General features: G+C 51.6%; 200 protein-coding genes, 1 tRNA gene, 3 rRNA genes, 1 other RNA gene, 11 pseudogenes and 1 other annotated feature (2 of these 217 running past the window's edge). Of the genes and pseudogenes, 83 read left to right on the top strand and 133 right to left on the bottom strand.

What is annotated here, in order from left to right:
• The 3 genes and pseudogenes from crr to C1192_RS23355 all read left to right on the top strand — a co-directional run.
• Window positions 1-299, top strand: the 3' portion of a protein-coding gene (gene crr / locus C1192_RS23365; protein WP_000522247.1) for a PTS glucose transporter subunit IIA. The gene continues 211 nt to the left of window position 1, outside the view; only the last 299 of its 510 coding nucleotides appear in the window; its start codon lies off the left edge, out of view; the stop codon is at window positions 297-299.
• A 118-nt stretch (window positions 300-417) separates the two neighbouring features.
• Window positions 418-1,530, top strand: a pseudogene (locus tag C1192_RS23360) (IS4-like element IS4 family transposase); the annotation flags it as partial.
• A 99-nt stretch (window positions 1,531-1,629) separates the two neighbouring features.
• Window positions 1,630-2,838: an IS256-like element IS1414 family transposase gene (locus C1192_RS23355; RefSeq protein ID WP_103194764.1), complete on the top strand. Its 1,209-nt coding sequence runs from the start codon at window positions 1,630-1,632 to the stop codon at window positions 2,836-2,838.
• A 35-nt stretch (window positions 2,839-2,873) separates the two neighbouring features.
• Here C1192_RS23355 and C1192_RS23350 read toward each other — a convergent pair.
• The 5 genes and pseudogenes from C1192_RS23350 to pdxK form a co-directional block, all read right to left on the bottom strand.
• Window positions 2,874-3,098 (bottom strand): annotated as a pseudogene (locus C1192_RS23350) (CAT RNA binding domain-containing protein); the annotation flags it as partial.
• Window positions 3,095-4,045 (bottom strand): annotated as a pseudogene (locus C1192_RS23345) (glycoside hydrolase family 1 protein); the annotation flags it as partial. The pseudogenes C1192_RS23345 and C1192_RS23350, both read right to left, overlap by 4 nt.
• A gap of 16 nt (window positions 4,046-4,061) precedes the next feature.
• Window positions 4,062-5,390 carry an IS4-like element IS4 family transposase gene (locus C1192_RS23340; protein ID WP_103194760.1) on the bottom strand — a complete coding sequence of 443 codons (1,329 nt, stop codon included), beginning with the start codon at window positions 5,388-5,390 and terminating at the stop codon, window positions 4,062-4,064.
• 128 nt (window positions 5,391-5,518) lie between these two features.
• Complete coding sequence (locus C1192_RS23335) at window positions 5,519-6,727, bottom strand: IS256-like element IS1414 family transposase (RefSeq protein WP_103194764.1); 1,209 nt, start codon at window positions 6,725-6,727, stop codon at window positions 5,519-5,521.
• Between the two features lie 100 nt (window positions 6,728-6,827).
• Window positions 6,828-7,679, bottom strand: coding sequence for a pyridoxine/pyridoxal/pyridoxamine kinase (pdxK, locus tag C1192_RS23330; RefSeq protein ID WP_038355451.1), 852 nt, complete (start codon window positions 7,677-7,679; stop codon window positions 6,828-6,830).
• Between the two features lie 104 nt (window positions 7,680-7,783).
• On the opposite strand from pdxK, the gene C1192_RS23325 reads away from it, so the two are divergent.
• Together C1192_RS23325 and C1192_RS23320 are read left to right on the top strand one after the other, a co-directional pair.
• Complete coding sequence (locus C1192_RS23325; RefSeq protein WP_038355452.1) at window positions 7,784-8,158, top strand: YfeK family protein; 375 nt, start codon at window positions 7,784-7,786, stop codon at window positions 8,156-8,158.
• A gap of 32 nt (window positions 8,159-8,190) precedes the next feature.
• Window positions 8,191-8,925 carry a WGR domain-containing protein gene (locus tag C1192_RS23320; protein WP_038355453.1) on the top strand — a complete coding sequence of 245 codons (735 nt, stop codon included), beginning with the start codon at window positions 8,191-8,193 and terminating at the stop codon, window positions 8,923-8,925.
• Between the two features lie 203 nt (window positions 8,926-9,128).
• Here the strand turns inward: C1192_RS23320 and cysM are convergent, their stop codons facing one another.
• The 6 genes from cysM to ucpA all read right to left on the bottom strand — a co-directional run bounded on the left by cysM (window position 9,129) and on the right by ucpA (window position 14,934).
• Entirely contained in the window at window positions 9,129-10,040 is a 912-nt protein-coding gene (gene cysM / locus C1192_RS23315; protein ID WP_001516829.1) for a cysteine synthase B, read from the bottom strand.
• A gap of 133 nt (window positions 10,041-10,173) precedes the next feature.
• Window positions 10,174-11,271: a sulfate/thiosulfate ABC transporter ATP-binding protein CysA gene (cysA, locus tag C1192_RS23310; RefSeq protein ID WP_000021087.1), complete on the bottom strand. Its 1,098-nt coding sequence runs from the start codon at window positions 11,269-11,271 to the stop codon at window positions 10,174-10,176.
• On the bottom strand, window positions 11,261-12,136 hold the full coding sequence (gene cysW / locus C1192_RS23305; protein ID WP_038355454.1) for a sulfate/thiosulfate ABC transporter permease CysW: 876 nt from the start codon (window positions 12,134-12,136) through the stop codon (window positions 11,261-11,263). The genes cysA and cysW overlap by 11 nt, the downstream gene beginning before the upstream one ends.
• On the bottom strand, window positions 12,136-12,969 hold the full coding sequence (gene cysT, locus C1192_RS23300; RefSeq protein ID WP_000458417.1) for a sulfate/thiosulfate ABC transporter permease CysT: 834 nt from the start codon (window positions 12,967-12,969) through the stop codon (window positions 12,136-12,138). The genes cysW and cysT overlap by 1 nt, the downstream gene beginning before the upstream one ends.
• Window positions 12,969-13,985, bottom strand: a complete 1,017-nt coding sequence (gene cysP, locus C1192_RS23295; protein ID WP_000290223.1) for a thiosulfate/sulfate ABC transporter substrate-binding protein CysP — start codon at window positions 13,983-13,985, stop codon at window positions 12,969-12,971. The genes cysT and cysP overlap by 1 nt, the downstream gene beginning before the upstream one ends.
• A gap of 157 nt (window positions 13,986-14,142) precedes the next feature.
• On the bottom strand, window positions 14,143-14,934 hold the full coding sequence (gene ucpA / locus C1192_RS23290; protein WP_038355455.1) for an SDR family oxidoreductase UcpA: 792 nt from the start codon (window positions 14,932-14,934) through the stop codon (window positions 14,143-14,145).
• Window positions 14,935-15,163: 229 nt separating this feature from the next.
• Here ucpA and murQ point away from each other — a divergent pair, with 229 nt between their 5' ends.
• Window positions 15,164-16,060, top strand: coding sequence for an N-acetylmuramic acid 6-phosphate etherase (murQ, locus tag C1192_RS23285; RefSeq protein ID WP_001516831.1), 897 nt, complete (start codon window positions 15,164-15,166; stop codon window positions 16,058-16,060).
• 265 nt (window positions 16,061-16,325) lie between these two features.
• On the opposite strand, the gene yfeX is transcribed toward murQ, so the two are convergent.
• From yfeX to C1192_RS23265, 4 genes are all read right to left on the bottom strand, one after another.
• Window positions 16,326-17,225: a porphyrinogen peroxidase gene (gene yfeX, locus C1192_RS23280; protein WP_038355456.1), complete on the bottom strand. Its 900-nt coding sequence runs from the start codon at window positions 17,223-17,225 to the stop codon at window positions 16,326-16,328.
• Between the two features lie 93 nt (window positions 17,226-17,318).
• A complete protein-coding gene (locus C1192_RS23275) occupies window positions 17,319-17,894 on the bottom strand; it encodes an RpoE-regulated lipoprotein (protein WP_000838961.1) in 576 nt (191 codons plus the stop codon).
• Between the two features lie 60 nt (window positions 17,895-17,954).
• Window positions 17,955-18,404: a DUF2919 domain-containing protein gene (locus tag C1192_RS23270; protein WP_052463053.1), complete on the bottom strand. Its 450-nt coding sequence runs from the start codon at window positions 18,402-18,404 to the stop codon at window positions 17,955-17,957.
• The gene (locus tag C1192_RS23265) at window positions 18,391-18,816 is read right to left on the bottom strand and encodes a GNAT family acetyltransferase (protein WP_038355458.1); all 426 of its coding nucleotides are present in this window, start codon (window positions 18,814-18,816) and stop codon (window positions 18,391-18,393) included. Before C1192_RS23265 ends, C1192_RS23270 begins: the two co-directional genes overlap by 14 nt.
• Before the next feature lie 213 nt (window positions 18,817-19,029).
• Between C1192_RS23265 and amiA the strand changes: the two genes are divergently transcribed.
• Window positions 19,030-19,899 (top strand): N-acetylmuramoyl-L-alanine amidase AmiA, encoded by an 870-nt coding sequence (gene amiA / locus C1192_RS23260; protein ID WP_000102901.1) that lies wholly within the window; start codon window positions 19,030-19,032, stop codon window positions 19,897-19,899.
• Window positions 19,900-19,902: 3 nt separating this feature from the next.
• Window positions 19,903-20,802: an oxygen-dependent coproporphyrinogen oxidase gene (gene hemF, locus C1192_RS23255; protein WP_038355459.1), complete on the top strand. Its 900-nt coding sequence runs from the start codon at window positions 19,903-19,905 to the stop codon at window positions 20,800-20,802.
• A gap of 5 nt (window positions 20,803-20,807) precedes the next feature.
• Here hemF and eutR read toward each other — a convergent pair whose 3' ends face one another.
• The 18 genes from eutR to maeB form a co-directional block, all read right to left on the bottom strand.
• Complete coding sequence (gene eutR / locus C1192_RS23250; protein WP_038355460.1) at window positions 20,808-21,860, bottom strand: HTH-type transcriptional regulator EutR; 1,053 nt, start codon at window positions 21,858-21,860, stop codon at window positions 20,808-20,810.
• A 45-nt stretch (window positions 21,861-21,905) separates the two neighbouring features.
• Window positions 21,906-22,394: an ethanolamine utilization microcompartment protein EutK gene (gene eutK, locus C1192_RS23245; protein ID WP_038355461.1), complete on the bottom strand. Its 489-nt coding sequence runs from the start codon at window positions 22,392-22,394 to the stop codon at window positions 21,906-21,908.
• A gap of 12 nt (window positions 22,395-22,406) precedes the next feature.
• Window positions 22,407-23,066, bottom strand: coding sequence for an ethanolamine utilization microcompartment protein EutL (gene eutL, locus C1192_RS23240; protein WP_038355462.1), 660 nt, complete (start codon window positions 23,064-23,066; stop codon window positions 22,407-22,409).
• Window positions 23,067-23,075: 9 nt separating this feature from the next.
• Window positions 23,076-23,963, bottom strand: coding sequence for an ethanolamine ammonia-lyase subunit beta (gene eutC / locus C1192_RS23235; RefSeq protein ID WP_038355463.1), 888 nt, complete (start codon window positions 23,961-23,963; stop codon window positions 23,076-23,078).
• Between the two features lie 20 nt (window positions 23,964-23,983).
• Window positions 23,984-25,345, bottom strand: a complete 1,362-nt coding sequence (gene eutB / locus C1192_RS23230; RefSeq protein WP_038355464.1) for an ethanolamine ammonia-lyase subunit alpha — start codon at window positions 25,343-25,345, stop codon at window positions 23,984-23,986.
• An 11-nt stretch (window positions 25,346-25,356) separates the two neighbouring features.
• Window positions 25,357-26,760, bottom strand: a complete 1,404-nt coding sequence (eutA, locus tag C1192_RS23225) for an ethanolamine ammonia-lyase reactivating factor EutA (RefSeq protein ID WP_001097493.1) — start codon at window positions 26,758-26,760, stop codon at window positions 25,357-25,359.
• Window positions 26,757-27,983 carry an ethanolamine utilization protein EutH gene (gene eutH / locus C1192_RS23220; RefSeq protein ID WP_038355465.1) on the bottom strand — a complete coding sequence of 409 codons (1,227 nt, stop codon included), beginning with the start codon at window positions 27,981-27,983 and terminating at the stop codon, window positions 26,757-26,759. Before eutH ends, eutA begins: the two co-directional genes overlap by 4 nt.
• A gap of 116 nt (window positions 27,984-28,099) precedes the next feature.
• On the bottom strand, window positions 28,100-29,287 hold the full coding sequence (gene eutG / locus C1192_RS23215) for an ethanolamine utilization ethanol dehydrogenase EutG (RefSeq protein WP_038355466.1): 1,188 nt from the start codon (window positions 29,285-29,287) through the stop codon (window positions 28,100-28,102).
• Complete coding sequence (eutJ, locus tag C1192_RS23210) at window positions 29,277-30,113, bottom strand: ethanolamine utilization protein EutJ (RefSeq protein ID WP_038355467.1); 837 nt, start codon at window positions 30,111-30,113, stop codon at window positions 29,277-29,279. The genes eutG and eutJ overlap by 11 nt, the downstream gene beginning before the upstream one ends.
• A 10-nt stretch (window positions 30,114-30,123) precedes the next feature.
• Window positions 30,124-31,527, bottom strand: a complete 1,404-nt coding sequence (locus tag C1192_RS23205) for an aldehyde dehydrogenase family protein (protein ID WP_038355468.1) — start codon at window positions 31,525-31,527, stop codon at window positions 30,124-30,126.
• A gap of 11 nt (window positions 31,528-31,538) precedes the next feature.
• Window positions 31,539-31,826, bottom strand: a complete 288-nt coding sequence (gene eutN, locus C1192_RS23200) for an ethanolamine utilization microcompartment protein EutN (protein WP_000762196.1) — start codon at window positions 31,824-31,826, stop codon at window positions 31,539-31,541.
• Between the two features lie 106 nt (window positions 31,827-31,932).
• Window positions 31,933-32,226 (bottom strand): ethanolamine utilization microcompartment protein EutM, encoded by a 294-nt coding sequence (gene eutM, locus C1192_RS23195; RefSeq protein WP_000387719.1) that lies wholly within the window; start codon window positions 32,224-32,226, stop codon window positions 31,933-31,935.
• A 38-nt stretch (window positions 32,227-32,264) separates the two neighbouring features.
• Entirely contained in the window at window positions 32,265-33,281 is a 1,017-nt protein-coding gene (gene pta, locus C1192_RS23190; protein WP_000583002.1) for a phosphate acetyltransferase, read from the bottom strand.
• Window positions 33,278-34,081 carry an ethanolamine utilization cob(I)yrinic acid a,c-diamide adenosyltransferase EutT gene (eutT, locus tag C1192_RS23185; RefSeq protein ID WP_038355469.1) on the bottom strand — a complete coding sequence of 268 codons (804 nt, stop codon included), beginning with the start codon at window positions 34,079-34,081 and terminating at the stop codon, window positions 33,278-33,280. The genes pta and eutT overlap by 4 nt, the downstream gene beginning before the upstream one ends.
• The gene (gene eutQ / locus C1192_RS23180; RefSeq protein ID WP_001516848.1) at window positions 34,078-34,779 is read right to left on the bottom strand and encodes an ethanolamine utilization acetate kinase EutQ; all 702 of its coding nucleotides are present in this window, start codon (window positions 34,777-34,779) and stop codon (window positions 34,078-34,080) included. Before eutQ ends, eutT begins: the two co-directional genes overlap by 4 nt.
• The gene (gene eutP, locus C1192_RS23175) at window positions 34,754-35,233 is read right to left on the bottom strand and encodes an ethanolamine utilization acetate kinase EutP (protein WP_038355470.1); all 480 of its coding nucleotides are present in this window, start codon (window positions 35,231-35,233) and stop codon (window positions 34,754-34,756) included. The genes eutQ and eutP overlap by 26 nt, the downstream gene beginning before the upstream one ends.
• A 12-nt stretch (window positions 35,234-35,245) precedes the next feature.
• Window positions 35,246-35,581, bottom strand: a complete 336-nt coding sequence (gene eutS, locus C1192_RS23170; protein WP_000356954.1) for an ethanolamine utilization microcompartment protein EutS — start codon at window positions 35,579-35,581, stop codon at window positions 35,246-35,248.
• Window positions 35,582-35,872: 291 nt separating this feature from the next.
• The gene (gene maeB / locus C1192_RS23165; protein ID WP_038355471.1) at window positions 35,873-38,152 is read right to left on the bottom strand and encodes an NADP-dependent oxaloacetate-decarboxylating malate dehydrogenase; all 2,280 of its coding nucleotides are present in this window, start codon (window positions 38,150-38,152) and stop codon (window positions 35,873-35,875) included.
• 285 nt (window positions 38,153-38,437) lie between these two features.
• On the opposite strand from maeB, the gene tal reads away from it, so the two are divergent.
• Window positions 38,438-39,388, top strand: a complete 951-nt coding sequence (gene tal / locus C1192_RS23160) for a transaldolase (protein ID WP_001003730.1) — start codon at window positions 38,438-38,440, stop codon at window positions 39,386-39,388.
• A 19-nt stretch (window positions 39,389-39,407) separates the two neighbouring features.
• Complete coding sequence (gene tkt / locus C1192_RS23155; protein ID WP_001516851.1) at window positions 39,408-41,411, top strand: transketolase; 2,004 nt, start codon at window positions 39,408-39,410, stop codon at window positions 41,409-41,411.
• A gap of 100 nt (window positions 41,412-41,511) precedes the next feature.
• On the opposite strand, the gene C1192_RS23150 is transcribed toward tkt, so the two are convergent.
• The 3 genes from C1192_RS23150 to aegA all read right to left on the bottom strand — a co-directional run bounded on the left by C1192_RS23150 (window position 41,512) and on the right by aegA (window position 45,303).
• Entirely contained in the window at window positions 41,512-42,555 is a 1,044-nt protein-coding gene (locus C1192_RS23150; RefSeq protein ID WP_016249056.1) for a DUF1176 domain-containing protein, read from the bottom strand.
• A 125-nt stretch (window positions 42,556-42,680) separates the two neighbouring features.
• Window positions 42,681-43,256 (bottom strand): GDP-mannose pyrophosphatase NudK, encoded by a 576-nt coding sequence (gene nudK / locus C1192_RS23145; RefSeq protein ID WP_000193712.1) that lies wholly within the window; start codon window positions 43,254-43,256, stop codon window positions 42,681-42,683.
• Window positions 43,257-43,323: 67 nt separating this feature from the next.
• On the bottom strand, window positions 43,324-45,303 hold the full coding sequence (gene aegA / locus C1192_RS23140) for a formate-dependent uric acid utilization protein AegA (protein WP_001516853.1): 1,980 nt from the start codon (window positions 45,301-45,303) through the stop codon (window positions 43,324-43,326).
• Window positions 45,304-45,508: 205 nt separating this feature from the next.
• Here aegA and narQ point away from each other — a divergent pair, with 205 nt between their 5' ends.
• The gene (gene narQ / locus C1192_RS23135) at window positions 45,509-47,209 is read left to right on the top strand and encodes a nitrate/nitrite two-component system sensor histidine kinase NarQ (RefSeq protein ID WP_010378985.1); all 1,701 of its coding nucleotides are present in this window, start codon (window positions 45,509-45,511) and stop codon (window positions 47,207-47,209) included.
• A 108-nt stretch (window positions 47,210-47,317) separates the two neighbouring features.
• On the opposite strand, the gene C1192_RS23130 is transcribed toward narQ, so the two are convergent.
• Together C1192_RS23130 and C1192_RS23125 are read right to left on the bottom strand one after the other, a co-directional pair.
• A complete protein-coding gene (locus C1192_RS23130; protein WP_103194824.1) occupies window positions 47,318-51,853 on the bottom strand; it encodes an autotransporter outer membrane beta-barrel domain-containing protein in 4,536 nt (1,511 codons plus the stop codon).
• Window positions 51,854-51,856: 3 nt separating this feature from the next.
• Window positions 51,857-53,086 (bottom strand): autotransporter strand-loop-strand O-heptosyltransferase, encoded by a 1,230-nt coding sequence (locus C1192_RS23125; RefSeq protein ID WP_000063802.1) that lies wholly within the window; start codon window positions 53,084-53,086, stop codon window positions 51,857-51,859.
• A gap of 1,409 nt (window positions 53,087-54,495) precedes the next feature.
• Between C1192_RS23125 and acrD the strand changes: the two genes are divergently transcribed.
• The gene (acrD, locus tag C1192_RS23120; protein WP_016262247.1) at window positions 54,496-57,609 is read left to right on the top strand and encodes a multidrug efflux RND transporter permease AcrD; all 3,114 of its coding nucleotides are present in this window, start codon (window positions 54,496-54,498) and stop codon (window positions 57,607-57,609) included.
• Window positions 57,610-57,707: 98 nt separating this feature from the next.
• Here acrD and ypfM read toward each other — a convergent pair whose 3' ends face one another.
• The gene (gene ypfM, locus C1192_RS23115) at window positions 57,708-57,767 is read right to left on the bottom strand and encodes a protein YpfM (RefSeq protein WP_001386977.1); all 60 of its coding nucleotides are present in this window, start codon (window positions 57,765-57,767) and stop codon (window positions 57,708-57,710) included.
• A gap of 378 nt (window positions 57,768-58,145) precedes the next feature.
• Between ypfM and C1192_RS23110 the strand changes: the two genes are divergently transcribed.
• From C1192_RS23110 to C1192_RS23100, 3 genes are read left to right on the top strand one after another with little or no spacing between them, the layout of a single operon-like run.
• A complete protein-coding gene (locus C1192_RS23110; RefSeq protein ID WP_000258263.1) occupies window positions 58,146-58,502 on the top strand; it encodes an ArsC family reductase in 357 nt (118 codons plus the stop codon).
• Between the two features lie 3 nt (window positions 58,503-58,505).
• Window positions 58,506-59,633, top strand: coding sequence for a succinyl-diaminopimelate desuccinylase (gene dapE / locus C1192_RS23105; protein ID WP_038355473.1), 1,128 nt, complete (start codon window positions 58,506-58,508; stop codon window positions 59,631-59,633).
• Window positions 59,634-59,660: 27 nt separating this feature from the next.
• The gene (locus C1192_RS23100) at window positions 59,661-59,861 is read left to right on the top strand and encodes a YpfN family protein (RefSeq protein WP_000383836.1); all 201 of its coding nucleotides are present in this window, start codon (window positions 59,661-59,663) and stop codon (window positions 59,859-59,861) included.
• Window positions 59,862-59,989: 128 nt separating this feature from the next.
• On the opposite strand, the gene ypfH is transcribed toward C1192_RS23100, so the two are convergent.
• The 6 genes from ypfH to dapA form a co-directional block, all read right to left on the bottom strand.
• Window positions 59,990-60,688, bottom strand: coding sequence for an esterase (gene ypfH / locus C1192_RS23095; protein WP_038355474.1), 699 nt, complete (start codon window positions 60,686-60,688; stop codon window positions 59,990-59,992).
• 73 nt (window positions 60,689-60,761) lie between these two features.
• Window positions 60,762-62,777: a tRNA cytosine(34) acetyltransferase TmcA gene (tmcA, locus tag C1192_RS23090; RefSeq protein WP_038355475.1), complete on the bottom strand. Its 2,016-nt coding sequence runs from the start codon at window positions 62,775-62,777 to the stop codon at window positions 60,762-60,764.
• Between the two features lie 14 nt (window positions 62,778-62,791).
• Entirely contained in the window at window positions 62,792-63,655 is an 864-nt protein-coding gene (ypfJ, locus tag C1192_RS23085; protein WP_001267513.1) for a KPN_02809 family neutral zinc metallopeptidase, read from the bottom strand.
• A gap of 167 nt (window positions 63,656-63,822) precedes the next feature.
• The gene (gene purC, locus C1192_RS23080; RefSeq protein ID WP_001516861.1) at window positions 63,823-64,536 is read right to left on the bottom strand and encodes a phosphoribosylaminoimidazolesuccinocarboxamide synthase; all 714 of its coding nucleotides are present in this window, start codon (window positions 64,534-64,536) and stop codon (window positions 63,823-63,825) included.
• 212 nt (window positions 64,537-64,748) lie between these two features.
• On the bottom strand, window positions 64,749-65,783 hold the full coding sequence (gene bamC / locus C1192_RS23075) for an outer membrane protein assembly factor BamC (protein WP_038355476.1): 1,035 nt from the start codon (window positions 65,781-65,783) through the stop codon (window positions 64,749-64,751).
• Window positions 65,784-65,799: 16 nt separating this feature from the next.
• On the bottom strand, window positions 65,800-66,678 hold the full coding sequence (dapA, locus tag C1192_RS23070) for a 4-hydroxy-tetrahydrodipicolinate synthase (RefSeq protein WP_038355477.1): 879 nt from the start codon (window positions 66,676-66,678) through the stop codon (window positions 65,800-65,802).
• A gap of 146 nt (window positions 66,679-66,824) precedes the next feature.
• On the opposite strand from dapA, the gene C1192_RS23065 reads away from it, so the two are divergent.
• Both C1192_RS23065 and bcp read left to right on the top strand, forming a co-directional pair.
• Complete coding sequence (locus C1192_RS23065) at window positions 66,825-67,397, top strand: glycine cleavage system transcriptional repressor (RefSeq protein WP_010378971.1); 573 nt, start codon at window positions 66,825-66,827, stop codon at window positions 67,395-67,397.
• Entirely contained in the window at window positions 67,397-67,867 is a 471-nt protein-coding gene (bcp, locus tag C1192_RS23060) for a thioredoxin-dependent thiol peroxidase (protein WP_001068678.1), read from the top strand. Before C1192_RS23065 ends, bcp begins: the two co-directional genes overlap by 1 nt.
• A 65-nt stretch (window positions 67,868-67,932) precedes the next feature.
• Here bcp and C1192_RS23055 read toward each other — a convergent pair whose 3' ends face one another.
• Window positions 67,933-68,994 carry an AI-2E family transporter gene (locus tag C1192_RS23055; RefSeq protein WP_000892035.1) on the bottom strand — a complete coding sequence of 354 codons (1,062 nt, stop codon included), beginning with the start codon at window positions 68,992-68,994 and terminating at the stop codon, window positions 67,933-67,935.
• Between the two features lie 212 nt (window positions 68,995-69,206).
• Between C1192_RS23055 and bepA the strand changes: the two genes are divergently transcribed.
• Both bepA and arsC read left to right on the top strand, forming a co-directional pair.
• Complete coding sequence (gene bepA, locus C1192_RS23045) at window positions 69,207-70,670, top strand: beta-barrel assembly-enhancing protease (protein WP_000489687.1); 1,464 nt, start codon at window positions 69,207-69,209, stop codon at window positions 70,668-70,670.
• 20 nt (window positions 70,671-70,690) lie between these two features.
• Window positions 70,691-71,050, top strand: a complete 360-nt coding sequence (arsC, locus tag C1192_RS23040; RefSeq protein ID WP_000166463.1) for an arsenate reductase (glutaredoxin) — start codon at window positions 70,691-70,693, stop codon at window positions 71,048-71,050.
• Between the two features lie 137 nt (window positions 71,051-71,187).
• Here arsC and C1192_RS23035 read toward each other — a convergent pair whose 3' ends face one another.
• From C1192_RS23035 to upp, 3 genes are all read right to left on the bottom strand, one after another.
• Complete coding sequence (locus C1192_RS23035; RefSeq protein ID WP_001307333.1) at window positions 71,188-71,889, bottom strand: DnaA inactivator Hda; 702 nt, start codon at window positions 71,887-71,889, stop codon at window positions 71,188-71,190.
• A 95-nt stretch (window positions 71,890-71,984) separates the two neighbouring features.
• The gene (gene uraA / locus C1192_RS23030; protein ID WP_016249065.1) at window positions 71,985-73,274 is read right to left on the bottom strand and encodes a uracil permease; all 1,290 of its coding nucleotides are present in this window, start codon (window positions 73,272-73,274) and stop codon (window positions 71,985-71,987) included.
• Between the two features lie 85 nt (window positions 73,275-73,359).
• Window positions 73,360-73,986 carry a uracil phosphoribosyltransferase gene (gene upp / locus C1192_RS23025; RefSeq protein ID WP_001295473.1) on the bottom strand — a complete coding sequence of 209 codons (627 nt, stop codon included), beginning with the start codon at window positions 73,984-73,986 and terminating at the stop codon, window positions 73,360-73,362.
• A 325-nt stretch (window positions 73,987-74,311) separates the two neighbouring features.
• Between upp and purM the strand changes: the two genes are divergently transcribed.
• The 4 genes from purM to ppx all read left to right on the top strand — a co-directional run bounded on the left by purM (window position 74,312) and on the right by ppx (window position 79,771).
• Complete coding sequence (gene purM / locus C1192_RS23020; RefSeq protein ID WP_001516867.1) at window positions 74,312-75,349, top strand: phosphoribosylformylglycinamidine cyclo-ligase; 1,038 nt, start codon at window positions 74,312-74,314, stop codon at window positions 75,347-75,349.
• A complete protein-coding gene (purN, locus tag C1192_RS23015) occupies window positions 75,349-75,987 on the top strand; it encodes a phosphoribosylglycinamide formyltransferase (RefSeq protein ID WP_038355478.1) in 639 nt (212 codons plus the stop codon). Before purM ends, purN begins: the two co-directional genes overlap by 1 nt.
• 171 nt (window positions 75,988-76,158) lie before the next feature.
• The gene (ppk1, locus tag C1192_RS23010; protein ID WP_038355479.1) at window positions 76,159-78,225 is read left to right on the top strand and encodes a polyphosphate kinase 1; all 2,067 of its coding nucleotides are present in this window, start codon (window positions 76,159-76,161) and stop codon (window positions 78,223-78,225) included.
• Window positions 78,226-78,229: 4 nt separating this feature from the next.
• Window positions 78,230-79,771: an exopolyphosphatase gene (gene ppx, locus C1192_RS23005; RefSeq protein WP_001121375.1), complete on the top strand. Its 1,542-nt coding sequence runs from the start codon at window positions 78,230-78,232 to the stop codon at window positions 79,769-79,771.
• Window positions 79,772-79,815: 44 nt separating this feature from the next.
• Here ppx and C1192_RS23000 read toward each other — a convergent pair.
• From C1192_RS23000 to C1192_RS25360, 4 genes and pseudogenes are all read right to left on the bottom strand, one after another.
• A pseudogene (locus C1192_RS23000) lies at window positions 79,816-81,897 on the bottom strand (bifunctional diguanylate cyclase/phosphodiesterase); the annotation flags it as partial.
• 31 nt (window positions 81,898-81,928) lie between these two features.
• Window positions 81,929-83,079 (bottom strand): IS3-like element ISEc16 family transposase gene (locus C1192_RS22995; protein ID WP_103194781.1). Its coding sequence is split into 2 segments (ribosomal slippage): window positions 81,929-82,818 and window positions 82,818-83,079, totalling 1,152 coding nucleotides; the frame shifts between segments, so codons are not numbered across the junction.
• Between the two features lie 61 nt (window positions 83,080-83,140).
• Window positions 83,141-83,218 (bottom strand): annotated as a pseudogene (locus C1192_RS26130) (hypothetical protein); the annotation flags it as partial.
• Window positions 83,219-83,398: 180 nt separating this feature from the next.
• Window positions 83,399-83,551 (bottom strand): hypothetical protein, encoded by a 153-nt coding sequence (locus C1192_RS25360; RefSeq protein WP_052462987.1) that lies wholly within the window; start codon window positions 83,549-83,551, stop codon window positions 83,399-83,401.
• A 17-nt stretch (window positions 83,552-83,568) separates the two neighbouring features.
• Here C1192_RS25360 and C1192_RS22985 point away from each other — a divergent pair, with 17 nt between their 5' ends.
• The 3 genes from C1192_RS22985 to C1192_RS22975 all read left to right on the top strand — a co-directional run bounded on the left by C1192_RS22985 (window position 83,569) and on the right by C1192_RS22975 (window position 85,147).
• Window positions 83,569-83,760 carry a YfgG family protein gene (locus tag C1192_RS22985; protein WP_000076002.1) on the top strand — a complete coding sequence of 64 codons (192 nt, stop codon included), beginning with the start codon at window positions 83,569-83,571 and terminating at the stop codon, window positions 83,758-83,760.
• A gap of 310 nt (window positions 83,761-84,070) precedes the next feature.
• Entirely contained in the window at window positions 84,071-84,589 is a 519-nt protein-coding gene (locus C1192_RS22980; RefSeq protein WP_010378956.1) for an outer membrane lipoprotein, read from the top strand.
• Window positions 84,590-84,604: 15 nt separating this feature from the next.
• Window positions 84,605-85,147 carry a DUF5384 family protein gene (locus C1192_RS22975; RefSeq protein ID WP_038354398.1) on the top strand — a complete coding sequence of 181 codons (543 nt, stop codon included), beginning with the start codon at window positions 84,605-84,607 and terminating at the stop codon, window positions 85,145-85,147.
• Between the two features lie 150 nt (window positions 85,148-85,297).
• Here the strand turns inward: C1192_RS22975 and guaA are convergent, their stop codons facing one another.
• The gene (gene guaA / locus C1192_RS22970) at window positions 85,298-86,875 is read right to left on the bottom strand and encodes a glutamine-hydrolyzing GMP synthase (RefSeq protein ID WP_000138266.1); all 1,578 of its coding nucleotides are present in this window, start codon (window positions 86,873-86,875) and stop codon (window positions 85,298-85,300) included.
• Window positions 86,876-86,943: 68 nt separating this feature from the next.
• A complete protein-coding gene (guaB, locus tag C1192_RS22965) occupies window positions 86,944-88,410 on the bottom strand; it encodes an IMP dehydrogenase (protein ID WP_001516870.1) in 1,467 nt (488 codons plus the stop codon).
• A 161-nt stretch (window positions 88,411-88,571) separates the two neighbouring features.
• Here guaB and xseA point away from each other — a divergent pair, with 161 nt between their 5' ends.
• Entirely contained in the window at window positions 88,572-89,948 is a 1,377-nt protein-coding gene (xseA, locus tag C1192_RS22960; protein ID WP_016249069.1) for an exodeoxyribonuclease VII large subunit, read from the top strand.
• Between the two features lie 627 nt (window positions 89,949-90,575).
• On the opposite strand, the gene C1192_RS22955 is transcribed toward xseA, so the two are convergent.
• The 11 genes from C1192_RS22955 to yfhM all read right to left on the bottom strand — a co-directional run bounded on the left by C1192_RS22955 (window position 90,576) and on the right by yfhM (window position 107,265).
• The gene (locus C1192_RS22955; protein ID WP_052462986.1) at window positions 90,576-90,797 is read right to left on the bottom strand and encodes a zinc ribbon domain-containing protein; all 222 of its coding nucleotides are present in this window, start codon (window positions 90,795-90,797) and stop codon (window positions 90,576-90,578) included.
• A 67-nt stretch (window positions 90,798-90,864) separates the two neighbouring features.
• Complete coding sequence (gene der, locus C1192_RS22950) at window positions 90,865-92,340, bottom strand: ribosome biogenesis GTPase Der (RefSeq protein WP_001516872.1); 1,476 nt, start codon at window positions 92,338-92,340, stop codon at window positions 90,865-90,867.
• Between the two features lie 117 nt (window positions 92,341-92,457).
• Complete coding sequence (gene bamB, locus C1192_RS22945) at window positions 92,458-93,636, bottom strand: outer membrane protein assembly factor BamB (RefSeq protein WP_001177078.1); 1,179 nt, start codon at window positions 93,634-93,636, stop codon at window positions 92,458-92,460.
• Between the two features lie 10 nt (window positions 93,637-93,646).
• Entirely contained in the window at window positions 93,647-94,267 is a 621-nt protein-coding gene (gene yfgM, locus C1192_RS22940) for an ancillary SecYEG translocon subunit YfgM (RefSeq protein ID WP_000409215.1), read from the bottom strand.
• A 17-nt stretch (window positions 94,268-94,284) separates the two neighbouring features.
• Window positions 94,285-95,559, bottom strand: a complete 1,275-nt coding sequence (hisS, locus tag C1192_RS22935; protein ID WP_001107164.1) for a histidine--tRNA ligase — start codon at window positions 95,557-95,559, stop codon at window positions 94,285-94,287.
• A gap of 110 nt (window positions 95,560-95,669) precedes the next feature.
• Entirely contained in the window at window positions 95,670-96,788 is a 1,119-nt protein-coding gene (gene ispG, locus C1192_RS22930) for a flavodoxin-dependent (E)-4-hydroxy-3-methylbut-2-enyl-diphosphate synthase (RefSeq protein ID WP_000551807.1), read from the bottom strand.
• 26 nt (window positions 96,789-96,814) lie between these two features.
• Window positions 96,815-97,825 carry a cytoskeleton protein RodZ gene (gene rodZ, locus C1192_RS22925; protein ID WP_038354395.1) on the bottom strand — a complete coding sequence of 337 codons (1,011 nt, stop codon included), beginning with the start codon at window positions 97,823-97,825 and terminating at the stop codon, window positions 96,815-96,817.
• Window positions 97,826-98,109: 284 nt separating this feature from the next.
• Window positions 98,110-99,264, bottom strand: a complete 1,155-nt coding sequence (rlmN, locus tag C1192_RS22915; RefSeq protein WP_038354394.1) for a dual-specificity RNA methyltransferase RlmN — start codon at window positions 99,262-99,264, stop codon at window positions 98,110-98,112.
• A gap of 149 nt (window positions 99,265-99,413) precedes the next feature.
• Window positions 99,414-99,845 carry a nucleoside-diphosphate kinase gene (ndk, locus tag C1192_RS22910; protein WP_000963841.1) on the bottom strand — a complete coding sequence of 144 codons (432 nt, stop codon included), beginning with the start codon at window positions 99,843-99,845 and terminating at the stop codon, window positions 99,414-99,416.
• A gap of 148 nt (window positions 99,846-99,993) precedes the next feature.
• Window positions 99,994-102,306, bottom strand: a complete 2,313-nt coding sequence (gene pbpC, locus C1192_RS22905; protein WP_038354393.1) for a peptidoglycan glycosyltransferase PbpC — start codon at window positions 102,304-102,306, stop codon at window positions 99,994-99,996.
• Entirely contained in the window at window positions 102,307-107,265 is a 4,959-nt protein-coding gene (gene yfhM, locus C1192_RS22900) for an alpha2-macroglobulin (protein WP_038354392.1), read from the bottom strand.
• A 206-nt stretch (window positions 107,266-107,471) separates the two neighbouring features.
• Between yfhM and sseA the strand changes: the two genes are divergently transcribed.
• Together sseA and timP are read left to right on the top strand one after the other, a co-directional pair.
• Window positions 107,472-108,317: a 3-mercaptopyruvate sulfurtransferase gene (gene sseA / locus C1192_RS22895; protein WP_000108593.1), complete on the top strand. Its 846-nt coding sequence runs from the start codon at window positions 107,472-107,474 to the stop codon at window positions 108,315-108,317.
• A 143-nt stretch (window positions 108,318-108,460) separates the two neighbouring features.
• Complete coding sequence (timP, locus tag C1192_RS25760; RefSeq protein WP_242664687.1) at window positions 108,461-108,586, top strand: small toxic inner membrane protein TimP; 126 nt, start codon at window positions 108,461-108,463, stop codon at window positions 108,584-108,586.
• A gap of 31 nt (window positions 108,587-108,617) precedes the next feature.
• Here the strand turns inward: timP and sseB are convergent, their stop codons facing one another.
• From sseB to trmJ, 11 genes are all read right to left on the bottom strand, one after another.
• The gene (sseB, locus tag C1192_RS22890) at window positions 108,618-109,394 is read right to left on the bottom strand and encodes an enhanced serine sensitivity protein SseB (RefSeq protein WP_038354391.1); all 777 of its coding nucleotides are present in this window, start codon (window positions 109,392-109,394) and stop codon (window positions 108,618-108,620) included.
• A gap of 207 nt (window positions 109,395-109,601) precedes the next feature.
• Window positions 109,602-110,885: an aminopeptidase PepB gene (gene pepB / locus C1192_RS22885; RefSeq protein ID WP_038354390.1), complete on the bottom strand. Its 1,284-nt coding sequence runs from the start codon at window positions 110,883-110,885 to the stop codon at window positions 109,602-109,604.
• A 58-nt stretch (window positions 110,886-110,943) separates the two neighbouring features.
• Window positions 110,944-111,144, bottom strand: coding sequence for a Fe-S cluster assembly protein IscX (iscX, locus tag C1192_RS22880; RefSeq protein WP_000523616.1), 201 nt, complete (start codon window positions 111,142-111,144; stop codon window positions 110,944-110,946).
• 11 nt (window positions 111,145-111,155) lie between these two features.
• Complete coding sequence (fdx, locus tag C1192_RS22875; RefSeq protein WP_001124467.1) at window positions 111,156-111,491, bottom strand: ISC system 2Fe-2S type ferredoxin; 336 nt, start codon at window positions 111,489-111,491, stop codon at window positions 111,156-111,158.
• Window position 111,492: 1 nt separating this feature from the next.
• The gene (gene hscA / locus C1192_RS22870) at window positions 111,493-113,343 is read right to left on the bottom strand and encodes a Fe-S protein assembly chaperone HscA (protein WP_001516878.1); all 1,851 of its coding nucleotides are present in this window, start codon (window positions 113,341-113,343) and stop codon (window positions 111,493-111,495) included.
• A 16-nt stretch (window positions 113,344-113,359) separates the two neighbouring features.
• Window positions 113,360-113,875 (bottom strand): co-chaperone HscB, encoded by a 516-nt coding sequence (gene hscB / locus C1192_RS22865; protein WP_000384411.1) that lies wholly within the window; start codon window positions 113,873-113,875, stop codon window positions 113,360-113,362.
• 95 nt (window positions 113,876-113,970) lie between these two features.
• A complete protein-coding gene (gene iscA / locus C1192_RS22860) occupies window positions 113,971-114,294 on the bottom strand; it encodes an iron-sulfur cluster assembly protein IscA (protein WP_000028953.1) in 324 nt (107 codons plus the stop codon).
• A gap of 16 nt (window positions 114,295-114,310) precedes the next feature.
• The gene (gene iscU / locus C1192_RS22855) at window positions 114,311-114,697 is read right to left on the bottom strand and encodes a Fe-S cluster assembly scaffold IscU (protein ID WP_000331707.1); all 387 of its coding nucleotides are present in this window, start codon (window positions 114,695-114,697) and stop codon (window positions 114,311-114,313) included.
• Between the two features lie 27 nt (window positions 114,698-114,724).
• On the bottom strand, window positions 114,725-115,939 hold the full coding sequence (gene iscS, locus C1192_RS22850; protein WP_001295373.1) for a cysteine desulfurase: 1,215 nt from the start codon (window positions 115,937-115,939) through the stop codon (window positions 114,725-114,727).
• A 111-nt stretch (window positions 115,940-116,050) separates the two neighbouring features.
• Window positions 116,051-116,539: a Fe-S cluster assembly transcriptional regulator IscR gene (gene iscR / locus C1192_RS22845; RefSeq protein WP_001241357.1), complete on the bottom strand. Its 489-nt coding sequence runs from the start codon at window positions 116,537-116,539 to the stop codon at window positions 116,051-116,053.
• A gap of 362 nt (window positions 116,540-116,901) precedes the next feature.
• Entirely contained in the window at window positions 116,902-117,642 is a 741-nt protein-coding gene (trmJ, locus tag C1192_RS22840; protein WP_000940037.1) for a tRNA (cytosine(32)/uridine(32)-2'-O)-methyltransferase TrmJ, read from the bottom strand.
• Between the two features lie 118 nt (window positions 117,643-117,760).
• Between trmJ and suhB the strand changes: the two genes are divergently transcribed.
• The 3 genes from suhB to csiE all read left to right on the top strand — a co-directional run bounded on the left by suhB (window position 117,761) and on the right by csiE (window position 121,028).
• Window positions 117,761-118,564, top strand: coding sequence for an inositol-1-monophosphatase (suhB, locus tag C1192_RS22835; RefSeq protein ID WP_000553448.1), 804 nt, complete (start codon window positions 117,761-117,763; stop codon window positions 118,562-118,564).
• Between the two features lie 144 nt (window positions 118,565-118,708).
• Window positions 118,709-119,557: an alpha/beta hydrolase gene (locus C1192_RS22830; protein ID WP_001516879.1), complete on the top strand. Its 849-nt coding sequence runs from the start codon at window positions 118,709-118,711 to the stop codon at window positions 119,555-119,557.
• A gap of 196 nt (window positions 119,558-119,753) precedes the next feature.
• Window positions 119,754-121,028 (top strand): stationary phase inducible protein CsiE, encoded by a 1,275-nt coding sequence (gene csiE / locus C1192_RS22825; RefSeq protein ID WP_038354389.1) that lies wholly within the window; start codon window positions 119,754-119,756, stop codon window positions 121,026-121,028.
• Here csiE and C1192_RS22820 read toward each other — a convergent pair.
• Window positions 121,029-122,168, bottom strand: a pseudogene (locus C1192_RS22820) (3-phenylpropionate MFS transporter). It abuts the gene before it with no gap.
• Between the two features lie 236 nt (window positions 122,169-122,404).
• On the opposite strand from C1192_RS22820, the gene C1192_RS22815 reads away from it, so the two are divergent.
• Window positions 122,405-122,827 carry a DoxX family protein gene (locus tag C1192_RS22815; protein ID WP_001094718.1) on the top strand — a complete coding sequence of 141 codons (423 nt, stop codon included), beginning with the start codon at window positions 122,405-122,407 and terminating at the stop codon, window positions 122,825-122,827.
• Between the two features lie 85 nt (window positions 122,828-122,912).
• Here C1192_RS22815 and C1192_RS22810 read toward each other — a convergent pair whose 3' ends face one another.
• The 6 genes and pseudogenes from C1192_RS22810 to C1192_RS22785 all read right to left on the bottom strand — a co-directional run bounded on the left by C1192_RS22810 (window position 122,913) and on the right by C1192_RS22785 (window position 131,847).
• Window positions 122,913-123,785: an aldose 1-epimerase gene (locus tag C1192_RS22810; RefSeq protein WP_001516882.1), complete on the bottom strand. Its 873-nt coding sequence runs from the start codon at window positions 123,783-123,785 to the stop codon at window positions 122,913-122,915.
• Window positions 123,786-123,796: 11 nt separating this feature from the next.
• Window positions 123,797-124,898, bottom strand: a pseudogene (locus tag C1192_RS22805) (zinc-dependent alcohol dehydrogenase family protein).
• Window positions 124,899-124,930: 32 nt separating this feature from the next.
• Window positions 124,931-125,929 carry an ABC transporter permease gene (locus tag C1192_RS22800; RefSeq protein WP_038354388.1) on the bottom strand — a complete coding sequence of 333 codons (999 nt, stop codon included), beginning with the start codon at window positions 125,927-125,929 and terminating at the stop codon, window positions 124,931-124,933.
• 24 nt (window positions 125,930-125,953) lie between these two features.
• Window positions 125,954-127,464, bottom strand: a pseudogene (locus C1192_RS22795) (sugar ABC transporter ATP-binding protein).
• 22 nt (window positions 127,465-127,486) lie between these two features.
• The gene (locus tag C1192_RS22790; RefSeq protein WP_038354387.1) at window positions 127,487-128,470 is read right to left on the bottom strand and encodes a substrate-binding domain-containing protein; all 984 of its coding nucleotides are present in this window, start codon (window positions 128,468-128,470) and stop codon (window positions 127,487-127,489) included.
• A gap of 96 nt (window positions 128,471-128,566) precedes the next feature.
• Window positions 128,567-131,847: pseudogene (locus tag C1192_RS22785) on the bottom strand (DUF5107 domain-containing protein).
• 117 nt (window positions 131,848-131,964) lie between these two features.
• Here C1192_RS22785 and C1192_RS22780 point away from each other — a divergent pair.
• Complete coding sequence (locus C1192_RS22780; protein ID WP_038354386.1) at window positions 131,965-133,158, top strand: ROK family protein; 1,194 nt, start codon at window positions 131,965-131,967, stop codon at window positions 133,156-133,158.
• A gap of 199 nt (window positions 133,159-133,357) precedes the next feature.
• Here C1192_RS22780 and glyA read toward each other — a convergent pair whose 3' ends face one another.
• A complete protein-coding gene (glyA, locus tag C1192_RS22775) occupies window positions 133,358-134,611 on the bottom strand; it encodes a serine hydroxymethyltransferase (protein WP_000919159.1) in 1,254 nt (417 codons plus the stop codon).
• Between the two features lie 330 nt (window positions 134,612-134,941).
• Here glyA and hmpA point away from each other — a divergent pair, with 330 nt between their 5' ends.
• Entirely contained in the window at window positions 134,942-136,132 is a 1,191-nt protein-coding gene (hmpA, locus tag C1192_RS22765) for an NO-inducible flavohemoprotein (protein WP_038354385.1), read from the top strand.
• 43 nt (window positions 136,133-136,175) lie between these two features.
• Here the strand turns inward: hmpA and glnB are convergent, their stop codons facing one another.
• From glnB to purL, 5 genes are all read right to left on the bottom strand, one after another.
• Window positions 136,176-136,514 carry a nitrogen regulatory protein P-II gene (glnB, locus tag C1192_RS22760; protein WP_000717694.1) on the bottom strand — a complete coding sequence of 113 codons (339 nt, stop codon included), beginning with the start codon at window positions 136,512-136,514 and terminating at the stop codon, window positions 136,176-136,178.
• A gap of 60 nt (window positions 136,515-136,574) precedes the next feature.
• Window positions 136,575-137,909 (bottom strand): two-component system response regulator GlrR, encoded by a 1,335-nt coding sequence (gene glrR, locus C1192_RS22755; protein ID WP_001516890.1) that lies wholly within the window; start codon window positions 137,907-137,909, stop codon window positions 136,575-136,577.
• A complete protein-coding gene (qseG, locus tag C1192_RS22750; RefSeq protein WP_001215851.1) occupies window positions 137,899-138,612 on the bottom strand; it encodes a two-component system QseEF-associated lipoprotein QseG in 714 nt (237 codons plus the stop codon). Before qseG ends, glrR begins: the two co-directional genes overlap by 11 nt.
• Window positions 138,613-138,776: 164 nt before the next feature.
• Complete coding sequence (gene qseE, locus C1192_RS22745) at window positions 138,777-140,204, bottom strand: two component system sensor histidine kinase QseE/GlrK (protein ID WP_001516892.1); 1,428 nt, start codon at window positions 140,202-140,204, stop codon at window positions 138,777-138,779.
• 588 nt (window positions 140,205-140,792) lie between these two features.
• Window positions 140,793-144,680, bottom strand: coding sequence for a phosphoribosylformylglycinamidine synthase (gene purL / locus C1192_RS22740; RefSeq protein ID WP_038354384.1), 3,888 nt, complete (start codon window positions 144,678-144,680; stop codon window positions 140,793-140,795).
• A gap of 257 nt (window positions 144,681-144,937) precedes the next feature.
• Here purL and mltF point away from each other — a divergent pair, with 257 nt between their 5' ends.
• The gene (mltF, locus tag C1192_RS22730; RefSeq protein WP_038354383.1) at window positions 144,938-146,494 is read left to right on the top strand and encodes a membrane-bound lytic murein transglycosylase MltF; all 1,557 of its coding nucleotides are present in this window, start codon (window positions 144,938-144,940) and stop codon (window positions 146,492-146,494) included.
• Here mltF and tadA read toward each other — a convergent pair.
• On the bottom strand, window positions 146,491-146,994 hold the full coding sequence (tadA, locus tag C1192_RS22725; RefSeq protein ID WP_001516895.1) for a tRNA adenosine(34) deaminase TadA: 504 nt from the start codon (window positions 146,992-146,994) through the stop codon (window positions 146,491-146,493). The genes mltF and tadA overlap by 4 nt on opposite strands.
• A 57-nt stretch (window positions 146,995-147,051) precedes the next feature.
• On the bottom strand, window positions 147,052-147,687 hold the full coding sequence (gene yfhb, locus C1192_RS22720; protein WP_038354382.1) for a phosphatidylglycerophosphatase C: 636 nt from the start codon (window positions 147,685-147,687) through the stop codon (window positions 147,052-147,054).
• 208 nt (window positions 147,688-147,895) lie between these two features.
• Between yfhb and C1192_RS22715 the strand changes: the two genes are divergently transcribed.
• On the top strand, window positions 147,896-148,744 hold the full coding sequence (locus C1192_RS22715; RefSeq protein ID WP_001013776.1) for a MurR/RpiR family transcriptional regulator: 849 nt from the start codon (window positions 147,896-147,898) through the stop codon (window positions 148,742-148,744).
• Window positions 148,745-148,799: 55 nt separating this feature from the next.
• Window positions 148,800-149,060 carry a 4Fe-4S dicluster ferredoxin YfhL gene (yfhL, locus tag C1192_RS22710; RefSeq protein WP_001196284.1) on the top strand — a complete coding sequence of 87 codons (261 nt, stop codon included), beginning with the start codon at window positions 148,800-148,802 and terminating at the stop codon, window positions 149,058-149,060.
• A gap of 192 nt (window positions 149,061-149,252) precedes the next feature.
• On the opposite strand, the gene C1192_RS26280 is transcribed toward yfhL, so the two are convergent.
• The 13 genes from C1192_RS26280 to rseD form a co-directional block, all read right to left on the bottom strand.
• The gene (locus C1192_RS26280; protein WP_487249908.1) at window positions 149,253-149,327 is read right to left on the bottom strand and encodes a hypothetical protein; all 75 of its coding nucleotides are present in this window, start codon (window positions 149,325-149,327) and stop codon (window positions 149,253-149,255) included.
• Window positions 149,328-149,762: 435 nt separating this feature from the next.
• Window positions 149,763-150,143 (bottom strand): holo-ACP synthase, encoded by a 381-nt coding sequence (gene acpS, locus C1192_RS22700; RefSeq protein ID WP_038354381.1) that lies wholly within the window; start codon window positions 150,141-150,143, stop codon window positions 149,763-149,765.
• On the bottom strand, window positions 150,143-150,874 hold the full coding sequence (gene pdxJ / locus C1192_RS22695) for a pyridoxine 5'-phosphate synthase (protein WP_001516896.1): 732 nt from the start codon (window positions 150,872-150,874) through the stop codon (window positions 150,143-150,145). Before pdxJ ends, acpS begins: the two co-directional genes overlap by 1 nt.
• A gap of 11 nt (window positions 150,875-150,885) precedes the next feature.
• Window positions 150,886-151,614 carry a DNA repair protein RecO gene (recO, locus tag C1192_RS22690; RefSeq protein WP_038354380.1) on the bottom strand — a complete coding sequence of 243 codons (729 nt, stop codon included), beginning with the start codon at window positions 151,612-151,614 and terminating at the stop codon, window positions 150,886-150,888.
• A gap of 11 nt (window positions 151,615-151,625) precedes the next feature.
• Entirely contained in the window at window positions 151,626-152,531 is a 906-nt protein-coding gene (gene era / locus C1192_RS22685) for a GTPase Era (protein ID WP_000020738.1), read from the bottom strand.
• Entirely contained in the window at window positions 152,528-153,208 is a 681-nt protein-coding gene (gene rnc / locus C1192_RS22680) for a ribonuclease III (protein WP_001068343.1), read from the bottom strand. The genes era and rnc overlap by 4 nt, the downstream gene beginning before the upstream one ends.
• A 272-nt stretch (window positions 153,209-153,480) precedes the next feature.
• Window positions 153,481-154,455, bottom strand: coding sequence for a signal peptidase I (lepB, locus tag C1192_RS22670; RefSeq protein ID WP_038354379.1), 975 nt, complete (start codon window positions 154,453-154,455; stop codon window positions 153,481-153,483).
• A 15-nt stretch (window positions 154,456-154,470) separates the two neighbouring features.
• Entirely contained in the window at window positions 154,471-156,270 is a 1,800-nt protein-coding gene (gene lepA / locus C1192_RS22665) for a translation elongation factor 4 (protein WP_000790174.1), read from the bottom strand.
• A 198-nt stretch (window positions 156,271-156,468) separates the two neighbouring features.
• Window positions 156,469-156,948 carry a SoxR-reducing system protein RseC gene (gene rseC, locus C1192_RS22660; protein ID WP_016249085.1) on the bottom strand — a complete coding sequence of 160 codons (480 nt, stop codon included), beginning with the start codon at window positions 156,946-156,948 and terminating at the stop codon, window positions 156,469-156,471.
• Entirely contained in the window at window positions 156,945-157,901 is a 957-nt protein-coding gene (gene rseB / locus C1192_RS22655; RefSeq protein WP_038354378.1) for a sigma-E factor regulatory protein RseB, read from the bottom strand. Before rseB ends, rseC begins: the two co-directional genes overlap by 4 nt.
• Window positions 157,901-158,551, bottom strand: a complete 651-nt coding sequence (gene rseA, locus C1192_RS22650; RefSeq protein ID WP_001168447.1) for an anti-sigma-E factor RseA — start codon at window positions 158,549-158,551, stop codon at window positions 157,901-157,903. The genes rseB and rseA overlap by 1 nt, the downstream gene beginning before the upstream one ends.
• A gap of 32 nt (window positions 158,552-158,583) precedes the next feature.
• Window positions 158,584-159,159: an RNA polymerase sigma factor RpoE gene (rpoE, locus tag C1192_RS22645; RefSeq protein WP_001295364.1), complete on the bottom strand. Its 576-nt coding sequence runs from the start codon at window positions 159,157-159,159 to the stop codon at window positions 158,584-158,586.
• The gene (gene rseD, locus C1192_RS25225; protein ID WP_010378892.1) at window positions 159,156-159,311 is read right to left on the bottom strand and encodes a rpoE leader peptide RseD; all 156 of its coding nucleotides are present in this window, start codon (window positions 159,309-159,311) and stop codon (window positions 159,156-159,158) included. The genes rpoE and rseD overlap by 4 nt, the downstream gene beginning before the upstream one ends.
• Before the next feature lie 255 nt (window positions 159,312-159,566).
• Between rseD and nadB the strand changes: the two genes are divergently transcribed.
• On the top strand, window positions 159,567-161,189 hold the full coding sequence (gene nadB, locus C1192_RS22640; RefSeq protein ID WP_016249088.1) for an L-aspartate oxidase: 1,623 nt from the start codon (window positions 159,567-159,569) through the stop codon (window positions 161,187-161,189).
• Here the strand turns inward: nadB and trmN are convergent.
• Entirely contained in the window at window positions 161,174-161,911 is a 738-nt protein-coding gene (gene trmN / locus C1192_RS22635; RefSeq protein ID WP_010378883.1) for a tRNA(1)(Val) (adenine(37)-N(6))-methyltransferase TrmN, read from the bottom strand. The genes nadB and trmN overlap by 16 nt on opposite strands.
• A gap of 131 nt (window positions 161,912-162,042) precedes the next feature.
• Here trmN and srmB point away from each other — a divergent pair, with 131 nt between their 5' ends.
• Complete coding sequence (srmB, locus tag C1192_RS22630) at window positions 162,043-163,377, top strand: ATP-dependent RNA helicase SrmB (protein WP_000219188.1); 1,335 nt, start codon at window positions 162,043-162,045, stop codon at window positions 163,375-163,377.
• A 132-nt stretch (window positions 163,378-163,509) separates the two neighbouring features.
• On the opposite strand, the gene grcA is transcribed toward srmB, so the two are convergent.
• On the bottom strand, window positions 163,510-163,893 hold the full coding sequence (grcA, locus tag C1192_RS22625; RefSeq protein WP_000627804.1) for an autonomous glycyl radical cofactor GrcA: 384 nt from the start codon (window positions 163,891-163,893) through the stop codon (window positions 163,510-163,512).
• Window positions 163,894-164,196: 303 nt separating this feature from the next.
• Between grcA and ung the strand changes: the two genes are divergently transcribed.
• Window positions 164,197-164,886, top strand: coding sequence for a uracil-DNA glycosylase (gene ung / locus C1192_RS22620; protein ID WP_016249090.1), 690 nt, complete (start codon window positions 164,197-164,199; stop codon window positions 164,884-164,886).
• A 47-nt stretch (window positions 164,887-164,933) separates the two neighbouring features.
• On the opposite strand, the gene C1192_RS22615 is transcribed toward ung, so the two are convergent.
• Entirely contained in the window at window positions 164,934-165,971 is a 1,038-nt protein-coding gene (locus tag C1192_RS22615) for a tRNA/rRNA methyltransferase (RefSeq protein ID WP_038354377.1), read from the bottom strand.
• A 206-nt stretch (window positions 165,972-166,177) separates the two neighbouring features.
• On the opposite strand from C1192_RS22615, the gene trxC reads away from it, so the two are divergent.
• The 5 genes from trxC (at window position 166,178) to C1192_RS22585 (ending at window position 171,892) form a co-directional block, all read left to right on the top strand.
• On the top strand, window positions 166,178-166,597 hold the full coding sequence (gene trxC / locus C1192_RS22605) for a thioredoxin TrxC (RefSeq protein ID WP_001098736.1): 420 nt from the start codon (window positions 166,178-166,180) through the stop codon (window positions 166,595-166,597).
• A 68-nt stretch (window positions 166,598-166,665) separates the two neighbouring features.
• The gene (gene tapT / locus C1192_RS22600; protein WP_001516900.1) at window positions 166,666-167,364 is read left to right on the top strand and encodes a tRNA-uridine aminocarboxypropyltransferase; all 699 of its coding nucleotides are present in this window, start codon (window positions 166,666-166,668) and stop codon (window positions 167,362-167,364) included.
• Between the two features lie 31 nt (window positions 167,365-167,395).
• Window positions 167,396-170,056: a peptidyl-lysine N-acetyltransferase PatZ gene (gene patZ / locus C1192_RS22595; protein WP_038354376.1), complete on the top strand. Its 2,661-nt coding sequence runs from the start codon at window positions 167,396-167,398 to the stop codon at window positions 170,054-170,056.
• Window positions 170,057-170,169: 113 nt separating this feature from the next.
• The gene (gene pssA, locus C1192_RS22590) at window positions 170,170-171,525 is read left to right on the top strand and encodes a CDP-diacylglycerol--serine O-phosphatidyltransferase (RefSeq protein ID WP_038354375.1); all 1,356 of its coding nucleotides are present in this window, start codon (window positions 170,170-170,172) and stop codon (window positions 171,523-171,525) included.
• Window positions 171,526-171,568: 43 nt separating this feature from the next.
• Entirely contained in the window at window positions 171,569-171,892 is a 324-nt protein-coding gene (locus C1192_RS22585; protein ID WP_001516903.1) for a YfiM family lipoprotein, read from the top strand.
• Here the strand turns inward: C1192_RS22585 and kgtP are convergent.
• The 8 genes from kgtP to rluD all read right to left on the bottom strand — a co-directional run bounded on the left by kgtP (window position 171,889) and on the right by rluD (window position 183,424).
• A complete protein-coding gene (gene kgtP, locus C1192_RS22580; protein ID WP_038354374.1) occupies window positions 171,889-173,187 on the bottom strand; it encodes an alpha-ketoglutarate permease in 1,299 nt (432 codons plus the stop codon). The two genes, C1192_RS22585 and kgtP, sit on opposite strands and share 4 nt — an antisense overlap.
• Before the next feature lie 359 nt (window positions 173,188-173,546).
• Window positions 173,547-173,662: ribosomal RNA gene (rrf, locus tag C1192_RS22570) — 5S ribosomal RNA — on the bottom strand.
• A gap of 93 nt (window positions 173,663-173,755) precedes the next feature.
• A 23S ribosomal RNA gene (locus tag C1192_RS22565) occupies window positions 173,756-176,660 on the bottom strand.
• Window positions 176,661-176,855: 195 nt separating this feature from the next.
• A tRNA-Glu gene (locus C1192_RS22560) sits at window positions 176,856-176,931 on the bottom strand.
• An 85-nt stretch (window positions 176,932-177,016) separates the two neighbouring features.
• Window positions 177,017-178,558 (bottom strand): 16S ribosomal RNA (locus C1192_RS22555).
• Together the 16S, 23S and 5S rRNA genes with 1 tRNA gene alongside form the textbook arrangement of a ribosomal RNA operon.
• A gap of 442 nt (window positions 178,559-179,000) precedes the next feature.
• A complete protein-coding gene (gene clpB / locus C1192_RS22550; RefSeq protein WP_001516905.1) occupies window positions 179,001-181,574 on the bottom strand; it encodes an ATP-dependent chaperone ClpB in 2,574 nt (857 codons plus the stop codon).
• Between the two features lie 129 nt (window positions 181,575-181,703).
• On the bottom strand, window positions 181,704-182,435 hold the full coding sequence (gene yfiH / locus C1192_RS22545) for a purine nucleoside phosphorylase YfiH (protein WP_038354859.1): 732 nt from the start codon (window positions 182,433-182,435) through the stop codon (window positions 181,704-181,706).
• A complete protein-coding gene (gene rluD / locus C1192_RS22540; RefSeq protein WP_038354858.1) occupies window positions 182,432-183,424 on the bottom strand; it encodes a 23S rRNA pseudouridine(1911/1915/1917) synthase RluD in 993 nt (330 codons plus the stop codon). Before rluD ends, yfiH begins: the two co-directional genes overlap by 4 nt.
• Window positions 183,425-183,558: 134 nt before the next feature.
• On the opposite strand from rluD, the gene bamD reads away from it, so the two are divergent.
• The 5 genes from bamD to pheA all read left to right on the top strand — a co-directional run bounded on the left by bamD (window position 183,559) and on the right by pheA (window position 187,759).
• Window positions 183,559-184,296, top strand: coding sequence for an outer membrane protein assembly factor BamD (gene bamD, locus C1192_RS22535; RefSeq protein WP_000197680.1), 738 nt, complete (start codon window positions 183,559-183,561; stop codon window positions 184,294-184,296).
• 121 nt (window positions 184,297-184,417) lie between these two features.
• Window positions 184,418-185,746 carry an IS4-like element IS4 family transposase gene (locus C1192_RS22530; protein ID WP_103194823.1) on the top strand — a complete coding sequence of 443 codons (1,329 nt, stop codon included), beginning with the start codon at window positions 184,418-184,420 and terminating at the stop codon, window positions 185,744-185,746.
• A gap of 260 nt (window positions 185,747-186,006) precedes the next feature.
• Window positions 186,007-186,348, top strand: a complete 342-nt coding sequence (gene raiA, locus C1192_RS22525; RefSeq protein WP_000178461.1) for a ribosome-associated translation inhibitor RaiA — start codon at window positions 186,007-186,009, stop codon at window positions 186,346-186,348.
• 102 nt (window positions 186,349-186,450) lie between these two features.
• Window positions 186,451-186,576, top strand: a sequence feature (Phe leader region).
• A complete protein-coding gene (pheL, locus tag C1192_RS22520; protein ID WP_101958059.1) occupies window positions 186,452-186,499 on the top strand; it encodes a pheA operon leader peptide PheL in 48 nt (15 codons plus the stop codon). Its footprint overlaps the feature before it by 48 nt.
• A 22-nt stretch (window positions 186,577-186,598) precedes the next feature.
• Window positions 186,599-187,759 (top strand): bifunctional chorismate mutase/prephenate dehydratase, encoded by a 1,161-nt coding sequence (gene pheA, locus C1192_RS22515; protein WP_016262446.1) that lies wholly within the window; start codon window positions 186,599-186,601, stop codon window positions 187,757-187,759.
• A 44-nt stretch (window positions 187,760-187,803) separates the two neighbouring features.
• Here the strand turns inward: pheA and tyrA are convergent, their stop codons facing one another.
• The gene (tyrA, locus tag C1192_RS22510; RefSeq protein WP_000225243.1) at window positions 187,804-188,925 is read right to left on the bottom strand and encodes a bifunctional chorismate mutase/prephenate dehydrogenase; all 1,122 of its coding nucleotides are present in this window, start codon (window positions 188,923-188,925) and stop codon (window positions 187,804-187,806) included.
• A gap of 10 nt (window positions 188,926-188,935) precedes the next feature.
• Window positions 188,936-190,006, bottom strand: coding sequence for a 3-deoxy-7-phosphoheptulonate synthase AroF (gene aroF / locus C1192_RS22505; protein ID WP_001168033.1), 1,071 nt, complete (start codon window positions 190,004-190,006; stop codon window positions 188,936-188,938).
• 208 nt (window positions 190,007-190,214) lie between these two features.
• On the opposite strand from aroF, the gene C1192_RS22500 reads away from it, so the two are divergent.
• The 4 genes from C1192_RS22500 to C1192_RS22485 all read left to right on the top strand — a co-directional run bounded on the left by C1192_RS22500 (window position 190,215) and on the right by C1192_RS22485 (window position 192,965).
• Window positions 190,215-190,580, top strand: coding sequence for a DUF2799 domain-containing protein (locus tag C1192_RS22500; RefSeq protein ID WP_000976009.1), 366 nt, complete (start codon window positions 190,215-190,217; stop codon window positions 190,578-190,580).
• Window positions 190,581-190,732: 152 nt separating this feature from the next.
• Window positions 190,733-191,251 carry a regulatory sequestration protein YfiR gene (gene yfiR / locus C1192_RS22495; protein ID WP_038355750.1) on the top strand — a complete coding sequence of 173 codons (519 nt, stop codon included), beginning with the start codon at window positions 190,733-190,735 and terminating at the stop codon, window positions 191,249-191,251.
• A complete protein-coding gene (dgcN, locus tag C1192_RS22490) occupies window positions 191,241-192,467 on the top strand; it encodes a diguanylate cyclase DgcN/YfiN (protein WP_072274834.1) in 1,227 nt (408 codons plus the stop codon). Before yfiR ends, dgcN begins: the two co-directional genes overlap by 11 nt.
• A 15-nt stretch (window positions 192,468-192,482) precedes the next feature.
• The gene (locus tag C1192_RS22485; protein WP_000595358.1) at window positions 192,483-192,965 is read left to right on the top strand and encodes an OmpA family protein; all 483 of its coding nucleotides are present in this window, start codon (window positions 192,483-192,485) and stop codon (window positions 192,963-192,965) included.
• A gap of 76 nt (window positions 192,966-193,041) precedes the next feature.
• Here the strand turns inward: C1192_RS22485 and rplS are convergent, their stop codons facing one another.
• From rplS to ffh, 5 genes are all read right to left on the bottom strand, one after another.
• Window positions 193,042-193,389 carry a 50S ribosomal protein L19 gene (gene rplS, locus C1192_RS22480; protein ID WP_000065253.1) on the bottom strand — a complete coding sequence of 116 codons (348 nt, stop codon included), beginning with the start codon at window positions 193,387-193,389 and terminating at the stop codon, window positions 193,042-193,044.
• Window positions 193,390-193,430: 41 nt separating this feature from the next.
• Window positions 193,431-194,198: a tRNA (guanosine(37)-N1)-methyltransferase TrmD gene (gene trmD / locus C1192_RS22475; protein WP_000264785.1), complete on the bottom strand. Its 768-nt coding sequence runs from the start codon at window positions 194,196-194,198 to the stop codon at window positions 193,431-193,433.
• Window positions 194,199-194,228: 30 nt separating this feature from the next.
• The gene (gene rimM / locus C1192_RS22470) at window positions 194,229-194,777 is read right to left on the bottom strand and encodes a ribosome maturation factor RimM (protein ID WP_000043335.1); all 549 of its coding nucleotides are present in this window, start codon (window positions 194,775-194,777) and stop codon (window positions 194,229-194,231) included.
• A gap of 18 nt (window positions 194,778-194,795) precedes the next feature.
• Window positions 194,796-195,044, bottom strand: a complete 249-nt coding sequence (gene rpsP / locus C1192_RS22465; protein ID WP_001371138.1) for a 30S ribosomal protein S16 — start codon at window positions 195,042-195,044, stop codon at window positions 194,796-194,798.
• A gap of 136 nt (window positions 195,045-195,180) precedes the next feature.
• A complete protein-coding gene (ffh, locus tag C1192_RS22460; RefSeq protein WP_000460036.1) occupies window positions 195,181-196,542 on the bottom strand; it encodes a signal recognition particle protein in 1,362 nt (453 codons plus the stop codon).
• A gap of 166 nt (window positions 196,543-196,708) precedes the next feature.
• On the opposite strand from ffh, the gene C1192_RS22455 reads away from it, so the two are divergent.
• Both C1192_RS22455 and C1192_RS22450 read left to right on the top strand, forming a co-directional pair.
• On the top strand, window positions 196,709-197,500 hold the full coding sequence (locus tag C1192_RS22455; RefSeq protein ID WP_010376639.1) for a cytochrome C assembly family protein: 792 nt from the start codon (window positions 196,709-196,711) through the stop codon (window positions 197,498-197,500).
• A gap of 19 nt (window positions 197,501-197,519) precedes the next feature.
• Complete coding sequence (locus C1192_RS22450; protein WP_010723175.1) at window positions 197,520-198,806, top strand: HlyC/CorC family transporter; 1,287 nt, start codon at window positions 197,520-197,522, stop codon at window positions 198,804-198,806.
• A gap of 54 nt (window positions 198,807-198,860) precedes the next feature.
• Here the strand turns inward: C1192_RS22450 and grpE are convergent, their stop codons facing one another.
• The gene (grpE, locus tag C1192_RS22445; protein ID WP_001366580.1) at window positions 198,861-199,454 is read right to left on the bottom strand and encodes a nucleotide exchange factor GrpE; all 594 of its coding nucleotides are present in this window, start codon (window positions 199,452-199,454) and stop codon (window positions 198,861-198,863) included.
• A 122-nt stretch (window positions 199,455-199,576) separates the two neighbouring features.
• Between grpE and nadK the strand changes: the two genes are divergently transcribed.
• From nadK to bamE, 3 genes are all read left to right on the top strand, one after another.
• Window positions 199,577-200,455 carry an NAD(+) kinase gene (gene nadK / locus C1192_RS22435; protein ID WP_001059172.1) on the top strand — a complete coding sequence of 293 codons (879 nt, stop codon included), beginning with the start codon at window positions 199,577-199,579 and terminating at the stop codon, window positions 200,453-200,455.
• A gap of 85 nt (window positions 200,456-200,540) precedes the next feature.
• Complete coding sequence (recN, locus tag C1192_RS22430) at window positions 200,541-202,202, top strand: DNA repair protein RecN (protein ID WP_038355751.1); 1,662 nt, start codon at window positions 200,541-200,543, stop codon at window positions 202,200-202,202.
• Window positions 202,203-202,350: 148 nt separating this feature from the next.
• A complete protein-coding gene (bamE, locus tag C1192_RS22425; RefSeq protein ID WP_038355752.1) occupies window positions 202,351-202,695 on the top strand; it encodes an outer membrane protein assembly factor BamE in 345 nt (114 codons plus the stop codon).
• Between the two features lie 56 nt (window positions 202,696-202,751).
• On the opposite strand, the gene C1192_RS22420 is transcribed toward bamE, so the two are convergent.
• Together C1192_RS22420 and ratA are read right to left on the bottom strand one after the other, a co-directional pair.
• Window positions 202,752-203,042, bottom strand: coding sequence for an RnfH family protein (locus C1192_RS22420; RefSeq protein WP_038355753.1), 291 nt, complete (start codon window positions 203,040-203,042; stop codon window positions 202,752-202,754).
• Window positions 203,032-203,469 (bottom strand): type II toxin-antitoxin system toxin RatA, encoded by a 438-nt coding sequence (gene ratA, locus C1192_RS22415; RefSeq protein WP_010376629.1) that lies wholly within the window; start codon window positions 203,467-203,469, stop codon window positions 203,032-203,034. Before ratA ends, C1192_RS22420 begins: the two co-directional genes overlap by 11 nt.
• A gap of 170 nt (window positions 203,470-203,639) precedes the next feature.
• On the opposite strand from ratA, the gene smpB reads away from it, so the two are divergent.
• From smpB to csiR, 8 genes and pseudogenes are all read left to right on the top strand, one after another.
• Window positions 203,640-204,122 (top strand): SsrA-binding protein SmpB, encoded by a 483-nt coding sequence (gene smpB / locus C1192_RS22410; RefSeq protein WP_000162574.1) that lies wholly within the window; start codon window positions 203,640-203,642, stop codon window positions 204,120-204,122.
• A gap of 215 nt (window positions 204,123-204,337) precedes the next feature.
• Window positions 204,338-204,700: a transfer-messenger RNA gene (gene ssrA, locus C1192_RS22405) on the top strand.
• 775 nt (window positions 204,701-205,475) lie between these two features.
• A complete protein-coding gene (gene glaH, locus C1192_RS22395) occupies window positions 205,476-206,453 on the top strand; it encodes a glutarate dioxygenase GlaH (RefSeq protein ID WP_010377831.1) in 978 nt (325 codons plus the stop codon).
• Window positions 206,454-206,472: 19 nt separating this feature from the next.
• A pseudogene (gene lhgD, locus C1192_RS22390) lies at window positions 206,473-207,720 on the top strand (L-2-hydroxyglutarate dehydrogenase).
• 22 nt (window positions 207,721-207,742) lie between these two features.
• On the top strand, window positions 207,743-209,191 hold the full coding sequence (gene gabD, locus C1192_RS22385; RefSeq protein ID WP_038355754.1) for an NADP-dependent succinate-semialdehyde dehydrogenase: 1,449 nt from the start codon (window positions 207,743-207,745) through the stop codon (window positions 209,189-209,191).
• 13 nt (window positions 209,192-209,204) lie between these two features.
• Complete coding sequence (gabT, locus tag C1192_RS22380) at window positions 209,205-210,485, top strand: 4-aminobutyrate--2-oxoglutarate transaminase (RefSeq protein ID WP_038355755.1); 1,281 nt, start codon at window positions 209,205-209,207, stop codon at window positions 210,483-210,485.
• A gap of 530 nt (window positions 210,486-211,015) precedes the next feature.
• A complete protein-coding gene (gabP, locus tag C1192_RS22375) occupies window positions 211,016-212,416 on the top strand; it encodes a GABA permease (RefSeq protein WP_038355756.1) in 1,401 nt (466 codons plus the stop codon).
• 20 nt (window positions 212,417-212,436) lie between these two features.
• Entirely contained in the window at window positions 212,437-213,096 is a 660-nt protein-coding gene (csiR, locus tag C1192_RS22370) for a DNA-binding transcriptional regulator CsiR (RefSeq protein WP_001516917.1), read from the top strand.
• A gap of 3 nt (window positions 213,097-213,099) precedes the next feature.
• Here the strand turns inward: csiR and kbp are convergent, their stop codons facing one another.
• Both kbp and C1192_RS22360 read right to left on the bottom strand, forming a co-directional pair.
• Entirely contained in the window at window positions 213,100-213,549 is a 450-nt protein-coding gene (gene kbp / locus C1192_RS22365; protein ID WP_038355757.1) for a potassium binding protein Kbp, read from the bottom strand.
• Window positions 213,550-213,632: 83 nt separating this feature from the next.
• Window positions 213,633-213,791 carry a YqaE/Pmp3 family membrane protein gene (locus tag C1192_RS22360; protein ID WP_000508177.1) on the bottom strand — a complete coding sequence of 53 codons (159 nt, stop codon included), beginning with the start codon at window positions 213,789-213,791 and terminating at the stop codon, window positions 213,633-213,635.
• Between the two features lie 182 nt (window positions 213,792-213,973).
• On the opposite strand from C1192_RS22360, the gene C1192_RS22355 reads away from it, so the two are divergent.
• Together C1192_RS22355 and C1192_RS22350 are read left to right on the top strand one after the other, a co-directional pair.
• The gene (locus C1192_RS22355; protein WP_016262450.1) at window positions 213,974-214,273 is read left to right on the top strand and encodes an ArsR/SmtB family transcription factor; all 300 of its coding nucleotides are present in this window, start codon (window positions 213,974-213,976) and stop codon (window positions 214,271-214,273) included.
• A gap of 9 nt (window positions 214,274-214,282) precedes the next feature.
• The gene (locus C1192_RS22350; protein ID WP_038355758.1) at window positions 214,283-214,807 is read left to right on the top strand and encodes a rhodanese family protein; all 525 of its coding nucleotides are present in this window, start codon (window positions 214,283-214,285) and stop codon (window positions 214,805-214,807) included.
• Between the two features lie 46 nt (window positions 214,808-214,853).
• Here C1192_RS22350 and stpA read toward each other — a convergent pair whose 3' ends face one another.
• The gene (stpA, locus tag C1192_RS22345) at window positions 214,854-215,255 is read right to left on the bottom strand and encodes a DNA-binding protein StpA (protein WP_000115376.1); all 402 of its coding nucleotides are present in this window, start codon (window positions 215,253-215,255) and stop codon (window positions 214,854-214,856) included.
• 667 nt (window positions 215,256-215,922) lie between these two features.
• Between stpA and alaE the strand changes: the two genes are divergently transcribed.
• Window positions 215,923-216,372 (top strand): L-alanine exporter AlaE, encoded by a 450-nt coding sequence (alaE, locus tag C1192_RS22340; protein ID WP_000492662.1) that lies wholly within the window; start codon window positions 215,923-215,925, stop codon window positions 216,370-216,372.
• 36 nt (window positions 216,373-216,408) lie between these two features.
• Here the strand turns inward: alaE and C1192_RS22335 are convergent, their stop codons facing one another.
• Window positions 216,409-216,753, bottom strand: coding sequence for a DUF2002 family protein (locus tag C1192_RS22335; protein WP_000281311.1), 345 nt, complete (start codon window positions 216,751-216,753; stop codon window positions 216,409-216,411).
• Between the two features lie 150 nt (window positions 216,754-216,903).
• Between C1192_RS22335 and C1192_RS22330 the strand changes: the two genes are divergently transcribed.
• Complete coding sequence (locus tag C1192_RS22330; RefSeq protein WP_000483312.1) at window positions 216,904-217,233, top strand: ElaB/YgaM/YqjD family protein; 330 nt, start codon at window positions 216,904-216,906, stop codon at window positions 217,231-217,233.
• Between the two features lie 55 nt (window positions 217,234-217,288).
• Here the strand turns inward: C1192_RS22330 and pdxR are convergent, their stop codons facing one another.
• Entirely contained in the window at window positions 217,289-218,623 is a 1,335-nt protein-coding gene (gene pdxR, locus C1192_RS22325; protein ID WP_038355759.1) for a MocR-like pyridoxine biosynthesis transcription factor PdxR, read from the bottom strand.
• Between the two features lie 87 nt (window positions 218,624-218,710).
• On the opposite strand from pdxR, the gene C1192_RS22320 reads away from it, so the two are divergent.
• The 10 genes and pseudogenes from C1192_RS22320 to C1192_RS22270 form a co-directional block, all read left to right on the top strand.
• Window positions 218,711-219,142: a carboxymuconolactone decarboxylase family protein gene (locus tag C1192_RS22320; protein ID WP_000209798.1), complete on the top strand. Its 432-nt coding sequence runs from the start codon at window positions 218,711-218,713 to the stop codon at window positions 219,140-219,142.
• A gap of 208 nt (window positions 219,143-219,350) precedes the next feature.
• A complete protein-coding gene (gene nrdH / locus C1192_RS22310; protein WP_001223225.1) occupies window positions 219,351-219,596 on the top strand; it encodes a glutaredoxin-like protein NrdH in 246 nt (81 codons plus the stop codon).
• Complete coding sequence (gene nrdI / locus C1192_RS22305) at window positions 219,593-220,003, top strand: class Ib ribonucleoside-diphosphate reductase assembly flavoprotein NrdI (RefSeq protein WP_001516921.1); 411 nt, start codon at window positions 219,593-219,595, stop codon at window positions 220,001-220,003. The genes nrdH and nrdI overlap by 4 nt, the downstream gene beginning before the upstream one ends.
• Window positions 219,976-222,120, top strand: a complete 2,145-nt coding sequence (nrdE, locus tag C1192_RS22300) for a class 1b ribonucleoside-diphosphate reductase subunit alpha (RefSeq protein WP_000246498.1) — start codon at window positions 219,976-219,978, stop codon at window positions 222,118-222,120. The genes nrdI and nrdE overlap by 28 nt, the downstream gene beginning before the upstream one ends.
• Window positions 222,121-222,129: 9 nt before the next feature.
• Window positions 222,130-223,089 carry a class 1b ribonucleoside-diphosphate reductase subunit beta gene (gene nrdF, locus C1192_RS22295; protein ID WP_038355760.1) on the top strand — a complete coding sequence of 320 codons (960 nt, stop codon included), beginning with the start codon at window positions 222,130-222,132 and terminating at the stop codon, window positions 223,087-223,089.
• A 356-nt stretch (window positions 223,090-223,445) separates the two neighbouring features.
• Window positions 223,446-224,648: a glycine betaine/L-proline ABC transporter ATP-binding protein ProV gene (proV, locus tag C1192_RS22285; RefSeq protein ID WP_038355761.1), complete on the top strand. Its 1,203-nt coding sequence runs from the start codon at window positions 223,446-223,448 to the stop codon at window positions 224,646-224,648.
• The gene (gene proW, locus C1192_RS22280; protein ID WP_000774962.1) at window positions 224,641-225,705 is read left to right on the top strand and encodes a glycine betaine/L-proline ABC transporter permease ProW; all 1,065 of its coding nucleotides are present in this window, start codon (window positions 224,641-224,643) and stop codon (window positions 225,703-225,705) included. Before proV ends, proW begins: the two co-directional genes overlap by 8 nt.
• A 57-nt stretch (window positions 225,706-225,762) precedes the next feature.
• Window positions 225,763-226,755, top strand: coding sequence for a glycine betaine/L-proline ABC transporter substrate-binding protein ProX (gene proX, locus C1192_RS22275; protein ID WP_001216516.1), 993 nt, complete (start codon window positions 225,763-225,765; stop codon window positions 226,753-226,755).
• 75 nt (window positions 226,756-226,830) lie between these two features.
• Window positions 226,831-226,962, top strand: coding sequence for a hypothetical protein (locus tag C1192_RS25755; RefSeq protein WP_256734113.1), 132 nt, complete (start codon window positions 226,831-226,833; stop codon window positions 226,960-226,962).
• 57 nt (window positions 226,963-227,019) lie between these two features.
• Window positions 227,020-227,313: pseudogene (locus C1192_RS22270) on the top strand (transposase); the annotation flags it as partial.
• Window positions 227,314-227,563: 250 nt separating this feature from the next.
• Here C1192_RS22270 and C1192_RS22265 read toward each other — a convergent pair.
• Together C1192_RS22265 and C1192_RS22260 are read right to left on the bottom strand one after the other, a co-directional pair.
• Window positions 227,564-228,772, bottom strand: coding sequence for an IS256-like element IS1414 family transposase (locus C1192_RS22265; protein ID WP_103194764.1), 1,209 nt, complete (start codon window positions 228,770-228,772; stop codon window positions 227,564-227,566).
• Window positions 228,773-228,868: 96 nt separating this feature from the next.
• Window positions 228,869-230,197, bottom strand: coding sequence for an IS4-like element IS4 family transposase (locus tag C1192_RS22260; RefSeq protein ID WP_103194760.1), 1,329 nt, complete (start codon window positions 230,195-230,197; stop codon window positions 228,869-228,871).
• A 478-nt stretch (window positions 230,198-230,675) separates the two neighbouring features.
• Between C1192_RS22260 and C1192_RS22255 the strand changes: the two genes are divergently transcribed.
• Window positions 230,676-230,686 carry the 5' end (the start) of an MFS transporter gene (locus tag C1192_RS22255; RefSeq protein WP_038356019.1) on the top strand. The gene runs 1,174 nt beyond the window's last position, so only the first 11 of its 1,185 coding nucleotides appear in the window; the start codon lies at window positions 230,676-230,678; its stop codon lies beyond the right edge, outside the window.

The following is a 230,686-nucleotide window of genomic DNA, read 5'->3' as shown; positions in this document are numbered from 1 at the left end:
TCTTTGAAACCAACCACGCGTTCTCTATCGAATCTGATAGCGGCGTTGAGTTGTTCGTCCACTTCGGTATCGACACCGTTGAACTGAAAGGCGAAGGCTTCAAGCGTATTGCTGAAGAAGGTCAGCGCGTAAAAGTTGGCGATACTGTTATTGAATTCGATCTGCCGCTGCTGGAAGAGAAAGCCAAGTCAACCCTGACTCCGGTTGTTATCTCCAACATGGACGAAATCAAAGAACTGATCAAACTGTCCGGTAGCGTGACTGTGGGTGAAACCCCGGTTATCCGCATCAAGAAGTAATTCTTGCCACAGTGAAAAATGGCGCCCGTGGGCGTAATGCCGATCAGTTAAGGATCAGTTGACCGATCCAGTGGCTGTGTAAGAATCCGGAAACGCTCACTCGTTTCCGGATTTTTTTATGCACATTGGACAGGCCCTTGATCTGGTATCCCGTTACGATTCTCTGCGTAACCCACTGACTTCTCTGGGGGATTACCTCGACCCCGAACTCATCTCTCGTTGCCTTGCCGAATCAGGTACTGTAACGCTACGCAAGCGCCGTCTTCCCCTCGAAATGATGGTCTGGTGTATTGTTGGCATGGCGCTTGAGCGTAAAGAACCTCTTCACCAGATTGTGAATCGCCTGGACATCATGCTACCGGGCAATCGCCCCTTCGTTGCCCCCAGTGCCGTTATTCAGGCCCGCCAGCGCCTGGGAAGTGAGGCTGTCCGCCGCGTGTTCACGAAAACAGCGCAGCTCTGGCATAACGCCACGCCGCATCCGCACTGGTGCGGCCTGACCCTGCTGGCCATCGATGGTGTGTTCTGGCGCACACCGGATACACCAGAGAACGATGCAGCCTTCCCCCGCCAGACACATGCCGGGAACCCGGCGCTCTACCCGCAGGTCAAAATGGTCTGCCAGATGGAACTGACCAGCCATCTGCTGACGGCTGCAGCCTTCGGCACGATGAAGAACAGCGAAAATGAGCTTGCTGAGCAACTTATAGAACAAACCGGCGATAACACCCTGACGTTAATGGATAAAGGTTATTACTCACTGGGACTGTTAAATGCCTGGAGCCAGGCGGGAGAACACCGCCACTGGATGATCCCTCTCAGAAAGGGAGCGCAATATGAAGAGATCAGAAAACTGGGTAAAGGCGATCATCTGGTGAAGCTGAAAACCAGCCCGCAGGCACGAAAAAAGTGGCCGGGACTGGGAAATGAGGTGACAGCCCGCCTGCTGACCGTGACGCGCAAAGGAAAAGTCTGCCATCTGCTGACGTCGATGACGGACGCCATGCGCTTCCCCGGAGGAGAAATGGCGGATCTGTACAGTCATCGCTGGGAAATCGAACTGGGATACAGGGAGATAAAACAGACGATGCAACTGAGCAGGCTGACGCTGAGAAGTAAAAAGCCGGAGCTTGTGGAGCAAGAGCTGTGGGGTGTCTTACTGGCTTATAATCTGGTGAGATATCAGATGATTAAAATGGCAGAACATCTGAAAGGTTACTGGCCGAATCAACGTAAGCGGCTCGTCAGAACCGTATTGGAGCCTGTACATAGATTTGTGTAATTGCCTGATTTTGATATGTTCAATCCAGCATCAAATGAAGGTTAATTTATGGACGAAAAACAGTTACAGGCTCTGGCTAACGAACTGGCCAAAAACCTCAAAACCCCTGAAGACCTCAGTCAGTTTGATCGGCTGCTGAAAAAGCTCAGCGTTGAAGCCGCTCTCAATGCAGAGATGACACACCATCCTGGGTATGAGAAAAATCAGTCCAGACCAGGAGCTAACTCCCGCAACGGTTTTTCCACAAAGACCGTTATCACAGGCGACGGTCCACTGGAACTGCGTACTCCGCGCGATCGTGACGGTACCTTCGAACCACAACTGGTAAAGAAAAATCAGACCCGTATTACCGGGATGGATAACCAGATCCTCTCGTTGTATGCCAAAGGGATGACCACCCGTGAGATAGCTGCTGCGTTCAAAGAACTGTATGACGCAGATGTTTCACCGGCACTGATATCAAAGGTTACCGATGCCGTGATGGAGCAGGTTGTAGAATGGCAAAACCGACCACTGGATGCTGTTTACCCCATTGTTTATCTTGACTGTATCGTCCTGAAAGTTCGGCAGGACAGTCGCGTCATCAACAAATCGGTGTTCCTGGCACTGGGCATCAATATCGAAGGTCAGAAAGAACTGCTGGGTATGTGGCTGGCCGAAAATGAAGGGGCGAAGTTCTGGCTCAATGTGCTGACTGAACTGAAAAACCGCGGTCTGAACGATATCCTCATCGCCTGTGTGGATGGCCTGAAAGGCTTCCCGGATGCCATCAACACAGTATATCCGAAGGCCCGCATCCAGTTATGCATCGTGCATATGGTGCGCAACAGCCTGCGCTTCGTGTCATGGAAGGACTACAAAGCCGTCACTCGCGACCTGAAAGCGATTTATCAGGCTCCCACGGAAGAGGCAGGCCAGCAGGCACTGGAAGCGTTCGCTGCGGCCTGGGACTGTCGCTATCCTCAGATAAGCCGAAGCTGGCAGGCTAACTGGCCGAATCTTGCCACGTTCTTCGCTTATCCAACGGACATCCGCAAAGTGATCTATACGACGAATGCCATCGAGTCGCTAAACAGCGTGATCCGCCATGCGCTCAAAAAGCGTAAAGTGTTCCCGACAGACGACTCGGTGAAAAAAGTGGTGTGGCTGGCAATCCAGTCTGCGTCCCAGAAATGGACGATGCCGTTGAAGGACTGGCGAATGGCAATGAGCCGCTTTATTATCGAGTTCGGTGACCGCCTGGACGGTCACTTCTGAGAAAAGGCATTTACACAGAATCTTAAACAGGCTCTCGCAGCCATTTCGATGACTTCATCCGGTATAGCGGAAAGTGCCTCAAGATAGCCGCTGCGTTCGTCAAGCGTCTGGGTTACAAATAGCTTCTCTATCTGCTCCGGGGCGATCTCGTCCCCGGGTCTGCTGTTGAAGCCAATACCTTTCCCCATGACGATAACTTCCCTGTTATCGTCATCAAGGGAGAGCACCAGGCTATTATTGAGCACCTTCTGAACAATCATCTCTGAGACTCGTTGTGGTTACCGTTTTGCGCGATGACATCCTTATACCACCAGAAACTGCGTTTGCGGATCCTTTGCAAACTCTTCAGATCATCCTCGCCGCGATCGACATAAATAAAACCGTAGCGCTTAGCGTATCCCTGGTGAGTGCTTACCACATCAATTGCTGCCCATGGGCAGTAGCCCATCAGCTCGACGCCGTCAGCAATTGCCAGACGCATTTGCTCAATGTGCGCCTCAAGGAAAGCGATACGGTAATCGTCATTCACCGTCCCATCATGCTCCAGCTTATCCGGTGCGCCCATACCGTTTTCGCTGATCAGAATCGGCAGGCCGTAGCGCTCGCACACTTTACGCAGCGTCAGGCGCAATCCCACCGGATCAACGACCCAGCCGTAAGGCGTTTTGCCGACCCACGGATTTTCCGCTGGCCGATAAACGCCCTCTTCGCCCAGCATAATTTGTTGATCGCCCGCGCGGGGGGCAACATCGGCACCATCGCCCCGGCTGGCAGCAATCGTCGCGGTTGAGTAGTAGTTAATGGCGATAAAATCCGGCCGCCCCTGCTGCAAAATCAGCGCATCTTCTGGCTGCATTTCCGGCGCGAGGCCGCGATCCTGCAAATACGCCCACGCCAGGGCGTTGTAGCGACCATGTACCGCTACATCTAAAAAACTCCAGCAGCGCAGCGTTTCCCAGTTATGCGCGGCAATAGCGTCTTCCGGTTTGCAACTTTCGGCGTACATCGAAGTGGTGTTTATCGCCGGGCCGATGCGCAGCCCAGGGAATTCGCGGTGGCACAGGGCGAAGATCTGCGCCTGAGCCAGCATCATATGATGATTCTGCTGGTACAGCGCCTTCTTATCCGGCAGTTCACGATTGGCGGGTACGCCAATCGCGCCGGGATGCAGGATCATGGTGTTCTGTTCGTTAATCGTCAGCCATAGCTGTAATGCCAGTCAGTTAAGCAACTGACTGGCTCTTTTTCGGGGCTGTGGGGTATTTCCAGGGCCTCTCCTTTACCACTCTCGGGAAGGCTCTTTCCCTTCTTGTCGGTAATTTCACAAGTTGTCCCATACTTGCAAGATCGCGCATCAGCTCCGGTATACGTCCCGGTGAAGCGCCCTGCAATGTCATCAGCATTCTCATCACCATTCCGCATGATTCTGAGAAACTCAGTTGATTCGGCCAGTAACCTTTCAGATGTTCTGCCATTTTAATCATCTGATATCTCACCAGATTATAAGCCAGTAAGACACCCCACAGCTCTTGCTCCACAAGCTCCGGCTTTTTACTTCTCAGCGTCAGCCTGCTCAGTTGCATCGTCTGTTTTATCTCCCTGTATCCCAGTTCGATTTCCCAGCGATGACTGTACAGATCCGCCATTTCTCCTCCGGGGAAGCGCATGGCGTCCGTCATCGACGTCAGCAGATGGCAGACTTTTCCTTTGCGCGTCACGGTCAGCAGGCGGGCTGTCACCTCATTTCCCAGCCCCGGCCACTTTTTTCGTGCCTGCGGGCTGGTTTTCAGCTTCACCAGATGATCGCCTTTACCCAGTTTTCTGATCTCTTCATATTGCGCTCCCTTTCTGAGAGGGATCATCCAGTGGCGGTGTTCTCCCGCCTGGCTCCAGGCATTTAACAGTCCCAGTGAGTAATAACCTTTATCCATTAACGTCAGGGTGTTATCGCCGGTTTGTTCTATAAGTTGCTCAGCAAGCTCATTTTCGCTGTTCTTCATCGTGCCGAAGGCTGCAGCCGTCAGCAGATGGCTGGTCAGTTCCATCTGGCAGACCATTTTGACCTGCGGGTAGAGCGCCGGGTTCCCGGCATGTGTCTGGCGGGGGAAGGCTGCATCGTTCTCTGGTGTATCCGGTGTGCGCCAGAACACACCATCGATGGCCAGCAGGGTCAGGCCGCACCAGTGCGGATGCGGCGTGGTGTTATGCCAGAGCTGCGCTGTTTTCGTGAACACGCGGCGGACAGCCTCACTTCCCAGGCGCTGGCGGGCCTGAATAACGGCACTGGGGGCAACGAAGGGGCGATTGCCCGGTAGCATGATGTCCAGGCGATTCACAATCTGGTGAAGAGGTTCTTTACGCTCAAGCGCCATGCCAACAATACACCAGACCATCATTTCGAGGGGAAGACGGCGCTTGCGTAGCGTTACAGTACCTGATTCGGCAAGGCAACGAGAGATGAGTTCGGGGTCGAGGTAATCCCCCAGAGAAGTCAGTGGGTTACGCAGAGAATCGTAACGGGATACCAGATCAAGGGCCTGTCCAATGAGCATAAAAAAATCCGGAAACGAGTGAGCGTTTCCGGATTCTTACACAGCCACTGGATCGGTCAACTGATCCTTAACTGATCGGCATTACACCAGAAAGGAGCCTGTTTAAGATTCTGTGTAAATGCCTTTTCTCAGAAGTGACCGTCCAGGCGGTCACCGAACTCGATAATAAAGCGGCTCATTGCCATTCGCCAGTCCTTCAACGGCATCGTCCATTTCTGGGACGCAGACTGGATTGCCAGCCACACCACTTTTTTCACCGAGTCGTCTGTCGGGAACACTTTACGCTTTTTGAGCGCATGGCGGATCACGCTGTTTAGCGACTCGATGGCATTCGTCGTATAGATCACTTTGCGGATGTCCGTTGGATAAGCGAAGAACGTGGCAAGATTCGGCCAGTTAGCCTGCCAGCTTCGGCTTATCTGAGGATAGCGACAGTCCCAGGCCGCAGCGAACGCTTCCAGTGCCTGCTGGCCTGCCTCTTCCGTGGGAGCCTGATAAATCGCTTTCAGGTCGCGAGTGACGGCTTTGTAGTCCTTCCATGACACGAAGCGCAGGCTGTTGCGCACCATATGCACGATGCATAACTGGATGCGGGCCTTCGGATATACTGTGTTGATGGCATCCGGGAAGCCTTTCAGGCCATCCACACAGGCGATGAGGATATCGTTCAGACCGCGGTTTTTCAGTTCAGTCAGCACATTGAGCCAGAACTTCGCCCCTTCATTTTCGGCCAGCCACATACCCAGCAGTTCTTTCTGACCTTCGATATTGATGCCCAGTGCCAGGAACACCGATTTGTTGATGACGCGACTGTCCTGCCGAACTTTCAGGACGATACAGTCAAGATAAACAATGGGGTAAACAGCATCCAGTGGTCGGTTTTGCCATTCTACAACCTGCTCCATCACGGCATCGGTAACCTTTGATATCAGTGCCGGTGAAACATCTGCGTCATACAGTTCTTTGAACGCAGCAGCTATCTCACGGGTGGTCATCCCTTTGGCATACAACGAGAGGATCTGGTTATCCATCCCGGTAATACGGGTCTGATTTTTCTTTACCAGTTGTGGTTCGAAGGTACCGTCACGATCGCGCGGAGTACGCAGTTCCAGTGGACCGTCGCCTGTGATAACGGTCTTTGTGGAAAAACCGTTGCGGGAGTTAGCTCCTGGTCTGGACTGATTTTTCTCATACCCAGGATGGTGTGTCATCTCTGCATTGAGAGCGGCTTCAACGCTGAGCTTTTTCAGCAGCCGATCAAACTGACTGAGGTCTTCAGGGGTTTTGAGGTTTTTGGCCAGTTCGTTAGCCAGAGCCTGTAACTGTTTTTCGTCCATAAATTAACCTTCATTTGATGCTGGATTGAACATATCAAAATCAGGCAATTACACAAATCTATGTACAGGCTCTGGCATTACGCCCGTGGGCGCCATTTTTTTATGCTTCCGCCAGCGGCGGCAAAATCAATTCATCGCTTTCACGCTGCTGGGTATAACACATCACCTCCAGCACGCGTAAACCTGCGCTGTGCACTGCGTCGGTTAACGCCTTCCCTTTCAGTAATCCACTGATAAGTTGAGCGCAAAACAGATCGCCAGTACCTTTAAGATCCGTTTTTACCCGAGAGTGGGAAATGACATTCACGCTATCGGCACTGACCACCACCACCTGCATATCCTGATTGTCTTCATTGCCGGAAGCGCTGGTAATAACCACCCATTTTAATGTCTCTGAAAGCAAACTTTTTGCTGCGGCAATGGCGCTGTCGAGATCGCGGCAGTTTTTACCGGTCAGGATTTCCAGCTCAAAGATATTTGGCGTAATCCCCTGCGCCAGTGGCAGTAAATATTGCCGATACGCATCGGGAAGGTCAGGTTTGACGTAAATACCACTATCAATATCGCCAATCACCGGATCGACCATAATCAGCAAGTCAGGATGCTCTTCGCGTAAGACTGTCAGCCATTCGGCAAGGATTCTAATTTGTGACGCTGTCCCCATATAGCCCGTAGTCACCGCACGTAACTTACGCAGCGCATCACGCTCTTTCAGTGCGCGCAAATAACCGCTAAACCACTCGTCCGGAATCGCACCACCGTAGAACGTGTCATAATGCGGCGTATTACTCAGCAACACGGTCGGTACGGCAAAGACATTCAGGCCGTTCTGTTTAATGGCAGGCACGGCAATGCTGTTGCCTACGCTGCCATACACCACCTGCGATTGCACGGCGACGATATCCGCCTGCAACGCCCTGCTCTTATCGTTAAACAACAACAAACTACTCATTTAATAATTTCTCCTTGCCGATGATCCCCATCGTACCCCAACCGAAACTTTACCTGATTCTGACAGTCAAATCGGCTAATACAACACAAGGATAAGGCAATTCAGTGAAGAAAATCATTTGTCTGGTCATCACACTGCTGATGGCACTCCCCACTTACGCGAAGTTAACTGCCCACGAAGAAGTCAGAATTAACGCCATGCTGGAGGGATTAGCGCAGCATAAGGATTTGATATTCATACGCAATGGCGATCAACATACTTGTGATGAAGCAGTTTCGCATCTGAAGTTGAAGCTCGGCAACACACGCAACCGCATTGATACCGCCGAGCAGTTTATTGATAAGGTGGCTTCGTCGTCATCCATTACCGGGAAGCCTTACATCGTGAAGATGCCCGGTAAGAGCGATGAAAATGCGCAACCTTTTTTACATGCGCTGATTGCGCAGACGGATAAAACAGTGCCTGAGGAAGGGAATTAATCCGCTTTGGCAAGGCATTTACAGGTGGTAACATGAAAAAATGCTTTATTTATAACGATGAAAAATCGAGTAAATTTTGGTGGATAGATTACGAAGGGGATAGTTTAGCTGTCAACTATGGCAAGGTAGGTAGTATTGGTAAATTCCAGACAAAAGAGTTCGATAATGAAGAACAGTGTCTGAAAGAAGCCAATAAATTGATTGCCGCAAAAATGAAGAAAGGCTATCAAGAAGATCCAAACTTTAACTTCATGGATCGCTGCTATTTTGATGATGAAGAAATTGGGTTACATGTTAAAACGTCACACCCAAACTTCCAGTGCCATTTTACTGATCCACTTTATATGTGTTGCTGGGATGAAGAATCTCCTTTTGGCAGCGATGAAGGTGCTGATGCTCTAAACGTTCTTGAAAATAGCCTCCGTAAAAAGCCGGATCTGGACTGTGCTGATTTCCCTCAAATGTTAATTGAAACTATCTGGGGTATGAAATACATCGCTATGGAAAGTATTCTTGAAGAGGATGTTCGTGCGCAATTACTAGCCGATGAAATGAGCACTATCCAGAGCAATATGATTACCTACTCGACTGCATTCGGTCAGATTAAAGTCATGGGTAAAATCTCCCATAAACTTAAAAAGATGGGACTCAATGCACTAGCGCGTCATCAGCTTACCGCAAAAATTCTTCAATGGGGTGACGGTCAGGACTCACCAATACTTCAAAAAATGATTGATGACCTTACTGCTTTTCCACACGAAAATTAAAAACTGCATTTGTCGGCAGCAACAACTGCCGACAAATCAGATTATTGACAAAGTGCACTTTGTTTAGCCGGATGCGGCGTAAACGCCTTATCCGGCCTACAAAATATTGCTAATGCAATATATTACAGGAACCTTGTAGGCCTGATAAACGTAGCGCATCAGGCTGTTTTGCGTTTGTCATCAGCCTCCAATGCTATTAATCCTTAAATCCCCGCCCCCTGGCTAAAGTGTTCTTCGCCAAACACCCCGGTGGAAAGGTAGCGATCGCCACGATCGCAGATGATCGCTACCACCACTGCGCCAGGGTTGGCTTTTGCCACGCGTATCGCACCGGCAACCGCGCCGCCGGAGCTGACGCCGCAGAAAATCCCTTCCCGCACGGCCAGTTCGCGCATGGTGTTTTCCGCGTCGCGCTGGTGAATATCCAGTACCTCGTCCACCAGAGAAGCGTTAAAGATGCCCGGCAGATATTCCGCTGGCCAGCGGCGAATCCCCGGAATGCTGCTACCCTCTTCCGGCTGCAGGCCAACAATCGTTACCGGTTTGGATTGTTCGCGCATAAACCGTGACACGCCGGTGATGGTGCCAGTCGTCCCCATGCTGGAGACAAAATGCGTAATGCGACCGCCGGTTTGCTGCCAGATTTCCGGCCCGGTGGTGGTGTAATGCGCATAAGGATTATCGGGGTTATTGAACTGGTCGAGCAGCTTGCCTTCACCACGATTCGCCATCTCCAGCGCCAGATCGCGTGCGCCTTCCATGCCCTGCTCTTTAGTGACAAGAATCAGTTCCGCACCGTAGGCACGCATCGCCGCGCGACGTTCCTGACTCATGTTGTCGGGCATCAGCAATTTCATGCGATAGCCTTTTAGCGCGGCGATCATTGCCAGCGCAATGCCTGTGTTACCACTGGTGGCTTCGATTAACACATCACCGGGTTTAATTTCCCCACGCTTTTCCGCCTCGACAATCATTGATAATGCAGCGCGGTCTTTCACCGAACCCGCAGGGTTATTCCCTTCCAGTTTTAACCACACTTCACTGCCGTTATCCGGCCCCATTCGCTGCAACTTCACCAGAGGCGTATTGCCAATTGTTTGTTCTAATGTACTCACGATCTCTGTCCATACGTGGTGTTGCCTGATGCGACGCTTACGCGTCTTATCAGGCCTACAGGTTACAAACCTTGCCATTAAAAAGCCCGGATCGCGGGATGCGCCTCCGGGCGTTTAACATTTACTCAACCTATCAGGCGCTTTGTGCGAGAGCAAGCTCCTCATCGCGGGTTTCAATACGCTGATCGCCGTTATACAAGCGCGCATGTTGCAGGCCAACGAATAAACGCTCACCGCGTTGCGGGGCGTCATCGCCATGCATCACAACTGTCAGCGGTTCGTTGTACCACCCCAGCGGTTGTACGACTAATTGGGTGTAGTGTCCTTTCGGACTGGCTTCCAGTACCTGTACCGGCAACGGCGAATCGAGGCTGGTGCGGCGACTGATATCCACTTCCCACGGACGCAGGAAGAGATCCACCGGCCCCTGATATGCAGGCGTATACCCCAGCGGCCAGCGATGCGCGCCAACGTGGAACTGCCCGCCGCGAATAATTCCCTGTAAGCGGTTCACTTCGCCCATAAATTCGAGCACAAAGCGGGTCGCCGGTTCACGCCAGACCTGATCCGGCGCATCCGCCTGCTCGATATTGCCCTGGCTCATCACGACCACACGATCGGCAACTTCAGTCGCCTCTTCCTGATCGTGAGTGACGAACACACTGGTAAATTTCAACTCTTCGTGAAGCTGACGCAGCCAGCGACGCAGTTCTTTACGCACCTGCGCATCCAGCGCGCCAAACGGTTCATCAAGCAACAGAATTTGCGGTTCCACGGCAAGCGCACGCGCCAGCGCCACACGCTGTTTCTGACCACCAGAAAGCTGCGCCGGATAACGATCTGCCAGATGAGCAAGCTGCACCATCTCCAGTAACTGGGTGACTTTCGCTTTGATCGCCGCCGCATTTGGGCGCTCTCGACGCGGCAGCACCGTCAGGCCAAAGGCGATGTTGTCGAACACCGTCATATGGCGGAACAGCGCGTAATGCTGGAACACAAATCCCACTTTACGATCGCGCGCGTGCAGGCGGCTGACGTCGGTGCCGTGAAAGCGAATATGCCCGCTGGTTTGATGCTCCAGCCCGGCGATAATCCTCAGCAGCGTGGTTTTCCCGGAGCCGGACGGCCCCAGTAACGCGACCATCTGACCAGAAGGAATATCCAGTGAGATATCGTTCAACACCTGGGTGCGACCAAATGACTTCTTAATCCTGGCAATCTCAATGCTCATGATGTACCTCCTGCTGCGCGCGTTTTTCCTGATTCTCCAGACGCCACTGCAACATACTCTTTAAAAACAGGGTGATAATCGCCATCAGCGTCAACAGCGCGGCGGCGGTAAAGGAGCCGACGGTATTGTAGTCCTGCTCCAGCAATTCAATCTGTAATGGCAGCGACAGGGTTTCGCCGCGAATCGAGCCGGAAACCACCGATACCGCACCAAACTCGCCAATCGCGCGGGCGTTAGTCAGCACCACACCATACAGCAGCGCCCAGCGGATGTTCGGCAACGTAACGCGGCGAAACATCTGCCAGCCAGACGCGCCAAGCAAAATCGCCGCTTCGTCTTCCTGGCTGCCCTGACTTAACATCACCGGCACCAGTTCACGCACCACAAACGGACACGTCACGAAGATAGTCACCAGCACCATTCCCGGCCAGGAGAACATAATTTGCAGATTATGTTCGTCAAGCCAGCCGCCCAGCGGGCCGTTGGAGCCGTAGAACAGCAGATACACCAGACCGGCGACTACCGGCGACACCGCAAACGGAATATCCAGCAGCGTCAGCAGCAACTGACGCCCCGGAAAATCAAAACGCGTCACCAGCCAGGCCAACAGGATGCCGAACACCAGGTTCACCGGCACAGCAATCAGCGCAATCATCACCGTCAGCCAGATGGCGTGCAGCATGTCCGGATCTGCCAGGTTCTGTAATACCGGTATGATCCCCTTGCTGAATGCCTGCACAAAGATGTAAATCATCGGCACCAGCAGGATGAACGCCGACACCAGCATCCCGGTGCCAATCAAAAACCATTTGCCCCAGTTAATCGGGCGCGCATCATAACGCTTCAACTGTGTAACTTCCGCCATTAATGACCTACCACACGCCGACCGAAGCGACTTTGCAGAGTGTTAATAGAAAACAGCAGCAACAGCGATGCTGCGAGGATCACCGAAGCAATCGCGCTCGCCGCCGGGTAATCAAATTCCTGTAAGCGAACAAAAATCATCAGCGACGTTACTTCCGTCTTCCAGGCGATGTTCCCGGCGATAAATATCACCGCGCCAAACTCACCAAGACTACGGGTAAACGACAGCGCCACGCCCGCCACCAGCGCCGGAGAAAGCTCCGGCAGCACCACTTTGCGGAAACTCTGTAAACGTGTTGCGCCGAGCGTTTCTGCCGCTTCTTCGTATTCCGGCCCTAATTCTTCCAGTACCGGCTGCACGGTTCGCACCACAAACGGAATGCTGGTAAAGGCCATAGCCACCGCGATCCCCAGCCAGGTATAGGTCACTTTGATATCAAACTTCGCCAGCCATTCGCCGTAAAAACCGTTCACGGAAAAGAGCGACGCCAGGGTTAAACCCGCGACCGCTGTCGGTAGCGCGAAGGGTAAATCCATCAGCGCATCAAGCAGCGTGCGCCCCGGAAAGCGATAGCGGGTTAAGATCCACGCCATTAACAGACCGAAAACGCCGTTAAAAATCGATGCCACAAACGCTGACAGCAGCGTCACTTTGTAGGCCGCGACCACCTGCGGATTGGTGATCACCTCCCAGTACTGCGCCCAGCTCATCTCAGAAAGCTGCATCACCAGCGCGGAAAGCGGCAGTAACAATATCAGGCACACAAACAACAGACTGGTGCCAAGGCTTAAGGTAAAGCCCGGCAGCACGCGTCTTGAAGAAACTGCAAACATCAGTTACGCCCCGCAGCCAACAGCTTGTCTAACTCACCGCCGCTGGTAAAGTGGGTTTTCATCACTTCTGGCCAGGAGCCAAACTTATCTTCCACGCGGAACAGTTCGGTCTGCGGGAATTTATCTTTCAGCTTGTCCATGACTTCCGGGTTATTCACGCGGTAGTAATAGTCGGTGATGATGGTTTGCGCCTGCGGGCTGTAGAGCCAGTTCAGATAAGCTTTTGCGGCTTTTTCCGTACCGTTGGCCTGCACGTTTTTATCCACCCATGCCACCGGGAATTCCGCCAGAATATTGGTTTTCGGAATCACCACTTCAAAACCCTGCGCTTCATACTGTTTGCGGATGTTGTTCACTTCCGACTCAAAACTTATCAGCACGTCGCCCAGGCCACGCTCGGCAAAGGTTGTGGTCGCGCCACGACCGCCGGTATCGAAGACTTCAACGTTTTTCAGGAACTGGGTCATAAACTGTTCGGTTTTGGCTTTATCGCCGCCGTCCGCTTTATCGGCTGCGCCCCACGCTGCTAAGTAGGTATAACGCGCGTTACCGGAGGTTTTCGGATTCGGGAAAATCAGCTTCACGTCGGAACGCACCAGATCGTTCCAGTCGTGGATATTCTTCGGGTTGCCCTTACGCACCAGGAAACCCATCGTGGAGTAGAACGGCGAGCTGTTATTCGGCAGGCGCGACTGCCAGTCCGCCGGGATCAGCTTGCCTTTGTCGTGCAGGATCTGCACGTCGGTCACCTGGTTATAAGTTACAACATCGGCTTTTAAGCCCTGCAAAATCGCCAGCGCCTGTTTTGATGACCCGGCATGAGATTGTTTTATCGTCAGTTTGTCACCGCCGTTATCTTTTGCCCATTGTTGCTCAAACGGCGGATTCAGGGCAGCAAACAGCTCGCGGGAGACGTCATAAGAACTGTTCAGCAGTTCCGTTGCCTGCACGTGGCCAGCCAGCAGCAGAGAAGCGACCAGCGCGAGAGAGTTCTTTTTCAGTAAGTTAACGGCCATTGCGCACCCTTATATATTTAATGACTTTCTAATAGCCATCATATTTATAACGGGCGTGAAAGGAGTAACGGTTTTATATACCGTTTGGTGATTTGGAAGTTAAAAAGAGAATAAGGCGAAATCCTCCCCACTGATGCAGGGAGGAAACAGAGGTGAATCAGATGCCGACGCTGACCGTCTCTGGCAGTGTGCTGCCGCCATCGATCACATTCTGTGTACCCGTTAAATAGCTGGATTCATCCGACGCCAGGAAGGCTGCCAGCTCGCCTACTTCCAGCGGATCAGCGAGGCGACGCAGCGGAATTGCTTTCGCCATTTCAGTCAGTACTGATTCCGGATCTTGCGGATTCGACTGGCGAGCGATGTTTTCCGCCATTGGCGTGCGCACGTAACTAGGGCAGATTGCGTTAACGCGAATCCCCGACTGAGCATACTCCACTGCCAGCGATTTGGTCAGGCCAACAATCGCCGCTTTCGACAAGGCATACGCCGTTTCGCCCGGATCGGCCACCATATCGCCAGTGACCGAAGACATCATCACAATGCGACCATCTTTGCGGGCAATCATCTCCGGTAGGACTGCCTTCGTGACGTTCCACACGCCTTTGATATTGATATCAATATGGAAATCGCGATCGTCATCGCTCATTTCCAGAAAACTACCCAGACGGCAAACACCTGCGTTATTCACCAGAATATCAATGCGCCCTTCTTTTTCCTTCGCGCGCTTGATCGCTGCCGTAACCGACGCCGGGTCGCGTACATCGGCAATTACCGCCGTACAACGATGACCGCGACCACACAGCTCGTCTGCCAGCTTTTCAATCTCAGGGGAGATATCCAGCAAGATTAGGTTTGCGCCATGACGCGCAAAGGTTCTGGCAATACCTTCGCCAATACCTTGCGATGCGCCCGTAATCAGTGCTGTCTTGCCCGTGAGTTTACCCATTTCAAGTTTCTCCTTTTGAATACAGAGCATTACGCCCTATTGTCCCTACCATACCTGAATGACAGTTCAATGCTGAGGAGTGGATCTAAATTCAGGGAAATCTTAAGTAAAATCACCCATAACCACAACTCAGCCATTGCGCGAATTCACTGCTGTACATAATCAGGCAGGGAGATATGATTCACGCCAGATGAAATTATTTGAAGACAAATATTTAAGGTGATTGCCTATGCAACTTGAAAAGATGATTACTGAAGGCTCCAACAATGCCTCTGCTGAAATTGACCGCGTATCGACGCTGGAAATGTGTCGGATCATTAACGAAGAAGATAAAACCGTACCGCTCGCCGTTGAGCGCGTACTACCGGATATCGCAGCGGCGATTGATGTTATCCACACCCAGGTGAGCGGCGGCGGTCGTCTGATTTATCTCGGCGCGGGAACTTCCGGTCGTCTGGGTATTCTCGATGCCAGCGAGTGCCCCCCCACTTACGGCGTGAAGCCAGGTCTGGTCGTTGGTTTGATTGCTGGCGGCGAATATGCCATCCAGCACGCGGTGGAAGGCGCGGAAGACAGCCGGGAAGGCGGCATCAACGATCTGAAAAATATTACTTTAACGGCGCAGGATGTGGTGGTTGGTATTGCCGCCAGTGGACGCACGCCATATGTGATTGCCGGGTTGGAATACGCGCGCCAGTTGGGTTGCCGTACGGTCGGTATTTCCTGTAATCCGGGAAGCGCGGTTTCCACCACCGCAGAGTTTGCTATTACGCCAGTCGTCGGGGCTGAAGTGGTTACCGGTTCTTCGCGGATGAAAGCAGGTACGGCGCAGAAACTGGTGCTCAACATGCTCTCCACCGGGCTGATGATTAAGTCAGGCAAAGTGTTTGGCAACCTGATGGTCGATGTGGTCGCCACCAACGAAAAATTGCATGTGCGCCAGGTCAATATCGTCAAAAACGCGACCGGATGTAGCGAGGAACAAGCGGAAGCGGCATTGATTGCCTGCGACCGTCACTGCAAAACGGCCATTGTGATGGTGCTGAAAAATCTCGATGCCGCAGAAGCGAAAAAACAACTGGATCAATACAATGGCTTTATTCGTCAGGTTTTAGACAGGGAATAACCCATGACAAATTTGAAGACATCTCCTGGCTGTTCATACACCTGAGCAGTGATCCGCTCAGTTGTGCCGTGCTGTTTACACCACGCTCTTTGGCTGCCATAACGTCAATCTGGACTAAGCAGTAGCTTAGAGACAAAACAGCCCGATGCGCTACGCTTATCGGGCCTACAGGTTGACTGCAATTTATTAAGTTTGAACGATCTTACACGCCGGATTAAGCATTTACGCCGCATCCAGCAAGACGCTACAAGTGCGTGAGTAAAACTTACAGCGCCATCAGTTTGTCCAGCGACGGTGCAAAGTAATAGCCGCCAGTGACTGGTTTGGTAAAACGTAACATTGCGTCACGTTTGCCATCGGTATCGCCAAACATACTCAGCAACTGCTGCTCAATGTTATGCAAACGTGCACAGTAAGCGCAGAAGTACAGGCCGTGCGTGCCGCTGGCGGTGCCATATGGCAGGCTCTGGCGAACAATCTTCAGGCCTTTGCCATCTTCTTTCAGATCAACACGGGTCAGGTGAGAAGTTTCCGGATGCTCATCGCCATCGATCTCTTCGTTGGCTTCTTTAGTACGGCCGATCATCATTTCCTGATCGTGAACGCTCATACGGTTGAGTTGCTTCAGATTGTGTTCCCAGCGCTGCACAAACACATAGCTGCCGCCCGCATCCACACCGTCTTTGATGACCGCCACTTCGCGACGCGTCTCTTCACCCGCCGGATTTTCCGTGCCGTCAACAAAGCCGCTCAGGTCACGCTCTTCCACCCAACGGAAGCCGTGGATCTCTTCTTTTACCTCAATGCAGCCGCCAAAGGCTTCCATCGCCGCCTGGGCCACGGAGAAGTTTACGTCGTGACGCAGAGAAAGAATGTGGATTAACACATCGAACTGGGTCGTCGGCGCAAGACCTTTTCCGTAACCCGGAAAATCTTTTAGCTCTTCGGCTCCCACGCCGCCGCTCAGAGCACGCCAGGTGTTGTTGCCAAAGGCGACAACCGCGCCAAGATGCGCGTCCGGGTATTTTGCTTCAAAGGTTGCCAGTTTATCGGCAAAGTTTTTACTGGCCGCACGCAGGGCATCAACTTCCCCTTTTACGTTGGCTTCGATCCAAATCGCCGCGCGGCAATGTTCTGGCAAAATGCCACTCTGAACCTGAGACATTGTTCCTCCTGAAATAAGAATGCCACGCAATCCGTGGCATTGTTGAGCGCTATTTTACGTGTTTTTTGTGGCGACGGTTTGTTCAGACGCAAATTAACGCCGCCAGATGATTTTACTGACTTTCCAGTTTTTCAGGGTATCGTCAGAAGGCATTAACCCTTCAGGACCACTCCACTCACCGCTAAACTGGTAGCTAATATGTTGACTGCCTTCGGCTTTACATTCGACGGCACGATTATCATCACCGTCTGCTTTTTTGCAATTGCCAAATGCTTTGCTGTAAAGGTCACTAAACGGTGTACCGATTTTAACCCCCGTGTCAGCAGGAATATCGCTATCTGAGACATCAATGCGGCTGATTGTACCTTGATCACCGTTGATAACCATCGCCACGCTGTCGCCCTTCATCACTTCAAAAAAGCGCACCACATTACCGTTCGCGGTTTTCATTCCGCTGCGCAGCCGATAATCACCATCAAGCGCATCGGCAATGGCTTGTTCTTGTAGTGGCGTGGACGCCGTTAATTTGCCAACGCCTTGCTCGCTCACTTTAGTGGACGAGCCAAACCAGTTCCACGGATTAGCGGCAGACCAGTTAACTGACGACATGGTGGAACAGCCGGTCAGCATCAACGGCATAGCGCATAACATTAAACGCAGCGATTTCATGTCACTTCCTTTGGTTATTCAATAACGTTGCTTGGAGTGCGAATTTGCAAAAAAGTGCCGTTATTCTTTTTCTTCCACAAAACAAGCGCGTAAACGTCGATTGGTCAACAGCCAGATTAACGCCACAATATCCGCGATAACCAGCGCCAGACCGATACCGCTGACGGATTCACCATTTAGCCACAGCCACGGTTGCCAACAAAGCAAAACGAGCTGCGCCAACAGCAACAGAAAATAGAGCACGTGCCAGATACGGGGAAACGTAGCCCGCCGACCACTCAGTAAGAATGCCAGCACCGCCGGAATGCCCGGTATCAACCCCAGCCAGAAATTATCGTGATCGGGATAAAACAGATTCAGCAGCGCAGTGCCCTGCTCGCGCGACGCACCGGCAATGACAAACAGCACCCAGGTTCTCGCCTGAAGCAATAGCACAAACCAGAAGAGGAAGGGTAAACGCAGGCGTCCGTGCACATCATAATGGACAGGATGAAACTCAGTACTCTTCATCTTCAATCAAACGCTTACCCAGACTCAGCACATCGGCGTATTCATATCCCAGGCGTTCGTACATTCCGAGTACCATATCGTTGTCTTCCGGTACATTGATCTGAATTTTCGGACAGCCGCGAGCAATAAGCTTTTTCTCCAGCCGATTAAGCAATGCATTGGCAATTCCACGCCCGCGAAACTCCGGATGCACGCCAAGATAATAAGCAGACCCGCGATGCCCGTCATAACCGCCCATCACCGTTCCCACTACTTCGCCGTTAACTTCCGCGACCAGGAACAAACTGACGTCATGGTTCATCTTGCGCTCGATGTCCATTTCCGGATCGTTCCACGGACGCAGCAAGTCGCAACGCTCCCAAAGGGTGATGACCTCTTCGAAATCTGCCTGGCGAAATACGCGTATCTCCATGGTATGAGTTACCTTTTTGGGGGTTAAAAGGGTGATTATGGCGTGAACGACCGAATTAGCCAATATCTGACGAAAATCGGTTGAAAAAGTGGCATAATGACGCGTTGTCATTTATTGAAATGAAAAGTAAAACAATTCTCACCAGCAAACCGTCGTAACGGATTACGCGATACGATATAACATCTGGAACTTTATTATTACAACTCAGGCCGTATGAGCACTTTTAAACCACTAAAAACACTCACTTCGCGCCGCCAGGTGCTGAAAGCCGGATTGGCTGCCCTGACGTTGTCAGGAATGTCGCAAGCCATCGCCAAAGAAGAGCCTTTAAAAACCAGTAACGGACACAGTAAGCCGAAAGCCAAAAAAGCCGGAGGCAAACGGGTAGTCGTTCTCGATCCAGGTCACGGCGGGATTGATACCGGTGCGATTGGTCGCAACGGTTCAAAAGAAAAACACGTGGTGCTGGCAATCGCCAAAAATGTCCGTTCTATTTTGCGCAATCATGGCATTGATGCGCGTTTAACGCGTTCTGGCGATACGTTTATTCCACTGTACGATCGCGTTGAAATCGCCCATAAGCATGGCGCAGATCTGTTTATGTCAATTCACGCCGACGGCTTCACCAACCCGAAAGCCGCGGGGGCATCGGTCTTTGCCCTCTCCAACCGTGGCGCGAGTAGTGCGATGGCAAAATATTTGTCGGAACGCGAAAACCGCGCTGATGAAGTCGCCGGGAAAAAAGCAACTGACAGGGATCATCTATTGCAGCAAGTGCTGTTTGATCTGGTGCAAACAGATACCATTAAAAACAGCCTGACGCTTGGCTCGCATATTCTGAAGAAGATTAAACCAGTGCATAAGCTGCACAGCCGCAACACCGAACAAGCCGCGTTTGTGGTGTTGAAATCACCGTCGGTTCCTTCGGTGCTGGTGGAAACCTCATTTATCACCAACCCGGAAGAAGAGCGACTGTTAGGCACGGCGGCGTTTCGTCAGAAAATCGCCTCTGCCATTGCCGAAGGCGTGATCAGTTATTTCCATTGGTTTGACAACCAGAAAGCACACTCGAAAAAACGGTAAGTTATGAAGCCCGACGCACACCAGGTTAAACAGTTCCTGCTCAACCTTCAGGATACAATTTGCCAGCAACTGAGCGCCGTAGATGGCACACAGTTTGCCGAAGATAGCTGGCAGCGCGAAGCTGGTGGCGGCGGGCGTAGCCGGGTGTTGCGTAATGGTGGTGTTTTCGAACAGGCGGGCGTCAACTTTTCTCACGTCCACGGCGACGCGATGCCCGCTTCTGCCACTGCTCATCGCCCGGAACTTGCCGGGCGCAGTTTCGAGGCGATGGGTGTATCGCTGGTAGTGCATCCGCATAATCCGTATGTTCCCACCAGCCACGCCAATGTGCGCTTTTTTATTGCCGAAAAACCGGGTGTCGATCCCGTCTGGTGGTTTGGCGGTGGTTTTGACTTAACCCCTTTCTATGGCTTTGAAGAAGACGCCATTCACTGGCACCGCACCGCCCGCGACCTGTGCCTGCCATTTGGCGAAGATGTTTATCCACGCTACAAAAAGTGGTGCGACGAATACTTCTACCTTAAACATCGCAATGAACAACGCGGCATTGGCGGGCTGTTCTTTGATGACCTGAACACGCCAGACTTCGACTACTGTTTCGCCTTTATGCAGGCGGTAGGCAAAGGTTACGCCGACGCATACTTGCCGATTGTTGAGCGACGTAAAGCAATGGCATATGGCGAGCGCGAGCGCAATTTCCAACTCTACCGTCGCGGTCGTTATGTCGAATTCAACCTGGTCTGGGATCGCGGTACGCTGTTTGGCTTACAAACCGGCGGGCGCACCGAATCAATCCTGATGTCAATGCCGCCACTGGTATGCTGGGAGTACGATTATCAACCGGAAGAAGGCAGCCCGGAGGCGGCGTTGAGTGAATTTATTCAGGTCAGGGATTGGGTGTAATTTCATCACCCTAACTCCTGCATCCGCTGATGAAGCGTCAGTGATGGCTTCTCGGCAAACAGTTGCTGATAATCCGTCGCAAATTGCCCAAGATGCCAGAATCCCCACTGCATGGCGGCATCTTTTACCGTCAGACTTTGCGACCACGGGCTTATCAGCTCGCGGCGCACGGCGTTCAGGCGAATGCGTTTCAGCCACGCGTTCGGGCCAATGCCCAAAATAGCGTGAAATGCGTTTTGTAAGGTGCGGCGACTGACGTGCAGTTGATTGCACAAGTCCAGCACCGTTACCGGTTCGGACATATTCTCCAGCACATATTCGCGGGCGCGGGAAAGCAATCGTCGATAGCCCTGATGGCTGATGCTTTCCGCCGTCACCATTGGCTGCGCTTCTTCCAGCATCACTCCCATCGCCAACAACAAGTTATCGCCAAGCACTTTACGCACAGCGGATTGATGTAAGTTCTCCGGGTTCTCGCAAAACGTCGCCAGCGCCTGTTGAACAAAGCCCCACAGTGCGGCTTTATGCTGCTCCTTCACTTCCAGCGCCGACTGATTACGCAACATATGCAGCACCCTTTCCGGGTTATGCAGAAAGTTTGCGTGACGGGAAATGACATTTTCCGAGATCACCACGCCAAGAATGGTGTAATCGTCCGGCGTACTTAATTCAAACTCAGTGCCGCCAGGCCGCGTAGCTATTTCTGCGCTTCCCAGACATTGCGAACCGATAAATCCCTGTTCACCGCGCGTCGCCGGAATACCAAACCAGAATGAGTTCGGCCAGACCAGACACGACTGGCGCAGCGCCAGACCGGTGTATTCACGGAAAACCTGAATATCATCAAGCAGGATTTCCGTAAATTCACCATGAAACTTTCCCGGATGCAGTTGATCATAAATCTGCTGCCAGGCGGTAATTGTCAAAGCATGTTCATAGACATCTGTTGTCTGTTGTTGATGAACATTATCCACTTCAACCTTCGGCGTGAGCCTCAGATTTTCGGGTAAGGGTTCATGATAAAGATGGTGCAAGTTGGCTGTACGGGTCTTTTTCATGATGTTAATGCCGGGTGTTATATGACACCCGGCACCTCCGACAGGTTAATGGGGCTTGAGACGATAACGACTACTGCGTTTACGTAACGTCCCGGCAGAAAAGAGCTGTTCGAGCGCATTTCTGGCTTTTTCCAGCGGCCAGCCAAAGTGGGCGGCAACTTCTCCGACCGTCATTCCCTGACGTACTGATGTTAACAACGCCAACAACTCGTCGGCAGATTCCGTGACGATCGCTGGCGCGCCAGGTTGCTTTAGCTGTCGGTTAAAGCCAGCAACCAGCCACTGGGTGTCATCATCAGGTCGACCAATTTCCTTGCGGCTGATAACTCGCCCGGTACGCATTGCGGCGGCATAACCGGCATCCAGCGCCGCACGACACACCGCCAGATCGCCTTCCACCACCAGCGTTAAGCGACCGGGGTCAAGCACTTCATGACTGAGCAGACACACGTTTGCCGCTTTCAGCATGGCATCTGCCGCATCGATTGCGGCGACCATGCCGTCAACTTCCAACAAACCCAGTGCATTGTTCATCGGCAACCTCCGTTACGCACGTTGGATTGGATTACGCGCGATTTCCAGCACTGCATCAGTAAAGGCGTTACAGGCCGCTTTACACGCTGCCTGGCTACCGGTCAAAAATGCCGCTGAATAGTTGGTTTCTGACGGTGGCGGAACATAAGTCACCAGTTGCACATCAGCAGATTTCAACGCAGCATCAATGCCGTAGGTCGCTTCCAGCGGCGGTGCCACCAGATACGCCCTCGGATCACCGAGCGTAATGCCCGCAGTGGAAGAGAGATAAGAACCGGTACGCGAAACCACATGAGCGAGGAATGCCGTATCTTGCTTATCGTTCGCCCACTGGAACGCCACGCCGTTTTCAATATGCGCGACCATCGCATCCAGACCGGCACGCACTTCCGCCGGGTTTGGCCCGCCGAGCATAATCAATACTTCACCGGCAGTCGGTGACGGGCCGTGCGCCGCGCCGGCATACAGCGAGCGACCATACACCACTTCAACCATCGCCTGTTTTGTCGCTTCATCAGCCGCAATGTAGGTGACATCATCAGAATCGGCGGAAATCAGCCCGAGGCTACGAATATGCGGCGGCAATTTCAGTTCACGCGCAAAATCAGCGTTAACGGAGGCAACCACCCGCATGGCGGTGACCGACGGTCGAATCAAATCTAAAGCTGGCATGATGCCTCCTTATCGGGTCATGTTGATGCCGGATGCTTTCTGCTCCAGCATACGTTTCGCCAAATCCACAATGACGGCTGCGGCTTCAACCGGCGGCGTGCCGCCCTGGTGAATGTTAGAGATACAGGTGCGATCGGCCTCCACGGTAGTTGCCATACGCGGTGAGTAAACGGCGTAGCAGGAGAGGCTCTCTGACTGCCCTAACCCCGGACGTTCGCCCACCAGCAGGATCACCACTTTCGCGCCAAGAAGCTCGCCAATCTGGTCTTCAATTTTCACGCGACCATAACGCACAAAAAACGGCGTGCCGACTTTCAGCCCCGCATGTTGCAAGCCCGCCATCAGCGGCGGCAGAATTTCTTCGTAGTTCACAGTGATGGCATCCGTAGACAGACCATCGGAGACAACGACCTGCACGTCAGGATTGGCGACACATTGCGCTTTCAAAGCCTCGACGGCTTCCGCACACAGACGACGTCCCAGATCCGGGCGCGTCAGATAAAGGTTTTTGTCGCTAATTTCAGAACGTACTTCCAGCAGCCCCTGCGCTTTCACCCACTCTTCCGGCACCTCTTTCAGCACCGTATCTTTAGAGCGCGAGTGGTCGGCCAGGAAACGCAACAGCGCCTGGGTACGCGGACGCGGACCGGCACGACCGGTACAGACGCGGGCCACGGTGCTGCGGCGCAGTTCGGTTAATACGTCTGCGCGATGCGGATTTTCAACGCCAATCCACGCCTTCGCTTCAGCAGAACCTAAATCCAGCACGCAGCTTTCCGAGGTCACCGGTGTTGCACAGGTTGTGGTGGCGCATTTTGCTTCTGACGGCGCGGTGGCCGCTTGTCCCATTGACGCCATCACGCTGCGTACAATTTCTTCAATCTGTTTTTGATCCATGATGTGTTATCTCCGCGTCATCAGAAGAACAGTGACGGATCGCCCGCCCGTTTGGTCAGGCGACCGTTTGCCATAATGCCCATGCTTTCCAGCCAGCGTTCAAACTCCGGTGACGGACGCAGATTCAGTAACTGACGCACAGTAGCGGTGTCATGGAACGCCGTGGTCTGGTAGTTGAGCATGATGTCGTCACCCAGCGGCATCCCCATGATGTAGTTGCAGCCTGCGGTAGCGAGCAGGATCATCAGGTTTTCGTTGAGGTTCTGGTCAGCGTCAGCGTGGTTGGTGTAGCAGCAGTCACAGCCCATAGAAATGCCGCTCAGCTTGCCCATAAAGTGATCTTCTAAGCCCGCACGGATAATCTGCCGGTCGTTGTAGAGATACTCCGGCCCAATAAAACCGACCACGGTGTTGACGATAAACGGATCGTAATGACGCGCCAGCCCGTAGTTACGCGCTTCCATCGTCACCTGATCTGCACCGAAGTTGGCACCAGCGGAGAGTGCAGAACCTTGTCCGGTTTCGAAGTAGAGGCAGTTTTCCCCGGCGATACGGTTGAACTCTGCGCCCACTGCGCGGGCTTCGTCCAGCATTGCCAGTTCCACGCCGAACTCTTTCAGCCCTTTCTCGCTGCCACAAATACTCTGGAAAATCAGCCCGCCCGGTGCGCCGCGACGAATCGCTTCAATCTGGGTGGTGACGTGCGCCAGCACGCAGCCCTGAGTCGGAATGTTGAATTTGTCGATCACCCCGTAGATGGTGTCCAGCACGCGGCTTAAGTTTTCCACATCGTCCGTCACCGGGTTGACGCCGATCACCGCATCGCCTACCCCGAAGGAAAGCCCTTCATAGATTTGCGCGGCGATACTTTGTACGTCATCACGGGTATCGTTTGGCTGCAAACGGGCGCTGAAAGTGCCTGGAATACCGATGGTGGTATTGGCCTTTTTGATAATCGGCATTTTCTTTGCGCCGTAGATCAGATCCGCGTTAGAGCAAATCTTCGCCACCGCCGCGACCACTTCCGAGGTCAGCCCTTTACGGGTAAAGGCAATATCATCAACACTGGTTTCGTCGCTCAGAACGTACTCACGCAGCTCGCTGATGCTCCTGTTTTTAATCTGGTTGTAGGCCGTTTCGTTAACGTCATCCTGAATCAGCCGCGTCACGCAGTCTTCTTCATAGGCAATCACCGGGTTATTGCGGATATCCGCCACAGTCATTTCCGACAACACCTGCTTTGCCGCTACCCGCTCCTGCGAGCTTGTTGCCGCAACCCCCGCCAGCACATCCCCCGAACGCAGTTCGTTGGCCTTCGCCAGCACCTCTTTTACATCCTTGAATTGATAAACATTGCCAAACAATGTGGTCTTTAGTTTCATAAGTCGTTCCCTCAGGAAGGAAATGCGAGTGATTTCACCGTCACCGGCACAACCGATCCGCCAAAAAGAGGCGTACCAATGTCGATATAGTCCCCCGCGCGAACAATCACTTCGTCAATGACTGCCAACGGGAGTTGTTGTAGCTGTGGGCGCAACAACATGCCCAGAGCTTTACCAAAGTCCTGCCCGGCCACCACCAGCAGGGGATGCGGATTCGGAAAACGCGCGACGAAATCGACCAGCGCGTTGATGACCGTCAGTACCGCGGCGTAACGCACGGGAAGCCCGGCGGGAAGCGCCAGCACGTACGCGTCAGAGTTGGGATCAAGATCGAGCTGAATCAGCGCCTGTTGCCAGCCATTCACCAGATCCGTTTCATCAATCGGGATCGCCACCGGCAAATTGCGCAGCGGCAGTTGCACGCCCTCCAGCCAGATAGTGCTGCCAGAGAGCGAAAGGGTATGCGCACCCGCGCCAATCACCGTGGCGCGCACGGTTTGCGCCGGAAACTGCACGCGCATCTCACGCAGGCGCGGATGGTCATGCAGCGCTGTTGCCAGCAGCGGCCCAATATCGGCAAAACAGAACGGGTCAGCGGGCTGATGGCGATAACATTCGCCCACGCCGCCAGAAAGAGTAATGATTTCGGGCGTAACGCCTGCGGGCAGCAAACCGGTTTGCATCAATGCCTGCGCGAGCGGCGAGAGCGTTCCTTCAATCACTTCGACAATCAGTTCCGCCATCCGCCGGGTAACCTGCACCAACTGCGCACCGGTCAGTAAACGGGCGTCAGTGCCTGTGCCGAAGCACTCATCCACAATCATCTGCCCCGGTTTATGAGCGTAAATCACGCGCCCCTGGCAGTCGGTTTCCAGCAGCCGACCGCCGACGTTGAGGCAGGCAGTCCCACTGATTTTTCCGGCATCGAACAGGGCGTAGTTCGCCGTGCCGCCACCAATATCGATATTCAGCACCCGACATAACCGTTGTTCAGAGAGTGTTTGCGCTCCGGCACCGTGCCCGGCAATCACCGATTCGAGATGCGGTCCGGCACTGGCGACGACAAAATCGCCCAGCGATTGAGAGAGCGTCATCACCGCCGGACGGGCATTGCGGGTTTTCGCGCTTTCGCCGGTGATAATAATGGCACCGGAATCGACGCTCTCCGGTGCAATGCCCGCAGCCTGATATTGCTCAAGGATTAAAGTTTTCAGTTCCGCTTCTTTTAATCCGCCCTGTTTGTCGACAGGGGTAAAGAACACCGGGCTTTGCCAGCTAATTTCGCGTTTGATGAATTCGTAACGCGGCACCTGCGACACTGCCGCACGGTTAACCAGTTCCAGGTGGGAGAAGATCACCTGGGTGGTGGTGGTGCCGATATCGATACCGACGCTCAGTAGCTGGCGAGTGTTCACGATTGCGCCTCCGCTTCGGTTTTAGCCGTGGTCGCATCTTCTTTTGGCACCAGCATCATCGCCACGCCAATCACCGTAACACCGCCGATCAGCTTGCCGACAATCATCGGGAAGATCATGGCGTTCATGTTGGCAGCGGCGAAACCTAAGTGGTCGCCCAGGGCAAAGGCAGCGGAAACGGCGAAGGCACAGTTGATCACTTTGCCGCGGGTATCCATCTGCTTCATCATGCCGAACATCGGGATATTGTTGGCAAGCGTCGCCACCATACCCGCCGCCGAAATATTGTTCATATTCAGTAGCTTACCGACACTCATCAGCGGTTTTTCAAACCAGCGGGTCAGCAGCAGCACCATCGGGTACGCCCCCAACAGAACGCAGGAAATCGATCCGATCACTTCAATGGCGCGCATCACTTCGCCGGGTTTGTCGCCAGGAGACATAAAGATGGGATCAAGACCGGGGATCAGTTCCCAGCCAAGCAGGAATTTCACCACCGCAGCGGCAAGACCGATGGTGATTAATGCCACGAGAAATTTGGCGAAGATCTGGAAACCGTTGATCATTTTTTCCGGGATGAATTTCAGCCCCAGCGCCACCAGAATCGCGACAATGATCACTGGGATCATATTCATCAGGATCAGCGCGAAGGTAAATTCCACCGGCTGGCCGTTGATCTGCACACCGGAATACATCGCCACCAGACCACCGGCGATACAACCAATCGGAATGGTCACAATACCGGCCAGCACGCCGAGTGCGAGATAACGGCGGTCAGACGGTTCGATGATGCCAAGCGCCACCGGAATGGAAAACACAATCGTTGGCCCCATCATCGACCCGAGAATTAACCCAGAGTATAGCCACGCTGCCACATCGCCGCCCGCCAGTTCTTTGGCGAGGAAGAAGCCGCCCATATCGCACGCCAGCAGTGTTCCGGCGAACATTGACGGGTTTGCGCCGAGCATTTCGTAAACCGGGATGATTACCGGCCCAAGTACGTGTGCCAGTACAGGCGCAAGCGCGGTCATACCGACCATCGCCAGACCCAGAGCGCCCATTGCCATAAAGCCTTCTTCAAACTGGCCGCCCGATCCCTCAATGCTTTTACCGAATTTACCGAGGAAACGCGCTGAACCGCCGAACTGCGACAGAACCCTGTCTACGGCAGCTATCAGCATAAAGAACATCATGATGTACATGATGATTTCATTAATTCCCATCGCCTTTACTCCCTGTTAGTTATTATTTATTGGCGGATGCGGCGTGAACGCCTTATCCGCCCTGCATGTGCAATCCTGTAGGCCGGATAAGACGCGACAAGCGTCGCATCCGGCGTTTATTGCGCCGCTGCGTACAGGCTGACAATCTGCTCCAGGCTGGCGGTACGCGGGTTGCTACGCAGACAAATATCTTCCTGCGCGGCCTGCGCCCATGCATCGTAATGCGCAGATGTCGCACCAACATCGCCCAGCCGTTTACCAATCCCAACTTCCACAATCAGCTCACTTACCGCGTTAATAGCGTCACGATCGTCCGATTTTTTAGTTCGCAGCGCCCGACCAACCTGGCTAAAGCGTTCACGACAAACCATTCGGTTAAACTCCATCACCGTTGGCAGCAACATGGCGTTCGCCAGACCGTGCGGAATATGCAGCGCCGCACCCGACTGATGCGCCATCGCGTGACACAACCCAAGCCCTGCGCTGGAAAACGCCATTCCGGCCATACATGAAGCCAGCAACATGCTCTCGCGCGCAGCAAGGTCATGCCCGTAGCCCACCGCTTTCGGCAACGATTTACCGATCATCGCGATTGCGCCAATCGCCAGACTGTCGGTAAACGGTGTGGCGTTCAGCGCGCTGTACGCTTCAATGGCATGAGTTAACGCGTCGATACCGGTCATCGCCGTGACATGCGACGGCACGCCTTCGGTCAGCGCGGCGTCGAGAATGGCAACATCCGGCATCAGCGAAGCATGTGCTAATACCTGCTTGCGCCCGCTCACTGCGTCGATAATCACCGTCACGTTAGTGGTTTCAGAGCCGGTTCCGGCAGTCGTTGGAATGGCAATCAGCGGCAGGCGTGATTGCAGAACGCTGTTTTCTGACATCCCGGCCAGTGTGCTATCGGGGTTCGTCACCAGCAACACAACGGCTTTCGCCGCATCCAGCACCGAGCCACCGCCAAACGCGATCACCCCATCGCAACCCGATTCACGCAGTTGCGCCACTGCCGCACAAACGTCAGTAATACACGGTTCGCCCACCGGACACGGCCAGAGCGTGATGGCAATTCCTTTGACGGCCAGACTACGCATAAGGCCAGCGGTCATCCCCGCCTGATGTAAAAAGCTGTCTGCCATTACAAACAGATGTTTCAGGCCACGGGTTTGCGCTTGTTGTCCACAACCGCTCACCGCGCCCAGACCGCTGAGCGTCACTGGCGGAACGCTAAATGTTTTTACCCGTTGCAGATTCAGGGTATCGAATGCCTGAAAGAGCGCCGTTTGCAATTCATTTTGCATAGATCCCCTCCGCTTTCTCTCGCCCGCTACTGGCTATCGCCAGCGGGGTCATAAACAAACTGTGCTGCGGTAAATGCACCTGTAATGCCGGGAATTTTTTGCGAAACAGTTCCGCCACGCCCGGTTGCATACAGGAACCACCTGCCAGCCATAAATCAGTAATGCTCTGCCCTGCGATATGTCGGGCGACAATGTCCGCCATTTTTTCGTATACCGGCTTCACCGCAGGCCAAATTTCTTTGCCGTGACCGCGCTTGTAATGCTCCGCCTCTTCCAGCGGAATGCGACGATTTCCGGCGAGGGTCAGAGAGATATGATGTCCGCCAGTCGCTTCATCTGCCGAGTAAGTCACTTTGCCCTGTTTCACAATGGCAATACCGGTGGTGCCACCGCCGATATCCACTACGCCAGCGTTGTCCAGTTGCAGCAGGTCTGCCACCGCCGTTGGCTCATCCAGCACATGACTCACTTCCAGTCCGGCAGATTCCAGCACGTTGATGGAAATACGCGCATCCGTCCCCGGGGGAAATGACGTCGCCGCATGACTAAAACGGCGACCCAATTGCTGCTCAAGGGTGTCAAGATGGCGACGAACAATGGTGACTGCGCCGAAGAAATCCCAGACGATGCCGTCGCGGACCACATCGGCCCAGTCGAGGCATACCGCCACCGGCTGACCGTCGCGGTCGACGACCATTGACACCACATCGCAGGTGCCCAGATCCACCCCCAACCACAGCGGAGATTCCGTCGCCGCTGGCGTCTGGTTACACAACGTTGCCGCTGTTTGCAGACGTGGGGTGAGCCATTGTTCGTCGTGCGCCATCTGTTACTCCTTAAACAATGCGAAACGCATCGACTAATACACAGCGGCGCAGACGAACAAACGTCCGCGCGCTGGTTACCCCTTCACCGGTTGGCGTGGTGATGGTCATCGTGGTCCAGCCTTCTCCGCCCAGCCCCAGCCCGGCAATGCACGACCCGTTCTTGACGAAAATGCTGGTATCAATGGCGTTTGCCATCTGGTTCATGTTGTCGATATTGCGCGAGTGCATTGCCGCCGTGTGGTGGCAACCACCTTCCAGTTTCACCGCCAGCGCAATGGCATCCGCCACGTTGGTGACGCGCACGACAGGCAACACCGGCATCATCAGCTCGGTAACGGCAAAGGGATGTTCTGCAGTGGTTTCCACAAACAGCAAACGCGTTTCTTGCGGGACGTTCAGGCCAATTGCTGCCGCGATTTTCGCCGCGTCACGACCTACCCAGTCACGGCTGACGGTGCCTTTTCCGCGCTCGTCGATATTTTTCAGCAACACAGATTGCAGTTGCTGTGCCTGCTCTGCGGTCAGTTTCACCGCGTGCTGGCCTTCCATCAGGCGCATCAGTTCATCGGCTACGCTATCAACGACAATCAGTACCTTTTCATCGGCACAAATGATGTTGTTATCAAAAGAAGCGCCTTTGACGATGGACTGCGCGGCACGGGCGAGGTCGGCGGTTTCATCCACCACCACCGGCGGATTACCGGCACCTGCGGCAATCAGGCGTTTATTGGTGTGTTTACGCGCCGCTTCCACTACCGCTTCGCCACCTGTCACCACCAAAAGGCCAATGCCCGGAAACCTGAACAAGCGTTGCGCGGTTTCGATATCCGGATTTGCCACGGTAACCAGTAAATTTTCTGGCCCGCCTGCGGCGACAATCGCCTGGTTGAGTAACGTAATCGCCCGCTGAGAGACTTTTTTCGCCGCCGGATGCGGGGCGAAAATGACGCTGTTGCCCGCGGCGATCAGGCTGATGGCGTTATTAATTACAGTTGCCGCCGGATTGGTTGACGGTGTCACCGAAGCCACCACGCCCCAAGGTGCGTTTTCAATCAAGGTCAGGCCGTTATCACCGGTCAGCACCTGCGGAGAAAGGCATTCAACACCCGGCGTACCGCGCGCCTGAGCGACGTTTTTGGCAAATTTATCTTCAACACGCCCCATACCGGTTTCACTAACGGCAAGTTCCGCTAAATCTCTGGCGTGCTTTTCGCCTGCTTCACGAATAGCAGCAATGGCTAACTGGCGCATCGCCACACTTTTTAACTCAGGTTGCGCCACTTTAGCAGCCGCAACGGCGTCATCCAGGGAAGCAAAAACGCCCATCTCATGAACGGCGGCGGGCGGTGTATCACTGCTTTGCATTTTCAGCAGCACCGCTTTCACCACCTGTTCAATATCCTGTTGATTCATGATGTTCTGCCTTATTTGTGGAAAATGACCTGACCGCCAGACACCACCTCATCGACAATGCCAATCACGCACAAGTCGACCGGCGACGTTTCGCTTTTATGCGCCTGGCGGGCGGAACTGCCACTCACCAGCAACACCCACTCTCCGGTTCCTGCGCCAATATTGTCGATAGCGACGGCACACTGCCCATCGGGATTTCCCTGTGGATCAATCATTTCCACCATCAGCAATTTGTCATGCGCCAGTCCGTGGTGGCGCACGGTGCAAACAATTTGCCCAGTGACGACAGCCAGTTTCATACCCGCCTCCGTGGCGTATTTCAGGTAAAAGCTCCCCCTACCCTCCGCAGAAGGTAAAATGAACAAGGAGAGAGCGTGACGCCCGAATCGACGTCACACAGGGTGATTACAGGTTGCTGCTGTCGCCTTTCAGGCCGATCGGAAAGACTTCTTCCAGGTCGCCGTGCGGACGCGGGATAACGTGTACGGATACCAGCTCGCCAATACGCTGTGCCGCTGCGGCACCGGCATCGGTCGCGGCTTTACAGGCAGCAACATCACCGCGAACCATTGCAGTCACCAGACCGCCACCAATCTGCTTAACACCAACCAGTTTGACGCGCGCGGCTTTCACCATCGCATCAGAAGCCTCAATCAGTGCAACCAGGCCCCGGGTTTCGATCATTCCTAATGCTTCCATTGTGTTTTCCTCTTTATAGGGGTCCAGAACGGGACCGTTCATTCAACCAGTGTGGGTAAACTGCTTTCGCGGTTCACTTTTGTCTGACGCGGTACGGCGGCCACCAGCGCCAGCTCGATAATTTCCTGCACGCTACAACCACGCGAGAGATCGTGCATCGGCGCGGCAAGTCCTTGTATCAATGGCCCGACGGCACGATATCCGCCAAGTCGTTGTGCGATTTTGTAGCCAATATTTCCCGCCTCTAGCGACGGAAAAACCATCACATTGGCGTTGCCCTGAAGCGGGCTGGCAGGCGCTTTTTGCGCTGCCACTTCCGGCACAAAGGCGGCGTCAAACTGCAACTCGCCATCCACTACCAGTTGTGGCGCGCGTTCACGGATTATTTCTGTCGCCTGCTGAACGTTAGCAACGCAGGGGTGGCGGGCGCTGCCGTTGCTGGAAAATGACAGCATCGCCACGCGCGGCTCTTCTCCGGTGATAGCCCGCCATGTTTCGGCGCTGGCAAGCGCGATATCAGCCAGTTGCGCCGCCGTTGGTTGCGGCACTACGCTGCAATCGGCAAAACCCAACGCCGGGCCGCTGTACTGCGGCAACATCAGGAAAATGGAGGAGAGCGTTTTACAGTCAGGTTGCAAACCAATAATGCGTAATCCGGCACGCAACACATTCGCCGTGGAAGAGAGATTGCCCGCGATACAGACATCCGCTTTACCGGCGCTAACCATCGCGGCGGCGAACATCAACGGGTCGGTGAGTTTTTCCAGCGCATCCGGCGGCGTTTTTTCTCCCGCACGGGTCAGCCAGCGCTGGGCAAATTCTTCCCGCATTGCGAGGTTGCCATGCGGATCAATGGCCTGTAGTCCATCCATCGCCACACCATGAGTGAACGCAAACTGGCGAAGTTCAAACGGACTAGCGACCAGAATGGGCGTCGCCAGGCCTTGCTGATGCAGATATTGCGCAGCTTTCAGCACACGCTGGTCTAACGCATCCGGAAAAACCACTCTGGCGGGCGCTCGCAACGCCAGTTCACGACAACGTTCAATAATCATTGCGTTTCCCCCAGTCGTTGTTGGATCTGTTTCACCGTTAGCGGCTGCTTCGTTACGCTCAAAATCATCATCACGTAAACCGTGCTGGAAAGGCGGTTCAGCGCCTGCAAGATGTCCGGACGCAGTACGTTAAAACTGCGGGTAATAAACACCTGCGCCGCGACGGTTTCGGTTTCCCGCACTTTGGTTCGCAGCAAGTTCAGCAACGCCGCATCGCGTCCGTGGCTGGCTTCCGGCACCAGATGATCGTGGTCGAGATAACGCAGCGGCTGGTGAGAAAGCCGATGCAGCTCTTCGTCAGAAAACCCGACAATCGCCTGATCGGCCAGCGGTTCCCCCAACGCATCGTCACGCATAATGTTGCCAAGACGCGAACGGATATCCGCCAGCCACGGCTGCCACGGTTCCGCCAGTTCAATTTGCAGCCACACTGTCAGCGCAATGGTGCTATCGAGGACAGCGCGAAAACCCAGGCGCGGATCGCTTTTAGCGACCATTTTTTCCGCCGACAGGTGAGTCAGCGTGTCAGGCTTTTTTGCCACCGGCTGGCGACACAGTTCGCAGCACGCTTGCGGATATTCATCGCTACTGGTCAACCCGTGAACACGCTGCGGCTGCTGCAGTTCATCGTCAACAAACAAACTCCCCTGCTCATCAATAAACTTGATGCGCAGATGGCGGCTTTCCAGCAACTCCCGGGCAGAGGGCGTCAGGCGACTGTCCGCAGGGAGATGGATCTCTGCGCCTTCGCTGAGCGTATGGTTTGCTCTTAGCCATGCTTCGGTGATGAAATCTTTCATAGGGATTGCCAGTTCGCCGGCCAGGCGACATACAGGAACTTCACGCTGGATGTCGTACCAAATTCGATGCTGGAACCTTTCGGGATAAACATCACATCGCCCGCTTTGGCGATCATGGTTTCGCCTTCGTGGCGAACATGCAGTTCCCCTTCCAGTACCATGTCGATTTCGTCGTAGTTCAGGGTCCACGGGAAGAAGGCGTTTTCCCACTGCATAAAACCGGCGGCCATGCTGCTGCCGTCGTCTCCGGTCACGAGATCAGTCAAGCCCACGCAGTGCGGTTGTGCGCCATCGAAACGACCAAATTTCACGCTGCCGCCATCAATCACTTTGATGCCGCCTTTGCCGGTTATCGATTTAAAGCTCGGCTGCATCGCGCCCTGCTCCAGCGACTGTTTTTCCTTCATCACTTTTTCCATCAGTTGCGCGACCAGGCTTTCGGTAAACTGGCCTTCCGGTAACTGGGCGATGATGGTTTCGCGGATGCGCTGGTTTTCGGTTTTATCGGCTGGCGCGCTGGCGGGAACGGATGCCGTTACCGGCGTCGATTCATCGCACTCGATGATGGTAACCCCCAGCAGGGCCGCCACTTCTCGCGCTTCCGGGGTAATAATGCTGGCACGCAGAACCACGGACATTGCCTGTTCGCCGCGTGAATGTGCTTCACGAATATCATTCGCTGTGATGAGTTTTTTCACCTGCTTCCTCCTGTTCGGTGAGAGATGCCAGATAATCCACCAGTTGCTGCACGCTTTGCGGGTCGTGGCTGTTTAGCGCGAAAATCGGTTCTTCGAAGCCCGTCTCAAGCAATAGCTGTCGCGTAGCGGCGATGTCAGCATCTGGCATGTCCGTTTTACTGATGACGGCGATTTGCCGTTTAATAACGCCAATATCCAGCAACCCGGCAGGTAATCGGCTTTCCGGGTCATTCGCGCCGTGGACATAGATCAGCATGTCCACATCCTGTAGCGTGGTAATTAAGGCGTGATACAGGCGGGGATGGCTAAAATATTCACCTGGAGTATCAATATCACCCTTATCATTAAATTCCACAGCCTGCGTTTTTCTGGCGAGAGCGTAATTCCCCTGCAAAGCATTAAAAAGCGTTGTTTTTCCTGCCCCGACGGCCCCCACAAACGCGATTCGTTTCATGAATGCCTCGTATTAACTTTTCGTCATTTCACACAGCGTATAATTTAATAAGCGCCCTAAACCGCTAACGGTTTGTAATAAAGCTTCTTCCACTGCGCCCACCGAGCCATAAATCACCAGAGCACCACTGAAGCGGTCGAGAAAACCAATGTGTACGTCGGCGGCTTTCAATGCTAAATCACCGGCAATCATCGCCGTTTCTCCGGGAGTTAGCGTCATAATGCCGATTGCACCTGCATCCGGAACACCGATTTTCTTCGCCAGTTCCTCGCCAGGGTGCGCAATGAGATGTGCCAGCGTGACCTGTTTCCCGGGCACAAATTCCTGAATGATGCGTTCTTTATCCATGAGTCGCCGCCTGTGAAAAACTTGCGGCTATCGTGACAATTTTTCGTCAGAGTAAATAACAAAATTCGGCAAGCGAGTTTGAAAGGTGAGGTAGATCACTAAGAATGGGGAGATATTTTATGTAATGCATAAATTTTCACGTGCAGCACATGAATATAATTAAATTGATATTGATTTATTTTTATATGGCGTACTTTATTATTCGAAAAACCAGTAATAATCCCTTCTGATATATTGCGGTAAATCGCTTACCCCGAATAATTCAGGGTAAGCGTGATTTAACATTAAGAATTACAGCGGTTGAGTTTGCGCTTCAACCACGGCCAGCGCCACCATGTTAACGATACGACGCACTGACGCGATTGGCGTTAATACGTGAACCGGTTTTGCCACGCCCATCATCACCGGGCCGACCGTCACACCTTCCGAGCTGGAAACGCGCAACAAGTTGTAACTAATGCGGGCGGCTTCCATGTTCGGCATCACCAGAATATTGGCGGAACCTTTCAAAGGGCTGTCCGGCATACGGTCGTTGCGAATCGCTTCTACCAGCGCCGCGTCACCATGCATCTCACCATCAATCATCAGTTCAGGAGCACGTTCTCTCACCAGCTCCAGCGCTTTACGCATCTTGCTTGACGACGGGCAGTCAGAAGAGCCGAAGTTGGAATGCGACAGCAGAGCAACGCGCGGCTCAATACCGAAACGACGGACCGTTTCTGCCGCCATCAAGGTGATCTCCGCCAGCTCTTCTGCATCTGGCTCATTATTGACGTAAGTATCAGCAATAAAGGTGTTACCACTCGGCAGCAGCAGCGCGTTCATTGCGCCAGCGGTGTGAACACCATCGCGATAGCCAAACACATTTTTCACCACGCTGAAGTGTTCGTGATATTCGCCCACCGTACCGCAGATCATTGCATCGGCTTCGCCACGCTGAACCATGATCGCGCCGATCACAGTCGGGTTGCTGATCAGAGCACGCTGCGCCTGTTCCTGAGTTACACCACGACGCTTCATGATCTGGAAGTATTCGCTCCAGTACTCTTTAAAGCGCGGATCGGATTCGTTATTGACGATCTCAAAATCAACGCCCGCTTTGATCTGCAAACCCAGTTTCTGAATGCGCATTTCGATCACATTTGGACGACCAATAAGAATTGGTTTTGCCAGTCCCAGCGTTACCAGTTCCTGAGTCGCGTGCAGAACGCGCGCCTCTTCCCCTTCAGGCAGGACAACGCGCTTCGGCGCTTTGCGAGCCTGGGAGAAAATCGGCTTCATAAACAGGTTGGTTTTGTAAACGAACTCGGTCAACTTGTCGATGTAGGCGTCAAAGTCGGCAATCGGGCGCGTCGCCACACCGGACTCCATTGCCGCTTTTGCCACCGCTGGCGCGATCTTGACGATCAGACGTGGATCGAACGGTTTAGGAATAATGTATTCCGGGCCAAAGCTCAGATCCTGATCGCCATAGGCAGAAGCAACCACTTCGCTCTGTTCCGCATGAGCCAGTTCAGCAATTGCGCGTACCGCTGCCAGTTTCATCTCTTCGTTGATGGCCGTTGCGCCAACGTCCAGCGCGCCACGGAAGATGAACGGGAAGCAAAGCACGTTGTTGACCTGGTTCGGATAGTCGGAACGACCGGTACAGATGATGGCGTCCGGACGCACTTCTTTCGCCAGCGGCGGCAGAATTTCCGGTTCCGGGTTCGCCAGCGCCAGAATCATCGGCGCGCGAGCCATTTTCTTCACCATCTCCTGGGTCAGCACTTTCGGGCCGGAACAGCCGAGAAAAATATCCGCGCCTTCAATCACATCGTCGAGGGTACGTTTGCCGTCATCCACAACTGCATATGCCGCTTTGGTTTCCGCCATGTTCGGCTCGCGCCCCTGATAGATAACGCCTTTTGAGTCGCAAACTACGATGTTGTGTTTTTGCAGACCCAGCGCCACCAGCAGGTTCATACAGGCGATTGCCGCTGCACCTGCGCCAGAAACCACCATCCTTACGTCGGAGATATTTTTCTCCACCACGCGCAAGCCGTTGAGGATGGCGGCGGTGCTGATGATTGCCGTACCGTGCTGGTCGTCATGGAATACCGGAATGTTCATTCGCTGGCGCAGTTTCTGCTCAATGTAGAAACATTCTGGCGCTTTAATGTCTTCAAGGTTGATACCACCGAACGTCGGTTCGAGTGCGGCGACCACTTCAATAAATTTATCCGGGTCCAGCTCATCAACTTCGATGTCAAACACATCTATCCCGGCGAATTTCTTAAACAGAACGCCCTTGCCTTCCATTACCGGTTTGCCTGCCAGTGCTCCAATGTTACCGAGCCCCAGCACTGCCGTACCGTTAGAGATCACCGCCACCAGGTTACCGCGCGCTGTATATTTGTAGGCTTTTAACGGATCTTTTTCGATTTCAAGACAAGGCGCGGCGACGCCAGGCGAATAGGCCAGCGCCAGATCACGCTGCGTTGCCAGAGGTTTGGTCGGAGAAACCTGGATTTTCCCTGGGACTGGAAATTCATGGAAATCAAGTGCACTTTGTTTTAACTGGTCATCCATTTGGTTGTTCCTTTCACGTAACGTTCACAAAAATGTGTGGGTTGCTGCCTTCGCCCACAACGTGGCGCACATTATCACCTTGCCGGAGCTTTCAGACTTTGAGCAAGTCCAAACTCTCCACATCAAAATAATGTTTCGGTAATAATCCTATAACACTGATGTTACCTGCTTAATCCAGCAATACCATGCCTGTCTGCTATGCTTTTTTGATGCGTTTCGCGAAATTTGTCAGAAGTGTGAATTAACGCACTCATCTAACACTTTACTTTTCAAGGAGTATTTCCTATGAACGAGTTAGACGGCATCAAACAGTTCACCACGGTCGTGGCAGACAGTGGCGATATTGAGTCCATTCGTCACTACCATCCTCAGGATGCCACCACCAATCCTTCGCTGTTACTCAAGGCTGCCGGATTATCACAATATGAGCATTTAATAGACGATGCTATTGCCTGGGGTAAAAAAAACGGTCAAACCCAGGAACAACAAGTCGTCGCGGCCTGTGACAAACTGGCGGTCAATTTCGGTACAGAAATTCTCAAAATCGTACCCGGTCGTGTGTCGACAGAAGTTGATGCACGCCTCTCTTTTGATAAAGAAAAGAGTATTGAGAAAGCGCGCCATCTGGTGGATTTGTACCAGCAGCAGGGCGTTGAGAAGTCACGCATTCTGATCAAGTTGGCTTCGACATGGGAAGGAATTCGCGCGGCAGAAGAGCTGGAAAAAGAAGGTATTAATTGCAATCTGACGCTGCTGTTTTCCTTTGCTCAGGCACGAGCCTGCGCAGAAGCAGGCGTTTTTCTGATTTCACCGTTTGTGGGCCGTATTTATGACTGGTATCAGGCGCGCAAACCAATGGACCCATATGTGGTAGAAGAAGATCCGGGCGTCAAATCAGTACGCAATATCTACGACTACTATAAACAGCACCGTTACGAAACCATCGTGATGGGCGCAAGTTTCCGCCGTACCGAGCAAATCCTCGCTTTAACCGGTTGTGACCGTCTGACCATCGCGCCGAACTTGCTGAAAGAGTTGCAGGAAAAAGTCTCGCCGGTGGTACGTAAATTAATCCCGCCTTCTCAGCATTTCCCGCGCCCTACCCCTATGAGCGAAGCGGAATTTCGTTGGGAACACAATCAGGATGCGATGGCGGTAGAAAAACTGTCTGAAGGCATCCGCCTGTTCGCTGTCGATCAACGCAAACTGGAAGATCTTCTTGCCGCCAAACTGTAAACCAGCCACGGAGTGTTCTATGTCCCGAAAAGACCTTGCCAATGCGATTCGCGCGCTCAGTATGGATGCGGTGCAAAAAGCCAATTCTGGTCATCCCGGCGCGCCGATGGGCATGGCCGATATTGCCGAAGTGCTGTGGAACGATTTTCTTAAACATAACCCCACCGACCCGACCTGGTATGATCGCGACCGCTTTATTCTCTCTAACGGTCACGCATCGATGCTGCTCTACAGTTTGCTGCATCTGACCGGTTATGACCTGCCGCTGGAAGAGCTGAAGAACTTCCGTCAGCTACATTCAAAAACACCAGGTCACCCGGAGATTGGCTATACGCCGGGCGTAGAAACCACCACGGGGCCGCTGGGTCAGGGGCTGGCGAACGCAGTCGGACTGGCGATAGCAGAACGCACGCTGGCGGCGCAGTTTAACCAGCCGGATCATGAGATTGTCGATCACTTCACTTATGTGTTTATGGGTGATGGTTGCCTGATGGAAGGTATCTCCCATGAGGTCTGTTCACTGGCGGGAACGCTGGGACTCGGTAAGCTGATTGGTTTTTACGATCACAACGGGATTTCGATTGATGGTGAAACTGAAGGCTGGTTTACCGACGATACGGCAAAACGCTTTGAAGCCTATCACTGGCATGTTGTCCACGAAATCGACGGTCACGATCCGCAAGCGGTGAAGGAAGCTATTCTCGAAGCACAAAGCGTGAAAGATAAGCCGTCGCTGATTATCTGCCGCACGGTGATTGGCTTTGGCTCGCCTAATAAAGCGGGTAAAGAAGAGGCGCACGGCGCCCCACTGGGTGAAGAAGAAGTGGCGCTGGCACGGCAAAAACTGGGCTGGCATCATCCACCCTTTGAGATCCCCAAAGAGATTTACCACGCCTGGGATGCCCGCGAAAAAGGCGAAAAAGCGCAGCAGAGCTGGAATGAGAAGTTTGCCGCGTATAAAAAAGCCCATCCACAACTGGCAGAAGAGTTTACCCGCCGGATGAGTGGCGGTTTGCCGAAAGACTGGGAGAAAACGACTCAGAAATATATCAATGAGTTGCAGGCGAATCCGGCGAAAATCGCGACCCGCAAAGCCTCGCAAAATACGCTTAACGCTTACGGCCCAATGCTGCCGGAGCTGCTTGGTGGTTCAGCGGATCTGGCTCCCAGCAACCTCACCATCTGGAAAGGTTCTGTGTCGCTGAAGGAAGATCCAGCAGGGAATTATATTCACTACGGGGTGCGTGAATTTGGTATGACCGCTATCGCCAACGGCATCGCGCACCACGGTGGATTTGTACCGTATACCGCAACGTTCCTGATGTTTGTTGAATATGCCCGCAACGCCGCGCGTATGGCGGCACTGATGAAAGCGCGGCAAATTATGGTTTATACCCATGACTCGATTGGTCTGGGGGAAGATGGCCCGACGCACCAGGCGGTTGAGCAACTGGCCAGTTTGCGCTTAACGCCGAATTTCAGCACCTGGCGACCGTGCGATCAGGTAGAAGCGGCGGTGGGCTGGAAACTGGCAGTTGAGCGCCATAACGGACCGACGGCGCTGATCCTCTCCAGACAAAATCTGGCCCAGGTGGAACGCACTCCGGAGCAGGTGAAAGAGATTGCTCGTGGCGGTTATGTGTTGAAAGACAGCGGCGGCAAGCCGGATATTATCTTGATTGCTACCGGTTCAGAGATGGAGATTACCCTGCAAGCGGCAGAGAAACTGGCGGGCGAAGGACGCAATGTGCGCGTGGTTTCCTTACCCTCGACGGATATTTTTGACGCCCAGGATGAGGAATATCGTGAGTCGGTGCTGCCCTCAAACGTTTCTGCCCGCGTAGCGGTAGAAGCAGGTATTGCCGATTACTGGTACAAATATGTCGGTCTGAAAGGGGCGATTGTCGGAATGACGGGTTATGGCGAATCTGCTCCGGCGGATAAACTGTTCCCGTTCTTTGGCTTTACTGCCGAGAATATTGTGGCAAAAGCGCATAAGGTGCTTGGGGTAAAAGGCGTCTGATGCTGATTGCCGGATGCGACGCTGACGCGTCTTATCCGGCCTACCGCGTCTTATCCGGCCTGGCGCGTCTTATCAGGCTTACATGTTCCCGCCATGATGTTTAACGGGTGATCCACAACGTGGGCCAGGCGTCTGGTCCATGCCAGTTATCGCAAGTTGGCTCTGCGGCGTAACGCACCAGACGAAAGCGCTGGCCGTCAAAACGCCAGCGAGTCTGGATACCACAATCGCTTAACCCACGCCCTTTCGCTAACGTCACCAGTTCACGCGACTTTTCATCAAATGTCGCGTTCATCAACTCCAGTTCATTCGTCTCCTGACCGTTGTTGAACGGTAAGCGCAACCTTACCGGGCGCGATGCCAGCGGTTTTTTACGCGAAACGATCCACGCCAGATCAATGGTGTTATACGCACCAGCCTCACAGCCAATCATCATTAATGCCTTGTCGTCGGTCAGCGCCGTGACGCTCACTTCACGACGCAACGGGTCAAGCGAACAACGCAGCCCCTTCATCCGCCAGTTACCGTAATCCAGCAAATCGTTACGTTCTTCAAGTGAGAGTGGCGTTGGCGTTGGATTAACTACTGCGACCTCTTTCAGTGCCGGCGCAGGTGGCACGCTAAGCGGCGGCTCATCCCCTTTCTTGATCCACGCGGTTTCACTACCAACGCGCTTTTGTTGGGCATCAATAAATATCAACGCCGCTTTTAAACCGCTCAAAGAAATGGTCTGCTCGCCGTCACGTAAGGTGATTGCCTTCCCATCCTGAACCCTCTTTAAAAACGCGGTGATGGTCGCCGTATCATCGGTCACTAATAACCACGGCGAAATTCGCCACTTATCTCCTATTAATGCCAGCGGCTTGCCATCTAATAGTAGTCGTGGCGCTATCTCCTCTTCCAACGCATCCGGTGATTTCAAACCACCGCGCTCAATACGTAAAACGGCGTCGGTATGCGCCCCGGCACTGCGGCTAAGAGTCATCACCAACCCATTGTGATCGCCTGTGTTGCGCGCTACGCAGAAATTTTGATTATTACAAGTGACCTGCCAGTCGGAAAACGTCCGTTGCGCTGGTGCTGCCCACGCTAAAGACGTCGGCAACAAAGCGATAAACATGAGAAGGAAAATGCGATAGCGCATGGACGGTACGACCCCAGAAGTTCAAACAAACAGCACAAGTCGTATCTTCGTTGCGCAGATAGCGCGGCTCAATCGGATTTATCGGATTGAGCCAATAATAATCAGCGAAATATTATTGTTACTTTTCAGTCCATTAAATGTGACGCTTGCAAATAGTTAAGCAATAACACCGTCTTACCGTCACGTATCTCGCCAGTTTTGATCATCTCCAGCGCCTGGCTGAACGGCAGCTCGAGCACTTCAATATCTTCATCTTCTACGCCGCCACCCGCGTTAGCGCGCTGACTGTCACTGTATTCCGCGATAAAAAAGTGGATTAACTCGGTTACACCGCCAGGCGACATATACAGTTCAAATAATTTGCGTACTTCGCCAACTTCATAACCCGTCTCTTCAATCGCTTCTTTGCGAATACAGACTTCCGGTTCATCGTTATCCAGCAGTCCAGCACAGGTTTCAATCAACTGCCCACTTTCATTGCCATTAACCCAGGTGGCAACGCGGAACTGACGAATCAGCACCACGGTCTTTTTCTTCGCGTTGTACAGAAGGATCGTCGCGCCATTACCGCGATCATAAACCTCACGTTTATGGCGGATCACTTCGCCATCTTTGCGCGTAAGATCATAAGTAATGTTGTGCAGGGTGAAATAGTTATCGGAGAGAATTTTGTCTTTGATGAGGGTGATTTGTTGCGTCATACCGACTCCACAGCGCGAAATGAACTGTTATCTTACGCTGTGAAGTCGGGTTTGTCTGTGTATGAAATTAGTGAGATTTGACTGATTTTACCCCCAGCCAGTCAATAATTCCCTGCGCCGCATGACGCCCTTCCGCCATTGCGGTAACCACCAGATCCGCACCACGCACGGCGTCGCCACCGGCGAAGATTTTCGGGTTCGTCGTCTGGTAACGGTACTGGCTTTCAACGTCCGCCACAATACGGCCCCATTTATCCACATTGACACCGTGCGACTCCAGCCACGGCATCCCGTGCGGGTTAAAACCAAACGCCATAATCACCGCGTCGGCTGGCATGACAAATTCACTGCCTTCAACCGGCACCGGACGTCGACGTCCTTGTGCATCCGCTTCACCAAGACGCGTGCGCAGGAAACGAATTCCGCAAACGTGACCTTGTTCATTCAGCTCAAGCGCCACCGGCTGGACGTTAAATTCGAAGTTCGCTCCCTCTTCGCGGGCGTTTTTCACCTCTTTTTTCGAGCCAGGCATGTTAGCTTCGTCACGACGATAGGCACAGGTGACGTTACTCGCGCCGTGACGCAACGCGGTGCGCACACAGTCCATTGCGGTGTCGCCACCGCCCAGTACCACGACATTTAGTCCGGCGGTATTGATAAACGGCTCTTCCGGTAATTCTTCAAGCCCCATCACCTGTTTGGTGTTAGCAATGAGGAACGGCAGAGCGTCATAAACGCCCGGCGCATCTTCATTGGGTAAGCCCGCTTTCATGGAACGGTAAGTACCTACGCCAACGAAGACCGCATCATACTGTTCCAGCAACGCATCCAAAGAGACATCTTTGCCCACTTCACAATTGAGTTCGAAGTGAATTCCCATCGCGCTGAAGATTTCCCGACGACGCGCCAGCAGAGATTTATCCAGTTTAAAAGAAGGAATGCCAAAGGTGAGCAGGCCGCCGATTTCCGGATGGCGATCGTACACCGTCACCTCAACACCGTTACGCGTCAGGACATCCGCACAAGCCAGCCCCGCCGGCCCCGCGCCGATAATCGCCACCCGCTTGTCGACTTTGGTGACGTGGCTTAAGTCAGGCCGCCAGCCTTTCGCCAGCGCCTGATCCGAAATGTAGCGTTCAATGTTGCCGATGGTTACCGCGCCGTGTTCATCGCGAATGGTGCAGGCACCTTCACACAGGCGGTCTTGCGGGCAGACACGCCCGGTAATTTCTGGCAGGGTGTTGGTCTGGTGAGAAAGCTCGACCGCTGCGTCGATGTTTCCGGCTTTCACCAGTTCAATCCACTGTGGAATATGGTTATGCAGCGGGCAAGTCCATTCACAGACGCTGTGTTCACCGCACTTCAGGCAGCGCGAGGCTTCTCGCTGCGCCTGATCGGCACGAAACGGTAGATAAATCTCATCAAAGCCAGTTTTACGCGCTTCAATTGCCAGTTTATCCGGCTCGCCGCGCGCGGGCGTTGCCTGCATTTGCTCAACTTTACTCATCACCGGCATTTCTTGTGCCGTTGTACTGGCATGCCAGGGTTGATGTTCCTGACGAGCGGTGCGTAAGCGGCGGGATTTCGCCATGCCGGATAATGTGGAGTCGGTGACCAGTTGCAACGCATCCGCCGGGCAGTTTTCGACACAGGCGGGGCCGTTTTCTCGCCCTGCGCACAGGTCGCATTTATGCGCTGTAGCTTTCACTTTACCCGCAGCGACGGGGGTCAGGACGATTTGCATGGTGCCAAACGGACAGGCCACCACGCAGGATTTACAGCCAATGCACTTTTGTTGATTGACCTGAATACTGTCATCAACATGGCTGATCGCGCCATTGGGGCAGCTACGGGCACAGGGCGCATCTTCGCAGTGATGGCAGGTTACCGCACTACGCTGTTGCTGATGTTTAATAACCGTAATTCGGGGGTGAAAATGGTGTTGGCTCAAGACATGTTGTTCATCATTGTGAGCCATGACACAGGCGATTTCACAAGCATGACAACCCAGACATTGCTGACTGTTGGCCATAATAAAACGATTCATAACGACCTTCTTTTTTGGTTGTAAAAACCTTATTCTTTATATGAGTGTTGTTATTACCCGACTTACAGGGGAATCGGCAATATTCATTTGCCCAGGACAAGTAACTATTTCGCTATAAACTGTGGCAGATCAAATAATCTCATCGCTTATTAAATTGCGTTTCAGCGACCTGAAACATTAATTATTTTATGTGGAGAAGACGCGTGTGATTGTCAAACGACCCGTCTCGGCCAGTCTGGCCCGGGCCTTTTTTTACATTGTGCTGCTGTCGATCCTTTCCACTGGTATTGCTCTGCTAACTTTGGCGAGCAGTTTGCGCGATGCCGAAGCGATCAATATTGCCGGATCGCTACGTATGCAAAGTTATCGTTTGGGTTACGATCTGCAACGCGGCAGCCCGCAGCTCAATGCGCATCGCCAACTGTTCCAGCAGGCACTGCATTCACCGGTATTAACCAATCTCAACGTCTGGTATGTGCCAGAAGCGGTAAAAACTCGCTATGCGCATTTAAATGCCAACTGGCTGGAGATGAATAACCGGCTCATTAACGGCGATTTGCCGTGGTATCAGGCTAATATCAATAGTTATGTCAATCAGATAGACCTGTTCGTGCTGGCTTTGCAGCACTACGCTGAACGCAAAATGCTGCTGGTGGTGGCGATTTCTCTGGCTGGCGGCATCGGTATTTTCACGCTGGTCTTTTTTACTCTGCGCCGCATACGCCATCAGGTGGTTGCTCCGCTGAATCATCTGGTGACCGCCAGTCAGCGTATTGAACACGGGCAGTTCGACTCACCGCCACTGGATACCAGCCTGCCGAATGAACTGGGGCTGCTTGCAAAAACCTTTAACCAGATGTCGAGCGAGCTGCATAAGTTGTACCGCTCGCTGGAGGCGTCAGTAGAAGAAAAAACCCGCGATCTCCACGAAGCGAAGCGCCGTCTGGAAGTGCTGTACCAATGCTCGCAGGCGCTAAATACCAGCCAGATTGATGTACATTGTTTCCGTCATATTTTGCAGATTGTTCGCGACAATGAAGCGGCTGATTACCTGGAGCTTAACGTTGGTGAAAACTGGCGGATTAGCGAAGGAAAGCCAAACCCTGAACTGCCGATGCAAATTTTGCCGGTGACCATGCAAGAGACAGTGTATGGCGAACTACACTGGCAAAATAGTAACGTGTCAGCGTCAGAACCGCTGCTTAACAGCGTTTCGTCGATGCTGGGCCGTGGTTTGTACTTTAATCAGGCGCAGAAGCATTTTCAGCAGTTGCTGTTGATGGAAGAACGCGCAACCATCGCCCGCGAGTTGCACGACTCGCTGGCACAGGTGCTTTCTTACTTACGTATCCAGTTGACATTACTGAAGCGTTCGATACCGGAAGATAACGCCACCGCACAAAGTATCATGGCCGATTTTTCCCAAGCGTTGAATGATGCTTATCGGCAGTTGCGCGAACTGTTGACCACTTTCCGTCTGACACTCCAGCAGGCGGATCTCCCCTCTGCGCTGCGTGAAATGCTGGATGCGTTGCAAAACCAAACCAGTGCCAGACTGACGCTCGACTGCCGTCTGCCAACCCTGGCGCTGGATGCACAAATGCAAGTGCATTTGTTGCAAATTATTCGCGAGGCGGTGCTGAATGCGATGAAGCACGCCAACGCCAGCGAAATTGCCGTCAGTTGCGTCACCGCGCCGGACGGCAATCACACGGTCTATATCCGTGATAACGGTATCGGCATCGGTGAACCGAAAGAACCCGAAGGTCATTATGGTCTGAATATCATGCGCGAGCGTGCAGAACGGCTGGGTGGTACGCTGACTTTTTCGCAACCTTCTGGCGGTGGCACGTTAGTGAGTATTAGCTTTCGCTCTGCGGAGGGTGAGGAAAGCCAGCTTATTTGACATCCATGCTCGAAATAAGCCGACTTTAAATAAGGCTCTACGACTGATATAAGCCTGATACATTTACTTACCCGGCGGCGAAACAACACCGGGTAAGTCCTCTGTATTTTACCAACTGTAACGCAGGTTCAGACTGCCATTAAGATCGTTATAGTTATGGCTTCCTGTCTCACCAACAACCTGGCCAGTAATACTCCACTGGCAGTCCTGGTTCGCCTGAATCCCTACTTTCGCCTGCGCCCGGTTAGTCGGGCTATCCTGTTTCATCTCCGCGCCATCGAACGAAACTGAAACATCACCGCTAGTGTACAACCAGTTCACTTCGGCAAATGGCTGGATCATGGATTTTGCGTTCCTGTGCAATTTACCATCCACACGCAGCCCCAGACGGGTGGTCCAGCTATCACTATCCTGATCGTCAATACGAGTGCCGTTATTGTCGATAACGCTGTCAGCATCATACTTCTGCCAGGTCGCCTGCGCCTGTGGTATCAGGCTCACTGTATTCTGGTTACTCAGCGCAATATCGTGGCGGTAGCCCGTCTCCAGCGAGATGGCATGTGCCGTGGAGTCATAACCCTCAGAACCTACGTCACCGTTACTCACGCTGTTGTTGTAGAAGCCATACTGATACCAGCTATCGACATAAACCCCTTGATGGTTTTGCGCATCAGCAAACCAGGTCGCATATACTCCGAGATTGTAGCCATCAACATTACCTGTCGCGCTGAACCGACTGCCGTCCGCGCCACGATTACCCTCGCTGTCGGTGTCTGCGTTGATGTAACTGGCCATCACGCCGACTTTCAGACTCTGCCTGTCGTTATCCCACGCCAGGATATCGCCGCCCAACTGAAACTGCGAATAGTTGTTGTTGATATCAACATTGCCGTCAGCCGCCTGCGACCCGGCATTACCCGCCTTGAAACGCATCCAGACACTGCCATCTTCATTATGGTACTGACTACCTTCGCGATCGTACAACGTCTGCATTTGCAGGTTACGCACCATCCACTGGTTACCGAGGTAAGCGCCGATATCAGGGCGATATTGCGGCGTTACCGGGACATCGCCACTATCATCCGGTTCCGGTGGAACGGTGGATTGTGAGCGTAAATACCAGTCGCCTTCATCTTCATACAGACGGTATTCATACAGCCCAATCTGCACCTGGTTACCCTGGGTAAAGACACCTTCTGACTGGCCGCCGACATCGATCACTTCAATACCATTTTTCGTCTGTGCGCCTTTACCATTGACGTTAGCAACATAGACCGTCGTGTTACCCGAAGTATCACCGGAGATGACCAGTTTATCGGTTGGTGAACTGTCGTCGCCCAGTTGCGTGTTGAAATACAGATTACCGTTGTCGCCAGTGTAGTTACCGTTGATGGTTAGTGTGTTGCCCGTTTCGCCTTCATGGCTCATAGCAATCTTGCCACTGTTGTAGACATCGCCGTTCACTACACCGCTGCCGCCGAAAGTGGCACCAGAGTCAACATTTACAGCCCCCTGGCCAGACGCATCCGGCACGCCAATTACTCCGGTATCCGTCAGCCACAATGTGCCTTCGGTGACGCGAGTTTCACCGCTGTAAGTGTTGGCAGTGTTCAGGATCAACGTGCCGTCACCCGCTTTGGTCAGCGTTTTGCCATCCCAGCCAGTCACGCTGTTCGGGTCGACATCCGCCAGCACCGTATTCAGCGTAAAGCTGCCATCGGGATCGCTGAGGGTAAAGATGCCGTGCGCATCCGTCGCCGCATTATTTTCATCCGCATACCAGGAGAGTGACGCCGTCAGTTCGTATTGCGAGTTATCGGCGGGTACTACACGACTGTCAACCGTCAGGAAATCCGTTTCTTTGGCTTCGATTCCGGCGACGGTCAGGTCGTCAAAGTCCCCACTAATAGCGCTGTCGGCATCGATCAGCGTGAAGGCGTAAGGGGCATGGGTAAGCGGATCCTGAATATTGCCAATCCCGGTGATATTCAGCGTGCCGTTCAGGCTGACGCTGTCGGCGGTAATGATTGGGCTACTGGCATCCGCGCCTAAATCAATGCTCAGCACGCTGCCCTCCTGCTGGTCAAGCACGGTCGTACTGAGCGTTGCGCTCGCCGCCAGCGAGGTGGTGCCGCCGCTAAACGTCGTCAGGTTCGCCAGTACATATTCTCCCGCCGCATTCAGATTCAGCATGGCGTAGTTATCCACGTCGCCCATCCCCAGCGCACCAACGTCACTGGCATTCAGCGTGCCTTCGGCAATCAGCGTGCCGCCGCTGTAAGTGTTGGCATGCGCAATGGTGATGGCGTTAGCGCCCTGTTTCACCACTTTACCCGCGTTCATCTCGACGAGTTGCTCGCCGTCGTAGTTGTAGTAGTCGCTAATCACGTTGCCGCTGTTCAGCGCCCAGTCTTCAGTGCCGCCGAGATACAGGGTTCCGCCATCAACGACATTACCCGTGCCAAGCGCGGAAGCATCAGCCACCCGGAAACTGGCATAATTACGGAGGGTCCAGGAGCCGCTAAACCCGCTATTGTCACCGCTGAGGGTGGTATCGCCTGTGCTCCAGACATCGCCGCTGCCGCTGATGTTGTTATCCAGAGTACCGGATGCGGATTCAATGAGCAGCAGGCCATCAGCCACAATACGCCCACTGCCAAGTTCCAGGGTTTGAGCCTCCACCACGGCATACTGCTCAATGTCGATAGTCGCACTCAGTCCGCTGAGATCGCTCGTCTGCCCGATAATAAGATCGCCGTACACATCCAGCAGGCCGCCGCCAGTCACGATGCCGTTAAACCAGGAGGTCATATAGCTGTCGCCTCCCAGAGTCAATTTACCTCCGTCCAGATCCAGCGTGCTCCCGACATCGCCATATACGTACTCAAGGTTCTGGCTCATGCCATCCAGGTCAAAGGTGGAGCCAGATTCCAGCTCCAGCCCCCCCTCTTCACCCAGCGAGTTATCGACTCCGGCAATCAGGGTGCCACCGTTAACGAGCGTGTTGCCGCTGTAAGTATTCGCCGCCTTCAGGATAAGCGTGCCGTCACCCGCTTTGGTCAGCGTTGAACCATCCCAGCGAGTGGCGTCGTTCGGGGCGACATCGGCCAGTATGGTGTTCAGCGTAAAGCTGCCATCGGGATCGCTCAGGGTGAAGGTTCCGTGAGCATCTGTGACCGCACTGTTTTCATCTGCGTACCAGGACAGCGAGGTGGCGAGCTCGTACTGCGAGTTATCCGTGGGGTTAATACGACCCGCGACCGTCAGGAAGTCGATCGCTCTCGTCTTCATTCCGGCGATGGTCAGGTCGTCAAAGTCGCCGTTGATGGTGCCATCGGTGTCGATCAGCGTGAAGGTGTAGGGATCATGGCTGAGCGGCTCCTGAATATTACCCACCCCAGTAATATTCAGCGTACCGTCCAGCGAGGCGCTGTCGGCGGTGATGATTGGGCTACTGGCGTCTTCCCCAAGGTTGATATTCAGAACGCTGCCATCCTGCTGGGTGAATACGCCGGTGTTAAGCGTTGAACCCGCCGCCAGCGTGGTGGTGCCACCGCTAAATGTCGTCAGGTTCGCCAGCACGTATTCTCCCGCCGCATTCAGGTTCAGCATGGCGTAGTTATCCACGTCGCCCATCCCCAGCGCACCAACGTCACTGGCATTCAGCGTGCCTTCGGCAATTAGCGTGCCGCCGCTGTAAGTGTTGGCGTGCGCAATGGTGATGATATTAGCGTCCTGTTTCACCACTTTACCCGCGTTTATCTCGACGTGTTGCTCGCCGTCGTAGTTGTAGTAGTCACTAATCACGTTGCCGCTGTTCAGCGCCCAGTCTTCAGTGCCACCGAGATACAGAGTGCCGCCATCAACAACATTACCTGTACCCAACACCGGGACATCTGCCACGGTAAGGCTGCTGTCCCTGTCGATGGTCCAGGTGCCGCCAAAATCGCCGTTTTCGCCGCTGATGGTGAGCGCGCTTATCGCCCAGATATCGCCACTGCCGCTGAGGTTGTTACTCAGATCGCCGGCGGATGCATCCATGTATAACACGCCGTCAACCACAATGCTCCCGGTGCCGAGAGCCGCATTCCAGGTATGTACCTCAGCATTCTGCTCGATATCGATTGTCGCACTCAGCCCGCTGAGATCGCTTTCCTCATAAATATCCAGTGAACCATAGATATCCAGCAAACCACTGCCGGTAACTATCCCCGATATTCTGGAACTGTAGCCGCTGTCGCGTCCGAGAGTCAGCTCGCCGCCATCAAGGTTCAGCGTGCTGCCGACATCGCTGTACAGATAATCGAAACTCTGGCTCATACCATTCAGGTCAAAGGTCGCGCCTGACGCCAGCTCCAGCCCGCCGCCGCTCCCCAGAGTATTACCCGTTCCAACAACCAGGAGGCTACCGTTAACATAGGTGTTATGCTGCGAGCCTTTTTCCCCTGCCTCCCCCGCGACCGTTTCATCCGTCACGTCTGGCGTAAACACCGCTTGCGCATCAAGCGGGCTTAACGCCAACAATACCATTGTCGCCACCGTCTTCACCTGCGTTTTCATCCGGCTGTCGCCACGCGAAAATTCGGAGGCGACGACATACATATTTCGTGCCATACTCCAGACAATGTTATGGGTTTTATTCATGAATTAGTCCTTTAGGCTAAGGGCGGCGCGTTCGTCGCTTAGGGTTTGATGAAGCTGGCGGATAATGCGGTTAACTTGCTGACCAGTTATGAGTCGAGAGCATTCGTACTGTCGGTCGGTGCCCTTGTGCCGCGGACACCACAAAAAATCTTCCTGGTCAAAATCGATGCTTACGTCATCCCAGCAGCCGTGGCATCCGTGTGAGTTGAATACCCGCCACGGGGTATAGAACTCGCTTTGCGGATCGGTAAAACCACTAATCAACACCACCGGGATGTGACACCCCCACGCCAGCCAACTCAGGCCACTGCTCAGACCGACAAAAAAGTCCGCGTGGCGCAGGAGATCTACCCGCTGTTGTAACGGCAGCGCACCGGTAAAATCCTCCGCCCCGTGGGGAATGTGATTCCAGACAAAACCAGAGCCGTAGTGTGCTTCCTTATCAATACACAGCACCCGATAGCCCAACGTTTTCAGCTCTGCCACCACCTCCGACCAGCCATAACCATTGTTCCAGTATTTCGCCTGGCAAGAGGACTGGGTGGCGATACAAACGTAGGGTTCATCAATGACGCGCGGTGCGTCGAGCTTCAGCCGGGGAGGTTCTTCTTGCGGCGGGACACCGAGGATATAGCCTGCAATGCGGGTAAAACCGACCTGACGGAAATCCAGCGGCTGATGGGTGTCGTTACCTTCGAAGTACAACCCTATGCGGTAGCTGGCGTAGGGGTTATGGGTTTTAATGGTTTCGCGGGTGGAGAACTGTATTTCAGGGTACTGTTCGTGGAGCAGTTCGATAATTTCTGCTCCCATCACGCACTCCAGTTGACACTGATGCTGCTGGCGAAAACGTTCGGCATATGGAAACCAGCCAAGGAGATCGCCTAACGTTCCGGTGGGGAAATGAATAATGACAGACTTGTCTCGCAGATCCTGCTCGACATCCAACACCGGCGTGGATTCATCCGCCTTAAAAACCTGAATACGAAAATCAACAAAGTACTTTTTACCGCTCAATACCCAGCCTTCACTGGACTGACAGGTAAATAAAACATTGCCGGAAGCGTCGTCGATTAAATTAACCAGCCAGTTACCCGGAGGGAGTTTGATGCGCGCACCATCGTTGAAATCGTAGCGAATGCCGTGCAGGGATTTTTGAGTGGGAACATAAGGCGCATTAGCAAAAGATTGCTGCAACGCTTTAGTACCTACAAGGGTATCATCATTACTCACTGTAAAATTCCTTTTTAATTAAAGTTCAATAAAGCGCCTTATTTTGAGGAAAGAAACAAACTCACCGATTATGATTTTCATAACAGAGAACTTTTTATCCCAATGCTCTGGTAATAAACACATATTGCGCGCAATATAATTTAATAAAATTTGGCGCAATATCCCCCTTACCCATAACAAGTATTGAAAAACATCCAAAAACATTCATCAGAGTAAAGTTTTTTATTTTTGGCGCTAACACGCCACCGTTGCTGATATTTAACCAACAACGTAAAATCATTATTATCGACAAGTTAGTGATTAATCACTTCCATATTACATCTTCATCTACCGTTCACTAGTTAATAGTGGACTACTGTTAGCCTGCCTGAAACAAGGTGCCCAAACAGTCTTTAAAACGTTTCGCATCAATAAAAAAATATCAATAAAATCAATTAATCATACCCAATAAACATAAACACATGTAATGCAAAAGTTAATAAAAAACCATTGCAAACCATGCCAATATATTTTATTGGCAATAGTTCATCCGGAGCGACACCCCCTCCATGAAATAGATATTAAAAATAGTGACAGTTTATTTAAATAAAGTCATATAGTTTTTATAGATCGATAAATAAAAATCGATCTATAAAACAGATCGATCCATATGAAGAATAGTTTCTGGTGTACTTACCAAGATGATTTAAATACCTCCTCAGAAAGCTAAAAATATTTACCACATCACTTAGCATATGATTTTCAACCAAAAAAACGGTCTTCTCATTTTAAGAACCATAGAGGAAAAAGATACCCGACGTTAATTAATAAGATAGAGAGCAAGTCATATTCGTATAAAACAATAGATATCAAAAATAATTCCACACGAACAAAATACAAGAATCATACATGACATCGATTTAATATCTCTATATATTCATATGATTATTAGCAGAAGTCATAAAATAGTGTTTAGTATGTTGATGAGCGTCAGCAAAAACGAGCAGTTTCCTCGCTTATTGATATGGAACCAGACAAACGAAATATCCGCTTTTTGCAAGCTCTCCGGGAAAAACGATGCCGGGCAACGATTCCGTTAAGAAGAAATTTTGTTAACATCCTGCTGCGGCTTTACATTTGTAAAGGTGAGTTTTCGCTGACAGGGTTCGAATGATGCTCTTCCTTGCGATATCAAAATAAAAAATCGCTGTATTTTTTATTAAAAATTCAACAAATTAGAAAAACATTCCGTTCATGCACCGCAATGGAAAGAGATAGCTGCCGTTACTTTACGCTTATGCAAACTTTGCTACCGAGTGCTGATAATTTACATTATCTCCTTTTTTTCTCCACGATTGGCTCGTACCTTGCCGCTACAGTGAAGCAAGGTATGCCCATAACGATACGCAGAAACACGAGGTCCTCTTTTAATGGCGAATTTCTTTATTGATCGCCCCATTTTTGCCTGGGTACTGGCAATCCTGTTGTGTCTGACAGGAACCCTGGCGATTTTTTCATTGCCTGTTGAACAATACCCGGATCTCGCCCCCCCTAATGTGCGAGTAACGGCTAACTATCCTGGCGCGTCGGCCCAGACGCTGGAAAACACCGTGACCCAGGTTATTGAGCAGAATATGACTGGCCTCGATAACCTGATGTATATGTCGTCACAAAGCAGCGGCACCGGCCAGGCGTCGGTGACGCTCAGTTTTAAAGCAGGCACAGACCCGGACGAAGCAGTGCAACAGGTGCAAAACCAGTTGCAATCAGCCATGCGTAAACTCCCCCAGGCGGTGCAAAATCAGGGCGTAACGGTACGTAAAACCGGCGACACCAACATTCTGACCATTGCCTTCGTCTCTACTGATGGTTCAATGGATAAACAGGATATTGCCGATTATGTTGCCAGTAATATTCAGGATCCGTTAAGCCGTGTTAATGGCGTTGGTGATATTGACGCTTACGGTTCGCAGTATTCGATGCGTATCTGGCTTGATCCGGCAAAACTGAACAGTTTCCAGATGACCGCCAAAGATGTCACTGATGCCATTGAGTCGCAGAATGCGCAGATTGCGGTTGGGCAACTTGGCGGAACACCTTCTGTTGATAAACAGGCGCTAAATGCCACCATTAACGCTCAGTCGCTGTTGCAAACGCCTGAACAGTTCCGTGATATCACCTTGCGGGTGAATCAGGACGGTTCAGAAGTAAGGCTGGGCGATGTCGCCACCGTCGAAATGGGAGCGGAGAAATATGATTATCTTAGCCGCTTTAATGGTAAGCCAGCCTCGGGTCTGGGAGTAAAACTGGCCTCCGGCGCGAACGAAATGGCAACGGCGGAGCTGGTGCTCAACCGTCTGGATGAACTGGCGCAGTATTTCCCCCCCGGACTGGAGTACAAGGTGGCATATGAAACCACCTCGTTTGTTAAGGCCTCCATTGAAGACGTGGTGAAAACTCTGCTGGAAGCTATCGCACTGGTTTTCCTCGTCATGTACCTGTTCCTGCAAAACTTCCGTGCCACGCTGATTCCGACTATCGCCGTACCGGTAGTGTTGATGGGAACCTTCTCCGTGCTTTACGCCTTCGGTTACAGCGTCAACACCTTAACCATGTTCGCGATGGTGCTGGCGATCGGCCTGCTGGTGGATGACGCCATCGTGGTGGTGGAAAACGTCGAACGTATTATGAGCGAAGACGGACTTTCGCCCCGCGAGGCGACGCGGAAATCGATGAGTCAGATCCAGGGCGCGCTGGTCGGGATTGCGATGGTGCTTTCGGCTGTTTTTGTGCCAATGGCCTTCTTCGGCGGCACCACCGGGGCTATCTATCGCCAGTTCTCCATCACTATTGTTGCGGCGATGGTGCTGTCGGTACTGGTGGCGATGATTCTCACTCCGGCACTGTGCGCCACGCTACTTAAGCCACTGAAAAAAGGTGAGCATCACGGGCAGAAAGGCTTTTTTGCCTGGTTTAACCAGATGTTCAACCGCAACGCCGAACGCTACGAAAAAGGGGTGGCGAAAATTCTCCACCGCAGCCTGCGCTGGATTGTGATTTATGTCCTGCTACTTGGCGGCATGGTGTTTCTGTTCCTGCGTCTGCCAACGTCGTTCCTGCCACTGGAAGACCGTGGCATGTTCACCACCTCGGTGCAGTTGCCCAGCGGCTCGACCCAGCAACAAACCCTGAAAGTGGTGGAACAGATCGAGAAGTATTACTTCACTCATGAGAAAGACAACATCACGTCGGTGTTTGCCACGGTCGGTTCTGGCCCTGGCGGCAACGGCCAAAACGTGGCGCGGATGTTTATCCGCCTGAAAGACTGGAGCGAACGCGACAGTAAAACCGGCACCTCGTTTGCCATTATCGAACGTGCAACGAAAGAATTTAATAAGATTAAAGAAGCCCGAGTTATTGCCAGCAGCCCGCCAGCAATTAGCGGTCTTGGCAGTTCTGCGGGTTTTGATATGGAGTTGCAGGACCACGCCGGGGCGGGTCACGATGCACTAATGGCAGCACGTAACCAGTTACTGGCGCTGGCGGCAGAAAACCCGGAATTAACCCGTGTGCGCCATAATGGTCTTGATGACAGTCCGCAGTTGCAGATTGATATCGACCAACGTAAAGCCCAGGCGCTGGGCGTTGCCATTGACGATATTAACGACACGCTGCAAACCGCGTGGGGTTCGAGCTATGTAAATGACTTTATGGATCGCGGTCGCGTGAAGAAAGTCTATGTGCAGGCTGCCGCGCCGTATCGCATGCTGCCAGATGACATCAATCTGTGGTATGTGCGTAACAAAGACGGCAGCATGGTGCCTTTCTCTGCCTTCGCGACCTCCCGCTGGGAAACAGGTTCGCCGCGTCTGGAACGCTATAACGGTTATTCCGCGGTAGAGATTGTCGGGGAAGCTGCGCCGGGCGTCAGTACCGGTACTGCAATGGATATTATGGAATCGTTAGTTCAGCAATTGCCGAACGGCTTCGGTCTGGAGTGGACGGCAATGTCGTATCAGGAACGGCTTTCCGGCGCGCAGGCTCCGGCGCTGTATGCGATTTCATTGCTGGTCGTGTTCCTGTGTCTGGCAGCACTGTACGAAAGCTGGTCGGTGCCGTTCTCGGTGATGCTGGTCGTGCCATTGGGGGTTATCGGCGCGCTGCTGGCAACCTGGATGCGTGGGCTGGAAAACGATGTTTATTTCCAGGTGGGACTGTTAACGGTCATTGGTTTATCAGCGAAAAACGCCATTCTGATTGTCGAGTTCGCTAACGAGATGAATCAAAAAGGCCACGACCTTTTTGAAGCAACGCTTTATGCCTGCCGCCAGCGTTTACGCCCGATTTTAATGACCTCGCTGGCGTTTGTCTTCGGCGTACTGCCGATGGCAGTCAGCAGCGGTGCTGGCTCCGGCGGACAACATGCGGTTGGTACTGGCGTAATGGGGGGGATGATTTCCGCTACCATTCTGGCAATTTACTTCGTACCGCTATTCTTTGTGCTGGTACGTCGCCGCTTCCCGCTGAAACCCCGGCCGGAATAAACAATAAAAAAGGCGACATGCCAACGTGTCGCCTTTTTCAACTTTCTGATAAAGAACCTGTTCATCAGGTTCTTTCATTTTACCTTTTGTCCTGGTAATTACTTACGAAGCATAACTTCGATAAAGTCTTTCCAGTTCCCCAGTTCACGTTCAATCATAACAACCTCTCTTATAATTATGGGTATTCTACGGAAACAATATACCGTGGTGAAGCTAATTTATTCGATTGCTGTGATTACTACCTCCGGGGCAAAACCTATGTAAATACTATGGCCCTGAGACAGGGATTTTTATGTGATGCAAAGCAACATTTCAACATATTCATACGGATTCTAATACTGAATCAATTCTGCTTGAAATACAGACAGATACCTAGGGGAATATTCTTAATAATTGCGTTCAAACTGCTCACAATTATTTAATAGTTGTTAAGTGAAATACCTTAATAATGTTATATTCTCTGACAATCATTTGCAGGGGAAATGTATTGCCCGTTAAATGATTATTTATTCTTAATAATCGCAAAAGGATTCATTATGGTTACCCTTTACGGCATCAAAAACTGTGACACCATTAAAAAAGCCCGCCGTTGGCTGGAAACCAATAGCATTGACTTTCGCTTTCACGATTACCGTGTTGATGGTCTGGACAGTGAATTGCTGAACTCATTTATCAACGAATTAGGCTGGGAAGCGTTACTCAACACCCGTGGCACCACCTGGCGTAAACTGGACGAAATCACTCGCAATAAAATCACCGATGCGGCGTCTGCTGCGGCATTAATGACTGAAATGCCTGCAATTATCAAACGCCCATTGCTCTGCGCGCCCGGGAAGCCTATGCTGCTGGGTTTCAGTGAATCCAGTTATCAGCAATTTTTCCATGAGGTGTAGTCTATGTCGTGTCCGGTTATTGAGCTGACACAGCAGCTTATTCGCCGCCCATCCTTAAGTCCTGATGACGCAGGGTGTCAGGCAATTATGATCGAACGTTTACAGGCGATCGGTTTTACCGTCGAACGCATGGACTTTGCGGATACGCAGAATTTCTGGGCGTGGCGTGGACAGGGAGAAACGTTAGCCTTTGCCGGACATACCGACGTTGTACCGCCTGGCGATGCCGACCGTTGGATCAACCCACCATTTGAACCGACCATTCGTGATGGTATGTTATTCGGGCGCGGCGCGGCAGATATGAAAGGGTCGTTGGCGGCGATGGTCGTGGCGGCAGAACGCTTTGTCGCGCAACATCCCAACCATAAAGGTCGACTGGCGTTTCTGATCACCTCAGACGAAGAGGCCAGCGCCCACAACGGCACGGTCAAAGTGGTTGAAACCTTAATGGCGCGTCGTGAACGGTTGGATTACTGCCTGGTTGGCGAACCGTCGAGTATCGAAGTTGTCGGTGATGTAGTGAAAAATGGCCGTCGCGGCTCGTTGACCTGTAACCTTACTATTCATGGCGTGCAGGGACACGTAGCCTACCCACACCTTGCAGATAACCCCGTGCATCGCGCAGCACCTTTCCTCAATGAGTTAGTGGCTATCGAGTGGGATAAGGGTAATGAATTTTTCCCGGCAACCAGTATGCAGGTAGCCAATATTCAGGCGGGTACTGGTAGTAATAACGTCATTCCGGGTGAGCTGTTTATACAGTTTAACTTTCGTTTCAGTACTGAACTGACAGACGAAATGATCAAAGCGCAGGTTCATGCGTTACTGGAAAAATATCAGCTACGCTACACCGTTGACTGGTGGCTTTCCGGACAGCCATTTTTGACCGCGCGCGGTAAACTGGTCGATGCGGTAGTCAACGCTATTGAGCACTATAATGAAATTAAACCGCAGCTACTGACCACAGGCGGAACGTCCGATGGGCGCTTTATTGCCCGCATGGGGGCGCAGGTGGTGGAACTCGGGCCGGTCAATGCCACCATTCATAAAATTAATGAATGCGTCAATGCTGCCGACCTGCAGCTACTTGCCCGTATGTATCAACGTATCATGGAACAGCTCGTCGCCTGATGAGTAGTTCTGCAAGAGGAAATAAGCATGGACTGGCTGGCTAAATATTGGTGGATTCTGGTGATTGTCTTTTTGGTGGGCGTTCTGCTGAATGTGATCAAAGATCTCAAGCGCGTCGACCATAAGAAATTTCTCGCCAACAAGCCGGAGCTTCCCCCGCATCGTGATTTCAACGATAAGTGGGACGATGACGACGACTGGCCGAAGAAGGATCAACCGAAGAAGTAAGCTGGAGGAGCCGGACAATGTCTGACCTTCAACCGTAGGCCTGATAAGACGCCTCAGCGTCGCATCAGGCACCATAGCCGGATGCGGCGTAAACGCCTTATCCGGCCTACGCACCTGGCACCTGTTTTTCACATCATTTCAATCACATCATTATCACCGGGCTTACCGCCGCTTAACGCTTCGTCGAAGTAATGTTTCGGAATGGTATAACGCAAGTGATCCAGGGCAAATTGCATACTGCGATTATCGATCGCATGCCCCAAATCTTCCACGATATCCAGCGTGACATCACCACCAGCGCTAATTAACGCTTCTTGTGCCGCAACCGCATGTGCCAGATCGATAACCGGATCTTCACCACCGTGAATCAAGTGAATTGTCGTGGCAGTAGATGCGCTTTCCGGCAGGCTGGCATAACGCCCGTTAAAGGCTATTACGCGTGAGGCAAGACCCGGTTCGGCCTTAATGCTCTCCAGCGCCATAATCGCCCCTTGTGAGAAACCGATCAGCGCCGTGGCGTTAGCCCCTACTCCGCTCTGTTTCTGCCAGTAGCGTACCGTCTCAATAAACGTCGGCATGATGGCATCTACCCTCGCCTGGCGATTTTCTTCCGTTATACCCTGCACCGAAAACCATTGACGCCCTGCCGGATTACCACTCGGCTCCGCGCCGCCGACACTCACCACCAGCGCATCCGGAAACAGCGGCGCAAACCAACTGCCGATTTCCCCCATCGCCACTGGATTATCCCCAACACCGTGGAAAAGCAGTAACAACTGTTGCGCTGGTTTGTCCGGACTTTGAACAACAAAATGGTCATGTTTCATGGCGAACTCCTTAACTGATGTCAGTAATTTTACGCCGCTGACTCACAATGACCATGAGAGAAAATTGAAGGAGTCAGTGAAAAAATTGCCATTGCGTTATGCCATCGCGCAGGCGTTCAGTGCGAACATCATCAAGTGCCAATAGCGCCTGCACGGCTTCTTCGCGTTGGCGGGACAGCAATGCCTTACGGCCTGAAAGTTTAAGTGTGGTACATAACCGCGCGTCGCTGACGCTTTTCTGCAAGCGTCCACGCAGCGCCGGTAACGCCAGTTCACTGGTTTGTAGCAGACGCGTTAAACAACCTAACGACGTTAAAAGCGGACGATGAGCGAAAGCAAAACCAGCCAGTTCAAGCCAGTCGTCGTCAGAAAGCACGGTGTCGTTTAGCCGATCAACCGGAATAGTTTCGCCATTCCACTGCGCGAGAATTTGCGCATCGCGGCGTAAACGGTCATGCTCACGCTCCGCCAGTTGTTTCCCCGCTTCGCTAACAGGTAACAGCGCTATCGCCGTATAACAGCCGCTGCTGGCTTCGCGATGGTTACCTATCCGCACCAGCACAAAACCACATCGTTGCCAGAAGCGCCATAATTCATCGGTGTAACCAAAACTCACAGAAAGATAATCGAGGTCATACGTATATTTCAGGGCGCTGACAATAAGCTGTTGTCCTATGCCTTCCCGTTGACGCGCCGGATGAACGGCTATCCGACTGACACGCCGCCCGCGTAATGTCGCCGCCAGTGGATTGCTGCCGTGCGCTGCCAGCGATTGAGCCACCAGATTTCCCCGCGGACGACGAAAACCGGCCCAGACCGCCTGACTGAGTTGTTCAGATAATCCGCCTTCATCCACCAACCATAGCGCCCCGGCGATCTCGTTTTCGCAAGTCGCCTGTAGGAAATGTTGCCCGGGTGCGTCCATCATCCGCCGTAAATCCAGTGGCGACGTCCGGTAGTGCGCACCAGACAATAATTGATAAACCTTTAACGGTGTTTCCGGCTCACTGCGCCATAATATCTGTTCAAATGGAGAAATGGTGATCTCGCCTTGTGGTGCGTGCGTGAAATTTTCATCGTCAAAAACCAGTGCCTCGCTGACCACTTTTTCCAGTGGACATCCCTGCGCCCAACGGATCGGTTGTTGCAATTCAAAACGTTGCAGATGCGGAAAACGAGCGCAAAATTTCAGCAAAAATCCGCGCCCGGTGCCTTCATAGCCCTGCACCGTAGTGGTTAACAAAGTACGCGGAAAACGCGATACCAGTTGATGCAGTAACGGTGCGGGAATGGCTGCAGCTTCATCGACCACCAGCCAGTCGGCTTTCTCATTGCTGGCTAATAATACATCTGGTGCCACAAAGCGATATTTCTCGCCCGCAAACTGTGCCAGCACATCCGTTGCGGCTTTCGCAGGCGCAGTAACAATCGCACGACCTGCGATACGGGAAATGAGTTGCCCCGCCAGTGCCGACTTACCGCGCCCGCGCGCAGCAGTTACCGCGGCCACGCCAGGCGGCATGGTCAGAAGCTGCTGTAGTATCCGTTGCTGTTCCGGCTGTGGTGCGCCAGTAGCGGGTTGCCAGTCAGTACGGGGAACAAAGTCAGCCAACGTTAGCGGCTGGTTTTGTCGCCAGAGAATAGCATCGTTCTCCGTCGTAAGGACGCATTTGAGATGTTGGACAAAATGTGGAGTAGTAATGGGACTGGAGCAATCACTCCAGCGCAGAGAATCGGCATCGGGATGGTTTTCCCATTCTTCCCATACAGGAAGCAACAAAACCAACCAACTTCCCGCTTTCAGTGTCCCACTAAGCGCCGCAAATGCTGCAGCATCAAAACCCTGGTGGGCGTCAAATACGGCATGACAGAACTCGCGCCCCAGCAAAGTTTGTAGCGCCGATGGCGTACAGTGGTTTTCAGTAGTTGGCTGCGGCGAAACCCACAACCAGTCACCGGGTAATATGTCACGCAATTTCAGTGCATGTTCACAGCACCAGCCCTCTTCCCCGCTCAACACCAACAAGCGGCGAATCCCTTCGCGTTTCATTTGCGCTGTTAATGTGTGTAGCGCAGTCAGTTCAGCCATCCCTGCCCCGAGAGTTAAATACTTTTACCGAAAGTATTGCATTGTGCCGGATCGCCACTATCGAAACCACGTTTAAACCAGCTATAGCGTTGTTGAGAAGTACCATGAGTAAAGCTGTCCGGCACCACCTGCCCCTGACTTTGCTGTTGTAAGCGGTCATCGCCAATAGCTTGCGCCGCATTCAGAGCCTCTTCCAGATCGCCAGTTTCCAGAACGCCTTGCTGCTGCATACTATGTCCCCAGACACCGGCAAAGCAGTCGGCTTGAAGTTCCATACGCACAGATAAGCGGTTCACTTCCGCCTGCGTCGCATTTTGTTGCAGTTGACGGACTTTCGGCTCGATACCTAACAGTTTCTGTACATGATGACCGACTTCATGGGCGATAACATACCCTTGGGCAAAATCGCCATCCGCGCCCAGCTTGTCTTTCATGTCATCATAGAAGGAGAGATCGATATAGACCGTGCCATCCGCCGGGCAATAGAACGGCCCCATAATGGACTGCCCGGCTCCGCAACCGGTGCGCGTCATCCCGCGATACATCACCAGCTTCGGTTGCTGATAAGTCTTCCCCATCTTCTCAAATTGCTGCCCCCAGGTATCTTCTGTGGTAGCCAGAATCACCGAGGTAAATTTTGCCGCTTCGTCTTCATTTGGGCTAATTGAACGCGTTGATTGCTGCTGAGAAACAGGTTGTCCAGTCATCAGCCCGGTTAAATCAACACCATAGTAGCCAGCGACCAGCACCACTACCAGTAAAATCAGCCCACCTTTACCGCTTGGCAGGCGAAAACCGGGACCGCCCATTGACGGACCACCAGAACTGTTTCGCCTGTCTTCAACATTGTCACTTTCACGACGCCCTTGCCAGCGCATAGATACCTCAACAATATATTCATTATAGTGATGATCGTAGGTGGTTCAGAGGAAGATTACCACAGGAAAACAGGAGGAAATGATGGAGGAATGAGCGTTCAATTCACGTCTTACAAAAGCGGTTGTCTTGCCGTGCCAACAGCACGGCAAGATGATGAGCGAAAAAATCAGTCCAGCTCTACACCCAGGCGGCGGGCGACGGCTTCATAGGCTTCGATCACGCCACCGAGGCTCTGGCGGAAACGGTCTTTGTCCATTTTCTCCAGCGTTTCTTTGTCCCACAGGCGGCTGCCATCCGGGGAGAACTCATCGCCCAGTACCACTTCACCTTTGTACAGACCAAACTCCAGCTTGAAATCGACCAGAATCAGACCGGCATCGTCGAACAGTTTTTTCAGCACGTCGTTCGCTTTGTAGGTCAACTCTTTCATACGCGCCAGGTTCTCTTTGCTTACCCAGCCAAAGGTTTCGCAGTAAGATTCGTTAACCATCGGGTCGTGCATTGCATCGTTTTTCAGGAACAGATCGAACAGCGGCGGGTTAAGCTCAATACCTTCTTCGATTCCAAGACGTTTCACCAGAGAGCCAGCGGCGCGGTTACGTACGACACACTCAACCGGCACCATATCCAGCTTTTTCACCAGACATTCAGTATCAGAGAGCAGACGCTCCATTTGAGTCGGGATACCCGCTTCAGCCAGTTTGCTCATAATGAAGTAGTTGAACTTGTTGTTCACCATACCTTTGCGATCAAACTGCTCAATGCGCGCGCCATCACCTGCTGACGTATCATTGCGGAATTCGAGCACCAACAGATCCGGGTTTTCCGTGCTGTATACGGTTTTCGCTTTACCACGATACAACTCAGCTTGCTTTTGCATCTTTATCACTCCTGGGTGTGAATTAACGTTTTAAAATCTTTTACTGTCTGGTGTGCCAGATGTTTTGTCGGATGCGGTGTGAACGCCTTATCCGACCTGTGTCCGACAAACAAATTTCGTGCGAATTAACGCTAAAACTGCGTTTTTCTGTCGACGCATACGTTTGCGTATCATATCAGAAAAAAGGGCCGGATGATTCCAGCCCTGTATTTTTACTTGCTAAACGCAGCCTGGAAGACAGATACCAGTGCGTCGTTTTGGCTTTGAGTCAGCGTATGACCTTTCGGATCGATGAACTGTAAGCTGCTGCGGTTATCTAAATCACCGACCTGCAGTTTATAGTCGCCGGATGCCAGGCCTGGATCGCGAGCGCCCAGTTCCTGCCAGTCGCTGTCAGACAGCGGCTTATAGGTCACGGCCATGCTGCCCTGCGAACGGGTGCTGTCGGTCACTTTCATGCCCACTTTTTCCAGCGCCGCTGGCAGACGTTGCCAAACCACGTTGAACGGCCCGCGAACAACCAGCATTGGTAAACCGGTGTCGTCAGCAGCACTTTGTACGTCCATGGTGGTGGAAGCACGATTTTGCGCTGCATTCGCCGCGTCAGTAACGGATTTATCCAGGCCAGCGGAAATGACGTTCATCATCTCCGCGCTGTAACGCTGCATGGAAGCCGCGTCTGCAACCGGTTTGCCCGCCTGCTCCAGGTTCAGCAGTTTCACCGTTACCGCCTGCTGATAACCCTGCGGTTTAACAGAGATTTGATAACGGCCGCGATACTGCTCGTCTTCGTCCAGACGGTTCCATTGCACCCAATCGGTGGTCAGCGTCTGACCGGCATCATCGCGTTGGGTTATGGTGTAGTTTTTCGCCTGCAGCACGCTAACCACCTGCGGCCACAGAGTATTGCCACGACCATTTTCTACCAGCAGTGAAGCGGTATCGCCCGTGAACTGGGTACGTGCGCCAGATACCAGCGCCAGCGGCTGGGCTGGTGGACGAATATCCAGTGCCTTACCGACAGCACCGCTACCGTTGGTCATCGGGATTGCATAATCACCGGAGGTCACCGGCAAAATCATGCCTGCCGGGGCATGAAGCTCCGCAAGCGGTGCTGCTTCCAGGTAGGCTTCATCACCACTTACCTGACGCTTATAGCGTGAGTCAGAACTACAGGCAGCGAGTAATAAAACAAGCGAAACACCCGCAACCTTCGCCAGGCGCGACTTTTGAACAGAGTAAGCCATCAAATCTCCCTAAACTTTACAGCAAACCGGCATGCTTAAGCGCCGCTCTGACCGTCTCACGACCATTGTCGGTGATTGGCGTCATTGGCAGGCGCAGCGTATCGGTCGCCACAAGACCCAGTTCCTTACATGCCCATTTCACCGGGATTGGATTGGGTTCGACAAATAGTTTGTTGTGTAATGGCATCAGACGCTGATTAATAAGGCGTGCCTCGGCAAAATACCCTTCTGCCGCCAGTTTGCACATCTGAGCCATATCACGCGCAGCAACGTTAGCCGTAACGGAAATAACGCCATGACCACCTAATTGCATGAAGTCCAGCGCGCTCGCATCATCACCGCTCAGCAGAACAAAATCGTCTGAAACCAGCTCTTTGAGCTGGTTAACACGTGTTAAGTTCCCTGTTGCCTCTTTGATTCCGATAATATTTTTTACTTTCGCCAGGCGGCCGACCGTTTCTGGTAGCAGATCGCAGCCAGTGCGGGACGGCACATTATACAGAATTTGCGGCAGGTCAGTATGTTCAGCGATGGCTTTGAAATGCTGATACAGACCTTCCTGCGATGGGCGGTTGTAATAAGGGGTTACCGTCAGGCAGCCAACGATGCCAGTGTCATTGAAACGCTGTGTCAGGTTAATGGCTTCCGCAGTAGCATTAGCGCCGGTTCCGGCAATCACCGGAATACGCCCGTCAGCCAGTTCCAGCGTCATCATCACCACATCAACATGTTCGTCATGATTCAGGGTAGCGGACTCGCCAGTGGTGCCAACAGAAACAATCGCCGAAGTACCGCTGGCGACATGATAATCAATCAGTTTTTTTAAGCTAGCCCGACAGACATTACCTTTTTCATCCATCGGAGTAACAATCGCGACAATACTTCCCGTGAACATGGGCCATCCTCTGTGCAAACAAGTGTCTCAATGGTACGTTTGGTATGGCATTAAAAGCAAGCAGACAGAACCGTTCTGATTGTTGTATGCATGTTTTTTTTATGCTTTCCTTAAGAGCTACTCTCCCCCTTGAAGGAATAACCGGTTTGACACTGTCATCGCAACATTATCTGGTGATTACTGCTCTGGGTGCCGATCGCCCCGGAATTGTGAACACTATCACCCGTCATGTCAGTAGTTGCGGCTGTAATATTGAAGACAGTCGCCTGGCGATGCTGGGAGAAGAGTTCACTTTTATCATGCTGCTTTCCGGTTCATGGAACGCAATCACCTTGATCGAATCAACGTTACCGTTGAAAGGTGCCGAGCTGGATCTGTTAATCGTGATGAAGCGAACGACGGCTCGTCCGCGTCCGCCGATGCCAGCATCTGTCTGGGTTCAGGTCGATGTAGCAGACTCACCACATTTAATTGAACGCTTTACCGCACTTTTTGACGCGCACCATATGAACATTGCGGAGCTGGTGTCTCGCACGCAACCTGCTGAAAATGAACGCGCTGCACAACTACATATTCAGATCACAGCCCACAGCCCGGCGTCTGCGGATTCAGCAAATATTGAACAAGCCTTCAAAGCACTATGTACAGAACTCAATGCGCAAGGCAGTATTAGCGTCGTCAATTATTCCCAACATGATGAACAGGATGGAGTTAAGTAATGAATCCACTGAAAGCCGGTGACATCGCACCGAAATTTAGCTTGCCGGATCAAGACGGAGAGCAAGTTAATTTGACCGACTTCCAGGGACAGCGTGTTCTGGTTTATTTCTACCCGAAAGCCATGACCCCCGGCTGTACCGTACAGGCCTGCGGCTTACGCGATAACATGGATGAGTTGAAAAAAGCCGGTGTTGATGTGCTGGGTATCAGCACTGATAAACCCGAAAAACTCTTCCGTTTCGCGGAAAAAGAGCTGCTCAACTTTACGCTTCTGTCTGATGAGGATCACCAGGTGTGCGAGCAATTCGGCGTCTGGGGAGAGAAGTCCTTCATGGGCAAAACCTACGATGGTATTCACCGCATCAGCTTCCTGATCGACGCTGACGGCAAAATCGAACATGTATTTGACGATTTCAAAACCAGCAATCACCACGACGTAGTGATTAACTGGCTGAAAGAACACGCCTGATTACTTTGCTCCATTCCGTGCTGGCTGCGCTTGCGGCCAGCACATCTCACATTCCGGAATGAAGGTTAATCTTGTGCGATTTGGCCATCGGGCCAGGCATGAATCACCGCTTTAATTAGTGTCGCCAGAGGAATGGCGAAGAATACGCCCCAGAATCCCCACAGCCCACCGAAGATCACCACCGATAAAATAATCACCAGCGGATGCAGATTGACCGCCTCGGAGAACAACACGGGAACTAACAGGTTACCGTCCAGCGCCTGGATAATCAGATACACCGCAAAGCAACTCCAGAATTCAGTGCCTGCTCCAAACTGGAATAGCGCCACCCCCACTACGGGAATAGTCACCACAAAAGCACCGATGTACGGGATAAGCACCGAGAAGCCGACCAGTACCGCCAACAGTAGTGAATAGTTCAGCCCGAAGAGTAAAAAACCCAGCCAGGTGGCTATCCCCACCACGATCATCTCCAGCACTTTACCGCGAATGTAGTTGGTGATTTGCTGGTTCATTTCCTTCCAGACCTGACCTGCCAGCCCACGGTTACGTGGTAGCACCCGACGAACGGCATTCAGCATTTGCTCTTTGTCTTTTAGCAGGAAGAAGACCATCAGCGGCACCAGCACCAGATAGACGGCAATGGTCAGCAATCCCACCAGCGAGGCGAGAGAGATTTTCACCACCGAATCGCCCATTGTGAGCATCCGACTGCGCATGTTGTCGGCCATCGCATCAATGATGCCCGCATCCATCAACGCCGGATAACGTCGCGGCAACGTGGCGGCAAAATCGGAAAGTTTATTGAGCATCCCCGGCATATCGCGGATTAAGTAAATACCCTGCTGCCAGGCAATAGGCAGTACCACGAATGCCATCAGTAGCAGGATGCCAACAAACAGAACCAGCACAATCGACGTCGCCCAACGGCGGGAACAGCCAATAGATTGTAGGCGGACGGTCGGCCATTCCAGCAAATAGGCCAGCACAATAGCCACCAGCAACGGCGCGAGTAGGCCACTAAAGAAAAAGATAATGCCAAAACCGGCAACTAAAATAACCAGCAAGGCAATCGCTTCCGGGTCGCTAAAACGGCGGCGATACCATTGCATCAACATTTCGAGCATAAAGACCTTCCCTGAACCTCAAGAGCGGGATTGCGATCCGCAATTGTATCGAAATGTCACAAAAAAGACTTCGCTTTTTATGACGGATTAAGGAAACTGAAAAGCCATTTGAGTGGGCTAATCTTCGTCGTTACACTCAAAGGCAGTGCGGTGGGAACGATATTTCACAGTATCGGTCAAATGACTATCTCCAGAAATACAGGACAGAGGTTATGTTCAGGCAGTTGAAAAAAAACCTGGTTGCTACCCTCATTGCTGCCATGACCATCGGTCAGGTAGCCCCGGCGTTTGCCGACAGCACAGACACCTTGCCGGATATGGGAACCTCCGCGGGAAGCACGCTTTCCATTGGTCAGGAAATGCAGATGGGCGACTATTACGTTCGCCAGCTACGCGGTAGCGCACCATTAATTAATGACCCACTGTTAACACAATATATTAATTCGTTGGGGATGCGCCTGGTTTCACATGCCAACTCAGTGAAGACGCCGTTCCATTTCTTTCTGATCAATAACGACGAAATTAACGCCTTTGCTTTCTTTGGCGGCAACGTGGTGCTGCACTCTGCCCTGTTCCGTTATTCCGATAACGAAAGCCAGTTGGCTTCGGTTATGGCGCACGAAATCTCCCACGTCACCCAACGTCACCTGGCGCGAGCGATGGAAGATCAGCAGCGTAGCGCACCACTGACCTGGGTTGGCGCGCTAGGTTCTATTTTACTGGCGATGGCCAGCCCGCAGGCGGGGATGGCGGCGCTGACCGGTACGCTGGCGGGAACACGCCAGGGGATGATCAGTTTCACTCAGCAAAACGAACAGGAAGCAGACCGTATTGGTATCCAGGTGCTGCAACGCTCGGGGTTCGATCCGCAGGCGATGCCGACTTTCCTCGAAAAATTGCTCGATCAGGCGCGCTACTCTTCGCGTCCGCCAGAAATTTTGCTGACGCACCCGTTACCGGAAAGCCGTCTGGCAGATGCCCGTAACCGTGCTAATCAGATGCGCCCGATGGTGGTGCAATCGTCAGAAGATTTCTATCTGGCGAAAGCTCGCACACTGGGGATGTACAATTCCGGGCGTAACCAGCTCACCAGCGATTTACTGGATGAATGGGCGAAAGGTAACGTCCGCCAGCAGCGCGCGGCGCAGTATGGTCGTGCTTTGCAGGCGATGGAAGCCAATAAATACGACGAGGCGCGGAAAACGCTTCAGCCATTACTGACGGCAGAACCAACGAATGCATGGTTTCTCGATCTGGCAACCGATATCGACCTTGGGCAAAACAAAGCCAATGACGCGATCAATCGGCTGAAAAATGCTCGAGATTTACGCACCAATCCGGTGTTGCAGCTCAACCTGGCGAATGCTTATTTGCAAGGTGGTCAACCACAGGAAGCGGCCAATATTCTGAATCGCTACACCTTTAATAATAAAGATGACATTAATGGCTGGGATTTACTGGCACAGGCGGAGGCCGCGCTAAATAACCGCGATCAGGAACTGGCTGCGCGAGCAGAAGGTTATGCGCTCGCCGGGCGACTCGATCAGGCCATTTCCTTATTGAGTAGCGCCAGTTCGCAAGTGAAATTAGGCAGTCTGCAACAGGCCCGCTATGATGCGCGTATCGACCAGTTGCGCCAGTTGCAGGAACGCTTTAAGCCTTATACCAAGATGTAATTCGCATTAAAGGAAGAACAATGACCAAACAGGTAAAAATCTACCATAACCCGCGCTGTTCAAAGAGCCGTGAAACGCTGAACTTGCTAAAAGAAAACGGCGTAGAGCCTGAAGTAGTGCTCTACCTTGAAACCCCCGCTGATGCGGCAACGCTGCGTGATTTGCTGAACATGCTGGGGATGAACAGCGCCCGTGAATTAATGCGCCAGAAAGAGGATCTTTATAAAGAGCTGAATCTGGCTGACAGTTCGCTTAGCGAAGAGGCGCTGATTCAGGCGATGGTGGAGAATCCGAAGCTGATGGAACGCCCGATTGTGGTCGCGAATGGCAAAGCGCGCATTGGTCGTCCGCCGGAGCAGGTGCTGGAAATCGTGGGTTAAGATGTACCCCTTCGGTAGCTAAGGCATATTGCCGGATGCGACGCTTGCCGAGTCTTATCCGGCCTACAAATACAATGAACTTGATTCGAGTAGGTCGGATAAGGCGCTCGCGCCGCATCCGACAATAAACGTCCCGTTTACAGCTTCAAAATCTCTTTCACAAACGGAATGGTCAACTTACGTTGCGCGGTAATAGACGCGCGATCCAACTGATCCAACGTCATAAATAGCGTGCGCATCTCTCTGTCGAGTCGCTTCAGCAAGAAACGTCCCACATCTTCCGGCAGTTCAAAACCACGCAAACGAGCACGTAACTGTAGCGCCTGCAACTTATCTTCATCAGAAAGCGGCTGCAATTTGTAGATCTGCCCCCAGTCGAGACGAGACGCGAGATCAGGTAATCCCAGATTCAACTGGCGCGGAGGGCGATCGCCGGTGATCAACAACCGCGTTTTGCCCGACTCCAGAATCCGATTGTAGAGATCGAAAATCGCCATCTCCCACAACTCATCGCCAGCAATACACTCAATATTGTCGATGCAGACCAACGACAAATGCTCCATACCGTCGAGCACTTCCGGGACAAACCAGGTGCGTTTATCCAGCGGGACATAACCCACCGCATCGCCACGCTGCGACAATTCCGCGCAAGCCGCGTGCAGCAGATGGCTGCGCCCCGCGCCTTCGCGTGCCCAGAGATAAATGTAACCGCTATGTTCCTGACGCAGCACATTTTGCAGCGCGGCCAGTAGAGAGGAGTTATCCCCCGGCCAGAAACTTGCAAAGGTTTCGTCGTCAGGAAGATAAAGTGGCAAAGAGAGCTGTGCCGGTGTGTTCAGAGATACCTCAACCAGGGATTCCACAAAATCGCGAGAAGTTTACCACAGAATTCCATTATGTTTGAACCGGGCAGCAACACTGCCCGGTCTGTACATTATTTATCTGTTATATCCGCGTCTTCTGCGTCCAGCACCACTTCTTCAGGGCGCAGCACGCTAATCAGTTTGAAGATCAGGCTTAAGCCGATACCGACGATAGTCGCCAGCGCCATGCCTTTCAGCTCCGCCGCGCCGATGTTTACCTTCGCGCCACTGACGCCGATGATCAAAATAACAGAAGTCAGGATCAGGTTCTGAGCTTTGTTGTAATCTACTTTCGATTCAATCAGCACACGAATACCAGAAGCACCAATCACGCCGTAAAGCAGCAGTGAAACGCCGCCCATCACCGGCAGAGGGATCATCTGGATAGCGGCAGCCAGTTTACCAACGCAGGAAAGCAGGATGGCGAAAATCGCCGCGCCGCCGATTACCCATGTACTGTATACGCGGGTGATCGCCATAACACCGATGTTTTCCCCGTAGGTGGTGTTTGGTGTGGAACCAAAGAAACCGGAGATCACGGTCGACAGACCGTTAGCGAACATCGAACGATGCAGGCCCGGATCGCGCAGCAGATCTTTCTTCACAATGTTAGCCGTTACGACCAGATGCCCCACGTGTTCGGCAATCACCACCAGCGCCGCTGGCAGAATAGTCAGAATAGCAAACCACTCGAAGCGCGGTGTATAAAGGGTTGGCAGTGCAAACCAGTGAGCGTTAATAATCGGCGTGGTATCGACGATCCCCATCGCAAAGGAGAGCGCATAACCCACCAGCACGCCAATCAAAATCGGGATAATCGCCAGGAAACCACGGAACAGCACGGAACCTAAAACCGTGACTGCCAGGGTGGTAATAGAAATGATGACGGTTTTGGAATCTGGCGTTTGCCCTTCAGCCGGGAGTAAGCCAGCCATACCGGCAGCTACGCCTGCCAGCTCCAGACCGATGACGGCAACGATCGCGCCCATTGCTGCGGGCGGAAACAGGACGTCCAGCCAGCCGGTTCCCGCTTTCTTCACAATAAAAGAAACCAGGCAGAACAGCACGCCGCACATAATAAAGCCGCCCAACGCGACTTCATAACCCAACGGCAACAGTAACAATACTGGAGAAATAAAGGCAAAGCTGGAGCCGAGATAAGCCGGGATTTTACCTTTACAGATGAAGAGATACAGTAGCGTTCCGATACCGTTAAATAACAGTACGGTCGCCGGGTTAATATGAAATAAGACGGGCACCAGGACGGTTGCACCAAACATGGCGAACAAATGTTGCAAACTAAGCGGGATTGTCTGTAAAAGTGGCGGTCTTTCACTCACCCCGATAGCACGGCGCGTCATAGTATATTCCTCTGTATTATGTGTTATAGGCGCTTTACTCAAAAAAAAGCCGACTCTTAAAGTCGGCTTTAATTATTTTTATTCTTTATTTTGTACCAAAGATTTTGTCACCGGCATCACCGAGACCCGGAATAATGTATCCGTGCTCATTCAGCCCCTGGTCAATCGATGCGGTATAAAGCTCAACGTCCGGGTGCGCTTTTTCCAGCGCAGCGATGCCTTCTGGAGCTGCCACCAGCACCAACACTTTAATGCTGCTGCAACCTGCTTTTTTCAGTAGGTCAATGGTGGCGATAACTGAACCACCGGTTGCCAGCATTGGGTCAACGATCAGCGCCATACGCTCATCGATGTTAGACACCAGTTTCTGGAAGTACGGCACCGGCTCCAGTGTTTCTTCATTACGGTACATACCGACTACGCTGATACGCGCACTCGGAACGTTTTCCAGAACGCCGTCCATCATCCCCAGACCGGCACGCAGAATCGGCACTACGGTAATTTTTTTACCTTTAATCTGGTCGATTTCCACCGGGCCGTTCCAGCCTTCGATGGTTACTTTTTCAGTTTCGAGGTCAGCGGTCGCTTCGTAAGTCAGCAGGCTACCCACTTCGGAAGCGAGTTCGCGAAAGCGCTTGGTGCTGATATCTTGCTCACGCATCAGTCCCAGCTTGTGTTTGACGAGTGGGTGTTTGACTTCCACGATCTTCATACTCTTTCTCCTTTGAGGGGCAGCCACAAAAAAAAATCGACGGATTATACCGCCTTTCTTCAAGGCGGCAATATTATTTTCGTTGATTTTAGTCAAACCCATAGAAAATTTAGATAAATACATTTAACATTCAAATAGTTAAAAAAGATAATTATCCTGGCAATAAATCATTCGTTGCCTCTGCTCGCGCATTTTTTCACCTCTCGCTCAGCAAAAAGGGGGGAAAAAAGGTTGTGTAAAGCAGTCTCGCAAACGTTTGCTTTCCCTGTTAGAATTGCGCCGAATTTTATTTTTCTACCGCAAGTAACGCGTGGGGACCCAAGCAGTGACCGATAAAACCTCTCTTAGCTACAAAGATGCCGGTGTTGATATTGACGCGGGTAATGCTCTGGTTGGAAGAATCAAAGGCGTAGTGAAGAAAACGCGTCGCCCGGAAGTGATGGGCGGTCTGGGCGGCTTCGGTGCGTTGTGTGCGCTGCCGCAAAAATATCGCGAACCCGTGTTGGTTTCCGGCACTGACGGCGTAGGCACCAAGCTGCGTCTGGCGATGGACTTAAAACGTCACGACACTATCGGTATCGATCTGGTCGCCATGTGCGTTAACGACCTGGTGGTGCAAGGCGCTGAACCGCTGTTTTTCCTCGACTATTACGCAACCGGAAAACTGGATGTTGATACTGCCTCATCGGTGATCAGCGGCATCGCGGAAGGGTGTCTGCAATCGGGCTGCTCGCTAGTGGGTGGCGAAACGGCAGAGATGCCGGGGATGTATCACGGCGAAGATTATGACGTAGCTGGTTTCTGTGTTGGGGTGGTAGAAAAATCAGAAATCATCGACGGTTCGAAAGTCAGCGACGGCGATGTGCTGATTGCTCTCGGCTCCAGCGGCCCGCACTCGAACGGCTATTCGCTGGTACGCAAAATTCTTGAAGTCAGTGGTTGCGATCCGCAAACCACTGAACTCGACGGCAAACCATTAGCCGATCATCTGCTGGCCCCAACCCGTATTTATGTGAAATCGGTACTGGAGTTGATCGAAAAAGTGGATGTGCACGCCATTGCGCATCTGACCGGTGGCGGCTTCTGGGAAAATATTCCGCGCGTATTGCCGGAAAATACCCAGGCAGTGATTGATGAATCCTCCTGGCAATGGCCGGAAGTATTCAACTGGCTGCAAACGGCAGGCAATGTCAGCCGCCATGAAATGTATCGCACCTTCAACTGCGGCGTCGGGATGATTATCGCCCTGCCGGCTCCGGAAGTGGACAAAGCTCTCGCCCTGCTCAATGACAACGGTGAAAACGCGTGGAAAATCGGTATCATCAAAGCCTCTGATTCCGAACAACGCGTGGTTATCGAATAATGAATATTGTGGTGCTTATTTCCGGCAACGGAAGTAATTTGCAGGCAATTATTGACGCCTGCAAAACCAACAAAATTAAAGGCACCCTACGGGCAGTTTTCAGCAATAAGGCCGACGCGTTCGGCCTTGAACGCGCCCGCAAAGCCGGTATTGCAACACATACGCTCATCGCCAGCGCGTTTGACAGTCGTGAAGCCTATGACCGGGAGTTGATTCACGAAATCGACATGTACTCACCCGACGTGGTCGTGCTGGCCGGTTTTATGCGCATTCTCAGCCCGACGTTTGTTTCTCACTACACCGGGCGTTTGTTGAACATTCACCCTTCCCTGCTACCAAAATATCCCGGTTTGCATACCCATCGCCAGGCGCTGGAAAATGGTGATGAGGAACACGGCACATCGGTGCATTTCGTCACCGATGAACTGGACGGCGGACCGGTTGTTTTACAGGCAAAAGTCCCGGTATTTGCAGGTGATACGGAAGATGAAATCATCGCCCGCGTGCAAACCCAGGAACACGCTATTTACCCACTGGTAATTAGCTGGTTTGCCGATGGGCGTCTGAAGATGCACGAAAACGCCGCGTGGCTGGATGGTCAACGCCTGCCGCCGCAGGGTTACGCCGCCGACGAGTAATGCCCCCGTAGTTAAAGCGTCAGCTCTACCGTTGGCGCTTTTCAATTCCCTTGTAAATCGCAAGCTCCAGCAGTTTTTTTCCCCCTTTTCTGGCATAGTTGGACATCTGCCAATATTGCTCGCCATAATATCCAGGCAGTGTCCCGTGAATAAAACGGAGTAAAAGTGGTAATGGGTCAGGAAAAGCTATACATCGAAAAAGAGCTCAGTTGGTTATCGTTCAATGAACGCGTGCTTCAGGAAGCGGCGGACAAATCTAACCCGCTGATTGAAAGGATGCGTTTCCTTGGGATCTATTCCAATAACCTTGATGAGTTCTATAAAGTCCGCTTCGCTGAACTGAAGCGACGCATCATTATTAGCGAAGAACAAGGTTCTAACTCTCATTCCCGCCATTTACTGGGCAAAATTCAGTCCCGCGTGCTGAAAGCCGATCAGGAATTCGACGGTCTCTACAACGAACTGCTGCTGGAGATGGCGCGTAACCAGATCTTCCTGATTAATGAACGCCAGCTCTCCGTCAATCAACAAAACTGGCTGCGTCATTACTTTAAGCAGTATCTGCGTCAGCACATTACGCCGATTTTAATCAATGCTGACACTGATTTAGTGCAGTTCCTGAAAGATGATTACACCTATCTGGCGGTGGAAATTATCCGTGGCGATACCATCCGTTACGCGCTGCTGGAGATCCCATCAGATAAAGTGCCGCGCTTTGTGAATTTACCGCCGGAAGCACCGCGTCGACGCAAGCCAATGATTCTGTTGGATAACATTCTGCGTTACTGCCTTGATGATATTTTCAAAGGCTTCTTTGATTACGACGCGCTGAATGCCTATTCGATGAAGATGACCCGCGATGCCGAATACGATTTAGTGCACGAGATGGAAGCCAGCCTGATGGAGTTGATGTCTTCCAGCCTGAAGCAGCGCTTAACCGCAGAACCGGTACGTTTTGTTTATCAACGCGATATGCCCAGTGCGCTGGTTGAAGTGTTGCGTGAGAAACTGACCATCTCCCGCTACGACTCCATCGTACCCGGCGGCCGTTATCACAATTTTAAAGACTTTATTAATTTCCCCAATGTCGGCAAAGCCAATCTGGTGAACAAACCACTGCCGCGTTTACGTCATATATGGTTTGATAAAGCCCAGTTCCGCAACGGTTTTGACGCCATTCGCGAACACGATGTGCTGCTCTATTATCCTTATCACACTTTTGAGCACGTGCTGGAACTGCTACGCCAGGCCTCGTTCGACCCAAGCGTACTGGCGATTAAAATTAACATTTACCGCGTGGCGAAAGATTCGCGCATCATCGACTCGATGATCCACGCCGCGCACAACGGTAAGAAAGTCACCGTGGTGGTTGAGTTACAGGCACGTTTCGACGAAGAAGCTAACATTCATTGGGCGAAGCGGCTTACCGAAGCGGGAGTACATGTGATCTTCTCTGCCCCGGGGCTGAAGATTCACGCCAAATTATTCCTGATTTCGCGTAAAGAAAACGGCGAAGTTGTGCGTTATGCGCATATCGGAACCGGGAACTTTAACGAAAAAACGGCGCGCCTTTATACCGACTACTCGCTGCTGACTGCCGATGCGCGTATCACCAACGAAGTACGGCGAGTGTTCAATTTTATTGAAAATCCATACCGTCCCGTGACATTCGATTATTTAATGGTGTCACCGCAAAACTCCCGTCGCCTGCTGTATGAAATGGTAGACCGCGAGATCGCCAACGCTCAACAAGGGCTACCCAGCGGTATTACCCTGAAATTGAATAACCTGGTCGATAAAGGTCTGGTTGATCGTCTGTATGCGGCCTCCAGCTCCGGCGTGCCGGTGAATCTGCTGGTGCGCGGGATGTGTTCACTGCTCCCTAATCTGGAAGGCATTAGCGATAACATCCGTGCTATCAGCATTGTCGATCGTTACCTGGAACATGACCGGGTTTATATTTTTGAAAATGGCGGCGATAAAAAGGTTTACCTGTCCTCCGCCGACTGGATGACACGCAATATTGATTATCGTATTGAAGTGGCAACGCCACTGCTCGACCCACGGCTGAAGCAGCGGGTACTGGACATCATCGAAATTCTGTTCAGCGATACAGTCAAAGCGCGTTATATCGATAAAGAACTCAGTAATCGCTACGTTCCCCGCGGTAACCGCCGCAAAGTACGGGCGCAGTTGGCGATTTACGACTACATCAAATCACTCGAACAATCTGAATAACCCTATGCCAATACACGACAAATCCCCTCGTCCACAGGAGTTTGCTGCGGTCGACCTTGGTTCAAACAGTTTCCACATGGTCATTGCCCGTGTGGTGGATGGCGCAATGCAGATTATTGGTCGCCTGAAACAGCGTGTGCATCTGGCGGACGGTCTGGGGCCAGATAATATGTTGAGTGAAGAAGCAATGACGCGCGGCTTAAACTGCCTGTCGCTGTTTGCCGAACGCCTGCAAGGATTTTCTCCTTCCAGCGTCTGTATTGTTGGGACCCATACGCTACGTCAGGCGCTGAATGCCACTGACTTTCTGAAGCGAGCAGAAAAGGTTATCCCCTACCCGATTGAAATTATCTCCGGTAATGAAGAAGCACGTCTGATTTTTATGGGCGTGGAGCATACCCAACCGGAAAAAGGCCGCAAGCTGGTTATTGATATTGGCGGCGGCTCAACGGAACTGGTGATTGGCGAAAATTTTGAACCCATTCTCGTGGAAAGCCGCCGAATGGGTTGCGTCAGCTTTGCCCAGCTTTATTTCCAGGGTGGCGTCATCAATAAAGAGAATTTTCAGCGCGCACGCATGGCAGCGGCGCAAAAACTGGAAACCTTAACCTGGCAATTCCGGATTCAGGGCTGGAACGTGGCAATGGGCGCTTCCGGCACCATTAAAGCCGCCCATGAAGTGTTGATGGAAATGGGCGAGAAAGACGGGATTATTACCCCGGAACGTCTCGAAAAACTGGTGAAAGAAGTTTTACGCCATCGTAATTTTGCATCGCTTAGTTTACCGGGCCTTTCCGAAGAACGGAAAACCGTATTTGTCCCTGGACTGGCAATTTTATGCGGTGTGTTTGATGCCTTAGCTATCCGTGAACTGCGGCTTTCTGACGGTGCGCTACGCGAAGGCGTACTTTATGAAATGGAAGGCCGTTTTCGCCATCAGGATGTACGTAGTCGTACCGCCAGCAGCCTCGCCAACCAGTATCACATTGACAGTGAACAGGCACGGCGGGTGCTGGAAACCACCATGCAGATGTACGAACAGTGGCGGGAACAACAACCGAAGCTGGCGCATCCGCAACTGGAAGCCTTGCTACGCTGGGCCGCCATGCTGCATGAGGTCGGGTTAAATATCAACCATAGCGGATTGCATCGCCATTCGGCCTATATCCTGCAAAACAGCGACTTACCGGGTTTTAATCAGGAACAACAATTGATGATGGCGACGCTGGTACGCTATCACCGTAAAGCGATTAAGCTCGACGATCTGCCGCGCTTTACGCTGTTTAAGAAGAAGCAGTTTCTGCCCTTAATCCAGCTATTGCGCCTTGGCGTATTGCTAAACAACCAACGTCAGGCAACCACTACCCCACCGACATTAACGCTGATTACCGATGACAGCCACTGGACTCTGCGTTTTCCGCATGACTGGTTTAGCCAGAACGCGCTGGTTCTGCTTGATCTGGAAAAAGAGCAAGAATACTGGGAAGGCGTGGCTGGCTGGCGGTTAAAAATTGAAGAAGAAAGCACGCCTGAAATCGCGGCTTAAGATGAAATGAAAACGGGCCAACATGTTATGTCGGCCCCAATAAATTACGCGCTTTCCCGGACAGGTTCTCTTTCATCCAGCATATCCACTAACAGTTGCGGTTCACCAATCAAAAAGCCTTGCAGGTAATCAATACCCAAAGAATGAACCGCCTGGCGAATCTCTTCATTTTCAACATATTCCGCAACCACTTGCATTTTCTTCATTCGCGCCAGATGACAAATTGACGCCACTATCTGGTAATCCAGACTATTCGAGACAATATTGCGTATGAAGCTGCCATCAATTTTTAATAAATTAGCATTCACATTTTTTAGCCGCGCATAACTGGCATAGCCGGTGCCAAAATCATCAATTGCAATTTGGCATCCTAACTCCTGAAGATGCTGCAACGTATTCTGTGCCTGTTTAACATTGGTCAGGATATTACTTTCTGTTACCTCAAAAATAAGCTGCCACGCTTCTATTTGATATTTAGCTAAAAAATGACTGACGTTCAAAGGAAAATGCGCCTGACAAACGGAAGTTGGCGACAGGTTAATAGCAAATCGGCGGGCAGGCATTTTTTCTCTATTTTCCGCCATAAATTGCAGTGTATGTTCGATGACCCACATGTCGATGCTGGACGATAAGCCAAATTCATGCGCAACCGGTAAGAAATTGTCAGGATTGATGAGTTCATCGTTCTCTCCTTTCATGCGCAGCAGAATTTCATGATAGACATCACCACGCACCCCAGTAATCGGCTGGGCCATCAGGCAAAACTGGTTATGCTCAAGCGCCTGCTGTAGCCGATTCATCATCGCCACTTTGTCTTTTAATTCCCGTTGTAAATACATTGCCCCACGACGTTGCATATTTTCCGGGGTATTGGTCACGATGGAAAGTTCGGCAACCGTATTTAACTCCCCGAGCAGCAGGTATATATGATTAACCGGTGAGCGGACATAGCAATAACTAACGCCAATCTGAGGTTGTAACGGCATTCCATCCCAAAAGAAACGAAACTGCTTCAGATGGTTATCCAGCGCGGTAATGCGCTCCTGGTGTGATTCTGTATTCAGTCGTAACGCAAGGTCGTTGCCGGAAAGCTGATAAACAGATTCGCCCGGCTCCAGCAATGATGTCAGCCAGTGTGAAATTTTTTGTTTATATTGAATGCGTAGCATGATGCCATAGTTCTTTACCAGCATTTCCATGCCTGGGATGCGTAAATAACATAGCACGGACCAGGGTGCATCGCGCAGCGCGCGGTTCAGGGCGCGAATATTTGGCAGATGAACAACCGGGTCCACATAGGCAAGCCGTTGAATGCGTCTGACCACCGCTCGCTGACGGGTTGCCAGTACAGCCATATAATTGACAATAAAAGAAAAAACTAAATAACTGGAGGAAGTTATGGTCAGTTGCGTGGTATATCCTGGATAAAGGGGAATATAATTCTGATAGCTGTGAATACTGATCATCAGCACTACCGCCCAGAGCAGCGATATAAACTTATAGCCGTAGCGCATTGCTCCCCACATCATCAGCGGCAACAATAACGATAACGTATAGTTGGTGCTAAAAATTGTGCTTTTTTCATTTAACGGCATACATAACAGCAACAGCAACGAACCTAAAGCCAGTAACCAGATCGCAAATTCTTTTTTGGTCACTTTTCTGTCAACCTGCTGTTTTAACTGCGAATAATAGCTACGTAAATAAAGTGGATTTCGCACCACCCGAATGATGAAATAGCACAGCGGGACACCGATAAGATTACCGACCAGCAGGGCCTGATAATTGATTAAGGTTCCAAGGTTAAAAGGCATGACGCCTACCAGATTTTCTTTGCTCGCCAGTAATCCTACAAACGCCGCAAACTGGAAAAGCACCAGGAACAACGTTGCAGGAAAAAAAATCTGCCAAAAAATTCGCTGGGAAATTAAGCGGGTATCGCCATGTGAAACGTTGTTACGCCGGGGAGTAAAGACCCTGTAACCGCCCCAACAAATAATAATAATGATAATAAAATTAGCCGTTAACGAAAGCGTTTCGTAAAGGCCAAGCTCCGCATACTTACGAACAAAAATGCCTAATGCTATACCCGGTAATGCTGCCCAGCCAAAAAACATCATCATGCTGTGATCCTACCCACGTAATGTGGACACGGCCCTAAGCGAGATTATGGTTTTCAAATTGTTCCGGGCTGAGACCGCCACAGGCACTGTGACGACGCCAGCGATTGTAATCACACTCGATATAATTAAACACCGTTGCCCGCATTATTTCCCGGCTGCTAAAGCGTTCCCCGTGGATACATTCCACCTTCAGCGAATGAAAGAAGCTTTCCACACAGGCATTGTCATAACAGTTGCCTTTCGCACTCATACTGCCACGCAGGTTGTGTCGCTTCAGCAGCGCCTGATAATCCCCTGAACAGTATTGACCACCACGGTCCGTATGAACAATGACGCTTTCCGGGCGTCTTCTCCGCCACAACGCCATTTGCAGTGCATCACAGGCCAGTTGTGCTGTCATTCGCGGTGACATCGACCAGCCAATAACGGCGCGTGACCACAGGTCGATGACTACTGCGAGATACAACCAGCCCTCATCGGTACGCAAGTACGTGATGTCACCCGCCCACTTCTGGTTCGGGCCGCTGGCGCTGAAGTCCTGCTCCAGCAGATTCTCCAATACGGGCAGGCCATGTGCACGGTAGCTGACCGGGCTGAACTTCCGGCCGGCTTTCGCCCGCAGCCCCTGACGACGCAGGCTGGCGGCAATGGTTTTAATATTGAACTCCGGCAGTTCGTCAGCAAGGCGGGGAGCACCGTATCGCTGCTTTGCCTCAAAGAATGCCTTATGAACAGCGGTATCGCAGGTGAGCCGAAACTGTTGGCGCAGGCTCATCTGGTGACGACGCCTGAGCCAGACATACCAGCCGCTGCGGGCAACCCGAAGTACACGACACATCGCTTTGATGCTGAACTCTGCCCGATGATTTTCGATGAAGACATACTTCATTTCAGGCGCTTCGCGAAGTATGTCGCGGCCTTTTGGAGGATGGCCAGTTCCTCAGCCTGCTCCGCCAGTTGTCGTTTAAGGCGGACATTTTCAGCGGCCAGTTCGCTTTCGCGCTCTGACGAACTCATTTGTTGCTGCTGTTTACTGCGCCAGGCATAAAGCTGAGATTCATACAGGCTGAGTTCACGGGCTGCGGCGGCCACACCGATGCGTTCAGCGAGTTTCAGGGCTTCGTTACGAAATTCAGGCGTATGTTGTTTACGGGGCTTCTTGCTGATTGATACTGGTTTTGTCATGAGTCACCTCTGGTTGAGAGTTTACTCACTTAGTCCTGTGTCCACTATTGGTGGGTAAGATCAAAATTAAAGAAGGCAGGATCAGCGGAAGCCCCCACCATTTATCACGTATTTTTATATAAGTTGCATTCAGTTTCATAGATGCTCAGCAGAATCCCCCACATCCTGAAGGGGTGTATTCAGACAGGCATCCCACCTGACTTCGAAAGATGATTACTCATCGCTATAGAGGACATTGATTCTAAGTGTCATATGAAAGTTCCAATTGATATATATCAAACAAAATAACCCTGATTAATGAATTATTACGTTTATTATGTTAATTCATCATTATTACATCAGCACTGTAAATAATTAAATTAATTTCCATAACATTAAAATATGTATCCACTGACGCTTTTTTACATAACGAAGAATTGACCATTTTTTCCTGATGTGCCTTAATGTAAGCACCGTCTCCTGAGTGGGACATACTTCAAGGAACCTTTTGTGAGTCAGGCAACCAGTATGCGAAAACGACACCGATTTAACAGTCGTATGACCCGTATCGTACTACTCATTAGCTTTATCTTCTTCTTTGGCCGCTTTATCTACTCGTCCGTCAGTGCCTGGCAGCATCATCAGAGCAAAAAAGAAGCTCAACAATCCACACTCTCTATCGAATCATCGGTACAACGTTAGCGGTTACCTTCGTCATCCTTCCTGAACAAGACGGCTCAATGTTGTCAGATGCTGTTGCTCTTTGTTGTTATCAAAGCGGCAAGCATTCTTTCACCTTAAATCTCGCCTCTTTGCCCTGACTGACGATCATCTTGCCTAAGGACGGAATAAACATTAAATTAATATATATATTTCAATTATATTTTTTATTAATTTATTATCCTGGTGAATTTTAATAAATTAAATCTATTCCTTTATCCGCAATACATTTACTTTCTTCTTTTGATGATCTTAAATGTCTTATTTTTCGTAATGTGTACAACAAGGAATAGTGATGAAATTTAAAAAATGTTTTCTGCCTGTGGCAATTTTAGCGTCATTCACCCTGGCAGGATGCCAGTCAAATGCTGACGACCATGCCGCCGATGTCTATCAAACCGATCAACTGAATACAAAGCAAGAAACTAAAACCGTTAATATTATCTCCATTCTTCCCGCAAAAGTTGCCGTAGATAACTCACAAAATAAACGGAATGCGCAAGCCTTTGGCGCACTTATTGGCGCTGTCGCAGGCGGCGTTATCGGCCATAACGTTGGATCTGGTAGTAACTCCGGAACAACGGCTGGTGCAGTTGGTGGCGGAGCTGTAGGCGCGGCAGCGGGTACTATGGTGAATGATAAAACCTTAGTGGAAGGTGTCTCTTTAACTTATAAGGAAGGCACCAAAGTGTACACCTCCACCCAGGTGGGTAAAGAATGCCAGTTCACAACGGGTTTAGCCGTTGTTATTACCACCACTTATAACGAAACGCGTATTCAGCCAAATACAAAATGTCCTGAAAAGAGCTAACTATCAGGAGGACTCATGAAGAAAGTTTTTCTTTGCGCCGCCATATTAGCTGCTGTTAGTAGCCCGGCTTTCGCCTCTTCATTACAGGATCAACTCTCTGCGGTCGCAGAAGCTGAACAGCAAGGCAAAAATGAAGAACAAAGGCAGCATGACGAATGGGTTGCGGAGCGCAACAGGGAAATCCAGCAAGAGAAGCAACGGCGCGCAAACGCTCAGGCCGCAGCGAATAAAAGAGCGGCAGCAGCAGCAGCGGATAAAAAAGCTCTCCAGGATAAACGGGACGCCGAATTCACTGCGGATAAAAAGCGCGATCAAAGTTATGAAGATGAGCTACGCAACTTAGAGATTCAGAAGCAAAAACTGGCGCTGGCAAAAGAAGAAGCGCGCGTTAAGCGTGAGAACGAATTTATCGATCAGGAACTGAAACACAAAGCAGCGCAAACCGATGTTGTACAATCTGAAGCTGACGCTAACAGGAATATGACTGAAGGTGGTCGTGATTTGATGAAAAGCGTGGGTAAAGCAGAAGAGAATAAATCAGACAGTTGGTTTAATTAATCGTCTTTCCACTACCAGGCCTGTAATTCGTGAGGATTATGGGCTTTTTAATTGCATAAAAAACCCTCCAGTGGATGAACAGAGGGTTTTGTTACCAAAATATGCTGAAGCCTCGTACGAATAGAAAACCTCAGCATTTAGTGTTCGGGTTTATTCCCACTCAATAGTAGCTGGCGGCTTACCGCTGATGTCATACACCACGCGGGAAATACCATTCACTTCATTGATAATACGGTTGGAAACGCGCCCTAAGAAATCATACGGCAGGTGCGCCCAGTGTGCGGTCATAAAGTCGATGGTTTCGACAGCACGCAGAGAGACAACCCAGTCATATTTACGACCATCGCCCATTACGCCTACGGAGCGTACTGGCAGGAAGACAGTGAATGCCTGGCTGACTTTGTCGTACAGATCAGCTTTACGCAGTTCTTCAATGAAGATGGCATCCGCACGGCGCAGCAGGTCGCAGTACTCTTTCTTCACTTCACCCAGCACGCGAACGCCAAGGCCAGGCCCCGGGAACGGGTGGCGGTACAGCATGTCGTACGGCAGACCCAGCTCCAGACCAATCTTACGCACTTCGTCTTTGAACAGCTCTTTCAGCGGTTCAACCAGGCCCATCTTCATCTCTTTCGGCAGGCCGCCTACGTTGTGGTGAGATTTGATAACGTGCGCTTTACCCGTCGCAGAAGCGGCGGATTCAATAACGTCAGGGTAGATAGTCCCCTGCGCCAGCCACTTTACATCTTCCAGTTTCAGCGCTTCTTCATCGAATACTTCAACGAAGACGCGACCGATGATTTTACGTTTAGCTTCCGGATCGTTTTCACCCGCCAGCGCAGCCAGGAAACGCTCTTCTGCCGGAACGTGAATGATGTTCAGGCCGAAGCGATCACCAAACATATCCATTACCTGTTCAGCTTCATTCAGACGCAGCAGGCCGTTGTCGACGAATACACAGGTCAGGTTTTTACCGATAGCACGGTGCAGAAGCATCGCAGTAACAGAAGAGTCCACGCCACCAGAGAGGCCAAGGATCACTTTATCATCGCCCACCTGCTCGCGAATGCGGGCTACGGCGTCATCGATAATTTTTGCTGGTGTCCACAGTGCTTCACATTGGCAAATATCGCGCACAAAACGCTCCAGCATACGCATCCCCTGACGGGTGTGAGTCACTTCCGGGTGGAACTGTACGCCATAGAAACGTTTTTCTTCGTTAGCCATTATGGCAAACGGGCAACTTTCGGTGCTGGCTACGGTAACGAAACCCTCAGGAATTGCAGTTACCTTATCGCCGTGGCTCATCCACACGTCAAGCAGCGGTTTGCCGTCTGCACTTAACGCATCTTCGATGCCACGAATGAGCGCGCTATCAGTTTGTACTTCAACCTGTGCATAACCAAACTCACGCTCGTTAGAGGCTTCAACATGGCCACCTAACTGCATCGCCATGGTCTGCATACCATAGCAAACGCCGAATACCGGTACGCCTGCTTCAAAGACATACTGCGGCGCTCGCGGGCTGTTTTCTTCGGTGGTGCTTTCCGGGCCGCCGGAAAGAATAATGCCGCTTGGGTTGAAGTCACGAATTTGTGCTTCTGTCACATCCCATGCCCACAGTTCACAGTAAACGCCCAGCTCACGCACGCGGCGCGCAACCAGTTGGGTGTACTGTGAACCGAAGTCCAGAATGAGGATGCGATGCTTATGAATGTTTTCCGTCATTGACGCTTATTCCGAGGCAAGTGAAACAGATAATATAAATCGCCCGACATGAAGTCGGGCGAAGAGAATCAGGAGCCCATACGGTAGTTCGGGGACTCTTTGGTGATGGTCACGTCATGAACGTGGCTTTCCTGAATGCCAGCACCGCTGATACGTACAAACTCCGCTTTAGTACGCAGTTCGTCGATAGTACCACAGCCGGTCAGACCCATACAGGAGCGCAGACCGCCCATCTGCTGGTGGATGATCTCTTTCAGGCGACCTTTGTAAGCCACACGGCCTTCGATGCCTTCTGGCACCAGTTTGTCAGCGGCGTTGTCGCTCTGGAAGTAACGGTCAGAAGAACCTTTGGACATCGCGCCCAGAGAGCCCATACCACGGTAAGATTTATAAGAACGGCCCTGGTAGAGTTCGATTTCACCCGGAGATTCTTCCGTACCTGCCAGCATGGAGCCTACCATCACCGCGCTTGCGCCAGCAGCGATAGCTTTAGCGATATCGCCGGAGAAGCGAATACCACCGTCAGCGATAACTGGAATACCGGTGCCTTCCAGGGCTTCTACTGCGTCAGCAACGGCGGTGATCTGCGGAACACCTACGCCAGTGACGATACGGGTGGTACAAATAGAACCAGGGCCGATACCAACTTTAACCGCGCTACAACCGGCTTCCGCCAGCGCACGAGCGCCTGCAGCAGTGGCGACGTTACCGCCGATGATTTGCAGATCCGGGTATTTGGCTCGGGTTTCGCGAATACGTTGCAGAACACCTTCAGAGTGACCATGAGAGGAGTCGATCAGCAGAACGTCAACACCAGCGGCCACCAGCGCATCAACACGCTCTTCGTTACCTGCGCCAGCACCAACCGCCGCACCAACACGCAGACGGCCTTGCTCGTCTTTACAGGCGTTCGGTTTACGCTCCGCTTTCTGGAAATCTTTCACGGTGATCATGCCAATCAGGTGGAATTCATCATCAACCACCAGCGCTTTCTCAACGCGTTTTTCGTGCATTTTGGTCAGCACAACTTCACGGGCTTCGCCTTCACGCACGGTCACCAAACGCTCTTTCGGCGTCATGTAAACGCTAACCGGCTGATTCAGGTCGGTCACAAAACGCACGTCACGACCGGTGATGATACCAACCAGTTCGTTTTCTTCGGTTACTACCGGGTAGCCAGCAAAACCGTTACGCTCGGTCAGTTCTTTCACCTCGCGCAGAGTCGTGGTTGGCAGAACAGTCTGCGGGTCAGTCACCACGCCAGACTCGTGTTTTTTCACGCGGCGAACTTCTTCCGCCTGGCGTTCAATGGACATGTTTTTGTGGATAAAGCCAATACCGCCTTCCTGAGCCAGGGCAATAGCCAGGCGCGCTTCCGTTACGGTATCCATTGCTGCGGAAAGCATAGGGATGTTCAGACGAATAGTTTTCGTCAGTTGAGTGCTGAGGTCAGCGGTATTCGGCAGGACGGTAGAATGAGCAGGAACGAGGAGAACGTCGTCAAACGTCAGAGCTTCTTTAGCGATACGTAGCATGGGCAATATCTCGACCAGAGTGGTTAATAAATATTGCCGCGGCATTATACAGAGCGTAACCGATTGCATCTACCCCTTTTTGCAAAAAATGCTTGCTATCCCCTGCTGGCGGGTTACTATCGACTGAATAACTTGCTGATTTAGAATTTGATCTCGCTCACATGTTACCTTCTCAATCCCCTGCAATTTTTACCGTTAGTCGCCTGAATCAAACGGTTCGTCTGCTGCTTGAGCATGAGATGGGACAGGTATGGATCAGCGGTGAAATATCTAACTTCACGCAACCGGCTTCCGGTCACTGGTATTTTACGCTCAAAGACGATACCGCCCAGGTGCGCTGCGCAATGTTCCGTAACAGCAACCGCCGGGTAGCCTTTCGCCCACAGCACGGGCAACAGGTGCTGGTTCGCGCCAATATTACGCTGTATGAGCCGCGTGGTGACTATCAGATAATCGTTGAAAGTATGCAGCCCGCCGGTGAAGGCTTGTTGCAACAGAAGTATGAACAGCTAAAAGCGAAATTGCAGGCTGAAGGTTTGTTCGATCAACAGTTTAAGAAGCCACTCCCCTCCCCCGCGCACTGTGTAGGTGTCATCACCTCAAAAACCGGTGCCGCGTTGCACGATATTTTGCATGTGCTTAAACGCCGCGATCCGTCTCTACCCGTGATCATCTATCCTACCGCCGTACAGGGTGATGATGCGCCTGGGCAAATTGTTCGCGCCATTGAACTGGCGAATAAGCGCAACGAGTGCGACGTATTGATTGTCGGGCGCGGCGGCGGGTCGCTGGAAGATTTATGGAGTTTTAACGACGAACGCGTAGCGCGGGCGATTTTTGCCAGTCACATTCCGGTTGTCAGCGCCGTTGGACATGAAACTGATGTGACCATTGCCGATTTTGTTGCCGATTTACGAGCACCCACACCATCGGCTGCCGCCGAAGTGGTGAGCCGTAATCAGCAAGAATTACTCCGTCAGGTGCAATCTGCCCGTCAGCGACTGGAGATGGCGATGGATTATTATCTCGCCAATCGCACCCGGCGTTTTACACAGATTCATCATCGATTACAGCAGCAGCACCCACAGCTACGGCTGGCGCGTCAGCAAACCACTCTCGAACGTCTACAAAAGCGGATGAGCTTTGCACTGGAAAATCAGCTAAAACGTGTCGGACAGCAACAGCAGCGATTAACACAGCGACTAACCCAGCAAAATCCGCAGTCACGTATTCATCGCGCGCAAACGCGGATTCAGCAACTGGAATATCGTCTGGCGGAAGTGTTACACGCACAACTTAGCGTAACACGTGAACGTTTTGGTAATGCAGTAACACACCTGGAAGCCGTGAGCCCGCTGTCAACACTGGCGCGTGGATATAGCGTAACCAGCGCCGCCGATGGCACAGTGCTGAAACAGGTTAAGCAGGTCAAAGCGGGCGATACGTTGACCACGCGGTTAGGTGATGGCGTGGTGGTCAGCGAAGTCAGTTCAGTTATGAAAACCCGCAAACCACGTAAAAAAGCGGCTAATCCGTAGGCCGGATAAGATGCGCCAGTATCGCATCCGGCAATATCACCATGCCAACACCAGATATAATCCGGGCATCACTGAATGTACCCTGCCGTATTACTCATACTTCCACACTGTTTTGCTATATCACATTTGCCTGAATCAACTCAGTGTCCCAACGCCCAGGTTTCGTTGGCGACATTTGGTGCCACCACAACAACTGCACCAGAAGGTAATTCTGTTTTCAACAGAGGTCGATGTGTTTTTCAAACCCTTGTGTTGCAGAGTTGGTGATGTAATCGGCACTGCGTTCTTTAAATGAAGTTCCTTTATTATTTTGTGCTTCTTGTCGGGTCGCTTCGCTGCCGAACTCGAGCTATGGGGCGTTATTTTGTTTAATGTTTGTCTCCGGTGCGGTAATGGCTGCACCAGAGATCAGCATCATTACAATACAGCGCCCCCAATGCACCATCCCTGAATAATATATCAATACAAAAAATTAATAATGACAGGCAGTATATTCCACACATAAAGGAAAAATCACTCAAGCAAATATAAATACAATTTTAATTAAAATGGTCTAACCGATCTGTTTATCGACCAGACACTGATAAATCTAATTTTTATAGTGTGAATATAAATTTTAAATAAAACTTAATATTCAGGAAGGACAAACTCAACACGTTTGCGGGAAATAAGCCCGTGACCATTCTGACAGAAGTAATCTACCGCACCGCAGGCTTTGAGTACCTGCAAAAGCTGATGGCAATCAGGGCACAATGCCTGGAGAGAGAAATTTTTGTCACAGGTTTCACAATGAGCGATGTCACCATTACGCTCGAGAGGTTTCTGACAGATTGGGCAGTTGAGTTCCATATAAACTCCTTCGATAAGTTTCCCCCTACTTACGAGAGGGAAACTATAGATAAGTACTTACCTACTATTACTTATTTTTTTTGATGTGCTTCATCAGACGCTTGCGCTTACGCATCTGGGTCGGCGTCAGGGTGTTACGCTTGTTCGCATACGGGTTTTCCCCTTCTTTGAACTGAATACGAATCGGCGTACCCATCACATCCAGAGATTTGCGGAAGTAATTCATCAGATAACGCTTATAGGAATCCGGCAGGTCTTTTACCTGGTTACCGTGGATTACCACAATCGGCGGGTTGTAACCACCAGCGTGGGCATATTTCAGCTTCACGCGACGACCGCGAACCAGCGGCGGCTGGTGGTCTTCAACAGCCATAGTCATGATACGCGTCAGCATAGACGTGCCTACGCGACGGGTAGAGCTGTCATACGCTTCACGCACTGATTCAAACAGGTTACCAACGCCACTACCATGCAACGCAGAGATAAAGTGCACGCGAGCAAAATCGATAAAGCCCAGACGGAAGTCCAGCGTCTCTTTCACCTGCTCCTTCACTTCCTGGCTCAGGCCATCCCACTTGTTCACCACAATCACAAGTGAGCGCCCACTATTGAGAATAAAGCCCAGCAGGGAGAGATCCTGATCGGAAATACCTTCGCGTGCATCAATCACCAGCATCACAACGTTGGCATCTTCAATTGCCTGCAACGTTTTGATTACCGAGAACTTCTCTACCGCATCGGTAATTTTGCCACGTTTACGTACGCCTGCTGTGTCAATGAGTACATACTCACGTCCATCACGTTCCATTGGAATGTAGATGCTGTCACGCGTAGTCCCGGGCATGTCGTAAACCACCACGCGCTCTTCACCGAGAATACGGTTAGTGAGTGTAGACTTACCCACGTTCGGACGACCCACTATCGCCAGTTTGATCGGCAGACTTTGCGGATCGAAGTCGTCTTCCTCTTCTTCTTCCTCGCCATTCTCTTGCGCTTCAAATTGCGCCCAATATTCCGCATCTTCATCCACTTCTTCTTGCGGCGCGATATCTTCCATCCACGGCAGCAGAACATGCTCAAGCAGACTCAAAACACCACGACCATGCGAAGCGGCAATCGGGTAGATTTCACCTAAACCAAGTGAATAAAAATCAACGATTGCTTGATCCGGATCCAGTCCGTCGGTTTTATTCGCCACCAGGAAGGTTGGCTTTTCGCGGGAACGCAGATGTTTGGCAATGGCTTCATCCGCTGGCATCAGACCCGCGCGTGCATCCACCATAAACAGCACCACATCCGCCTCTTCAATCGCCAGCAGCGATTGTTCCGCCATGCGGGTTTCTACACCGTCTTCTGTGCCGTCAATCCCGCCGGTATCAATACAGATAAACTCGCGGCCTTCAATTTCCGCACGACCGTACTTACGGTCACGAGTCAGACCCGGGAAATCCGCAACCAGCGCATCTCGGGTGCGAGTTAGACGGTTAAATAACGTGGATTTTCCTACGTTAGGGCGCCCGACAAGCGCGACCACAGGTACCATGTTTAAAGCCTCATTTTTATAAATCATCAGACAACGCCCGCAATTTTCGCGTCGTTGTTAAAAACAGGAAAACGGCCCCTGTCCAGGAGCCGTTTTCAAAGTGAACGACAGAGACGATTAACGTGTAATGGAATACACGGTCCCGTCTTTTGCCTGGATCAGCAGTTTGCCATCAGCGGCAACCGGGTCAGTCTGGAAACCGGAGCTATCAACTTTTTGCTGGGCAACGAAACGGCCATCTTCAACGTTAATCCAGTGCAGATAACCTTCGCTGTCACCCACCACCAGATTGCCATTATACAGCACCGGGGACGTCAGCAGGCGATGCAGCAGATCGCTTTGAGTCCACAGTGTAACGCCACCGTCGATGGTCAGCGCCATCACCCGGTCATTTTGATCGACCAGATAGATGCGGTTGCCGTCGACGATGAAATCATTCACCGAACCCAACTCGCGTTTCCACATAATCTGACCACTGCGCAAATCAAGCGCCGTCAGGTTACCATTATAGGCCAGCGCGAAAACAACACCGTTCACCACAACCGGCGTAGTATCAACATCGCTCAAACGGTCGATTTCGGTAGAACCGGTCGCCTGGGAGATACGCTGCTGCCAAATCATCTGTCCCTGCTGCATCAACACAGCACTGACGCGACCATTATCACCACCGACCACTGCCGCACCAAATGCAGTTGCTGGCGCAGACTCGCCACGCAGAGAGAGCGAAGGCATATCGAGGTTAACTGTCCATTTAACAGCGCCGTCAGCTTCGTTCAACGCCTGCAACTGACCGTTGCTGGTGTGAATCAAAACCAGACCGTCACTGACTACCGGACGAGAAAGTGCTTCACCCGCTACTTTGGTTTGCCATGCAACAGTACCATCGCTGGTGTTCAGCGCGTAAACCTGCGCTTTTTCGCTGCCAATATAGACATGACCACCCGCGACGGTCACGCCGCCGGAAAGTAACGCAGGCTCTTTAGATAACCAGCCATCTTTCTCGGCCAGACTGACAGACCAGATTTCTTTGCCGTCATCCGCATTCATCGCTTTAACCAAACCAGCGCGATCGGCAGCATAGACAACGTTATCCGCCAATGCCGGATGAAGATTAGAGTAGAAGTTACCAATGCCGCTACCAACGGAAGTGCTCCACGCCGTGGTCGGCGTAAACTGGTTTTCAACGGTCGGTAATGGGGACATCTTCACCACATCTTCTTCACTGTTAAACAGCGAACAGCCGCTTAAAAGGGTAACGGAAAGCATTCCTGGCAGCAGTAATTTACGCAATTGCATCGGGTCCCTCTCAGATGGACAAATTATTAATTTTCATCTGCATCATTTCACTCAGTGCCGGGGTAACATCGCTTTTCACGCCTGTTTCCCACGCACTGCGCGCACCTTGCTTATCACCTTTGCTCAGCAATGCTTCACCACGCAGGTCAGCAACAATAGCAGCCCAACCTTCACCTTTAATGGTATCGAGGGTTTTCAGCGCGGCATCAGCCTGCTTGAGCTGCACCTGAACTCGGGCAAGACGCAGATTTATCACGGCTTTGAGATTTTCATCGCTCGTGTCCGCCAACCCTTGTTGTAATTGGGTGGCAGCTTTCTCTAGTTCATTTTTGTCAACAAATTGCTGCGCAAGTTCCAAAGAAGCCAGCGCGCCATAAGTATTTTTATTTTCAGCAGCGAATTTTTCCGCCGCCGGGATGCTGTCCGGTTTGCCTTCGCTCACTGCGGTAACCGCATTTTGATAAGCAAGAGAAGTGGATCGTGAGGACTCAACCTGATGGCTGTTCCAGTAGCGCCAGCCAATCAGTGCGCCAACACCTAAAATCACCCCAACAGCCAGTGCTTTGCCATTTTCAGCAAAAAAGCGTTTAACTGCTTCAACCTGGTCGTTTTCGTTCTCGTAAATTTCCACGCTGTCCTTCTCCTTCCTTAACCCAGTAACGTGCGCAAATGCGCGGCTACGCTATCCTGCGCAACTGCCGTTTGCTCACCAGAGCGCAAATCCTTCACTACTGCCGTGCCGTTGGCCACTTCGGACTCACCCAGCACCACAGCAACACATGCGCCCCATTTATCAGCACGGGCAAACTGTTTCTTAAAGTTGCCGCCGCCGTGGTTGGTCATCAATTTCACGCCAGGTAATTCATCACGCAGACGCTCAGCTAATGCCATAGCCGCAGATTGAGTATCAGCACCTGAGGCCACCAGGTATATATCGACAACAGGATCGGCTTTAAATTCCGGATTAACTGCCTGAACTAACAACACAAGACGTTCGAGGCCCATTGCAAAACCCACTGCCGGTGTTGCGCGTCCGCCCAGTTGTTCCACCAGACCGTCATAACGACCGCCTGCGCACACTGTGCCCTGAGAACCAAGACTGTTAGTCACCCACTCGAAAACGGTACGGTTGTAGTAATCCAGACCACGAACCAGACGCTGATTTACGGTGTAGGCGATACCTGCGCTCTCCAGCAGTTTGCAAAGACCAGCAAAGTGCTCGCGAGACTCTTCGTCCAGATAATCGCCCAACGCCGGAGCATCGTTAAGTAGCGCCTGCACTTCCGGATTCTTGGAGTCCAGCACGCGCAGCGGGTTGGTATACATGCGGCGTTTGCAGTCTTCGTCCAGCTTTTCTTTATGCTGTTCGAGGAAAGCAACCAGCGCATCGCGGTAATTGGCACGCGCTTCCAGCGAACCAATTGAGTTCAGCTCGAGGGTAACGTGTTCAGAGATACCCAGCGCGCGCCACCAGCGGGCGGTGAGCATAATCAGTTCGGCGTCGATATCCGGGCCTTGCAGACCGAAGACTTCGCAGCCCAACTGATGGAACTGACGATAACGCCCTTTTTGCGGACGCTCGTGACGGAACATTGGCCCGATATACCACAGACGCTGTTCCTGATTGTACAGAAGACCATGCTCGATGCCGGCGCGTACACAGCCCGCCGTCCCTTCAGGGCGCAAAGTCAGGCTGTCGCCATTGCGATCCTCAAAGGTGTACATCTCTTTTTCAACCACGTCGGTGACTTCACCAATCGCACGTTTGAATAGCGGGGTCTGCTCTACAATCGGCAAGCGGATTTCACTGTAACCGTAGCTGCCGAGCACGTTTTTCAGTGTGCCTTCAATGCGCTGCCAGATGGCCGTTTCGCCAGGCAGGTAATCGTTCATGCCGCGAATGGCTTGAATGTTTTTTGCCACGTTTATTCTCTTTCTGAATATAAAAATGAACCCTCAACGCTTCCCTCAATATTTCGGGAGCCATGCGGGTTCAATCATACACGGGAAGCGAGACGCTTCCCATCACGTTATTATTTTTCAACCTGCTGAACGTCAATTCGACGCGCTTCGTCCAGTTGGCTGGCTTTTGCACGAATGCGTGCTTCCAACTGGTCGATCATGTCGTTGTTGTCCAGACGGTCTTTGCGCACGCCATCTTCATAGAGGCCGCTTTTCTTGTTGCCGCCCGTGACGCCAAGCGTGGAAACCAACGCCTCGCCAGGACCGTTCACCACACAGCCGATGATAGAAACGTCCATCGGGGTGATGATATCTTCCAGACGCTGCTCCAGCGCGTTGACCGTACCAATAACGTCGAATTCCTGACGAGAACAGGTCGGACAGGCAATGAAGTTGATCCCGCGCGAACGGATCCGCAGCGATTTCAAAATATCAAAACCGACTTTGATCTCTTCAACCGGATCTGCCGCCAGTGATACGCGCAGCGTATCGCCAATGCCTTCCGACAACAGCAGACCTAAACCAATAGCGGATTTCACTGCCCCGCTACGTGCGCCACCGGCTTCGGTAATACCCAGATGCAACGGCTGATCGATCTGTTTTGCCAACAGACGGTAAGACTCCACGGCCAGGAAGACGTCAGACGCTTTCACGCTGACTTTGAACTGATCAAAGTTCAGGCGATCGAGATGATCAACATGACGCATAGCGGATTCCAGCAGCGCCTGCGGCGTCGGTTCGCCATATTTTTCTTGCAGATCTTTTTCCAACGATCCGGCGTTAACGCCAATACGAATCGGAATGTTTTTATCGCGCGCGCAGTCAACCACCATGCGAATACGCTCTTCATTGCCGATATTACCAGGGTTAATGCGCAAGCAATCAACGCCATATTCCGCCACTTTCAGCGCAATGCGATAGTCGAAGTGGATGTCGGCCACCAGCGGCACATTAACCTGCTGCTTGATAAGTTTGAACGCTTCTGCAGCGTCCATCGTCGGTACAGAGACGCGAACGATATCGGCACCGACACGTTCCAGCGCCTTGATTTGATTGACCGTCGCTTCGACATCCGTCGTGCGCGTATTAGTCATGGACTGTACGGCGATGGGAGCACCATCGCCAATCGGCACATTCCCAACGTAAATACGTGTTGATTTTCTACGTTGAATTGGAGCCTGGTTATGCATGAAAAATCTCCCGCGTTACCCGTCTGTTACTGCGCCGGTGATTGTTCGGCATTTAGGGTCAGACGCGCAACCTGGTTAGTTCTGATAAAACGACTCAGATCGACAGGTTTCCCTTGATACTGGATCTGCACTGCGGCTGGCGCACCAATTTTCAGTTTATACGGTGCCTGACCGGCTAAATTCAAATTACCGCCTTTACGTTGCATCCCGCTGAACAGTTTTTTACCGGTAGCATCGGTAACTTCCAGCCAGCAATCGGCGGTAAAGTTCATGACCAGTGCATTAGGATCAGCCGCTGGCGTTGTTACAGCAGCCTGATCGGTTGGCAATGGTGCTGCGGCATCTGGCGTCGTTGTTGCAACCGGAGCCGCCGATGTAGTAGTGGCCGCAGTATCAACATTCGCCTGCGAAGGAGGAACAACCGCGTTCTGCTGTGGATCTACAGCAGGAACTGGCGTCGTCACGGCTGGCGCTTGCGTGTTCGTAACGGTGGTCTCCGCCGCCGATGGCGACGTAGTGGTACTGTTCTGATCAGTAGCCGTATCTAACGGTACACTCTGGCTCTGGTTATTATTCAATTCCGCGGTAGATTGATCAGCCATCGTGGTGATCTCTTCCTGCTGGGCTTTGTGCTCCTGCCACCACCAGGCACCGCTCAGGCCAATCACTACAAACAGAACCAGCCAGGTAAAGGTCATCAACCAGCCATCGCGTTTTTTACGTCGCTTCCCGAGGGAGAAACTCTGCATCGGCGCAACTTTTGCGGCCCGCAGAGGTGCCTGCTTTTCCAGCCCTGGCAGCAGTTCTTCTTCTGGAATATGGACCAGACGCGCATAAGAGCGGATATACCCGCGCAAGAATGTTGAAGCAAGATCGGCTGGTGCCTTATCTTCTTCAATGTCGCGTACCGTGGAAACCTTCAAACAAAGTCGTTCGGCAACGGCTTGCTGGCTAAGTCCAATTTGTTCACGGGCATTACGCAAGCGAGCGCCGGTGGTAAGTGCTTCATTTTGGTCGTGCGTGGCTTCAGTATTCATTCGCTGCAGGTACGTTTAAATGAGAATTGGGATGCCGGTGAACCATCACGCCCACCCACACCGCGAAACATCTGTAAGGTTAACCTTTATCATACAGTATAAGACTGTCTGTGTGCTCGTGACAAAGCCCACGTGAATCAAAGCTAACTTACTGTTGCATCGTTACATACTGCCTTAAAGTCAGCAAAAACGCACCGTTAATATTGATCAGACAATTGCAACTTAATGCGACATTCATAAAACATTACGCCACGGTACATAAAGTAACCGTGGCGTAATGGCTATCAGACCGTTTTAATGTCGATGGTTTCACCCTGCATCCGTTTACGCAGAGTACGTTTAGTACGGTCGATGACATCTCCCGCTAACTGGCCACAAGCGGCGTCGATATCATCACCACGGGTTTTACGCACAATGGTGGTGAAACCGTAGCTCATCAGTACTTTTGAGAAGCGATCGATACGGCTGTTCGAGCTACGACCATACGGCGCACCCGGGAACGGGTTCCACGGAATCAGGTTGATCTTACACGGCGTATCTTTCAGCAGCTCCGCCAGTTGGTGCGCGTGTTCAGTACCGTCATTAACGTGGTCGAGCATCACGTACTCGATAGTAACACGGCCCTGGTTAGCGTTGGATTTCTCCAGATAACGGCGCACCGCAGCAAGGAAAGTTTCGATATTGTACTTTTTATTGATCGGTACAATTTCGTCACGAATTTCATCATTTGGTGCATGCAGAGAGATTGCCAGTGCAACGTCAATCATATCGCCCAGTTTATCCAGCGCCGGAACCACGCCCGAAGTAGAGAGCGTCACGCGGCGTTTAGACAGGCCAAAGCCAAAGTCATCGAGCATGATTTCCATCGCCGGAACCACATTGTTCAGGTTAAGCAGCGGCTCGCCCATGCCCATCATAACAACGTTAGTGATTGGGCGCTGACCGGTGATTTTTGCTGCGCCGACGATTTTCGCCGCCCGCCACACCTGGCCGATAATTTCCGACACCCGCAGGTTACGGTTAAAGCCCTGCTGGGCGGTGGAACAGAATTTACACTCCAGCGCACACCCTACCTGCGAAGAGACACAAAGTGTGGCTCGGTCATCTTCCGGGATATACACCGTTTCGACGCGCTGATCGCCCACGGCAATCGCCCATTTAATGGTGCCGTCAGATGAGCGCTGTTCTTCAACCACTTCCGGTGCGCGGATTTCCGCCACCTCTTTCAGCTTGCCGCGCAACACTTTGTTGATGTCGGTCATCTCATCAAAGTTGTCGCAGCAATAATGATACATCCACTTCATCACCTGATCGGCGCGGAAGGTTTTTTCACCTAACTCTTTAAAAAACTCCCGCATCTGCTGACGGTTGAGATCCAGCAGGTTGATTTTCCCATCTTTCGTGGTGACGTTTTCAGGTGTGACTAATTGTTCAGACATATGCTATTCCGGCCTCGTTATTACACGTTATGGCCCCTGGAGGGTTGAAAAAAGAAACGCCCCGGTGAGCGGCTGCTCGTCCGGGGGCGCTGCATTGTACAAATTCTGGCGCACGGATGCCACGTTTGCACGCGGCATTTACGAAATTATTAACGCGTGCGCGGACACACTTCGCCTTCACCGAAGAAATAAGCGATTTCGCGAGCGGCAGATTCTACGGAATCAGAACCGTGGGTGCCGTTTTCAGTCAGGCTGTCAGCGTAATCAGCACGCAGAGTACCCGCCAGCGCATTTGCCGGGTTGGTTGCGCCGAGCAGATCGCGGTGACGCTGAACCGCATTTTCGCCTTCCAGCACAGAAACCACGATCGGGCCAGAGGTCATGAACTCAACCAGACCATCAAAGAACGGTTTTCCATCGTGTTCAGCATAAAAACCACGAGCCTGTTCAACGGTCAGGTGCAGCATTTTAGTGCCGACAATTTTGAACCCTGCAGCTTCGAAGCGCGCAAAGATACTACCAATGACGTTTTTTGCTACCGCGTTCGGTTTGATGATGGAAAAAGTACGTTCAATAGCCATTTTTACCTCTGTAAATTGTTCTGTTGTTGTCTGTACCAGCGTACGAGATGGCGCGGATTATAATGAGCAACAAGGCCGTTGACTATTGATGAAGGTAACATTTTTTTAAAATAAACCGAGCTTAAGCAACAAACCGTCGTGAAACAGACTACTGCATGGAAAATCTCACCGTCGCTACTTGCCCCATTTCATCCATCACCAGTAATTGATAATCGCCTTTTTCACTCAAACGCAGCGTAACGTTACGCCCACGTTCAGTTAACGGCTCACCATTAAGAAACCACCAGCGTTCACCTGCGCCACCACTGGTTTGCACAGGCAAAGAAGCATCAGCAGCGCCAGGTAATCGCTTAATAATGGTGCCATCACGTACTCCTGTTAGTTGCAACGGGAGTTGGGCATCGCGACCGTATGGCGGGCACATTGTCGATGCCGGAGGCAAACGCGCAGCCCGGCGTTCCGGAGCAGGCAGCCAGGGTTCCAGCGGTAGCGGCCAGACATTTATCATTTCTTGTCGCGCCTGTGGACAATCGGCGGCGACTCGTTTGCCATTTTCATCCAGCCAGATAGGGAAACGTATGCCATTAATCCCTTCCTGCTCCGGCAGTAACAGAGTTGGCGGCTGGCTTCCATCCAGTAACCAGGTTGCCAGGCGACGCCGACAGTTACTGTCACCTTCCGGCAAAGACTGCCCGCCCGGCCAGCAGATAACACCACGGCTTACAGAGTTCGGACGTGGGTCTTCTGGCAGATTTGCACTGCGCGACAGTAAGATATTATTGACCTGATTCAACAGCGGTACGGCGCTGGCAAAGCCAAACTGACCAACAACAGGCGTACCGTCCGGCCTGCCGGTCCAGATACCGATGATATAGCGAGCATTTATACCTATCGCCCATGCATCTCGATAGCCATAACTGGTGCCAGTTTTCCATGCCAGTGGTACGATGCGCGGCAAAGCGCCATCCGGCAAGGGTTGCGCTTCATCAGCCATGATCCGGCGGATGATCCACGCAGCCCCCGGCGACATTAAGGGGCGTTCAAGCAGGGGGGCGTCAGGCTGTAAGCGCAATTTACCTGCCTTACCGCGGCGAGCAAAAGCGGTATACGCTGCTGCCATATCTTCCAGTTTTGCACCTGCGCCGCCGAGAATGAGCGACAGATTCGGCGCAGCACCGTTGGGCAGAAACAGCGGTAACCCGATGTTACGCAGCTTTGCCGCAAACCGTTTCGGACCATAGGCTTCCAGCACCTGCACGGCGGGTAAGTTCAGCGAGCGCACCAGCGCCTCGCTCATGCTGATCGGACCATGAAATCCGCTATCAAAGTTACCTGGTCGATAATCGCCGGTGCGTCGGGGGACGTCCTGCAACAACGATGCCGGATGGATCAATCCCTCATCCAGCGCCAGACCATAGACAAACGGTTTAAGTACCGATCCCGGCGATCGGATCGCATTAACCATATCGACATGACCAAAGCGTGAATCATCATTGAGATCAACCGATCCTACCCAGCCGCGAACACGCATATCAGTATGATCAACCACGATCATCGCCAGTGAACTGCGCGGCGGCAATCGTCCTTTCCAGTTTAGCGCCAGTTCTTCCAGACGCCGCTGAAGGCCTGCATCCAGTGTAGTAACGATTTTGTCGCTTTTACTTTTACCGAGCATCATCCGCGAAAACAGCGGTGCCAGTTTTGGCATCTGTCTGGGTGCCAGCCAGACAGGTTCTTCGATTGACTCTTTTACCTGCTCACGGGACCATACACCTTGCACTGCCATCCGTTTGAGCACTTTATTACGCGCAGCCTCGGCACGCTCCGGCCAGCGATCCGGGCGCAGCCGACTGGGTGCTTGCGGTAATACCGCCAGCATTGCTGCCTCGGAATAGCTTAAATTTGCAGGCGATTTCCCAAGATAAGCCCAGCTTGCTGCCCCAACTCCCTGCAACGTACCGCCAAACGGGGCGCGATTAAGATACAAAGTCAGAATTTCACGTTTAGACAGATGCCACTCCAGTTGAAACGCGCGCCAGAGCTGACGAATTTTGCCGCCAAATGTTTTGGGGTGAGGATCAAGCAGACGCGCCACTTGCATGGTGAGCGTGCTACCGCCAGAGATAACCCGACCAGAAGTCAGATCCTGCCAGGCTGCGCGCGCCACCGAGAACGGGTTTACGCCCGGATGCTTCCAGAACCAGCGATCTTCGTAATTAATCAGTGCTTCAATATAACGTGGAGAAACATCTTCGATTGCTACCGGATAACGCCAGATACCATCTGCATCAGCAAAGCGCCACAGTGGCGTACCGTCCTGCGCCACAACCACGCGTGCGGGATTGACTTCATGTAGCGGCAGAGGCCAGAGTTTATCTGCTCCCCACGCCGCCAGAATGATGATAAAAGGCGCGGCTGCCAGCGTTATCCAGCAGCCGCGTTTTGTTAACAGACGAGGCATTTACGGTCTGACAATCAGCAAATCTTCAGTCGCACCCGTCGCCCGCCATTGGGGAACATACATCGATTCCACCATCGGCTGCGGCATCTGATACGTTCCCGGCGTTACCGCCCGCGCCAGATATACCAGCGTTACCGGTTGATATTCATCAACGGCAACCGCGACCACAAAGCGATCGTCACGGAACTCAATGTGCTTAATGCTCGCTTGCTGCATTTGATTGAGCAAGTTTTGCACTTCGCCACCACTTTGTTCCAGACTGGCGCTGCCGTTCGCCAAGTTCTGGTTTTCCAGTTCCAGACCCGCTGGCAACAAATCAACCACCAGCGCATCCGGCACGCTGTTACTGGCTTTTACCTGCAACCAGACCAGCACCAGATCGCCACTACGCAACGAGTCCAGAGACTTGCTCTTACCATCAGTACCTAATATATGGCGCTCAATTTGCAGAACATTATTCGCTGGAAGCGGTGCGGACTGCGGATAACCGCTGGCATCCACACGCAGCCATAGCGGTTGGTCGCCACTGTTGGTTACCTGCAAAGTTGCAAGTTGATCGCTATTCAGATTGCTGTTTTGCGCTTTCTCGCCTGTCAGCGGTGCGGCAGAGAAAGACGTTTGCGCCTGCCATTTGCCCGGTAAATCCTGAATCGCACGGGCAGCCAGGAACAACGCGTTACTTTCCTGAGTTGATAGCCAACGTTCACCAAACGCCTGCTGCGAAAGCGTGTTCAATAAGGTGTTCTGATCATCTGGCAACAGTTTGTTCTCTTCCAGCAAGGAGAGCATCAACGCGTTGTCGCGCAGTGGGCTACCGTAATCGCCCAGCCATTTCCGCTCATCATTGCGCGGCGTTTTCAGCGCCAGTGCAATCGCTTCTTCACCACGCGTCGCATCGCCCATCGTTTTCAGCGCAACGCCAAGTTGCAACAGTGGCAAACCCGAAGCAGCATCTGCACGACGCTCCCAGATTTCACGCAGTGCACCCAGCGGTGCTTTTTGCTGCCGTGCCAGTACCAGCGCAGCATAAGACTGTATGGCAAACTTGCTGGCTTTGAGGTTATCCGCATACGGAATCGACATCATGCCCGGATCTTGTAAATAGCGCAGCAGACGCTCATTTCCCCGGTTAATGACTTCTGTCGGCACGCTGTAACCCTGCTCACCTGCGCGAACCAGAAAATCCATCACGTAAGAAGTCAGCCAGTACTCTTCGTCACCGTTTTTATCCCACAGCGCAAAGCCGCCGTTATCACGTTGCATTTGCAGCAAACGCGAAATGCCAATATCGACTGCCGCACGGCGTTTATCATCACTGTCGCCTTTGATACCCAATGCCTGTAGCTGGGCGGCGTTGGTATAAAGTGACGGGAACAGGCCGCTGGTGGTTTGCTCCAGACATCCGTAAGGATACGCTTTTAACTCTTTAATATAACGAGCAATGTTCAGCGGTGGTTTGCCGCTCAACAACAACTGTCCTTCCAGCGTAACAGGCGAGAAGTTTTGCAATCCATCAGTTGGCATCGCCCATGTTTCACCAGGCTGCAACGCCGTACCATAATTGACCGTTTGTGCCGGGAATGCCGGACGGACGCCAATTTTCCACTGCTTATGCTGATCGGCAACGGTTTCCCCCGGTAACACTAACCCGCTAATGGTGGCCCGAATTTCGCCATCGCCATAGCCCGTCAGTGCGCGTACCGGGATAAACAGCGTAGTTCGCACGCCTGGCGCTAATTCAACGCCTGCGGGCGAGTTACTCACCAGTTCAAGTAAACCGCTGGCGGTCAGAGCAACGTTCAGTTTTTGCGGTTTATCGGTAAGATTAGTGATATCCAGCGTCAGACGCGAGGTATCGCCGCTGGCCATAAAGCGTGGCATATTCAGTTCCGCTATCACCGGTGCGGCAACAACCACTTTACTTTCGCTGCTGCCGAAGTCATCTGCTGTCCAGGCCTGCGCCATGACTCGTAGCTCACCATTAAAATCGCCAATGGGTAGCGTAACCGTGCCTTCCCCCTGTTCGTTGAGCGTTACCGGCTGTGCCTGTTGCGCAACAATATTGACGTGGTTCACGGGCGGTTTACCCCCGCGTTTCAGCTCATCGCCATCGCCACCAAAGCGCAGCGCTGCCAGACGTCCCTGACCTTCAATAACCTGACCGTAAATATCGTAAATATCAGCACCATAACGTTTCTGACCAAAGAATGCCTGCCACGGATCTGGTGTAACGTAATCAGTGATATTCAGCACACCACTATCAACGGCCGACACCAGCACATTCACCTGTTTTGGCATCTCACCATTTTTATTGCTGGCTTTGATTTTCACGGTTAATGGCTGATTGGGGCGCATTTTTGTTGGTGTTTCCAACGCCAGATCGAGGCGACGGTTTTCATCGCCAAGCGGCAAATGCAACACGCCAACCGCACGTTTTGGCGTCGCGGAACGAGATTTATCTCCCGGACGAACCACCAGCGTACTTAAATAGAGGTCATGTCGATTCCAGGTTTTATCGACCGGAATCGTCAAATCCAGCCCTTGTGCCGGGACATCAATCTCTTGCCACCACAGCGGCCCTTCACTGGACTCGACCATCGCGTAGCCTTTACCCGCCGTTGGCGCAGCAATATGCAACTTGATCGTATCGCCAGGTCGATAACTGGCTTTATCCAGTTTCATCGTGACACGGTCTGGTCGTACCGCACCGCTACCGTCGCTATTATCCTGCCAGCTATATCCGGCCCAAAAACGCACGCTACTGACCGCTTCATTCGGCGCTTTGACTTCCAGACGATAAGCGCCCCACTCTACCGGGAAACTCACTTTGCCGGTTTCACCCGCTTGCAGATCCAGTGTTTGCTCATTTTCGATCAGATCTTTTTGATCAAACTGCGACCGCCAGCCTTCATCTTCCGACCAGTTCCAGTAGTAATCACGACGTTCACGAATCAGTCTCACCTGCAAGCCCGACACGGCTTTTTTCACGCCCTGTGCATCGCTATAAACGATATCAAAAGCAGTGTTACTGTCTTCATCAACAATGGGCTGTTTTACCGTGCTGTCAGTGCGGTAATCGTAAACCGATTTTGACGAGAACTGCGGGCGGATCCCTGGCAACGCATCCGCAGGCCAGATAGCCTGTTCAACACGGCGCGTCACCGGGCGGCCGCCGGATTCCAGTAAACTCCCCTGGAAAATAACCTGCAATGGAGAATGTGTTTCTTTCCACTGACTTTCTGTAGAAACTTCGCCGCGCCCTTTATCATCCAGCGTCAACTGGACTTCATCCAATGATCGGGAAAGGTTTTCGGCAGCAATATCACCAAATTCGAAACCGGGTAATGCAGCAACCGCTTCACGCAGTGGCCGCAGGAAAAGCTGCCCCTGCAAGGTATTACCGTTAGCAGGCGCTCCGTACAGGTAGTAACCCACCACGGAGAATTTCACCTCATCTTTCGGCGTTAACGGCGTTTTCTCGCCTGTCAGATTCAGCGCCATACGCTCAGGCATGAAATCTTCGACGTGGAAATCCCACATCCGATACTGGTTATCGCCCGTGTTAGCGCGGATATGCCACATGCCTGTTGGCGCACTGCTATCGAGTGGCCAGGTAAAGTGATAGAGGCCATTTTGCGGCTGACTAACGACGCTCCTAAGAACCTGCCCGTCGGGTTTAATCACGTCCAGTTTGACAGGTTGATCCGGTAACATTTTACCGTCCGCATCCCGCAATAACCCATTGAGAATTACCGTTTCGCCAGGGCGATAAAGATCGCGCGGGCCAAACATAAAGAACTGCTTGCTGTAGCCTGGCGCGCCAGCAATGTTAAATTCCGCTAAGTCCAGCGCCGGAAGTTTTAAATCAAGCAACGTTGTCTGACCGTCTTTACGCGCCAGCAGCAGTGCCGCGTTTTTGTCATTTTCCAGTTGCACATGGCCCTGTGCATCACTGGTCGCCTGAGTCAGCGTCTGCCCTTCCTCATTTAATAACGAGACTTCAATTCCTTGCTGGGCCGCGCCGTTTTCCAGGCTTTGGGTAAAGATATCCAGACGATTGTGATAACGGTGGGCCGATACGCCAATATCACTTAACGTAAACAACGTAGCCGGATTACTGTAATCGTAACGTCCGGCCTGATTCATCACCGCCAGATACACGCCCGCCTGCTGAAGCGGCTTGATATCGCCCAGCGGCAGCAATAATTTTTCACGGGTGTTACGCGCAGGATTGAGATCAAAACGCCCGGTGTAGACCAGATCAGCCATCTGCAATAGTTTGTCCGATTGCCAGTTCGCCAGCGAATTGCGGTATTCCCACTGGCTAATGAAAGCAGGCAGAGATTCAGGCTTCACACGGAAGAAGTTAACATCGACATTGTTAACGTTGAGCGCCATTACCGGCAGCCCTTCAACGACTTTCCCGGGCAGCAGCGAACCACGGCTGGCAAAACCGACGCTGGGTTGGATATCGCGGGTAGAAATCGTTTTTTCGTAATCTTTACTGAAGGTTGCGTTATTGAGAGCTTTGACCTCCTTGCCAATAGTGACGATCAAATCACGTTTAGGTTCAAGGTGGCGCAAGCGTAGCTCTTTGAGATTATCTGATAGCTCCCAGGCACCATCCACTTTGCCGCTCTTTTTATCGACGACATGGATAACACGTGAGAAATCCTGATCCGGGTCAAGGGGGATGGAGAAAGTCAGCACCAGCGTGGCTGCGCCATCGAGTTGTACTTCAGAGAGATCCAGCAATGTCAGTGCTTTACCGGCACTCTGTTGTGCCAGTTTTTGTCGCTCCACCGCGGAGGTTTTTGCAGAATTCGTATTTCCCGACGATGTGTCTTTAGCAACTTCTGAGGACGCGTCTTTTTTCACCTCTATTGGCGCGTTATCGTTGTTGTCGCACCCTGCCAGCGCCAGCATTAACATGCAGGCGGCTATGCGTAACTTTTTCATCTCTCATCCCTGCCACAATGGCCCGTTAGCAACATCGAATAATTATTATGCGTGAGAAATGACGTTATGTAATTCACTATCACGCCTACAGAATCCGAATTTTAGTGAGAAATGTGGCTCAGACAGCCAAATCAGTCTCTTTTGCTTGTCGCTTTTCGGCAAACATCCGACAATTTAGCCTAACCCCGGCAAAAATGGAGATGCCTATGTCCACGACATGGTTTGTAGGAGCCGACTGGCTCGCTGAACATATAGATGATCCGGAAATTCAGATTATTGATGCCCGTATGGCACCGCCCGGACAGGAAGATCGTGACATTGCCCAGGAATATCTCAATGGACATATCCCCGGCGCAGTATTTTTCGATATCGAAGCACTTTCCGATCACACTTCCCCGCTTCCGCACATGCTGCCACGCCCGGAAACATTCGCAGTGGCAATGCGTGAACTGGGCGTTAATCAGGACAAACATCTGATTGTCTATGATGAAGGTAACCTTTTCTCTGCACCGCGCGCATGGTGGATGCTGCGCACTTTTGGCGTGGAGAAAGTGTCGATTCTGGGCGGTGGACTGGCGGGCTGGCAGCGCGATGGTCTTCTGTTAGAAGAGGGCGCGGTGGTATTGCCGGAAGGGGAGTTTAACACCGCGTTTAACCTGGAAGCCGTGGTGAAAGTGACCGATGTGTTATTGGCAAGCCATGAAAAAACGGCGCAAATTATTGATGCCCGACCGGCAGCGCGTTTTAATGCTGAAGTTGATGAACCTCGCCCAGGTTTACGTCGTGGGCATATTCCCGGCGCGCTGAATGTTCCGTGGACGGAGTTGGTGCGCGAAGGCGAACTGAAGACGACCGATGAACTGGATACAATATTTTTTGGACGCGGCGTCAGCTATGACAAACCAATTATTGTCAGTTGCGGTTCTGGCGTAACGGCAGCCGTCGTGTTGCTGGCACTCGCTACGCTGGATGTACCAAACATAAAACTGTACGACGGTGCATGGAGTGAATGGGGGGCACGGGCAGATTTGCCGGTCGAGCCAGTGATATAAGCTTTTTATTGCTGGTCTGGTTCGCGGCCTTTCCAGCAGATTGACTTGTGTTGCATAAGCAACGCAGGTGCTTCACAGCGCTTGCTATCGCGGCAATATCGCCAGTGGTGCTGTCGTGATGCGGTCTTCGCATGGATCGCACAATGAAGATACGGTGCTTTTGTATCGTACTTATTGTTTCTGGTGCGCTGTTTTCCCAGGTAAATAATAACCGGAGTTTCTCTGGTAATAATTTACTGGTGGCTAACAACCTTCAGTGCAGCAAGTAAGCCCGAATGCCGCCCTTTGGGGCGGCATATTTTATATTATCCGATTCTGTTTAAAATCACGCAGGAATCCACCCCAGCGACGTTCATAGAATGGCGCAATATGTTCGGTAATAAAGTGGCTAATTCCTTTTTCCCCTTTTTTCACCTGACAAATATCGATAGGTTCATCGCCCGGTAACGTATCGGTCGCCACACTTCCCGCCGCCTGAATAATTTCTTCGATTTCGCCATCTGCTTCAATACCAATAAGCAAATTAGATTGTGCCTCTTCGCTTTCTTTAATTGAACAAATAAAAGCGCGCTTCACCGGCTTAATGGTTTTAAATAAGGTGGTGAGCGAATCAATCATTTGTGCTGGCGGCTCTGCGACTTCCGATAATATCAGCGACTCGCCACCTTCCAGCACTTCCTGACTGCTCAGTGGGTTTCCCTCTTCACCGATCAGCAAACTGATTTCACGCGGCATAAACTCTTTGCCGGTGGGCAGTTTTGCATTAAGGAAGAGCGTTTCACCAAGGGTCATCTCAAACAGCGTGCGAACGGGCATCACGACAAATGCCTGTTCGTCTTCAACCGCCTGTTGAAGTGCTTCTAACGAGGTGAAAAAAGGAATGACGCTGGTGCCATCTTCTTTTTCCCAGTGCTGTAAATCAAGTGCACTATCTTCAGCTACTGCCTCGCCCTGCGCCGCTGTACCCGGCACCCAGACAGTGGATTCCAGTAGCGTACGGAAAAAGGCCGGACGGTGTGCCGGTTCGGTTGCTGCTTTTTCCAGCAGGTCTTCAAGTTCATTTTTTGTTTCGGACATAAGAACCACAATTCATTCAACGTTCTGGGCGCAAGTGCCTGATGCGCTACGCTTATCAGGCCTACAAGTGAATCGCAATTTGTTGAATTTGCAATACTTTGTAGGCTGGATAAGGCGTTTACGCCGCATCCAGCATGAACAAATGCACTTTGCCAACGGTCTGATAAAAAAACCGGATGTGGCTTGAACCGCATCCGGCATAAAAGATTACGCAGTTAACAGATTGGCAATCGTGCGCACACCCAGCCCGGTCGCGCCCGCAGACCACTGCTCAACCGGCGCTTTACGGTAAGTCGCTGAGCAGTCAATGTGCAGCCAACCTTGCTGATAGTTCTCAACAAAGTGCGACAGGAAGCCCACAGCCGTACTCGCCCCTGCCGGATAAGCCGCGCTTCCGGTATTGTTAAGTTCGGCAAAGTTTGACGGTAACTGGTTACGATGGAACTCCGCCAGTGGCAGACGCCAGAATGGTTCATTCTCCTGCGCGGCACTCGTCAGCAAACGCCCTGCCAGCGCATCGTCAAAACTGAACAGTGCGTGATAATCATTACCCAGCGCGGTTTTCGCCGCTCCGGTCAGGGTCGCAGCATCAATAATCAGTTCCGGTTTCTGCGCGCTGGCATCAATCAGGCCATCTGCCAGCACCAGTCGCCCTTCCGCATCGGTGTTCATCACTTCGACTTTTTTACCGTTGCGATAGGTGATGATATCGCCCAGTTTGAACGCGTTGCCGCTGATCAGGTTATCCGCACAGCAGAGGAACAGTTTCACGCGTTTATTCAGACCGCGCGTAATAGCAAATGCCAGCGCTCCGGTAACCGTTGCAGCACCGCCCATATCGGACTTCATCGAGTCCATAAACGCGGTCTGTTTGATACTGTAACCACCGGAATCAAAGGTGATGCCTTTGCCTACCAGGCAAGCGTATACCGGCGCTTCTTTATCGCCCGTTGGGTTATAGTCCAGCGCCAGCAATACCGGGGAACGTTCTGATCCGCGTCCAACGGTGTGCAGCCCCATATAACCCTGCTCGCGCAGATCTTCGCCTTTAGTGATCCGGTAAGTCACACGATCGCCCGCAACGTTGCTGATCAGATCAACAGCACGCTGCGCCAGTTGTGATGGCCCCAGTTCTTCAGCCGGTGCGTTGATGGTGTCACGCACCCAGTCGATGATCATCAGGCGGTTATCCAGTTCCTGGCGTTGTGCATCGTCCAACTCCGGCCACTCGACTTTACGCGTACCTTTAGGCGCTTTGTAACCCTGCCAGAACGCCCAGCAACGATCCACATCCCAGCCTTCACCACTTAACTGGACATGCTTAATGCCCAGACCGTCAATCTTGCGCGCCGCACGCTGGATCAGCCCCAAATCGTCAGCCCCGGTCAGGTGCAGGGTAATGCCATCATTATTAATGCTGTAAGTCGCTTTTTCTCCCCAACGCGCATCAGCAGGTTGGGAAGAAAGGGTAATTTTCATCGCTTCTGTCATTTTAGTTATCCTTATTTGTTTAACAGCAAAACGGGCTACCCCCAGGCAGCCCGTTTATTCACTCAGCTTCGTCCAGCCAGACTAACAAAATCGCTTCGAGGATTTTCTCGTTAGATGCCTGCGGGTCGTCGTCGAAATCTTCCAGATCGCAAATCCACTGATGCATATCGGTGAATCGAACCGTTTTCGGGTCGAGATCGGGATACGCATCGTACAGTGCTTCGCCAATTTCGCGGCTATCGGTCCACTTAAGTCCCATACTAACCTCTGTTAATGCTCACGCGCATGGTTGATAGTGTAACGCGGAATTTCGACCACTAAATCTTCATCGGTGACGCGCGCCTGGCAGCTTAAACGGCTTTCCGGCTCCAGCCCCCAGGCTTTGTCCAGCATGTCGTCTTCCTGCTCAGAGCTTTCCGGCAACGAGTCAAAACCTTCACGAACGATACAGTGGCAGGTGGTGCAAGCGCAGGATTTTTCACAGGCGTGTTCAATCTCGATGCCGTTACGCAGCGCAGCGTCGAGAATGGTTTCACCGCTCTTAGCTTCCAGAACAGCACCATCAGGGCAGAGATCCTGATGAGGCAAAATAACAATCTTTGGCATATTAAACCTCGTCCACGGAATGGCCTTTCAGCGCACGACGAACCGACTGGTCCATGCGGCGAGCGGCGAAATCCTGGGTTTGTTTGTCTACGTTTTTAATCGCTTGTTCGATGGCGTCAACATCATCGCCCTGCGCTACTTCACTCAGGTGAGCAGCGGCATCGTCGATGACCTGACGTTCTGCGGTGCTTAACAGCGCGGCATCCGCAGCCAGCGCGCCGTTCAGACTTTCCAGTACGCGCGCCGCTTCGACTTTTTGTTCAGCCAGCATACGGGCTTTTACGTCCTGCTCGGCATAGCTCATTGAGTCTTTAATCATTGAGGCGATTTCGCTGTCGGTCAGACCATAAGAAGGTTTGACCTGAATAGACGCCTCAACGCCGGTGGATTTCTCCATCGCCGTCACACTTAAAAGACCGTCGGCATCGACCTGGAACGTTACGCGAATATGCGCACCGCCAGCCGGTAACGCCGGGATCCCACGCAGCGCAAAACGTGCCAACGAGCGGCAATCCTGCACCAGTTCACGCTCACCCTGCATAACATGGATAGACATTGCCGTCTGACCATCTTTAAAGGTGGTGAAATCCTGGGCGCGGGCCACCGGAATGGTGGTATTACGTGGGATCACTTTCTCCACCAGGCCGCCCATAGTCTCAAGGCCCAGCGACAGGGGGATCACGTCGAGCAGCAGCATTTCACTGTCCGGCTTGTTACCCACCAGAATATCAGCCTGAATCGCCGCGCCAATGGCGACAACTTTATCCGGGTCGATGGAGGTCAGTGGCGGACGACCGAAAAATTCGCCCACCCGTTCACGCACCAACGGCACACGGGTAGAACCGCCAACCATCACCACTTCCAGAACTTCATCAGCCTCAACGCCCGCGTCTTTCAGCGCGCGACGACAGGCCAGTAAGGTTCGTTTAACCAGTGGTGCGATCAGTTCGTTGAATTGTTGACGGCTGATTTCGCCCTGCCAGCCCGCAACATTAACAGTCACGGAATCGGCATCGCTCAGAGCGATTTTGGCCGCAATGGCGGCATCCAGCAGTTCACGCTGAACGCGGTTATCGCTACGGTCAGGAATGCCCGCCTGCTCGCGAATGTAATCCGCCAGCAGATGGTCGAAGTCATCACCACCGAGCGCAGAATCACCGCCGGTCGCCAGCACTTCAAACACGCCGCGACTTAAACGTAGAATGGAAATATCAAAAGTCCCGCCGCCGAGGTCATAAACGGCAATCACACCTTCCTGACCGGAATCCAGCCCGTAGGCGATAGCCGCAGCGGTCGGTTCGTTGAGCAAGCGCAGGACATGCAGGCCAGCCAGACGCGCTGCGTCTTTGGTGCCCTGACGCTGGGCATCGTCAAAGTACGCCGGAACGGTGATAACCACACCATCCAGCTCGCCTGCTAGGGCTTCAGTTGCCCGTGCTGCCAGTGCTTTGAGGATGTCCGCAGAAACGCGCACCGGGTTCAGCAGTCCCGCCGCCGTTTCAATCATCGGCAGACCATTCTCGCTGGCCTGGAATTGATAAGGCAGATGCGGATAGCGTTGCTGGATATCAGCCAGCGAGCGCCCCATCAGGCGTTTAACAGAACTAATGGTGTTGGCTGTGTCAAGCGCTGCATTAGTACGCGCGTCATACCCCACCGAATGCCCTTGCTGTTGATAGTGAACAACAGACGGCAGCAGGTGACGGCCTTCATGGTCGGCTAACGTTTCGGCCTGACCGCTGCGTACTGTCGCCACCAGCGAGTTGGTTGTGCCCAGGTCAATACCGGCCGCCAGACGACGCTGATGCGGCGCAGCACTCAAACCAGGTTCACTAATTTGTAATAAGGCCATGTTTAGCTTCCAGAAATTAAAAATCGAGCAGTTTTTCTTCGAGTTGTTCGGCACTGCTTCGCAGTTTATCGAGAAAACGCAGCTTACGCACGGTATCCGCCGCCGCGTCCCACGCCTCGTTGTCTAACTGTTCAACCATCAACTGATGGCGGGTATCAAACATCTTTTTGACGCGTTTGATAAAGCTTTCCAGCCGCGCTTCGTCTTTCGCCTGTTCGATCTCGTCCAGCTCCTCGCGCAGCTCCAGTTGTTCCATCAGGAACGCGGTGTCGCGCACTGTATGCTGCTCGCTGGCAAGATCAAAACCGTGCAGCGAAAGCAGGTATTCTGCCCGCATCAATGGATGACGCAGCGTTTGCCATGCCTGGTTAATGGTTGCGGATTGCTGGACGGCGGCGAGTTGTTCCGCCTGGCTTCCGCTGGCGAATTTATCAGGATGATACTGACGTTGTAGATCCTGAAAACGCAGGCTCAATGCCTGGGTATCGAGTTGATAACGGGCAGGCAAGCCAAAGAGGGTGAAGTAATCCATAACATTCTCAGGGCTGCGATCCGCCGCAATGACGGCGAATCAGGTAAAACAAACCCCACGCGCAGGCGACCACGGTGGGGTTATCGGTATGCGCATCAGACGTGGAAGCTTTCGCCGCAACCACATTCATCTTTTACGTTCGGGTTGGTGAATTTAAACCCTTCGTTCAGGCCTTCTTTTACGAAGTCCAGTTGCGTACCGTCCAGAAATTGCAGGCTTTTGCCATCGACCACGACTTTCACGCCTTTGTCTTCAAACACGATGTCTTCCGGCGTCGGTTCGTCAACAAATTCCAGTACATACGCCATACCTGAACACCCTGAGGTTCTCACACCCAGACGCAGGCCAAACCCTTTACCGCGGTTAGCCAGAAAGGTATTTACTCGCGCTGCTGCACTGTCGCTCAGTGTAATCGACATAACCAAACCTCAACTCTTATTTTGCTTCACGTTTGCTTTTATAGTCCGCAATGGCGGCTTTGATCGCGTCTTCTGCCAGAATAGAACAGTGAATTTTCACCGGTGGCAGTTCAAGTTCTTCAGCAATATCGGTGTTTTTGATCGCCTGTGCTTCGTCGAGAGATTTCCCTTTCACCCATTCGGTCACCAGAGAACTGGAAGCGATAGCGGAACCGCAGCCGTAAGTTTTAAAACGCGCGTCTTCAATGATACCTTCATCGTTGACTTTAATCTGCAACTTCATCACGTCGCCACAGGCTGGTGCACCCACCATGCCGCTGCCCACGTTTTCGTCGTTGTTGTCGAAGGAACCCACGTTACGCGGATTCTCGTAATGGTCGATAACTTTTTCGCTGTAAGCCATTATAAATTCTCCTGATTCCGATACCGATTAATGATGAGCCCATTCGATGCTGTTCAGATCCACGCCCTGCTTGTACATTTCCCACAGCGGAGAAAGGTCACGCAGACGACCGATGGATTTACGAACTAACTCGATGGTGTAGTCGATCTCTTCTTCAGTAGTAAAACGACCTAAAGAGAAACGGATAGAGCTATGTGCCAGCTCGTCGTTCAGCCCCAGCGCACGCAGCACGTAGGACGGTTCGAGACTTGCCGACGTACAGGCGGAACCTGAAGAAACCGCGAGGTCTTTCAGCGCCATAATCAGCGACTCACCTTCAACGTAGTTAAAGCTGACGTTGAGAATGTTCGGCGCACCGTGTTCCAGGTCACCGTTCAGGTAAACTTCTTCGATATCTTTGATGCCGTTCCACAGACGGTTACGCAGGCCGCGCAGACGTTCCATCTCGGTCGCCATCTCTTCTTTTGCGATGCGATAGGCTTCGCCCATACCCACGATCTGGTGAACCGGCAGTGTACCGGAACGCATACCACGCTCGTGACCGCCGCCGTGCATTTGCGCTTCAATGCGCACGCGTGGTTTACGACGCACATACAGCGCGCCAATACCTTTCGGACCGTAGATTTTGTGACCGGAGAAAGACATCAGGTCAACTTTCAACTGGCTCAGGTCGATAGGCAGTTTACCCACGCTCTGGGTTGCATCAACGTGATAGATAATGCCACGGGCACGGCACATTTCACCGATAGCCGCAATATCCTGTACCACGCCGATTTCGTTATTCACGTGCATGATAGAAACGAGGATGGTGTCATCACGCATCGCCGCTTCGAGTTCTTTCAGATCGATAATTCCGTTACGCTGCGGCGCCAGGTAGGTGACTTCAAAACCTTCACGCTCAAGCTGACGGCAGGTGTCCAGTACCGCTTTGTGTTCGGTTTTGCTGGTGATGATGTGCTTGCCTTTTTTCTGATAAAAGTTGGCTGCACCTTTAATTGCCAGGTTGTCAGATTCGGTTGCGCCAGAGGTAAAGACGATTTCACGCGGGTCAGCACCGACCAGATCGGCAATCTGATTACGGGCGATATCTACTGCTTCTTCAGCCTGCCAGCCGAAACGGTGAGAACGGGAGGCCGGGTTACCAAAGGTTCCGTCCATCGTCATAAACTGCATCATTTTCTCGGCAACACGCGGGTCCACCGGCGTGGTTGCGGAGTAATCGAGATAAATCGGTAATTTCATTGCTCTATAAACTCCGTACATCACTCAATGCAAGGAATCAGGCTACCGGCTGGATGTACGACCGTGTTTACGAAGTGATAAACACTCCGGCCTGACTCTGAATTCTTTTTATTAAGCGCGTAACTTAACGTCGATCGCGTCTTGTGTGCGGGTACGTGGCGCGTCGTGAGTATGTTGACGACCAGACACATCCAGCACTTCCTGGTTATTGACCAGTTCGCCTAAAGTAATGTTGTTGAGAAAACCGGTGAGACGGTCGCTCAAATCACGCCACAGCGCGTGGGTCAGGCATTTATCGCCGCCCTGGCAGCCGCCTTTACCCTGACAACGGGTGGCATCTACAGATTCGTCAACGGCGCTAATCACTTCACCAACGGCGATGCTGCTGGCATCTTTGCCCAACAGATAACCACCGCCAGGTCCACGTACGCTGGAAACCAGACCATTTTTACGCAGACGGGAAAACAGTTGTTCCAGATAAGAAAGGGAAATTCCCTGACGTTCAGAAATATCAGCCAACGGAACCGGGCCTGCTTCGGAGTTGAGCGCAACGTCCAGCATTGCGGTCACGGCATAGCGCCCTTTAGATGTCAGTCTCATGTCTTAATTCACCTCAAACTCGCCCCTGCCCGGGGTTTTTTATTGTAAAAGTGGGGGTATTGCATAGCAGGGTCAAGTCTGACATTCCCAAGTAAATTGGTCAACTATTTACTTGACTGATTTAGTCAGGTATTTAGCCTTCAGTGCCATTTTCTTATCGTGGCATTTGTACCTGTTGTCGGATGCGGCGTAAACGCCTTATCCGACCTACGGTTCCGCGCACTTGTAAGCCTGATAAGACGCGTTAAGCGTCGCATCAGGCAATGACTGTCGGATGCGGCGTAAACGCCTTATCCGACCTACGGTTCCGTGCACTTGTAAGCCTGATAAGACGCGTTAAGCGTCGCATCAGGCAATGACTGTTATTCGGCCTTATTGCCTTTATTCTGCTGCTCAATAGAAGCCAGAATCCCACGCAGGATATTCAACTCCTGACTTTCCGGGCGCGCACGCGTAAACAGACGACGCAATTTATTCATCACCTGCCCCGGATGGTTTTCACGAATAAAACCGGTTGCCAGCAACGTTTGCTCCAGATGACCGTAAAAACGTTCCAGATCATCCACTAGCGGATACGGCGTCTCTGCATGCTCAACCTGCTCGCCGTTTTCCTGGGTCGCCAGCCAGGCCATACGCACTTCATAGGCGATAACCTGTACTGCCATCGCCAGGTTCAGCGAGCTGTATTCCGGGTTCGCGGCAATCGCGACATGATAATGGCATTTCTGCAGCTCTTCATTGGTCAAGCCGACGCGCTCGCGACCAAAGACCAGCGCCACCGGCGTGTTTGCCGCTTCAGCGACGCTTTTCAAACCGCATTCGCGCGGGTCGAGCATCGGCCACGGCAGCGTACGGGAACGCGCGCTGGTGCCAACGACCAGGCTACAACCAGCCAACGCTTCGTCGAGTGTATCGACAATCTGCGCATTACCAATCACATCACTGGCTCCCGCTGCCAACGCGATCGCCTGGGAGTCAGGTTTCACCAGAGGATTAACCAGCCACAGATTGGTTAATCCCATTGTTTTCATGGCTCGGGCAACAGAACCCATATTGCCGGTGTGTGACGTCTCCACCAGCACAATTCGAATATTTTGCAGCATTGTCTTTCTTCGTCTAAAGATTATTCGCGCATCTTATCATAAAACGAAGACAGATGCCGATCTCGCTGCTATACTCTGCGCCGTTTTCCCGTTCTTTAACATCCAGTGAGAGAGACCGATGCATCCGATGCTGAACATCGCCGTGCGCGCAGCGCGCAAGGCGGGTAATTTAATTGCCAAAAACTATGAAACCCCGGACGCTGTAGAAGCGAGCCAGAAAGGCAGCAACGATTTCGTGACCAACGTAGATAAAGCTGCCGAAGCGGTGATTATCGACACGATTCGTAAATCTTACCCGCAGCACACCATCATCACCGAAGAAAGCGGTGAACTTGAAGGTACTGATCAGGATGTTCAATGGGTTATCGATCCACTGGATGGCACCACCAACTTTATCAAACGTCTGCCGCATTTCGCGGTATCTATCGCTGTTCGCATCAAAGGCCGCACCGAAGTTGCTGTGGTTTACGATCCTATGCGTAACGAACTGTTCACCGCGACTCGCGGTCAGGGCGCACAACTGAACGGCTACCGTCTGCGTGGCAGCACTGCTCGCGATCTCGACGGTACTATTCTGGCGACCGGCTTCCCGTTCAAAGCAAAACAGTACGCCACCACCTACATTAACATCGTCGGCAAACTGTTCAACGAATGTGCTGACTTCCGTCGTACTGGTTCTGCGGCACTGGATCTGGCTTATGTCGCTGCTGGTCGCGTTGACGGTTTCTTTGAAATCGGTCTGCGTCCGTGGGACTTCGCCGCAGGCGAACTGCTGGTTCGTGAAGCTGGTGGTATCGTCAGCGACTTCACTGGTGGTCATAACTACATACTGACCGGTAACATCGTTGCGGGTAACCCACGCGTAGTAAAAGCCATGCTGTCAAACATGCGTGACGAGTTAAGCGACGCACTGAAGCGTTAATTTCTCTGGCGGGTGATTTCTCTCACCCGCCCTCGCCTTTCAGGCGCTATTCCGAAATACTTTCTCGCCGCTTTACTTTCCCTCACCGCTCTCCCACCATCTTTCCCCGATTAATGGATTACAAAAAAGTCGCAAGGAAAGGTTATGGTCCTGCCAGTAAACAAGCGCGTTTTCAAGATTCTGTTTATTCTCTTTGTTGTTGCCGTCTGCGTTTATTTAGTGCCGCGCGTCGCTATCAATTTTTTCTATTATCCTGATAACAAAATTTATGGCCCTGACCCCTGGTCAGCAGAATCCGTAGAGTTTACCGCTGAAGATGGCACACGCCTGCAAGGCTGGTTTATTCCGTCATCGACTGGCCCCGCTGAAAACGCCATCGCTACGGTGATCCATGCTCATGGCAATGCCGGAAATATGTCTGCACATTGGCCACTGGTCAGTTGGTTACCCGAACGCAATTTCAACGTGTTTATGTTTGATTATCGTGGGTTTGGTAAGTCTAAAGGAACGCCTTCGCAAGCCGGATTACTGGACGATACACTGAGCGCCATCAACGTGGTGCGCCATCGCAGTGATGTAAACCCGCAGCGACTGGTACTGTTTGGTCAGAGTATTGGCGGTGCGAATATTCTTGATGTTATTGGTCAGGGCAATCGTGAGGGCATCCGCGCGGTGATCCTCGACTCCACATTTGCCTCTTACTCAACCATCGCCAACCAGATGATCCCCGGCAGTGGTTACTTACTTGATGAAAGTTACAGCGGTGAAAATTACATTGCCAGCGTCAGCCCCATTCCGCTTTTACTGATTCACGGAAAAGCCGATCACGTTATCCCCTGGCAGCACAGTGAAAAGTTATATGCTCTGGCGAAAGAGCCAAAACGGCTGATTCTGATCCCCGATGGCGAACACATTGACGCTTTTTCCGATCGTCATGGTGATGTTTATCGCGAACAAGCGGTAGATTTTATCCTCAATACGTTGAGCCCGTAGAATTAACCTTAAGATTAAAACCCGATAAAACAGCATGAAATCACCTTAAGACATGGCATTCAACTGGCCATTGCTGTTTATATCGATAAAAATTCTGTGACGCCTGCCCGCATTTCTGATAAATAGCGTTCCATTCACCATTTCCCTAAGCAAACTTTAGCTATCCTTATCAATTATGCTTATGGGAGATCAACAGATGATGTCTACACTTGCTCCACCATCTGCCCTTTCTGCTCCCCAGCGCCGCTGCCAGATCTTGTTAACGCTATTTCAGCCGGGGTTGGCCGCTACCACGGCAACGTTTAGCGAGCTTAATGGTGTGGATGATGATATTGCCAGTTTTGATATCAGCGAAACAGGACGGGAGATCCTGCGCTATCATCAACTCACGCTCACTACTGGTTATGACGGTAGCTACCGGATTGAAGGTACAGTACTTAATCAACGTTTATGTTTATTTCACTGGCTACGACGCGGTTTCCGTTTATGCCCGTCATTTATCACCGGTCGTTTCGCCCCTGCCATAAAGGAAGAATTGAAGCGTCGGGGGATTGCTCGCAACTTTTACGACGATACCAACCAACAAGCTTTAGTTAATCTGTGTTCGCGACGATTGCAAAAATGCTTTGAAGCTCGTGATATTCATTTTCTGTGCCTGTATCTGCAATATTGCCTGCTACAACATCATGCCGGGATCACGCCACAATTTAACCCACAGCAACGTCGATGGGCTGAATCCTGCCTTGAATTTCAGATAGCACAAGAAATTGGCCGCCACTGGCAACGCCGGGCGCGCCAGCCTGTACCACCAGATGAACCGTTGTTTATGGCATTGCTCTTTTCCATGTTGCGGGTTCCCAATCCGCTGCAGGATACCCATCAGCGCGATCGGCAATTGCGTCAGGCTATCGTCCGTCTGGTACAACATTTTCGTGAGCTGGGAAATGTCCGTTTCTATGATGAACAGGGGTTATGCGATCAGCTTTATACTCATCTCGCTCAGGCATTACGCCGCAGTTTGTTTGCCATCGGTATTGATAACACCTTGCCAGAAGAGTTCAGCCGACTTTACCCTCGCCTGGTTCGTACAACCCGCGCGGCGCTGGCCGGGTTTGAAAGTGAATACAATGTCCGTTTTTCCGATGAGGAAAGTGGTCTGGTGGCGGTGATTTTCGGCGCATGGCTGATGCAAGCAAATGAAGTTAACGAAAAACAGATTGTTTTACTGACGGACAATGACAGTGAAAGAGAAGCAAGTATTGAGCAACAATTGCGCGAAATTACGCTACTGCCGCTCAATATTAAACATATATCGGTGAAGGCCTTTTTACGAAATGGCGCACCGAGAAACGCTGTGCTGATTATTGCACCTTATACCATCCCGTTACCGCTCTTTTCGCCGCCGCTGATTCATACGAATCAGACCCTGACCGCACACCAACAGGAGCAGATCCGTAAAATGCTGGAATAATCAGCATGAGGGAACCACTTTTGGGCGCAGAAACATTGCCGGAAGCGCCACCAATGCCATCACCCAGAACACGCCGTGCCCCAGATATTGATACAAGAATCCGGCGAAGACGGTCATGATAGCGATACTGCCGCCCATCGCGACGGCAGAGTAAACCGCCTGCAAACGGATCACCTCACTACCCTGACGAGCGGCGATATAGCGCATGGCGGCCAGGTGGCACACGGTAAAAGTGCCGCAATGCAGGATCTGCACCAATATCAACCACGGTAACTCAGTGGTTGCCCCCATAATGCTCCAACGCGCCACTCCGCAAATCGCTGAGATCAACAACATATCGCGAGCGCTACAGCGACGGAAAAGTTTGTTACTCAGCGCAAAGATGATCACTTCCGCCACCACCCCAAGTGACCACAAATAGCCCACCGCCGAAGCCGAGTAACCCGCTGCCTGCCAGTAAATGGCGCTAAAACCGTAATACGCCGCGTGCGCTCCCTGCAATAGACAAACACAAGCCAGAAAGCGCCAGTTCTGGCGAACCAGCGCCAGCCAGGCCGGCCATCCCGTGCTCTCCTGCTGGCGGCTTACCCCTTGTGGTTGAATGGTCGGGCGAATGAGAAAACCAAGTAGCATGGATGCCACGCCCAGCGTCAACATCGCGAGGATCACCCGATAATCAAACACCGTGACCAGTTTGCCCGTCAGCGCCGAACCAATGACAAATGCCACCGAGCCCCACAGCCGCACTTTGCCGTAATCAAGCGGAAACTGCTTTTGCTAGGTATTCGCCAGCGCGTCAGTCAACGGCACCAGCGGTGAGAAAAAGAGGTTAAAACCGACCATTACCACCATCAGCCACGCGACATGCGCGCCAGCCCAGAAGGCGACGGCAAACAGCAGCGTCAGCAACGCCAGCACCCGCAGCGCGGAAATCAGACGAGAAGGATCGCTGACGCGGGGCGCGATTATCAAACTACCGAGAAAACGGGCAACCAGACCGGCCCCTAACAACAGACCGATGGTTTCTGGCGTTAAGCCAATCCCCTCAAGCCAGACGCTCCAGAAAGGTAGAAAAATGCCGTAGCTAAAAAAGTACGTGAAATAACCGAGCGCCAGCCAGCGCGTGGATTGCAAAACCATGAGTCCCTCCCGTCAGGAGGCGTTAGTCTGGAGTTAATCGAATGTTGTTGCAAGTTGGAAAATAAGAATATTCGAGCGAGCTTCCCGGCATGAAGCAACAAGCACATTGTCAGCGACCTGCGCTATGCCGTTATAGCAAACCAGGATAATTAGCGAATATCTCAACGCCTGGGGCGTGGCGAGGTGCCAGAGTGTGTATTACGTTTAAATCACATCTTTTTGCAAAGGGATTGGTTATGAACACACTACGTTATTTTGATTTTGGCGCAGCCCGCCCCGTTTTGTTATTAATTGCCCGTATTGCCATCATCTTAATTTTCATTATTTTTGGTTTTCCCAAAATGATGGGCTTTGACGGTACGGTCCAATATATGGCCTCGCTGGGCGCGCCAATGCCGATGCTGGCGGCAATTATTGCGGTAGTTATGGAAGTGCCTGCCGCGATATTAATCGTGCTTGGTTTTTTCACTCGTCCGCTGGCGGTGCTGTTTATTTTCTACACGCTGGGTACAGCGGTGATTGGCCATCATTACTGGGATATGACGGGGGATGCGGTCGGGCCAAATATGATTAATTTCTGGAAAAATGTCAGTATTGCAGGCGCATTCTTGCTGCTGGCGATTACTGGACCGGGGGCGATTTCTCTCGATCGGCGTTAAAAACATGCCGGATGCGGCGTGAACGCCTTATCCGGCCTACCGCTCCGGCACCCATTGTAGGCCTGTGCATCCGGCATTTTATAAATTACAGCAACTCAACCCGCAACGACATCTCTAAGGTTGTTGACTCCCCCGGCGCAAGCGCAATGAGATCTCCGCCTTCGGGACGATGATGGTCATCCGGCGCATGACTCATCGGCTCCAGGCAGAAGAAATCAAACGCATACCCTTTATCAAACGTCGGGTCCGAAACAAAGATGAAATAACACGGTGCGGGCGGCGTCGTTTCCATAGTGATGGCGTAACCCTGCTGTGGCTGCTCAATGCGTGCCTGACCATTCCATCCGGAAAAACCATTGTTCACCCACTGACGCGGCAACGGCGCGAGCTGATTGAAATCCAGCTCCAGCGGTAACTGCGCGCAAAACGCCCCCGCCAGCCACTGTTCCCGCTCCAGCCAGTAACCGCTCGCCTGCGCCTGAATCCGCGTTTGCGACGACAACGGAAAATAAGGATGCCAGCCCGTACCAAACGGCAGCGTCTCTGCACCTTCATTGGTGACAGAGAGCGTGACCGTCAGCGCATCTGCCGTTAAATGAAACGTCTGACTTACCCGATAATGATAAACGCCACCGCGATGTTCATACTCCAGACATAAACTATCATCGCTGCGCGTTACACATTGCCACTGGCCCAGCCAGCCATCGCCGTGCAGATAATGCGCGTCCCATTCAACGTTAGGATGTAGCGGATACTCACGCCCTTGCCAGACAAAGCGGTTGCCGCTCACCCGGTTAGCAAACGGCACCAGCGGAAAACAGGAGGCATCGGTTGCCACACCGTTTTTTTTACCCGGACGTAGCAACGCCGTCGTGTCGTGCCAGAAGCCTTCTATGACTCCGCCCTGGTCAGAGATATCCAGCTTTAGCGCCCCATGAAATAAGGTATAGATGGTCATCCGCTAACTCCTTAATCCGGGAAATTAATCACGACTTTCCCACATTTGCCACTTGCCACTTGCCATCAGCGCATACGCCTCACCCGCCTGTTCCAGTGAGAAGCGGTGGGTAATGGCGTTACGCGGCCACAGTTTCCAGTCCGTCAGATCGTGAGCGCATTTTTCCATATGGAACAGGCTGGTCACCCAGGAGCCAATAATCCGCCGTTGATGGTGCATCAGATCGGCGCTGACCTCGAACTCCACTTTTCCAGTTTCCCCGATGTAAACCACGCGTCCCCAGTCGACGGTGGATTGCAATGCCAGCAAGCGCCCCGCAGCATTACCGGAACAATCGAGCGCAACATCCGCGCCGCCGTGGGTGAGTTCGGCAATTATCTGCGGCAGACCTTCAGTGGTTGCTAAATAACCGTGATCCATCACACCTAACTGTTTCGCCATCGCCAGACGTTCCGGCAACATATCAACGCCGATGATCCGTTTCGCACCGCGACCTTTCGCCAGCATCATCGCCATCATCCCGACCGGTCCCAGACCGACCACCAGCACGTTATCGCTGCCGGAGACTTCGCCGCGCAAAATCCCTTCATACGCCGTGCCAACGCCGCAACTGATAAACGCTCCATCTTCGTAGCTCAGTGAGTCTGGCAGGAGGATCAGATCTTTTTCTTCCGCCAGCAGATATTCGGCATGACCGCCGTCACGCTGCCAGCCGTAAGCCGCTTTTCCTTTGCCAGTACAAGAGATAGGAAAGCCGCGGCGGCAGTTCGGGCAAAAACCACAGCCGGAAATGTGATACACCAGCACGCGGTCACCCTCTTTAAAATGGCGACAGCCTTGCCCCATCGCCACAATCTGCCCGCACGGTTCATGACCGTTGATAAATCCCTGATACAACGGTTTATCGGGCGCCGCCGCCGTGGCGCGGTGTTGATGATAGATATAGTGGACATCGCTTCCGCAAATCCCGGAGGATTTCATTTTGATCAGTACCTGGTTAATCCCCGGCGTCGGCACCGCAACTTCCCGTAGATCAACGGTCGAATTTCCTGGTAAGTAAGCTGCCAGCATCGTTTTCATAAGTCCCTCATTAACAATACGATTAATTTTCATCCCTGCCGCACCCGCGCCAGGGGCGTTAATATTTAGCGTTTCGCTTTACTGCTTCGCCGGGTCAGCAAGATATTCGCCAGTACCGCCACCACGATGATGACGCCGCGGACCACCTGCTGGAAAAAGGAGTTAATTCCGAGCAGCACCAGACCGTTACCGATTAGCGTAATGACCAGAACGCCAAGCAGCGTACCGAACAGGGAGCCGCGACCACCGGAAAGCGCCGTACCACCAACTACCACGGCTGCGATCACGTCAAACTCCAGACCGTTTGCCGCGCCTGCGTTACCAGAACCGAGGCGCGCCGCCAGTAAAATGCCGGTCACCGCCGCTAATAATCCTGAAAGGGTAAAAATAAGAATGCGTACTCGCCGGACGTTAATCCCGCACAACTGCGCCGCCGTGGCATTACCGCCCACAGCAAAAACCGAACGCCCGAAGGCAGTTTTACGGCTGATGAACACAAACAGCGCAAACAACACCATCATGATCAGCGCGGATACCGGCACGCCGAGAAATTGCCCACCCAGCCAGTCCAGTACCTCGTTTTCGTCAATCGGCACAGGCAGGGCGTTAGTCATAAACAGCCCCATACCGCGCAGGGCGCTCCACAACCCCAGCGTGGCCACAAAACTTGGCACGTTAAACACGCCACGTAACACCCCGGCGAGCGTTCCCATCAGCGCGCCTAACAGCAACACCAACAAACACGCCACCGCCAGAGGAACCTCAAATTGCAGTAAAAATGCCAGGCACACCGAGACAAAAGCCACCATTGGCCCAACGCTGACATCAATTTCACCGGAGATAATAATTAGCGTCATCGCCCAGGCGGCAATACCGATGGTGGCGGCATCGCGTAGCACGTTCATCTGGTTATTTAATGAGATAAAGCCTGGTGCGTTCAGGGAGAAGACCAGATACAAAATGGCTATCACCACCAGCAAACCGATCTCATTAATGTGGCGACTGACAAATTGTTTGAGCGAGACGCTCTTGCCCTGCGGCAATGGTAATGACGAAGCAGACATCTTCAGGTTCCTCGGTAAAATTCATCAGTGCACAGACAGAATGGCGGACATCAGCTCATCCACATTGACCGGCGAGTGAAACTCCTGCGAGAACGTGCCGTGCTGTAACAACAGGATGCGGTCGCACACCAGCGGCAACTCCTCCACTTCACTGGAGATAAACACCACGCTTTTTCCTTCGGCGGCCAGCTCGCGGACAATACGGTAAATCTGCTGCTTGGCTTCGATATCGACGCCGCGCGTTGGCTCGTCGAGCAACAGAATCTGGCTGGCGGCATAGACCCAACGACCGATCACCACTTTTTGCTGATTACCGCCGGAAAGCGTACCAATCGGCGTTTCGCTACTGGCAGCCTTGACTGTCATCCGTTGCATCACCTCTTCGGTCAGGCGGCGGATGGTGGACCATTGCAGCACGCCGTTAGCGCTGATTTTTTGCCGGTTGGTCAGCACTGTATTTTCGTCAACGCCCAGCCAGGGAATGATCCCCGCTTCTTTGCGATTTTCCGGGGTATAGCCGATGCCGCGTTTCAACATGTCGCCGTAATCCGGGCGCGTGATTTTCTCGCCGTTGATAACAATTTCGCCCTGCTCAAACGCTTCCAGTCCAACAATCGCTTTCAGCAATTCACTGCGCCCGGCTCCCAGCAGGCCAGCAATACCGAGCACTTCACCACGACGCAGTGAAAAATTGATCTCCGCAAGTTTTGGTCTGTGGCGTAACGCACGAACATCCAGCACGATCTGGTCAGCAATTTCCTGGGCGGTAACCGGCGCAATATCAACGTGATCGCGTCCAAGCATCAGCGACACAATATGACGGGTGGAGGTGTTTTCGAGCATCACATCGCCCGCCACCTGACCATCGCGCATGACGGTGGCGCAGGAAGCGATACGGCGGATTTCTTCCATCCGGTGGCTGACATAAATCACCGCCACGCCCAGTGCCGACATCTTTTTCACGGCGCTGATCACCAGTTCAACTTCCGCACTGGCAAGCGAACTGGTAGGTTCATCAAGAATGACCACGCGCGGCTCGCCCTTCATCACTCGCGCAATTTCCACCAGTTGCTTTTGCGCCGGACTTAGCGTCGATACAAGTTGTTCAGGGCTAACGTCAACGCCCAGCGCCTGTAAACAACGCTGGGCATCCTGCGCCATTTGCGGGTAATCAATCATGCCGTTGCGGCGAGGCCATTGACCGAGGCAGAGGTTTTCCGCCACCATCAGCCCTTCCACCAGACTTAATTCCTGATAAACCGCGCGTACCCCCAGTTCAGCGGCACGGCGAGTCAGCGTAGCTTCGTCACCTTCCAGCCGCGTCTCGCCAATCCAGATATCGCCGCTGTCCGGGCGTTCGCTGCCGGTGAGCATTCGAATGAGGGTCGATTTGCCCGCGCCGTTTTTACCTAACAGCGCGCGAACTTCGCCTTTATTGAGCGTGAAATTAACGTATCCAGCGCAACAACGCCGGGATAACGCTTATTTCCTGCCACCACTTTTGCTACCGGGACTGCCTCTGTTGCCGTGAACATAGGGACCTCTGCGAATCAGCTATTAGGGCAGACCATCAACATGCGTTGCCAGCCACTGCTTACCGTCTTCCGTTTTGGTATAGAGATCGATAGGCACCTGAATCACTTTCTCACCGTCGGCTTTTTTATCGATAACCTTCAATGTTTGCGCAAAAACAGCGTTACCCATTTTCTTACCGGAAATATCCACTACCGCTTTCAGCACCTGGTTGTTTTCCAGTTCCTGGGCAATTTCAGTCGTCATATCTGAACCAAAGACGGCAATTTTCCCGGCCTGATTTTGATTACGTACTGCTTTAACTGCGCCGAGTGTCGCGCCGCCCGATTCCCCCATAATGGCGTTGCGATCCGGCGTGGAGATAATCAGTTTTTCACCGACAGAAATCGCTTTATCTAAAACAGTACCTTCCTGATTCGCGACAATTTGCGCTCCGGGAACACGGGCTTTTAATACTTCTTCAAACCCTTTACGCCGCTGCACACAAACTTCAAAAGCTTCGCAATTTATGACGGCAATTTTTGGTTGTTCAATTTTATTGGCAATAAAATAATCGGCGGCGGCATTACCCAGTTTTTTACCAAATTCCAGAGGATCGCCCACCAGATACGCCGAGACATATTTATCGACCCCTTTCTGATTAATACAGGTGTTGTAGCAAATCACTGGAATACCCGCCTCACTGGCGCGTCGAACGGTGCGGCTACTGCCATTTTCAGACACTGCCGACAAAATAATGGCATCAACATTACGCGCCACGAGGGTATCAACAAAAGTACTTTCTTTTGAAATATCCCCCTGTGCGTTGGTTTCTATTAACTGTACCTGTACTGAGGAATCTTTTGCCGCATCCTGAACACCCTGACGTACACCGGCGTAATATCCCTGAGTATCAAGATATATTGCGCCAATGGTCATTTCTTTTTCCGCAGCCCTGGCGAATAGTGCGCTACCCAAAAGCGTAGCTATTAAAATTATATTACGGGTTGCTCTCATTTTTTCAGGCATAGTGCCTCCTGTAGGGTTTTTATTTACAACGGCTTATTTTAATTATTTAGTGATGAGCGGCAGCGCATGCCGCTCAAATATTACAGTTAATAGGGTTTAGTGAACGTAGTTAAAAATAAAAGGCATCACGGTGGTGAATAATGCCGCTTTCGGCCAGGCCGGATTAATCGCCGTCAGTTCAGCGCGCACAGATTCATATTGCGCAATCTCCCCTAATCCCGCAGCCGCCAGCATCGACACCATCAGGCATTTTTCTTTATGCTGCTGTTGTAAATCGCCATACAGCGACAACAAGTCCGGTTGTGAAACAGCAAAGAAATCCGCTTCGATACTGGTTTTCGCCATCTGTTGCGCCCACTGTTTCATTTCACTGAACAGTTGCTGTGCCGTTTGTTGTTCGCCCAGCAATCGCAGTGCCATCCCTTGCCAGAAGAGATAATCGACCGGCTGATCGTTGTAATAACTGTGGATGTTAATGGTGCGATCGCCGGTCGCCGCCATTCGTAAGCAGCGCGTCGCCTCAGCTTCATCGCCCTGCGTTTTCGCGCATACTGCCTGCCAGAACCAGATGTCGTTATCAGTCTGCCCAGGTAAACGACCTTCGCTTAAATTCTCCGGATAATGCAGCGCGGCATGAAGCAGTTCGCTTGCCTGCTGCGGCTGTCTGGCATCAAGGTGTTGCCAGGCGCGTAACAACTGGTTGAGGATAAACTGGCAGGTAACTTTCCCTTCCCCGCCTTCCCACGGATGGAATTTGCGCGTGGCGAGAATGTCCGCCGCTTTGTCTGCCTGACCGGTGAGATGCCACAAATTGAGCAGTTCTGCGGTCATGTCGTCGCGTTTCAGGGCAATTTCCAGATTATTTTCCAGACGCGCCAGTCGTTTCTCCGGCGAAGATCCGGTTAACTTATCCAGCAAATCGCGTTCGAAAAGCAGACGTGCATCCTGTGGCGCAAGCTGATAAGCATTATCAAGATAACGCGCGGCCAGTTCATCATCGTGCTGCTTATTCCACGCATGGATCGCCAACCCGCGCCAGCCGTCGGCAAACTCCGGCGACATCTCTACGCAACGCTGCCATAAGGCAATGGCTTTGTCGTAGCAACGCTTGTTGTAGTAGAAGCAGGCCAGTAAATGACGGGCGAACCAACACTCTTCAATGCTCTCCAGTGCCGCCACTTCCTCCAGCGTATTCGGGAAACGGACAAACTGCGGAAAGACATCAATGGCTTTTGTCACCAGTTCGCCACGATCAGCTTTCGGCAATAAGCTCGCTTGCAGATAAAGCGGCAACGTGCGTTGGCAGTCCAGTGCGTTCAGCATCTCTGCCGCCAGGGCGGGCATTCCCCAGTTAATCAACTGCCCGGCAGTCATCAGGGCGTTCACGTCGCGCCCCTGACACAGACCTCGCCACTGCGTGAAGGCAGATTCAGAACGACCATCGAACCAGTTCAACCACCACAGGGTGGCGTTCAGCGGATAATCGCGCAGCAGTTTCTCGCGCTGTAAACGCGCATTATCCTGACGGCCGCTTAATACCAGCAGCAGATTATGCAGGCAAAGCACTTCCTGATTAGTTGGGCAGGCGCGCAGGCTTTGTTGGCAAAATCCAGCCCTGCCTCGAAGTTGCCATTACGCGCCGCCAGTCGTGCCAGACCGTAATAGCCGCCCGCTTTACTGTTGCCGCTCCAGACTGCACGCCAGAAATCCTCTTCGGCTTGTTGATATTGCCCCTGACGTTCGTAAGCACTGGCGCGAATCAAACTTGCCTGTCCGCACTGCGGGTTTTTATTCAGCGCATGTGCGCGTTTTAGCGCCTGACTGGCATATGCCACCGCTTGCGGGAAATCTGCGCGGTTATATTCCAGCATCGCCAGCGCCAGGTTGCAGCGATAATCGAGCGGATCCAACGCCACGCCGCGCAGGTAGTAATCGAACGGCGAACGGCTGGCGTGATGGTATTGCTCCAGATGCTGACCGACAAACCAGGCTTCATCTGTACTGGTAATGTCTTGTGCTGCCAGTGGCGCTTTAGCAACGTCCGGCAACGGTAGCTCTTGCGGCTGATGTTCCTGATAACTCAGTACAATATTGCCGTCAGCATCGGAAAGTTCGATAGTCAATCTGCCCGGATCAATACCGTGTAACACGCCCTGGATGGCGGTCGCTGGTGTCAGGGCTACGGCATCGTCAAGTAACACGTTGCATTTGCCGATTTCGCGGATCGCCAGACGATATCCACTCAACGGGGAGATGGCATACAGCCCCCACTCAATCCCCCGCTCGCTACGCTCTAATTTAATCACCGCGTCGCGGGAGGCGTTTTGCACCATGCCCAGAGAATGATAAGGCAGGAAATACTGCTCGAAACGCTTCTCTTCGTAAGCATCAAGCCAGGTAAAATCGGGCTGGTTGTCAGCAAAAATGCCAGTCATCAGTTCGATATACGGGCCGTTATTGTCGGTCAGGCTCTTATCCCACGCCTGACCAAATTCACTGTGTCCCCAGCTCCACTGTTTTTTACCTGGTGCAATATGGTGGTTGGCAACGTGAAGCAAACCGCCATCTTCATCGTGACACCACGCGCCAACAAAATCGTACTGTGATTTTTCGGCCATATATGATGTTGGAACGGGTACATTTTTATAACGAGAAATGTCCACTCCGGCGGAGTAATCCACTTTGTAATAGGTTCCGGTGGCAATGGGGAAAGCTGAAACGGCCCGTTTGCCATGATCGAATACCGCAGTCACATCCGGTGGGAAAACACTCTGATGCCCTTCACCACCTTTCACCGCCGGATTGGCCCACCACAAAAAATGACGCGGCGTAGCATTGCCGTTATAGACGCGGCTGGCGATTTCCAGTGCGGCACGGTCAGGGCGCAGCGTGAAACCGGTCATCACCTGTAAACCGTGCATCGGCTCCGTTTCGCCAACCCATACAGTCTGTGCGCCATCTTCATGTGCTTCGATGGCGAAATCAACGGGCATAAAGGTGGTCGGGCGATGGTGTTGCGGCCAGTTAAACTCAATCCCGCCCGAGATCCACGGCCCCAGCAGCCCTACCAGCGCCGGTTTTATCACCTCATTGTGATAGACAAAATCGCGCTGTTTTACTTTATCCCACGCGCGATGCACACGACCGCCCAGTTCCGGTAGGATCATCACTTTGATGTAGTCGTTTTCCAGCCATACCGCCTGCCACGATTTCAGGGTTTTCTGCTCGCTCAGCGTATCCGTCACGCCATAGGGATAAACCGCGCCGGACGATCCCTGATAAACGCGATTTTCCAGAAACATGGGATGTATATCCTGCGGCCCGGTTTCATAGGTCGGGATCTCAACGCGCTCTTGCCACACTTTTACTGGAGTCATGGTGCCCTCAATATTAACAAGACATACTGAATTAAAAGATTTGTGGCAGTGTATTGAACAATCTGGCAATGTTTTCGCGGAATAATCACGCAATTAACTAAACAAGGTTTAGTGAAGATGAGAGCCTGCATTAACAATCAACAGATCCGCCACCATAACAAATGCGTGATTCTGGAGCTGCTGTACCGGCAAAAACGTGCCAATAAATCGACGCTGGCCCGACTGGCGCAAATTTCGATTCCGGCAGTCAGTAATATTTTGCAGGAGCTGGAAAACGAAAAGCGGGTGGTGAATATCGACGATGAAAGCCAGACGCGCGGGCATAGCAGCGGCACATGGCTCATTGCACCGGAGGGTGCCTGGACGCTGTGTCTGAACGTTACGCCCACCAGCATTGAGTGTCAGGTCGCTAATGCCTGTTTAAGTCCGAAAGGTGAATTTGAACGCTTTCAGATTGACGCTCCGACACCGCAGACGCTATTGGCGGAGATCGAAAAATGCTGGCATCGCCATCGCAAACTGTGGCCAGAGCGCACTATCAATCTGGCGCTGGCAATTCACGGCCAGGTTGATCCGGTCACCGGCGTATCGCAAACCATGCCGCAAGCGCCGTGGACAGCGCCGGTTGAGGTGAAATATCTGCTGGAAGAGAAGCTCGGCATTCGGGTAATGGTCGATAATGACTGCGTGATGCTGGCGCTGGCGGAGAAATGGCAAAAAAATTCGCAGGGGCGTGATTTCTGCGTGATCAACGTTGATTACGGCATTGGCTCGTCGTTCGTGATTAACGAGCAAATTTATCGCGGCAGTTTGTATGGCAGCGGACAGATTGGTCACACCATCGTTAACCCCGATGGCGTCGCCTGTGATTGTGGATGTTACGGCTGCCTGGAAACCGTCGCCTCGTTAAGCGCATTAAAAAAGCAGGCGCGGGTATGGCTAAAATCACAGCCGGACAATACTCAACTTGATCCCGAAAAACTGACTACCGCGCAATTAATCGCTGCCTGGCAAAGTGGAGAACCGTGGGTCACCAGTTGGGTTGACCGCAGTGCTAACGCCATTGGTTTAAGTCTGTATAACTTCCTCAACATCCTCAATATTAATCAGATTTGGCTGTATGGTCGTAGTTGCGCCTTTGGCGAGAACTGGCTTAATACCATTATTCGCCAGACAGGGTTTAATCCGTTCGACCGCGATGAAGGGCCTGGCGTGAAAGCGACGCAAATTGGCTTCGGGCAATTAAGCCGCGCGCAACAGGTGCTGGGGATTGGCTATTTGTATGTTGAAGCGCAGTTACGGCAAATTTAATGCCGCGATAACGTAACAAGGCTTCCCGAAGGAAGCCTCGCGATGATCACAAACGTAAGATTGCCTGATGCGCTACGCTTATCAGGCCTACACGGATATTGCAATGTATTGAATTTGCAAAGTTTTGTAGGCCGGATAAGGCGTTCATGCCGCATCCGGCATGAACAACGAGCACATTGTCAGCAAACCACCGTTTCGCTTATGCGTAAACCGGGTAGCGAGCGCAGATGTCGAGAACTTTACCTTTGATGCGCTCGATAACCGCTTCATCATTGATGCTGTCCAGCACGTCACACATCCAGCCAGCCAGTTCTTTCGCTTCTGCTTCTTTAAAGCCGCGACGGGTAATCGCCGGAGTACCCACACGAATACCGGAGGTCACAAACGGGCTCTTCGGATCGTTCGGTACACTGTTTTTGTTCACGGTGATGTTAGCACGGCCCAGAGCGGCGTCAGCTTCTTTACCGGTCAGGTTTTTATCAACCAGATCAACCAGGAACAGGTGGTTATCAGTACCGCCGGAAACCACTTTGTAGCCGCGCTCGAGGAACACTTCTACCATCGCTTTGGCGTTTTTCGCGACCTGCTGCTGGTAAGTTTTGAACTCCGGCTCCATCGCTTCTTTCAGCGCTACTGCTTTACCGGCGATTACGTGCATCAGCGGACCGCCCTGCCCACCCGGGAAGACAGCAGAGTTCAGTTTTTTGTACAGTTCTTCGCTACCACCTTTCGCCAGGATCAGGCCGCCGCGCGGACCCGCCAGGGTTTTGTGAGTGGTAGTAGTGACAACGTGAGCATGAGGAACCGGGTTCGGATAGACGCCAGCAGCAACCAGGCCCGCAACGTGTGCCATATCAACGAACAAGTAAGCACCGATGCTGTCAGCGATTTCACGCATTTTCGCCCAGTCAACCACGCCGGAATATGCTGAGAAGCCACCGATGATCATTTTCGGTTTGTGTTCTTTCGCTTGTTTTTCCAGATCTGCGTAGTCGATATGACCTGTTGCATCGATACCGTAAGGAACGATGTTGTACAGTTTACCGGAGAAGTTAACCGGAGAACCGTGAGTCAGGTGACCGCCGTGTGCCAGGTTCATACCCAGAACGGTATCGCCTGGTTCCAGCAGCGCGGTGTAGACCGCAAAGTTAGCCTGGGAACCGGAGTGCGGCTGAACGTTAGCGTAGTCAGCGCCGAACAGCTCTTTCGCGCGATCGATCGCCAGTTGTTCGACGATATCAACATACTCGCAACCGCCGTAGTAACGTTTACCCGGATAACCTTCAGCATATTTGTTGGTTAGCTGAGAGCCCTGTGCTTGCATTACGCGCGGGCTGGTGTAGTTTTCGGAGGCGATCAGTTCGATGTGCTCTTCCTGACGTACTTTTTCCTGCTCCATAGCCTGCCACAGTTCGGCATCATAATCGGCAATGTTCATTTCACGCTTTAACATCCGCATCTCCTGACTCAGCTAACAATAAAATTTTTTCGCCTAATTTTGGCGGTCCTGATGGACAACGGCGAACAGTATAACCGAATCATTCTGCGATAACAGGTCTTGACAAAGGAATTTACGCAAACGATTACCTTCAAGCACGTCAAGGCTTTGGTGAATAAAGGACTTACTCCCGGAAACGGATTTCTTTTCAGGTTTGTGATGCAAATTTTTCACTTCATCACATTCCTAATGAAAAACACCAAGGAACCATTTACAGGACAGGGTTATTTTTTATAAGATGCATTTGAGATACATCAATTAAGATGCAAAAAAAAGGAAGACTCTATGCTTGACGCTCAAACCATCGCTACAGTAAAAGCCACTATCCCTTTGCTGGTGGAAACAGGGCCGAAATTAACCGCCCATTTCTACGACCGTATGTTTACTCATAACCCAGAACTCAAAGAAATTTTCAATATGAGTAACCAGCGTAATGGCGATCAACGTGAAGCCCTGTTTAACGCCATTGCCGCCTACGCCAGTAATATTGAAAACCTGCCTGCGCTGCTGCCAGCAGTGGAGAAAATCGCGCAGAAACACACCAGCTTCCAGATCAAACCGGAGCAGTACAACATCGTAGGCGAACACCTGCTGGCCACCCTCGACGAAATGTTCAGCCCGGGTCAGGAAGTGCTGGACGCATGGGGCAAAGCGTATGGCGTACTGGCAAATGTGTTTATCAATCGCGAAGCAGAAATTTATAACGAAAACGCCAGCAAAGCCGGTGGCTGGGAAGGTACGCGCGATTTCCGCATTGTGGCTAAAACACCACGCAGCGCATTGATCACCAGTTTCGAACTGGAACCGGTCGACGGTGGCGCAGTGGCAGAATACCGTCCGGGACAATATCTCGGCATTTGGCTGAAGCCGGAAGGTTTCCCGCATCAGGAAATTCGTCAGTACTCTTTGACCCGTAAACCGGATGGCAAAGGCTATCGTATTGCAGTGAAACGTGAAGATGGCGGACAGGTATCCAACTGGCTGCACAATCACGCTAACGTTGGCGATGTCGTTAAGCTGGTGGCTCCGGCTGGTGATTTCTTTATGGATGTAGCGAATGACACGCCAGTGACCTTAATCTCTGCGGGTGTCGGTCAGACGCCAATGCTGGCGATGCTCGACACGTTGGCAAAAACAGGCCATAGCGCCCAGGTGAACTGGTTCCATGCTGCAGAAAATGGCGATGTTCACGCCTTTGCCGATGAAGTTAAGGAACTGGGGCAATCGCTGCCGCGCTTTACCGCGCATACCTGGTATCGTCAGCCGAGTGAAGCCGATCGCGCGAAAGGTCAGTTTGATAGCGAAGGTCTGATGGATCTGAGCAAACTCGAAGGTGCGTTCAGCAATCCGGCAATGCAGTTCTATCTCTGCGGCCCGGTTGGCTTCATGCAGTTTGCCGCAAAACAGTTAGTGGATCTGGGCGTGAAGCAGGAAAACATTCATTACGAATGCTTTGGCCCACATAAGGTGCTGTGATTTGATATTGCCGGATGGAAACATCCGGCAACCCCGACGCGGTTTAAATTGCCGCGTCGTCCTCTTCACCGGTACGGATACGAATGACCCGTGCCACGTCAAAGACGAAGATTTTACCGTCACCAATTTTACCGGTTTGCGCTGTGCGAATAATGGTGTCTACACAGGTATCCACAATGTCGTCGGGTACGACGATCTCAATTTTCACCTTCGGCAGAAAATCCACCATATACTCCGCGCCGCGATACAGCTCGGTATGGCCTTTCTGGCGGCCAAAACCTTTCACTTCGGTTACCGTCATACCGGTAATGCCGACTTCAGCCAGTGCTTCGCGGACATCGTCCAGCTTGAAGGGTTTAATAATCGCATCAATCTTTTTCATGCTATTCCTTGAAAAGGTCGCCTGTCTTTTGATCTGCTAAACGTAACACATTACGCCAATTCATTCCTTGAAATCGTTTGCATCCAGTTCGTGTCGGGAAAGCAGTTTATAAAATTCTGTCCGGTTGCGCCCCGCCATTCTCGCCGCGTGGGTGACATTGCCTTTGGTGATTTGCAGCAGCTTGCGCAAGTAGTTGAGTTCAAACTGATTACGCGCCTCAACAAAGGTGGGTAGCGCCGTGTTTTCTCCTTCCAGCGCCTGCTCCACCAGCGCATCACTAATCACCGGAGATGACGTCAGCGCCACGCACTGTTCAATCACATTCACCAACTGGCGCACATTGCCCGGCCAGGTGGCGGTCATCAGGCGCTTCATCGCATCGGTGGAGAACGCACGGACAAACGGTTTATGTCGCTCTGCCGCCTGACGCAATAAATGGTTTGCTAACAACGGAATATCTTCCGTGCGCTCCGCCAGTGCGGGGATCTTCAGACTAACAACGTTGAGGCGGTAATAGAGATCTTCGCGGAACTCACCTCGCGCCATCGCTTTTGGCAGGTCGCGATGAGTGGCGGAAATAATCCGCACGTCGATATCAATATCGCGGTTGCTGCCCAGCGGACGGACTTTGCGCTCCTGCAACACGCGCAGCAATTTTACCTGTAACGGCGCGGGCATATCGCCAATCTCATCGAGAAACAGCGTACCGCCTTCCGCCGCCTGGAATAAACCTTCGCGATTGCTGACGGCACCAGTAAACGCGCCGCGTGCATGACCAAACAGTTCTGACTCCAGCAACTGTTCAGGCAATGCGCCACAGTTAATGGCAATAAACGGTTTGTTGTTGCGTGGGCTGGCGTTGTGGATCGCCTGGGCGAAAATCTCTTTTCCCGTGCCGCTCTGGCCGTTAATCAGCACACTAACGTCAGACTGCGCTACCAGCCTCGCCTGTTCCAGCAAACGCAGCATCAGCGGACTGCGGGTGACAATAGCCTCGCTCCAGCGTCCGTCGGTGGCTGGCGCGGATTGCTCCAGCGCATCGTCAATTGCCTGATACAACGCGTCTTTATCGACGGGTTTGGTGAGGAAACTAAACACGCCTTGCTGTGTCGCGGAAACGGCATCGGGAATGGAACCATGCGCGGTGAGGATGATAACCGGCATCCCCGGCTGCACTTTCTGGATTTCGGCAAACAGTTGCATACCGTCCATTTCATCCATCCGCAGGTCGCTGATGACTAAATCTATTTTTTCGCGATTCAGTACCCGCAACCCTTCAGCGCCACTTTCCGCCGTGACCACGCTGTAGCCTTCGCTGGTCAGGCGCAGACCAAGTAATTTCAACAATCCGGGATCATCATCGACCAATAATAAATGCGCAGGTTTATGGCTCATCAGGGGTGACCTCATTGGTAGATGGCGCGGGCTTTTCACTCTCGTGCGTCGCGTCCGGCGCGAAATTTCCGGCAGGTTTACGGGTCGAGAGCTGACGTTCAATATCGGTCAGATTTTCCAGTTTACGGGTGGTAAGCTCCAGTTGCTGCTGTAGAACGTGATGTTGCTGGCGCAAAGCATCCAGCTCGCTATCGCTGGACTGCTGGAGTTTACTGTAGCGTTGACGCTCTTCCGCCAGTTGCAATTGTAACGCCTGACCATCGCGCCAGAGCTGATACAGCGGGCGAACCTGCGCCGGGATCTCGGTACTTAACGCGTCAATGCGCGCAACTAACTGGCGGCGCTCAAAAGGCGTAATTTTAGCGTCGGCCAGCAAAATTCCCTGTTTAAAGGTATTTTGCCAGCTACCGTCGCCATACTTGCGGGCTTCCTGACGCGATTGCGCTGGCATTAAGCGGTTGGCACAATCCATCGCCCGTAGCCAGTAAAGCGGGTTAGTTTCGGTTGATTTCCCTTGCAGCGCCCAGATGTCACTACATTCAGTAGGAAGATAATCAGCCAGTTGATAAACCGGAATTTTTTCTTCTGCTGGCGTATTAAGAGCTGGTTTATTGTAACTCTGCACACAACCCAGCAATGCCAGACAAGGCAACCCCGCCAGCCATAGCCGCCGGGGCAAAATTTGTTGAAAAATGTGTCGCATATTCACCAGACTTAGAGCCTTTCCCAGTGGGCGTAATTGTTGCAGGAAGTTTGGACATGGACAGCGCGAAGAAACCGGAGCGTACACGTAGTACGTGAGGATTTCGAGCACTGCCCGGGGCCAAACTGGCAAATAAAATAGCCTAATGGGATAGGCTCTTAGCATTATTTCGTGTTTTTTGACGCAGGCAATTCAATACGGAAACAAACGTCTTGCCCGCTCTCATCGACCAGATACAGTTCCCCTTGCATACGGCGAATACAATCCCTGGCAATGCTTAATCCCAGACCGCTGCCCTTCACCGCCCCTTTTCGCTGGTGACTTCCCTGAAAAAAGGGTTCGAAGATCATGGCGCGTTCCTCTTGCGGAATGGGCGTACCTGTATTGATGACATCAATGTAAACCCGCGCACCATGTAAGCTGCTGTGAAGGCAAATGTTACCGGATTCAGCCCCGTAGTGCACCGCATTGGAGTAAAGATTATCCAGCACGCTCATCAACAACATTGGCTCTGCCTGGCAAACTGTTGCCTGCAGATCGACGTCGGTATGCATCATTTTAGCCCGTGCAGGCAAGCTGTGAGCGGAAACTACCATCTCCACCAGTGGTGCAAGCTCGACGTTCTCCAGTGCCACCGCGCCGTCCGCCTGTTTACGGTTGTAATCAAGCAGTTGTTCGATCAGCTTTTGCAGATTGCGACTGCTGTTATCGAGAATGCTCACCACCTCTTTCTGCTCTGCCGTGAGCGGCCCAACAACCTGATCAGCAAGTAATTCAGTACCTTCGCGCATACTCGCCAGCGGCGTTTTTAATTCATGAGATAGATGTCTTAAAAACTGATGGCGTTGAGATTCCAGCCATGACAGGCGCTCGCTTAACCAGATAATTCGTTGCCCGACCGAACGTAATTCACGAGGGCCGCTGAACGAAACGCTATTCCCCAGAGAACGCCCTTCCCCCAATCGGTTGATCATCCGTTCAATATTTTTTACCGGACCGATAATCATCCGTGTGAAAAGCAGCACCATTACCAGGCTTACCAGAAACAGTACCAGCGATTGCCAGCCAAAATATTGCCCACGTTCGGCAATTTCTCGTTGCAGTTGCTGCCCACGAGAGAACACCACGGTGCGCGTGGCCTGTACCATTTCAGTATTCGCGTTGGCGAAGGCTTCCAGACGCGCAGCAGCGGCGGCATCGGGGCCGCTGTTGTTGCACTGAAGTTGGGCGAGATTGTTCAAATCCTGACGCAATGCCTGGTAGAGTTTATCGTCCGGCAGCACGCCTGCGTGGGCGTCGAGCATTTCGCTGTAACGCTTGCGCTGGCTTTGGTAGACCTTCGCCAGGGTGGGATCGTCCAACACGCAATACTGACGGTAGCTACGCTCCATCTCCAGCGCCGCGTTGGTCATCGCTTCACTGCGCCGGGCATCGATAAGCGTCGTGCGGTTGACCAGCGCCGCCTGATCGCTAAGTACATTCAGGCTTTGCCAGGCTTGCCATGCCAACACTAACAAGGGCAGCAGGATCAGCAGGAATGCCAGCGTTACCAGTTGTCGTAATGAATGGGGAAAAACGGGCCAGCGTTTCAAGGCATTACTCTCGTCAGACGCGAATAACGTGATGCTAACCGAGGGGCTGTTCAGATACAACAAAGCCGGGAATTACCCGGCTTTGTTGTGGAATAAGGCGGTGCCTAACTCGACGTTTCGCCCGATGGTTGATATAGCTACGCTGATATCAGAAGTTGGACGGCAGGCACCTTGTTGTGCGTCATTCGGTTTTTATGTAGCACGTCCCGAAGGGGCTGACATAAGTGGGTGAATGAGCCACTGTTTACTATTATGCATTAACTGTGCCAATAAACAAAATAGTTTGATAACGTACTGATTGTACGTTGTTTTGATAGGTTTATGAGTGCTTCAAGATTTGACTATAAATCAGCCGTTGTGTCGCCTAAAAGAGACGGTCAAAGATAAAATTATTAGTCTTAAATAAAATCAATAGGTTAAATGTCGCCAATGAGCGACACGGTAAACCACCCATTGTCGTGATTTACAGACACAAAAAAGCTCCCGGAGTTGGGAGCATATGATAGTGGTTGGTGTTTAATGCCGGATGCGGCGTAAACGCCTTATCCGGCCTGTAAAACCAATGCGTTGCGTAAAATATCCGCAGTCTTACCCCAACTGCTTACGCGCATTGCGGAAAATACGCATCCACGGGCTATCCTCACCCCAGTTTTCCGGGTGCCAGGAGTTGCTGACAGTGCGGAAAACACGTTCCGGGTGCGGCATCATGATGGTGACACGACCGCTTTCAGTCGTGACCGCCGTAATGCCGTTCGGGGAACCGTTCGGGTTAGCCGGGTAAGTTTCAGTGACTTTACCAAAGTTATCAACATAGCGCAGCGCCACCAGCCCTTTGCTTTCCAGTGCCGCCAGATGCGCAGCGTCACGCACTTCCACGCGCCCTTCACCGTGAGAAACAGCTATCGGCATCTGTGAACCCACCATCCCCTGCAACAGCAGTGACGGGCTTTGGGTCACTTCAACCAGACTGAAACGCGCTTCAAAGCGATCGGAGGTGTTACGCACAAAACGTGGCCACAGGTCACTACCAGGGATCAATTCACGCAGATTAGACATCATCTGGCAACCGTTACATACCCCCAGCGCCAGCGTTTGCGGACGATGGAAGAAGGTTGCAAACTCATCGCGCACACGGTCGTTGAACAGGATAGACTTCGCCCAACCTTCACCTGCGCCCAGCACGTCACCGTAGGAGAAACCACCGCACGCGACCAGGGCGTGGAAATCCTCCAGGCCAGTGCGTCCAGCCAGCAGGTCGCTCATATGCACGTCGATAGCATCGAAGCCCGCACGGTGGAACGCTGCCGCCATTTCAACATGCGAGTTCACACCCTGCTCACGCAGCACAGCAACTTTCGGGCGCGCGCCAGTGGCAATAAACGGTGCCGCCACATCTTCGTTGATATCGAACGACAATTTCACATTCAGACCCGGATCGGCATCGTTAGATTTCGCCTGGTGTTCCTGATCGGCACACTCCGGATTGTCACGCAGACGCTGCATCTGCCAGGTGGTTTCTGCCCACCAGACACGCAACGTGGTGCGACTTTCGCTGAATACAGCCTGCCCGTTGGCCGTAATCACAAAACGGTCACCAGAAACAGCCTGACCGACATAATGGACACAATCAGCAAGTCCGTGCTGTGCCAGTACGCCTTCTACGGCTTCACGGTCTGCAGCGCGTACCTGAATCACCGCCCCCAGCTCTTCGTTAAACAACGCGGCCAGGCGATCTTCACCCAGAGTTGCGATATCTGCTTCAATGCCGCAATGACCGGCAAACGCCATTTCCGCCAGCGTCACCAACAGGCCACCGTCAGAACGATCGTGGTAGGCGAGCAGCTTACGTTGGGCGACCAGCGCCTGAATGGCGTCGTAGAAACCTTTCAGTTGAGCAACATCGCGCACATCTGCCGGTATATCGCCAAGCTGACGATATACCTGCGCCAGCGCCGTTGCGCCCAGCGCGTTATTGCCTTTGCCGAGGTCAATCAGCAGCAGTGCGTTATCTTCGGTAGAAAGCTGCGGCGTAATGGTGTGACGCACATCTTCCACACGGGCAAATGCAGAGATTACCAGCGACAGCGGGGAGGTCATTTCGCGCTCTTCATTACCTTCCTGCCAGCGGGTTTTCATCGACATAGAGTCTTTACCGACCGGGATCGTCAGGCCGAGCGCCGGACAAAGCTCTTCGCCCACCGCTTTCACTGCTTCATACAGGCCCGCATCTTCACCAGGGTGGCCTGCCGCCGCCATCCAGTTGGCGGAAAGTTTGATGCGTTTAATATCGCCAATCTGCGTAGCAGCAATGTTGGTTAACGCTTCACCGACCGCCAGACGAGCAGAGGCGGCAAAATCCAGCAGCGCAACCGGCGCACGTTCACCAATTGCCATTGCTTCACCGTAGTAGCTGTCGAGGCTGGCGGTAGTAACCGCACAGTTAGCTACCGGTACTTGCCACGGACCGACCATCTGATCGCGCGCCACCATGCCGGTTACGCTACGGTCGCCAATGGTAACGAGGAAGGTTTTCTCTGCCACGGTCGGCAGATGCAGCACGCGTTTCACCGCGTCAGCAATAGTAATCCCTTCACGAACCAGCGCGTCGCCTTTCGCTTTCAGCGTTTGTACATCGCGGGTCATCTTCGGCGTTTTACCAAGCAACACGTCCAGCGGCAGATCGATCGGCTGATTATCAAAATGACTATCGTGCAGAGAAAGATGCAGTTCTTCGGTTGCTTCACCAATCACCGCATATGGCGCGCGTTCACGCTTACACAGTTCGTCAAACAACGGCAACTGATCGGCGGCAACGGCCAGCACGTAGCGTTCCTGGGATTCGTTACACCAGATTTCCAGCGGACTCATCCCCGGTTCGTCGCTAAGAATATCGCGCAATTCGAATTTACCGCCACGCCCGCCGTCACTCACCAGTTCCGGCATAGCGTTAGAAAGACCACCTGCACCAACGTCATGGATAAACAGGATTGGGTTTGCATCGCCCAACTGCCAGCAGCGGTCGATCACTTCCTGGCAACGACGTTCCATTTCGGGGTTGTCGCGCTGTACAGAGGCGAAATCGAGGTCGGCATCAGACTGACCGGAAGCCATAGAAGACGCCGCTCCGCCGCCAAGACCGATGTTCATTGCCGGACCACCGAGGACGACGAGCTTAGCACCAACGTTGATCTCGCCTTTCTGCACATGATCGGCGCGGATGTTGCCGATCCCGCCCGCCAGCATGATCGGCTTGTGATAACCACGCAGCTCTTCGCCATTGTGGCTGTTCACTTTTTCTTCATAAGTACGGAAGTAGCCGTTCAGTGCCGGACGGCCAAATTCGTTGTTAAACGCCGCGCCGCCCAGCGGGCCTTCGGTCATAATGTCCAGTGCGGTAACAATACGTTCCGGTTTACCAAAATCTTCTTCCCACGGCTGTTCAAAGCCTGGAATACGCAGGTTGGAAACGGAGAATCCAACCAGGCCGGCTTTCGGCTTCGCGCCGCGTCCGGTTGCGCCTTCATCACGGATTTCACCACCGGAACCGGTCGCCGCACCCGGCCACGGAGAAATTGCCGTTGGGTGGTTGTGGGTTTCCACTTTCATCAGGATGTGAGCCGGTTCCTGATGATAATCGTAGCGCCCCGTTTCATGGTCGGCAAAATAGCGGCCTACTTCGGAACCTTCCATCACGGCGGCGTTATCTTTATATGCAGAGAGAACGTGATCTGGTGTGGTTTCGAAGGTGTTTTTAATCATCTTGAACAGCGATTTTGGCTGTTGTTCACCGTCGATAATCCAGTCGGCGTTAAAAATCTTGTGACGGCAGTGCTCAGAGTTCGCCTGGGCGAACATATAAAGCTCGATGTCGTTCGGGTTACGACCAAGCTTTGTGAAAGCGTCTTGCAGATAGTCAATCTCATCTTCTGCCAATGCCAGGCCAAGACGCAGGTTAGCGTCGATTAGGGCCTGACGCCCCTGTCCCAGCAAATCAACGCTGGTAACCGGAGCCGGTTGATGATGAGCAAACAACTGCTTTGCATCATCTAACGCAAAAAAGACCGTTTCCATCATGCGGTCGTGTAGTTCAGCGGTAATCTGCTGCCATTGTTCGTGAGTCAGCGTACCGGCTTCAACATAGTAAGCAACGCCACGTTCAAGACGGTTTACCTGTTGCAGCCCGCAGTTATGGGCAATATCGGTCGCTTTCGAAGACCAGGGAGAGATGGTGCCAGGACGCGGAGTCACCAGCAGTAGTTTGCCTTGCGGGGCATGGCTGGCGAGTGCCGGGCCATATTTCAGCAGGCGTTCAAGTTGCGCGTGCTCATCATCGTTTAACGGTGCATTGAGGTCAGCAAAATGGACATACTCGGCGTAAATGTTGTGAACCTGGAGCCTGGCAGCCTGAAAACGTGCCAGCAGTTTATTGATTCGGAATGCCGACAGTGCAGGCGAACCACGCAGAATTTCCATCATAAGTCTCTCGTCTTCTAAGCTTTCGGTGTACCCAAAGGGGGGAAACGGGCGTCATTATAAAGAATCTGGCGTGCTGACGAAACCGTTTGCGTGGAAATAAAATCGCCGCCGTGGATTAGCTACGCGTGCCGCCAATATCTGTAATAAGTTGCCAACTGGCGCGGGTTTACGCAAAATGCCGCTCATTTATGATGAAACCTTTCTACATTATTACGATTTTTCAGGCAGGGAAAAGCACGACGCAGAGAATTAACTAATTGAAAAAATTAAAGATTAATTATCTGTTCATCGGTATTCTGGCACTGCTTCTCGCGGTCGCTCTCTGGCCATCCATTCCCTGGTTTGGTAAAGCCGACAACCGTATCGCCGCCATACAAGCGCGGGGAGAGTTGCGCGTGAGTACTATTCACACACCTCTCATCTGGAACGAAATCAACGGCAAACCCTTCGGGCTGGATTATGAACTGGCCAAACAGTTTGCTGACTATCTTGGCGTTAAACTGAAAGTCACCGTGCGGCAGAACATCAGCCAGTTATTTGACGATCTCGATAACGGTGATGCCGATCTGCTGGCTGCAGGGCTGGTCTATAACAGCGAAAGGGTTAAAAATTATCAACCCGGCCCAACCTATTATTCCGTTTCACAACAACTGGTCTATAAAGTGGGTCAGTATCGACCACGTACGCTGGGTAATCTGACGGCGGAAAAGTTGGCCGTCGCACCTGGGCATGTTGTCATTAATGATCTGCAAAAACTGAAAGAGACTAAGTTCCCGGAATTAGGCTGGAAAGTGGACGACAGAAAAGGGTCTGCGGAGTTAATGGAAGATGTTATCGAAGGTAAGCTGGATTACACCATTGCCGATTCTGTCGCTATCAGCTTGTTCCAGCGCGTTCACCCGGAACTCGCCGTGGCGCTGGATATTACCGATGAACAACCCGTGACCTGGTTTAGTCAATTAGATAACGATAATACGCTTTCTGCTGCCCTGCTCGATTTCTTCAATGAAATGAATGAGGACGGCACACTGGCGCGTATTGAAGAGAAATATCTCGGGCATGGCAATGATTTTGATTATGTCGATACGCGCACGTTTTTACGCACCGTTGATGCTGTTCTGCCACAGTTAAAACCGCTATTTGAGAAATACGCCGAGGAAATTGACTGGCGTTTGCTGGCAGCGATAGCTTATCAGGAATCGCACTGGGACGCGCAGGCGACTTCTCCGACTGGCGTGCGCGGCATGATGATGTTAACCAAAAATACCGCGCAAAGCCTGGGCATTACCGACCGTACTGATGCCGAACAAAGCATCAGCGGCGGCGCGCGTTACCTGCATAATATGATGAGTAAAGTGCCAGAAAGCGTGCCAGAAAATGAGCGGATCTGGTTTGCGCTCGCCGCCTATAATATGGGCTATGCACACATGCTGGATGCCCGTGCCCTGACGGCAAAAACTAAAGGTAATCCTGATAGCTGGGCCGATGTTAAACAACGTCTGCCTTTGCTTAGCCAGAAACCCTATTACAGAAAGCTGACTTACGGCTATGCACGTGGGCATGAAGCCTATGCTTATGTAGAAAATATTCGTAAGTACCAGATTAGCCTGGTGGGTTACTTGCAAGAAAAAGAAAAGCAGGCAACAGAAGCGGCGATGCAGTTGGCTCAGGATTATCCGGCGGTATCGCCAGCGGAATTGGGTAAAGAAAAATTTCCCTTTCTCTCATTTCTTTCGCAGTCGTCATCTAATTATCTGACGCACTCCCCTTCTCTACTGTTTTCCAGGAAGGGAAGTGAAGAGAAACGAAATTAATCTGTCGCGGATTGCGCTTTTTTCTGCGCTTTGATTTCCTGACGGCGCATTCGGAAAAAATCGCTGAGTAGCGCCGCGCACTCATCCGCCAGTATTCCTTCCGTAATTTCCACTCGATGATTCATGCCCGGGTGGTGAAGTACATCCATTAATGATCCGGCGGCGCCAGTTTTCGCATCACGCGCGCCAAAGACCACGCGACCAATACGGCTGTGGATCATCGCTCCGGCGCACATCACGCACGGTTCCAGCGTGACATATAATGTCGCGTCGATCAGGCGATAGTTTTGCAGCACCAGCCCTCCCTGCCGCAGCGCCATGATTTCTGCATGAGCTGTAGGATCATGGCGACCAATAGGTCGGTTCCAGCCTTCACCGATTACCCGGTTGTTATGCACCAATACCGCGCCGACCGGCACTTCCCGCTCGTCCCAGGCACGTTTCGCCAGCGTCAGCGCATGACGCATCCAGTATTCGTGACTAAATTCGACTTCAGACAAAAAGAAAACTCCGGTTATAAAAGCGCGGCGCATTATACACGGACGCTATGCGTTACTCTATTCCAGTTGCTGGAGTTCGCCGCGAGGCGTTACCCGCCAGCGATGCTGACAGAAATAGAGTAGCGGGTTGTCCTGGTTACTATCACTATAGCCACTGTAAAGTCGCAGCGGCGTGCCGATTTTGCGTTCCAGTTGCGCGACCTTTTCATGGCCGAGACAGCGCATGGTCAGCACCCAGCCGCCATAGCCGCGCTGGATCTGACTGGCGATAAGATTAACGCGTGGTAACCAGGGCGTATCGAAATAAACCGCTTCGACCAACGGCTGAGGGGAACCGGTAATCAACCAAATGTCGGCATCGGAACTTAACAGATAGCTGGTCAGACGTTCCTGCACTAGCGGAAAGGCTGTAACATTGTCGCGAAACCAACGCACAAAATCGGCCTGCAACGCCTGTATACGCGCTTCGCTATGACCAAAGGTACAACCCCATAGCAGCAGGCTCATCGGCCAACGTGCCGCTCGGCCCTTGATTAATAATGCAATGACAATGATCGGCAACAGCGGCAGAACAAGTAGCGCATTCAGCGGCTGGCGGCGCAGTAAGTAGCGCAGAAAACAGCCAAACATATCCTGTTGATGCAATGTTCCATCTAAGTCAAAAAACACCACACGACGCTCGTGAGTTGCCAAACCATACCCCTCTGGACTGATACATCCTGATTAATTTTTGCTACTACATAGCCTAACAGATAGATCATCACTTTTCTGGCATCAATCTATCGCATAATGGCTGACTGGAATTTTTAATTCATGGTAATTGACTGTGATGGAATATAATATTCGCTCGCTTGTGTCTCATATTGCCTGTTGTCGCCATTAATTCATCGCGAGGAAAGATATGAACGGCTTACTTCGTATTCGTCAGCGTTACCAGGGACTTGCCCAGAGCGATAAAAAGCTGGCGGACTATCTCCTGCTACAACCTGACACTGCCCGCCACCTTAGCTCCCAACAACTGGCCAACGAAGCCGGAGTCAGTCAGTCCAGCGTAGTGAAGTTCGCGCAAAAACTCGGCTATAAAGGTTTTCCGGCCTTAAAGCTGGCATTGAGTGAAGCTCTGGCAAGCCAACCGGAATCTCCCTCCGTACCCATTCATAACCAAATTCGTGGTGATGATCCGTTACGGCTGGTGGGCGAAAAACTGATTAAAGAAAATACTGCTGCCATGTACGCAACACTGAACGTCAATAGTGAGGAGAAGCTACATGAATGCGTAGCGATGCTTCGTTCTGCACGGCGGATTATTCTGACCGGCATTGGCGCTTCCGGCCTGGTGGCGCAGAATTTTGCCTGGAAGCTGATGAAGATTGGTTTTAATGCTGCCGCTGAGCGTGATATGCACGCGTTACTCGCTACAGTACAGGCTTCATCGCCGGACGATTTGTTATTAGCCATCTCATACACGGGCGTGCGGCGCGAGTTAAACCTGGCAGCAGATGAGATGTTACGAGTGGGCGGTAAAGTGCTGGCCATCACCGGTTTCACCCCCAATGCCCTGCAACAGCGCGCTTCTCATTGCCTGTATACCATAGCCGAAGAACAAGCGACGAATAGTGCTTCGATCTCTGCATGTCATGCTCAGGGAATGCTAACGGATTTGCTGTTTATTGCACTGATACAACAAGATCTCGAGTTAGCCCCAGAACGCATTCGCCACAGCGAGGCTCTGGTGAAAAAACTGGTTTGAGTAAAGAATGCGCGTATAATGCCCGCCCGGTTTGTGTTGTTTTGAGAGTTTCCTTATGGCGCTGTTAATCACTAAAAAATGCATCAATTGTGATATGTGTGAACCTGAATGCCCGAATGAGGCGATTTCAATGGGCGATCACATCTACGAGATTAACAGCGATAAGTGTACGGAATGCGTAGGTCACTACGAGACGCCAACCTGCCAGAAAGTATGTCCGATCCCCAATACCATTGTGAAAGATCCGGAGCATGTCGAGACGGAAGAACAGTTGTGGGATAAGTTTGTGCTGATGCATCACGCGGATAAAATTTAGTATTTTGCTTCTGGAGCAAAATATTGATTATTTACTCTTGTAAAACGAAATTATTATATTTATTTTCATGTTGCCATTAATAAACACATTCATTAAATAAAACTCCATAATATCTGCGCAGACACTTAATTATCATTATTAAAGGCGCGCCCGGCGGGTTCACCCGACGCGCCTTAATTACGTTTTCTGGTGTTACAAGAACAGAGGGATCAACTGTAAAATAGCAATGACGACTTTAATACCCTGTTTAATAAGGTATATCGACAATCCGTCATTTGTTTTTCCTTAAACAAGGAATACAGCCATTCAGATTAGCCCTTACATCTCCCCAAAACTGAACGTGCGAGTTACTGGAATCGAGTGCCGCAAGCTTTGATGACACCACTCGTTTCAATGGGGGAATTCAGTAATATAGTGTAGAACACAGCAAAATCTCCAATAACGACGCCAATTCTAATGTACTTATGAAAAAGTGGTCTCGTTAATCTTCTCATCAATATTAAATTCTTCGTCCCGGCTCGCATTTTTATGCCAGAAATTGCAAGTTGCTTATACAGACCAACTAAACTGCTCCATAATCATTTCTGTTGGAATCGTGTGCTGCACAATATTAAAATAGTAAAGTAACCCCCTGCTCCTTACCTGTTCGGGGGTTTTACTTTTTAAAAAGAACGGTACTTTTTTGATATTCAGGAAGGGCTTTTAACTTTCAATGATTACCGTGGCACAAGCGTAGTGGCGTTCATCTGCCAGCGTTACATGCATATGTGCGACGCCCAACTTTTCTGCCAGTTTTAACGCCTCGCCCCACAACCGTAGTCTTGGCTTGCCGAGCTCATCGTTAAACACTTCAAATTGATTAAATGCCAGGCCATTACGGATCCCAGTACCAAACGCTTTTGCCGCCGCCTCTTTCACAGCAAAACGTTTTGCCAGAAAACGCACCGGCTGATGATGCGTTTTCCAGATCTCCCATTCATTATCGCTTAATACACGTCGTGCCAGGCGCTCACCGGATCGCGCGATTACCGCTTCTATGCGAGCGATCTCCACGATATCCGTGCCTAAACCTAATATTGCCATTAGCCACGCGCTTCCAGCATCAGGCGTTTCATTTCTGCCACGGCATCTTTCAGTCCGGTCATTACTGCGCGACCAATAATGGCATGACCTATATTCAGTTCGTGCATCTCTGGGATAGCGGCAATAGCTTTCACGTTGTGATAGGTCAGACCGTGACCAGCATTAACTTTCAAACCGAGGCTTGCGGCAAAGGTCGCGGCTTTCTCGATTCGCGCCAGCTCTTGCGCCTGTTCAGCGTCCGTTTTGGCATCAGCGTAACAACCGGTGTGGATTTCGATAAATGGTGCCCCCACCTCTGCTGCAGCTTTGATCTGCTCTTCGTCAGCGTCGATAAACAGAGAAACCTGAATCCCGGCATCTGCCAGACGTCTGCAGGCATCGCGCATTTTGTCACGCTGACCCGCGACGTCCAGGCCGCCTTCGGTTGTCACTTCCTGACGCTTTTCCGGCACCAGACAGCAGAAATGCGGCTTCGTCTCAACGGCAATCGCCAGCATCTCTTCAGTTACCGCCATCTCCAGATTCATGCGGGTATCTAGCGTCTGACGGAGGATGCGCACGTCACGGTCTGTAATGTGGCGGCGATCTTCACGTAAATGCACGGTAATGCCGTCCGCCCCCGCCTGTTCGGCAATAAATGCGGCCTGAACCGGGTCCGGATAAGCAGTACCGCGTGCATTGCGCAGCGTTGCGATATGGTCAATGTTGACGCCCAACAGTAATTCAGCCATGACAATCCTCATCAGTCATTAAATGTTTTCACTGTCCGCTTAGGTATAAACTGCCGGAACAGTTCCCTGCTTTTTAAAGGTTTACCGCCAAGATAAGGCTTAAGGGCCATACGGGTAAAGCGTTTCGCGGCGCGCAATGTGTCTGCGTCAGGAAATTCCCGCGCATGTAACGCTTTCAACTGCCGTCCGGTAAAGGTTTTATTGTCGATAATCACACTGGCGATAAATCCTTTTTCTTCGCGGTAACGATACGTCATGTTGTCATCCACCGGCTCACCGCTACCTGCGCAATGGGTAAAATTGACGCCATAACCCAGATGCCCAAGGAGCGCCAGTTCAAAACGACGCAACGCCGGTTCTGGCGTACCCGTGATCCCTGCCAGTGCCTGGATACAATGCAAATAATCGAAAAAAAGTTCCGAAAAGCGTGTTTCGTATTCCAGTACACGGGAGAGGAGTTCGTTGATGTAAAGCCCGCTGTAAAGCGTGATACCGCTTAGCGGCAGTGCCAGCGAGACGGCTTCAGCACTGCGCAGCGTTTTGACTTCACCGCGCCCGCCAAAACGAAGCAAGAGGGGGGTGAAAGGCTGCAATGCGCCTTTCAGGGTAGAACGTTTTGAACGTGCGCCTTTAGCAACCAGACGCACGCGTCCCGATTCCTCCGTGAAGACGTCCAGCATCAGGCTGGTTTCGCTCCAGGGACGACTATGCAGTACGAATGCGCGCTGCCAGCCTTCCATCGGTGTAACTCTTAGAGATCGTCAACGTAACCGAGACTACGCAGTGCGCGTTCATCGTCGGCCCAACCAGATTTCACTTTCACCCATAGCTCAAGGTGGACAGGCGCTTCGAACATTTCTTGCATGTCTTTACGCGCTTCAATACCGATGGTTTTGATCTTGGCCCCTTTGTTGCCAATTACCATCTTCTTCTGCCCTTCACGCTCAACGAGAATCAAACCGTTGATGTCATAACCACCGCGCTCATTGGTGACAAAACGTTCGATCTCCACGGTTACAGAGTACGGCAGTTCTGCACCGAGGAAACGCATCAGCTTTTCACGAATGATTTCAGAGGCCATAAACCGCTGCGAACGATCGGTAATGTAATCTTCCGGGAAGTGATGCGTCGCTTCTGGAAGGTGTTTGCGTACAATTGCCGCGATAGTGTCGACGTTTAGCCCAGTTTCGGCTGAGATTGGCACGATATCGAGGAAATTCATTTGGCTTGCCAGAAACTGTAAGTGCGGCAGTAGATCGGCTTTCTCCTGCACGTTGTCTACTTTGTTCACCGCGAGAATCACCGGCGCTTTACCGTCACGCAGCTTGTTGAGCACCATTTCATCGTCCGGCGTCCAACGGGTGCCTTCAACGACAAAAATAACCAGCTCAACGTCGCCAATGGAGCTGCTTGCCGCTTTGTTCATCAAGCGGTTAATGGCACGCTTCTCTTCCATATGCAGGCCCGGGGTATCAACGTAGATCGCCTGATACGCACCTTCAGTATGGATACCCACAATACGGTGACGTGTAGTCTGCGCCTTGCGGGAGGTGATGGAGATTTTCTGCCCTAACAGTTTATTCAACAATGTGGATTTGCCAACATTCGGACGTCCGACGATGGCAATAAATCCGCAGTAACTTTTATCGATGCTCATTCCAGCTCCAGTTTTTTCAACGCCTGTTCGGCGGCAGCCTGTTCAGCCTTACGACGGCTTGAACCTGTGCCAACCACCGGTTCGCTCAGGCCGCTAACCTGGCAGTGGATCGTAAATTCCTGATCGTGCGCTTCGCCACGTACCTGGACCACCAGATAAGTTGGCAGAGGCAGATGGCGCCCCTGCAAATATTCCTGCAAGCGCGTTTTCGGATCTTTTTGTTTATCGCCCGGACTAATTTCGTCCAGACGAGTTTGATACCAGTTAAGGATTAATTTCTCGACAGTCTGAATATCGCTGTCGAGGAATACGCCGCCAATTAATGCTTCAACGGTGTCAGCAAGAATTGACTCGCGACGAAATCCACCGCTTTTAAGTTCACCCGGCCCTAAACGCAAGCACTCGCCTAACTCAAATTCACGAGCCAGTTCTGCCAGCGTATTACCGCGTACCAGCGTGGCGCGCATCCGGCTCATATCCCCTTCATCCACTCGCGGGAAACGGTGATACAACGCATTAGCGATAACGTAGCTTAGAATAGAGTCGCCTAAAAATTCCAGACGCTCGTTATGTTTACTGCTGGCACTGCGGTGAGTTAATGCCTGCTGCAGCAGTTCCTGATGATTAAAAGTGTAGCCCAGCTTCCGTTGAAGCCGATTAATTACGATGGGGTTCATGCGATACCAATAAATAAATGCGTCAACAATTCAGCACACGAAACAGACCTGATATGCAGGGTTCTGCTAACAGCTTTTCAGCAGTTTCAGTTGACCTGTATATGGGGACCAACGCTGTTTCGTGTGCCGTGGCGACCAGAAGGCGCCAACCTGAAACTTCGGGAGAATATTCTATACACAACGACAAGGGATGTCGTTAGCCACGGGAGATTTATCTCATAAATAATTCACGTTGCCACCATAACAGTGACAACGTGAACGGATAACGACAATTAGTGAATGCCGCCGATGCGACTTAAACGAACGCCAGTTGGCCATTCGCCTTCCTGTTTATCGAAACTCATCCAGATAGCCGTCGCCCGACCCACCAGGTTAGCTTCTGGCACAAAACCCCAGTAACGACTGTCCGCGCTGTTATCGCGGTTGTCACCCATCATGAAGTATTGGCCCGGCGGGACAATCCAGGTTGCCAGTTGTTGCCCTGGCTGCTGGTAATACATCCCTACCTGGTCCTGAGCGATAGGTACTGTCAGGATGCGGTGTGTAACATCACCCAGTGTCTCTTTACGTTCAGAAAGACGAATACCGTTTTCTTTAGTTTCGTTTTTCGGCACTTCAAAGAATCCGCTGGTCGCTTCCCCACCATTACGACGAGAGAAGGTTTGAACAAAATCGCTCGGCTCCACGTTGGAATACGTTACCGGTAGCGCGCTTTCACACGCCTGACCGGAACTGCATCCAGGTTGAATAGTCAGCTCTTTCGCAACCGGATCGTAAGTGACTTTATCGCCCGGTAAGCCAACCGCACGCTTGATGTAATCAAGCTTTGGATCTTCCGGGTATTTAAAGACCACAATATCACCACGTTTCGGATGGCCGGTTTCGATCAGCGTTTTCTGGTAGATAGGATCTTTAATACCGTAGGCAAATTTCTCCACCAGAATGAAGTCACCGATTAACAGAGTCGGCATCATCGAACCTGACGGGATCTGGAACGGTTCATAAATAAATGAACGCACAATTAACACAAGTGCCAGCACCGGAAATACAGAAGCACCGGTTTCCAGCCAACCTGGTTTTGGCGCAACTTTTTTCAGCGTAGCTTTATCCAGTGAGTCTCCAGCAGCCGCCTGCGCTGCTGCCTGACGTTCCCGCCGTTTAGGTGCGAAAAAGAATTTATCCACGCACCATAAAATGCCCGTCACCAGTGTGGCAATCACCAGAATCAGGGCAAACATATTCGCCATGCCAACTCCTAAAGATTATTTGTTGTCTTTGCCGACATGCAGAATAGCGAGGAACGCTTCCTGCGGCAGCTCGACGTTACCGATCTGCTTCATGCGTTTCTTACCTTCTTTCTGCTTCTGCAGCAGCTTTTTCTTACGGCTGATATCGCCGCCATAACATTTGGCCAGTACGTTTTTACGAAGCTGCTTCACGGTGGAACGCGCGATAATGTGCGTACCAATCGCTGCCTGAATGGCAATATCAAACTGCTGGCGTGGGATTAGATCTTTCATCTTCTCCACCAGCTCGCGACCACGGTTTTGCGAATTATCACGGTGGGTGATCAACGCCAGCGCATCGACACGTTCACCGTTGATTAAAACGTCAACACGCACCATGTCGGAAGCCTGGAAGCGTTTGAAGTTGTAATCCAGAGACGCATAACCACGCGAGGTAGATTTCAAGCGATCGAAGAAGTCGAGCACCACTTCCGCCATCGGGATCTCGTACGTCAGCGCCACCTGATTACCGTGGTAAACCATATTGGTCTGTACACCACGTTTTTCTACGCACAGCGTAATAACGTTACCGAGATATGCCTGCGGCAGCAGCATGTGACATTCCGCGATCGGCTCACGCAGTTCGTAGATGTTATTCACTGCTGGCAGTTTAGACGGGCTGTCGACGTAGATAACTTCTTTCCCCGTAGTTTCTACTTCATACACTACTGTCGGTGCCGTGGTAATCAGGTCAAGATCGTATTCACGTTCCAGACGTTCCTGAATGATCTCCATATGCAGCAGGCCGAGGAAGCCGCAGCGGAAGCCAAAGCCCAGCGCAGTAGAACTTTCCGGCTCGTAGAACAGAGAGGCATCGTTCAGACTCAATTTGCCCAGCGCGTCGCGGAAGGCTTCATAGTCGTCGGAACTTACCGGGAACAGACCGGCATAAACCTGAGGTTTAACTTTCTTAAAGCCTGGCAGCGCTTTTTCTGCCGGATTACGCGCCAGCGTTAAGGTATCGCCTACTGGTGCGCCGTGAATATCTTTAATCGCACAAACCAACCAACCTACTTCACCACATTTCAGTTCAGTACGATCAACTTGCTTCGGCGTGAAAATACCCAGGCGGTCGGCGTTATAAGTCTGCCCGGTACTCATGACTTTCACTTTATCACCCTTACGCAGGGTGCCGTTTTTAATACGGATAAGTGAAACAACGCCCAGGTAGTTGTCGAACCAGGAGTCGATAATCAGTGCCTGCAATGGGCCTTCTGGATCTCCCTCCGGCGGCGGAATGTCACGCACCAGACGTTCCAGTACATCCTGCACACCAACACCTGTTTTTGCCGAGCAACGCACTGCGTCGGTAGCGTCGATGCCGACGATATCTTCGATTTCTTCCGCAACGCGTTCAGGATCGGCTGCTGGTAAGTCAATTTTGTTAAGTACCGGCACCACCTCGAGGTCCATTTCCATCGCGGTGTAGCAGTTTGCCAGGGTTTGCGCTTCTACGCCCTGCCCTGCATCGACCACTAACAATGCACCTTCACAAGCAGCCAGCGAACGGGATACTTCATAGGAGAAGTCCACGTGACCCGGGGTGTCGATAAAGTTAAGTTGATAGGTTTCGCCATCGGACGCTTTATAGTCCAGCGTCACGCTCTGCGCTTTGATAGTAATACCACGCTCACGCTCAAGATCCATGGAATCGAGAACCTGTGCCTCCATTTCACGGTCAGACAGGCCACCGCAGATCTGGATAATACGGTCAGACAGCGTCGATTTACCGTGGTCAATGTGAGCTATGATCGAAAAGTTACGTATATTCTTCATAAAGTATGATTATTGTGCCTTAATGCCCGGTTTAACCAGGCTTTTAGAAGTCGCTGTTCTGAGCTTAACGTCTGTATTAATAGAAACGCCGCATTCTACACTACAACATTGAGGCGAGGAAATGTTCATACCGTATGGATTGTGGTATCTGGAAACGTCCTCGCATTTGTTATGCAAAATACAATAAAGCCAGTGAAATCACTGGCTCGCGTCTTCCGAAGATGCTTCATATCGCACAAGGCCAGGCGGCAATGCCACACTTAAGATGATCGGTTGCCATTCTGTTCGGGCGGCAAACTTACGTGAGTATCCTCGCGCAATCAGGAATCCACCAACGCCGCCGAGGATTGCTCCGCATAATGCTGCAATATCTGAAGCAAAGAGTAGCTGAAATAACGAAGCGACAAGGAATAATCCCACCAGCGGCGACATATAAACCAATAATGCGGAGCTAAGCAGGCTGCTTTCAGCGATTCCCAATTCAACTTTCTGCCCCGGCACTAACGGTTCATCACAGGATACGACGATGGTATGTGTGGTTTGCGGGCCTAGTTTATTCAACACGCGACTGCCGCAACCTGCGCGGGAAGCGCAACTGCTGCATGAAGCTTTAACATCGCAACTGACCAGCGCCTGCCCGTTTTGCCAGGAGACGACAGTAGCCCACTCTTTGATCATTCCGCTGCCCCAAACTTAATATTCTCGGCAATTCGTTTCGCCGTTTGCGGTGGCAGTTCACCAACAATGGTGATTTCCGCGTTGTCGCGTATGCTGGTGCTGACCGTTCGGCGTCCGGTTCGCAACATCTGATCGGTACTGGATGGCGTAGCGCGGTTAACGTTTACCGAGAAGCTGAACAACCCGTCGGAATAGAGACGCGATTCGATGGGCATGTTATCCATCGTCGGTAACGGACGTCGACTGCTGGAAACTTCGCTAAAGCCCTGTGGCAACCAGGTTGGAGCCCAGTTAAATTTGGCTTTCTCACAAACAGGTACAGAAAGCAGAGGCGGCAAGTTTGCCTTCGCCAGTGTCTGCATACTGTTGCTGATATCCTGATTAACGTTGAAAGCGATCACGCGGAATTGCTCCAGTGTCTCACCATCGCGATCAAGGAGATCAACCCGCATCGGTAATTTCGATTCGGTGTCCATCCACACGACGTAGCTGTAGCGTGTGCCATCACGGGCTACCACGCGGATTACCTCACATAAGCGGTCAGCAATACGGGTGCGCCCCACAGAGATAAAGTCGTAGTAAGGAGAAAGGCGTTTGAAATCGGTATAGATGAGCGATGGCAGAGAATCAACAATGTAATCGCCATTAAGAGTGAACGGTTCAAGGCCCGGTTCAAAGTAGCTGATTTCATTGCCGCGCTGTACCACTTCCCGGCGCGGGCCATCCATTTGCAACAACTGTGCAAGAGGACGGTTATCGAGGCGTGCATGTCGATAACGCAGAGACTCAACACCTTGTTTATTGATGCTGATGAATGACAGCTCGTAATTCAGTGACTGGCTAGCCAGGTTCATCTGCTGTAATAACGCCCCGGACGCGGGAGTGGCCGAGGCGTTAGCAGAGAATAACAGGCTACCTGTCACTAATGACATGGCAAACCAAAGTTGCTTCATTACTGCGATTGCGTTCCTAAAGTTTGAATTCCTGGCACCTGTACAGCGGCTTGCTGTGTCTGTGCCTGCTCAAACTGAAGCTGTTCGGAGTGGAGTCGACGTTGCAATTCGTAATCCTGCAACATGGCATTAATGCGACGACGCTGCTCCTGTACCTGCTGCTGTTGACCATTGTTCGCGGTCGCTTCAGAAGGTACTCCCAGGCTTACCGGACTGGCTTTACCCATCATCGGCAGAGTATTAAATACCGGTGTTTCGGGCTGCTGGGACGTTTCAGATTGTCCATTATAGTGCTGGACGCCAACGATAACTGCAAGCGATACGCATGCCGCTACCCCCATTTGGGTGAGCTGTGCCGCCCACGGACGAACTTTCTGCCAGAATGGCATTTTCTGCCATTGATGCGGCGCAGGCTGAGCCTCTGGGATCAATATCGTCGGTTGGCGAACGGGCTCTTCTTCAATGGCGGCCATCACGCGTGAAGAGATATCGAAATGGAGTACCTCAGGAGTATCACCCCGCATAGAGTCACGGATTAAGTGATAATTTTCCCAGGTTTTCTGCATCTCCGGGTTGTGAGCCAGTTCGTTAAGCAGCTCACTATCCAGCGTTTCGCCATCCATTAAAGCGGAAAGTTGTTCTTTCTGCATGCCTAATACCCTTATCCAGTATCCCGCTATCGTCAACGCCTGATAAGCGGTTGAACTTTATTATCAATAGCTTCCCTCGCTCGGAAGATACGTGAACGCACCGTACCCACCGGACAATCCATGATAGCGGCTATCTCTTCATAGCTCAGGCCATCCAGCTCCCGCAAGGTTATTGCCATGCGTAAATCTTCCGGGAGGGACTCAATAGTTCGGAAAACTATCTGTCTCAGTTCTTCTGACAACATTAAGTTCTCAGGGTTCGAAATTTCTTTCAGCGCGCCGCCACTTTCGAAGTTTTCTGCTTCAATGGCATCCACATCGCTGGAAGGTGGACGACGCCCCTGAGCAACCAGGTAATTTTTTGCCGTATTAACAGCAATCCGATACAGCCATGTATAAAAAGCACTATCTCCCCGGAACGAATCCAGCGCACGATAGGCTTTAATAAAAGCTTCTTGTACCACATCGGGAACATCACCCGACGGCACATAGCGGGAAACCAGACTCGCCACTTTATGCTGATAGCGCACTACCAGTAAGTTAAAAGCTTTCTGATCTCCCTTCTGGACCCGTTCAACCAGGACCTGGTCCGTTAACTGCTCGCTCATCCGAGGTAAAGTCTCCCCAAACCAAATTTCCACGCGCTGTCGAAACGCCACTCCATTAGCTGCAATTTGAGCAAACAAAAGATTAGAGTGTCTCGTTTTTGTAAAGTTCCGTAACGCATCTGTTTTTGTTTGTCATGCTGTAGACGGATCATTATCTATCATTATAAGTCTACAGAATCTGAATAACGCATTATCTGTGCAGAAATACCCATTTAACTGCCTGAAGAGTAACCCAACGGCCTTTTTATTTCACCACCTAATCCTCCGTCGACGAGCAACTTCCCTTTTTTCCGCCTCCCAGAAACAATATGTTTAGCCATTGTAACAAACATTAAAATAGCAGGTGTTTAATTGTACAACATGATGCTATGCTGACCTGACTGTGTTTAGTAAATTAAACAACAAAAATGAATACTTTCCCTGAATATTCTTGTGATGTGTTGATTATCGGTAGTGGCGCTGCCGGGCTTTCACTGGCACTACGTCTGGCAGATAAGCATCATGTCATCGTTCTTAGCAAAGGCTCTGTTACTGAAGGCTCGACGTTTTACGCCCAGGGCGGAATTGCTGCCGTGTTTGATGAAACTGACAGTATCGATTCACATGTGGAAGATACGTTGGTTGCCGGTGCCGGAATTTGCGATAGCCATGCGGTTAAGTTTGTTGCCAGCAATGCGCGTTCCTGTGTGCAATGGTTGATCGATCAAGGGGTATTGTTTGATACCCAGGTGCAACCAAATGGGGAAGAAAGTTACCATCTGACCCGTGAAGGCGGTCATAGCCACCGCCGTATTCTTCATGCCGCCGACGCCACTGGTAAAGAAGTAGAAACTACGCTGGTGAGCAAGGCGCAAAGTCATCCGAATATTCGTGTACTGGAACGCAGCAACGCAGTCGATCTGATTATTTCCGACAAAATTGGTCTGCCGGGGACGCGACGAGTGGTCGGAGCATGGGTGTGGAATCGCAATAAAGAAGCGGTAGAAACCTGTCATGCGAAAGCTGTGGTGCTGGCAACTGGCGGCGCATCGAAGGTTTATCAGTACACCACCAATCCGGATATTTCCTCTGGTGATGGTATTGCCATGGCCTGGCGCGCCGGTTGCCGGGTTGCTAATCTCGAATTTAATCAGTTCCACCCAACGGCGCTGTATCATCCACAGGCGCGGAACTTCCTGTTAACGGAAGCTTTACGTGGCGAAGGCGCTTATTTGAAGCGCCCGGACGGCACACGCTTTATGCCCGATTTTGATGAGCGTGGTGAACTGGCTCCGCGCGATATTGTTGCCCGCGCTATTGACTATGAAATGAAACGCCTCGGCGCGGATTGTATGTTCCTGGATATTAGTCATAAGCCTGCGGATTTTATTTGTCAGCATTTCCCGATGATTTATGAAAAGTTGCTGGGTCTGGGTATTGATCTCACTAAAGAGCCTGTGCCGATAGTACCTGCTGCGCACTATACTTGCGGCGGTGTAATGGTGGATGACTATGGGCGTACTGATGTTGATGGGCTGTATGCGATTGGCGAAGTGAGCTACACAGGATTACATGGCGCTAACCGAATGGCCTCTAACTCATTGCTGGAATGTCTGGTCTACGGCTGGTCGGCGGCGGAAGACATTGAAAGACGGATGCCTTATGCACGTGGCGTCAACCGCTTGCCGTCATGGGATGAAAGCCGCGTTGAGGATCCTGACGAGCTGGTGGTGCTCCAACATAACTGGCATGAGCTGCGTCTGTTTATGTGGGATTACGTCGGTATTGTGCGCACAACAAAGCGCCTAGAGCGTGCCCTGCGACGGATCAATATGTTGCAGCAGGAAATAGACGAATATTATGCCCACTTTCGGGTGTCGAATAATTTACTGGAACTGCGTAATCTGGTGCAGGTTGCCGAGTTAATTGTTCGCTGCGCGATGATGCGCAAGGAGAGTCGGGGCTTGCATTACACGCTGGACTACCCGGAGTTGCTCACGCATTCCGGTCCGTCGATTCTCTCGCCTGGCCATCATTACATAAACAAATAAAAAGCCTGGGTCAGCGCCGTATACGCTTCAGAATAGTTCTGGTCTGGCCCACGAATCACTAACCGATCGCTAAAGTATTCCCCCGCCAGTGGGGAGAATGCCAGTAGCACCCGATGCGGTAATCGAGCCTCGTTTTCCGCCACGTCCGTCCGTAAACGTAAATGCCATCCCATGCTTAATGCCAGTTCAGTAAAACCATTACCAATCTGCTCCGGCAGCACCACGCAGAAAAATCCCTCTTCGGTAATGCATTCTGCCGCACAAGTAAGCAACGTCTGGTGATCCAACGTAGTGGTATAGCGCGCCTGTTCCCGTTGCGGCGTCGCGCACTCAACCCCCTGCTGATAATACGGCGGGTTACTGATAATTAAGTCAAAACGCGCGGCCTGCTGGGTTATCCACTGCTGAATATCCGCCGTATGGATATTAATCCGCTCTGCCCACGGGGACTGCGCGATATTTTCCTGCGCCTGAGCCGCTGCCTCACTTTCCAGTTCAACTGCATCAATCATCACGCTGTCATCAGTTCGTTGCGCCAGCATTAGCGCCAGTAGCCCGCTACCACTGCCGATATCAAGGCAGCGTTTTACCCCTGCCACAGGAGCCCATGCGCCCAGTAAAATTCCATCCGTTCCCACTTTCATCGCACAGCGATCGTGCGCGACAAAAAACTGTTTAAAAGTAAATCCATTACGACGAAGCACGGATGTAGACTGTGACATGAAAATAAAACCTTGCTGTAAAAACGGCGATAGCACCGGGTAAGAACAATACCTGAGAAGCGATATCCATACAAACAGATGAAGATTGCAGCCGTAACGTCTATAATCAGCGCCCCACACAGAGGTAGAACATGACTGTAACGACTTTTTCCGAACTTGAACTCGACGAAAGCCTGCTGGAAGCCCTCCAGGATAAAGGTTTCACTCGCCCGACCGCCATTCAGGCTGCCGCCATTCCGCCTGCGCTCGATGGCCGTGATGTACTCGGTTCTGCGCCGACAGGCACCGGTAAAACGGCGGCGTATCTGCTGCCAGCGTTGCAGCACCTGCTCGATTTCCCGCGTAAGAAATCCGGTCCACCGCGTATTTTGATCCTCACCCCAACTCGCGAACTGGCGATGCAGGTGGCCGATCATGCCCGTGAACTGGCGAAACATACACATCTGGATATTGCCACCATCACCGGCGGCGTGGCCTATATGAACCACGCGGAAGTGTTCAGCGAAAACCAGGACATCGTGGTCGCCACGACCGGACGTCTGCTGCAATACATAAAAGAAGAGAACTTCGATTGCCGCGCGGTTGAAACACTGATCCTTGACGAAGCAGACCGTATGCTGGATATGGGCTTCGCCCAAGATATCGAACATATTGCTGGCGAAACTCGCTGGCGTAAGCAAACCCTGCTCTTCTCAGCTACGTTGGAAGGCGATGCCATTCAGGATTTTGCCGAACGTCTGCTGGAGGATCCGGTGGAAGTTTCTGCTAATCCATCCACCCGTGAGCGCAAAAAGATTCATCAGTGGTATTACCGTGCCGATGACCTTGAGCATAAAACTGCGTTGCTGGTACATCTGTTAAAACAGCCGGAAGCGACTCGCTCAATCGTATTTGTGCGCAAGCGTGAGCGTGTGCATGAACTGGCAAACTGGTTGCGCGAAGCAGGCATCAACAACTGCTATCTCGAAGGTGAGATGGTACAAGGCAAGCGTAATGAAGCGATTAAGCGTCTGACTGAAGGTCGCGTAAACGTGCTGGTTGCCACCGACGTTGCCGCACGTGGTATCGACATTCCGGATGTCAGCCACGTCTTTAACTTCGATATGCCGCGCAGTGGCGATACCTATTTGCACCGAATCGGGCGTACCGCTCGCGCCGGTCGTAAAGGGATCGCGATTTCACTGGTTGAAGCCCATGACCATCTGCTGCTGGGCAAAGTTAGTCGTTATATTGAAGAGCCGATTAAAGCTCGCGTCATTGATGAGTTACGCCCGAAAACGCGTGCGCCAAGCGAGAAACAGACGGGTAAACCATCGAAGAAAGTCCTGGCAAAACGCGCCGAGAAGAAAAAGGCTAAAGAGAAAGAGAAGCCACGGGTGAAAAAACGCCACCGCGATACCAAAAATATTGGTAAGCGCCGCAAACCAAGCGGAACAGGCGTGCCGCCGCAAACGACAGAAGAGTAAAAATAATGCCGGGTTTTATCCCGGCATTATTTTTGTCTATAGATAACCACCAGCCTGACTGATGGTTATCTATAGACAAAAAGCGGAAGAGGTCACCCTCTTCCGCTTCTGTAATATCTTGCTACTTAAGCCTTACAGGCTTTCAGTAAAGGTACGAGCGATAACGTCGCGTTGCTGTTCCGGAGTCAGAGAGTTGAAGCGAACTGCATAACCGGATACACGGATAGTCAACTGCGGATATTTTTCCGGATGCTTAACAGCATCTTCCAGAGTTTCGCGACGCAGAACGTTTACGTTCAGGTGCTGACCACCTTCCACGCGAACTTCTGGTTTAACTTCTACTGGAACTTCACGGTATTCAATATCACCCAGTTTGCTTACTGCAACCACTTCATCTTCTGCAAAACCTGCTTTCGCAACGATGCAACGCGCTTCGCCTTTTTCGCTGTCCAGCAGCCAGAAAGAGTTCAGCAGATCGTCATTAGCGGCTTTAGTAATCTGGATACCTGTAATCATGTGATGCCTCCCCGGCAAAATTATTTGATTTGTCAGCCTGTCGCGGCCAATTGGTAAAACCATTGTTGCTTGAGTGTATATATACTCCTCAAACACCCTTGATTCTTTGATTTAAATCAATAAAAACCACACAGCAAGCGCGGTCGCAAATAGATTTTATTGTTTTACATCAACTTATGCGGGTGTGAAATTTTACCAATTTACATTTTTTTGCACTCGATTATGTCTAAAAAATGAGCTTGATTTTGTTCTGTAGAAAGAAGCAGTTAAGCTAGGTGGATTGAAGATCCGCAGGAGAGCGAGATGGCTAACGAATTAACCTGGCATGACGTGCTGGCTGAAGAGAAGCAGCAACCCTATTTTCTTAATACCCTTCAGACCGTCGCCAGTGAGCGGCAGTCTGGCATCACTATCTATCCGCCACAAAAAGATGTCTTTAATGCCTTCCGTTTTACTGAGTTGGGCGATGTCAAAGTTGTTATTCTCGGCCAGGATCCTTACCACGGACCTGGACAGGCACATGGTCTGGCATTTTCTGTTCGTCCCGGTATTGCGACACCACCGTCACTGCTGAATATGTATAAAGAGCTGGAAAATACCATCCCAGGCTTTACCCGCCCGACACATGGTTACCTAGAAAGCTGGGCGCGCCAGGGCGTGCTGCTGCTCAATACCGTATTGACTGTACGTGCAGGTCAGGCGCATTCCCACGCCAGCCTCGGCTGGGAGACGTTCACCGATAAAGTCATCAGCCTGATTAATCAGCATCGCGAAGGCGTGGTGTTTTTACTGTGGGGGTCGCATGCGCAAAAGAAAGGGGCAATTATAGATAAGCAACGCCATCACGTACTGAAAGCACCGCATCCGTCGCCGTTATCGGCCCATCGTGGATTCTTTGGCTGTAACCATTTTGTACTGGCAAATCAGTGGCTGGAACAACGTGGCGAGAAGCCGATTAACTGGATACCTGTATTACCGGCAGAGAGCGAGTAAATTTGCGGGAAAATGCCGGATGGCAGAACTGCCATCCGGCTGATTTATCAGGCTTTATTCTGACGCCACCATTCACCAAGCAGAACACCCGTTGCGACAGAGATATTCAGACCAGCAACATTGCCAGTACCGTCAATCTTCACTCGCAGATCGTTTGGATCACGCGCAGCATCTGGTAACCCTTCATATTCCTGCCCCAAAACCAACACCATTTTCGCTGGCAAACTGGTTTTGAACAGTGGTTGGCCCTGTTCGCTGGAAGTGGTCACCACGGTGTAACCCGCCTGACGGAAATCATCCAGCACATTAACAATGTTGTCGCCAGTAATCGGTTGCACATGCTCTGCGCCACCTTCTGCGGTACGGATAGCCGCACCCGATTCCAGCAACGCCGCATCCTGCACAACAACACCTTTCACGCCGAAGTGCGCACAGCTACGCATCATCCCGCCCAGATTATGTGGGTTAGATTCATTTTCCAACGCCAGTACGCAATCCTGTGCACCTGCCTGGCTTACCCACTGCTGCACGGTTGTGCCGTTACGCTTTTTGATCAGGAAGCAAACGCCGCCGTGATGTTCCGTGCCTGACGCTTTTGCCAGCTCAGCTTCATCTACCACGTGGTACGCTTTGCGGTTTGCCGCCATCCAGCGCAATGCTTCTTTAAAACGCGGCGTTACACTCTGGATAAACCAGGCGCGAACAATCGCTTCCGGACGGCTCTGGAACAGTGCCTGACATGCGTTTTCGCCGTAGACGCGGGTTTCTTCCGCACGCTGACGACGCAACACTTCCGGATCAATAAAACTTTTACCACTGATGCCACCGTGATCGGCCTTTTCCGATGCCTCATCACCCGGCGCGCGGGAAACAGTTCGCCACGGCGACTCTTCCCACTTGCGGTCACGGGGCTGACTCTGTTTGTCATCGCGGGCGGGGCGACGGCCACCGTCGGCACGAGATTTTCCTGGACGCCCGCCCCCTTTCCCGGTTCGCGGGTTGTGGGTTCGTTTATCAGAATCATCATCACTGCGGACATACATCACTTTGACCTTGCCGCTTTTGCTTTTCATTTCATCGTTCATGCTTTTCTCCACCAGCGCTGCGCGAAGCGCGCAGATTACCCGAAGTGCGCGCGGTTCGCCATGATTTCGTTCCAAAGCCTGCGACTATCATACCCATTGAATAAAACAGATTGTTGTCTGGAACAATGCCCTCGATAATATGTAACATATTAGAAACATACCGGCGTCGTTGCCGATAAGTCTCCTTACTCATCCCGAGGTTAGTTATGAATACCGTTTGTACCCATTGTCAGGCCATCAACCGCATTCCCGACGAACGGATTGACGATGCGGCAAAATGCGGACGCTGCGGTCACGACCTGTTTGACGGAGAGGTGATTAATGCGACCGGTGAAACACTCGACAAATTGCTGAAAGACGATCTGCCTGTGGTGATCGACTTCTGGGCACCGTGGTGCGGCCCTTGCCGTAACTTCGCACCGATTTTTGAAGATGTTGCACAAGAGCGTAGCGGTAAAGTGCGTTTTGTAAAAGTGAATACCGAAGCTGAACGTGAATTAAGCAGTCGCTTTGGTATTCGCAGTATTCCGACGATCATGATTTTCAAAAATGGTCAGGTTGTCGACATGCTTAACGGCGCAGTGCCGAAAGCACCGTTTGATAGCTGGCTGAACGAATCTCTTTAATCTTATCGGGGCGCATCTTGTGCCCCGTTTTCTCCTCTGCGACAATGGCATTTTTTCGACGCTCTCTTATGACCGAAAACGCTGTTCTCCAGTTACGCGCCGAGCGTATTGCGCGCGCAACACGTCCTTTTCTTGCCCGTGGTAATCGCGTTCGTCGTTGCCAACGCTGCCTTTTGCCAGAGAAATTATGCCTCTGTTCAACCATCACCCCAACGGAAGCAAAAAGCCGCTTTTGTTTGCTGATGTTTGACACCGAGCCAATGAAACCCAGCAATACTGGACGTTTGATTGCCGATATCTTGCCAGATACCGTCGCGTTTCAATGGTCACGTACCGAACCATCGCAAGAACTGCTGGATCTGGTGCAAAACCCGTATTATCAGCCAATGGTGGTTTTTCCTGCCTCGTATGCGGATGAGCAACGAGAAGTGATCTTTACGCCTCCTCCTGGTAAGCCACCGCTATTTATCATGCTCGATGGCACCTGGCCGGAAGCGCGGAAGATGTTTCGTAAAAGTCCGTATCTGGATAATCTTCCCGTCATTTCCGTCGATCTTTCGCGTTTGTCTGCCTATCGCCTGCGTGAAGCCCAGAGTGAAGGCCAATATTGCACCGCTGAGGTAGCCATCGCACTTTTAGATATGGCGGGTGACACCAAAGCCGCAACGGGCTTAGGCGAGCATTTCACTCGCTTTAAAACGCGCTATCTGGCAGGAAAAACGCAACATCTGGGTAGTATCACAGCAGAACAGTTAGAAATCGTTTAAAATCATTCGGTCACTTCTGCGGGAGGCCGGTATGAGTCAGCGAGGACTGGAAGCACTACTGCGACCAAAATCGATTGCGGTAATTGGCGCGTCGATGAAACCCAATCGCGCAGGTTACCTGATGATGCGTAACCTGCTGGCTGGAGGCTTTAACGGACCGGTGCTGCCGGTGACGCCAGCCTGGAAGGCGGTACAGGGCGTGCTGGCATGGCCAGACATCACCAGTTTGCCTTTTACTCCTGACCTCGCAGTGCTATGTACTAATGCCAGCCGCAATCTTGCTCTTCTGGAAGAGCTTGGAGAGAAAGGCTGTAAAACCTGCATTATTCTTTCTTCGCCGACATCACAACACGAAGACCTACGCGCCTGCGCTCTGCGCCATAACATGCGCCTGCTTGGACCAAACAGTCTGGGATTACTCGCTCCCTGGCAAGGGCTGAATGCCAGCTTTTCGCCAGTGCCAATTAAGCGCGGCAAGCTGGCGTTTATTTCACAATCGGCTGCTGTCTCCAACACCATCCTCGACTGGGCGCAACAGCGTGAAATGGGGTTTTCATACTTTATTGCGCTCGGTGACAGCCTGGATATCGACGTTGATGAATTGCTCGACTACCTGGCACGCGACAGCAAAACCAGTGCCATCTTGCTCTATCTCGAACAATTAAGCGACGCGCGACGCTTTGTGTCGGCTGCCCGTAGTGCCTCGCGAAATAAGCCGATTCTGGTGATTAAAAGCGGACGTAGTCCGGCGGCGCAAAGATTGCTGAACACCACAGCGGGTATGGATCCGGCGTGGGATGCAGCTATTCAGCGTGCCGGTTTGTTGCGAGTGCAGGACACCCACGAACTGTTTTCGGCGGTGGAAACCCTTAGCCACATGCGTCCGTTGCGTGGCGACCGGCTGATGATTATCAGCAACGGTGCTGCTCCTGCCGCACTGGCGCTGGATGCCTTATGGTCGCGCAATGGTAAACTGGCAACGTTAAGTGAAGAGGCCTGCCAGAAACTACGCGATGCCCTGCCAGAACATGTAGCAATCTCTAACCCGCTTGATCTACGCGATGACGCCAGCAGCGAGCACTATGTCAAAACGCTGGATATTCTGCTCCACATCCAGGATTTTGATGCGCTGATGGTTATCCATTCCCCCAGCGCCGCTGCGCCTGCCACAGAAAGCGCACAGGCATTAATTGAAGCAGTAAAACATCATCCTCGCAGCAAGTATGTCTCTCTGCTGACTAACTGGTGCGGCGAACACTCCTCGCAAGAGGCGCGACGTTTATTCAGTGAAGCCGGGCTTCCGACCTATCGCACACCGGAAGGAACTATCACCGCTTTTATGCATATGGTTGAGTACCGTCGAAACCAGAAGCAGTTACGCGAAACACCGGCGTTACCCAGCAATCTGACCTCCAATACCGCAGAAGCGCATATTCTGCTACAGCAGGCCATTGCCGAAGGAGCGACATCGCTCGATACCCATGAGGTTCAGCCAATCCTGCAAGCATATGGCATGAACACGCTTCCCACCTGGATTGCCACTGACAGCACCGAAGCTGTGCATATTGCAGAACAGATTGGTTATCCGGTGGCGCTGAAATTGCGCTCGCCGGATATTCCGCATAAATCGGAAGTTCAGGGCGTGATGCTCTATTTACGTACGGCTAATGAAGTCCAGCAAGCCGCGAACGCTATTTTCGATCGGGTAAAAATGGCCTGGCCGCAGGCACGGATCCACGGCCTGTTGGTGCAAAGTATGGCTAATCGTGCTGGCGCTCAGGAGCTGCGTGTAGTCGTGGAACACGATCCGGTTTTTGGGCCGTTGATCATGCTTGGTGAAGGCGGTGTGGAGTGGCGTCCTGAAGATCAAGCTGTCGTGGCGCTGCCACCGCTGAACATGAATCTGGCTCGCTATCTGGTCATTCAGGGAATCAAAAGTAAAAAAATTCGTGCACGCAGCGCACTGCGTCCACTCGACATCGCGGGCTTAAGCCAGTTACTGGTGCAGGTTTCCAACCTGATTGTCGATTGCCCAGAAATTCAGCGGCTGGATATTCACCCTTTACTGGCTTCCGGCAGTGAATTTACCGCGCTGGATGTCACGGTGGATATTGCACCGTTCGAAGGCAATAACGAAAGTCGCCTTGCTGTGCGCCCGTACCCACATCAGTTAGAAGAGTGGGTAGAATTAAAAAACGGCGAACGTTGCTTGTTCCGCCCGATCTTGCCGGAAGATGAGCCACAACTTCAGCAATTCATTTCGCGAGTCACCAAAGAAGATCTTTATTACCGTTACTTTAGCGAGATCAACGAATTCACCCATGAAGATTTAGCTAACATGACGCAGATCGACTACGATCGGGAAATGGCGTTTGTGGCTGTACGGCGTATTGATCAAAAAGAAGAGATCCTTGGCGTCACTCGGGCGATCTCCGATCCTGATAACATTGATGCCGAATTTGCCGTACTGGTGCGCTCGGATCTCAAAGGGTTAGGCTTAGGTCGACGCTTAATGGAAAAGTTGATTACCTATACGCGAGATCACGGACTGCAACGTCTGAATGGTATTACGATGCCAAACAATCGTGGCATGGTGGCGCTGGCCCGCAAGCTCGGGTTTAACGTCGATATCCAGCTCGAAGAGGGGATCGTTGGGCTGATGCTAAATCTTGCCCAGCGCGAGGAATCATGAGTAATGTACTGGAAATGTTGACCACTTAATCGGGACTGGTGTTATTATTGCCCGCTTATGTCGTCTGCATTGCACAGAGGACCCTTCAATGAACAGAGAAGAAATGCACTGTGATGTTGTCAAAATTTAAGCGTAATAAACATCAACAACACCTTGCCCAACTACCCAAGATTTCTCAATCAGTTGATGATGTCGATTTTTTTTACGCTCCCACCGACTTCCGGGAGACACTGCTGGAAAAAATAGCCAGCGCGAAGCAGCGCATTTGCATTGTCGCCCTGTATCTTGAGCAGGATGACGGTGGCAAAGGCATTCTGAGCGCGTTGTATGAGGCTAAACGGCAGCGTCCGGAACTGGATGTGCGGGTGCTGGTCGACTGGCATCGTGCACAACGTGGGCGCATTGGCGCTGCGGCATCTAATACCAATGCTGACTGGTACTGCCGCATGGCGCAGGAAAACCCGGGCGTAGATGTTCCGGTTTATGGTGTTCCGATCAATACCCGTGAAGCCCTGGGCGTTCTGCACTTTAAAGGCTTTATCATCGACGATAGCGTACTTTATAGCGGTGCCAGCCTGAACGATGTTTACCTGCATCAGCATGATAAATACCGCTACGACCGCTATCATCTGATCCGTAACCGTAAAATGTCAGACATTATGTTTGAATGGGTTACACAGAATATTATGAATGGTCGCGGTGTTAACCGTCTGGATGATATTCACCGTCCGAAAAGCCCGGAAATCAAAAACGATATCCGCCTGTTCCGCCAGGAGTTGCGTGATGCTGCTTATCATTTCCAGGGCGATGCCGATAACGATCAACTCTCCGTAACGCCATTAGTGGGTCTGGGAAAATCGAGTCTGTTGAACAAGACTATTTTCCATCTTATGCCGTGTGCCGAGCAAAAACTGACCATCTGCACACCATACTTCAACCTACCGGCCATCCTCGTGCGCAATATCATCCAATTGCTGCGCGAAGGGAAAAAAGTCGAAATTATTGTCGGTGATAAAACCGCAAATGACTTCTACATTCCGGAAGATGAACCTTTCAAGATTATCGGCGCACTGCCGTATCTCTACGAGATTAATCTGCGTCGTTTCCTGAGCCGTTTGCAGTATTACGTCAATACTGACCAGTTAGTGGTCCGGTTATGGAAAGATGACGACAATACCTATCACCTGAAAGGGATGTGGGTTGATGATAAGTGGATGCTGATCACCGGTAATAACCTGAACCCTCGCGCCTGGCGTCTGGATCTGGAAAACGCCATTTTGATCCACGATCCGCAACTGGAGCTTGCGCCGCAGCGTGAGAAAGAGTTGGATCTGATCCGCGAGCATACTACCATCGTTAAGCACTACCGCGATCTGCAAAGTATTGCCGATTATCCGGTGAAGGTTCGCAAGCTTATCCGTCGCTTGCGTCGTATCCGTATCGACCGATTAATTAGCCGTATCCTGTAATCTGAACCCCGTCCTGTACGGGGTTTGTTTTTTGGAGGCCACGTTGCGTATTCTTTTTGCCTGTTCGCTATTGTTGCTTTCTGGTTGCAGCCATAGGGCTAACGATGGCTGGAGCGGACAGGATAAAGCGCAACACTTTATCGCCTCGGCAATGCTTTCAGCGGCAGGAAATGAATATGCACAGCATCGGGAGATGAGCCGCGACCGCAGCGCCATGTTCGGGTTGATGTTCTCTGTAAGTCTGGGCGTGTCAAAAGAGCTGTGGGATAGCCGCCCCGAAGGGAGCGGCTGGAGCTGGAAAGATTTTGCCTGGGACGTAGCCGGTGCCACCACCGGTTATACGGTCTGGCAAATGGCTCATCACTAAAGACGCATCCCCTTCCCTTTATGATGTAGCATCAAAGAAACCAGAAACGCGACTACGGCCATCAATGTCACATACCAGAAGAATGCCGTTTCCATTCCTATCGATTTTAGCGACAACGCCACATACTCCGCTGAGCCACCAAATATGGCATTCGCGACCGCATATGACAGACCAACACCTAATGCGCGAACCTGTGCCGGGAACATTTCCGCCTTCAGGATCCCACTAATTGAAGTGTAAAAACTCACAATCAGCAGGGCACACATCACCAAACCAAAAGCCGCATAAGGTGAGGAGACGTTCTGCAATGCCGAAAGAATGGGGACGGTAAAAATAGCGGCCAGAGAGCCGAAACATAACATTGAAGTCCGACGGCCAATCTTATCCGACAATGCTCCAATTATCGGCTGGATGAGCATAAATACAAACAGCGCCGCCGTCATAATGCCGCTTGCTACGTTGGCGTGCATACCCGCAGTATTCACCAGATACTTCTGCATATAGGTGGTGAAGGTATAGAAACAAAGAGAACCCGCAGCCGTAAAGCCGAGAACCATGATGAATGCACGGCGATTGCGCCATAATCCCTTCATTGAACCCGCTTCTTTTAGAGCTCGCGTTTCTTGTTGCGAAGTTTCATCCAACTGACGACGTAACCATAACGCCACAACGGCTAACACCGCGCCTAATGCAAAGGGAATACGCCACCCCCACTCTCTAAGCGCGATATCTTCCATTGTATGCTGTAAAACCACCACAACCAACAATGCCAGAAGTTGCCCGCCTATCAACGTGACATACTGAAATGAAGCGTAAAACCCTTTGCGTCCTTCTACTGCAACTTCACTCATATAGGTGGCGCTGGTGCCATATTCTCCACCTACAGATAATCCCTGGAATAAACGCGCGAGAAGTAACAACGCCGGAGCCCAGGTGCCAATTGTTTCATAGCCTGGCAAGCAGGCTATGACCAGTGCTCCAAAACACATCATACATACCGATAGCAGCATCGATTTCTTGCGGCCATGTTTGTCAGCAATACGACCAAATAACCAGCCGCCTATTGGACGCATCAGAAATCCTGCGGCAAAAATACCGGCAGTTTGTAGTAGTTGAGTGGTTGTGTTATCTGAAGGGAAGAAGATGTGGGCGAAATAGAGGGAACAAAATGAGTAGACATAGAAATCGAACCACTCAACCAGGTTACCTGATGAGGCCCCTACAATTGCCCAAATGCGGCGACGAGTATCACTACTTGTCAGTTTGCCGTCTGCCGTTACAGTGCTTTCTGCCATGCCATTATTTCTCCTGCCATAATCCGATGCTTTTGTCGGTTGTTATTTATTTTTTAGTAAGACAAATGTTATACATTTGTTATTTTGCTTGCACAACCATAACTGAGAATTTAGTTAGCAGAAGAATAATTATTGCGGATATTAAGGATGGATTGCAGGTGAGGCGATCGTATGGAAGCGGGCAGGTTGGGGAAACCGTATCCGCTACTGAATCTGGCGTATGTGGGGGAATAATGCGCTGCTGACCCCTACCGTAACCCTGCGCAGGACAGATAAGGCTCGCCAGCATCGCATCCGGCATTTTTTCCGCACCAGCGCAAAAAGGCCATCCTTACGGATGGCCTTTCGCTTTATTTGATGCCTGGCAGTTCCCTACTCTCGCATGGGGAGACCCCACACTACCATCGGCGCTACGGCGTTTCACTTCTGAGTTCGGCATGGGGTCAGGTGGGACCACCGCGCTATCTCCGCCAGGCAAATTCTGTTTATTAACCCGCTTTCGCCGGCTAATCTAATCTGTATCAGGCTGAAAATCTTCTCTCATCCGCCAAAACATCTTCGGCGTTGTAAGGTTAAGCCTCACGGTTCATTAGTACCGGTTAGCTCAACGCATCGCTGCGCTTACACACCCGGCCTATCAACGTCGTCGTCTTCAACGTTCCTTCAGGAGACTTAAAGTCTCAGGGAGAACTCATCTCGGGGCAAGTTTCGTGCTTAGATGCTTTCAGCACTTATCTCTTCCGCATTTAGCTACCGGGCAGTGCCATTGGCATGACAACCCGAACACCAGTGATGCGTCCACTCCGGTCCTCTCGTACTAGGAGCAGCCCCCCTCAGTTCTCCAGCGCCCACGGCAGATAGGGACCGAACTGTCTCACGACGTTCTAAACCCAGCTCGCGTACCACTTTAAATGGCGAACAGCCATACCCTTGGGACCTACTTCAGCCCCAGGATGTGATGAGCCGACATCGAGGTGCCAAACACCGCCGTCGATATGAACTCTTGGGCGGTATCAGCCTGTTATCCCCGGAGTACCTTTTATCCGTTGAGCGATGGCCCTTCCATTCAGAACCACCGGATCACTATGACCTGCTTTCGCACCTGCTCGCGCCGTCACGCTCGCAGTCAAGCTGGCTTATGCCATTGCACTAACCTCCTGATGTCCGACCAGGATTAGCCAACCTTCGTGCTCCTCCGTTACTCTTTAGGAGGAGACCGCCCCAGTCAAACTACCCACCAGACACTGTCCGCAACCCGGATCACGGGTCAACGTTAGAACATCAAACATTAAAGGGTGGTATTTCAAGGTCGGCTCCATGCAGACTGGCGTCCACACTTCAAAGCCTCCCACCTATCCTACACATCAAGGCTCAATGTTCAGTGTCAAGCTATAGTAAAGGTTCACGGGGTCTTTCCGTCTTGCCGCGGGTACACTGCATCTTCACAGCGAGTTCAATTTCACTGAGTCTCGGGTGGAGACAGCCTGGCCATCATTACGCCATTCGTGCAGGTCGGAACTTACCCGACAAGGAATTTCGCTACCTTAGGACCGTTATAGTTACGGCCGCCGTTTACCGGGGCTTCGATCAAGAGCTTCGCCTTGCGGCTGACCCCATCAATTAACCTTCCGGCACCGGGCAGGCGTCACACCGTATACGTCCACTTTCGTGTTTGCACAGTGCTGTGTTTTTAATAAACAGTTGCAGCCAGCTGGTATCTTCGACTGATTTCAGCTCCACGAGCAAGTCGCTTCACCTACATATCAGCGTGCCTTCTCCCGAAGTTACGGCACCATTTTGCCTAGTTCCTTCACCCGAGTTCTCTCAAGCGCCTTGGTATTCTCTACCTGACCACCTGTGTCGGTTTGGGGTACGATTTGATGTTACCTGATGCTTAGAGGCTTTTCCTGGAAGCAGGGCATTTGTTGCTTCAGCACCGTAGTGCCTCGTCATCACGCCTCAGCCTTGATTCTCCGGATTTGCCTGGAAAATCAGCCTACACGCTTAAACCGGGACAACCGTCGCCCGGCCAACATAGCCTTCTCCGTCCCCCCTTCGCAGTAACACCAAGTACAGGAATATTAACCTGTTTCCCATCGACTACGCCTTTCGGCCTCGCCTTAGGGGTCGACTCACCCTGCCCCGATTAACGTTGGACAGGAACCCTTGGTCTTCCGGCGAGCGGGCTTTTCACCCGCTTTATCGTTACTTATGTCAGCATTCGCACTTCTGATACCTCCAGCATGCCTCACAGCACACCTTCAACGGCTTACAGAACGCTCCCCTACCCAACAACACATAGTGTCGCTGCCGCAGCTTCGGTGCATGGTTTAGCCCCGTTACATCTTCCGCGCAGGCCGACTCGACCAGTGAGCTATTACGCTTTCTTTAAATGATGGCTGCTTCTAAGCCAACATCCTGGCTGTCTGGGCCTTCCCACATCGTTTCCCACTTAACCATGACTTTGGGACCTTAGCTGGCGGTCTGGGTTGTTTCCCTCTTCACGACGGACGTTAGCACCCGCCGTGTGTCTCCCGTGATAACATTCTCCGGTATTCGCAGTTTGCATCGGGTTGGTAAGTCGGGATGACCCCCTTGCCGAAACAGTGCTCTACCCCCGGAGATGAATTCACGAGGCGCTACCTAAATAGCTTTCGGGGAGAACCAGCTATCTCCCGGTTTGATTGGCCTTTCACCCCCAGCCACAAGTCATCCGCTAATTTTTCAACATTAGTCGGTTCGGTCCTCCAGTTAGTGTTACCCAACCTTCAACCTGCCCATGGCTAGATCACCGGGTTTCGGGTCTATACCCTGCAACTTAACGCCCAGTTAAGACTCGGTTTCCCTTCGGCTCCCCTATTCGGTTAACCTTGCTACAGAATATAAGTCGCTGACCCATTATACAAAAGGTACGCAGTCACCCCATTAAAGAGGCTCCCACTGCTTGTACGTACACGGTTTCAGGTTCTTTTTCACTCCCCTCGCCGGGGTTCTTTTCGCCTTTCCCTCACGGTACTGGTTCACTATCGGTCAGTCAGGAGTATTTAGCCTTGGAGGATGGTCCCCCCATATTCAGACAGGATACCACGTGTCCCGCCCTACTCATCGAGCTCACAGCATGTGCATTTTTGTGTACGGGGCTGTCACCCTGTATCGCACGCCTTTCCAGACGCTTCCACTAACACACACACTGATTCAGGCTCTGGGCTCCTCCCCGTTCGCTCGCCGCTACTGGGGGAATCTCGGTTGATTTCTTTTCCTCGGGGTACTTAGATGTTTCAGTTCCCCCGGTTCGCCTCATTAACCTATGGATTCAGTTAATGATAGTGTGACGAATCACACTGGGTTTCCCCATTCGGAAATCGCCGGTTATAACGGTTCATATCACCTTACCGACGCTTATCGCAGATTAGCACGTCCTTCATCGCCTCTGACTGCCAGGGCATCCACCGTGTACGCTTAGTCGCTTAACCTCACAACCCGAAGATGTTTCTTTCGAACCATCATCGTGTTGCGAAAATTTGAGAGACTCACGAATAATCTTTCGACTATTCAGTGTTTCAATTTTCAGCTTGATCCAGATTTTTAAAGAGCAAATATCTCAAACATCACTCGTAAGTGAGTTTTGAGATACAGTGGCCGGCGACTTTCACTCACAAACCAGCAAGTGGCGTCCCCTAGGGGATTCGAACCCCTGTTACCGCCGTGAAAGGGCGGTGTCCTGGGCCTCTAGACGAAGGGGACGTATCAGTCTGCTTCGCAAGACGCCTTGCTTTTCACTTTCTATCAGACAATCTGTGTGAGCACTTCAAAGAACGCTTCTTTAAGGTAAGGAGGTGATCCAACCGCAGGTTCCCCTACGGTTACCTTGTTACGACTTCACCCCAGTCATGAATCACAAAGTGGTAAGCGCCCTCCCGAAGGTTAAGCTACCTACTTCTTTTGCAACCCACTCCCATGGTGTGACGGGCGGTGTGTACAAGGCCCGGGAACGTATTCACCGTGGCATTCTGATCCACGATTACTAGCGATTCCGACTTCATGGAGTCGAGTTGCAGACTCCAATCCGGACTACGACGCACTTTATGAGGTCCGCTTGCTCTCGCGAGGTCGCTTCTCTTTGTATGCGCCATTGTAGCACGTGTGTAGCCCTGGTCGTAAGGGCCATGATGACTTGACGTCATCCCCACCTTCCTCCAGTTTATCACTGGCAGTCTCCTTTGAGTTCCCGGCCGGACCGCTGGCAACAAAGGATAAGGGTTGCGCTCGTTGCGGGACTTAACCCAACATTTCACAACACGAGCTGACGACAGCCATGCAGCACCTGTCTCACAGTTCCCGAAGGCACCATCCCATCTCTGGAATGTTCTGTGGATGTCAAGACCAGGTAAGGTTCTTCGCGTTGCATCGAATTAAACCACATGCTCCACCGCTTGTGCGGGCCCCCGTCAATTCATTTGAGTTTTAACCTTGCGGCCGTACTCCCCAGGCGGTCGACTTAACGCGTTAGCTCCGGAAGCCACGCCTCAAGGGCACAACCTCCAAGTCGACATCGTTTACGGCGTGGACTACCAGGGTATCTAATCCTGTTTGCTCCCCACGCTTTCGCACCTGAGCGTCAGTCTTCGTCCAGGGGGCCGCCTTCGCCACCGGTATTCCTCCAGATCTCTACGCATTTCACCGCTACACCTGGAATTCTACCCCCCTCTACGAGACTCAAGCTTGCCAGTATCAGATGCAGTTCCCAGGTTGAGCCCGGGGATTTCACATCTGACTTAACAAACCGCCTGCGTGCGCTTTACGCCCAGTAATTCCGATTAACGCTTGCACCCTCCGTATTACCGCGGCTGCTGGCACGGAGTTAGCCGGTGCTTCTTCTGCGGGTAACGTCAATGAGCAAAGGTATTAACTTTACTCCCTTCCTCCCAGCTGAAAGTACTTTACAACCCGAAGGCCTTCTTCATACACGCGGCATGGCTGCATCAGGCTTGCGCCCATTGTGCAATATTCCCCACTGCTGCCTCCCGTAGGAGTCTGGACCGTGTCTCAGTTCCAGTGTGGCTGGTCATCCTCTCAGACCAGCTAGAGATCGTCGCCTAGGTGGGCCGTTACCCCGCCTACTAGCTAATCCCATCTGGGCACATCCGATGGCAAGAGGCCCGAAGGTCCCCCTCTTTGGTCTTGCGACGTTATGCGGTATTAGCTACCGTTTCCAGTAGTTATCCCCCTCCATCGGGCAGTTTCCCAGACATTACTCACCCGTCCGCCACTCGTCAGCAAAGAAGCAAGCTTCTTTCTGTTACCGTTCGACTTGCATGTGTTAGGCCTGCCGCCAGCGTTCAATCTGAGCCATGATCAAACTCTTCAATTTAAAAGTTTGATGCTCAAAGAATTAAACTTCGTAATGAATTACGTGTTCACTCTTGAGACTTGGTATTCATTTAGCGTCTTGCGACGTTAAGAATCCGTATCTTCGAGTGCCCACACAGATTGTCTGATAAATTGTTAAAGAGCAGTGCCGCTTCGCTTTTTCTCAGCGGCGCGGGGTGTGCATAATACGCTTTCCCGCTACAGAGTCAAGCATTTTTTCGCTTTTCTCTGTCGAAGTTCTCAGGAGAACCCCGCTGACCCGGCGGCTTATTTGCCGTTGTTCCGTGTCAGTGGTGGCGCATTATAGGGAGTTATTCCGGCCTGACAAGCGAAAAATATAAAAACTTTATCGTTCGCTCAATTTTCAGGCAAAACACCCCGAGCATGGTCTTTTCCGTCTAACTTATAGACAGAAACGAGCCCCGAAGGACTCGTTTTATCATTTACTGGACGGCGACAATGCGGTCTTCATTAACTTCCAGGCGAATGACTTTGCCAGGAACCAATTCACCAGACAGTATTTGCTGCGCCAGCGGGTTTTCGATCTGTTGCTGGATAGCACGTTTCAGAGGACGTGCACCATAAACCGGATCGTAACCATTCTCGCTCAGCAGTTTCAGTGCCTCGTCAGAAATGTGGATTTCATAACCACGTTCTTCCAGACGTTTGTACAGACGTTTCAACTGGATCTGGGCAATCGAAGCGATATGTTGTTCACCCAACGGGTGGAAGACCACAACTTCATCAATACGGTTTATGAATTCCGGACGGAAGTTATGGCTAACCACGCCGAGCACCAGCTCTTTCATGCGCGCATAATCCAGTTCACCGAAACGTTCCTGGATCAGATCGGAGCCGAGGTTAGAGGTCATAATGACCACCGTATTACGGAAATCGACCGTTCTCCCCTGCCCATCAGTCAGACGTCCGTCATCCAGAACCTGCAACAGAATGTTGAATACATCCGGATGCGCTTTTTCCACTTCATCCAGCAGAATGACGGAATAAGGACGACGACGCACCGCTTCAGTCAGGTAGCCACCTTCTTCATAACCCACATATCCCGGAGGTGCACCAACCAGACGAGACACCGAGTGTTTCTCCATAAACTCGGACATATCGATACGAACCATCGCCTCATCACTGTCGAACATAAAATTCGCCAGCGCCTTACAGAGTTCGGTTTTACCTACACCCGTTGGACCGAGGAACAAGAACGAACCAATCGGGCGATTAGGATCCGCAAGCCCCGCACGGCTACGACGAATGGCGTTAGATACCGCATCAACGGCTTCGTTTTGGCCAATAACACGATGGTGCAGTTCTTGCTCCATACGCAGCAGTTTTTCGCGCTCACTTTCCATCATGCGAGAAACAGGAATGCCCGTCCAACGCGCCAACACTTCAGCAATTTCTGCGTCAGTCACTTTATTACGCAACAGACGCATGGTTTTGCCTTCGAGCTGTGTAGCCGCTTCCAGTTGTTTTTCGAGCTCCGGAATTTTGCCGTATTGCAGTTCGGACATCCGCGCCAGATCACCTACACGGCGCGCCTGTTCAATGGCGATTTTCGCCTGTTCCAGTTCGGCTTTAATGGTCTGGGTGCCAGAGAGTGACGCTTTCTCTGCTTTCCACTCCTCTTCTAACTCAGAGTACTGGCGTTCTTTGTCACTCAGTTCTTCATTGAGCATATCCAGACGTTTTTTACTGGCTTCATCAGACTCTTTCATTAACGCCTGTTGTTCCAGCTTAAGCTGGATAATTCGACGATCGAGTCGGTCAAGCTCTTCCGGTTTTGAGTCAATCTGCATACGGATACTGGATGCCGCTTCATCGATCAGGTCGATGGCTTTATCTGGCAACTGACGGTCAGCAATGTAGCGATGAGACAACGTCGCCGCTGCAACAATTGCCGGGTCAGTAATTTGCACATGGTGGTGCAGCTCGTAACGTTCTTTCAGGCCACGCAGAATAGCAATGGTGTCTTCCACCGTTGGCTCGGCAACAAACACTTTCTGGAAACGACGTTCCAGCGCCGCATCTTTTTCAATGTACTGGCGATATTCATCAAGGGTGGTCGCGCCCACGCAGTGCAGTTCACCACGGGCCAGTGCCGGTTTCAGCATATTCCCGGCGTCCATTGCGCCATCGGCTTTACCTGCGCCCACCATGGTGTGCAGCTCATCGATAAACAGAATGACGTTGCCTTCCTGTTTCGACAGATCGTTCAGCACGCCTTTCAGACGTTCTTCAAACTCACCACGATATTTCGCCCCAGCCACCAGCGCGCCCATATCCAGCGCCAGTACGCGGCGGCCTTTCAGCCCTTCCGGTACTTCGCCATTGATAATACGCTGCGCCAAACCTTCAACGATGGCGGTTTTACCGACACCAGGTTCACCGATCAGTACCGGGTTATTTTTAGTACGGCGTTGCAGTACCTGAATGGTACGACGAATTTCTTCATCACGACCAATTACCGGATCGAGTTTACCTTGTTCGGCACGTTCGGTAAGGTCAATGGTATATTTTTTCAAAGCCTGACGTTGGTCTTCGGCTCCTTGATCATTCACGCTTTCACCTCCACGCATTTGTTCAATCGCTTGAGTAATGTTGGCGGTGGTCGCCCCTGCTGCTTTCAGGATGTCGGCCAGCGTGCCGCGAGACTCAAGTGCCGCCAGAACAAACAGTTCTGACGAGATAAAGTTATCACCACGTTTTTGCGCCAGCTTGTCGCAAAGATTAAGAACGCGCACCAGATCCTGTGAAGGCTGGACATCGCCCCCTGTACCTTCAACCTGCGGTAAACGATTTAATGCCTGATTGATATCTGTGCGCAATTGGCCAGCATTAATGCCAGCGGATGTTAATAAAGGACTAACCGAACCCCCTTCCTGATTCAGCAGGGCGCTCATTAAATGAAGTGGTTCGATGAATTGGTTGTCGTGCCCGAGTGCAAGTGATTGGGCATCGGCAAGAGCAAGCTGGAATTTGTTAGTAAGACGATCCAGACGCATAACTCCTCCCATAACGGATCAAAGTTGCTACTGGAGATTAAATGAGGTCATCCCTCAATTATTCAAGGTTATTGACCAGATTAATGTGAAAAGAAAATCACGCGTACCGGATCGTCTTGATTCTTTAGGTTATATCAGCCAAATGAAACTTGCCATACGACCCGTGCACTTGTCGCGACGATAAGAGAAGAAAGTCTCATTTTCAGTGTATGTACAGCGATTAGCACCGAAAATTTGTTCAACACCGACGTTCGCCAGACGCTGCCGGGCAAGCAGATAAATATCCGCCAGATATTTATCACCACGCTGAATGAAAGCCTCGCTCGCTTTGGCATCTACTGCCATAAATGCCTCGCGAACCTCCGGCCCCACTTCAAAGGCGCGCGAACCAATTGCGGGTCCCAGCCAGGCAAGAATGTTTTCTGGCTTATCAGCAAAACAAGAAACTGTCTCCTCCAGCACACCAGCGCAAAGTCCACGCCAGCCAGCATGAGCAGCGGCGACTTCCGTTCCCGCACGGTTGCAAAACAGCACAGGCAGGCAGTCGGCAGTCATCACAGCGCAAACCGTGCCAGGTGTGTTACTATAAGATGCATCCGCCCGTTTAGAGGCATAAGGTTCGCCAGTAAGCCTTAGAACATCTTTCCCATGTACCTGCTCAAGCCACACCGGTTTTGAAGGCAAATTGCCCGCAGCAAAAAGTCGCCTGCGATTCTCCTCAACGTGTTCCGGGTTATCACCACAATGGGCCCCCAGATTGAGAGAATCGTAAGGCGGTAAGCTAACGCCGCCAATACGGGTAGAGCTACAGGCCGCAACACCTTTTGGCAACGGCCACTGCGGGACAATCAACTTACTCATAACCAGTCCACTTCATCCTTATGCTCTTCGAAATCGGCGCGCATCACCTCAATCAGTTCAGCCATATCTTGTGGGATAGGCGCGTGCCATTCCATTTCGATACCGGAAATCGGGTGATAGAGACGTAGCATCGTTGCGTGAAGCGCCTGACGATCAAACTTACGCAGCGTGGAGATAAACGCTTCCGACGCCCCCTTCGGCGGACGCGGGCGACCACCATAAACCGGATCACCCACCAGCGGATGAGTGATATGCGCCATATGCACGCGGATCTGATGCGTACGTCCGGTTTCGAGACGCAACCGCAGACGCGTGTGCACACGGAAGTGTTCCATGATGCGATAGTGAGTGACCGCTGGTTTGCCCATCGGATGCACCGCCATATGGGTGCGTTTGGTGGGATGGCGGCTGATTGGCTCGTCCACCGTGCCACCCGCAGTCATATGACCAATCGCTACGGCTTCGTACTCACGGGTAATTTCACGCCGTTGCAGAGACTCCACCAAACGCGTCTGAGCTGGAACCGTTTTTGCCACAACCATCAAACCCGTCGTGTCTTTATCCAGACGATGGACAATGCCCGCACGCGGAACATCTGCAATTGGCGGATAGTAATGAAGCAACGCATTCAACACCGTGCCATCAGGGTTACCCGCGCCAGGATGTACAACCAGGTCGCGCGGTTTATTAATAACAATGATGTCTTCATCTTCATAGACGATATCCAGTGGGATATCCTGCGGTTCAAAACGCGCTTCTTCTTCAATTTCGGCGTTGATGGCAACCTGCTCGCCACCCAATACTTTTTCTTTCGGCTTATCACAAACTTTGCCGTTAACCAGCACGCGCTGGTCGAGGATCCATTCTTTTATCCGCGAACGTGAATAATCCGGGAACATTTCGGCCAAAGCTTGATCTAAGCGTTGACCGAGTTGGTTTTCGGACACTGTTGCAGTGAGTTGTACTCGTAGTTGTACTCGTTGTGCCATATATACTGCTTCTTCGTTTATCGTTGGGGTTTTACGGCTTTGCCGTTTAATATAGTGTGCTATTGTAGCTGGTCTTAACCGGGAGCAGGAACAGAGAATCTCCCGTAATACATTTTGAGGAAAGTCAAAACGTCATGACGCGCATGAAATATCTGGTGGCAGCCGCCACATTAAGCCTGTTTTTGGCGGGTTGCTCGGGTTCAAAGGAAGAAGTACCTGATAATCCGCCAAATGAAATTTACGCGACTGCACAACAAAAGCTGCAGGACGGTAACTGGAGACAGGCAATAACGCAACTGGAAGCGTTAGATAATCGCTATCCGTTTGGTCCGTATTCACAGCAGGTGCAGTTGGATCTCATCTACGCCTATTATAAAAACGCCGATCTGCCGTTAGCACAGGCTGCCATCGATCGTTTTATTCGCCTGAACCCGACCCATCCGAATATCGATTATGTCATGTATATGCGTGGCCTGACCAATATGGCACTGGATGACAGTGCGCTACAAGGATTCTTTGGCGTTGACCGTAGCGATCGCGATCCTCAACATGCTCGAGCTGCGTTTAGTGACTTTTCCAAATTAGTTCGCGGCTATCCGAACAGTCAGTACACCACCGATGCCACCAAACGTCTGGTGTTCCTGAAAGATCGCCTGGCGAAATATGAATACTCTGTTGCCGAGTACTATACAGAACGCGGCGCATGGGTTGCTGTCGTTAACCGTGTAGAAGGCATGCTGCGCGATTTCCCGGATACTCAGGCTACACGTGATGCTCTGCCACTAATGGAAAATGCTTACCGTCAGATGCAGATGAATGCACAAGCTGAAAAAGTCGCGAAAATCATCGCCGCAAACAGCAGCAATACATAACAGAATTCTGAAACGCAAAACGGCAGCCCTTGAGCTGTAATGCCGATCAGTTAAGGATCAGTTGACCGATCCAGTGGCTGTGTAAGAATCCGGAAACGCTCACTCGTTTCCGGATTTTTTTATGCACATTGGACAGGCCCTTGATCTGGTATCCCGTTACGATTCTCTGCGTAACCCACTGACTTCTCTGGGGGATTACCTCGACCCCGAACTCATCTCTCGTTGCCTTGCCGAATCAGGTACTGTAACGCTACGCAAGCGCCGTCTTCCCCTCGAAATGATGGTCTGGTGTATTGTTGGCATGGCGCTTGAGCGTAAAGAACCTCTTCACCAGATTGTGAATCGCCTGGACATCATGCTGCCGGGCAATCGCCCCTTCGTTGCCCCCAGTGCCGTTATTCAGGCCCGCCAGTGCCTGGGAAGTGAGGCTGTCCGCCGCGTGTTCACGAAAACAGCGCAGCTCTGGCATAACGCCACGCCGCATCCGCACTGGTGCGGCCTGACCCTGCTGGCCATCGATGGTGTGTTCTGGCGCACACCGGATACACCAGAGAACGATGCAGCCTTCCCCCGCCAGACACATGCCGGGAACCCGGCGCTCTACCCGCAGGTCAAAATGGTCTGCCAGATGGAACTGACCAGCCATCTGCTGACGGCTGCAGCCTTCGGCACGATGAAGAACAGCGAAAATGAGCTTGCTGAGCAACTTATAGAACAAACCGGCGATAACACCCTGACGTTAATGGATAAAGGTTATTACTCACTGGGACTGTTAAATGCCTGGAGCCAGGCGGGAGAACACCGCCACTGGATGATCCCTCTCAGAAAGGGAGCGCAATATGAAGAGATCAGAAAACTGGGTAAAGGCGATCATCTGGTGAAGCTGAAAACCAGCCCGCAGGCACGAAAAAAGTGGCCGGGGCTGGGAAATGAGGTGACAGCCCGCCTGCTGACCGTGACGCGCAAAGGAAAAGTCTGCCATCTGCTGACGTCGATGACGGACGCCATGCGCTTCCCCGGAGGAGAAATGGCGGATCTGTACAGTCATCGCTGGGAAATCGAACTGGGATACAGGGAGATAAAACAGACGATGCAACTGAGCAGGCTGACGCTGAGAAGTAAAAAGCCGGAGCTTGTGGAGCAAGAGCTGTGGGGTGTCTTACTGGCTTATAATCTGGTGAGATATCAGATGATTAAAATGGCAGAACATCTGAAAGGTTACTGGCCGAATCAACTGAGTTTCTCAGAATCATGCGGAATGGTGATGAGAATGCTGATGACATTGCAGGGCGCTTCACCGGGACGTATACCGGAGCTGATGCGCGATCTTGCAAGTATGGGACAACTAGTGAAATTACCGACAAGAAGGGAAAGGGCCTTCCCGAGAGTGGTAAAGGAGAGACCCTGGAAATCCCCCACAGCCCCGAAAAAGAGCCAGTCAGTTGCTTAACTGACAGGCATTACAGCCCTTGAGCTGCCGTTTTTTTATTCTGTAACGCGTGTAACTGAAGCGATTTAGTCGCGATCGATCTCATCAAATATGGCTCGCTTTGAGACATTCCTCAAGTAAAAAAACACTTCTTCCTGCGATTTCTCACAAAAAAACTTCGTTGACAAAAAGTGACAAAATTATGAGATTTCCATCACACATTTTGACATCAGGAACGGTATGCTGAATTCACCAAGACGGGAAGACAAGAGGTAAAATTTATGACAATGAACATTACCAGTAAACAAATGGAAATTACTCCGGCCATCCGCCAACATGTCGAAGACCGTCTCGCCAAACTGGAAAAATGGCAAACACATCTGATTAATCCACATATCATTCTGTCCAAAGAGCCACAAGGGTTCGTTGCTGACGCCACTATCAATACACCTAACGGCGTTCTTGTTGCCAGTGGTAAACATGAAGATATGTACACCGCAATTAACGAATTGATCAACAAGCTGGAACGGCAGCTCAATAAACTGCAGCACAAAGGCGAAGCACGTCGTGCCGCAACATCGGTGAAAGACGCCAACTTTGTCGAAGAAGTTGAAGAAGAGTAGTCCTTTATATTGAGTGTATCGCCAACGCGCCTTCGGGCGCGTTTTTTGTTGACAGCGTGAAAACAGTGCGGGTACTGTACTGAAGTCGCTTAAGGAAACAAATATGAAACACACTCTGTTCTTCTTCGCATTCTTTTTTACCTTCCCCTGAATGGGAGGCGTTTCGTCGTGTGAAACAGAATGCGAAGACGAACAATAAGGCCTCCCAAACCGGGGGGCCTTTTTTATTGATAACAAAAAAGGCAACACTATGACATCGGAAAACCCGTTACTGGCGCTGCGTGAGAAAATCAGCTCGCTGGATGAAAAATTACTGGCGCTACTGGCAGAGCGGCGCGAACTTGCTGTCGAGGTGGGAAAAGCCAAACTGCTCTCTCATCGCCCGGTACGTGATATCGATCGTGAACGCGATTTACTGGAAAAACTGATTACACTCGGTAAAACGCACCATCTGGATGCGCACTACATTACCCGTCTGTTCCAGCTTATCATTGAAGATTCCGTATTGACCCAGCAGGCACTGCTCCAGCAGCATCTCAATAAAATTAATCCGCACTCTGCCCGCATTGCTTTTCTTGGCCCGAAAGGTTCCTACTCACACCTTGCCGCCCGTCAGTATGCTGCCCGTCACTTCGAGCAATTTATTGAAAGTGGTTGTGCCAAATTTGCTGATATTTTTAATCAGGTGGAAACAGGTCAGGCCGACTATGCCGTCGTACCGATTGAAAATACCAGCTCCGGTGCCATTAACGATGTCTACGATCTGCTGCAACATACCAGCTTATCGATTGTTGGCGAGATGACGCTGACCATTGACCACTGCCTGCTGGTTTCTGGTACTACAGATTTATCCACCATCAACACGGTCTACAGCCATCCGCAGCCATTCCAGCAATGCAGTAAATTCCTTAATCGCTATCCGCACTGGAAGATTGAATATACCGAAAGTACGTCCGCGGCGATGGAAAAGGTTGCACAGGCAAAATCACCGCATGTTGCTGCATTGGGGAGCGAGGCAGGCGGCACTTTGTACGGCTTACAGGTGTTGGAGCGCATTGAGGCAAATCAGCGACAAAACTTCACCCGATTTGTCGTGCTGGCGCGTAAAGCCATTAACGTTTCAGACCAGGTTCCGGCAAAAACCACGCTGTTAATGGCCACCGGACAACAAGCCGGTGCACTGGTTGAAGCACTGCTGGTGCTGCGCAATCATAATCTGATCATGACCCGTCTGGAATCACGTCCGATTCACGGTAATCCGTGGGAAGAGATGTTTTATCTGGATATTCAGGCCAACCTTGAATCAGCAGAAATGCAAAAAGCATTGAAAGAGTTAGGTGAAATCACCCGTTCGATGAAGGTGTTGGGCTGTTACCCAAGCGAGAATGTGGTGCCTGTCGATCCTGCATGATGAAGCCGTGCCGGATGTGATACGTATCACCCGGCACAAAATTATTACTGCCGGTTGTCGTTTGCCTGACGCAATAACACACGGCTTTCACTCTGGAAGCGTTGCGCGTAATCACCGAACCAGTGCTCAACCTTGCGGAAACTGTCAATAAACGCCTGCTTATCGCCCTGCTCCAGCAACTCAATCGCCTCGCCAAAACGTTTATAGTAACGTTTGATCAGCGCCAGATTACGTTCTGACGACATGATGATGTCGGCATAAAGCTGCGGATCCTGGGCAAACAGTCGCCCGACCATCGCCAGTTCAAGGCGATAAATGGGCGAAGAGAGCGCCAGAAGTTGCTCAAGCTGAACATTTTCTTCTGCCAGATGCAGGCCATAAGCAAAAGTAGCAAAGTGGCGCAACGCCTGGATAAACGCCATATTCTGATCGTGCTCCACGGCGCTAATGCGATGTAACCGTGCGCCCCAGACCTGAATTTGCTCCAGAAACCATTGATACGCTTCCGGCTGGCGGCCATCACACCAGACAACGACCTGTTTCGCCAGGCTACCGCTGTCCGGGCCGAACATCGGGTGTAGCCCCAGCACCGGACCATCATGCGCCGCCAGCATGGCCTGCAACGGTCCATTTTTCACCGATGCCAGATCAACCAGAATACAGTCTTGCGGTAAACGCGGCAATTTTCCTATGACCTGCTCAGTAACATGAATCGGCACACTAACAATCACCATTCCGGCATCGGCAACAATCTCAGCCGCACGTTCCCAATCATGTTGTTCAAGGATCCGCACCTGATAACCCGAGAGTGTCAGCATCTTCTCGAACAATCGCCCCATCTGACCGCCACCGCCGACGATAACCACCGGGCGCAACGTAGGACAAAGCGTTTTAAAGCCTTTGTCGTTCTCGCTGGAGTAAGATTCACGCATCACCCGACGCAGGATGTCTTCAATGAGATCCGGCGGCACTCCGAGAGCTTCAGCCTCGGCGCGCCGCGAGGCCAGCATGGATGCCTCACGCTCCGGAACATAAATAGGCAACCCAAAACGGCTCTTCACCTCACCGACTTCGGCAACCAGTTCCAGACGCTTCGCTAATAAATTCAGCAGCTCTTTATCGACTTCATCAATTTGATCGCGTAATGCGGTCAACTCAGCAACCATAATAAACCTCTTAAGCCACGCGTGCCGTCAACTGTCCGTTGAGATCATGATGAATCTCACGCAGCAAGGCATCTGTCATTTCCCAGCTAATGCAGGCATCGGTAACGGATACACCGTATTTCATTGCGCTGCGCGGTTGCTCGGAAGACTGATTGCCTTCGTGGATATTACTTTCGATCATCAGACCAATAATTGAGCGATTGCCATCTTTGATTTGGGCAACCACGGACTCTGCTACCGCAGGTTGGCGGCGATAATCTTTATTGGAATTACCGTGGCTGCAATCTACCATCAGTGAGGGACGCAGTCCCGCCTGTTCCATCTCTTTTTCACATTGCGCAATATCCGCAGGGCTATAATTCGGTGCTTTGCCGCCGCGCAGGATCACATGTCCGTCCGGATTACCTTGCGTTTGTAGCAACGCAACCTGCCCTGCCTGATTAATACCGACAAAACGGTGTGGCTGGGCGGCAGCTCGCATGGCGTTAATTGCCGTTGCCAGACTGCCATCGGTGCCGTTTTTAAAACCAACCGGCATAGACAGGCCAGATGCCATTTCACGGTGTGTTTGCGATTCTGTGGTGCGAGCACCAATTGCTGACCAGCTAAACAGATCACCAAGATATTGCGGGCTGTTTGGATCTAACGCCTCCGTCGCCAACGGCAGCCCCATGTTCACCAGTTCAAGCAGCAACTTACGCGCAATTTGCAGCCCGGCTTCTACGTCAAAAGAGCCATCCATATGCGGATCGTTAATTAACCCTTTCCAGCCGACAGTAGTACGGGGTTTTTCAAAATAGACGCGCATCACCAGATAGAGGTTATCGCTGACCTCTTCGGCAAGAGCTTTAAATCGACGAGCATATTCCAGAGCCGTTTCAGGATCATGAATGGAACAAGGACCACACACTACCAGCAGACGAGGATCGCGCCCGGCGATAATATCTGAAATGGTTTTACGCGAATCGGCAATCTTGGCTTCTTGTTGCAGGCTTAATGGAAAAGCGGCCTTCAATTGTTCCGGGGTCATCAGAACCTGTTCATCGGTAATGTGTACGTTATTCAGCGCGTCTTTTTGCATGATGGTGATCCTGTTTATGCTCGTTTGCGATAGTTGATCCTCAGCGAGGATGACGTAACGATAACACAACAAGTAAAGATTTCAATCCAAATTTCGTAAATAATAGTTTACATATGCGGTTTTAATGCTTCTGAGATAATTAATTTCGTAAAAATAAATTTACACCACTATCAAAAACAATCCGCTATGCTTTGAAAAAGGAGAAAAAATGATGAAAAAATTTATCGGTCCCCTGTTGGCCTTAGTGATTAGCGGTTGCCAGATTGATCCTTATACTCACGCGCCAACCTTGACCAGTACCGACTGGTATGACGTTGGTATGGAAGATGCTATATCAGGCGTTGCCATAAAAGACGACGATACATTTAACGATTCACCAACAGATCGGGTGGTATACCTTAAAGGATATGCCGAAGGACAAAAGAAAACCTGCCAGCCTGATTTTACTTACGCCAGAGGGCTATCTGGTAAAAGCTTTCCCGCCAGTTGTGACACCGTGGAAAATGCCAGTCAACTGCATGAAGTATGGCAAAAAGGAGCCGATGAAAATGCCAGCACGATACGATTGAATTAATTTAAACCTCATCAATAAATTAATCATAAGATTTAACTTATTTGAAGTTTAATTCTCGTTTTGATGACGAGTGCATAAAATAATGATATTTTAATGAGCATCCTAAAGAAAATTTTCGATGCGTTTCGAGCAACGGTGGTGAGGATCCCTGAATGCGCTTTTCTCACCGACCGATCTTACTACTGCTCTTTCTCCTGGCAGGATCGCCATTACTCGCTCAGGGTGCTTCTGACGTTACAAAAAATGTACGTTTGATGGTTTCCGGTATCGTCAGCTACACTCGCTGGCCTGCATTGACTGGCCCACCAAGGCTATGTATTTTTTCATCTTCACGTTTTAGCGCAGCCCTACAAGAGAACAACGCAACTTCTTTGCCTTATATCCCCATCATCATTAACTCTAAACAAGAGGCACTGATTTCAAGCTGCGATGGCTTTTATTTTGGCAACGAGTCACCGACATTCCAGATAGAATTAATCGATGAATATCCGTCTAAGGCGTTATTATTAATAGCCGAACAAAATACCGAGTGCATTATTGGCAGCGCCTTTTGCCTGATCATCAACAATAATAATGTCAGATTTGCCGTAAACCTGGATGCCTTATCGCGTAGTGGTGTAAAGGTCAACCCGGATGTCTTAATGCTCGCACGGAAGAAAAATGATGGGTAACGATAATTCTCTTAATAAGCGCCCCACGTTTAAAAGAGCATTACGCAATATCAGCATGACCAGCGTATTTATCACTATGACGCTGATCTGGCTGCTGCTTTCCGTGACATCGGTGCTGACCCTGAAACAATACGCGCAAAAAAACCTGGCACTCACCGCAGCGACAATGACTTACAGTCTGGAAGCTGCTGTCGTTTTTGCCGATGGTCCGGCAGCCACAGAAACGTTAGCCGCGCTGGGTCAGCAGGGCCAATTTTCAACCGCAGAAGTGCGAGATAACCAGCAAAACATTCTGGCATCCTGGCATTACACCAGTAAGGCTCCGGGCGAGACATTCAGTAATTTCATTAGCCACTGGCTCTTCCCCGCTCCCGTCATTCAGCCGATTCGCCATAATGGCAAAATCATTGGCGAAGTACAGTTAACTGCTCGCGACAACTCAATCAGTCATTTTATCTGGTTATCGCTGGCTGTTCTGACGGGCTGCATTCTGCTGGCATCAGGCATTGCAATCACCCTTACCCGCCATTTGCATAATGGACTGGTGGAAGCGCTAAAAAACATCACTGACGTCGTTCATGATGTGCGCTCCAACCGCAATTTTTCCCGCCGTGTTTCGGAAGAACGAATCGCAGAATTTCACCGCTTTGCTCTCGACTTCAATAGCTTGCTGGATGAAATGGAAGAGTGGCAGCTCCGTTTGCAGGCAAAAAATGCCCAGCTTCTACGTACCGCGCTACATGACCCATTAACCGGGCTGGCGAACCGCGCTGCATTCCGCAACTGCATCAATACGTTAATGAATGATTCTGCTGCTCGAGAAACCTCAGCTTTACTTTTTCTTGATGGCGATAATTTCAAATATATCAATGACACATGGGGGCACGCGACGGGCGATCAGGTCTTGATCGAGATAGCCATACGGTTAATGGAATTTAGCGGAAAACGACATCAGTCATACCGCATAGGAGGCGACGAGTTCGCCATGGTTCTGTCTGGCGTACTGTCAGAATATGAAGTGCAGCGCATCTGTGCAGATCTCACACAAACCTTTCATCGCCCATTCAATCTCCATAACGGTCATCAGGCCAGCATGACCTTAAGTATTGGATACGCCCTGACTCGTGAACACGATTCTGCCGAAAAATTACAAGAGCTGGCCGATCGTAATATGTATCAGGCCAAGCACCAGCGCGCCGAAACGCGGGTGAAATAACAAGGAAATATCTACATGATAAAGCAACTGGTAGCACCTCTGGTTTTCTCTTCTCTGATACTGGCAGGTTGCCAGGCTCCACAAGGCAAGTTTACCCCAGAGCAAGTCGCTGCTATGCAGTCTTATGGTTTTACTGAATCCGCCGGTGACTGGTCACTTGGCTTATCAGACACGATTCTGTTTGCTAAAAATGACTACAAACTACTTCCGGAAAGTCAGCAACAGATCCAAACCATGGCGGCGAAACTGGCTTCTACCGGGCTAACACATGCCCGTATGGATGGTCATACCGATAACTACGGTGAAGATAGCTACAATGAAGCCTTATCACTGAAGAGAGCGAATGTCGTCGCAGATGCCTGGGCTGAAGGTGGGCAAATTCCTCGCAGCAATCTCTCTACTCAAGGCTTAGGGAAAAAATACCCCATCGCCAGCAACCAGACATCTCAGGGTCGGGCCGAGAACCGCCGCGTCGCTGTGGTGATAAGTGCGCCTTAAACTCAATTTCAGTAGATAAAAAAAGGGCCAGCCAATTGGCCAGCCCTTCTTAACAGGATGTCGCTTAAGCGAAATCTTAGTTAAGACGCTCTTTGATACGAGCAGCCTTACCAGTACGCTCACGCAGGTAGTACAGTTTAGCTTTACGAACAGCACCACGACGTTTGACAGAAATGCTGTCAACTACCGGAGAGTGAGTCTGGAAGACACGCTCAACGCCTTCGCCGTTGGAAATTTTACGAACAGTGAATGCAGAGTGCAGACCGCGGTTACGAATAGCGATAACCACGCCCTCGAATGCCTGCAGACGTTTTTTGGAACCTTCAACAACCCATACTTTCACTTCCACGGTATCACCCGGACGGAAGGAAGGTACGTCCTGCTTCATCTGCTCTTGTTCAAGTTGCTTAATAATGTTGCTCATAATTTAATCTCTTATCCTGGGTAAACTGATATCTCGGGGGCTTACGCCATCCCATCATGTTTATGTTGCTGTTGCGCGTGTTCGGTTTTGAACTCCGCCAGCAACCTTGCTTGCTCTTCAGTCAGAGCCAGGTTTTCCAGAAGTTCAGGTCTTCTAAGCCAGGTACGGCCCAGCGACTGTTTCAAACGCCAGCGACGTATCTCGGCATGGTTGCCCGACAGTAACACTGACGGAACTTCCATCCCTTCTAACACCTCAGGCCGCGTATAGTGCGGGCAATCCAGCAATCCTTCAGCAAAGGAATCTTCCGTTGCTGAGGCTTCATGTCCCAGTACCCCCGGAATAAACCGGGAGACAGAGTCAATCAACGTCATTGCTGGTAACTCACCACCACTCAGAACGTAATCCCCGATTGACCATTCTTCGTCAATTTCGGTTTGGATCACGCGCTCATCTATACCTTCGTAGCGACCGCACACCAGAATCAATTTTTGATTCGTTGCCAGTTCGCTGACGCCTGCTTGATCAAGCTTGCGCCCCTGCGGTGACAGATAGATCACCTTAGCGCCTTCACCCGCCGCGCTTTTTGCTGCATGAATGGCATCCCGTAAAGGTTGCACCATCATTAACATCCCCGGTCCGCCGCCGTAAGGACGATCGTCCACGGTACGGTGCCGGTCATGCGTGAAGTCACGAGGACTCCAGCTCTGGATGCTCAGCAGGCCATTTTTAACTGCCCGGCCAGTTACCCCGTAATCGGTAATTGCGCGGAACATTTCAGGAAACAGGCTAATTATGCCAATCCACATAGCGCCGTCTTTTACCGTTTATCCGGTGGTTTAAAAACCAGGATCCCAATCTACTTCGATTGAACGAGTAGTGAGATCGACTTTCTTGATAACCTGCCCATCGAGGAACGGTACGAGACGTTCCTTGATACCAAACGCATCTTTCAGGTTTGCCTTAATGACGAGAACGTCATTAGATCCGGTTTCCATCATGTCGACGACTTTACCGAGATCGTAGCCTTCAGTGGTCACTACCTGGCAGCCCATCAGGTCTTTCCAGTAGTAGTCCCCCTCTTCAAGCTGAGGCAACTGCGAAGAATCTACGACAATTTCACAATTCGTCAGCAGGTTCGCCGCATCACGATCGTCAACGCCTTTCAGCTTGATGATCATGTCCTGATTGTGGTGCTTCCAGCTTTCCAACTGGACTTGCTGCCACTGACCCGCCTTCTGGATAAACCAGGGCTGATAGTCAAAAATGCTTTCGGCGTCTTCGGTGGAAGAAAACACTCTGAGCCACCCACGAATACCGTAAGACGAACCCATTTTTCCCAAAACGATGGGATCAACAGGTGCTTGCGCGGTGAGTTGTTTGCTCATCATGACCACCGTGACAGATTAAGCTGCTTTGTTTACTTCTTTGATCAGCGCAGCAACGCGATCAGAAATAGTTGCGCCCTGGCCAACCCAGTGAGCAATGCGATCCAGATCCAGGCGGGCGCCTTCTTCTTTTTCGCTAGCGATTGGGTTGAAGAAACCAACGCGCTCAATGAAGCGACCGTTGCGTGCATTACGGCTGTCAGCGACAACAACCTGGTAGAACGGACGCTTTTTAGCGCCGTGACGTGCTAAACGAATAGTTACCATAACATCCTCTTGTGTGAATAAAACAACCGGACCCCATCGAGGAACGGAGTCCGGTGTCATATTAAAAGCCCGAAAATTTTACTGATTTCTGGAGAAAATGCAATCAACAGTTAATAACTCTGTCGCATAAGGTTATTTAGCGACCAGGAAATCCCGGCGGCATCATCCCTTTCATGCTTCTCATCATCTTCGCCATTCCGCCCTTCTTCATCTTCTTCATCATGCGCTGCATGTCGTCGAACTGCTTCAGAAGACGGTTAACATCCTGTACCTGCATACCGCAACCGGCAGCGATACGACGTTTACGCGAACCTTTGATGATTTCTGGCTTAGCGCGCTCTTTCAGCGTCATCGAGTTGATGATGGCTTCCATACGCACCAGCACTTTATCGTCCATCTGCGACTTCACGTTCTCCGGGATCTGCCCCATACCCGGCAGTTTGCCCATCAGGCTGGCCATGCCGCCCATGTTTTTCATCTGGCGCAACTGTTCAAGGAAATCGTTGAGATCGAAGCCGTCGCCTTTTTTCAGCTTGCTGGCTAATTTCTCAGCCTGCGCGCGGTCAACTTTGCTTTCGATATCTTCGATCAGCGACAGAACATCGCCCATACCGAGAATACGGGAAGCGATGCGATCCGGATGGAACGGTTCCAGCGCCTCTGTTTTCTCACCAACACCGAGGAATTTGATCGGTTTGCCAGTGATGTGACGAATCGAGAGCGCCGCACCGCCGCGGGCATCGCCGTCTACTTTGGTCAACACTACGCCGGTAAGCGGTAACGCTTCATTGAACGCTTTTGCCGTATTGGCGGCATCCTGACCGGTCATGGCGTCAACCACAAACAAGGTTTCAACCGGGTTAATCGAAGCATGGACTTGTTTGATCTCGTCCATCATCGCTTCATCAACGTGCAAACGACCGGCAGTATCCACCAGCAACACGTCGTAGAATTTCAGTTTGGCTTCTTTCAGCGCCGCATTAACGATATCGACCGGCTTCTGACCAACATCTGAAGGGAAGAAATCGACGCCTACCTGTTCGGCCAGCGTCTCAAGCTGTTTGATTGCCGCCGGACGATAAACGTCGGCAGAAACCACCAGCACTTTCTTTTTGTGCTTCTCGCGCAGGAACTTACCGAGTTTACCAACGCTGGTTGTTTTACCGGCACCTTGCAGGCCCGCCATCAGCACCACCGCAGGCGGCTGCGCAGCCAGATTCAGGGTCTGGTTCTCTTCGCCCATCGCCGCAACCAGTTCGTTACGGACGATTTTGACGAACTCCTGCCCCGGCGTCAGGCTCTTGTTAACTTCATGACCAACCGCTTTCTCTTTTACGCGATTGATAAACTCACGCACTACCGGCAGAGCGACGTCCGCCTCCAGCAGCGCCATGCGCACTTCGCGCAGCGTATCTTTAACGTTGTCTTCAGTAAGGCGTCCACGGCCACTGATATTGCGCAGCGTGCGCGACAAACGATCGGTTAAATTATCAAACATTGTCTCTCGCCTGGGGTGGAAACGGTTGGCCGCAATCGCGACACATCATCAGTATTTTGCCGCAGTATAACATGAAGGCGTCTTTGTTGTTATGCAACGGTTGGAGCCGCGTTCACCTGACGCTATACTGCTTTTCTTTCTCATTGCTCAAACTGTCGACATTACTATGCCCGTTTTTGCTCTGCTCGCGCTCGTCGCCTACTCTGTCAGTCTCGCACTGATTATTCCCGGTCTGCTGCAAAAAAACGGCGGCTGGCGGCGAATGGCTATTATTTCTGCGGTCATCGCGCTGGTTTGCCACGCTATTGCTCTTGAAGCCCGCATACTGCCCGGCGGTGATAGCGGACAAAACCTTAGCCTGTTGAATGTCGGTTCGTTGGTCAGCCTGATGATCTGTACGGTGATGACCATTGTGGCCTCACGTAACCGTGGCTGGCTGCTGCTGCCGATTGTTTACGCCTTTGCGCTCATCAACCTAGCGCTGGCGACCTTCATGCCCAATGAATACATCACCCACCTGGAAGCAACACCCGGGATGCTGATGCACATTGGCTTATCGCTCTTTTCCTACGCCACACTGATTATCGCTGCCCTGTACGCGCTGCAACTGGCATGGATTGATTACCAACTGAAGAACAAGAAGTTGGCGTTTAATCAGGAAATGCCTCCGCTGATGAGTATTGAACGTAAAATGTTCCACATCACGCAAATTGGTGTGGTGCTATTGACGCTCACTCTCTGTACAGGCCTGTTCTACATGCACAACTTATTTAGCATGGAAAATATCGACAAGGCCGTGCTCTCTATTGTGGCGTGGTTTGTCTATATTGTGCTGCTGTGGGGGCATTATCATGAAGGATGGCGTGGACGCCGCGTTGTCTGGTTTAACGTCGCCGGCGCAGTCATTCTGACACTGGCCTATTTTGGCAGCCGAATTGTCCAGCAGTTAATCAGCTAAACCAGAAAAGGAGCTTCCCCTGGAACATATCTCTACTACCACGTTGATCATAATTTTGATCATCATGGTGGTCATTTCAGCCTATTTTTCCGGCTCCGAAACCGGAATGATGACACTCAACCGCTATCGCCTGCGACATATGGCGAAGCAGGGTAATCGCTCGGCTAAACGGGTCGAAAAATTACTGCGCAAACCCGACCGCCTGATAAGCCTGGTGTTAATCGGCAATAACCTGGTCAATATTCTCGCTTCCGCACTGGGCACCATTGTCGGAATGCGCTTGTACGGTGATGCAGGCGTGGCGATTGCGACCGGCGTGCTGACCTTCGTGGTGCTGGTTTTTGCCGAAGTATTGCCGAAAACCATTGCCGCGCTGTACCCGGAAAAAGTCGCCTATCCGAGTAGTTTTCTGCTGGCTCCGCTGCAAATTTTGATGATGCCACTGGTCTGGCTACTGAACGCCATCACCCGTATGCTGATGCGTATGATGGGTATCAAAACCGATATCGTAGTCAGCGGCTCTTTAAGCAAAGAGGAGTTGCGCACCATTGTGCACGAATCACGCTCACAAATTTCCCGCCGCAATCAGGATATGCTGCTATCGGTGCTCGATCTGGAAAAAATGACCGTTGATGACATCATGGTGCCGCGCAGTGAAATCATCGGCATCGATATCAACGACGACTGGAAATCGATTCTCCGTCAACTCTCCCACTCTCCTCACGGGCGCATCGTGCTGTACCGCGACTCTCTGGACGACGCCATTAGTATGCTGCGAGTACGTGAAGCCTGGCGGCTGATGTCGGAGAAAAAAGAGTTCACTAAAGAAACCATGCTGCGCGCTGCGGACGAAATTTATTTTGTTCCGGAAGGCACGCCGCTCAGTACACAATTAGTTAAATTTCAACGCAATAAAAAGAAAGTTGGTCTGGTCGTCAACGAATACGGAGATATTCAGGGGCTGGTCACAGTTGAAGATATTCTTGAAGAGATTGTCGGTGATTTCACCACGTCGATGTCACCAACGCTTGCCGAAGAGGTCACACCGCAAAACGACGGTTCGGTGATTATCGATGGCACCGCCAACGTGCGAGAAATTAACAAAGCCTTTAACTGGCATCTACCGGAAGATGATGCCCGCACGGTTAATGGCGTTATTCTGGAGGCGCTGGAAGAGATCCCTGTCGCAGGCACCCGCGTGCGTATTGGCGAGTACGATATCGATATCCTCGACGTTCAGGACAATATGATTAAGCAGGTAAAAGTTTTTCCTGTAAAACCGCTACGTGAAAGCGTGGCGGAGTAACGAAAACGGCCCGGCATTCATATGCAGGGCCGTAACTCATTACGAAGGCAGAAATTAAGCTTTCGCTTTCGCGACAGTAACCATCGCCGCACGAATCGTACGACCGTTCAGCGTATAACCCTTCTGCATGATGCCCAGTACGTTACCCGGCGCAACGTCATCAGATTCCACCATTGCGATGGCCTGATGCACGTTTGGATCCAGCGGTACGTTCGTTTCGGCAATGACATCAACGCCAAATTTACGTACTACATCCAGCATCGACTTCAGCGTCAGCTCAATACCTTCAACCATCGCAGACATATCCGGGTTAGCTTTATCAGCCACTTCCAGCGCACGATCCAGACTATCAATCACCGGCAGCAATTCGTTGATGAATTTCTCCAGCGCAAATTTATGCGCTTTTTCGATATCCAGTTCAGTACGACGACGCAGGTTTTCCATTTCCGCTTTTACGCGCAAAATACCGTCCCGTTCACGGGTCTGGGCTTCAGCCAGCTGAGCTTCGAGATTCGCAATTTTTTCATCGCGCGGATCCACCTGCTCAGCAGAAGCTTCTGGCTCAACTGCCTCAATCTCTTCGTGCTGATCCATGATAATTTCTTCCGGGGCTTGCCCCTCAGGCGTTTTCTGTTCTTTACTACTCATGAATTTCTCCGCGTTTTTTTCGCATTCATCTCGCTAACTTGGCTTATTATGGGGATCAGTTTCAGGGTTTCAAGGGAAGCGCTCACATTGTCATCAATCTTCACAACAAGGACCTCGGAAAAATGAATAATCATTTCAAGTGTATTGGCATTGTGGGACACCCACGGCACCCTACTGCACTGACAACACATGAAATGCTCTACCGCTGGTTGTGCACAAAAGGTTACGAGGTCATCGTTGAGCAGCAAATCGCTCACGAACTGCAACTGAAGAATGTGAAAACTGGCACACTCGCGGAGATTGGACAACTGGCTGATCTCGCGGTAGTTGTTGGTGGCGACGGTAATATGTTGGGCGCGGCGCGCACGCTCGCCCGCTACGACATTAAAGTCATTGGCATCAACCGTGGCAACCTAGGTTTCCTGACTGACCTTGACCCCGATAACGCCCAACAACAGTTAGCCGATGTGCTGGAAGGCCACTACATCAGCGAAAAACGTTTTTTGCTGGAAGCACAAGTCTGCCAGCAAGATTGCCAGAAGCGCATCAGCACAGCGATTAACGAAGTAGTGCTTCACCCAGGTAAAGTAGCGCATATGATTGAGTTCGAAGTGTATATCGACGAGATCTTTGCGTTTTCTCAGCGCTCCGATGGACTGATTATTTCTACGCCTACAGGTTCTACCGCCTATTCCCTCTCGGCGGGCGGCCCGATTCTGACACCATCACTGGATGCAATTACCCTGGTGCCAATGTTCCCGCATACACTCTCGGCGCGCCCGCTGGTCATTAACAGCAGCAGCACAATTCGCCTGCGCTTTTCGCACCGCCGTAGCGATCTGGAAATTAGCTGCGACAGCCAGATAGCGCTACCGATTCAGGAAGGTGAAGATGTCCTGATTCGTCGTTGTGATTACCATCTGAATCTGATTCATCCAAAAGATTACAGCTATTTCAATACATTAAGCACTAAGCTCGGCTGGTCAAAAAAATTATTTTAATTTTACACCAGCCTCTTTACTGTATATAAAACCAGTTTATACTGTACACAATAACAGTAATGGTTTTTCATACAGGAAAACGACTATGTTGGCACAACTGACCATCAGCAACTTTGCTATTGTTCGTGAGCTTGAGATTGATTTTCACAGCGGTATGACCGTAATAACCGGTGAGACCGGCGCAGGCAAATCTATTGCAATAGATGCGCTCGGCCTTTGTCTCGGTGGTCGCGCTGAAGCCGACATGGTGCGTACCGGCGCTGCTCGCGCAGACCTGTGCGCTCGTTTTTCTCTTAAAGATACGCCAGCGGCTCTGCGCTGGCTGGAAGAAAACCAACTGGAAGATGGCCGCGAATGCCTGCTTCGTCGCGTGATCAGTAGCGATGGCCGCTCCCGTGGTTTCATCAACGGCACGGCCGTTCCTCTGTCACAACTGCGCGAACTGGGTCAGTTGCTCATCCAGATCCACGGTCAGCATGCTCATCAGTTACTCACCAAAGCCGAGCACCAAAAATTCCTGCTTGATGGCTACGCCAATGAAACTTCTCTGCTCCAGGAAATGACCGCTCGTTATCAGTTGTGGCATCAAAGCTGCCGCGACCTGGCGCATCATCAACAGTTAAGTCAGGAACGCGCCGCTCGCGCGGAACTGCTGCAATATCAGTTAAAAGAACTGAACGAATTTAATCCGCAGCCCGGTGAGTTTGAACAAATCGACGAAGAGTACAAGCGTCTGGCTAACAGCGGTCAATTGCTGACTACAAGCCAGAATGCACTGGCATTAATGGCCGACGGCGAAGATGCAAACCTGCAAAGTCAGCTTTATACAGCAAAACAATTGGTTAGCGAACTGATTGGTATGGACAGCAAACTGTCCGGTGTACTTGATATGCTGGAAGAGGCCACAATCCAGATAGCTGAAGCCAGTGACGAATTACGCCACTACTGCGATCGTCTGGATCTCGACCCTAACCGGTTGTTCGAACTTGAACAACGTATCTCAAAACAGATTTCACTGGCACGTAAACACCACGTCAGCCCGGAAGCATTGCCGCAATATTATCAATCACTGCTGGAAGAACAACAGCAACTCGACGATCAGGCCGACTCACAAGAAACTCTCGCGCTGGCCGTAACTAAACACCATCAGCAGGCGCTGGAAACGGCACGCGCGTTACACCAACAACGCCAGCACTATTCAGCAGAACTTGCGCACCTGATCACCGACAGTATGCACACACTCTCCATGCCGCATGGGCAATTTACGATTGATGTGAAATTTGATGAGCATCACCTGAGCGCTGACGGTGCCGACCGCATTGAGTTTCGGGTTACCACCAACCCTGGTCAGCCAATGCAGCCTATCGCCAAAGTCGCATCCGGTGGTGAATTGTCGCGTATCGCTCTGGCGATTCAGGTTATTACAGCGCGTAAAATGGAAACGCCAGCGCTCATTTTCGATGAAGTGGATGTGGGGATCAGCGGCCCGACTGCAGCAGTCGTCGGCAAACTGCTACGTCAGCTTGGCGAATCAACCCAGGTAATGTGTGTTACCCACCTGCCACAAGTCGCAGGATGCGGTCATCAACACTATTTTGTCAGCAAAAAAACAGATGGCGCGATGACAGAAACACATATGCAATCACTGGATAAAAAGGCGCGGTTACAGGAGTTGGCGCGCTTACTTGGTGGTAGCGAAGTTACCCGCAACACCCTGGCGAACGCGAAAGAACTGCTTGCGGCGTAAACTTTTTTACTGCTTCACGGTCAGAGTAGACAGCAAAACGCCGTAAGACCCGACAGCAAAAGGTTTTAAAGTGACGAAAGGTCTATTATCATCGGCATATTACAGATGAGCCACGTACTGCTCGGGCCCGAAAAGGAATCAAATCACTATGCGCTGTAAAACGCTGACTGCTGCCGCAGCAGTACTATTGATGTTGACCGCAGGCTGTTCCACTCTGGAGCGAGTGTTTTACCGTCCTGACATCAACCAGGGGAACTATCTGACCGCTAACGACGTATCCAAAATACGCGTTGGCATGACGCAACAACAAGTTGCGTACGCATTGGGTACACCGCTGATGTCCGATCCATTTGGTACGAATACTTGGTTCTATGTCTTCCGCCAACAACCAGGTCATGAAGGTGTAACGCAGCAAACGCTGACGCTGACCTTTAACAGCAGCGGTGTGTTGACCAATATTGATAACAAACCCGCACTGAGTGGCAACGAATAAAATTTGCTGTCTATAGCGATCAAAAAGGTGCTCGCTGAGCACCTTTTTTCTGCCTGCTATTTATTCGCTGACTTCTCTGCCCGCTGCCTGCGAAGCTCTTTCGGATCGGCAATCAATGGTCGATAAATCTCTACACGATCGCCATAGCGCACGATATCACTCAGTTTTGCCGGACGACTGTAAATGCCGACTTTATTTTTAGTTAAATCGATATCTGTACGCAATTCCAGCAAACCGCTGGCGCGAATCGCCTCTTCAACCGTCGCTCCCTCCTGCAACATCACACGTTGCAGGTACTGCTTCTCTGGTAACGCGTAAGCTACCTCAACGGCAATTTTACCTGGCACTATAAACCTCTTTTGCTCGCACAGTGAAAGCCTGCACCATATTAGTCGCCAGCTCTTTAAACACGCGACCAAAGGCGAGTTCAATCAGCTTATTAGTAAACTCAAAATCGAGATGAAACTCGATACGGCACGCCTCCTGGCTCAGCGGCGTAAACTTCCAACCGCCGATCAACTTCTTGAACGGCCCATCAACCAGATTCATGAGGATACTTTGGTTACTGGTCAACTGATTCCGGGTAGTAAACGTTTTGCTGATCCCAGCCTTAGAGACATCTACCGCAGCGGTCATCTGCCCAGGAGTTGACTCCAGAATCCGACTTCCGGTACAACCCGGCAAAAACTGAGGATAAGACTGAACGTCATTCACTAACTGATACATTTGCTCCGCGCTGTAGGGTACGAGTGCGGTCCGGCTAATTTGAGGCATAACAAATTCCATCAACAAAAAACCAACAAATAATATCATTTATCCTGCTGTAAAAAAAACGCTATCCCGGCACTGGGTAACATCGGGTTCATGCTAAGATAGAGCCTTGTCCCCCGCAGGATTAATATGGGGTGTTTTCGATTTCAGATTACCGATGATTCACGACGCTTATGACGAAGAAAAAAGCACATAAACCTGGTTCAGCAACCATAGCGCTCAACAAGCGCGCCCGTCACGAATACTTTATTGAAGAAGAGTTTGAAGCGGGACTCGCCCTGCAAGGCTGGGAAGTTAAATCCCTGCGCGCAGGAAAAGCCAATATTAGCGACAGCTATGTTCTTCTGCGCGACGGAGAAGCGTTCCTGTTTGGCGCAAATATCACGCCGATGGCTGTGGCTTCCACGCATGTGGTGTGCGATCCTACTCGTACTCGCAAGCTACTTCTCAACCAGCGCGAACTGGACTCATTGTACGGTCGCGTAAATCGTGAAGGCTATACCGTAGTGGCGCTCTCCCTGTACTGGAAAAATGCCTGGTGCAAAGTAAAAATTGGTGTCGCGAAAGGTAAGAAACAACACGATAAACGTTCTGACATCAAAGAACGTGAATGGCAGGTGGATAAAGCACGTATCATGAAAAACGCTCACCGTTAAACCTACATAACATATACTGATCAGCCCCTCACCGCGCCTCCCCTCTCCGGTGGCGCGAATGAACATCTTGTTGATAATCATATTTAGCACAGATGTAGTCATCCCCATGCTTAATCGAATAAAAGTCATGCTACGCAGGCGCTAAATCCTTGACGATGTCGCCATTGGGGCTGGTCATGGCGCTCACAAATCTGGTATACTCACCGTTACACATTGGGGCTGATTCTGGATTCGACGGGATTTGCGAAACCCAAGGTGCATGCCGAGGGGCGGTTGGCCTCGTAAAAAGCCGCAAAAAATAGTCGCAAACGACGAAAACTACGCTTTAGCAGCTTAATAACCTGCTTAGAGCCCTCTCTCCCTAGCCTCCGCTCTTAGGACGGGGATCAAGAGAGGTCAAACCCAAAAGAGATCGCGTGGAAGCCTTGCCTGGGGTTGAAGCGTTAAAACTTAATCAGGCTAGTTTGTTAGTGGCGTGTCTGTCCGCAGCTGGCAAGCGAATGTAAAGACTGACTAAGCATGTAGTACCGAGGATGTAGGAATTTCGGACGCGGGTTCAACTCCCGCCAGCTCCACCAATCATGATTAGACGGCGTAAGAACAACACCAACAAAAACAGGAAGTTAGCAGTCTCAGCAGGACACCGACCAGACGGTGAGGAGACAAAAAAGGATACGCAAAGGAGCCGCGGCTCTTTAGTGACATAGAAGTCCGCTTATGCGGGCTTTTTTATTTTTTCATCTGCTTAATTTGGCTGTGCTTCATCTATCCCCTCAACAAGCACCATTCTTTTCGTTCACAGCTTCCATATATCAACCAGCCACGAATGCCTTTCAGCCATAAAAAATGAATGTCTGTTATGAGCTCTGAGTTCAACGGGTCGATGCAACGCTATCCTTAATCAAGGGGGACGTTGCTCTTCTGAAATGCAAAAGGGGCTCTAAATGTGAATGGCACGATTATGCGGGATACTTACATAATGTATGGAGACTACGCATTATTCCCCCCCTGCCAAACAGGTGAAGAACTAAAAATCACCTGTTTACAACAGGTGATTTCAAATTAACTCAATCGTGTATTAAATCGCAGGACACGTTTGTTTTGAAGTTTGAAATCACACCCAATACTCACCTCCTATAACCATCACTAACTTATTATTTTAAATAATTATTTCTCTAAAAAAGCATCTATAACTCACCTCACCATATGTTAATAAAATATTGTTTTTGATCACAATAAGAAAACAATATGTCTCTTTTGTGCGCATTTTTCAGAAATGTAGATATTTTTAGATTATGGCTACGAAGTGAGCATCGCCATGTCACCCTACATCTCATAAAAGGATTGCTTCTGATGAATGCACTGACCGCCGTACAAACCAATACTGTCGATTCAGGCCAGGACTATAGCGGATTCACCCTCATACCGTCGGCGCAATCCCCGCGTCTGCTGGAACTCACCTTCACCGAACAGACGACCAAACAGTTTCTCGAACAGGTTGCCGAGTGGCCCGTGCAGGCGCTGGAGTACAAATCGTTTCTGCGTTTTCGGGTGGGCAAAATTCTCGACGATCTGTGTGCAAACCAACTACAGCCGCTGCTGTTGAAGACGTTGCTAAACCGCGCTGAAGGTGCGCTGTTGATCAATGCGGTAGGTGTCGATGATGTGAAGCAGGCGGATGAGATGGTGAAGCTGGCGACGGCGGTGGCGCATCTGATTGGTCGCTCAAATTTCGATGCGATGAGCGGTCAGTATTATGCGCGTTTTGTGGTGAAAAATGTCGATAACTCAGACAGCTATCTGCGCCAGCCGCACCGCGTGATGGAGTTGCATAACGACGGCACCTATGTCGAAGAGATCACTGATTACGTGCTGATGATGAAAATCGACGAACAAAACATGCAGGGCGGAAATTCGCTGCTGCTGCATCTCGATGACTGGGAACATCTGGACCACTTTTTCAGCCACCCGCTGGCGCGCCGTCCGATGCGTTTTGCCGCACCGCCAAGTAAAAACGTCAGCAAAGATGTCTTCCATCCGGTGTTCGACGTCGATCAGCAGGGGCGCCCGGTGATGCGCTATATCGACCAGTTCGTCCAGCCGAAAGACTTCGAAGAAGGCGTATGGTTGAGCGAGCTTTCCGACGCCATTGAAACCAGCAAAGGCATTCTGTCTGTCCCCGTTCCCGTTGGCAAATTCCTGTTGATTAACAACCTGTTCTGGCTGCACGGTCGCGACCGCTTTACCGCGCATCCGGATCTGCGTCGCGAACTGATGCGCCAGCGTGGCTATTTCGCTTACGCCACTAACCACTACCAGACGCATCAGTAAGCGCAAAGGAATTGAGCGGATGTATGATTTTGTGATTATTGGCGGCGGCATCATCGGCATGTCGACCGCCATGCAACTGATTGATGTCTATCCGGACGCCCGCATTGCGTTGCTGGAAAAAGAGTCCGGCCCGGCCTGTCACCAGACGGGCCACAACAGCGGTGTGATCCATGCCGGGGTCTATTACACGCCCGGCAGCCTGAAGGCGAAATTTTGCCTGGCGGGAAACCGCGCCACCAAAGCCTTTTGCGATCAAAACGGCATTCGCTACGACAACTGCGGCAAGATGCTGGTCGCCACGTCCGCTCTCGAAATGGAACGGATGCGCGCGTTGTGGAAACGCACGGCGGCGAACGGGATCGAGCGCGAATGGTTAAACGCCGACGAACTGCGCGAGCGCGAACCGAATATCACCGGGCTTGGCGGTATTTTTGTACCGTCCAGCGGCATTGTCAGCTATCGCGAAGTGACGGCGGCGATGGCAAAAATCTTCCAGGCCAGAGGCGGTGAGATTATCTATAACGCCGAAGTCAGCGCGCTCAGTGAGATAAAAACGGCGTGGTGATACGTACCCGTCAGGGCGACGAATATGAAGCATCGACGCTGATTAGCTGTTCCGGACTAATGGCTGACCGGCTGGTGAAAATGCTCGGCCTCGAACCGGGCTTTATCATCTGCCCGTTCCGTGGCGAGTATTTCCGCCTTGCGCCGGAGCATAACCAGATTGTTAACCATCTGATTTACCCCATCCCCGACCCGGCGATGCCATTTTTGGGCGTTCATCTCACCCGGATGATCGACGGTAGCGTGACCGTCGGGCCAAACGCGGTGCTGGCTTTCAAACGCGAAGGCTATCGCAAGCGCGACTTCTCATTTAGCGACACGCTGGAGATTTTGGGCTCTTCGGGGATTCGCCGGGTGCTACAAAACCACCTACGCTCAGGACTGGGCGAGATGAAAAACTCGCTGTGCAAAAGCGGCTATTTGCGGCTGGTGCAAAAGTATTGTCCCCGGCTTTCGTTAAGCGATCTCCAGCCCTGGCCCGCCGGTGTGCGGGCGCAGGCGGTATCGCCGGACGGCAAGCTGATTGACGATTTTCTGTTTGTCACCACCCCGCGCACGATCCACACCTGCAATGCGCCCTCCCCGGCAGCGACATCAGCAATTCCTATTGGTGCGCATATTGTCAGCAAGGTACAAACGCTGCTGGCACACGCTGCGAGCGGCACGTAGTGTGGATGCCTTACACGCCGCATTTAATCAATAACCTTTGAAAACAGGATGTAGCGATGAAACTTAACGACAGTAACTTATTCCGCCAGCAGGCGTTGATTAACGGGGAATGGCTGGACGCCAACAATGGCGAGGTCATCGATGTCACCAATCCGGCGAACGGCGACAAGCTGGGTAGCGTGCCGAAAATGGGTGCTGATGAAACCCGTGCCGCTATCGACGCCGCCAGCCGCGCCCTGCCCGCCTGGCGTGCGCTCACCGCCAAAGAACGCGCCACCATTCTGCGCAACTGGTTCAATTTGATGATGGAGCATCAGGTCGATTTAGCGCGCCTGATGACCCTCGAACAGGGCAAACCGCTGGCTGAAGCGAAAGGCGAAATCAGCTACGCCGCCTCCTTTATTGAGTGGTTTGCCGAAGAAGGCAAACGTATTTATGGCGACACTATTCCCGGTCATCAGGCCGATAAGCGCCTGATTGTGATCAAGCAGCCGATTGGCGTCACCGCAGCTATCACGCCGTGGAACTTCCCGGCGGCGATGATTACCCGCAAAGCCGGTCCGGCACTGGCAGCAGGCTGCACGATGGTGCTGAAGCCCGCCAGTCAGACGCCGTTCTCTGCGCTAGCGCTGGCAGAGCTGGCGATCCGCGCGGGTATTCCGGCTGGCGTGTTTAACGTGGTCACCGGTTCGGCGGGCGCGGTCGGTAACGAACTGACCAGCAACCCGCTGGTGCGCAAGCTGTCGTTTACCGGCTCGACCGAAATTGGCCGCCAGTTAATGGAACAGTGCGCGAAAGATATCAAAAAAGTGTCGCTGGAGCTCGGCGGCAACGCGCCGTTTATCGTCTTTGACGATGCCGATCTCGACAAAGCAGTGGAAGGCGCGCTGGCCTCAAAATTCCGCAACGCCGGGCAAACCTGCGTCTGCGCCAACCGTTTATACGTGCAGGACGGCGTCTATGACCGCTTTGCCGAAAAATTGCAGCAGGCGGTGAGCAAACTGCAAATCGGTGATGGACTGGAAAAAGGCGTCACCATCGGACCGCTGATCGATGAAAAAGCGGTAGCAAAAGTGGAAGAGCATATTGCCGATGCGCTGGAGAAAGGCGCGCGCGTGGTTTGCGGCGGTAAAGCACACGAACGCGGCGGCAACTTCTTCCAGCCGACCATACTGGTGGACGTTCCGGCCAACGCCAAAGTGTCGAAAGAAGAGACGTTCGGCCCCCTCGCCCCGCTATTCCGCTTTAAAGACGAAGCCGATGTGATTGCGCAGGCCAATGACACCGAGTTTGGCCTTGCCGCCTACTTCTACGCTCGTGATTTAAGCCGCGTCTTCCGCGTGGGCGAGGCGCTGGAGTACGGCATCGTCGGCATCAATACCGGCATTATTTCCAATGAAGTGGCCCCGTTCGGCGGCATTAAAGCCTCGGGTCTGGGTCGTGAAGGTTCGAAGTATGGCATCGAAGATTACTTAGAAATCAAATACATGTGCATCGGTCTTTAACTGGAGAACGCGAATGAGCAGCAATAAAGAGTTAATGCAGCGCCGCAGTCAGGCGATCCCCCGTGGCGTCGGGCAAATTCACCCGATTTTCGCTGACCGGGCGGAAAACTGCCGGGTGTGGGACGTTGAAGGCCGTGAGTATCTTGATTTCGCGGGCGGGATTGCAGTGCTCAACACCGGGCACCTGCATCCAAAAGTGGTTGCAGCGGTGGAAGCGCAGTTGAAAAAACTGTCGCATACCTGCTTCCAGGTGCTGGCTTACGAGCCGTATCTGGAGTTGTGCGAGATTATGAATCAGAAGGTGCCGGGCGATTTCGCCAAAAAAACGCTGTTGGTCACCACGGGTTCGGAAGCGGTGGAAAACGCGGTAAAAATCGCCCGCGCCGCCACCAAACGCAACGGCACCATCGCCTTTAGCGGTGCGTATCACGGGCGCACGCACTACACGCTGGCGCTGACCGGCAAGGTGAATCCGTACTCTGCGGGTATGGGGCTGATGCCGGGCCATGTTTATCGCGCGCTTTACCCTTGCCCACTGCATGGCATCAGTGAAGATGACGCTATCGCCAGTATCCACCGAATCTTCAAAAATGACGCTGCGCCGGAAGATATCGCCGCCATCGTGATTGAGCCGGTTCAGGGCGAAGGCGGTTTCTACGCCGCGACGCCAGCCTTTATGCAACGTTTACGCGCGCTGTGTGACGAGCACGGGATCATGCTGATTGCCGATGAAGTCCAGAGCGGCGCGGGACGTACCGGTACGCTGTTTGCGATGGAGCAAATGGGCGTTGCACCGGATCTCACCACCTTTGCGAAATCGATCGCGGGCGGCTTCCCGCTGGCGGGCGTCACCGGACGTGCCGAAGTGATGGACGCCGTCGCACCAGGCGGTCTGGGCGGCACTTATGCGGGTAACCCGATTGCCTGCGTGGCGGCGCTGGAAGTATTGAAGGTGTTCGAGCAGGAAAATCTGCTACAAAAAGCCAACGACCTGGGGCAGAAACTGAAAGACGGGTTGTTGGCAATAGCCGAAAAACACCCTGAGATCAGCGATGTGCGCGGGTTGGGGGCGATGATTGCGATCGAGTTGTTTGAAAATGGCGATCACGACAAACCGGATGCGAAACTCACCGCCGAGATCGTAGCGCGCGCCCGCGATAAAGGTCTGATTCTTCTCTCCTGCGGCCCTTATTACAACGTACTGCGCATCCTTGTCCCCCTCACCATTGAAGATGCTCAGATCCGTCAGGGTCTGGAGATCATCAGCCAGTGTTTTGCTGAGGCGAAGCAGTAGCACCGCTCCATGCCGGAGGCGACGCTTTGCGTCTTGTCCGGCCTACGGGAATCCAGGTCGGATAAGGCGTTTACGCCGCATCCGACATTCGGCGCACCATGCCGGAGGCGACGCTGCGCGTCTTGTCCGGCTCACGGAAATGTAGGTCGGATAAGGCGTTTACGCCGCATCCGACATTCGGCGCACCATGCCGGAGGCGACGCTTCGCGTCTTGTCCGGCCTACGGGAATCCAGGTCGGATAAGGCGTTTACGCCGCATCCGACACTCGGCGCACCCATGCCGGAGGCGACGCTTTGCGTCTTGCCCGGCCCACGGAAATGTAGGTCGGATAAGGCGTTTACGCCGCATCCGACATTCGGCGCACCATGCCGGAGGCGACGCTTCGCGTCTTGTCCGGCCTACGGGAATCCAGGCCGGATAAGGCGGAGCCGCTCTCTGGCAAAAAGAGTTAATAACAATTAAACGCGTGACCCGACGCGGGAAATGTCGGGGCGCTCTCCCAAGTGACACACTTTCGAGAGGATTCAGGATGGGGCAATCATCGCAACCACATGAGTTAGGCGGCGGGCTGAAATCACGCCACGTCACCATGTTGTCTATTGCCGGTGTTATCGGCGCAAGTCTGTTTGTCGGTTCCAGCGTCGCTATAGCCGAAGCGGGTCCGGCGGTATTGCTGGCCTATCTGTTCGCCGGATTACTGGTGGTTATGATTATGCGAATGCTGGCGGAAATGGCGGTTGCTACGCCCGACACCGGCTCCTTTTCCACCTATGCCGATAAAGCCATTGGCCGCTGGGCGGGCTATACCATCGGCTGGCTGTACTGGTGGTTTTGGGTACTGGTTATCCCGCTGAAAGCCAACATTGCCGCCATGATCCTGCATTCATGGGTTCCCGGTATTCCCATCTGGTTATTTTCCCTCGTTATTACCCTCGCCTTAACCGGAAGTAATTTATTAAGCGTCAAAAACTACGGCGAATTTGAGTTCTGGTTAGCGATATGCAAAGTGATTGCTATCCTGGCGTTTATTTTCCTCGGTGCAGTGGCGATTAGCGGTTTTTATCCTTATGCCGAAGTGAGTGGTATCTCAAGATTATGGGATAGCGGCGGCTTTATGCCGAATGGTTTTGGTGCGGTATTAAGCGCGATGCTTATCACCATGTTCTCGTTTATGGGCGCGGAAATTGTCACCATCGCGGCAGCAGAATCCGACACGCCGGATAAACATATTGTTCGCGCCACCAACTCGGTTATCTGGCGTATCTCTATTTTCTATTTGTGTTCTATTTTTGTCGTCGTGGCTCTCATCCCGTGGAATATGCCAGGACTGAAAACCGTGGGTTCCTACCGTTCCGTGCTGGAGCTGCTGAATATTCCGCACGCAAAATTCATTATGGATTGCGTTATTTTGCTATCAGTGACCAGTTGCCTGAACTCAGCGCTGTATACCGCCTCGCGAATGCTTTACTCACTGAGCCGTCGCGGTGATGCACCTGCAGTAATGGGCAAAATCAACCGCAGTAAAACACCTTACGTGGCTGTATTACTCTCGACCGGTGCGGCGTTTTTAACGGTGGTGGTGAACTATTACGCGCCTGCGAAAGTGTTTAAATTCCTGATCGACAGCTCCGGCGCCATCGCCCTGCTGGTTTATTTAGTCATCGCCGTTTCACAATTGCGGATGCGTAAAATTCTGCTGGCAGAAGGCGGCGAAATTCGCCTGCGCATGTGGCTTTATCCGTGGCTTACCTGGCTGGTGATTAGCTTTATTACCTTTGTATTGGTGGTGATGTTATTCCGTCCGGCACAGCAACTCGAGGTCATTTCCACCGGCTTATTAGCAATAGGGATTATCTGTACCGTGCCAATTATGGCGCGCTGGAAAAAGCTAATAATGTGGCAAAAATTACCCGCGCATAATACGCATTAACGTTGAGCTGGAGTCACACCATGACCATTACGTCTCTGGATGGCTATCGCTGGCTGAAGAACGATATTATTCGCGGTCATTTTCAGCCGGATGAAAAACTGCGAATGAGTTTGCTGACGTCGCGCTATTCACTCGGCGTCGGGCCGTTGCGGGAAGCCCTTTCGCAACTGGTAGCGGAACGACTGGTCACGGTGGTGAATCAAAAAGGATATCGGGTGGCGTCTATGTCAGAGCAGGAACTGCTCGATATTTTCGATGCCCGCGCCAATATGGAAGCGATGCTGGTGAGTCTGGCGATTGCCCGTGGCAGTGATGAATGGGAAGCTGACATTCTCGCGAAAGCACATTTGCTTGGTAAACTGGAAGCCTCTGACGCCAGCGAGCAAATGCTTGATGAGTGGGACCAGCGCCATCAGGCATTTCATACTGCGATTGTGGCTGGCTGCGGTTCCCACTATTTACTACAAATGCGCGAGCGTTTGTTTGATCTGGCGGCACGCTACAGATTCATCTGGCTGCGGCAAACAGTGCTTTCAGTAGAAATGCTGGAAGATAAACGCGATCAGCATCAAATTTTAACCGACGCTGTGCTGGCGCGAGATACTGCGCGCGCCAGTGAGTTAATGCGTCAACATTTGCTGACGCCGATTCCGATTATCCAGCAGGCGATGGCGGGATAACGATCACTCTTCAGGAATACGCAAAACCTGCCCTGGATAAATTTTATCCGGGCGTTTTAGCATCGGTTTATTCGCTTCGAAGATTTTATTGTAGAGATTGGCGTTGCCGTAAACCTGTTTGGAAATGGCACTCAGGGTGTCGCCAGACTTAACGGTATAAAACTGGCTGGCAGTTGCTGGCGTCGCCGTTTTTACCTGATCGTCCACGCTGGCAATACCGGAAATATTCCCCACTGCAACAAGGATTTTTTCCTTCGCTTCCTGACTTAAGCCGTCACCTGTGACTGTCGCTTTACCATCGACAATTTGAATATTCACTTTATCGGCATCGGGAATACCGGTTTTGTTCAGATGCTCTTGCACCTTCTTCGCCTGATCGTCTTTATCATGCTGACCGGTGACGGTATCCCAGAGCTTTTCTCCTGCCTCTTTCACAAAATTGAACAGACCCATAGCTACCTCATTCGTTAATGGAAACACTCAGAAAGTGTAGCAGAGGAACGCGGCGCGTTTACGCCGCGTGGGTGAGCACAGGATTAATCGCGGGTTTGCACCCAAAAAGCGTGAATTAAACCAGGAATATAACCAAGCAACGTCAGCAGGATATTAATGATGAACGCCCAACCAAATCCTTTACCTAACAGCACGCCGAGCGGTGGCAAAATGATGGTGATGACGATTCTCCAGAAACCCATATTTACTCCCTATAAGAAAATTAATCATTGTTTAAAAAGAGATTTCACCTCTTAAGCGTAGTGATTTTAGCGGAGCCTGGCCGTTTCAGCCTACGCTTTTACCCTCATTTACGCTGCTTACGCTGGTATACGTTGCATTTTTAGTTTAGAGTTTACTTAATTTAGCAAATACTTAAATAACTATGACTGAACTAGCCCAACTACAGGCCAGCGCCGAACAGGCCGCAGCCTTGCTGAAAGCGATGAGTCACCCCAAACGGCTGCTGATTCTATGCATGCTTTGTGGTTCACCCGGCACCAGCGCCGGTGAACTGGCTCGCATTACCGGACTTAGCGCCTCTGCAACGTCACAGCATCTCGCTCGTATGCGTGACGAAGGGCTTATCGACAGCCAACGGGATGCGCAGCGCGTTCTTTATTCGATAAAAAATGAGGCGGTAAATGCCATTATCGCCACCCTGAAAAATGTCTATTGTCCGTAAGGAGTGACCATGGCTTTGACAACAATTTCGCCGCATGACGCACAAGAATTAATCGCGCACGGTGCAAAGTTAATCGATATTCGCGATGCCGACGAATATCTTCGTGAACATATTCCAGAAGCCTCTCTGGCACCGATATCTGTGCTGGAACAGTCTGGTCTCCCGGCAAAATTACGTAGCGAGCAAATTATATTCCACTGTCAGGCGGGAAAACGAACCAGTAATAATTCGCAAAAATTAGAAGCGATTGCCTCCCCCGCAGATATTTTTTTACTGGAAGGCGGAATTGATGGCTGGAAAAAAGCAGGATTTCCAGTAGCTGAAAATAAATCCCAGCCTTTGCCATTAATGCGTCAGGTGCAGATCGCTGCTGGTGGTTTAATATTAATCGGCGTCGTACTGGGTTATGCCGTTAATAGCAGCTTCTTCTTATTAAGTGGATTTGTCGGTGTTGGATTAATGTTTGCAGGAATCAGCGGTTTTTGTGGGATGGCAAGGCTGTTAGATAAGATGCCGTGGAATCAGCGAGCTTGAGTAACGACGCCGGACGCGCCATCGTGGCGACATCCGGCAACAGTGATTAGATCAGGAAATCGTCGAGAGATTTACCTTCTGCCAGAGCCTGAGCGATCGGCTTCGGTGTACGACCCTGACCGGTCCAGGTTTTGGTTTCACCATTAAAATCGGTGAATTGGTATTTCGCCGGACGCGGCTGGCGTTTTTTACCTGCACGCGGTGCAGCAGTATTATTACCAAATAACTCTTCCGGATTAATTCCGTCAGCCTTCATCAGCTCCAGCCAGGTGCTAATTTTCTCCTGGCGCTCAGCCAGTTCACGCTGCTGCTGTTCTTCTTCTTCACGTCTTTCTTTAGTGACAACCCTGAATTTTTCGAGCATTTCTTCAAGAACGTCAATGGAGAATTCGCGAGCCATCGCACGAAGGGTGCGGATGTTATTTAAACTTTGTAACATTACAGACATAATAAAGAAAACCTTTTAACGCCAAAACAAAAAAGTATTTCGCCGCGTAGTGTAAGCGATCGTTTATTATATTTCCACAAAATTTAATCTATTTACAATCGCCAGTGATATTATTTCAAGCGTTATTTCCAGATAGATTAATAATTATTTCAGATTATATATTAGCCATTTAGCTTAGTCATTCCAGCCATTAGCAAATAGTCAGGTGCTCTCTGTCTCATCGACACTGATGGCAAATCAACAATCTCCGCATAAATATACAGAAAAAAACAAATAAAACAACAATTCAACACCTAAAATTTTATGCTGGCATTAGTCGCTTTAAGTCACTAAAAATTCCAGATAGAGTAAAAGCGCTACTTACGCCGGATTGCCTACACTTTGCAGCATTACCTCCCTTAGCCTTCCCCGCCGAACATGTCAAAATGCCAACATAACAATATGATTTTAAATCATATTATTAGAATAAGCATTTAAAAATCCATAATGTACAAAAAACACGCCATCGTGGAATATTTTATCTACGAAAACAAAATAAATAAAAATTTTTCACTAATTGATTACTTGCATCCAGCGATATACGCTATGCAAAGATGAAACAGGCAGCTCAGAGCACTGCATTCATTTTCATTCATATCCGATTTCGCTTTTATTAAGGAGCATTGGCATGTTCTCACCGCAGTCACGCTTGCGTCATGCAGTTGCAGACACGTTCGCGATGGTTGTTTACTGTTCTGTCGTGAACATGTGTATTGAAGTTTTCCTCTCCGGAATGAGCTTCGAGCAGTCTCTTTACTCCAGGTTAGTGGCAATTCCGGTGAACATCTTAATTGCATGGCCATACGGCATGTACCGGGATCTGTTTATGCGCGCGGCACGCAAAGTTAGCCAGTCTGGATGGATAAAAAATCTGGCAGATATTCTGGCTTATGTGACGTTTCAGTCACCGGTGTATATGGCGATCTTGCTGGTAGTGGGCGCAGACTGGCACCAGATTATGGCTGCGGTCAGTTCAAACATCGTTGTTTCGATGTTGATGGGGGCGGTCTATGGCTACTTCCTCGATTACTGCCGCCGGCTATTTAAAGTCAGCCGTTACCAGCAGGTAAAAGCCTGACTCTTCTTTTCGCGACTGGCAATTCCAGTCGCGTCTTTAATTGGTTTCGCCAAACAAGCCATGCAAATAACGTTCAAGCGCAACACGCGAACTAAAACCATGCGGAATACCGTAATGCTCGTGTCGCTCGCCCGCAAAGTAGAGCGGAAATTGCTGGTAATGATCGCAGGTTTTAATATCAGAAGCGGGTTCTGCCAGCGTCGAACTACGCTCTTTTAATGTTGGATGAATTACCAGTGCGGTACGTCCCATTCGTGCTTCGCGATTAACATAAACATAATGTTCCCCACGGCGGTAACCGTATGCTTTCTGGGTTACCACATCGACGGTAAAACCGACTTTCTCAAGTACGCGAGCTACCTCGTCTGGTCGTAAATACATATTTTATCCTCGTGATTATCTACCACGGGCCTACCTTACCTGATTGAGCATTCACAACGCTTTCAGAAAAGTCCATAAAGCCGCGATGAGTCTCAGCAAAGAAAATTATGGTCTACACTGAAAATTACATCGAATTCAAAGGGGGATCATATGTTTAACCGACCTAACCGCAACGACGTCGATGATGGCGTGCAGGATATTCAGAATGATGTCAATCAATTAGCTGATAGCCTCGAATCTGTATTGAAGTCCTGGGGTAGCGACGCCAAAGGGGAAGCCGAAGCTGCACGCAGTAAAGCACAGGCGCTACTGAAAGAAACCAGAGCGCGGATGCATGGTCGTACTCGCGTCCAACAAGCCGCACGTGATGCCGTGGGTTGCGCTGATTCTTTTGTTCGTGAAAGACCCTGGTGTAGCGTGGGTACAGCGGCGGCGGTAGGGATTTTTATCGGTGCACTGTTAGGTATGCGCAAATCGTAGTGGAACAATGATAATAAATACACGTCCCTGGCCCCGAAGCCTGACTTCGGGGTTTTTAACTTAAGGCATCGCGTAATTGTTGTGCCACCTGCTGCGCCATGCTTTCGCTAACGATATTGGTAAACGAGAGCAGCAATCCTCCTTTCCCGGTTGACCGAATACGCCAGGTACTTAATGCCTGCACCGCAAGGCCAGCGGCATTAGCTTTACGCGCGTAGGCAATATCATCGCCCATCATGCTGATAACCATCTGGATTCCCCCTTTTTGCGGTACAACCTGAAATCCCTGTTGCGTAAGCGCCTGCTCAATCCACTGCCGACGCTGAGCATAGTGCTGACGCATTTTCTTCAGATGCCTCCAGAAATGCCCATCACGAATGAAATCTGCCAGAGTGTTCTGCCATAGAACAGGCACAGCACATGGCTCCAGCGATGCCTGTTGGCGGAATTGCGCAATCTGCTCCACCGGCACCACCAGCCACGCACAGCGCAGTGCCGGGAAAAGCGATTTGCTAAATGTTCCGGCATAAATCACCCGCTGCGGCGCATCGAGACTTTTCAGCGCCGGTAACGGCTTACCGTGATAGCGGAACTCACTGTCGTAATCATCTTCAATAACCCATGCCTGACTACGCTCTGCCCATTCCAGCACCTGGTGCCTGCGCGCCAAAGAGAGCGCAACACCCAGCGGGCTTTGATGTGCCGGAGTGATCAGAGCAAAACGCGCGTCAGGATAATTTTGTATTCCGCTTGTGACATCCAGTCCGTTGTCGTCAACAGGCACAGGAAAAACGTTCACACCGTGGCGAGTGACAATCGGACGAATCAGTGGAAAACCGGGATCTTCCATCCACATCCCGTCTCCCGGTTCCGCCAGTGCACGCAAAATTAAGCTCATCGATGCCGCATAACCGTGTGTGATAAATACCTGCTCAGGCTGGCTCTCAATTCCGCGCGAGACACGTAGATAATCAACAATTGCCTCGCGCAACGCCGCCTCGCCGCAGACATCGCCTAACGCCAAATTAAAACGCGTCTGGGTTCGCAGGCGACGACCCATCACCCGCGCCCACAGCTCACGCGGAAAGAGATCGAGTGCGGGTAATCCCATTTGAAACGGCAACGGCTGCTCGCTTTCACCGGCAAAGACGACGACATCAGAAGATGATTTTTGTGGATGTATCTGTTCGCTGACAAAGGTGCCTGCCTGCCCCCGCCTGACCAGCCAGCCCTGTGCCACCAGCTCAGCATAAGCATTTTCGACTGTGGAGCGAGACACGCCCAGTTCCTGCGACCAGGTTCGGCTGGAAGGTAGCCTTGCGCCAAGTTTCAGTTCCTCTTGCTCAATAGCCGTTTTTAACTGACGGGCGATTTCCTGATAACGCGGCATATGGTCTGCTTTTTTACGTAATTTATGGCTCTCTTTGACAGTCCATTATAGTGCTACATTGCGGGCGTTAATAAGAGGAGAAACTGTATGACTACATTACGTCAACCCTACTACGAACTTAGCCCGGCAGTGTATAACGCACTGGTGCAGGCCAAAACGGCGCTGGAAAATAGTACGCTGGATACCACTCTGATGGAGTTAGTTTATTTACGCGTCTCACAAATCAACGGCTGCGCATTTTGTCTGGAGATGCACAGTAAAGCATTACGCAAATCCGGTGTGCCGCAGAACAAACTGGACGCCCTGGCAGGCTGGCGCGTAAGCCATCATTTTGACGATCGCGAGCGGGCGGCGCTGGCATGGGCGGAATCGGTGACCGATATTGCCCGAACCCATGCAGAAGATGACGTTTATCAGCCTCTGCTTAAGTACTTCAGCGCAGCAGAGATCAGCGACTTAACGTTTGCCATCGGGCTGATGAATTGCTTTAACCGCCTGGCGGTTTCCATGCGGATGTAATTTGCTGTTGCCGGGTGCTCGCCCGGCAACAAAACACAAAATCCCCTACCCCGTTGAGCCACTCAACGGCGGTATCAATAATCTAAAATTCCCATATCTTGTATGGTTGAATCTTTTTTCAACTACATCTAGTATCTCTGTATCAACAGAGAGACAACCCGACGCGTATCATCGCGCCGTATCTTCATTTTAAACGGAAATACGAATCATGCGCATTACCATTTACACTCGTAACGATTGCGTTCAATGCCACGCCACCAAACGAGCAATGGAAAACCGTGGCTTTGACTTTGAGATGATTAATGTCGATCGCGATCCTGAAGCGGCAGAGGCGTTACGTGCCCAGGGCTTTCGCCAGTTGCCGGTAGTGATTGCAGGTGATCTTAGCTGGTCTGGCTTTCGTCCGGACATGATCAACCGCCTGCATCCAGCGCCACATGCAGCCAGCGCATGAGTCAGCTCGTCTACTTCTCCAGTAGCTCCGAAAACACACATCGCTTTATCAAACGTTTAGGGCTGCCCGCCGTGCGCATTCCGCTCAATGAGCGGGAACGGATTCAGGTAGACGAGCCTTACATCCTGATCGTGCCCTCTTACGGCGGTGGCGGTACGGCTGGCGCTGTGCCACGGCAGGTGATTCGCTTTTTAAACGACGAACATAACCGGGCGTTGCTTCGCGGCGTTATTGCTTCGGGTAATCGCAATTTTGGTGAGGCGTATGGCCGCGCCGGAGATGTGATTGCCCGGAAATGCGACGTGCCGTGGCTATACCGCTTTGAACTCATGGGTACGCAAAGCGATATCGAAAACGTTCGTAAAGGAGTAACCGAATTTTGGCAACGACAACCGCAGACCGCCTGACGCAGGAAACGATGGATTACCACGCCCTGAATGCGATGCTTAACCTTTACGATAGTGCGGGTCGCATTCAGTTCGATAAAGATCGCCAGGCAGTAGACGCTTTTATGGCGACACATGTACGCCCGAACAGTGTGACTTTTAGCAGCCAGCAGCAGCGCCTGAACTGGCTGGTCAACGAAGGTTACTATGATGAAAGCGTCCTCAACCGCTACTCTCGCAACTTTGTCATTACGCTGTTTGCCCATGCACACGCCAGTGGTTTTCGTTTCCAGACGTTCCTCGGTGCATGGAAGTTTTACACCAGCTATACGCTGAAGACTTTCGACGGTAAACGTTATCTGGAAGATTTTGCCGATCGGGTCACGATGGTGGCGCTAACGCTGGCGCAAGGTGATGAGACGCTGGCGACGCAGCTAACCGATGAGATGCTATCAGGACGCTTTCAGCCCGCCACGCCAACATTCCTCAACTGTGGTAAACAGCAGCGAGGCGAACTGGTTTCCTGTTTTCTGCTACGTATTGAAGACAATATGGAGTCGATTGGTCGGGCGGTTAATTCCGCACTGCAACTGTCGAAACGCGGCGGCGGCGTGGCGTTTTTGCTGTCGAATCTGCGGGAAGCGGGTGCACCGATTAAACGTATTGAAAATCAATCTTCTGGCGTGATTCCGGTGATGAAAATGCTGGAAGACGCATTTTCCTATGCCAACCAGCTCGGCGCTCGTCAGGGGGCTGGGGCTGTATATCTGCACGCACACCATCCCGATATTCTGCGTTTTCTCGACACAAAACGGGAAAATGCCGATGAAAAAATCCGCATTAAAACGTTGTCGCTGGGGGTAGTGATCCCGGATGTCACCTTCCATCTGGCGAAAGAGAATGCGCAGATGGCGCTGTTTTCGCCCTATGACGTTGAGCGAGTTTACGGCAAGCCGTTTGCTGATATCGCCATCAGCGAACACTATGACGAACTGGTTGCCGATGAACGCATCCGCAAAAAATACATCAACGCCCGTGATTTCTTCCAGCGGCTGGCGGAGATCCAGTTTGAGTCCGGCTATCCCTACATCATGTATGAAGATACGGTTAACCGTGCTAACCCTATTGCCGGGCGCATAAATATGAGTAATCTCTGCTCAGAAATTTTGCAGGTTAACAGCGCCTCAGCGTATGACGAGAATCTCGACTATGCTCGCACAGGCCATGATATTTCCTGCAATTTAGGCTCGTTGAATATTGCTCACACTATGGATTCGCCAGACTTTGCCCGCACGGTAGAGACAGCCGTGCGCGGTCTGACGGCGGTGTCAGATATGAGTCATATCCGCAGCGTGCCGTCCATCGAAGCCGGAAATGCCGCCTCGCACGCCATCGGCCTGGGGCAGATGAATCTGCACGGCTATCTGGCGCGTGAGGGTATCGTTTACGGTTCGCCGGAAGCACTGGATTTTACCAATCTCTATTTCTACACCATCACCTGGCACGCCCTGCGCACTTCGATGTTGCTGGCGCGCGAACGTGGTGAAACCTTCGCCGGATTCAAACAGTCACGCTATGCCAGCGGTGAATATTTTAGCCAATATCTGCAAGGGAACTGGCAGCCGAAAACGGCGAAAGTTGGCGAACTGTTTGCCCGTAGCGGTATTACGTTACCTACCCGTGAGATGTGGGCGCAACTGCGCGACGACGTGATGCACTACGGCATTTACAACCAGAATCTTCAGGCGGTGCCGCCAACCGGTTCTATCTCTTATATCAACCATGCTACGTCGAGTATTCATCCGATTGTGGCGAAAGTAGAGATACGCAAAGAGGGCAAAACAGGACGCGTTTACTACCCTGCCCCGTTTATGACTAACGAAAATCTGGCGCTATATCAGGACGCTTACGAAATTGGCGCGGAAAAGATTATCGACACCTACGCCGAAGCGACTCGCCATGTCGATCAGGGGCTGTCGCTGACGCTGTTTTTCCCCGATACCGCCACCACTCGGGATATCAATAAAGCGCAGATTTACGCCTGGCGCAAAGGTATCAAAACGCTCTACTACATCCGCCTGCGTCAGATGGCGCTGGAAGGCACTGAAATTGAAGGCTGCGTCTCCTGTGCACTTTAAGGAATATCTATGAAACTCTCACATATCAGCGCCATCAACTGGAACAAGATTACTGACGATAAAGATCTGGAAGTATGGAATCGCCTGACCAGCAATTTCTGGCTACCGGAAAAAGTGCCACTGTCGAACGATATTCCCGCGTGGCAAACGTTAAGTACCATCGAACAACAACTGACGATGCGCGTATTTACTGGACTGACGCTGCTCGACACGTTGCAAAACGTTATCGGCGCGCCTTCGTTGATACCCGATGCACTCACGCCCCATGAAGAAGCAGTGTTGTCGAATATCAGCTTTATGGAAGCCGTTCATGCCCGCTCTTACAGCTCTATTTTCTCGACGCTGTGCCAGACAAAAGAGGTTGATGCCGCCTATGCCTGGAGTGAAGAAAATGCGCCGTTGCAACGAAAAGCACAGATTATTCAGCAATATTATCGCGGTGATAGCCCGCTGAAAAAGAAAATCGCCAGTGTCTTTCTTGAATCATTTTTGTTCTATTCCGGCTTCTGGCTGCCAATGTATTTTTCCAGTCGCGGAAAGCTGACCAATACCGCCGATCTAATCCGCCTGATTATCCGCGATGAAGCAGTACACGGTTATTACATTGGCTATAAATATCAGAAAAACCTGGAAAAAATCTCCCAGGCACAACGTGAAGAATTAAAGAGTTTCGCCTTCGATTTATTGCTGGAACTTTACGACAACGAGTTGCAATACACCGATGAGCTGTACGCCGAAACAACATGGGCTGACGATGTGAAAGCGTTTCTCTGTTACAACGCCAATAAAGCCTTAATGAATCTGGGATACGAACCGTTATTTCCAGCAGAAATGGCAGAAGTAAATCCGGCAATCCTTGCCGCGCTTTCACCGAATGCCGACGAAAATCACGATTTCTTTTCCGGCTCTGGTTCCTCTTATGTGATGGGAAAAGCGGTCGAAACAGAAGACGAAGACTGGAATTTTTGACGAGGTTATTTTTCAAAAATATCACCACCCACAGCAGGGAAATAATTCCAGTTAAACAGCTTTTTATCACGCAAATATTTTGTGGTGTTCTACACTGACCCTCTGTTGCATTATTCGCCTGAAACCACAATATTCAGGCGTTTTTTCGCTATCTATAACAAAAAATATCAACTTTTCTCGATTTGCTCTCAGCCCTTATATCACGGGAAACTCCGGCAATTTGCTCGCATCAATATTCATGCCACATTTGCCCTCAGGGGTTGCCTCAGATTCTCAGTATGTTAGGGTAGAAAAAAGTGACTATTTCCATTGGGTAATATATCGACATAAACAAATAACAGGAATCTTTCTATTGCATGGCAATTAAATTAGAAATCAAAAATCTTTATAAAATATTTGGTGAGCATCCACAGCGAGCTTTCAAATATATCGAACAAGGACTTTCAAAAGAACAAATTCTGGAAAAAACTGGGCTATCGCTTGGCGTAAAAGACGCCAGTCTGGCCATTGAAGAAGGCGAGATATTTGTCATCATGGGATTATCCGGTTCGGGTAAATCCACAATGGTACGCCTTCTCAATCGCCTGATTGAACCCACCCGCGGACAAGTGCTGATTGACGGTGTAGATATTGCCAAAATATCCGACGTCGAACTCCGTGAGGTGCGCAGAAAAAAGATTGCGATGGTCTTTCAGTCCTTTGCCTTAATGCCGCATATGACCGTGCTGGACAATACCGCGTTTGGCATGGAACTAGCCGGAATTAACGCCGAAGAGCGTCGGGAAAAAGCCATTGATGCACTACGTCAGGTAGGTCTGGAAAATTATGCCCACAGCTACCCGGACGAACTCTCTGGTGGAATGCGTCAACGTGTTGGATTAGCCCGTGCATTAGCCATTAATCCGGATATTTTATTAATGGATGAAGCCTTCTCGGCGCTCGATCCATTAATTCGCACCGAGATGCAGGATGAACTGGTAAAATTACAGGCGAAACATCAGCGCACCATTGTCTTTATTTCTCACGATCTCGATGAAGCTATGCGTATTGGCGACCGAATTGCCATTATGCAAAATGGCGAAGTGGTACAGGTCGGCACACCGGATGAAATTCTCAATAATCCGGCGAATGATTATGTCCGCACCTTCTTCCGCGGCGTTGATATTAGTCAGGTATTCAGCGCGAAAGATATTGCTCGCCGCAGCCCGAATGGTTTAATTCGTAAAACCCCCGGCTTCGGTCCGCGTTCGGCACTGAAATTATTACAGGATGAAGATCGCGAATATGGCTACGTCATCGAACGCGGTAATAAATTTGTCGGCGCAGTCTCTATCGATTCGTTAAAAGCAGCATTAACGCAGCAGCAAGGTCTTGATGCGGCGCTGATTGATGCGCCGTTAGCGGTCGATGCGCAAACGCCTCTTAGCGAGTTGCTCTCTCATGTCGGACAGGCACCCTGTGCGGTGCCCGTGGTCAACGAGGACCAACAGTATGTCGGCATCATTTCGAAAGGAATGCTGCTGCGCGCTTTAGATCGTGAGGGGGTAAATAATGGCTGATCAAAATAATCCGTGGGATACCACGCCAGCGGCAGACAGCGCCGCACAATCCGCAGATGCCTGGGGTACACCGGCTGCGGCACCGACTGACGGCGGCGGCGCTGACTGGCTGACCAGTACGCCTGCACCAAATGTCGAGCATTTTAATATTCTCGATCCGTTTCATAAGACGCTGATCCCACTCGACAGTTGGGTAACTGAAGGGATCGACTGGGTCGTTACCCATTTCCGCCCCCTCTTCCAGGGTGTGCGCGTTCCGGTGGATTATATCCTCAACGGTTTCCAGCAACTGCTGCTGGGGATGCCCGCGCCTGTGGCAATTATCGTTTTCGCCCTGATAGCCTGGCAGATTTCCGGTGTCGGAATGGGCGTGGCGACGCTGGTTTCACTGATTGCTATCGGCGCGATCGGCGCATGGTCGCAGGCAATGGTGACTTTGGCGCTGGTGTTAACCGCCCTGCTATTCTGTATTGTCATCGGTTTGCCGCTGGGGATCTGGCTGGCAAGAAGCCCACGGGCAGCAAAAATCATCCGTCCACTGCTTGATGCCATGCAGACGACGCCAGCGTTTGTCTATCTGGTGCCAATCGTCATGCTGTTTGGTATCGGCAACGTGCCGGGCGTGGTGGTGACCATCATCTTTGCTCTGCCGCCTATTATCCGTCTGACCATTTTGGGGATTAACCAGGTTCCGGCGGATCTGATTGAAGCCTCGCGCTCATTCGGTGCCAGCCCGCGCCAGATGCTGTTCAAAGTTCAGTTACCGCTGGCGATGCCGACCATTATGGCGGGCGTCAACCAGACGCTGATGCTGGCCCTTTCTATGGTGGTCATCGCCTCGATGATTGCCGTCGGCGGGCTGGGTCAAATGGTACTGCGCGGTATCGGGCGTCTGGATATGGGGCTTGCCACCGTTGGCGGCGTCGGGATTGTCATCCTCGCCATTATCCTCGATCGCCTGACACAGGCCGTGGGGCGCGACTCACGTAGTCGCGGCAACCGTCGCTGGTACACCACTGGCCCTGTCGGTCTGCTGACCCGTCCGTTCATTAAATAACTCTGCACCTGCCCGGTGACGCCGGGCATTGCCACCCTGCCAAAAAAAGGAATAACAATGCGACATAGCGTACTTTTTGCGACAGCGTTTGCCACGCTTATCTCTACACAAACTTTTGCTGCCGATCTGCCGGGCAAAGGTATTACCGTTAATCCGGTTCAGAGCACCATTACCGAAGAAACCTTCCAGACGTTGCTGGTCAGCCGTGCGCTGGAAAAATTAGGTTATACCGTCAACAAACCCAGCGAAGTGGATTACAACGTTGGTTATACGTCACTGGCTTCCGGCGATGCGACCTTTACCGCTGTGAACTGGACGCCGCTGCATGACAACATGTATGAGGCTGCCGGTGGCGATAAGAAGTTTTATCGCGAAGGGACATTTGTTAACGGCGCTGCGCAGGGATACCTGATCGATAAGAAAACGGCCGACCAGTACAAAATTACCAACATCGCGCAGCTAAAAGATCCGAAGATTGCCAAACTGTTTGATACCAACGGCGATGGCAAAGCGGATTTAACTGGCTGTAACCCCGGCTGGGGCTGCGAAGGCGCTATCAACTACCAGCTTGCCGCTTATGATCTGACGAATACCGTAACCCATAATCAGGGGAACTACGCGGCGATGATGGCCGACACCATCAGCCGTTACAAAGAGGGCAAGCCGGTGTTTTACTACACCTGGACACCGTACTGGGTGAGTAACGAACTGAAGCCGGGGAAAGATGTAGTCTGGTTGCAGGTGCCGTTCTCCGCACTGCCGGGTGATAAAAACGCCGATACCAAACTGCCGAATGGCGCAAATTACGGCTTCCCGGTTAGCACCATGCATATCGTTGCCAACAAAGCCTGGGCCGAGAAAAACCCGGCGGCAGCGAAACTGTTCGCCATTATGCAGTTGCCGGTTGCGGACATTAACGCCCAGAACGCCATTATGCATGACGGCAAAGCCTCTGAAGGCGATATTCAGGGCCACGTTGATGGCTGGATCAAAGCCCACCAGCAGCAGTTTGATGGCTGGGTGAATGAGGCGCTGGCAGCGCAAAAGTAAATATTGATAACCGCGCAGATAATGCTCATGTGAGTAAAACAATTGCAGCGATGGTTTTAATCCGGCTGAAAATCGATGAGACGTTTTCTGAAGGCCGGGGCGATGCGCGGCGAGGGCGCGTCTTACAGGGATAATGAGATGGACGCTCCAGATTTTACGGTATCAAAGTACCAGACTGGATCGTTGCAATACGTCCTGAAAAATTAGGAGCGTCCATATGAAAGTATCAACTCTTGGTATCGACCTGGCAAAGAACGTTTTTCAGCTTCATGGCTGGGGCTGACACCAAAGGAACATTCCAGCGGCGGGAAACAGCAACCGGGAGGGATCAGCAAACGTGGAGAGGGATATTTCCGATACCTGCTGGTTCACGGCGCACGCGCACTTACCGCCTGGGTCAACCGAAACGGCGCGGTTGAGGAGAATTCCTGGCTTCAGGGACTCCTTGAGCGGAAGCACTACAATGTAGCTGTTGTCGCCATGGCGGCAAAAACAGCGAGGATCATGTGGTCAATGTTGTCACACAATACTGAATATCAACCTCGGCAGCTCGCCTGACACAAGGTCAGTCAATCTGACGAGGTGCTGAAAAAAAGTTAACGTCCTGGTAGGTGCAGGTGACTTCAGAAGATGGCAAAACAGGTAAGACCGCAGGCAGGATACACCGAGAGGTAACAAGGGCAAGTTAGCCCGTAGAGGATGATTGGTACCTGCTTGGCGGATTTCATCATGGTTCGGGATAAAAATCCCATCAGAAACCTAATGCCAGTCAGTGAGCCTGTTTAAGATTCTGTGTAAATGCCTTTTCTCAGAAGTGACCGTCCAGGCGGTCACCGAACTCGATAATAAAGCGGCTCATTGCCATTCGCCAGTCCTTCAACGGCATCGTCCATTTCTGGGACGCAGACTGGATTGCCAGCCACACCACTTTTTTCACCGAGTCGTCTGTCGGGAACACTTTACGCTTTTTGAGCGCATGGCGGATCACGCTGTTTAGCGACTCGATGGCATTCGTCGTATAGATCACTTTGCGGATGTCCGTTGGATAAGCGAAGAACGTGGCAAGATTCGGCCAGTTAGCCTGCCAGCTTCGGCTTATCTGAGGATAGCGACAGTCCCAGGCCGCAGCGAACGCTTCCAGTGCCTGCTGGCCTGCCTCTTCCGTGGGAGCCTGATAAATCGCTTTCAGGTCGCGAGTGACGGCTTTGTAGTCCTTCCATGACACGAAGCGCAGGCTGTTGCGCACCATATGCACGATGCATAACTGGATGCGGGCCTTCGGATATACTGTGTTGATGGCATCCGGGAAGCCTTTCAGGCCATCCACACAGGCGATGAGGATATCGTTCAGACCGCGGTTTTTCAGTTCAGTCAGCACATTGAGCCAGAACTTCGCCCCTTCATTTTCGGCCAGCCACATACCCAGCAGTTCTTTCTGACCTTCGATATTGATGCCCAGTGCCAGGAACACCGATTTGTTGATGACGCGACTGTCCTGCCGAACTTTCAGGACGATACAGTCAAGATAAACAATGGGGTAAACAGCATCCAGTGGTCGGTTTTGCCATTCTACAACCTGCTCCATCACGGCATCGGTAACCTTTGATATCAGTGCCGGTGAAACATCTGCGTCATACAGTTCTTTGAACGCAGCAGCTATCTCACGGGTGGTCATCCCTTTGGCATACAACGAGAGGATCTGGTTATCCATCCCGGTAATACGGGTCTGATTTTTCTTTACCAGTTGTGGTTCGAAGGTACCGTCACGATCGCGCGGAGTACGCAGTTCCAGTGGACCGTCGCCTGTGATAACGGTCTTTGTGGAAAAACCGTTGCGGGAGTTAGCTCCTGGTCTGGACTGATTTTTCTCATACCCAGGATGGTGTGTCATCTCTGCATTGAGAGCGGCTTCAACGCTGAGCTTTTTCAGCAGCCGATCAAACTGACTGAGGTCTTCAGGGGTTTTGAGGTTTTTGGCCAGTTCGTTAGCCAGAGCCTGTAACTGTTTTTCGTCCATAAATTAACCTTCATTTGATGCTGGATTGAACATATCAAAATCAGGCAATTACACAAATCTATGTACAGGCTCCCAGAAAGGTGTAATGCCAGTCAGTTAAGCAACTGACTGGCTCTTTTTCGGGGCTGTGGGGTATTTCCAGGGCCTCTCCTTTACCACTCTCGGGAAGGCTCTTTCCCTTCTTGTCGGTAATTTCACAAGTTGTCCCATACTTGCAAGATCGCGCATCAGCTCCGGTATACGTCCCGGTGAAGCGCCCTGCAATGTCATCAGCATTCTCATCACCATTCCGCATGATTCTGAGAAACTCAGTTGATTCGGCCAGTAACCTTTCAGATGTTCTGCCATTTTAATCATCTGATATCTCACCAGATTATAAGCCAGTAAGACACCCCACAGCTCTTGCTCCACAAGCTCCGGCTTTTTACTTCTCAGCGTCAGCCTGCTCAGTTGCATCGTCTGTTTTATCTCCCTGTATCCCAGTTCGATTTCCCAGCGATGACTGTACAGATCCGCCATTTCTCCTCCGGGGAAGCGCATGGCGTCCGTCATCGACGTCAGCAGATGGCAGACTTTTCCTTTGCGCGTCACGGTCAGCAGGCGGGCTGTCACCTCATTTCCCAGCCCCGGCCACTTTTTTCGTGCCTGCGGGCTGGTTTTCAGCTTCACCAGATGATCGCCTTTACCCAGTTTTCTGATCTCTTCATATTGCGCTCCCTTTCTGAGAGGGATCATCCAGTGGCGGTGTTCTCCCGCCTGGCTCCAGGCATTTAACAGTCCCAGTGAGTAATAACCTTTATCCATTAACGTCAGGGTGTTATCGCCGGTTTGTTCTATAAGTTGCTCAGCAAGCTCATTTTCGCTGTTCTTCATCGTGCCGAAGGCTGCAGCCGTCAGCAGATGGCTGGTCAGTTCCATCTGGCAGACCATTTTGACCTGCGGGTAGAGCGCCGGGTTCCCGGCATGTGTCTGGCGGGGGAAGGCTGCATCGTTCTCTGGTGTATCCGGTGTGCGCCAGAACACACCATCGATGGCCAGCAGGGTCAGGCCGCACCAGTGCGGATGCGGCGTGGTGTTATGCCAGAGCTGCGCTGTTTTCGTGAACACGCGGCGGACAGCCTCACTTCCCAGACGCTGGCGGGCCTGAATAACGGCACTGGGGGCAACGAAGGGGCGATTGCCCGGCAGCATGATGTCCAGGCGATTCACAATCTGGTGAAGAGGTTCTTTACGCTCAAGCGCCATGCCAACAATACACCAGACCATCATTTCGAGGGGAAGACGGCGCTTGCGTAGCGTTACAGTACCTGATTCGGCAAGGCAACGAGAGATGAGTTCGGGGTCGAGGTAATCCCCCAGAGAAGTCAGTGGGTTACGCAGAGAATCGTAACGGGATACCAAATCAAGGGCCTGTCCAATGAGCATAAAAAAATCCGGAAACGAGTGAGCGTTTCCGGATTCTTACACAGCCACTGGATCGGTCAACTGATCCTTAACTGATCGGCATTACATCAGAAACCGGATATATGGCTGCACCTACCCGTTTTATTACATAACTGAAGAAAGCATTGCATTCCGGGAGCGTCCATATATGTTACCTCGCGCCCGTACCCGATAGCCGTAAGAAATAAGTCGAATGTACCGCGTAGCGGCGATTTTGTGCCAAAAGCCTGGGTCGCCAGGGTGGTGGCGACTGAGCCAGCCTGGCACGTTCACCAGCAAAATAGTGACAAAGTAGCTATAGTCTGGAAGTGAACGTAACATTTGCCTTAGTGACATATTTCACTTTCAAATACCCTCTCCCCATTACCCGCACATTTCAACAATCTATCTTTCATCCCATATTCATCAACATCCGCTATTATTGATTTCCAGACTAATCATCACCTGATAAACAACAATAATGACTAAAAC

Source organism: Escherichia marmotae, assembly GCF_002900365.1.
GTDB classification, from domain to species: Bacteria; Pseudomonadota; Gammaproteobacteria; order Enterobacterales; family Enterobacteriaceae; genus Escherichia; species Escherichia marmotae.
This window is presented reverse-complemented; position numbering and strand designations above follow the sequence as displayed.

Excerpts from the sequence above, each read along its gene's own strand:
- C1192_RS23355 (WP_103194764.1), top strand. The coding sequence starts at position 1,630 with ATGGACGAAAAACAGTTACAGGCTCTGGCTAACGAACTGGCCAAAAAC.
- C1192_RS23340 (WP_103194760.1), bottom strand. The coding sequence starts at position 5,390 with ATGCTCATTGGACAGGCCCTTGATCTGGTATCCCGTTACGATTCTCTG.
- C1192_RS23335 (WP_103194764.1), bottom strand. The coding sequence starts at position 6,727 with ATGGACGAAAAACAGTTACAGGCTCTGGCTAACGAACTGGCCAAAAAC.
- pdxK (WP_038355451.1), bottom strand. The coding sequence starts at position 7,679 with ATGAGTAGTTTGTTGTTGTTTAACGATAAGAGCAGGGCGTTGCAGGCG.
- C1192_RS23320 (WP_038355453.1), top strand. The coding sequence starts at position 8,191 with ATGAAAAAATGCTTTATTTATAACGATGAAAAATCGAGTAAATTTTGG.
- cysA (WP_000021087.1), bottom strand. The coding sequence starts at position 11,271 with ATGAGCATTGAGATTGCCAGGATTAAGAAGTCATTTGGTCGCACCCAG.
- cysW (WP_038355454.1), bottom strand. The coding sequence starts at position 12,136 with ATGGCGGAAGTTACACAGTTGAAGCGTTATGATGCGCGCCCGATTAAC.
- cysT (WP_000458417.1), bottom strand. The coding sequence starts at position 12,969 with ATGTTTGCAGTTTCTTCAAGACGCGTGCTGCCGGGCTTTACCTTAAGC.
- cysP (WP_000290223.1), bottom strand. The coding sequence starts at position 13,985 with ATGGCCGTTAACTTACTGAAAAAGAACTCTCTCGCGCTGGTCGCTTCT.
- ucpA (WP_038355455.1), bottom strand. The coding sequence starts at position 14,934 with ATGGGTAAACTCACGGGCAAGACAGCACTGATTACGGGCGCATCGCAA.
- murQ (WP_001516831.1), top strand. The coding sequence starts at position 15,164 with ATGCAACTTGAAAAGATGATTACTGAAGGCTCCAACAATGCCTCTGCT.
- yfeX (WP_038355456.1), bottom strand. The coding sequence starts at position 17,225 with ATGTCTCAGGTTCAGAGTGGCATTTTGCCAGAACATTGCCGCGCGGCG.
- C1192_RS23275 (WP_000838961.1), bottom strand. The coding sequence starts at position 17,894 with ATGAAATCGCTGCGTTTAATGTTATGCGCTATGCCGTTGATGCTGACC.
- C1192_RS23270 (WP_052463053.1), bottom strand. The coding sequence starts at position 18,404 with ATGAAGAGTACTGAGTTTCATCCTGTCCATTATGATGTGCACGGACGC.
- C1192_RS23265 (WP_038355458.1), bottom strand. The coding sequence starts at position 18,816 with ATGGAGATACGCGTATTTCGCCAGGCAGATTTCGAAGAGGTCATCACC.
- amiA (WP_000102901.1), top strand. The coding sequence starts at position 19,030 with ATGAGCACTTTTAAACCACTAAAAACACTCACTTCGCGCCGCCAGGTG.
- hemF (WP_038355459.1), top strand. The coding sequence starts at position 19,903 with ATGAAGCCCGACGCACACCAGGTTAAACAGTTCCTGCTCAACCTTCAG.
- eutR (WP_038355460.1), bottom strand. The coding sequence starts at position 21,860 with ATGAAAAAGACCCGTACAGCCAACTTGCACCATCTTTATCATGAACCC.
- eutK (WP_038355461.1), bottom strand. The coding sequence starts at position 22,394 with ATGAACAATGCACTGGGTTTGTTGGAAGTTGACGGCATGGTCGCCGCA.
- eutL (WP_038355462.1), bottom strand. The coding sequence starts at position 23,066 with ATGCCAGCTTTAGATTTGATTCGACCGTCGGTCACCGCCATGCGGGTG.
- eutC (WP_038355463.1), bottom strand. The coding sequence starts at position 23,963 with ATGGATCAAAAACAGATTGAAGAAATTGTACGCAGCGTGATGGCGTCA.
- eutB (WP_038355464.1), bottom strand. The coding sequence starts at position 25,345 with ATGAAACTAAAGACCACATTGTTTGGCAATGTTTATCAATTCAAGGAT.
- eutH (WP_038355465.1), bottom strand. The coding sequence starts at position 27,983 with ATGGGAATTAATGAAATCATCATGTACATCATGATGTTCTTTATGCTG.
- eutG (WP_038355466.1), bottom strand. The coding sequence starts at position 29,287 with ATGCAAAATGAATTGCAAACGGCGCTCTTTCAGGCATTCGATACCCTG.
- eutJ (WP_038355467.1), bottom strand. The coding sequence starts at position 30,113 with ATGGCGCACGACGAACAATGGCTCACCCCACGTCTGCAAACAGCGGCA.
- C1192_RS23205 (WP_038355468.1), bottom strand. The coding sequence starts at position 31,527 with ATGAATCAACAGGATATTGAACAGGTGGTGAAAGCGGTGCTGCTGAAA.
- eutN (WP_000762196.1), bottom strand. The coding sequence starts at position 31,826 with ATGAAACTGGCTGTCGTCACTGGGCAAATTGTTTGCACCGTGCGCCAC.
- eutM (WP_000387719.1), bottom strand. The coding sequence starts at position 32,226 with ATGGAAGCATTAGGAATGATCGAAACCCGGGGCCTGGTTGCACTGATT.
- pta (WP_000583002.1), bottom strand. The coding sequence starts at position 33,281 with ATGATTATTGAACGTTGTCGTGAACTGGCGTTGCGAGCGCCCGCCAGA.
- eutT (WP_038355469.1), bottom strand. The coding sequence starts at position 34,081 with ATGAAAGATTTCATCACCGAAGCATGGCTAAGAGCAAACCATACGCTC.
- eutP (WP_038355470.1), bottom strand. The coding sequence starts at position 35,233 with ATGAAACGAATCGCGTTTGTGGGGGCCGTCGGGGCAGGAAAAACAACG.
- eutS (WP_000356954.1), bottom strand. The coding sequence starts at position 35,581 with ATGGATAAAGAACGCATCATTCAGGAATTTGTGCCCGGGAAACAGGTC.
- maeB (WP_038355471.1), bottom strand. The coding sequence starts at position 38,152 with ATGGATGACCAGTTAAAACAAAGTGCACTTGATTTCCATGAATTTCCA.
- tal (WP_001003730.1), top strand. The coding sequence starts at position 38,438 with ATGAACGAGTTAGACGGCATCAAACAGTTCACCACGGTCGTGGCAGAC.
- tkt (WP_001516851.1), top strand. The coding sequence starts at position 39,408 with ATGTCCCGAAAAGACCTTGCCAATGCGATTCGCGCGCTCAGTATGGAT.
- C1192_RS23150 (WP_016249056.1), bottom strand. The coding sequence starts at position 42,555 with ATGCGCTATCGCATTTTCCTTCTCATGTTTATCGCTTTGTTGCCGACG.
- nudK (WP_000193712.1), bottom strand. The coding sequence starts at position 43,256 with ATGACGCAACAAATCACCCTCATCAAAGACAAAATTCTCTCCGATAAC.
- aegA (WP_001516853.1), bottom strand. The coding sequence starts at position 45,303 with ATGAATCGTTTTATTATGGCCAACAGTCAGCAATGTCTGGGTTGTCAT.
- C1192_RS23130 (WP_103194824.1), bottom strand. The coding sequence starts at position 51,853 with ATGAATAAAACCCATAACATTGTCTGGAGTATGGCACGAAATATGTAT.
- acrD (WP_016262247.1), top strand. The coding sequence starts at position 54,496 with ATGGCGAATTTCTTTATTGATCGCCCCATTTTTGCCTGGGTACTGGCA.
- C1192_RS23110 (WP_000258263.1), top strand. The coding sequence starts at position 58,146 with ATGGTTACCCTTTACGGCATCAAAAACTGTGACACCATTAAAAAAGCC.
- dapE (WP_038355473.1), top strand. The coding sequence starts at position 58,506 with ATGTCGTGTCCGGTTATTGAGCTGACACAGCAGCTTATTCGCCGCCCA.
- C1192_RS23100 (WP_000383836.1), top strand. The coding sequence starts at position 59,661 with ATGGACTGGCTGGCTAAATATTGGTGGATTCTGGTGATTGTCTTTTTG.
- ypfH (WP_038355474.1), bottom strand. The coding sequence starts at position 60,688 with ATGAAACATGACCATTTTGTTGTTCAAAGTCCGGACAAACCAGCGCAA.
- tmcA (WP_038355475.1), bottom strand. The coding sequence starts at position 62,777 with ATGGCTGAACTGACTGCGCTACACACATTAACAGCGCAAATGAAACGC.
- ypfJ (WP_001267513.1), bottom strand. The coding sequence starts at position 63,655 with ATGCGCTGGCAAGGGCGTCGTGAAAGTGACAATGTTGAAGACAGGCGA.
- purC (WP_001516861.1), bottom strand. The coding sequence starts at position 64,536 with ATGCAAAAGCAAGCTGAGTTGTATCGTGGTAAAGCGAAAACCGTATAC.
- bamC (WP_038355476.1), bottom strand. The coding sequence starts at position 65,783 with ATGGCTTACTCTGTTCAAAAGTCGCGCCTGGCGAAGGTTGCGGGTGTT.
- dapA (WP_038355477.1), bottom strand. The coding sequence starts at position 66,678 with ATGTTCACGGGAAGTATTGTCGCGATTGTTACTCCGATGGATGAAAAA.
- bcp (WP_001068678.1), top strand. The coding sequence starts at position 67,397 with ATGAATCCACTGAAAGCCGGTGACATCGCACCGAAATTTAGCTTGCCG.
- C1192_RS23055 (WP_000892035.1), bottom strand. The coding sequence starts at position 68,994 with ATGCTCGAAATGTTGATGCAATGGTATCGCCGCCGTTTTAGCGACCCG.
- bepA (WP_000489687.1), top strand. The coding sequence starts at position 69,207 with ATGTTCAGGCAGTTGAAAAAAAACCTGGTTGCTACCCTCATTGCTGCC.
- arsC (WP_000166463.1), top strand. The coding sequence starts at position 70,691 with ATGACCAAACAGGTAAAAATCTACCATAACCCGCGCTGTTCAAAGAGC.
- uraA (WP_016249065.1), bottom strand. The coding sequence starts at position 73,274 with ATGACGCGCCGTGCTATCGGGGTGAGTGAAAGACCGCCACTTTTACAG.
- upp (WP_001295473.1), bottom strand. The coding sequence starts at position 73,986 with ATGAAGATCGTGGAAGTCAAACACCCACTCGTCAAACACAAGCTGGGA.
- purN (WP_038355478.1), top strand. The coding sequence starts at position 75,349 with ATGAATATTGTGGTGCTTATTTCCGGCAACGGAAGTAATTTGCAGGCA.
- ppk1 (WP_038355479.1), top strand. The coding sequence starts at position 76,159 with ATGGGTCAGGAAAAGCTATACATCGAAAAAGAGCTCAGTTGGTTATCG.
- ppx (WP_001121375.1), top strand. The coding sequence starts at position 78,230 with ATGCCAATACACGACAAATCCCCTCGTCCACAGGAGTTTGCTGCGGTC.
- C1192_RS25360 (WP_052462987.1), bottom strand. The coding sequence starts at position 83,551 with ATGTCCCACTCAGGAGACGGTGCTTACATTAAGGCACATCAGGAAAAA.
- C1192_RS22975 (WP_038354398.1), top strand. The coding sequence starts at position 84,605 with ATGAAGAAAGTTTTTCTTTGCGCCGCCATATTAGCTGCTGTTAGTAGC.
- guaA (WP_000138266.1), bottom strand. The coding sequence starts at position 86,875 with ATGACGGAAAACATTCATAAGCATCGCATCCTCATTCTGGACTTCGGT.
- guaB (WP_001516870.1), bottom strand. The coding sequence starts at position 88,410 with ATGCTACGTATCGCTAAAGAAGCTCTGACGTTTGACGACGTTCTCCTC.
- xseA (WP_016249069.1), top strand. The coding sequence starts at position 88,572 with ATGTTACCTTCTCAATCCCCTGCAATTTTTACCGTTAGTCGCCTGAAT.
- C1192_RS22955 (WP_052462986.1), bottom strand. The coding sequence starts at position 90,797 with ATGGAACTCAACTGCCCAATCTGTCAGAAACCTCTCGAGCGTAATGGT.
- der (WP_001516872.1), bottom strand. The coding sequence starts at position 92,340 with ATGGTACCTGTGGTCGCGCTTGTCGGGCGCCCTAACGTAGGAAAATCC.
- bamB (WP_001177078.1), bottom strand. The coding sequence starts at position 93,636 with ATGCAATTGCGTAAATTACTGCTGCCAGGAATGCTTTCCGTTACCCTT.
- ispG (WP_000551807.1), bottom strand. The coding sequence starts at position 96,788 with ATGCATAACCAGGCTCCAATTCAACGTAGAAAATCAACACGTATTTAC.
- rodZ (WP_038354395.1), bottom strand. The coding sequence starts at position 97,825 with ATGAATACTGAAGCCACGCACGACCAAAATGAAGCACTTACCACCGGC.
- rlmN (WP_038354394.1), bottom strand. The coding sequence starts at position 99,264 with ATGTCTGAACAATTAGTCACACCTGAAAACGTCACCACGAAAGATGGG.
- ndk (WP_000963841.1), bottom strand. The coding sequence starts at position 99,845 with ATGGCTATTGAACGTACTTTTTCCATCATCAAACCGAACGCGGTAGCA.
- pbpC (WP_038354393.1), bottom strand. The coding sequence starts at position 102,306 with ATGCCTCGTCTGTTAACAAAACGCGGCTGCTGGATAACGCTGGCAGCC.
- yfhM (WP_038354392.1), bottom strand. The coding sequence starts at position 107,265 with ATGAAAAAGTTACGCATAGCCGCCTGCATGTTAATGCTGGCGCTGGCA.
- sseA (WP_000108593.1), top strand. The coding sequence starts at position 107,472 with ATGTCCACGACATGGTTTGTAGGAGCCGACTGGCTCGCTGAACATATA.
- timP (WP_242664687.1), top strand. The coding sequence starts at position 108,461 with ATGAAGATACGGTGCTTTTGTATCGTACTTATTGTTTCTGGTGCGCTG.
- sseB (WP_038354391.1), bottom strand. The coding sequence starts at position 109,394 with ATGTCCGAAACAAAAAATGAACTTGAAGACCTGCTGGAAAAAGCAGCA.
- pepB (WP_038354390.1), bottom strand. The coding sequence starts at position 110,885 with ATGACAGAAGCGATGAAAATTACCCTTTCTTCCCAACCTGCTGATGCG.
- iscX (WP_000523616.1), bottom strand. The coding sequence starts at position 111,144 with ATGGGACTTAAGTGGACCGATAGCCGCGAAATTGGCGAAGCACTGTAC.
- fdx (WP_001124467.1), bottom strand. The coding sequence starts at position 111,491 with ATGCCAAAGATTGTTATTTTGCCTCATCAGGATCTCTGCCCTGATGGT.
- hscA (WP_001516878.1), bottom strand. The coding sequence starts at position 113,343 with ATGGCCTTATTACAAATTAGTGAACCTGGTTTGAGTGCTGCGCCGCAT.
- hscB (WP_000384411.1), bottom strand. The coding sequence starts at position 113,875 with ATGGATTACTTCACCCTCTTTGGCTTGCCTGCCCGTTATCAACTCGAT.
- iscA (WP_000028953.1), bottom strand. The coding sequence starts at position 114,294 with ATGTCGATTACACTGAGCGACAGTGCAGCAGCGCGAGTAAATACCTTT.
- iscU (WP_000331707.1), bottom strand. The coding sequence starts at position 114,697 with ATGGCTTACAGCGAAAAAGTTATCGACCATTACGAGAATCCGCGTAAC.
- iscS (WP_001295373.1), bottom strand. The coding sequence starts at position 115,939 with ATGAAATTACCGATTTATCTCGATTACTCCGCAACCACGCCGGTGGAC.
- iscR (WP_001241357.1), bottom strand. The coding sequence starts at position 116,539 with ATGAGACTGACATCTAAAGGGCGCTATGCCGTGACCGCAATGCTGGAC.
- trmJ (WP_000940037.1), bottom strand. The coding sequence starts at position 117,642 with ATGCTGCAAAATATTCGAATTGTGCTGGTGGAGACGTCACACACCGGC.
- suhB (WP_000553448.1), top strand. The coding sequence starts at position 117,761 with ATGCATCCGATGCTGAACATCGCCGTGCGCGCAGCGCGCAAGGCGGGT.
- C1192_RS22830 (WP_001516879.1), top strand. The coding sequence starts at position 118,709 with ATGGTCCTGCCAGTAAACAAGCGCGTTTTCAAGATTCTGTTTATTCTC.
- csiE (WP_038354389.1), top strand. The coding sequence starts at position 119,754 with ATGATGTCTACACTTGCTCCACCATCTGCCCTTTCTGCTCCCCAGCGC.
- C1192_RS22815 (WP_001094718.1), top strand. The coding sequence starts at position 122,405 with ATGAACACACTACGTTATTTTGATTTTGGCGCAGCCCGCCCCGTTTTG.
- C1192_RS22810 (WP_001516882.1), bottom strand. The coding sequence starts at position 123,785 with ATGACCATCTATACCTTATTTCATGGGGCGCTAAAGCTGGATATCTCT.
- C1192_RS22800 (WP_038354388.1), bottom strand. The coding sequence starts at position 125,929 with ATGTCTGCTTCGTCATTACCATTGCCGCAGGGCAAGAGCGTCTCGCTC.
- C1192_RS22790 (WP_038354387.1), bottom strand. The coding sequence starts at position 128,470 with ATGCCTGAAAAAATGAGAGCAACCCGTAATATAATTTTAATAGCTACG.
- C1192_RS22780 (WP_038354386.1), top strand. The coding sequence starts at position 131,965 with ATGAGAGCCTGCATTAACAATCAACAGATCCGCCACCATAACAAATGC.
- glyA (WP_000919159.1), bottom strand. The coding sequence starts at position 134,611 with ATGTTAAAGCGTGAAATGAACATTGCCGATTATGATGCCGAACTGTGG.
- hmpA (WP_038354385.1), top strand. The coding sequence starts at position 134,942 with ATGCTTGACGCTCAAACCATCGCTACAGTAAAAGCCACTATCCCTTTG.
- glnB (WP_000717694.1), bottom strand. The coding sequence starts at position 136,514 with ATGAAAAAGATTGATGCGATTATTAAACCCTTCAAGCTGGACGATGTC.
- glrR (WP_001516890.1), bottom strand. The coding sequence starts at position 137,909 with ATGAGCCATAAACCTGCGCATTTATTATTGGTCGATGATGATCCCGGA.
- qseG (WP_001215851.1), bottom strand. The coding sequence starts at position 138,612 with ATGCGACACATTTTTCAACAAATTTTGCCCCGGCGGCTATGGCTGGCG.
- purL (WP_038354384.1), bottom strand. The coding sequence starts at position 144,680 with ATGATGGAAATTCTGCGTGGTTCGCCTGCACTGTCGGCATTCCGAATC.
- C1192_RS22715 (WP_001013776.1), top strand. The coding sequence starts at position 147,896 with ATGAACGGCTTACTTCGTATTCGTCAGCGTTACCAGGGACTTGCCCAG.
- yfhL (WP_001196284.1), top strand. The coding sequence starts at position 148,800 with ATGGCGCTGTTAATCACTAAAAAATGCATCAATTGTGATATGTGTGAA.
- acpS (WP_038354381.1), bottom strand. The coding sequence starts at position 150,143 with ATGGCAATATTAGGTTTAGGCACGGATATCGTGGAGATCGCTCGCATA.
- pdxJ (WP_001516896.1), bottom strand. The coding sequence starts at position 150,874 with ATGGCTGAATTACTGTTGGGCGTCAACATTGACCATATCGCAACGCTG.
- recO (WP_038354380.1), bottom strand. The coding sequence starts at position 151,614 with ATGGAAGGCTGGCAGCGCGCATTCGTACTGCATAGTCGTCCCTGGAGC.
- era (WP_000020738.1), bottom strand. The coding sequence starts at position 152,531 with ATGAGCATCGATAAAAGTTACTGCGGATTTATTGCCATCGTCGGACGT.
- rnc (WP_001068343.1), bottom strand. The coding sequence starts at position 153,208 with ATGAACCCCATCGTAATTAATCGGCTTCAACGGAAGCTGGGCTACACT.
- lepB (WP_038354379.1), bottom strand. The coding sequence starts at position 154,455 with ATGGCGAATATGTTTGCCCTGATTCTGGTGATTGCCACACTGGTGACG.
- lepA (WP_000790174.1), bottom strand. The coding sequence starts at position 156,270 with ATGAAGAATATACGTAACTTTTCGATCATAGCTCACATTGACCACGGT.
- rseC (WP_016249085.1), bottom strand. The coding sequence starts at position 156,948 with ATGATCAAAGAGTGGGCTACTGTCGTCTCCTGGCAAAACGGGCAGGCG.
- rseB (WP_038354378.1), bottom strand. The coding sequence starts at position 157,901 with ATGAAGCAACTTTGGTTTGCCATGTCATTAGTGACAGGTAGCCTGTTA.
- rseA (WP_001168447.1), bottom strand. The coding sequence starts at position 158,551 with ATGCAGAAAGAACAACTTTCCGCTTTAATGGATGGCGAAACGCTGGAT.
- rpoE (WP_001295364.1), bottom strand. The coding sequence starts at position 159,159 with ATGAGCGAGCAGTTAACGGACCAGGTCCTGGTTGAACGGGTCCAGAAG.
- rseD (WP_010378892.1), bottom strand. The coding sequence starts at position 159,311 with ATGATCCGTCTACAGCATGACAAACAAAAACAGATGCGTTACGGAACT.
- nadB (WP_016249088.1), top strand. The coding sequence starts at position 159,567 with ATGAATACTTTCCCTGAATATTCTTGTGATGTGTTGATTATCGGTAGT.
- trmN (WP_010378883.1), bottom strand. The coding sequence starts at position 161,911 with ATGTCACAGTCTACATCCGTGCTTCGTCGTAATGGATTTACTTTTAAA.
- srmB (WP_000219188.1), top strand. The coding sequence starts at position 162,043 with ATGACTGTAACGACTTTTTCCGAACTTGAACTCGACGAAAGCCTGCTG.
- grcA (WP_000627804.1), bottom strand. The coding sequence starts at position 163,893 with ATGATTACAGGTATCCAGATTACTAAAGCCGCTAATGACGATCTGCTG.
- ung (WP_016249090.1), top strand. The coding sequence starts at position 164,197 with ATGGCTAACGAATTAACCTGGCATGACGTGCTGGCTGAAGAGAAGCAG.
- C1192_RS22615 (WP_038354377.1), bottom strand. The coding sequence starts at position 165,971 with ATGAACGATGAAATGAAAAGCAAAAGCGGCAAGGTCAAAGTGATGTAT.
- trxC (WP_001098736.1), top strand. The coding sequence starts at position 166,178 with ATGAATACCGTTTGTACCCATTGTCAGGCCATCAACCGCATTCCCGAC.
- tapT (WP_001516900.1), top strand. The coding sequence starts at position 166,666 with ATGACCGAAAACGCTGTTCTCCAGTTACGCGCCGAGCGTATTGCGCGC.
- patZ (WP_038354376.1), top strand. The coding sequence starts at position 167,396 with ATGAGTCAGCGAGGACTGGAAGCACTACTGCGACCAAAATCGATTGCG.
- pssA (WP_038354375.1), top strand. The coding sequence starts at position 170,170 with ATGTTGTCAAAATTTAAGCGTAATAAACATCAACAACACCTTGCCCAA.
- kgtP (WP_038354374.1), bottom strand. The coding sequence starts at position 173,187 with ATGGCAGAAAGCACTGTAACGGCAGACGGCAAACTGACAAGTAGTGAT.
- clpB (WP_001516905.1), bottom strand. The coding sequence starts at position 181,574 with ATGCGTCTGGATCGTCTTACTAACAAATTCCAGCTTGCTCTTGCCGAT.
- yfiH (WP_038354859.1), bottom strand. The coding sequence starts at position 182,435 with ATGAGTAAGTTGATTGTCCCGCAGTGGCCGTTGCCAAAAGGTGTTGCG.
- rluD (WP_038354858.1), bottom strand. The coding sequence starts at position 183,424 with ATGGCACAACGAGTACAACTACGAGTACAACTCACTGCAACAGTGTCC.
- bamD (WP_000197680.1), top strand. The coding sequence starts at position 183,559 with ATGACGCGCATGAAATATCTGGTGGCAGCCGCCACATTAAGCCTGTTT.
- C1192_RS22530 (WP_103194823.1), top strand. The coding sequence starts at position 184,418 with ATGCACATTGGACAGGCCCTTGATCTGGTATCCCGTTACGATTCTCTG.
- raiA (WP_000178461.1), top strand. The coding sequence starts at position 186,007 with ATGACAATGAACATTACCAGTAAACAAATGGAAATTACTCCGGCCATC.
- pheA (WP_016262446.1), top strand. The coding sequence starts at position 186,599 with ATGACATCGGAAAACCCGTTACTGGCGCTGCGTGAGAAAATCAGCTCG.
- tyrA (WP_000225243.1), bottom strand. The coding sequence starts at position 188,925 with ATGGTTGCTGAGTTGACCGCATTACGCGATCAAATTGATGAAGTCGAT.
- aroF (WP_001168033.1), bottom strand. The coding sequence starts at position 190,006 with ATGCAAAAAGACGCGCTGAATAACGTACACATTACCGATGAACAGGTT.
- C1192_RS22500 (WP_000976009.1), top strand. The coding sequence starts at position 190,215 with ATGATGAAAAAATTTATCGGTCCCCTGTTGGCCTTAGTGATTAGCGGT.
- yfiR (WP_038355750.1), top strand. The coding sequence starts at position 190,733 with ATGCGCTTTTCTCACCGACCGATCTTACTACTGCTCTTTCTCCTGGCA.
- dgcN (WP_072274834.1), top strand. The coding sequence starts at position 191,241 with ATGATGGGTAACGATAATTCTCTTAATAAGCGCCCCACGTTTAAAAGA.
- C1192_RS22485 (WP_000595358.1), top strand. The coding sequence starts at position 192,483 with ATGATAAAGCAACTGGTAGCACCTCTGGTTTTCTCTTCTCTGATACTG.
- rplS (WP_000065253.1), bottom strand. The coding sequence starts at position 193,389 with ATGAGCAACATTATTAAGCAACTTGAACAAGAGCAGATGAAGCAGGAC.
- trmD (WP_000264785.1), bottom strand. The coding sequence starts at position 194,198 with ATGTGGATTGGCATAATTAGCCTGTTTCCTGAAATGTTCCGCGCAATT.
- rimM (WP_000043335.1), bottom strand. The coding sequence starts at position 194,777 with ATGAGCAAACAACTCACCGCGCAAGCACCTGTTGATCCCATCGTTTTG.
- rpsP (WP_001371138.1), bottom strand. The coding sequence starts at position 195,044 with ATGGTAACTATTCGTTTAGCACGTCACGGCGCTAAAAAGCGTCCGTTC.
- ffh (WP_000460036.1), bottom strand. The coding sequence starts at position 196,542 with ATGTTTGATAATTTAACCGATCGTTTGTCGCGCACGCTGCGCAATATC.
- C1192_RS22455 (WP_010376639.1), top strand. The coding sequence starts at position 196,709 with ATGCCCGTTTTTGCTCTGCTCGCGCTCGTCGCCTACTCTGTCAGTCTC.
- grpE (WP_001366580.1), bottom strand. The coding sequence starts at position 199,454 with ATGAGTAGTAAAGAACAGAAAACGCCTGAGGGGCAAGCCCCGGAAGAA.
- nadK (WP_001059172.1), top strand. The coding sequence starts at position 199,577 with ATGAATAATCATTTCAAGTGTATTGGCATTGTGGGACACCCACGGCAC.
- recN (WP_038355751.1), top strand. The coding sequence starts at position 200,541 with ATGTTGGCACAACTGACCATCAGCAACTTTGCTATTGTTCGTGAGCTT.
- bamE (WP_038355752.1), top strand. The coding sequence starts at position 202,351 with ATGCGCTGTAAAACGCTGACTGCTGCCGCAGCAGTACTATTGATGTTG.
- ratA (WP_010376629.1), bottom strand. The coding sequence starts at position 203,469 with ATGCCTCAAATTAGCCGGACCGCACTCGTACCCTACAGCGCGGAGCAA.
- smpB (WP_000162574.1), top strand. The coding sequence starts at position 203,640 with ATGACGAAGAAAAAAGCACATAAACCTGGTTCAGCAACCATAGCGCTC.
- glaH (WP_010377831.1), top strand. The coding sequence starts at position 205,476 with ATGAATGCACTGACCGCCGTACAAACCAATACTGTCGATTCAGGCCAG.
- gabD (WP_038355754.1), top strand. The coding sequence starts at position 207,743 with ATGAAACTTAACGACAGTAACTTATTCCGCCAGCAGGCGTTGATTAAC.
- gabT (WP_038355755.1), top strand. The coding sequence starts at position 209,205 with ATGAGCAGCAATAAAGAGTTAATGCAGCGCCGCAGTCAGGCGATCCCC.
- gabP (WP_038355756.1), top strand. The coding sequence starts at position 211,016 with ATGGGGCAATCATCGCAACCACATGAGTTAGGCGGCGGGCTGAAATCA.
- csiR (WP_001516917.1), top strand. The coding sequence starts at position 212,437 with ATGACCATTACGTCTCTGGATGGCTATCGCTGGCTGAAGAACGATATT.
- kbp (WP_038355757.1), bottom strand. The coding sequence starts at position 213,549 with ATGGGTCTGTTCAATTTTGTGAAAGAGGCAGGAGAAAAGCTCTGGGAT.
- C1192_RS22360 (WP_000508177.1), bottom strand. The coding sequence starts at position 213,791 with ATGGGTTTCTGGAGAATCGTCATCACCATCATTTTGCCACCGCTCGGC.
- C1192_RS22355 (WP_016262450.1), top strand. The coding sequence starts at position 213,974 with ATGACTGAACTAGCCCAACTACAGGCCAGCGCCGAACAGGCCGCAGCC.
- C1192_RS22350 (WP_038355758.1), top strand. The coding sequence starts at position 214,283 with ATGGCTTTGACAACAATTTCGCCGCATGACGCACAAGAATTAATCGCG.
- stpA (WP_000115376.1), bottom strand. The coding sequence starts at position 215,255 with ATGTCTGTAATGTTACAAAGTTTAAATAACATCCGCACCCTTCGTGCG.
- alaE (WP_000492662.1), top strand. The coding sequence starts at position 215,923 with ATGTTCTCACCGCAGTCACGCTTGCGTCATGCAGTTGCAGACACGTTC.
- C1192_RS22335 (WP_000281311.1), bottom strand. The coding sequence starts at position 216,753 with ATGTATTTACGACCAGACGAGGTAGCTCGCGTACTTGAGAAAGTCGGT.
- C1192_RS22330 (WP_000483312.1), top strand. The coding sequence starts at position 216,904 with ATGTTTAACCGACCTAACCGCAACGACGTCGATGATGGCGTGCAGGAT.
- pdxR (WP_038355759.1), bottom strand. The coding sequence starts at position 218,623 with ATGCCGCGTTATCAGGAAATCGCCCGTCAGTTAAAAACGGCTATTGAG.
- C1192_RS22320 (WP_000209798.1), top strand. The coding sequence starts at position 218,711 with ATGACTACATTACGTCAACCCTACTACGAACTTAGCCCGGCAGTGTAT.
- nrdH (WP_001223225.1), top strand. The coding sequence starts at position 219,351 with ATGCGCATTACCATTTACACTCGTAACGATTGCGTTCAATGCCACGCC.
- nrdI (WP_001516921.1), top strand. The coding sequence starts at position 219,593 with ATGAGTCAGCTCGTCTACTTCTCCAGTAGCTCCGAAAACACACATCGC.
- nrdF (WP_038355760.1), top strand. The coding sequence starts at position 222,130 with ATGAAACTCTCACATATCAGCGCCATCAACTGGAACAAGATTACTGAC.
- proV (WP_038355761.1), top strand. The coding sequence starts at position 223,446 with ATGGCAATTAAATTAGAAATCAAAAATCTTTATAAAATATTTGGTGAG.
- proW (WP_000774962.1), top strand. The coding sequence starts at position 224,641 with ATGGCTGATCAAAATAATCCGTGGGATACCACGCCAGCGGCAGACAGC.
- proX (WP_001216516.1), top strand. The coding sequence starts at position 225,763 with ATGCGACATAGCGTACTTTTTGCGACAGCGTTTGCCACGCTTATCTCT.
- C1192_RS25755 (WP_256734113.1), top strand. The coding sequence starts at position 226,831 with ATGAGACGTTTTCTGAAGGCCGGGGCGATGCGCGGCGAGGGCGCGTCT.
- C1192_RS22265 (WP_103194764.1), bottom strand. The coding sequence starts at position 228,772 with ATGGACGAAAAACAGTTACAGGCTCTGGCTAACGAACTGGCCAAAAAC.
- C1192_RS22260 (WP_103194760.1), bottom strand. The coding sequence starts at position 230,197 with ATGCTCATTGGACAGGCCCTTGATTTGGTATCCCGTTACGATTCTCTG.